The 230,686-nt window shown below is 57.7% G+C and carries 209 protein-coding genes and 1 pseudogene (2 of these 210 cut by a window edge); 114 read left to right on the top strand and 96 right to left on the bottom strand.

The genetic code is table 11. The features are described from left to right. From glyS to QCD60_RS11280, 3 genes are all read left to right on the top strand, one after another. On the top strand, positions 1 to 1,422 hold the 3' portion of the coding sequence (gene glyS, locus QCD60_RS11290) for a glycine--tRNA ligase subunit beta (protein WP_279785276.1). 636 nt of this gene lie to the left of the window's left edge; 1,422 of the gene's 2,058 nt are visible here — the last part of the coding sequence; its start codon lies off the left edge, out of view; it ends in the stop codon at positions 1,420 to 1,422. A 112-nt stretch (positions 1,423 to 1,534) separates the two neighbouring features. Then, complete coding sequence (gene gmhB / locus QCD60_RS11285; protein WP_279785274.1) at positions 1,535 to 2,086, top strand: D-glycero-beta-D-manno-heptose 1,7-bisphosphate 7-phosphatase; 552 nt, start codon at positions 1,535 to 1,537, stop codon at positions 2,084 to 2,086. A gap of 232 nt (positions 2,087 to 2,318) precedes the next feature. Next, positions 2,319 to 3,173, top strand: a complete 855-nt coding sequence (locus QCD60_RS11280) for a histone deacetylase (RefSeq protein WP_279785272.1) — start codon at positions 2,319 to 2,321, stop codon at positions 3,171 to 3,173. Positions 3,174 to 3,272: 99 nt separating this feature from the next. Here the strand turns inward: QCD60_RS11280 and QCD60_RS11275 are convergent, their stop codons facing one another. The 5 genes from QCD60_RS11275 to dnaA all read right to left on the bottom strand — a co-directional run bounded on the left by QCD60_RS11275 (position 3,273) and on the right by dnaA (position 11,040). Then, the gene (locus QCD60_RS11275) at positions 3,273 to 4,436 is read right to left on the bottom strand and encodes a crosslink repair DNA glycosylase YcaQ family protein (protein WP_279785270.1); all 1,164 of its coding nucleotides are present in this window, start codon (positions 4,434 to 4,436) and stop codon (positions 3,273 to 3,275) included. A gap of 173 nt (positions 4,437 to 4,609) precedes the next feature. Further along, complete coding sequence (gene gyrB / locus QCD60_RS11270) at positions 4,610 to 7,021, bottom strand: DNA topoisomerase (ATP-hydrolyzing) subunit B (RefSeq protein ID WP_279785268.1); 2,412 nt, start codon at positions 7,019 to 7,021, stop codon at positions 4,610 to 4,612. Between the two features lie 34 nt (positions 7,022 to 7,055). Further along, positions 7,056 to 8,144, bottom strand: coding sequence for a DNA replication/repair protein RecF (recF, locus tag QCD60_RS11265; protein ID WP_279785266.1), 1,089 nt, complete (start codon positions 8,142 to 8,144; stop codon positions 7,056 to 7,058). 60 nt (positions 8,145 to 8,204) lie between these two features. Further along, the gene (gene dnaN, locus QCD60_RS11260; RefSeq protein WP_279785264.1) at positions 8,205 to 9,308 is read right to left on the bottom strand and encodes a DNA polymerase III subunit beta; all 1,104 of its coding nucleotides are present in this window, start codon (positions 9,306 to 9,308) and stop codon (positions 8,205 to 8,207) included. A gap of 142 nt (positions 9,309 to 9,450) precedes the next feature. Further along, positions 9,451 to 11,040 carry a chromosomal replication initiator protein DnaA gene (gene dnaA, locus QCD60_RS11255; protein WP_279785262.1) on the bottom strand — a complete coding sequence of 530 codons (1,590 nt, stop codon included), beginning with the start codon at positions 11,038 to 11,040 and terminating at the stop codon, positions 9,451 to 9,453. A gap of 785 nt (positions 11,041 to 11,825) precedes the next feature. Here dnaA and rpmH point away from each other — a divergent pair. The 4 genes from rpmH to mnmE all read left to right on the top strand — a co-directional run bounded on the left by rpmH (position 11,826) and on the right by mnmE (position 15,740). After that, positions 11,826 to 11,960, top strand: a complete 135-nt coding sequence (gene rpmH / locus QCD60_RS11250) for a 50S ribosomal protein L34 (RefSeq protein WP_104152938.1) — start codon at positions 11,826 to 11,828, stop codon at positions 11,958 to 11,960. A gap of 43 nt (positions 11,961 to 12,003) precedes the next feature. After that, complete coding sequence (gene rnpA / locus QCD60_RS11245) at positions 12,004 to 12,384, top strand: ribonuclease P protein component (protein WP_104152939.1); 381 nt, start codon at positions 12,004 to 12,006, stop codon at positions 12,382 to 12,384. A 128-nt stretch (positions 12,385 to 12,512) separates the two neighbouring features. Then, entirely contained in the window at positions 12,513 to 14,186 is a 1,674-nt protein-coding gene (gene yidC, locus QCD60_RS11240) for a membrane protein insertase YidC (protein WP_279785259.1), read from the top strand. A gap of 171 nt (positions 14,187 to 14,357) precedes the next feature. After that, positions 14,358 to 15,740 carry a tRNA uridine-5-carboxymethylaminomethyl(34) synthesis GTPase MnmE gene (mnmE, locus tag QCD60_RS11235; protein ID WP_279787912.1) on the top strand — a complete coding sequence of 461 codons (1,383 nt, stop codon included), beginning with the start codon at positions 14,358 to 14,360 and terminating at the stop codon, positions 15,738 to 15,740. A 24-nt stretch (positions 15,741 to 15,764) separates the two neighbouring features. On the opposite strand, the gene QCD60_RS11230 is transcribed toward mnmE, so the two are convergent. After that, complete coding sequence (locus QCD60_RS11230; protein WP_279785257.1) at positions 15,765 to 16,544, bottom strand: AraC family transcriptional regulator; 780 nt, start codon at positions 16,542 to 16,544, stop codon at positions 15,765 to 15,767. Between the two features lie 264 nt (positions 16,545 to 16,808). Here QCD60_RS11230 and QCD60_RS11225 point away from each other — a divergent pair, with 264 nt between their 5' ends. The 3 genes from QCD60_RS11225 to QCD60_RS11215 all read left to right on the top strand — a co-directional run bounded on the left by QCD60_RS11225 (position 16,809) and on the right by QCD60_RS11215 (position 20,202). After that, a complete protein-coding gene (locus tag QCD60_RS11225; RefSeq protein WP_279785255.1) occupies positions 16,809 to 17,735 on the top strand; it encodes a 4-hydroxyproline epimerase in 927 nt (308 codons plus the stop codon). 96 nt (positions 17,736 to 17,831) lie between these two features. Further along, the gene (locus QCD60_RS11220) at positions 17,832 to 18,779 is read left to right on the top strand and encodes a dihydrodipicolinate synthase family protein (protein WP_279785253.1); all 948 of its coding nucleotides are present in this window, start codon (positions 17,832 to 17,834) and stop codon (positions 18,777 to 18,779) included. Between the two features lie 142 nt (positions 18,780 to 18,921). Then, the gene (locus tag QCD60_RS11215) at positions 18,922 to 20,202 is read left to right on the top strand and encodes an FAD-dependent oxidoreductase (protein ID WP_279785251.1); all 1,281 of its coding nucleotides are present in this window, start codon (positions 18,922 to 18,924) and stop codon (positions 20,200 to 20,202) included. Between the two features lie 23 nt (positions 20,203 to 20,225). Here the strand turns inward: QCD60_RS11215 and QCD60_RS11210 are convergent, their stop codons facing one another. The 5 genes and pseudogenes from QCD60_RS11210 to QCD60_RS11190 form a co-directional block, all read right to left on the bottom strand. Next, the gene (locus tag QCD60_RS11210) at positions 20,226 to 21,929 is read right to left on the bottom strand and encodes an REC domain-containing phosphodiesterase (RefSeq protein ID WP_279785249.1); all 1,704 of its coding nucleotides are present in this window, start codon (positions 21,927 to 21,929) and stop codon (positions 20,226 to 20,228) included. A gap of 228 nt (positions 21,930 to 22,157) precedes the next feature. After that, positions 22,158 to 22,595, bottom strand: coding sequence for a response regulator (locus QCD60_RS11205; RefSeq protein WP_279785247.1), 438 nt, complete (start codon positions 22,593 to 22,595; stop codon positions 22,158 to 22,160). Then, positions 22,585 to 24,273, bottom strand: coding sequence for an ATP-binding protein (locus QCD60_RS11200; protein WP_279785245.1), 1,689 nt, complete (start codon positions 24,271 to 24,273; stop codon positions 22,585 to 22,587). Before QCD60_RS11200 ends, QCD60_RS11205 begins: the two co-directional genes overlap by 11 nt. Before the next feature lie 14 nt (positions 24,274 to 24,287). Then, a complete protein-coding gene (locus QCD60_RS11195) occupies positions 24,288 to 24,821 on the bottom strand; it encodes a YfiR family protein (RefSeq protein WP_279785243.1) in 534 nt (177 codons plus the stop codon). A 10-nt stretch (positions 24,822 to 24,831) separates the two neighbouring features. Next, positions 24,832 to 26,685 (bottom strand): annotated as a pseudogene (locus QCD60_RS11190) (TonB-dependent receptor). 311 nt (positions 26,686 to 26,996) lie between these two features. Here QCD60_RS11190 and QCD60_RS11185 point away from each other — a divergent pair. Next, positions 26,997 to 27,611, top strand: a complete 615-nt coding sequence (locus QCD60_RS11185) for a hypothetical protein (protein ID WP_279785241.1) — start codon at positions 26,997 to 26,999, stop codon at positions 27,609 to 27,611. A gap of 111 nt (positions 27,612 to 27,722) precedes the next feature. Here the strand turns inward: QCD60_RS11185 and QCD60_RS11180 are convergent, their stop codons facing one another. From QCD60_RS11180 to QCD60_RS11145, 8 genes are all read right to left on the bottom strand, one after another. Beyond that, positions 27,723 to 28,529 (bottom strand): HAD family hydrolase, encoded by an 807-nt coding sequence (locus tag QCD60_RS11180; protein ID WP_279785239.1) that lies wholly within the window; start codon positions 28,527 to 28,529, stop codon positions 27,723 to 27,725. A 159-nt stretch (positions 28,530 to 28,688) separates the two neighbouring features. Beyond that, on the bottom strand, positions 28,689 to 29,936 hold the full coding sequence (locus QCD60_RS11175) for a diguanylate cyclase (protein ID WP_279785237.1): 1,248 nt from the start codon (positions 29,934 to 29,936) through the stop codon (positions 28,689 to 28,691). 289 nt (positions 29,937 to 30,225) lie between these two features. Continuing rightward, the gene (locus QCD60_RS11170) at positions 30,226 to 30,618 is read right to left on the bottom strand and encodes a Na+/H+ antiporter subunit G (RefSeq protein WP_279785235.1); all 393 of its coding nucleotides are present in this window, start codon (positions 30,616 to 30,618) and stop codon (positions 30,226 to 30,228) included. 20 nt (positions 30,619 to 30,638) lie between these two features. Then, a complete protein-coding gene (locus tag QCD60_RS11165) occupies positions 30,639 to 30,908 on the bottom strand; it encodes a K+/H+ antiporter subunit F (protein ID WP_104153053.1) in 270 nt (89 codons plus the stop codon). Beyond that, entirely contained in the window at positions 30,902 to 31,390 is a 489-nt protein-coding gene (locus tag QCD60_RS11160) for a Na+/H+ antiporter subunit E (RefSeq protein WP_279785232.1), read from the bottom strand. Before QCD60_RS11160 ends, QCD60_RS11165 begins: the two co-directional genes overlap by 7 nt. Then, positions 31,387 to 32,976 (bottom strand): monovalent cation/H+ antiporter subunit D, encoded by a 1,590-nt coding sequence (locus QCD60_RS11155; protein ID WP_279785229.1) that lies wholly within the window; start codon positions 32,974 to 32,976, stop codon positions 31,387 to 31,389. The genes QCD60_RS11160 and QCD60_RS11155 overlap by 4 nt, the downstream gene beginning before the upstream one ends. Then, complete coding sequence (locus QCD60_RS11150; RefSeq protein ID WP_279785227.1) at positions 32,973 to 33,344, bottom strand: Na+/H+ antiporter subunit C; 372 nt, start codon at positions 33,342 to 33,344, stop codon at positions 32,973 to 32,975. The genes QCD60_RS11155 and QCD60_RS11150 overlap by 4 nt, the downstream gene beginning before the upstream one ends. Then, positions 33,344 to 36,142 carry a monovalent cation/H+ antiporter subunit A gene (locus tag QCD60_RS11145; RefSeq protein ID WP_279785224.1) on the bottom strand — a complete coding sequence of 933 codons (2,799 nt, stop codon included), beginning with the start codon at positions 36,140 to 36,142 and terminating at the stop codon, positions 33,344 to 33,346. The genes QCD60_RS11150 and QCD60_RS11145 overlap by 1 nt, the downstream gene beginning before the upstream one ends. A 499-nt stretch (positions 36,143 to 36,641) precedes the next feature. Between QCD60_RS11145 and QCD60_RS11140 the strand changes: the two genes are divergently transcribed. From QCD60_RS11140 to QCD60_RS11110, 7 genes are all read left to right on the top strand, one after another. Continuing rightward, positions 36,642 to 36,911 carry a DUF2798 domain-containing protein gene (locus QCD60_RS11140; protein WP_279785222.1) on the top strand — a complete coding sequence of 90 codons (270 nt, stop codon included), beginning with the start codon at positions 36,642 to 36,644 and terminating at the stop codon, positions 36,909 to 36,911. A gap of 148 nt (positions 36,912 to 37,059) precedes the next feature. Continuing rightward, positions 37,060 to 38,394, top strand: coding sequence for an AarF/ABC1/UbiB kinase family protein (locus tag QCD60_RS11135; protein ID WP_279785220.1), 1,335 nt, complete (start codon positions 37,060 to 37,062; stop codon positions 38,392 to 38,394). Between the two features lie 317 nt (positions 38,395 to 38,711). Beyond that, complete coding sequence (locus tag QCD60_RS11130; RefSeq protein ID WP_279785218.1) at positions 38,712 to 40,511, top strand: ABC transporter transmembrane domain-containing protein; 1,800 nt, start codon at positions 38,712 to 38,714, stop codon at positions 40,509 to 40,511. Further along, a complete protein-coding gene (locus QCD60_RS11125) occupies positions 40,508 to 42,289 on the top strand; it encodes an ABC transporter transmembrane domain-containing protein (RefSeq protein ID WP_279785216.1) in 1,782 nt (593 codons plus the stop codon). The genes QCD60_RS11130 and QCD60_RS11125 overlap by 4 nt, the downstream gene beginning before the upstream one ends. 223 nt (positions 42,290 to 42,512) lie before the next feature. Beyond that, positions 42,513 to 42,689 (top strand): hypothetical protein, encoded by a 177-nt coding sequence (locus QCD60_RS11120; RefSeq protein WP_279785213.1) that lies wholly within the window; start codon positions 42,513 to 42,515, stop codon positions 42,687 to 42,689. Between the two features lie 43 nt (positions 42,690 to 42,732). After that, positions 42,733 to 43,548, top strand: a complete 816-nt coding sequence (locus tag QCD60_RS11115; RefSeq protein ID WP_279785210.1) for a helix-turn-helix transcriptional regulator — start codon at positions 42,733 to 42,735, stop codon at positions 43,546 to 43,548. 140 nt (positions 43,549 to 43,688) lie between these two features. Next, positions 43,689 to 44,609, top strand: a complete 921-nt coding sequence (locus QCD60_RS11110; protein ID WP_279785208.1) for a DMT family transporter — start codon at positions 43,689 to 43,691, stop codon at positions 44,607 to 44,609. A 104-nt stretch (positions 44,610 to 44,713) separates the two neighbouring features. Here QCD60_RS11110 and QCD60_RS11105 read toward each other — a convergent pair whose 3' ends face one another. The 6 genes from QCD60_RS11105 to QCD60_RS11080 form a co-directional block, all read right to left on the bottom strand. Further along, a complete protein-coding gene (locus QCD60_RS11105; RefSeq protein ID WP_279785206.1) occupies positions 44,714 to 45,865 on the bottom strand; it encodes an iron-containing alcohol dehydrogenase in 1,152 nt (383 codons plus the stop codon). A 372-nt stretch (positions 45,866 to 46,237) separates the two neighbouring features. Next, positions 46,238 to 47,233: an ABC transporter ATP-binding protein gene (locus QCD60_RS11100; RefSeq protein ID WP_279785204.1), complete on the bottom strand. Its 996-nt coding sequence runs from the start codon at positions 47,231 to 47,233 to the stop codon at positions 46,238 to 46,240. Further along, positions 47,230 to 48,927, bottom strand: a complete 1,698-nt coding sequence (locus QCD60_RS11095; protein ID WP_279785202.1) for an iron ABC transporter permease — start codon at positions 48,925 to 48,927, stop codon at positions 47,230 to 47,232. Before QCD60_RS11095 ends, QCD60_RS11100 begins: the two co-directional genes overlap by 4 nt. A gap of 3 nt (positions 48,928 to 48,930) precedes the next feature. Further along, a complete protein-coding gene (locus tag QCD60_RS11090; RefSeq protein ID WP_279785200.1) occupies positions 48,931 to 49,890 on the bottom strand; it encodes an extracellular solute-binding protein in 960 nt (319 codons plus the stop codon). Positions 49,891 to 50,283: 393 nt separating this feature from the next. After that, positions 50,284 to 50,979 carry a ChrR family anti-sigma-E factor gene (locus tag QCD60_RS11085; RefSeq protein ID WP_279785198.1) on the bottom strand — a complete coding sequence of 232 codons (696 nt, stop codon included), beginning with the start codon at positions 50,977 to 50,979 and terminating at the stop codon, positions 50,284 to 50,286. Continuing rightward, positions 50,976 to 51,608: a sigma-70 family RNA polymerase sigma factor gene (locus QCD60_RS11080; protein WP_279785196.1), complete on the bottom strand. Its 633-nt coding sequence runs from the start codon at positions 51,606 to 51,608 to the stop codon at positions 50,976 to 50,978. Before QCD60_RS11080 ends, QCD60_RS11085 begins: the two co-directional genes overlap by 4 nt. A gap of 391 nt (positions 51,609 to 51,999) precedes the next feature. Between QCD60_RS11080 and QCD60_RS11075 the strand changes: the two genes are divergently transcribed. The 13 genes from QCD60_RS11075 to cmoB all read left to right on the top strand — a co-directional run bounded on the left by QCD60_RS11075 (position 52,000) and on the right by cmoB (position 64,223). Then, the gene (locus QCD60_RS11075) at positions 52,000 to 53,346 is read left to right on the top strand and encodes an FAD-dependent oxidoreductase (RefSeq protein ID WP_279785194.1); all 1,347 of its coding nucleotides are present in this window, start codon (positions 52,000 to 52,002) and stop codon (positions 53,344 to 53,346) included. After that, the gene (locus QCD60_RS11070) at positions 53,343 to 54,176 is read left to right on the top strand and encodes a DUF1365 domain-containing protein (protein WP_279785192.1); all 834 of its coding nucleotides are present in this window, start codon (positions 53,343 to 53,345) and stop codon (positions 54,174 to 54,176) included. The genes QCD60_RS11075 and QCD60_RS11070 overlap by 4 nt, the downstream gene beginning before the upstream one ends. Further along, the gene (locus QCD60_RS11065; RefSeq protein ID WP_279785190.1) at positions 54,176 to 55,432 is read left to right on the top strand and encodes a cyclopropane-fatty-acyl-phospholipid synthase; all 1,257 of its coding nucleotides are present in this window, start codon (positions 54,176 to 54,178) and stop codon (positions 55,430 to 55,432) included. Before QCD60_RS11070 ends, QCD60_RS11065 begins: the two co-directional genes overlap by 1 nt. 36 nt (positions 55,433 to 55,468) lie before the next feature. Next, positions 55,469 to 56,017 carry a DUF3833 domain-containing protein gene (locus tag QCD60_RS11060; protein ID WP_279785188.1) on the top strand — a complete coding sequence of 183 codons (549 nt, stop codon included), beginning with the start codon at positions 55,469 to 55,471 and terminating at the stop codon, positions 56,015 to 56,017. Further along, complete coding sequence (locus tag QCD60_RS11055; RefSeq protein ID WP_279785186.1) at positions 56,014 to 56,754, top strand: DUF6134 family protein; 741 nt, start codon at positions 56,014 to 56,016, stop codon at positions 56,752 to 56,754. The genes QCD60_RS11060 and QCD60_RS11055 overlap by 4 nt, the downstream gene beginning before the upstream one ends. Then, positions 56,751 to 57,530 (top strand): SDR family NAD(P)-dependent oxidoreductase, encoded by a 780-nt coding sequence (locus QCD60_RS11050; RefSeq protein WP_279785184.1) that lies wholly within the window; start codon positions 56,751 to 56,753, stop codon positions 57,528 to 57,530. Before QCD60_RS11055 ends, QCD60_RS11050 begins: the two co-directional genes overlap by 4 nt. A gap of 10 nt (positions 57,531 to 57,540) precedes the next feature. Further along, complete coding sequence (locus QCD60_RS11045) at positions 57,541 to 58,002, top strand: nuclear transport factor 2 family protein (RefSeq protein WP_279785182.1); 462 nt, start codon at positions 57,541 to 57,543, stop codon at positions 58,000 to 58,002. 15 nt (positions 58,003 to 58,017) lie between these two features. Further along, positions 58,018 to 58,389 carry a MerR family transcriptional regulator gene (locus QCD60_RS11040; protein ID WP_279785179.1) on the top strand — a complete coding sequence of 124 codons (372 nt, stop codon included), beginning with the start codon at positions 58,018 to 58,020 and terminating at the stop codon, positions 58,387 to 58,389. A 221-nt stretch (positions 58,390 to 58,610) separates the two neighbouring features. Then, positions 58,611 to 60,155 (top strand): PAS domain S-box protein, encoded by a 1,545-nt coding sequence (locus QCD60_RS11035; protein WP_279785177.1) that lies wholly within the window; start codon positions 58,611 to 58,613, stop codon positions 60,153 to 60,155. Between the two features lie 28 nt (positions 60,156 to 60,183). After that, positions 60,184 to 60,633 carry a response regulator gene (locus QCD60_RS11030; protein ID WP_279785175.1) on the top strand — a complete coding sequence of 150 codons (450 nt, stop codon included), beginning with the start codon at positions 60,184 to 60,186 and terminating at the stop codon, positions 60,631 to 60,633. A 26-nt stretch (positions 60,634 to 60,659) separates the two neighbouring features. After that, positions 60,660 to 62,372 carry a GGDEF domain-containing response regulator gene (locus QCD60_RS11025; RefSeq protein WP_279785173.1) on the top strand — a complete coding sequence of 571 codons (1,713 nt, stop codon included), beginning with the start codon at positions 60,660 to 60,662 and terminating at the stop codon, positions 62,370 to 62,372. An 84-nt stretch (positions 62,373 to 62,456) separates the two neighbouring features. Further along, positions 62,457 to 63,179 carry a carboxy-S-adenosyl-L-methionine synthase CmoA gene (gene cmoA / locus QCD60_RS11020; RefSeq protein WP_279785171.1) on the top strand — a complete coding sequence of 241 codons (723 nt, stop codon included), beginning with the start codon at positions 62,457 to 62,459 and terminating at the stop codon, positions 63,177 to 63,179. A 3-nt stretch (positions 63,180 to 63,182) separates the two neighbouring features. Further along, a complete protein-coding gene (cmoB, locus tag QCD60_RS11015; RefSeq protein WP_279785169.1) occupies positions 63,183 to 64,223 on the top strand; it encodes a tRNA 5-methoxyuridine(34)/uridine 5-oxyacetic acid(34) synthase CmoB in 1,041 nt (346 codons plus the stop codon). Positions 64,224 to 64,371: 148 nt separating this feature from the next. Here the strand turns inward: cmoB and QCD60_RS11010 are convergent, their stop codons facing one another. Beyond that, on the bottom strand, positions 64,372 to 65,145 hold the full coding sequence (locus QCD60_RS11010; protein WP_279785167.1) for a methyltransferase: 774 nt from the start codon (positions 65,143 to 65,145) through the stop codon (positions 64,372 to 64,374). Positions 65,146 to 65,824: 679 nt separating this feature from the next. On the opposite strand from QCD60_RS11010, the gene mnmG reads away from it, so the two are divergent. The 14 genes from mnmG (at position 65,825) to atpC (ending at position 78,220) form a co-directional block, all read left to right on the top strand. Then, a complete protein-coding gene (gene mnmG / locus QCD60_RS11005; RefSeq protein ID WP_279785165.1) occupies positions 65,825 to 67,708 on the top strand; it encodes a tRNA uridine-5-carboxymethylaminomethyl(34) synthesis enzyme MnmG in 1,884 nt (627 codons plus the stop codon). Positions 67,709 to 67,780: 72 nt separating this feature from the next. After that, a complete protein-coding gene (rsmG, locus tag QCD60_RS11000) occupies positions 67,781 to 68,425 on the top strand; it encodes a 16S rRNA (guanine(527)-N(7))-methyltransferase RsmG (protein WP_104153080.1) in 645 nt (214 codons plus the stop codon). Between the two features lie 56 nt (positions 68,426 to 68,481). After that, the gene (locus tag QCD60_RS10995) at positions 68,482 to 69,264 is read left to right on the top strand and encodes a ParA family protein (protein ID WP_279785163.1); all 783 of its coding nucleotides are present in this window, start codon (positions 68,482 to 68,484) and stop codon (positions 69,262 to 69,264) included. A gap of 9 nt (positions 69,265 to 69,273) precedes the next feature. Next, positions 69,274 to 70,215, top strand: a complete 942-nt coding sequence (locus tag QCD60_RS10990) for a ParB/RepB/Spo0J family partition protein (RefSeq protein ID WP_279785161.1) — start codon at positions 69,274 to 69,276, stop codon at positions 70,213 to 70,215. 208 nt (positions 70,216 to 70,423) lie between these two features. Further along, a complete protein-coding gene (locus QCD60_RS10985) occupies positions 70,424 to 70,816 on the top strand; it encodes an ATP synthase subunit I (RefSeq protein ID WP_279785159.1) in 393 nt (130 codons plus the stop codon). Between the two features lie 11 nt (positions 70,817 to 70,827). Beyond that, entirely contained in the window at positions 70,828 to 71,670 is an 843-nt protein-coding gene (atpB, locus tag QCD60_RS10980; RefSeq protein WP_104153084.1) for a F0F1 ATP synthase subunit A, read from the top strand. Between the two features lie 90 nt (positions 71,671 to 71,760). Next, the gene (gene atpE, locus QCD60_RS10975; RefSeq protein WP_104153085.1) at positions 71,761 to 72,018 is read left to right on the top strand and encodes a F0F1 ATP synthase subunit C; all 258 of its coding nucleotides are present in this window, start codon (positions 71,761 to 71,763) and stop codon (positions 72,016 to 72,018) included. Positions 72,019 to 72,076: 58 nt separating this feature from the next. Next, entirely contained in the window at positions 72,077 to 72,547 is a 471-nt protein-coding gene (locus QCD60_RS10970) for a F0F1 ATP synthase subunit B (protein ID WP_279785156.1), read from the top strand. A gap of 12 nt (positions 72,548 to 72,559) precedes the next feature. Further along, complete coding sequence (locus QCD60_RS10965) at positions 72,560 to 73,096, top strand: F0F1 ATP synthase subunit delta (protein WP_279785153.1); 537 nt, start codon at positions 72,560 to 72,562, stop codon at positions 73,094 to 73,096. A gap of 16 nt (positions 73,097 to 73,112) precedes the next feature. Next, positions 73,113 to 74,657: a F0F1 ATP synthase subunit alpha gene (atpA, locus tag QCD60_RS10960; RefSeq protein ID WP_279785151.1), complete on the top strand. Its 1,545-nt coding sequence runs from the start codon at positions 73,113 to 73,115 to the stop codon at positions 74,655 to 74,657. A gap of 56 nt (positions 74,658 to 74,713) precedes the next feature. Next, complete coding sequence (gene atpG, locus QCD60_RS10955) at positions 74,714 to 75,574, top strand: F0F1 ATP synthase subunit gamma (RefSeq protein WP_279785149.1); 861 nt, start codon at positions 74,714 to 74,716, stop codon at positions 75,572 to 75,574. Positions 75,575 to 75,615: 41 nt separating this feature from the next. Continuing rightward, a complete protein-coding gene (gene atpD, locus QCD60_RS10950) occupies positions 75,616 to 76,992 on the top strand; it encodes a F0F1 ATP synthase subunit beta (protein ID WP_104153090.1) in 1,377 nt (458 codons plus the stop codon). A gap of 50 nt (positions 76,993 to 77,042) precedes the next feature. Next, positions 77,043 to 77,468 (top strand): F0F1 ATP synthase subunit epsilon, encoded by a 426-nt coding sequence (locus QCD60_RS10945; protein WP_104153091.1) that lies wholly within the window; start codon positions 77,043 to 77,045, stop codon positions 77,466 to 77,468. Positions 77,469 to 77,794: 326 nt separating this feature from the next. Continuing rightward, entirely contained in the window at positions 77,795 to 78,220 is a 426-nt protein-coding gene (gene atpC, locus QCD60_RS10940) for an ATP synthase F1 subunit epsilon (protein ID WP_104153092.1), read from the top strand. Between the two features lie 8 nt (positions 78,221 to 78,228). On the opposite strand, the gene QCD60_RS10935 is transcribed toward atpC, so the two are convergent. Both QCD60_RS10935 and QCD60_RS10930 read right to left on the bottom strand, forming a co-directional pair. Continuing rightward, positions 78,229 to 79,401, bottom strand: a complete 1,173-nt coding sequence (locus QCD60_RS10935) for a pyridoxal phosphate-dependent aminotransferase (RefSeq protein ID WP_279785144.1) — start codon at positions 79,399 to 79,401, stop codon at positions 78,229 to 78,231. A gap of 116 nt (positions 79,402 to 79,517) precedes the next feature. Further along, positions 79,518 to 80,093, bottom strand: coding sequence for an XRE family transcriptional regulator (locus QCD60_RS10930; RefSeq protein ID WP_279785142.1), 576 nt, complete (start codon positions 80,091 to 80,093; stop codon positions 79,518 to 79,520). A 189-nt stretch (positions 80,094 to 80,282) separates the two neighbouring features. Here QCD60_RS10930 and QCD60_RS10925 point away from each other — a divergent pair, with 189 nt between their 5' ends. Together QCD60_RS10925 and QCD60_RS10920 are read left to right on the top strand one after the other, a co-directional pair. Beyond that, a complete protein-coding gene (locus QCD60_RS10925) occupies positions 80,283 to 80,798 on the top strand; it encodes a GNAT family N-acetyltransferase (RefSeq protein ID WP_279785140.1) in 516 nt (171 codons plus the stop codon). A 3-nt stretch (positions 80,799 to 80,801) separates the two neighbouring features. Continuing rightward, the gene (locus QCD60_RS10920) at positions 80,802 to 81,239 is read left to right on the top strand and encodes a DMT family transporter (protein ID WP_279785138.1); all 438 of its coding nucleotides are present in this window, start codon (positions 80,802 to 80,804) and stop codon (positions 81,237 to 81,239) included. Between the two features lie 19 nt (positions 81,240 to 81,258). Here QCD60_RS10920 and QCD60_RS10915 read toward each other — a convergent pair whose 3' ends face one another. Then, a complete protein-coding gene (locus QCD60_RS10915; protein ID WP_104153097.1) occupies positions 81,259 to 81,999 on the bottom strand; it encodes a helix-turn-helix domain-containing protein in 741 nt (246 codons plus the stop codon). A 154-nt stretch (positions 82,000 to 82,153) separates the two neighbouring features. Here QCD60_RS10915 and glmU point away from each other — a divergent pair, with 154 nt between their 5' ends. The 10 genes from glmU (at position 82,154) to QCD60_RS10865 (ending at position 99,003) form a co-directional block, all read left to right on the top strand. After that, positions 82,154 to 83,524, top strand: coding sequence for a bifunctional UDP-N-acetylglucosamine diphosphorylase/glucosamine-1-phosphate N-acetyltransferase GlmU (gene glmU, locus QCD60_RS10910; RefSeq protein ID WP_279785135.1), 1,371 nt, complete (start codon positions 82,154 to 82,156; stop codon positions 83,522 to 83,524). Between the two features lie 4 nt (positions 83,525 to 83,528). Next, positions 83,529 to 85,358, top strand: coding sequence for a glutamine--fructose-6-phosphate transaminase (isomerizing) (gene glmS, locus QCD60_RS10905; protein WP_279785133.1), 1,830 nt, complete (start codon positions 83,529 to 83,531; stop codon positions 85,356 to 85,358). A 157-nt stretch (positions 85,359 to 85,515) separates the two neighbouring features. Beyond that, entirely contained in the window at positions 85,516 to 87,555 is a 2,040-nt protein-coding gene (locus tag QCD60_RS10900; protein WP_279785130.1) for an N-6 DNA methylase, read from the top strand. Beyond that, the gene (locus QCD60_RS10895; protein ID WP_279785129.1) at positions 87,545 to 88,867 is read left to right on the top strand and encodes a restriction endonuclease subunit S; all 1,323 of its coding nucleotides are present in this window, start codon (positions 87,545 to 87,547) and stop codon (positions 88,865 to 88,867) included. Before QCD60_RS10900 ends, QCD60_RS10895 begins: the two co-directional genes overlap by 11 nt. Before the next feature lie 107 nt (positions 88,868 to 88,974). Continuing rightward, positions 88,975 to 90,228, top strand: coding sequence for a TIGR00725 family protein (locus QCD60_RS10890; RefSeq protein ID WP_279785127.1), 1,254 nt, complete (start codon positions 88,975 to 88,977; stop codon positions 90,226 to 90,228). After that, entirely contained in the window at positions 90,215 to 91,099 is an 885-nt protein-coding gene (locus tag QCD60_RS10885) for a M20/M25/M40 family metallo-hydrolase (protein ID WP_279785125.1), read from the top strand. The genes QCD60_RS10890 and QCD60_RS10885 overlap by 14 nt, the downstream gene beginning before the upstream one ends. Beyond that, positions 91,087 to 92,586, top strand: a complete 1,500-nt coding sequence (locus QCD60_RS10880; RefSeq protein ID WP_279785124.1) for an asparagine synthase-related protein — start codon at positions 91,087 to 91,089, stop codon at positions 92,584 to 92,586. Before QCD60_RS10885 ends, QCD60_RS10880 begins: the two co-directional genes overlap by 13 nt. Next, a complete protein-coding gene (locus QCD60_RS10875) occupies positions 92,583 to 93,320 on the top strand; it encodes a hypothetical protein (RefSeq protein ID WP_279785122.1) in 738 nt (245 codons plus the stop codon). Before QCD60_RS10880 ends, QCD60_RS10875 begins: the two co-directional genes overlap by 4 nt. Next, a complete protein-coding gene (locus QCD60_RS10870; RefSeq protein WP_279785120.1) occupies positions 93,317 to 95,809 on the top strand; it encodes a glycosyltransferase family A protein in 2,493 nt (830 codons plus the stop codon). The genes QCD60_RS10875 and QCD60_RS10870 overlap by 4 nt, the downstream gene beginning before the upstream one ends. Continuing rightward, positions 95,806 to 99,003 carry a type I restriction endonuclease subunit R gene (locus QCD60_RS10865; protein WP_279785118.1) on the top strand — a complete coding sequence of 1,066 codons (3,198 nt, stop codon included), beginning with the start codon at positions 95,806 to 95,808 and terminating at the stop codon, positions 99,001 to 99,003. The genes QCD60_RS10870 and QCD60_RS10865 overlap by 4 nt, the downstream gene beginning before the upstream one ends. Before the next feature lie 22 nt (positions 99,004 to 99,025). Here QCD60_RS10865 and QCD60_RS10860 read toward each other — a convergent pair whose 3' ends face one another. Then, the gene (locus QCD60_RS10860) at positions 99,026 to 99,454 is read right to left on the bottom strand and encodes a DUF3828 domain-containing protein (protein ID WP_279785117.1); all 429 of its coding nucleotides are present in this window, start codon (positions 99,452 to 99,454) and stop codon (positions 99,026 to 99,028) included. 157 nt (positions 99,455 to 99,611) lie between these two features. On the opposite strand from QCD60_RS10860, the gene QCD60_RS10855 reads away from it, so the two are divergent. The 3 genes from QCD60_RS10855 (at position 99,612) to QCD60_RS10845 (ending at position 101,585) form a co-directional block, all read left to right on the top strand. Next, entirely contained in the window at positions 99,612 to 100,256 is a 645-nt protein-coding gene (locus QCD60_RS10855; protein WP_279785115.1) for a DedA family protein, read from the top strand. Positions 100,257 to 100,352: 96 nt separating this feature from the next. Then, the gene (locus QCD60_RS10850) at positions 100,353 to 101,066 is read left to right on the top strand and encodes a YafY family protein (protein WP_279785113.1); all 714 of its coding nucleotides are present in this window, start codon (positions 100,353 to 100,355) and stop codon (positions 101,064 to 101,066) included. Positions 101,067 to 101,138: 72 nt separating this feature from the next. Continuing rightward, the gene (locus QCD60_RS10845) at positions 101,139 to 101,585 is read left to right on the top strand and encodes a VOC family protein (RefSeq protein ID WP_279785112.1); all 447 of its coding nucleotides are present in this window, start codon (positions 101,139 to 101,141) and stop codon (positions 101,583 to 101,585) included. A gap of 183 nt (positions 101,586 to 101,768) precedes the next feature. Here the strand turns inward: QCD60_RS10845 and QCD60_RS10840 are convergent, their stop codons facing one another. The 5 genes from QCD60_RS10840 to QCD60_RS10820 all read right to left on the bottom strand — a co-directional run bounded on the left by QCD60_RS10840 (position 101,769) and on the right by QCD60_RS10820 (position 106,741). Continuing rightward, complete coding sequence (locus QCD60_RS10840) at positions 101,769 to 102,785, bottom strand: Gfo/Idh/MocA family oxidoreductase (protein WP_279785110.1); 1,017 nt, start codon at positions 102,783 to 102,785, stop codon at positions 101,769 to 101,771. Positions 102,786 to 102,799: 14 nt separating this feature from the next. Next, positions 102,800 to 103,621: a TIM barrel protein gene (locus tag QCD60_RS10835; protein WP_279785108.1), complete on the bottom strand. Its 822-nt coding sequence runs from the start codon at positions 103,619 to 103,621 to the stop codon at positions 102,800 to 102,802. Positions 103,622 to 103,744: 123 nt separating this feature from the next. Continuing rightward, on the bottom strand, positions 103,745 to 104,533 hold the full coding sequence (locus tag QCD60_RS10830) for an ATP-binding cassette domain-containing protein (protein WP_279785106.1): 789 nt from the start codon (positions 104,531 to 104,533) through the stop codon (positions 103,745 to 103,747). Position 104,534: 1 nt separating this feature from the next. Beyond that, positions 104,535 to 105,659 (bottom strand): ABC transporter permease, encoded by a 1,125-nt coding sequence (locus QCD60_RS10825; RefSeq protein ID WP_279785104.1) that lies wholly within the window; start codon positions 105,657 to 105,659, stop codon positions 104,535 to 104,537. A gap of 131 nt (positions 105,660 to 105,790) precedes the next feature. Continuing rightward, complete coding sequence (locus QCD60_RS10820) at positions 105,791 to 106,741, bottom strand: sugar ABC transporter substrate-binding protein (RefSeq protein WP_279785102.1); 951 nt, start codon at positions 106,739 to 106,741, stop codon at positions 105,791 to 105,793. Positions 106,742 to 106,957: 216 nt separating this feature from the next. Here QCD60_RS10820 and QCD60_RS10815 point away from each other — a divergent pair, with 216 nt between their 5' ends. Further along, positions 106,958 to 107,116: a hypothetical protein gene (locus QCD60_RS10815; RefSeq protein WP_279785099.1), complete on the top strand. Its 159-nt coding sequence runs from the start codon at positions 106,958 to 106,960 to the stop codon at positions 107,114 to 107,116. Positions 107,117 to 107,300: 184 nt separating this feature from the next. Further along, positions 107,301 to 108,320: a LacI family DNA-binding transcriptional regulator gene (locus tag QCD60_RS10810; protein WP_279785097.1), complete on the top strand. Its 1,020-nt coding sequence runs from the start codon at positions 107,301 to 107,303 to the stop codon at positions 108,318 to 108,320. Between the two features lie 147 nt (positions 108,321 to 108,467). On the opposite strand, the gene QCD60_RS10805 is transcribed toward QCD60_RS10810, so the two are convergent. Next, positions 108,468 to 109,700 (bottom strand): amidohydrolase family protein, encoded by a 1,233-nt coding sequence (locus QCD60_RS10805; RefSeq protein ID WP_279785095.1) that lies wholly within the window; start codon positions 109,698 to 109,700, stop codon positions 108,468 to 108,470. Positions 109,701 to 109,728: 28 nt separating this feature from the next. Then, on the bottom strand, positions 109,729 to 110,781 hold the full coding sequence (locus QCD60_RS10800) for a TRAP transporter large permease subunit (RefSeq protein WP_279785093.1): 1,053 nt from the start codon (positions 110,779 to 110,781) through the stop codon (positions 109,729 to 109,731). Positions 110,782 to 111,132: 351 nt separating this feature from the next. On the opposite strand from QCD60_RS10800, the gene QCD60_RS10795 reads away from it, so the two are divergent. After that, positions 111,133 to 111,345 (top strand): hypothetical protein, encoded by a 213-nt coding sequence (locus QCD60_RS10795; protein WP_279785091.1) that lies wholly within the window; start codon positions 111,133 to 111,135, stop codon positions 111,343 to 111,345. 172 nt (positions 111,346 to 111,517) lie between these two features. Continuing rightward, complete coding sequence (locus QCD60_RS10790; RefSeq protein ID WP_279785089.1) at positions 111,518 to 111,868, top strand: carbon storage regulator; 351 nt, start codon at positions 111,518 to 111,520, stop codon at positions 111,866 to 111,868. 89 nt (positions 111,869 to 111,957) lie between these two features. On the opposite strand, the gene QCD60_RS10785 is transcribed toward QCD60_RS10790, so the two are convergent. Both QCD60_RS10785 and QCD60_RS10780 read right to left on the bottom strand, forming a co-directional pair. Further along, complete coding sequence (locus QCD60_RS10785) at positions 111,958 to 112,674, bottom strand: hypothetical protein (protein WP_279785087.1); 717 nt, start codon at positions 112,672 to 112,674, stop codon at positions 111,958 to 111,960. Positions 112,675 to 112,751: 77 nt separating this feature from the next. After that, positions 112,752 to 114,098, bottom strand: a complete 1,347-nt coding sequence (locus QCD60_RS10780; RefSeq protein ID WP_279785085.1) for a hypothetical protein — start codon at positions 114,096 to 114,098, stop codon at positions 112,752 to 112,754. Between the two features lie 287 nt (positions 114,099 to 114,385). Between QCD60_RS10780 and QCD60_RS10775 the strand changes: the two genes are divergently transcribed. From QCD60_RS10775 to QCD60_RS10700, 16 genes are all read left to right on the top strand, one after another. After that, positions 114,386 to 115,630, top strand: coding sequence for an MFS transporter (locus QCD60_RS10775; RefSeq protein ID WP_279785083.1), 1,245 nt, complete (start codon positions 114,386 to 114,388; stop codon positions 115,628 to 115,630). Positions 115,631 to 115,674: 44 nt separating this feature from the next. Further along, positions 115,675 to 116,427 (top strand): fructosamine kinase family protein, encoded by a 753-nt coding sequence (locus QCD60_RS10770; protein WP_279785081.1) that lies wholly within the window; start codon positions 115,675 to 115,677, stop codon positions 116,425 to 116,427. A 186-nt stretch (positions 116,428 to 116,613) separates the two neighbouring features. Beyond that, on the top strand, positions 116,614 to 117,702 hold the full coding sequence (locus QCD60_RS10765; protein WP_279785079.1) for a sensor domain-containing diguanylate cyclase: 1,089 nt from the start codon (positions 116,614 to 116,616) through the stop codon (positions 117,700 to 117,702). 178 nt (positions 117,703 to 117,880) lie between these two features. Continuing rightward, on the top strand, positions 117,881 to 118,090 hold the full coding sequence (locus QCD60_RS10760; RefSeq protein WP_279785077.1) for a Flp family type IVb pilin: 210 nt from the start codon (positions 117,881 to 117,883) through the stop codon (positions 118,088 to 118,090). A gap of 30 nt (positions 118,091 to 118,120) precedes the next feature. Continuing rightward, positions 118,121 to 118,552, top strand: coding sequence for a prepilin peptidase (locus tag QCD60_RS10755; RefSeq protein ID WP_279785075.1), 432 nt, complete (start codon positions 118,121 to 118,123; stop codon positions 118,550 to 118,552). Then, positions 118,542 to 119,024 (top strand): TadE/TadG family type IV pilus assembly protein, encoded by a 483-nt coding sequence (locus tag QCD60_RS10750; RefSeq protein WP_279785073.1) that lies wholly within the window; start codon positions 118,542 to 118,544, stop codon positions 119,022 to 119,024. Before QCD60_RS10755 ends, QCD60_RS10750 begins: the two co-directional genes overlap by 11 nt. Positions 119,025 to 119,059: 35 nt before the next feature. After that, complete coding sequence (gene cpaB, locus QCD60_RS10745; RefSeq protein ID WP_279785071.1) at positions 119,060 to 119,938, top strand: Flp pilus assembly protein CpaB; 879 nt, start codon at positions 119,060 to 119,062, stop codon at positions 119,936 to 119,938. 71 nt (positions 119,939 to 120,009) lie between these two features. Beyond that, positions 120,010 to 120,765 (top strand): pilus assembly protein N-terminal domain-containing protein, encoded by a 756-nt coding sequence (locus QCD60_RS10740; RefSeq protein WP_279785069.1) that lies wholly within the window; start codon positions 120,010 to 120,012, stop codon positions 120,763 to 120,765. A 1-nt stretch (position 120,766) separates the two neighbouring features. Beyond that, on the top strand, positions 120,767 to 121,285 hold the full coding sequence (locus tag QCD60_RS10735; RefSeq protein WP_279787911.1) for a hypothetical protein: 519 nt from the start codon (positions 120,767 to 120,769) through the stop codon (positions 121,283 to 121,285). Then, positions 121,282 to 122,379 carry a hypothetical protein gene (locus QCD60_RS10730; RefSeq protein WP_279785067.1) on the top strand — a complete coding sequence of 366 codons (1,098 nt, stop codon included), beginning with the start codon at positions 121,282 to 121,284 and terminating at the stop codon, positions 122,377 to 122,379. Before QCD60_RS10735 ends, QCD60_RS10730 begins: the two co-directional genes overlap by 4 nt. Before the next feature lie 21 nt (positions 122,380 to 122,400). Then, positions 122,401 to 123,690: a CpaF family protein gene (locus QCD60_RS10725; RefSeq protein ID WP_279785065.1), complete on the top strand. Its 1,290-nt coding sequence runs from the start codon at positions 122,401 to 122,403 to the stop codon at positions 123,688 to 123,690. Continuing rightward, on the top strand, positions 123,687 to 124,538 hold the full coding sequence (locus QCD60_RS10720) for a type II secretion system F family protein (RefSeq protein ID WP_279785062.1): 852 nt from the start codon (positions 123,687 to 123,689) through the stop codon (positions 124,536 to 124,538). The genes QCD60_RS10725 and QCD60_RS10720 overlap by 4 nt, the downstream gene beginning before the upstream one ends. A gap of 10 nt (positions 124,539 to 124,548) precedes the next feature. Further along, positions 124,549 to 125,451 (top strand): type II secretion system F family protein, encoded by a 903-nt coding sequence (locus QCD60_RS10715; protein WP_279785060.1) that lies wholly within the window; start codon positions 124,549 to 124,551, stop codon positions 125,449 to 125,451. Between the two features lie 774 nt (positions 125,452 to 126,225). Continuing rightward, positions 126,226 to 127,002 carry a tetratricopeptide repeat protein gene (locus QCD60_RS10710; RefSeq protein WP_279785058.1) on the top strand — a complete coding sequence of 259 codons (777 nt, stop codon included), beginning with the start codon at positions 126,226 to 126,228 and terminating at the stop codon, positions 127,000 to 127,002. A 46-nt stretch (positions 127,003 to 127,048) separates the two neighbouring features. Further along, a complete protein-coding gene (locus QCD60_RS10705; RefSeq protein ID WP_279785056.1) occupies positions 127,049 to 127,387 on the top strand; it encodes a DUF3613 domain-containing protein in 339 nt (112 codons plus the stop codon). Between the two features lie 3 nt (positions 127,388 to 127,390). Beyond that, entirely contained in the window at positions 127,391 to 129,046 is a 1,656-nt protein-coding gene (locus QCD60_RS10700; protein ID WP_279785053.1) for a hypothetical protein, read from the top strand. 26 nt (positions 129,047 to 129,072) lie between these two features. On the opposite strand, the gene QCD60_RS10695 is transcribed toward QCD60_RS10700, so the two are convergent. Further along, positions 129,073 to 130,164, bottom strand: a complete 1,092-nt coding sequence (locus tag QCD60_RS10695) for an AbrB family transcriptional regulator (protein ID WP_279785051.1) — start codon at positions 130,162 to 130,164, stop codon at positions 129,073 to 129,075. A gap of 96 nt (positions 130,165 to 130,260) precedes the next feature. After that, positions 130,261 to 130,971, bottom strand: a complete 711-nt coding sequence (locus QCD60_RS10690; RefSeq protein WP_279785049.1) for an FCD domain-containing protein — start codon at positions 130,969 to 130,971, stop codon at positions 130,261 to 130,263. 145 nt (positions 130,972 to 131,116) lie between these two features. Here QCD60_RS10690 and QCD60_RS10685 point away from each other — a divergent pair, with 145 nt between their 5' ends. Together QCD60_RS10685 and QCD60_RS10680 are read left to right on the top strand one after the other, a co-directional pair. Next, the gene (locus QCD60_RS10685; RefSeq protein WP_279785047.1) at positions 131,117 to 132,352 is read left to right on the top strand and encodes an MFS transporter; all 1,236 of its coding nucleotides are present in this window, start codon (positions 131,117 to 131,119) and stop codon (positions 132,350 to 132,352) included. A 131-nt stretch (positions 132,353 to 132,483) separates the two neighbouring features. Continuing rightward, complete coding sequence (locus tag QCD60_RS10680; RefSeq protein WP_279785045.1) at positions 132,484 to 133,527, top strand: alpha/beta fold hydrolase; 1,044 nt, start codon at positions 132,484 to 132,486, stop codon at positions 133,525 to 133,527. Here the strand turns inward: QCD60_RS10680 and QCD60_RS10675 are convergent. The 8 genes from QCD60_RS10675 to QCD60_RS10640 all read right to left on the bottom strand — a co-directional run bounded on the left by QCD60_RS10675 (position 133,493) and on the right by QCD60_RS10640 (position 141,724). Beyond that, positions 133,493 to 134,596, bottom strand: a complete 1,104-nt coding sequence (locus QCD60_RS10675; RefSeq protein ID WP_279785043.1) for an AraC family transcriptional regulator — start codon at positions 134,594 to 134,596, stop codon at positions 133,493 to 133,495. The genes QCD60_RS10680 and QCD60_RS10675 overlap by 35 nt on opposite strands. Before the next feature lie 362 nt (positions 134,597 to 134,958). Beyond that, the gene (locus QCD60_RS10670) at positions 134,959 to 136,017 is read right to left on the bottom strand and encodes an ABC transporter substrate-binding protein (RefSeq protein ID WP_279785042.1); all 1,059 of its coding nucleotides are present in this window, start codon (positions 136,015 to 136,017) and stop codon (positions 134,959 to 134,961) included. After that, on the bottom strand, positions 136,014 to 137,192 hold the full coding sequence (locus QCD60_RS10665) for an FAD-binding oxidoreductase (RefSeq protein ID WP_279785040.1): 1,179 nt from the start codon (positions 137,190 to 137,192) through the stop codon (positions 136,014 to 136,016). The genes QCD60_RS10670 and QCD60_RS10665 overlap by 4 nt, the downstream gene beginning before the upstream one ends. Further along, positions 137,185 to 138,630, bottom strand: coding sequence for an NAD(P)/FAD-dependent oxidoreductase (locus QCD60_RS10660; RefSeq protein WP_279785038.1), 1,446 nt, complete (start codon positions 138,628 to 138,630; stop codon positions 137,185 to 137,187). Before QCD60_RS10660 ends, QCD60_RS10665 begins: the two co-directional genes overlap by 8 nt. Next, the gene (locus QCD60_RS10655; protein WP_279785036.1) at positions 138,627 to 138,941 is read right to left on the bottom strand and encodes a (2Fe-2S)-binding protein; all 315 of its coding nucleotides are present in this window, start codon (positions 138,939 to 138,941) and stop codon (positions 138,627 to 138,629) included. Before QCD60_RS10655 ends, QCD60_RS10660 begins: the two co-directional genes overlap by 4 nt. 25 nt (positions 138,942 to 138,966) lie before the next feature. Beyond that, entirely contained in the window at positions 138,967 to 139,761 is a 795-nt protein-coding gene (locus tag QCD60_RS10650; RefSeq protein ID WP_279785034.1) for an ABC transporter permease, read from the bottom strand. After that, positions 139,758 to 140,645, bottom strand: coding sequence for an ABC transporter permease (locus QCD60_RS10645; protein WP_279785033.1), 888 nt, complete (start codon positions 140,643 to 140,645; stop codon positions 139,758 to 139,760). Before QCD60_RS10645 ends, QCD60_RS10650 begins: the two co-directional genes overlap by 4 nt. Next, complete coding sequence (locus QCD60_RS10640; RefSeq protein WP_279785031.1) at positions 140,645 to 141,724, bottom strand: ABC transporter ATP-binding protein; 1,080 nt, start codon at positions 141,722 to 141,724, stop codon at positions 140,645 to 140,647. The genes QCD60_RS10645 and QCD60_RS10640 overlap by 1 nt, the downstream gene beginning before the upstream one ends. A 347-nt stretch (positions 141,725 to 142,071) precedes the next feature. Between QCD60_RS10640 and QCD60_RS10635 the strand changes: the two genes are divergently transcribed. Beyond that, positions 142,072 to 142,908, top strand: a complete 837-nt coding sequence (locus tag QCD60_RS10635; protein ID WP_279785029.1) for an IclR family transcriptional regulator — start codon at positions 142,072 to 142,074, stop codon at positions 142,906 to 142,908. A 291-nt stretch (positions 142,909 to 143,199) separates the two neighbouring features. Here QCD60_RS10635 and QCD60_RS10630 read toward each other — a convergent pair whose 3' ends face one another. Together QCD60_RS10630 and QCD60_RS10625 are read right to left on the bottom strand one after the other, a co-directional pair. Continuing rightward, positions 143,200 to 144,081, bottom strand: coding sequence for an urea carboxylase-associated family protein (locus tag QCD60_RS10630; RefSeq protein WP_279785027.1), 882 nt, complete (start codon positions 144,079 to 144,081; stop codon positions 143,200 to 143,202). Positions 144,082 to 144,119: 38 nt separating this feature from the next. Continuing rightward, positions 144,120 to 144,764 carry a GntR family transcriptional regulator gene (locus QCD60_RS10625; protein ID WP_279785025.1) on the bottom strand — a complete coding sequence of 215 codons (645 nt, stop codon included), beginning with the start codon at positions 144,762 to 144,764 and terminating at the stop codon, positions 144,120 to 144,122. Between the two features lie 180 nt (positions 144,765 to 144,944). Here QCD60_RS10625 and QCD60_RS10620 point away from each other — a divergent pair, with 180 nt between their 5' ends. The 7 genes from QCD60_RS10620 (at position 144,945) to QCD60_RS10590 (ending at position 152,030) form a co-directional block, all read left to right on the top strand. Continuing rightward, positions 144,945 to 145,496 (top strand): isochorismatase family protein, encoded by a 552-nt coding sequence (locus QCD60_RS10620; RefSeq protein ID WP_279785023.1) that lies wholly within the window; start codon positions 144,945 to 144,947, stop codon positions 145,494 to 145,496. 121 nt (positions 145,497 to 145,617) lie between these two features. Beyond that, on the top strand, positions 145,618 to 146,220 hold the full coding sequence (locus tag QCD60_RS10615; RefSeq protein WP_279785021.1) for a thymidine kinase: 603 nt from the start codon (positions 145,618 to 145,620) through the stop codon (positions 146,218 to 146,220). 323 nt (positions 146,221 to 146,543) lie between these two features. Next, complete coding sequence (locus tag QCD60_RS10610) at positions 146,544 to 147,707, top strand: GNAT family N-acetyltransferase (protein ID WP_279785019.1); 1,164 nt, start codon at positions 146,544 to 146,546, stop codon at positions 147,705 to 147,707. Further along, positions 147,704 to 149,392 carry a carbamoyltransferase C-terminal domain-containing protein gene (locus QCD60_RS10605; protein ID WP_279785017.1) on the top strand — a complete coding sequence of 563 codons (1,689 nt, stop codon included), beginning with the start codon at positions 147,704 to 147,706 and terminating at the stop codon, positions 149,390 to 149,392. Before QCD60_RS10610 ends, QCD60_RS10605 begins: the two co-directional genes overlap by 4 nt. A gap of 12 nt (positions 149,393 to 149,404) precedes the next feature. Beyond that, positions 149,405 to 149,803, top strand: a complete 399-nt coding sequence (locus tag QCD60_RS10600) for a hypothetical protein (protein ID WP_279785015.1) — start codon at positions 149,405 to 149,407, stop codon at positions 149,801 to 149,803. Then, a complete protein-coding gene (locus tag QCD60_RS10595) occupies positions 149,800 to 151,260 on the top strand; it encodes a hypothetical protein (protein ID WP_279785014.1) in 1,461 nt (486 codons plus the stop codon). The genes QCD60_RS10600 and QCD60_RS10595 overlap by 4 nt, the downstream gene beginning before the upstream one ends. A gap of 68 nt (positions 151,261 to 151,328) precedes the next feature. Beyond that, entirely contained in the window at positions 151,329 to 152,030 is a 702-nt protein-coding gene (locus QCD60_RS10590; protein ID WP_279785012.1) for a class I SAM-dependent methyltransferase, read from the top strand. 447 nt (positions 152,031 to 152,477) lie between these two features. On the opposite strand, the gene QCD60_RS10585 is transcribed toward QCD60_RS10590, so the two are convergent. Further along, complete coding sequence (locus QCD60_RS10585; protein ID WP_279784912.1) at positions 152,478 to 153,695, bottom strand: IS256 family transposase; 1,218 nt, start codon at positions 153,693 to 153,695, stop codon at positions 152,478 to 152,480. Between the two features lie 139 nt (positions 153,696 to 153,834). Here QCD60_RS10585 and QCD60_RS10580 point away from each other — a divergent pair, with 139 nt between their 5' ends. The 18 genes from QCD60_RS10580 to QCD60_RS10495 all read left to right on the top strand — a co-directional run bounded on the left by QCD60_RS10580 (position 153,835) and on the right by QCD60_RS10495 (position 170,765). Further along, positions 153,835 to 156,309 (top strand): RICIN domain-containing protein, encoded by a 2,475-nt coding sequence (locus QCD60_RS10580; protein ID WP_279785010.1) that lies wholly within the window; start codon positions 153,835 to 153,837, stop codon positions 156,307 to 156,309. A 133-nt stretch (positions 156,310 to 156,442) separates the two neighbouring features. Then, positions 156,443 to 157,342, top strand: coding sequence for an RHS repeat-associated core domain-containing protein (locus QCD60_RS10575; RefSeq protein ID WP_279785009.1), 900 nt, complete (start codon positions 156,443 to 156,445; stop codon positions 157,340 to 157,342). 14 nt (positions 157,343 to 157,356) lie between these two features. Then, positions 157,357 to 157,896 carry a hypothetical protein gene (locus QCD60_RS10570; protein ID WP_279785007.1) on the top strand — a complete coding sequence of 180 codons (540 nt, stop codon included), beginning with the start codon at positions 157,357 to 157,359 and terminating at the stop codon, positions 157,894 to 157,896. 110 nt (positions 157,897 to 158,006) lie between these two features. Then, on the top strand, positions 158,007 to 159,224 hold the full coding sequence (locus QCD60_RS10565) for an IS256 family transposase (protein WP_279784912.1): 1,218 nt from the start codon (positions 158,007 to 158,009) through the stop codon (positions 159,222 to 159,224). Positions 159,225 to 159,273: 49 nt separating this feature from the next. Then, positions 159,274 to 159,771 (top strand): hypothetical protein, encoded by a 498-nt coding sequence (locus QCD60_RS10560; protein WP_279785005.1) that lies wholly within the window; start codon positions 159,274 to 159,276, stop codon positions 159,769 to 159,771. Positions 159,772 to 159,860: 89 nt separating this feature from the next. Further along, on the top strand, positions 159,861 to 160,142 hold the full coding sequence (locus tag QCD60_RS10555) for a hypothetical protein (RefSeq protein ID WP_279785003.1): 282 nt from the start codon (positions 159,861 to 159,863) through the stop codon (positions 160,140 to 160,142). Positions 160,143 to 160,166: 24 nt separating this feature from the next. Continuing rightward, the gene (locus QCD60_RS10550; protein WP_279785001.1) at positions 160,167 to 160,568 is read left to right on the top strand and encodes a hypothetical protein; all 402 of its coding nucleotides are present in this window, start codon (positions 160,167 to 160,169) and stop codon (positions 160,566 to 160,568) included. A gap of 6 nt (positions 160,569 to 160,574) precedes the next feature. Continuing rightward, positions 160,575 to 161,540, top strand: a complete 966-nt coding sequence (locus QCD60_RS10545; RefSeq protein ID WP_279784999.1) for a PilN domain-containing protein — start codon at positions 160,575 to 160,577, stop codon at positions 161,538 to 161,540. After that, complete coding sequence (gene gspM / locus QCD60_RS10540) at positions 161,537 to 162,190, top strand: type II secretion system protein GspM (protein ID WP_279784997.1); 654 nt, start codon at positions 161,537 to 161,539, stop codon at positions 162,188 to 162,190. The genes QCD60_RS10545 and gspM overlap by 4 nt, the downstream gene beginning before the upstream one ends. Further along, complete coding sequence (locus QCD60_RS10535; protein ID WP_279784995.1) at positions 162,187 to 162,717, top strand: hypothetical protein; 531 nt, start codon at positions 162,187 to 162,189, stop codon at positions 162,715 to 162,717. The genes gspM and QCD60_RS10535 overlap by 4 nt, the downstream gene beginning before the upstream one ends. Then, entirely contained in the window at positions 162,717 to 164,984 is a 2,268-nt protein-coding gene (gene gspD, locus QCD60_RS10530; RefSeq protein ID WP_279784993.1) for a type II secretion system secretin GspD, read from the top strand. Before QCD60_RS10535 ends, gspD begins: the two co-directional genes overlap by 1 nt. A 10-nt stretch (positions 164,985 to 164,994) precedes the next feature. Further along, positions 164,995 to 166,722 carry a type II secretion system ATPase GspE gene (gene gspE / locus QCD60_RS10525; RefSeq protein WP_279787910.1) on the top strand — a complete coding sequence of 576 codons (1,728 nt, stop codon included), beginning with the start codon at positions 164,995 to 164,997 and terminating at the stop codon, positions 166,720 to 166,722. Positions 166,723 to 166,724: 2 nt separating this feature from the next. After that, a complete protein-coding gene (locus QCD60_RS10520; protein ID WP_279781417.1) occupies positions 166,725 to 167,930 on the top strand; it encodes a type II secretion system F family protein in 1,206 nt (401 codons plus the stop codon). A gap of 68 nt (positions 167,931 to 167,998) precedes the next feature. Next, positions 167,999 to 168,466, top strand: coding sequence for a type II secretion system major pseudopilin GspG (gspG, locus tag QCD60_RS10515; RefSeq protein ID WP_279781414.1), 468 nt, complete (start codon positions 167,999 to 168,001; stop codon positions 168,464 to 168,466). Positions 168,467 to 168,475: 9 nt separating this feature from the next. After that, complete coding sequence (locus tag QCD60_RS10510; RefSeq protein ID WP_279784991.1) at positions 168,476 to 168,931, top strand: GspH/FimT family protein; 456 nt, start codon at positions 168,476 to 168,478, stop codon at positions 168,929 to 168,931. Then, complete coding sequence (locus tag QCD60_RS10505; protein WP_279784989.1) at positions 168,928 to 169,311, top strand: prepilin-type N-terminal cleavage/methylation domain-containing protein; 384 nt, start codon at positions 168,928 to 168,930, stop codon at positions 169,309 to 169,311. Before QCD60_RS10510 ends, QCD60_RS10505 begins: the two co-directional genes overlap by 4 nt. After that, positions 169,308 to 169,937 (top strand): prepilin-type N-terminal cleavage/methylation domain-containing protein, encoded by a 630-nt coding sequence (locus QCD60_RS10500; RefSeq protein ID WP_279784987.1) that lies wholly within the window; start codon positions 169,308 to 169,310, stop codon positions 169,935 to 169,937. Before QCD60_RS10505 ends, QCD60_RS10500 begins: the two co-directional genes overlap by 4 nt. Next, a complete protein-coding gene (locus QCD60_RS10495; protein ID WP_279784985.1) occupies positions 169,938 to 170,765 on the top strand; it encodes a type II secretion system protein GspK in 828 nt (275 codons plus the stop codon). 25 nt (positions 170,766 to 170,790) lie between these two features. On the opposite strand, the gene QCD60_RS10490 is transcribed toward QCD60_RS10495, so the two are convergent. The 19 genes from QCD60_RS10490 to dctP all read right to left on the bottom strand — a co-directional run bounded on the left by QCD60_RS10490 (position 170,791) and on the right by dctP (position 194,174). Beyond that, on the bottom strand, positions 170,791 to 171,915 hold the full coding sequence (locus QCD60_RS10490) for an NAD(P)/FAD-dependent oxidoreductase (RefSeq protein ID WP_279784983.1): 1,125 nt from the start codon (positions 171,913 to 171,915) through the stop codon (positions 170,791 to 170,793). A gap of 105 nt (positions 171,916 to 172,020) precedes the next feature. Then, positions 172,021 to 174,045 (bottom strand): acyltransferase family protein, encoded by a 2,025-nt coding sequence (locus QCD60_RS10485; RefSeq protein WP_279784981.1) that lies wholly within the window; start codon positions 174,043 to 174,045, stop codon positions 172,021 to 172,023. Between the two features lie 70 nt (positions 174,046 to 174,115). Then, positions 174,116 to 174,991, bottom strand: coding sequence for a glycosyltransferase (locus QCD60_RS10480; protein ID WP_279784979.1), 876 nt, complete (start codon positions 174,989 to 174,991; stop codon positions 174,116 to 174,118). Then, positions 174,984 to 175,520: a serine acetyltransferase gene (locus QCD60_RS10475; RefSeq protein ID WP_279784977.1), complete on the bottom strand. Its 537-nt coding sequence runs from the start codon at positions 175,518 to 175,520 to the stop codon at positions 174,984 to 174,986. The genes QCD60_RS10480 and QCD60_RS10475 overlap by 8 nt, the downstream gene beginning before the upstream one ends. Continuing rightward, entirely contained in the window at positions 175,517 to 176,800 is a 1,284-nt protein-coding gene (locus QCD60_RS10470; protein ID WP_279784975.1) for a flippase, read from the bottom strand. The genes QCD60_RS10475 and QCD60_RS10470 overlap by 4 nt, the downstream gene beginning before the upstream one ends. Positions 176,801 to 176,857: 57 nt before the next feature. Next, the gene (locus tag QCD60_RS10465) at positions 176,858 to 177,976 is read right to left on the bottom strand and encodes a GNAT family N-acetyltransferase (protein ID WP_279784973.1); all 1,119 of its coding nucleotides are present in this window, start codon (positions 177,974 to 177,976) and stop codon (positions 176,858 to 176,860) included. Beyond that, positions 177,973 to 178,677 carry a hypothetical protein gene (locus tag QCD60_RS10460; RefSeq protein WP_279784971.1) on the bottom strand — a complete coding sequence of 235 codons (705 nt, stop codon included), beginning with the start codon at positions 178,675 to 178,677 and terminating at the stop codon, positions 177,973 to 177,975. Before QCD60_RS10460 ends, QCD60_RS10465 begins: the two co-directional genes overlap by 4 nt. Continuing rightward, complete coding sequence (locus QCD60_RS10455) at positions 178,674 to 180,632, bottom strand: hypothetical protein (RefSeq protein WP_279784969.1); 1,959 nt, start codon at positions 180,630 to 180,632, stop codon at positions 178,674 to 178,676. The genes QCD60_RS10460 and QCD60_RS10455 overlap by 4 nt, the downstream gene beginning before the upstream one ends. Positions 180,633 to 180,676: 44 nt before the next feature. After that, positions 180,677 to 182,671, bottom strand: a complete 1,995-nt coding sequence (locus QCD60_RS10450; protein ID WP_279784967.1) for a hypothetical protein — start codon at positions 182,669 to 182,671, stop codon at positions 180,677 to 180,679. A 101-nt stretch (positions 182,672 to 182,772) separates the two neighbouring features. Continuing rightward, positions 182,773 to 183,780 (bottom strand): polysaccharide deacetylase family protein, encoded by a 1,008-nt coding sequence (locus QCD60_RS10445; protein ID WP_279784965.1) that lies wholly within the window; start codon positions 183,778 to 183,780, stop codon positions 182,773 to 182,775. Positions 183,781 to 183,791: 11 nt separating this feature from the next. Continuing rightward, entirely contained in the window at positions 183,792 to 184,928 is a 1,137-nt protein-coding gene (locus QCD60_RS10440; protein WP_279784963.1) for a glycosyltransferase family 2 protein, read from the bottom strand. After that, a complete protein-coding gene (locus QCD60_RS10435; protein ID WP_279784961.1) occupies positions 184,921 to 185,883 on the bottom strand; it encodes a glycosyltransferase in 963 nt (320 codons plus the stop codon). Before QCD60_RS10435 ends, QCD60_RS10440 begins: the two co-directional genes overlap by 8 nt. Beyond that, entirely contained in the window at positions 185,880 to 187,253 is a 1,374-nt protein-coding gene (locus QCD60_RS10430; RefSeq protein ID WP_279784959.1) for an O-antigen ligase family protein, read from the bottom strand. The genes QCD60_RS10435 and QCD60_RS10430 overlap by 4 nt, the downstream gene beginning before the upstream one ends. Then, entirely contained in the window at positions 187,250 to 188,326 is a 1,077-nt protein-coding gene (locus tag QCD60_RS10425) for a glycosyltransferase family 4 protein (protein WP_279784957.1), read from the bottom strand. The genes QCD60_RS10430 and QCD60_RS10425 overlap by 4 nt, the downstream gene beginning before the upstream one ends. Next, positions 188,326 to 189,894, bottom strand: a complete 1,569-nt coding sequence (locus QCD60_RS10420) for a Wzz/FepE/Etk N-terminal domain-containing protein (RefSeq protein ID WP_279784955.1) — start codon at positions 189,892 to 189,894, stop codon at positions 188,326 to 188,328. Before QCD60_RS10420 ends, QCD60_RS10425 begins: the two co-directional genes overlap by 1 nt. Before the next feature lie 9 nt (positions 189,895 to 189,903). Then, entirely contained in the window at positions 189,904 to 190,905 is a 1,002-nt protein-coding gene (locus QCD60_RS10415; RefSeq protein WP_279784953.1) for a polysaccharide biosynthesis/export family protein, read from the bottom strand. Between the two features lie 15 nt (positions 190,906 to 190,920). After that, on the bottom strand, positions 190,921 to 191,568 hold the full coding sequence (locus tag QCD60_RS10410) for a CpsD/CapB family tyrosine-protein kinase (protein ID WP_279784951.1): 648 nt from the start codon (positions 191,566 to 191,568) through the stop codon (positions 190,921 to 190,923). Position 191,569: 1 nt separating this feature from the next. Then, complete coding sequence (locus QCD60_RS10405; RefSeq protein WP_104153295.1) at positions 191,570 to 192,307, bottom strand: sugar transferase; 738 nt, start codon at positions 192,305 to 192,307, stop codon at positions 191,570 to 191,572. A 778-nt stretch (positions 192,308 to 193,085) separates the two neighbouring features. Beyond that, on the bottom strand, positions 193,086 to 194,174 hold the full coding sequence (gene dctP, locus QCD60_RS10400) for a TRAP transporter substrate-binding protein DctP (protein ID WP_279784948.1): 1,089 nt from the start codon (positions 194,172 to 194,174) through the stop codon (positions 193,086 to 193,088). Positions 194,175 to 194,462: 288 nt separating this feature from the next. Between dctP and hexR the strand changes: the two genes are divergently transcribed. The 3 genes from hexR to QCD60_RS10385 all read left to right on the top strand — a co-directional run bounded on the left by hexR (position 194,463) and on the right by QCD60_RS10385 (position 196,951). After that, positions 194,463 to 195,335: a transcriptional regulator HexR gene (hexR, locus tag QCD60_RS10395; protein WP_279784946.1), complete on the top strand. Its 873-nt coding sequence runs from the start codon at positions 194,463 to 194,465 to the stop codon at positions 195,333 to 195,335. A gap of 618 nt (positions 195,336 to 195,953) precedes the next feature. Next, positions 195,954 to 196,148 (top strand): hypothetical protein, encoded by a 195-nt coding sequence (locus QCD60_RS10390; RefSeq protein ID WP_104153289.1) that lies wholly within the window; start codon positions 195,954 to 195,956, stop codon positions 196,146 to 196,148. A 197-nt stretch (positions 196,149 to 196,345) separates the two neighbouring features. Continuing rightward, on the top strand, positions 196,346 to 196,951 hold the full coding sequence (locus tag QCD60_RS10385; protein WP_279784944.1) for a MarC family protein: 606 nt from the start codon (positions 196,346 to 196,348) through the stop codon (positions 196,949 to 196,951). Between the two features lie 56 nt (positions 196,952 to 197,007). On the opposite strand, the gene QCD60_RS10380 is transcribed toward QCD60_RS10385, so the two are convergent. Genes QCD60_RS10380 through QCD60_RS10365 form a run of 4 tightly spaced genes read right to left on the bottom strand, consistent with a single transcriptional unit; the run spans position 197,008 to position 202,845 of the window. Next, a complete protein-coding gene (locus QCD60_RS10380) occupies positions 197,008 to 197,907 on the bottom strand; it encodes a transglutaminase family protein (RefSeq protein WP_279784942.1) in 900 nt (299 codons plus the stop codon). 12 nt (positions 197,908 to 197,919) lie between these two features. After that, entirely contained in the window at positions 197,920 to 200,400 is a 2,481-nt protein-coding gene (locus QCD60_RS10375; protein ID WP_279784940.1) for a circularly permuted type 2 ATP-grasp protein, read from the bottom strand. 53 nt (positions 200,401 to 200,453) lie between these two features. Further along, positions 200,454 to 201,386, bottom strand: coding sequence for an alpha-E domain-containing protein (locus QCD60_RS10370; protein WP_279784938.1), 933 nt, complete (start codon positions 201,384 to 201,386; stop codon positions 200,454 to 200,456). 4 nt (positions 201,387 to 201,390) lie between these two features. Further along, entirely contained in the window at positions 201,391 to 202,845 is a 1,455-nt protein-coding gene (locus QCD60_RS10365) for a circularly permuted type 2 ATP-grasp protein (protein ID WP_104153275.1), read from the bottom strand. A 523-nt stretch (positions 202,846 to 203,368) separates the two neighbouring features. Here QCD60_RS10365 and ppnP point away from each other — a divergent pair. Then, positions 203,369 to 203,650, top strand: coding sequence for a pyrimidine/purine nucleoside phosphorylase (ppnP, locus tag QCD60_RS10360; protein WP_279784935.1), 282 nt, complete (start codon positions 203,369 to 203,371; stop codon positions 203,648 to 203,650). On the opposite strand, the gene QCD60_RS10355 is transcribed toward ppnP, so the two are convergent. The 10 genes from QCD60_RS10355 to tssI form a co-directional block, all read right to left on the bottom strand. Beyond that, positions 203,641 to 205,176, bottom strand: a complete 1,536-nt coding sequence (locus QCD60_RS10355) for a hypothetical protein (RefSeq protein WP_279784933.1) — start codon at positions 205,174 to 205,176, stop codon at positions 203,641 to 203,643. The genes ppnP and QCD60_RS10355 overlap by 10 nt on opposite strands. Positions 205,177 to 205,262: 86 nt before the next feature. Further along, complete coding sequence (locus QCD60_RS10350) at positions 205,263 to 206,216, bottom strand: hypothetical protein (protein ID WP_279784931.1); 954 nt, start codon at positions 206,214 to 206,216, stop codon at positions 205,263 to 205,265. A gap of 99 nt (positions 206,217 to 206,315) precedes the next feature. Beyond that, positions 206,316 to 207,269: a hypothetical protein gene (locus QCD60_RS10345; protein ID WP_279784929.1), complete on the bottom strand. Its 954-nt coding sequence runs from the start codon at positions 207,267 to 207,269 to the stop codon at positions 206,316 to 206,318. Positions 207,270 to 207,368: 99 nt separating this feature from the next. Further along, on the bottom strand, positions 207,369 to 208,322 hold the full coding sequence (locus tag QCD60_RS10340; RefSeq protein ID WP_279784927.1) for a hypothetical protein: 954 nt from the start codon (positions 208,320 to 208,322) through the stop codon (positions 207,369 to 207,371). Positions 208,323 to 208,339: 17 nt separating this feature from the next. Next, a complete protein-coding gene (locus QCD60_RS10335) occupies positions 208,340 to 212,209 on the bottom strand; it encodes a hypothetical protein (protein WP_279784925.1) in 3,870 nt (1,289 codons plus the stop codon). A gap of 17 nt (positions 212,210 to 212,226) precedes the next feature. Further along, on the bottom strand, positions 212,227 to 212,943 hold the full coding sequence (locus tag QCD60_RS10330; protein ID WP_279784922.1) for a DUF4123 domain-containing protein: 717 nt from the start codon (positions 212,941 to 212,943) through the stop codon (positions 212,227 to 212,229). Continuing rightward, a complete protein-coding gene (locus tag QCD60_RS10325; protein ID WP_279784920.1) occupies positions 212,940 to 213,380 on the bottom strand; it encodes a PAAR domain-containing protein in 441 nt (146 codons plus the stop codon). Before QCD60_RS10325 ends, QCD60_RS10330 begins: the two co-directional genes overlap by 4 nt. After that, positions 213,373 to 214,203, bottom strand: coding sequence for a hypothetical protein (locus QCD60_RS10320; RefSeq protein WP_279784918.1), 831 nt, complete (start codon positions 214,201 to 214,203; stop codon positions 213,373 to 213,375). Before QCD60_RS10320 ends, QCD60_RS10325 begins: the two co-directional genes overlap by 8 nt. 127 nt (positions 214,204 to 214,330) lie before the next feature. Further along, the gene (locus QCD60_RS10315) at positions 214,331 to 215,476 is read right to left on the bottom strand and encodes a hypothetical protein (RefSeq protein ID WP_279784916.1); all 1,146 of its coding nucleotides are present in this window, start codon (positions 215,474 to 215,476) and stop codon (positions 214,331 to 214,333) included. A gap of 6 nt (positions 215,477 to 215,482) precedes the next feature. Then, the gene (tssI, locus tag QCD60_RS10310) at positions 215,483 to 217,327 is read right to left on the bottom strand and encodes a type VI secretion system tip protein TssI/VgrG (RefSeq protein WP_279784914.1); all 1,845 of its coding nucleotides are present in this window, start codon (positions 217,325 to 217,327) and stop codon (positions 215,483 to 215,485) included. A gap of 357 nt (positions 217,328 to 217,684) precedes the next feature. On the opposite strand from tssI, the gene QCD60_RS10305 reads away from it, so the two are divergent. Together QCD60_RS10305 and QCD60_RS10300 are read left to right on the top strand one after the other, a co-directional pair. After that, the gene (locus tag QCD60_RS10305; RefSeq protein WP_279787909.1) at positions 217,685 to 217,942 is read left to right on the top strand and encodes a pyrimidine/purine nucleoside phosphorylase; all 258 of its coding nucleotides are present in this window, start codon (positions 217,685 to 217,687) and stop codon (positions 217,940 to 217,942) included. A 380-nt stretch (positions 217,943 to 218,322) separates the two neighbouring features. Further along, the gene (locus QCD60_RS10300; RefSeq protein ID WP_279784912.1) at positions 218,323 to 219,540 is read left to right on the top strand and encodes an IS256 family transposase; all 1,218 of its coding nucleotides are present in this window, start codon (positions 218,323 to 218,325) and stop codon (positions 219,538 to 219,540) included. Here QCD60_RS10300 and QCD60_RS10295 read toward each other — a convergent pair. The 11 genes from QCD60_RS10295 to QCD60_RS10245 form a co-directional block, all read right to left on the bottom strand. Next, a complete protein-coding gene (locus QCD60_RS10295; RefSeq protein WP_279784910.1) occupies positions 219,484 to 220,347 on the bottom strand; it encodes a hypothetical protein in 864 nt (287 codons plus the stop codon). The two genes, QCD60_RS10300 and QCD60_RS10295, sit on opposite strands and share 57 nt — an antisense overlap. A gap of 34 nt (positions 220,348 to 220,381) precedes the next feature. Next, positions 220,382 to 221,008, bottom strand: a complete 627-nt coding sequence (locus QCD60_RS10290) for a hypothetical protein (protein WP_279784908.1) — start codon at positions 221,006 to 221,008, stop codon at positions 220,382 to 220,384. An 82-nt stretch (positions 221,009 to 221,090) separates the two neighbouring features. Next, a complete protein-coding gene (locus tag QCD60_RS10285; RefSeq protein WP_279784906.1) occupies positions 221,091 to 221,375 on the bottom strand; it encodes a hypothetical protein in 285 nt (94 codons plus the stop codon). Beyond that, positions 221,362 to 222,174, bottom strand: coding sequence for a hypothetical protein (locus QCD60_RS10280; protein WP_279784903.1), 813 nt, complete (start codon positions 222,172 to 222,174; stop codon positions 221,362 to 221,364). The genes QCD60_RS10285 and QCD60_RS10280 overlap by 14 nt, the downstream gene beginning before the upstream one ends. Positions 222,175 to 222,177: 3 nt before the next feature. Beyond that, the gene (locus QCD60_RS10275) at positions 222,178 to 223,158 is read right to left on the bottom strand and encodes a hypothetical protein (RefSeq protein ID WP_279784901.1); all 981 of its coding nucleotides are present in this window, start codon (positions 223,156 to 223,158) and stop codon (positions 222,178 to 222,180) included. A 105-nt stretch (positions 223,159 to 223,263) separates the two neighbouring features. Then, entirely contained in the window at positions 223,264 to 224,385 is a 1,122-nt protein-coding gene (locus QCD60_RS10270) for a hypothetical protein (protein WP_279784899.1), read from the bottom strand. Next, positions 224,366 to 228,376: a LysM domain-containing protein gene (locus tag QCD60_RS10265; protein ID WP_279784897.1), complete on the bottom strand. Its 4,011-nt coding sequence runs from the start codon at positions 228,374 to 228,376 to the stop codon at positions 224,366 to 224,368. Before QCD60_RS10265 ends, QCD60_RS10270 begins: the two co-directional genes overlap by 20 nt. A 2-nt stretch (positions 228,377 to 228,378) precedes the next feature. After that, entirely contained in the window at positions 228,379 to 228,993 is a 615-nt protein-coding gene (locus QCD60_RS10260) for a DUF4123 domain-containing protein (protein WP_279784895.1), read from the bottom strand. A 14-nt stretch (positions 228,994 to 229,007) separates the two neighbouring features. Continuing rightward, on the bottom strand, positions 229,008 to 229,451 hold the full coding sequence (locus tag QCD60_RS10255) for a PAAR domain-containing protein (RefSeq protein WP_279784892.1): 444 nt from the start codon (positions 229,449 to 229,451) through the stop codon (positions 229,008 to 229,010). Further along, positions 229,444 to 230,412, bottom strand: coding sequence for a hypothetical protein (locus QCD60_RS10250; protein WP_279784890.1), 969 nt, complete (start codon positions 230,410 to 230,412; stop codon positions 229,444 to 229,446). The genes QCD60_RS10255 and QCD60_RS10250 overlap by 8 nt, the downstream gene beginning before the upstream one ends. After that, positions 230,409 to 230,686: the final stretch of a hypothetical protein gene (locus QCD60_RS10245; protein WP_279784888.1), read on the bottom strand. The gene runs 868 nt beyond the window's last position; 278 of the gene's 1,146 nt are visible here — the last part of the coding sequence; its start codon lies beyond the right edge, outside the window; the stop codon is at positions 230,409 to 230,411. Before QCD60_RS10245 ends, QCD60_RS10250 begins: the two co-directional genes overlap by 4 nt.

The following is a 230,686-nucleotide window of genomic DNA, read 5'->3' as shown; positions in this document are numbered from 1 at the left end:
GAGGCTCGTCGCGAGCATATTCGCACGCAGGTACTGGCAGAGGCTGCCAAAGTCGGTGGTACCGCCAAGATTGATACCGATCTGCTGGATGAGGTTACCGCCCTCAACGAGTGGCCTGTCGCGCTGACCGGACGCTTTGAAGAGCACTTCCTGCAGGTGCCAGCGCAGGCGTTGATTTCTACGATGGAAAGCAACCAGAAATACTTCACCGTCACCGACGCTCAGGGCAAGCTGCTACCGTGCTTTATTACCATCGCCAACCTGGAGTCGAAAGATCCGGCACAGGTGATCGCCGGTAATGAGAAAGTGGTTCGCCCTCGTCTGGCCGATGCCGCGTTCTTCTTTGATACTGACAAGAAACAACCGCTGGCCAACCATCAGGAAAAGCTGAAGAACATCGTTTTCCAGAAAGATCTGGGCAGCCTGTATCAGAAGGCGGAACGGGTAGCAGCAGTCGCCAGACTGATCGCCCGTCAACTGGGCCATAACAGCGAGTGGGCTGCCCGTGCAGCAATGCTGAGCAAGTGCGATCTGGTCACCAACATGGTGCTGGAATTCCCCGAACTGCAAGGCCTGATGGGCTATCACTACGCCACTCACGATGGCGAAGCGGAAGAAGTGGCCAAAGCGCAAGACGAGCAATACATGCCTCGTTTTGCGGGAGACCAGCTGCCAGTCACGCTGACCGGTGCAGCTGTATCTCTGGCCGATCGTCTGGACACGCTGACAGGCCTGTTCGGCATTAACCAGCCTCCAACAGGCTCCAAGGATCCCTTTGCCCTGCGTCGTTCGGCACTGGGTGTACTACGCATTCTGGTAGAGAAAGAACTGGATCTGGATCTGCTGGAGCTGTTGCAGCAGGCTGCGGCTCAGCATCCTTCATTGCCTGCAGCAGAAGGGCTGGCCGACAAGGTACTGGACTTCATGCTGGAGCGCTTCCGCGCCTGGTTTGAAGATGAGGGGATGTCTGCCGAGGTGTATCAAGCAGTACTGGCTCTGCGCCCAACCCGTCCGCTGGACTTCAGTCGTCGTGCCCGTGCAGTGGCTGCCTTCAGTCAGCTGGCCGAAGCCGAAGCCCTAGCGGCAGCCAACAAACGCGTATCCAATCTGCTGAGCAAGAACGTCGACGCCTTGAATGCAGAGCAGGGCGTGCAGGAAAGCCTGTTGCAGGATGATGCTGAAAAGGCACTGTATGCCGCGGTACAGCAACTGACCGCAGAAACAACCCCGTTGTTTGCGTCTGCCAGTTACACCGAAGCGTTGACTGCGCTGGCTGCTCTGCGTGCTCCTGTCGATACCTTCTTTGACGATGTCATGGTGATGTGTGACGATCTGGCGGTACGTAGTAACCGTCTGGCGCTACTCAACAGCCTGCGCAGCCTGTTCCTGCAGGTAGCGGATATCTCTCACCTGAACGCCTGAGAAGCGATCAGGTAGGGATAAACAAAAGGCCAGCCATTGTGCTGGCCTTTTTGTTAGGATAAACACAGAGCACCTCCTCTAATAGATCACGGCAAGCCAAACGGAATAGAACATGAAACTGATCGTGCTGGATCGTGATGGAGTCATTAATCAGGACTCCGATCACTACATCAAAACCGTTGAGGAGTGGATTCCCATTCCGGGTGCGATTGAGGCTATCGCTCGTCTGAGTAAGGCAGGCTATGCCATTGCCATCGCAACCAATCAGTCTGGTCTGGCACGAGGCTATTTCAGCCAGGCCACTCTGGATGCCATGCATGACAAGCTGCGCGAGCTGGTACAGCAGCAGGGCGGCGCCGTGGATATGATCGCCTATTGCCCTCATGGTCCGGATGATGACTGTGATTGCCGTAAACCCTTGCCTGGGCTTTTCCAGCAAATTGCTAGTCACTTTGATCTGCCCGATCTGCAACAGGTTCCCGTGGTTGGTGATACCCTGCGCGATCTTGAAGCAGGTATGAGCCTGGGGTGCATACCCTATCTGGTCCGCACCGGTAAGGGTGAGCGCTACATCGCCAAAGGACTGCCCAGTGACTGGCAGATTACCGTCATGGATGATCTGAGCGCCGTGGCAGACAGCCTGCTGAACTCTAATAAGAGTTAATTAAAGCCAGCATGGACGCAGCTGTTTCACGTGGAACAGCTGCAACAACCAAAATGCTTCTGCTGATCAGCATGCCGGAAGGCATTACACACAAATACCCGTTTCACGTGGAACACGTCTAAACTATCTACCTACTCTCTGTCCTGTCTAATACAAACGCAAACACATGCCACTACCTCTGGTTTATCACCCTGTCTACAGCATTCCTTTCCCGCCGGGGCACCGATTTCCCATGCCAAAATTCCGGCTGCTGTATGAGTATCTGCAAAGTGAGCAATTGATCAAAGCCAACAACCTCTATGCCCCCGTGGGCCGCTGCGATGTGGAGATTCTGACGCTGGCACATTGCCCCCTCTACATTGAGCAATTTTCCGAGGGTCAGCTACCGCTAAAATCGCTCAAGCACATTGGCTTCCCCTGGAGCGAAGCACTCGTAGACCGCACAGCGACAGCAGTCGCAGGAACAGTGCTGACCGCTGAGCTGGCGTTACAGAACCGACTCGCATGTCACCTGGCAGGAGGAACCCACCATGCGTTTTACGGTCATGGCAGCGGCTTTTGTATCTATAACGATCTCGCAGTCTGCGCCCGGCAACTCATCGTATCAGGCAGGGTAGACAAGGTACTGATCATTGATCTCGATGTGCATCAGGGTGATGGCACAGCCGCCATTCTGGCTGAACACCGCGAAACGGTCACATGCTCTGTGCATGGCCGGCTCAACTATCCGTTTATCAAACAGCAAAGTGACTGGGATATTGAACTGGAAGACGGTCTGTCGGATAGCGCCTATCTGAATATCCTACGCTTTCAGCTACCAATCATACTGCAGGCAGAGCAGCCAGATATCATCCTCTACGACGCGGGATGTGATGTGCATGGGGATGATCGCTTGGGCAGAATGATGCTCACCGATAACGGCATCATTCAGCGCGATGAGTATGTGATCCGCTTGGCACTGGAGCAACAGATCCCCATTGCCTGCGTGATCGGTGGTGGTTACGACCATGATCACAAAAAGATTGCCCAACGCCATGGTCTGCTGCATAAGACCGCATATCGGCTGTTTGAGGAATATGGCCTTTGATCCAGCTTACCTGTGAACAGCAGCACTGCTCCTGTTTCACGTGAAACAGCCGGGGAATAAGCGAACTGGCCATACAGGCACAGTTTTCAGAAATGCCTGCTAGCCTTCAATTAGCTGCATGGACGTCATTGACACTGTTTCACAGCCATTGAACTGAGCAAATTCAACTAATGCCTCCTCGAGTGCTGCAAGGAAGTTGCTTCTGGCTCTTGGTCCAACGTCACCCAGATAAACCTCACTTACCTGTAGCACCGAACTTTTCCGCACTGCCTTGATATTTGCTCTGGCTACCAGACGGCCTCGCCATAGTAGTGGCAAACTGAAATAACCATACCGGCGTTTCGACTCAGGTAAATAACACTCAAGTTGGTAATCAAAATCAAAAAAGCGCTGGGCACGCTGTCGCTGGATCAGCAGATTGTCAAACGGTGACAGGATCTTGAGCCCTTGCTTCAGGGGGCGATTCAGGCAATCCAATGCATCAGGCAAGGTGTAAAACATCTCTTCGCCAATCTTTACCTGCTGCAGTTCATCGTCCTCAAGCATTGAATCCAGGCCCGCATATATAGCAGTTTTGGCTTCTCTCATCAGGTAGGTGAAGTGTTCCTTACTACCTAGCCCCTGATGACGAAGGAAGCGAGTAATTATATACCTGCCATATTCTGTCTCTGTTGGCGGGGTTAAATTGACAACCTCTGGCAATATCCGTTCACAGAGATCATAGACCTTCTGCATGCCATCACGTCGAGCCACCATCAATTTGCCTTCATGAAACAGTTGTTCAAGTGCCTGCTTGGTAGATGACCATCCCCACCAGGGTGAAGATTTATTATCTGCACTGGCAAAATCACTGGCTTTCAATGGACCTTCAGCTTTGATTCGTGCCAGTACTTCTGTCGCAAGTTTGGGATTCTTATCAAACCAATGGCTGGCGCCATGATGATAGTGCTGCATTCTTGGAAGAGAAAAACGATAGTCAGTCATTGGCAGATACGCTGCAGCATGGCCCCAATACTCAAAGATTGACCGCTGTTCCAATAGTTGCTGCAGGTGCTGGCTGCGATAATGCCGATTTCGACTCCAGAGAATATGATGATGAGCCCGCTCGACCACGGCGATACTATCGATCTGCACATAGCCCAGATGTTGAATACGGTCGAGTGTCGCCTTCACACCTGTTCCACGTGAAACAGCAAAAAGCCCCTGATGATGAAGAATCAGTTTTCTTGCTTCGTCCTTGCTTAATGATATTACGTCGTTCACACCATCCTCTTAGGTTCCAGGCTTCACCTGTCAGAGCGACTTGCCATTCCTTAAGAGCAAGGCTCCAAACACAATTACCACTGACTGCGGTAACCAGTTATAGCAGCAGATAAACAAAAAGGAGGTCAACTGACCTCCTTTCTGCGATACGGATACCGATAAGAACTAACCGATCAGATATCTAGGTTGGATACATTCAGTGCGTTAGTTTCAATAAAGGCTCGGCGTGGCTCAACATCATCTCCCATCAGGGTCGTGAACATCTGATCCGCAGCGATGGCATCTTCAATAGACACACGCAGCATACGACGGGTACTCGGGTCCATCGTGGTCTCCCACAGCTGGTCTGCATTCATCTCACCCAGACCTTTATAACGCTGGATGGAGTAGCCACGCTTGGCTTCAGCGGTCAGCCAGTCCAGCGCCTCTTCAAAGGAATGGACGGGTTTACGCTTCTCACCACGGGCGACGAATGCTGTAGCCTCAAGCAGATCCTGCAGCTTCTGTCCCAATGCAACGATGGCACGGTACTCACCAGACTGGAAGAAATCATGCGCGAATACATGATCGTTGGTTAAACCATGCGAGGTCACCATGAAGGTCGGCAGATACTCCTGACGCTCAGGATCAAACTGAACATCCAGAGCGTAGCGATTTCCCTGATTGTTATCAGCCAGCATTGCCACCAGCTTATCACCCCAGATACGTACTGTGGACTCTTCCTTCAAATCTTCTACTTTGAGAGCCGGTGCATAGATCGCCAGCTTCATGATTTCCTGCGGATACAGACGTGACAGGCGCTGAATGATGGCTATGACGCTACGGTATTCAGTCACCAGATTCTGCAACGCTTCACCGCTGATACCGGGCGCCTCTTCACTTACATGCAGGCTGGAATCTTCCAGAGCCCCCTGAGTCAGATACGCATCCAAGGCCGCTTCATCTTTCAGATACTGTTCCTGTTTACCGCGCTTGATCTTGAACAGGGGTGGCTGCGCAATGTAGACGTGTCCACGTTCAATGATCTCTGACATCTGCCGGAAGAAGAACGTCAGCAATAGTGTGCGGATGTGAGAACCATCAACGTCCGCATCGGTCATGATGATGATGCTGTGGTAGCGCAGCTTGTCCGCGTTGAACTCCTCACGACCAATACCGCATCCAAGGGCAGTGATCAGCGTTCCGACCTCGGCAGAGCTCAGCATCTTGTCGAAACGCGCTTTCTCTACGTTAAGAATTTTACCTTTCAACGGCAGGATCGCCTGCGTCTTGCGGTCACGACCCTGCTTGGCAGAACCGCCCGCGGAGTCACCTTCCACGAGGTAAAGCTCAGACAGCGCAGGATCTTTTTCCTGGCAGTCAGCGAGCTTACCCGGCAGGCCGGCGATATCCAGAGCGCCCTTACGGCGCGTCATCTCACGCGCTTTACGTGCAGCTTCGCGTGCACGGGCAGCATCAATCATCTTGCCAACAATGGATTTGGACTCGGTAGGATTCTCCTGCAGGAAATCGGAGAACAGACGACCCATCTGCTGCTCAACGGCAGTTTTGACTTCCGATGAAACCAGCTTGTCCTTGGTCTGAGAAGAGAACTTGGGATCAGGCACCTTGACGGAAATAATTGCTGTCAGGCCTTCACGGGCATCATCACCCGAGGTCGCAACCTTGACCTTCTTGAGGATACCTTCCTGCTCGATATAGGTATTCAGTGAACGCGTCAGCGCGGCTCGGAAACCCGACAAGTGTGTACCACCGTCGCGCTGCGGGATGTTGTTGGTGAAGCAGTGGATGCTTTCCTGATAGCCGTCATTCCACTGCAACGCTACCTCAACACCAATACCATCGTCGGTCTGGGAAGAGAAATGGAATACGTTACACAGGGAGTTTTTGTTCTTGTTCAGGTACTCGACAAATGCCTTCAAACCACCTTCGTAATGGAAAATTTCCTCACGACCACTGCGTTCATCCTTAAGGTTGATCTTAACCCCGGAGTTCAGGAACGACAGCTCACGCAGACGCTTGGCCAGGATATCGTACTGAAACAGGATATTGGTGAAGGTCTGATCGGATGGTTTGAAGCGTACGGTAGTACCGGTTTTATCGGTGTCGCCAATCTGCCCCAGTGGCGCTTTAGGTACGCCGTGGTGATAGATCTGTTCATGCACCTTGCCATCACGGCGAACACGCAGCTCCAATGTTTCTGACAGGGCGTTAACGACTGAAACACCCACCCCGTGTAATCCACCAGACACCTTGTAAGTGTTGTCGTCGAACTTACCACCAGCGTGCAATACCGTCATGATCACTTCGGCAGCCGAGACCCCTTCTTCAGGGTGAATATCAACAGGCATGCCACGACCATTATCGGACACGGTCACGGACTCATCAGGGTGAATCACAATATCGATCAGCGAACAGTATCCTGCCAGAGCCTCATCGATGGAGTTATCCACGATCTCAAAGACCATGTGATGCAGACCGCTACCGTCGTCGGTATCGCCAATATACATACCGGGACGTTTACGTACCGCATCCAGTCCTTTCAGGACCTTGATACTGGAGGAATCGTACTTTTCGCCACTCATAGGTTACTCCCGATCAAGATGGCATGGGGGTGTTTCAGCATTCCGTGATCAGTCCCTGTTCCACGTGAAACAGTTTAACCTGACAGCCACTGCTCCAACATTCATCCAACACGTCGGCCTCCACTGAGGTGATAAACACCTGACAGGCCAACTCCTCTATCAATTCACAAAGCGCCTGGCGATGATCCCTATCCAGCTCCGCCGGAAGGTCATCAATCAGATAAATGGGCTGGCGTTGATGGTCACTGGCAAGAACTTGCCCCTGTGCCAGCTTCATGGCACAGACCACCATCTTCTGTTGGCCGCGCGACAGCACATCAACGGCAGCACGCGGACCACAACGGATACGCATGTCGGCACGATGAGGGCCATGCTGAGTAAACCCCAGCTCCTGATCACGCACAGCACCGCTTTGTAAAACGTCGTCTAAAGAACGCTTAGCATCCCAGCCGGGATAATAATGTAAGGCTATGTCCTCAAGGCCGGTGAGCTTGGCAAGATAGTCCTGAAATACAGGAGAAAAACGTGCCAGATAGGCTTTACGCATCTCATCAATAGCTGCGCCCTGAGTGACCAGCTCGGCCTCCCAGGAGGCACGCAAAAGAGGGTCTATTCTAGCATATTTGAGCAGGCTGTTGCGCTGCTTGAGTGCACGCTGATAGCGGCGCCAGCAGTCAAAGAACAGTATCTCCTGATGAAATACTCCCCAATCCAAAAAATGCCTGCGTTCGGACGGGCTGCCTTCCAACAGGCGAAACGCATCAGGATTGATGACCTGTAAAGGCAGCAAACGCGCCAGCTCTGCAAGGTTGCTGGGCTGACCGGCACCAATACGGATCTGGTTATCACCATCGAGCTGGCGCTGCACTCCCACGGTCATTTCCGGCTCTTCCAGATGGCGCAGACGGGCGAACAGGGTGCATTGCGGCTCGCCATGAGCAATAACCGTCTTAACCTTATGGGTACGGAACGAGCGCGCCACACTGAGCATGTGGATAGCTTCGAGGATGCTGGTCTTGCCACTGCCATTCGCCCCCCAGAGCAGATTTACTCCGGGAGACGGGGTCAGGGAAGCCTGTTGGATATTGCGGATGCGATGAATATCCAGACGGGTAATGGCCACTACCAGTTACCGCTATCTGTGGATAAGTCTGTGTATCAGTGTTGATAACCTGCGCATCAATTACAGACGCATCGGCATTACAACATACAGAGAGTCGGTATCTTCTGCTTCCTGCACCAGCACACTGCTGTTGGGGTCAGACAGAATAATTTTGACCTGCTCCTCACCTACGACGTTCAGCACGTCCAGCAGATAGGTAACGTTGAAGCCGATTTCCATGTTGTCACTGTCATAATCCACCAGCAGTGACTCTTCCGCTTCTTCCTGCTCTGGGTTATTGGCAAACACCTGCAACTGACCGGGGTTGAGCAGCAAGCGTACGCCACGGTACTTCTCGTTCGACAGAATCGCCGCACGCTGCAACACCGTGCGCAGCTCCTGACGATCAGCCAGCAGCGTCTTGTTACCGTTGCGTGGAACGACCCGCTCGTAATCGGGGAAGCGGCCATCCACCAGCTTGGAGGTGAATACAAAGTCGCCGACATGGGCACGAATATGATTGCTGCCGATCAGCATCCGCAGTGGTGCTTCAGGATCGGAAATCAGACGAACCAGCTCCAGCACCCCTTTACGCGGGATGATGACCTGGATCTTTTCGGCAGGATTTACCTCGGCATCGCAGGCACAGGTCGCCAGACGGTGACCATCGGTCGCTACCATACGGACACGACCCTGCACCACTTCCAGTAGCATGCCATTGAGGTAATAGCGCACGTCCTGCTGCGCCATGGCGAAGGAGGTACGGTCAATCAGTCGCTTCAGCTGCTGTTGTGCCAGCGTCAGCTCGAAGGCCTGAGGGCTGTCTTCAACGCTGGGGAACTCCGAGGCGGGCAAGGTGGACAGTGTGAAGCGGCTACGACCGGAGCGCAGCACCAGCTTCTGCTCCTGCACATCAAACTCAATCATTGAGCCATCTGGCAGAGATTTACAGATATCCATCAGCTTGCGTGCAGGCACGGTGATGGAGCCAGCAACCGATGGCTGCTCCAGCTTGGCGCGGCCCACCAGCTCAACTTCCAGATCGGTACCGGTCAGCGACAGGTGATCACCTTCAGCGACCAGCAGTACGTTGGACAGGACCGGCAGTGTCTGACGGCGTTCAACCACGCCAGCAACCAGTTGAAGAGGCTTTAAAAGGGCTTCGCGGGAAATGACAAATTTCATCTCAGGCTTCCGTGAGTCGTCTGAATATCGCTCTGTTGAATGGGGGTCGATGGTATCAGGTATTGCCATCGAACAGAACGAGCGAAATAAATGTAGCTCAGGTGGCTTTTACGCCACCTGAGAGATGGATATTGCAGTCAGATCAGGCCGTCAGTGAACGCAGCAGATTCTGATAATCCTCACGGATTTCTGCATCTTCCTCACGCAGTTCGGTAATCTTGCGGCAAGCATGCAGCACCGTAGTGTGGTCGCGGCCACCGAAGGCGTCACCAATTTCCGGCAGACTGTGGTTGGTGATTTCCTTGGCTAGTGCCATCGCCACCTGACGGGGGCGCGCTACCGAACGGCTACGCCGTTTTGACAGCAAGTCCGCCACCTTGATCTTGTAGTACTCAGCGACCACTCGCTGAATATTATCGATACTGATCTGCTTGTCCTGCAGCGCCAGCAGATCCTTCAGTGATTCGCGGATAAACGGCAGGGTAATATCGCTGCCGGTAAAGTGAGCATTGGCGATCACTCGCTTGAGTGCACCTTCAAGCTCTCGCACGTTGGAACGGATCTTCTGAGCAATAAAGAAGGCCGCATCATCAGGCAGATCAATATTAGCCTCATCAGCCTTCTTCTTCAGGATCGCTACCCGTGTTTCCAGCTCGGGCGGCTCCACCGCAACCGTCAGGCCCCAGCCGAAGCGTGACTTCAATCGCTCTTCCAGCCCGCTGATCTCCTTGGGATAACGATCACAGGTCAGAATCATCTGCTGACCACCTTCCAGCAACGCATTGAAGGTATGGAAGAACTCTTCCTGCGAACGCTCCTTATTGGCGAAGAACTGAATATCGTCGATCAGCAGGGCATCCACAGAACGGTAGAAGCGCTTGAAATCGTTGATGGCATTCAGTTGCAGCGCCTTGATCATGTCCGCAACAAAGCGCTCGGAGTGCAGATACACAATCTTGGCATTGGGGTTACGCTCCAGCATGGCCAGGCCGACCGCATGCATCAAGTGCGTCTTACCAAGACCCACACCGCCGTAGAGGAATAGTGGATTGTAAGAACCACCGGGGTTATCGGCGACCTGTTTGGCAGCAGCCAGTGCCAGCTGGTTGGACTTGCCCTGAACAAAGGAAGTAAAGGTAAAAGCCTTGTTCAGATGGCTCTGGTGACGAATCCCGCCTTCGACATCAACCGTACGCTCGTTACGCTCCTCTTTATAAGCCAGCTCTTCGGCCAGCTCGTCAGCCTTACGATAGTCGCTGCTGGAAGTAATAATGGCCGGTGCTTCTTTAATAACCGAAGCAGGGGCGGCGGCGACCGGTACAGAGGGGGCAATGTAAGACGGTTCAACCGGTGACGCCGCCACAGTATCCGCAGGAACACTGGTTTGTGAGGACGTACGCCAGGGTTGCGCGGGCTCCTGACTGCGGGCACTGAGACTGGTGGGCCGGACCTGGGTTGTTGCACGGTTCATCAGTGCACCACGGCGTACCTGCCCAACGTCCAGATAAAGGCTGATGCTTTGTCCGGCACAGACGTCCTTGAAGACTTCTTTGATACGTTGCAGATACTTGTCCGACACCCAGTCCATTACAAAGCGATTGGGGGCTAGCAACTTCAGCTGACCAGCATCATCCACTTCAGCCTGCAACGGACGAATCCAGGTGTTGAACTGCTGCACCGGCAACTCTTCCTGCAAACGCACCAAACTTCTTTGCCAGAACTCCACCACCACTACGGCGCCACCTCGTTTATCCGCACTGAACCCACCAAACAGGGCCGCTGATTCTACCCGCTGGCCTAACAGTTATCCACAAATGAGGGCAAAAAAAAGCCCTGAGCCCTGTCATTAACTGTTCATGAACTGAGCAGATAAAATGTGGATAACCAAAGGTGCGACGCCCGCTGTTGATAACCTCCTACCTTATGCACACGCTGTGGACAACCTCGTCACATACAGAAAACCATTTTTCCTAAGAGTTCTAAACATTCTGTAGAGCCCGTAGTATCTGAGAAAACCAGACTTATCCACAGATACTGTCGACCCTTAACATTATTACAGATTCTATCTTCTAAAAGGGCTTATGCCCTTATATAGAATGTGAATGATCAGAGCCTTTCCCGAGTAGTAAACGGATCTGTTGAAAACTTCATGAAGATGCATCTCCTGAGCGATTGTTTTCTCTGGCTAAAACCAGCAGAGCAAAAACAGCTGGAGAAAACAGGAATGACCTGCCGTACAGAGATCAATGAACGGGCAAAGTCATGAGAAGTGGGAATCCGCTGTTGCCATCAATCCGCAATGTCAGCGCGCTACCGTTAGCAACCATCGATGATCAGATTCAAAGCCAGCACTGAGCAGCAGGCGATCAATATTTGAACTCTGTATTTGAACTATCGGGGGAATTTATCTAGAATTCCGCGCTTACCAAAAACAACGGGGTTCGTGCGCCTGCATGAAACCTGCTGCCGCGGTAAGCATGAACCTAGGTTTTAGTGCAATAAATTGGATTACTGATCATGAAAAGAACTTTTCAACCCAGCGTGCTGAAGCGCAAGCGCACTCACGGTTTCCGTGCTCGCATGGCAACCAAGAACGGCCAGAAAGTGCTGGCTGCTCGCCGTGCCAAAGGCCGTAAGCGTCTTTGCGCCTGAGATAAAGCTTAGCTAGGCACCACCGTTCTGATCTGGTTATTACATGACTGACTATTCCTTTCCCCGTCAGGCTCGCTTGCTTGACAGTCGGGATTACAAGCGAGTGTTCGATGATGTTGTCGTCAAGGCAGCAGACCGGACATTGCTAATCCTGGCAAGGCCGAATGAAGTAGCCAGACCACGATTAGGATTGGTGATTGCCAAGAAGCATGTTCGACGGGCTAACCAGCGCAACCGGGTTAAACGGGTAATCAGGGAGAGTTTTCGACTCAACCAGTCCCGACTGGACGCGCTGGATCTCGTCATAATCGCCCGCCAGGGTCTTGCTGAGCAGGATAACGAAGAACTGCAGAAGCTAATGACCAAGCTCTGGCAGCGATTGAAACGAAAAGCGGCTGCTCTGAGTGAAGGTAAACAATCTTAATTGACTACCTGCCTTTGGCTGATTGATTGCGGTATCAGTCGACCTGAGTCTGCGGCTAGTATTCATCTGAGCTGACCGTTGCACCACCACTCCCAGTCTGTGTTAAACCGACCATTGGCGATCAAACGATGGATGTACAACGGATGATTCTGGTGGGTGCCCTGGCACTCATTTCTTATACGGCGGTACTCAAGTGGAACGAAGACTATGGCCAGCCCGCGGCCGCAGCCAGCGTTGCCCAGACCGTCAGCTCGGCGGATATGCCGAGTGCTCAGCCTGCAACCAACGCGTCTGATTTGCCCAGCACCGGCGCTGCAGCTACCACCACCGATGTCGCCTCCAGCAAGCCAACCAATTCTCTGATCAGCGTGCATACCGATGTGCTTGATCTGCGCATTGACCCGCACGGTGGTGATGTTCTGTACGCCGCTCTGCCTAATCACAAAGAGCGCGTCGATACACCTGCGCAACCTCTGGTGCTGCTGGAAAATAACGGCACTCATACCTATATCGCGCAAAGTGGACTGGTTGGCACCAATGGCCCTGATGCCAATGCCGATGGCCGTCCTCAGTACAGCGTGGCTGCAACGTCCTACACCTTGGGTAAAGATGACAAGAGCCTGGATGTAGATCTGAACACCACCACGGCAGAGGGGGTCAAAGTCACCAAGCGCTTCACCTTTACTGCCGGCAGCAACCTGATCAAGGTGACCTACCTGATCGATAACCAGTCACAGCAGCCGTTCAGCGCGAACATGTTTGGTCAGTTGAAGCGTGATAATGCGCCTGATCCCAGCCAGCAGCACGGCATGGGCATGCGTTCTTATCTGGGCCCGGTGTTCTCTACCCAGAGCGAGCGTTATCAGAAAGTGACCTTCAAAGATCTGGATGAAGGCGACAAATTCAAGCAGGAAAGTACCGGCGGCTGGGTTGCCATGCTGCAGCACTACTTCCTCACCGCCTGGATTCCAACAGAAGGCGACAGCAAACAGAACACCTATGAAGCGCGCAAAAGCGGCAGCAATTACATTGCTGGTTTCGTAGAGCCTGCGGTGACTGTAGCGGCAGGTCAGAAAGGTGAGATCAGCGCGGGTCTGTACATTGGTCCGAAAGATCAGGACGTGCTGCGCACCGTGGCGCCCAACCTGAACCTGACCGTAGATTATGGCTGGTTGTGGTTTATCGGTCAGCCGCTGTTTGCCATGCTGAAGTTTTTCCACAGCATTGTGAGTAACTGGGGTATCGCCATTATCCTGACCACCATGGTGGTGAAGGGCATCTTCTTCTATCCCTCGGCAATGAGCTATCGCTCCATGGCCAAGATGCGCAAGTTTGCTCCTGAAATGCAACGCATGAAGGAAATGTACGGTGATGACCGCCAGAAAATGTCACAGGCGATGATGGAGCTGTACCGCAAAGAGAAGATCAATCCACTCGGCGGCTGTCTGCCGATCCTGATCCAGATGCCCGTATTCATTGCCCTGTACTGGGTACTGTCTGAGTCGGTTGAACTGCGTCATGCACCTTTCTACGGCTGGATTCACGATATGTCGGTGATGGATCCGTATTTCATCCTGCCGATTATCATGGGCTGCACCATGTTCCTGCAGCAGCGCCTGAACCCCACGCCGCCGGACCCCATGCAGGCCAAGGTGATGAAGTTCCTGCCCGTGATCTTTACCTTCTTCTTCCTGTGGTTCCCTGCAGGTCTGGTACTGTACTGGGTTGTGAACAACTGCCTGTCGATTCTGCAGCAGTACATCATCACCCGCAAAATCGAGAACGAAGGTAAAACTGCCTGATCCGGCAGCGGTTGTGGATAATCACTGGCAGTGAACTATCCACAACCCTTTGTTTTCAGCTTCCGCTGTGCGGAAGCGTAAACTCAAGGGCCCTGTTCAGGGTCCTTTTGTTTTTATACACAACCGCTGACCTGTGTGTTGGCAGCGTATCCTTCACCGAGACTGTGGATAATCACTGTGCTTGATACCGATACCATCGTCGCTCAGGCGACACCTCCCGGACGCGGCGGCGTTGGCATCCTGCGGGTATCCGGGCCCAGAGCCACCGCTATTGCGACCGCCATAATCGGCTTTGTGCCACAGCCGCGCTACGCCCATTACACCCCTTTTCTGGATGCTGAGGGGCAACAGCTGGATCAGGGTATTGCGCTGTTTTTCCCCAACCCACACTCCTTTACCGGTGAAGATGTATTCGAGCTGCAGGGCCATGGTGGTCCGGTCATTCTCGACCTGATGCTGCGCCGAATTCTCAGCCTTGGGGCCCGTCTGGCGCGTCCCGGGGAGTTCTCTGAGCGGGCCTTTCTCAATGACAAGCTGGATCTGGCTCAGGCTGAGGCCATTGCCGATCTGATTGATGCCGCTTCCGAGCAGGCAGCACGCTGTGCCGTGCGCTCGCTGCAGGGGGAATTTTCTCAGCGGGTACAGCGGCTGGTGGAAGGGCTGATTCAGCTGCGCATCTACGTCGAGGCCGCCATCGACTTCCCCGAAGAGGAAATCGACTTTCTGGCTGACGGCCATGTTGCCGGGCAACTGCAGCAGCTGCGCGATGATCTGGCCACCATCCTCAGGGAAGCCAATCAGGGAGCGTTACTGCGTGAAGGCATGAACGTGGTAATTGCAGGGCGACCCAACGCCGGCAAGTCCAGTCTGCTTAACGCGCTGTCCGGCCGCGATACCGCCATCGTGACCGATATCGAAGGCACCACCCGCGATATCCTCAAGGAGCAGATTCAGATTGATGGTATGCCGCTGCACATCATCGATACCGCCGGTCTGCGTGACACCGAAGATCGGGTTGAACAGATCGGTGTGGAGCGCGCCTGGAGCGCCATCCGTGATGCTGACCGGGTACTGCTGGTGGTCGATGCCTCACGCCATGGCATCAATAATCCACAGCAGGTTTGGGAGGATCTGTTTGGCGAACGGGTTGTGGATAAAATTCCAGCCATGGAAAAGCTCACACTTATCCGCAACAAGATTGATCTCAGTGCCGAGCAGCCGGGTGTGGATAACAGCAGTGGCATTCCGGTGATCCGTCTGTCTGCTCAGCAGGGTCAAGGCCTGGAAGGTCTGCGCGAGCACCTCAAGGCCTGTATGGGCTATGACAGCACCACCGAAGGTGGCTTTATTGCCCGCCGTCGCCATCTCGATGCACTGGAGCGGGCTGGACAGGCGCTGGTTGACGGTGCCCGGCAGCTGAACGGCTATGGCGCCGGTGAGCTGCTGGCCGAAGATCTGCGCATGGCGCAGGACGCCCTCAACGAAATTACCGGCGAATTCCGCCCGGATGATCTGCTTGGACGGATCTTCAGCTCGTTCTGTATCGGTAAATAATCCAGCAGGTGGAAAGATCGGAGACTAAACGCCGCTGCCTGTCGCCTGCCGATACTGCCGTGGGGTAAAGCCGGTCAGGGATTTGAACTGGCGGCTAAAGGCACTGTGGTCGGTATAACCGCAGCGCAGTGCCACCTCGGTAATCGGTAACTCGCTGTGCAGCAGCTGATGGGCGTGCTCCAGCCGTACCTTGTGAATCAGCTGCTGGGGCGTGAGATGGAAGACCCGCTTGCAGTAGCGCTCCAGCTGCGCCACGGAGATACCGGCAATACCGGTCAGTTCAGCCAGACTGATGGGCTGATGAAAGTGACTGCGAATGTAGTCATCGACAGCGGCCAGACGCTGGTACGCCGGGTGAGCATCACTGGCCGACTGCAGATCCACAGAGATGCCCACCAGCCCCATGATCTCCCCGGCGCAATTGAATAACGGCCGCTTGTGGGTCAGACACCAACCCGGTTCACGGCTGCCATACAGGTGCAGTTCCAGCTTGTCTTCCAGAATCAGCCCCTGTTGCAATACCCGGCGGTCCTGCTCGGTATAGCCTGGCCCGAACTGGGCGGGGAACACTTCGGCACTGGTCTTGCCCAGCAGTGGTTGCAGCTGTTTCTGTCCACAACGCTGCACCAGCGTGCGATTGGCCATCACATAGCGGGCCTGATCATCCTTGATAAAGATCGCCGCATTGGGGATCACATCCAGCATCGGCAGCAACAAGGCCACACTGGCCAGCCATTCTTCCAGACTGGCAGGGCGCTGCCGGGCATTGTCCTGAGCCAGGCCTGCCAGTAGCTCTTGTGCCATTCATCTGCTCTCCCGCTTCACCATCCCGGCAGTGTGCCGCAGCTATCACAGGCTGTCGAGTTCGTCATCCAGACCGTAATTGTGCTGATATCGTCATGGCAGATGAGGAAATACATCAAGCCGGGGAGGGGGCGGGCGGTCTACTCTATAACCATTGCAAGCCGCAGTGCGCTGCCCGATAAGCCCTTCAATCCATGTTGTGGGCAGACTGGCGGGTGATGGCTTACAACTGCATAGCTGAACAGGTTAATAACGGACAGGTCCATGAAGCGTTTACATATCATCGATTCCCATACCGGCGGTGAGCCCACGCGGCTGGTGATGAAGGGCTTTCCCGAGCTGACAGGCGCCACCATGGCGGATAAGCGCAATGAACTGCGCGAGCAGCATGATCAGTGGCGCCGTGCCTGCCTGCTGGAACCCCGTGGCAACGATGTGCTGGTGGGCGCCCTGTACTGCCCCCCGGTATCGGCAGATGCCACCTGCGGGGTGATTTTTTTCAACAATACCGGCTACCTGAACATGTGTGGCCACGGCACGATCGGCCTGATTGCCTCGCTGCAGTATCTCGGTCTGATTGGCCCCGGCGAGCACAAGATCGACACACCGGTAGGCGCAGTCACTGCGACCCTGCATGAGAATGGCGCGGTGACGGTCGGTAATGTGCCGTCCTATCGCTATCGCCAGCAGGTGGCAGTCGATGTGCCGGGATATGGCGTGGTTTACGGTGATGTGGCATGGGGCGGGAACTGGTTTTTCCTGGTGGCTGACCATGGCCAGCGCCTGCAGCTGGACAATGTCGAAACCCTGACCCACTTCACCTGGACCCTGCTGAAAGCGCTGGAAGCTCAGGGGATTCACGGTGAGGACGGCGCGCTGATCGATCATGTCGAGTTGTTCGCCGATGATGAACAGGCCGACAGCCGTAACTTTGTCATGTGCCCGGGCAAGGCCTATGACCGCTCGCCCTGCGGCACCGGCACCAGCGCCAAGCTGGCCTGTCTGGCCGCTGATGGCAAACTGGCCGCCGGTGACATCTGGCGTCAGGCCAGTATTACCGGCAGTCAGTTCGAGGGGCGCTTTGAGTGGGAAGGTGAGCGTATCCGTCCCTTTATCACTGGCAACGCCTATATGAGTGCGGACAGCACCCTGCTGATCGATGAGCAGGATCCCTTCGCCTGGGGTATCTGAGAACCTGAACCGGTTCTGTACGAACTGAACCACCATGGCAGATGCAGCCTCTGCAGTTTTGCCATCTTTCCGAATGACTGATTAGGAACGACCACCATGAGCAACAACATCTTTACCGGCTGCATTCCTGCTCTGATGACCCCCTGTACCGCCGATCGCAAGCCTGACTTTGATGCGCTGGTCGCCAAGGGCCGCGAGCTGATCGATATCGGCATGAGCGCGGTGGTGTACTGCGGCTCCATGGGTGACTGGCCGTTGCTGACCGAAGCTGAGCGTCAGGAAGGTGTAGCGCGTCTGGTGGCGGCAGGTATCCCCACCATTGTCGGCACCGGTGCGGTCAACACCCGTGAGGCGGTATCCCATGCCGCTCACGCTGCTAAAGTCGGTGCCCATGGCCTGATGGTCATTCCTCGCGTCCTGTCCCGTGGCGCCTCGCCCGCGGCGCAGAAAGCGCACTTTTCCGCCATTCTCAAGGCGGCGCCCGCGCTGCCTGCGGTGATCTATAACAGCCCCTACTACGGTTTTGCCACCCGTGCGGACCTGTTCTTTGAACTGCGCAGCGAATTCCCCAATCTGATTGGCTTCAAGGAGTTCGGTGGTGCAGCAGACATGCGCTACGCCGCCGAGAACATCACCTCCAAAGACGACCAGGTGACGCTGATGGTGGGCGTGGATACCCAGGTGGTACACGGTTTCGTCAACTGCAATGCCACCGGCGCCATCACCGGCATTGGTAATGCCTTGCCCCGTGAAGTGCTGCAGCTGGTGGCACTGAGCAAGCAGGCCGCGGCAGGTGATGCCAAAGCCCGTCGTCTGGCGCGTGAGCTGGAGTCGGCACTGGCAGTGCTGTCATCCTTCGATGAAGGCTGCGATCTGGTGCTGTTCTACAAGCATCTGATGGTGCTGAACGGTGACAAGGAATACACCCTGCATTTCAACGAAACCGATGTGCTCAGCGACGCCCAGCGCCACTATGCCGAGAACCAGTACAACCTGTTCCGCCAGTGGTATGCCAGCTGGTCTGCCGAGCAGAATCTGGCCTGATACCGGACGGAGCTTCGCCGTCTCGCGCGGTTTGCTCGTGCTCATGCGGTAACGAGCATGAGCTGTCGACCTGAGCGGTGCTGCCTGTGGCGCACCGCTTGCGTTGTTTTTCACTCCCATTTTCTGCAAGAAGCGGCTGACTATGCTGACCACCACACCTCATAGCTCACAGGTGGATGTTGCCATCGTGGGTGCCGGCATCATCGGCGTTACCTGTGCCCTGCAGCTGGCTCGTCAGGGTCGGCGTGTGGTGATCATTGATCAGCAGCCTGCAGGTCAGGGAGCGTCCTATGGCAATGCGGGTCACATGGCCACCGAACAGGTTTTCCCGATCGCCGACCTGTCGATTCTCAAACGCCTGCCTGCCATGCTGCTCGACCCCATGGGGCCGCTGCGGCTGGACTGGAAGTACCTGCCGCAGGCCTTGCCCTGGTTTACCCGGCTACTGCTGAATCTGCGCCAGCAGCCGTTCCAGCGCAGTGTTGCGGGTATCCGCAGCCTCAACGAGGGCAGTCTGCCCGCCTGGCAACGCCTGCTGGATTCCATCGGCAAGCGCTCGCTGCTGCGGGAAGAAGGCTCTTTGCTGGTGTATGAACGTGCTGACTCACGGCCGTCACTGGACGGGTTACAGCAGCGCCTGCGTGAGCAGCAGGTTGCCGTCGAATTCTGGGACGCACAGCAGGTACAGCAGTCGGCACCACAACTGAGTGAGCACCTCTGCGGCGGATTGTTTTTTCCACAGACAGGCCATGTCACCAACCCCTATCTGTTGCTGACCGACGTGCTGGCTGCAGCGCAGTCCTATGGGGTGCAGTTTCTGCAGCAACAGGTAATCGGTGCGCAGCTGCAACAGGAAGGAGTCCATCTGACCCTGGCGACCGGCACCCTGCAGGCCAGTCAGGTGCTGCTGGCCTGTGGTGCCCATTCCGCGCCCCTGACGGCGGCGCTGACAGGCAAAAAGGTGCCGCTGGACACCGAACGTGGCTATCACCTGATGCTGCCTCATGAGCAGGGCAGACTGCCGTTTGCGGTCACCTCACTGGAGCGAAAGTTCATCATGACGCCGATGGCCGAAGGGCTGCGGCTGGCGGGTACAGTGGAATTCGCCGGGCTCAAACAGCCAGCCAACATGCCACGGGCCTGGCAGCTGCAGCGGCTCAGTCAGGGACTGTTCCGGCGTGAGCTGAATACTGCGGAGGCTACACCGTGGATGGGATTCCGTCCGTCGTTACCGGATTCGCTGCCGATCATTGACCGGGTTGCTGAGGGCAGGGTGCTGCTGGCTTTTGGTCATCAGCATCTGGGGCTGACTCAGGCGGCTGTGACGGCCGAGCATATCGGCAGGCTCGCGGCGCTGCCTGCCAGCGCCGTGCCACAAGAGGCTCTGCCTGAACTGGCCAGCTACCGTCTGACGCGCTTCTGACCGGCTGCGCGGTGCAGGCCTTTTTAACGAGGCAAGGGGTGGCTGAGCAGCGCGATAAACTGCTCTGAGGGAAGTGGTCGGCTGACGTAGTAGCCCTGCACCAGATCACAGCCCTCGTTGGCGAGAAACTCCAGCTGAGCCTGGGTTTCCACCCCCTCGGCCACCACCGCAAGATTCAGTCGACTGGCCATGGCCAGAATGGCACGGGTGATTTCCATATCGTCGTTGTCATCCGGAATGTCCTTGATGAAGGAGCGGTCGATTTTCAGCACATTGACCGGAAAGCGTTTCAGATAACTCAGGCTGGAGTAGCCGGTACCGAAGTCATCCAGTGAAATCGACACACCCAGATCACGCAGCCGTCTGAGCATGCGCTGGGTGCTGTCAGGCTCCTGCATCAGCGCGCTTTCAGTGATTTCGATTTCCAGCTGTGTCGGCGACAGCGCATGGTTCGATAACACTTCCATCACACTTTCCACCAGATTGCTCTGACGGAACTGAAAGGCGGAAAAGTTGACCGCCACCCGCGGGGCGGCACTGCCATGCAGTGACTGCCAGTATTGCGCCTGCTGACAGGCCTGCTGCAGGACCCACTGGCCGATAGCGAGGATCTGGCCGGTCTCCTCGGCCACCGGGATAAAGTGATCCGGCGGAATCAGCCCGTGCTGGGGATGTGACCAGCGCAGCAGGGCTTCGGCGCCGACAATGCGCCAGTGGGCCAGCTCGACCTGCGGCTGGTAGTGGAGCATAAAACTGCTTCGCTCAATGGCCTGATCGAGATCCCGCTCCAGCTGCATCCGCCGGTTGAGGTTATCGCGCAATTGCGGGGTGTAGCTGCGATAACTGCCCGGCCCGTCCTTGTTGGCTTCGTTCATGGCCAGTGCGGCATTGGCCTGCAACTGATCGACATCGTCACAGTCCAGCGGATAGATACTGAGCCCCATCCCCACCTGCATGCGCAGGGTATAACCGGACAGGTACACCGACTGGCTCAGCAGCTTGTGATAGTGGCTGGCGGTATCGGAGGCCTGCGAGGCGCACAGCAGCCGGGGCAGGATCAGGGCGAACTGGTCACCCCCCCAGATGAGGGCCTTTCCCTGTGCACCAGCGGCACTGCTCAGGCGTTGCGAGAGGATCTGAATGAGGCGGTCGCAGGCTTTGTGGCCAAGGCTGCTGTTGATGTCTTCAAGACTGTTGAGTCTGACCAGCAGCAGCCCGACCAGATGGCCCTGCTGGCGGGCCTGGGCGCAGGCTGTTTCCAGCTGCTGATGATGCAGGAACGGGTTGGCCAGCCCGGTCAGGTCATCGTAATTGGCCAGAAACTCGATACGCTCCTCGGCCTGATGTTTCCTGCGTCGCAGTTCCGCCTCATTCAGCTCACGGGGCACCGCGGCGGACAGGCGTTTCAGGTTGTCCTTGAGGATATAGTCCTGCGCGCCGGAGCGGACGGCCTTGACGGCGATTTCCTCGCCGATGGTGGCGGAAACGAAAATGAAGGGCAGGTCGGCGCTGTGCTGGCGCACCAGCTGCAGTGCCGTCAGCCCGTCGAAGTGGGGCATGGAAAAGTCGGAAAAGACCATGTCCCAGCCCTGCGGGTGCTGCAGTGCCTGCGTCAGATCGGTGGCGTTGTCGACATTGACATAGTCTGGTTCATAGCCGCTTTTGCGCAGCTCACGCAGCAGCAGATGCAGATCGTTTTCCTCATCCTCAACGATCAGGGCACGCAACGGCAGTTTCTCTGCAGCACCATTGTCTAGCAGGCTGTTGAAAATCTATCTGCGTTGCCGAATACCGCGTCAAAAACAGGCTCAAAATGCTCATTTAGTTCACTAAACTCCGCTTTTTCGCCTGTTTTTTCCTTGTCTCGGCTGCCTCGATGACGTTTTTCAACAGCCTGCTAGCGGACCCTTGTCCATCGAACCTGTCTCCAGCATGTGTGAGGCCGCCCCAGTGACTCAGTAGGGCAGCTCATTGATCAGCAGCCAGTACATGCCCAGCTGGCTGACAGCTCTGGCAAACTCATCAAAATCCACCGGTTTACGCACATAACTGTTGGCGCCGAAGTGGTAGCTGGCCAGCAGATCCTCGTCCTGTTTGGAGGAGGTCAGAATCACAATAGGCAGGTGCCTGGTATCCGGCTCTGCTCGTACCTGCTGCAGTACTTCCAGACCGCTGACCCTTGGCAGGTTGAGATCCAGCAGCATCACTGCCGGCAGATTGTGGCGGCTGATCGGGCTCTGTTCACTGTCTCCGAGCAGCAGTGCCAGTGCTTCGGCACCGTCGCGGGCGATCTGGATCAGATTGCGGACATTGCACTTGCGGAAGGCGCGCAGGGCCAGTGCTTCGTCGTCCGGATTGTCTTCCACCAGCAGAATCGGGCGGTTAGTCGTCATGCATGACCTCCTTACTGTTGGGCAGGGTGAAGAAGAAGGTTGCCCCCTCATTGATCCTGGCCTCTGCCCTGATCTGTCCGCCATGGCGACGGATGACCCGCTGTACCGTAGCCAGACCGACGCCAGTGCCGGGAAACTCCTGCGTGTCATGCAGGCGCTGAAACGCGGTGAACAGGCGGCTGGCGTAGGTCATATCAAATCCGGCGCCGTTATCACGGATGAAAAACTCTTCCTCGTTGCGGTCGAATTCGATGCTGGGTGCCGCACATCTGCTGGTGTACTTCCAGGCGTTGTTGAGCAGATTGCCGAGGGCCACCCGCATCAGCCGGTCATCGCCGTAAGCCAGCAGACCGGCCTGGATGCGCACCGTGACCTGGCGTTCGGGGGCGGTTTCCTGCAGTTCGGAGATGAGCTCTTCCGCCATCGCCGACAGATTCAGCGGCTGGCGTTTTATTTCCATACGGCTGACTCGTGCCAGGTTCAACAGATCGTCGATCAGTCCGCCCATACGCTGGGCGGCTGCACGTACCCGGTCGAGGTAGTCCTGCGCCGTGCCGTCCAGCTGCTCACGGTAATCCTCCAGCAGCGCCAGACTGAAGCCGTCAATGGATCGCAAAGGCGCGCGCAGGTCATGGGACACCGAATAGCTGAAGGCTTCCAGCTCGCGATTGGCGTTTTCCAGCTCGGCAGTACGCTGTACCACCCGCTGTTCCAGTTCGGCATTGAGACGGGTGACCTCCTGACTGGCCTGCACCCGTTCATGTACATCGTCGATCACGCCCATCCACTCCTGAGGCCGGCCATCCGGGCCGAGCAGTGGCACAGCCTTGAACACCACAAAGCGAAACTCGCCGCTGCGTACGTGCCACAGCCGCAGGTTGCGCTCCATCGGCAGGCCTTCGACACAGGCCTGCTGCCACAGCGGCCGCAGCTTTTCCTTGTCTTTGGGATGGAAGGCATCGAGCCAGCCTTCTCCACTGTGGCTGTCGGGGGTCTGGCCGGTATAGCTGTCCCATGAGGTTTGGGCAGGCAGGAAGTAGCCCTGCCGGTCAGCCCGCCAGATCACGGTGGTCAGCGTGGTCATCAGCGTCCGGTAGCGCCGCTCGCTGTCACGCAGCGCCGCCTCTGTCGTGGCGCGGATATTTACTTCCTGTGCCAGCTGGCTGTTGCTCTGCTGCAGCTCGGCGGTGCGCTGCTCAATCTGCGACAGCATGTCGTTGAAGGCATCGACCAGATAGCCAATCTCGTCCTGCGTGGTTTTCTCCGCCCGCAGGCTGTAATTGTGCTGCTCTACCACCTGCTGCGCCTGATGGGTCACCGCCAGCATCGGCTGGGTAATGCGGCGCTGGAACCACAGCGACAGCACCATGGCCGCCAGCAACGCCAGCAAGGTGACGACCAGTACGATCAGGATGATCTGTTGTGCCCGCTGCTGCAGACCCAATTCGGCATTGATATAGACGGTGCCAAAGGGATCGCCGTTGGCATGAATCTGCTGAAACAGGTGAATGTGATTATGGATAATTTCGACTTCGGTGGCCGCAGGCTGTCCGGGAGGAGGCTCGGTCTGGCTGGTGTCATTGATATAGCGGGCAAACAGATGGCCCTCGGCATCGTACAGGGCGATGACGGTGGTCGACAGTACGGCCAGCATCAGTTTGTGGCGAATGGAACGCATACCCTGTACCCGGATCATCGTGTAGCCCCCCTGATCTGATAGGCCAGCGCCAGCAGGCGGGAGCTGATCCTCAGGTTGCTGGCGCGGGCAGCGGTCAGGGAGATGTCGAAACGTACCCGGTTATTCTCCAGACGGAAGTTGATGATACTCAGCGGGCTGTCATCCTCCGGCCCGTCGGTGACCACCAGAACCGGCTGGCCCTGCAGCTGCCGTTGCAGCTCAGCGCCAAGACGATCCTGCGGGCCCAGGAACAGCACGTGCAGGGGCAGCGGCAGGCGTGGCTCCGTGATCAGACTGATCTGAATCGGGTGGTTGCCGATACGGTGGCCCTCCACGGCCTGCTGTACCCGCTGGGCCATGTCGCTGTTACTGCTGAGGATACCGATAACGATGGGGCTGTCGTTGGCAGGCAGCACCTCGGCGGGCCACTCGACATAATCACAAAACTTGTACAGAAAGGCCGCTTTGATGCTCTGCTCCAGATCACTGGCCTGCGCCGGCAGCCACGGCAGGGTCAGCAGCAGGCAGAGCGGAAGCAGCCATTTCATCGTCACCCCCTCAGAACCTGTATTCGGCCTTGAGATACAGGCTGCGGTTGTACTCGCTGCGTGTATCCGGGCTGCCAAATTCACTGTGCTCTGCATTCAGCAGGTTGTTGGCCTTGAGTGACAGCACTACGGAGGGCACCGGCTGGTAGGTCAGGTTCATATCCAGACTGGTGTACGACGGTACCTCGGTGGCGGCGAGGGCGTCGGTGTGCTGCAACGACAGGTTGAGGCCAACCTGCGGGGTGATGTCGCCACTCAGGCGTATCTGCCACTGCCAGTTCGGATCACTGATACCGCCACTGCCGCTGGCGTCGGTGCGGCCTGCTTTCAGTTGCAGGTCTTCATCCATCAGGGTGCCGCCGGTCATCAGCTGCCAGTGCGGGGCAATGTCAAATTCGGCCCAGGCTTCGATGCCTTTGGTGGTGCCTTCCATGCCATTGCTGATTTCATAGCGGCCGTTCTTCAGCTCGACCGTACGCAGGTCGTCGTAGTTGCTGTAGAACAGGGTAACGGAGTAGCTGGCTTTGGCCGTGAGCTGCGCACGATAGCCCAGCTCCAGCGTATCGACCGTTTCTGAGATGAAGCTCGGCCCGCCATTGAGAAAGCCGGTGAACTACAGATCACGGTCCAGCCGCGAAGGAGTGCGGACGCCACGCGCCAGCTTGGCGCTGGGCATTAGTTCCCAGCCGGTGTAGGTGTTCTGCTCCAGCCGTGCGCCGAGGGTCAGCTGCCAGGCTTCTGCCAGCTGAATCTCATCCTGAGCAAACAGGCTGCTCCAGTGCAGGTAACGGTCGGTCGGGTAAAATTTCAGGGTCAGGCCGTTGTCCACCGAGTCCCAGGCCATGCGCTGGCTCAGGCCCCAGATCAGCGCATGGCGTTCACCCAGCGGCAGGTTGTGCTGCAATTCTATATCGACGATATCCAGGGTTTCCCGCAGCAGCTCGGGCAGATCCCGCTCGCGCCGGTCGTAGTAGGTCTGCAGCTGCAGCTGGGCATCGTCCTCCAGCAGCTTTTGCCAGCGGCTGAGCAGATTGATGCCGCGAATATGGCCATCCTGCAGGGCGCCACGGTCCAGCCGCGCCTCGTAGGCATTGCCCTGCAGCGTCAGGTTCTGCTTGTCATAGCGGAAGCCGGTCCGGCCGGAGCGCCAGTCATCGCCCTTGTACTGGCCTGCTTCACTGCGGGTCTGGGACTGATCATTCCACTTGCCGTAGAGCCGATAGTAGCCATCGCTGACGGTGCCGCCGTAGCGCAGCGCACCTCCGCGTTCTTCATCACCGCTGCCTGCCACCAGCAACCCGCCCTGGGTATCGGCCGCCGAGCGGGTGATGACGTTGATGATGCCGTTGACCGCATTGCTGCCCCACAGGGTGGCGTTGCTGCCGCTGATCACCTCGATGCGTTCGACATCTTCCAGCATGACGTCGGCGCTGTCCCAGAACACCCCGGAATACAGCGGCGTGTAGGCAATACGACCGTCGATCAGGACCTGCAGTTTGTTGGAGGTGCTGGAGTTGGCGCCGCGGGCGCTGATGGCATAGGTCTGGGCATCAATGCGGGCCACCTGCAGGTTGGGGGCCAGTCGCAGGGCTTCGGCCAGGGTGGTGGCGCCACTACGGTGGATGGCATCAGCAGTAATGACGTAGACGCTGGCGGCGGTATCAATCAGCCGTTCATTCTTGCGCGACGCGCTGCTGACCTCGATGCTGGCCAGCTGTTCGAGGCTGAGATTGGCCAGCTGCTCCGGGCTGAAATCTGCCCGGGCACTATCTGGATGAAGGCTGGTTGCTGTCCACAGGAGTACAGATTTCAACAGCCACCCAGACTTCAACAGAAAGGCAGATTTCCATCTCTGGGACGTCATAATGCTGTTCCTGTGCTGAGTCTGTTGAACCGTCACTGCAACTGCTGAGGCTGTTTACGCAGTATAGGAAAGGATCAGGGGAGCGCCACTGACGGAGTCACGACAGTATTGTCAGGTAGGCGGTATAGCACAGGGATCTGCCGTGGAGGTTTACACGGCAGCAGAATGGCAGGGTTTAGCAGGGAAACGTCATCAACGTGCTGTTATCTGCGGGCTGTCAGCGGTGCTGAGCACAGGCGGCACCGCATGACTCGATACCAACCACTCAGGGCTTGGGCTACACTGGCCCCAGTTCATAGAAGGGAATGGCTATGCTGCAGTTTCATCTGAGCAAAACGTTGGCGAAGCAGATGCAGTCATTGCTGGTGCCAGCTCCCGATATCCGTCCGGAGGGAATGCAGTGGTATGCCCAGGGCATCAGCCTGCTGGGTGAGCAGTGCATTCTCGCTATCGAAGCTCACAGCCGTTATCTGATGGTGTTCTGTAACCTGCCGCTGACCGAGCTGGAGAACTTCCCGCTGCTGTTTCGTGAGCGCCTGTGGCGCGAGGTGATTGCCGTCTGCCTGCTCGAAGATAAGCAGGCACAGGAAACACTGGGCAAGCTGGTGGATCAGCTCAGTGAGCAGCAGGTTTATCAGCAGGGTTACGATGCCAGCATTAATGTCCACCTGCAGCAGGCCATTCGCAGTCTGGAGAGTGAGGCGCAGCAGCTGGGCCGGTTACCGCAGACACCGGAAGAGGAATTCAATTTCGGCCTGCGCAGCAACAGTCATCCGACCCGCTACAAGGGCCAGCACCAGCCCTTCCAGCCGGTGCGAATCTTTGCTGATGGCTGGCTGGGGATGCTGGAATACCATCAGTATCAGCGGCAGGTGCATCAGGAATCAGGGGCACCGGATAACGTGGTTCCCCTGCGACGGCACTGACTATAAACCCTGAATCGTCAGCAGGGTTATGGCAAAACGGCAGCCCTCGGGCTGCCGTTTTGGTTTTACTCCGCCTTACCTTGAATCGCCGGGCGTACTCAGAATGCGCGCTTAATCCTCGAGGGCAAACAGACTGCGCAACTGGCGGGCAACGGCCTTGTCGTTGTGATGGCCGATCACGGTGGCGTGGGGCAGATTGTCAGCCAGATAGGGATGGGCGTTGGCCATGACGTGGGCATTGCCTGCCAGACTGAGCATTTCCACGTCATTGAGGTTGTCACCGAAGGCATAGCAGTGCTGGCGGTCCAGCCCCAGCTCATGCAGCAGTGCCTGCAGCGCCAGCCCCTTGTTGACGCCTTTACCCATGATTTCCAGATACATGGGCTGCGAGTAGGTCATATGGATCTGCCCTTCGAACCCCGCGCGGATGGCATCTTCCAGAATCTTCAGCTGCTCCGGGGCACCGGCGTACAGCACCTTGCCGATATCGTTGTCACTGTAGGCGGGAATATCCACCACCTCGAAGCTGAAGCCGGTGCCGTCATGCAGCTCGGACAGCTCTGCCAGAGGGCGGTCAATCAGCCACTTGTGACGGGTATAGAGACTGACACTGACACCCGCAGGCAGCGGCAGACGGGTGATCTGCTGTGCCAGCTCGGTATGCAGCAGGGTCTCGAACAGCGGCGTGTCGTCGGGGGTATAGAGATGGGCACCGTTGGTACTGATGATGTAGGCCGGGACACCCAGCTGGGCGCGATAAACGCTGATATCGTGAAAGTGGCGACCGGAAGCCAGTGCCAGGGTATGACCCTGATGGTGCAGTTCACACAGGGTGGCGATCGTCAGCTCATCCAGTTCGTGCTGTTCGTTGAGCAGAGTCTTGTCCAGGTCGGAAACGATCAGGCTTGGCGGTGTCATCTTGGTGCCTATCATAGAGAAAATGGAAAGTCACAGTGAAAATGGAAACGCGGTACGGGCAGGGTCGGGTGGCCACAGTGTAGCGGTTTTAGCGCGGCTGTTGGGCAGCCTTTGGGTAACGGAGTGTGGCAGGACGGCGGCTTCGCCCGGGGCGTAGTCTCAGCCCTGCTGCTCGGTCAGGGTATGACCTCGGCCCTGATGCTTGACCTGATACAGCAGCTGATCGGCCAGATGCAGCAGGATGTCGACACTGTCGGCGATACCGGAATAGACCCCGGCGCTGAAGGACAGCGGTGTGATGTCGCCTTCGGCATAGGTAATCTGCTGGCAGTCGCGGCGCAGTTTGTCCAGACGCTGGGCCACCACCTCACTGGAGTGATAGCTGACCAGACCGAATTCCTCCCCGCCCAGACGCACCAGCACATCATCGGTAAAGGCTTTGCGGAAAGCGCGGGAGAAGTGCTTGAGAGCATTGTCACCGACGCTGTGGCCGTAGGTGTCGTTGATCTTCTTGAAGTAATCCAGATCAACCACCGCCACGCTGATGGGGTATTGCAGTTCCTGCGCCTGCCTCAGTATCCGGCCACCCTCGGCGTAAAAGGCGCGGCGGTTGTACAGCCCGGTCAGGGAGTCAAACAGCGCGGCCTGACGCAGTGCCTGGGTCAGGTCACGGCGTTCGACCATGGCCATCACCCGGCAGGTCAGCTCTTCGGCACAGAAGGGCTTGCGCAGAAAGTCATCGGCACCGTGCTTGATGAACATGGCGCTGAGGGAGCCTTTCGGGTCCGCCGAGACGCCCAGGATCAGCAGATCCTGACGCTTCTGCTTCTGGCGCAGAATCTTCACCAGCTCAAAGCCCTGAATGCCGGGCATACCATGGTCAAGAATCAGCAGATCGGTATCGGCATGCTGCTCCAGCAGCCTGAGCGATTCCTCTCCATCACAGGCTTCAACGATCTGATACTGATGGGAAGACAGCACCCGGTGGATAAAGTGACGGGCCTGGGCAGAGTCCTCAGCAATCATGATTTTGATCTTGCGGTTCTGCTCCAGACGATGAATCAGGCGGAAAACATAGTCGTAGGAGTACTGACTTTCCTTGATGACATAGTCGACCACGCCTTTCATGAACAGGTCATCACGGCGCTGCTCGTCGTAGCTGCTGGTCAGCACGATACAGGGAACCTTGTAGCTGAGGATCAGATCGACGATTTCACCGTTGGGCGCATCCGGCAGGTTCAGGTCAACAATGGCGGCAGCAAACAGCGCCGATGAGGTTTCCAGCATCAGCTGCGCTTCGCCCGCTGAGGCACACATCACCGAAGTCAGGTTTTTTTCCTGCTTGAACTGACGATTCAGAATCTTGAGGACCAGAGGACTGTCTTCTACAACCAAGATATTACGCACGCCTGCTCTCTCTAGCTGATCTTTGCACCGTCTGGGATGGAGAAGGGAGGATACCGCGTCGCTGAACGCAGTTGGGGGGATTATGGCACGGAAAATCCCTAGCTGCTGTATGTTTTTCACCCCTGACTGTAAAGGAAAAACGCCCTTTTTACTTCACCAGTCAGGCTGCAAGCCGCGCCATACCTAACTCTTTACGTGTATATATAGCGCTGCTGTTATGACAATAGCGTGTTGGGTAAGCGTTTGATGATGCCTCATCTGGCAGCTTCTGGTTGCAGGGTGGCGCGATTCAGGGCTGGCGTGATGAGCCTTGCTCCTGCTGTTTGGCCAGTGTCAGCCCCTGATATTCCCCATTGCGCGTGCCCGGGGCGATTTTCAGCCGCTGATGCAGCGCTGCCCGGCACATCATATGGGCGCTGACCGGTGCCGTAATGAACAGAAACAGGGTGATCAGCAGCTCATGCAGGCTGACGCCGTCATGGCTGACACTGACCAGCACCATGGAGCCGAGCAGGATGGCGCCAAGACCCAGGGTGCTGGCCTTGGTCGGTGCGTGCAGACGGGTGAAAAAATCCGGCAGGCGCACCAGACCGATGGCACCGATCAGTACAAACAGGCCGCCCAGCAGCAGCAGGGCAGAGAGCAGGATTTCCAGCCACAGGGGCAATTCGTTGAGGTTCATGGTTCAGTCTCCGCAAGCCACTATTCGATGATGTCGCCACGTAGCAGATATTTGCACAGTGCTACGGTGCTGACGAAACCCAGCAGGGCAATCAGCAGTGCCGCTTCAAAGTAGAGGGCGGCATCCTTCCACAGGCCAAACAGCACGATCAGGGCGATGGCGTTGAGGTAAAGGGTATCCAGCGCGAGGATGCGGTCCGGGGTCGAGGGGCCGCGAAACAGCCGCCACAGGTTCAGTAGCAGCGCCACCATCACCATGCCCAGCACGATCAGCAGTACGGTACTCAACATGCGAAGATCTCCTGCAGGGGGCGTTCATAACGCTGTTTCAACTCTTCGATCAGGCTGGCCTCATCGTGCATGTCCAGCACATGGATCAGCAGATAGCGCTTGTCATCGGTGAGATCGGCACTGACCGTTCCCGGCGTCAGGGAAATGGTGCTGGCCAGCAGGGTGATGGGCAGATCATCGGTCAGGTCGAGGGGATACATGATGAAGCCCGGCCGCAGTTTGTTGCGGCTGCTCAGCACCAGTTTGGCCACGTCGAAGTTGGCGACCACGATGTCACGCAGCAGGCGCAGCAGGTAAATACTGACACCGTGCAGTGAGCGCACCCGCGGACCGGGTACATGCATGGGTCTGAGCAGCAGCGGCAGGCCGATGGCCAGCACCGCGCCCAGCAGGATCTGCCCGAAGGCGAGGCTGTTATTGATCAGCAGCCACACCAGCAGCAGTACCAGACTGAAGAACGGCATGGGTAACAGGGCGCTCATGGGGTGGCTCCTGCAGCAGGGGAAGAGGTGAGCTGCTCAGCCGCTGCGCCAAGCTGTTTCTCGCCCATGGGGAAAACCTGATCGATATAGCGTTGCGGCTGATACAGCTGTTCGCTGATCTGGCTGGTCAGCTGACTCAGATCGGCGGCGAAGAAGGTGATCAGAGGAGCCGCCAGTAACAGCACACTGACGCCCGCCAGCTGCAGCACGCCACTCTTGCTGGTGCTGCGATGCTCGCCGTTGATACGCCAGAACAGCGTCGTACCTGCCCGTGACATGGCTACCAGCATGATCAGGCTGCTGAGCAGCAGGCAGGGCCACAGCCACACTTTGCCCTCCAGCCCGGCGGTGGCCTGCAGAATCATCAGCTTGCCGATAAAACCGGAGAACGGTGGCATGCCGATCAGCGCCAGTGCCGCCACCACGAAGCCTACCCCCAGCAGCAGCGGCTGCGCCATGGGCCGGCCCGCCACCAGATGGTCGGCACTGCGGCCACGCTGTTCGGCAATCATTGCCGCCAGCAGGAAGACGCCAGCCGTGATCAGGGTCGAATGAATCAGATACACCAGCGCTGCCGCGGTTGCCTGACGGTCATTCAGTGCCACGACCGCCAGCAGGGTGCCAACCGAGACAATGATCAGATTGGCGTTGAGCTTGCGCAGGCTGCTGCTGGTCAGGGCACTGATGGCGCCGATGATCAGGGTCAGCAAGGCCAGTGGCCACAGCCAGACCGCGGCCAGATCAGCCAGCGGGCCTGCCTGATCACCAAAGATCAGGCTGTAGACCCGCAGGATGGCGTAGATGCCGACCTTGGTCATGATGCAGAACAGCGCGGCCACCGCCGGCGAGGCATCGGCATAGGTGCGTGCCAGCCAGAAATGCAGGGGCAGCAACGCCGCCTTCAGGGCAAAGACGATCAGCAGCATCAGCGCACCGGCCTTGACCAGCGGCACCAGCGCCGGGTCAAGGTGTTTCACCTGTACCGCCATGTCGGCCATGTTGAGGGTGCCGAGGGTGCCGTACAGGGTACCGAGGGCAATCAGGAAGATGCTTGAGCCGACCAGATTGAGAATCACGTAATGCAGGGCGGCGCGGGTACGCTGGCGGTTCTCGCCGTGCATCAGCAGCGAATAGGACGCCATCAGCAGCACTTCAAAGAATACGAACAGGTTGAACAGATCGCCGGTGAGGAAGGCACCGTTGATACCCAGCAGCTGCAGCTGGAACAGCGGGTGGAAGAAACTGCCCTGCACGTCGCTGCCTGCACAGGCATACAGCAGCGCACCCAGCGCCAGCACCGCCGTCAGCAACAGCATCAGGGCGCCGAGCTGATCGACCATCAGCATGATGCCGAACGGTGCGGGCCACTGGCCCAGTGCGTACAGACGCAGCTGGCCGTCAGCGGTTTGCAGCAGTAACAGTAATGCCAGCAGGCCCTGCAGCAGGATGCTGACCAGACCCAGCAGACGCTGCGCCGTCAGCGCCTTCGACAGAGGGGGGAACAGCATCAGCAGACCAGCCAGCAGTGGCAGCAGGATGGGTAGGATCGGCAGATGGGCATGGAACAGCGGCCAGGCAACACTCATTTCTTCGCGTCCTTCTGGCGGGTGGGTTGAGCGCCGGGCGTGTCATCGGGCAGACGGCCATCGACATGATCGACGCCGAGATCGGCACGGGCACGCATGGCCAGGATCACCACGAAGGCGGTCATGGCAAAGCCGATGACGATAGCCGTCAGCACCAGCGCCTGTGGCAGCGGATCGGTATAGCGGTCACCGGCGCCCAGAATCGGCGCCGCCGCTTCGGTCAGACGGCCGCTGGCAAACAGGAACAGGTTGACGGCATAGGACAGCAGGGTCAGCCCCAGTACCACCGGGAAGGTCCGTTCACGCAGCACCAGAAACACCCCGCAGGCTGTGAGAAAGCCGACACAACAGGCGTACAGAATTTCCATTACTGCATCTCCTCATACTGGGGACGGTGAGCGGTGGTGAGTTTGCCCAGATTGGCCAGCATCATCAGGGTGGCGCCGACCACGGTCAGGTAGACCCCCAGATCAAAGGCCATGGCACTGGCCAGCTCGAAATCACCGATCAGCGGCAGATGGAAATGATCAAACCAGGAGGTGAGGAACGGCCGGTCCCACCACAGGCTGCCCAGACCGGTGAGGCAGGCAATGGTCACACCGCTGGCGATCATCAGGGCATAGTTGAGGCGCATTCGCGGCTTCAGCCAGCTGACGCCGTGGGCGATGTACTGCAGGATGATGCCGACCGAGGTAATCAGTCCGGCAATAAAGCCTCCGCCGGGGTTGTTGTGGCCGCGCAGGAAGATATACACCGACACCAGCAGTGCCAGCGGCAGGATGCCCTGTGCGATCACATTAAGAATCACCGAGTCACGCTGCCGGGCCCACAGCCGGCCTTCGCCGTCAGCGGAAGGTTTGAACAGGCGCAGATGCTCCAGCAGGCGGAAGATGCCGAGGGCGGCGATACCGAGCACGGTGATTTCCCCCAGGGTATCAAAGCCACGGAAGTCCACCAGAATCACGTTGACCACGTTGTTGCCGCCGCCATCGGTCTTGCTCTTGGCCATAAAGAACGACGAGATGCTGTCGAGCGGACGGCTGAGCAGGGCGAAACACAGGCTGCCGACCAGCGCTCCCAGCACCAGCGCGATGGCGCTGTCACGCAGCAGATTGCGTGGCGCTGCGGCATTGCGCGGGGTTTTATAGGGCAGGAAGAACAGCGCCAGCATCAGCAGGATAATGCTGACCACTTCCACCACCAGCTGGGTCAGGGCCAGATCCGGGGCGGCGAAGCGGGCGAACAGCAGCGACACCATCAGGCCGGTGACCGACAGGAACAGTAACGACAGCATGCGCTGGCGGTTGACCACCACCGTGGCGATGGCGCTGAGGATCAGCACCAGCCCGGCACACAGGGTGATAGGGTCAAGGGGCAACAGGCTGCGGCCACCGCTCAGCGGGTGCAGTTCACGCAGGCTGGAGCCGAGCAGGACCAGTAATGCCAGCAGCATCAGCAGCAGGTAACGCTGCAGCGAATCGTTCTCCAGCCAGCGGCTGAACACATTGGCCCGGCGCACGCTGAGCTGGATCAGCCGCTCGAATTCACGTTTGGCATCGACCGCCTCGAACTGATGCTGGAAGCGGAACAGATGGCGGCGCTGGGTATACACCAGCACGCCTCCGGCCATGGCCACCAGACTCATCAGCAGGGGAAAGTTGAAGCCATGCCAGATCGCCAGACTGTAGCTCGGCACCTGATCCTGCAGCACCGCTGCCGAGGCGGCATCCAGAATCGGCTGCACCATGAATTCGGGGAAGATCCCCACCAGCAGACACAGACCGACGAGGATTTCCACCGGCAGCTTCATGTAACGCGGTGGCTCATGGGGGGTCTTGCTCAGGCCGATAGGCTCGCCGTTGAAAAACACATCGTGGATAAAGCGCAGTGAGTAGGCCACCGAGAACACCCCGGCCAGGGTCGCCAGCACCGGCACCAGCCACGACAGGGAGCCGAGGATGGACTGGTTGAGGGTTTCGGCGAAGAACATTTCCTTCGACAGGAAACCGTTCAGCAGTGGTACCCCGGCCATCGACAGAGCGGCCACCATGGCCAGCGTGGCGGTGTAGGGCATGTATTTCCACAGGCCGTTGAGGCGGCGCATGTCACGCGAGCCGGTTTCATGGTCGATGATCCCGGCGGCCATAAACAGTGAGGCTTTGAAGATGGCGTGGTTGATGATGTGGAACAGGGCGGCCACGGTCGAGGCTGGTGAGCCGATGCTGAGCAGCAGCACGATCAGGCCGAGATGGCTGAGGGTGGAATAGGCCAGCAGGCCCTTCAGATCATGCTGGAACAGGGCAAAGTAGGCGCCCAGCAGCAGGGTGCACATCCCCGCCAGACTGACGATGGAGTACCACTGGTCGGTGCCGGCCAGCACCGGATAGAGCCGCACCAGCAGGAAAATACCGGCCTTGACCATGGTCGCCGAGTGCAGATAAGCACTGACCGGGGTCGGTGCCGACATGGCATGGGGCAGCCAGAAATGGAAGGGGAACTGTGCCGACTTGGTGAAGGCGCCCAGCAGGATCAGGCACAGAGTCAGGGTATAGAGCGGGTGATTGCGGATCAGGTCACCGTGCTGCAGCACCACATCAAGGCTGTAGCTGCCGACCATATGGCCGATCAGCAGCAGGCCTGCCAGCAGTGCCAGTCCGCCAGCGGCAGTGACCGTCAGTGCCATACGGGCACCCTTGCGCGCTTCGCTCTTCTGCCACCAGTAGCTGATCAGCAGGAAGGAACTGATGCTGGTGATTTCCCAGCTGATCCACAGCAGGATCAGGTTGTTGGCCATCACCACGCCCAGCATTGCCGCCATAAACAGCATGAAGCAGGCGTAGAAACGCGGCATCGAGTCCTGCTCGGACAGGTAATAGCTGGCGTAAAGAATCACCAGCAGGCCAATACCCAGCACCAGACAGACAAACAGCAGGGCCAGACCATCGAGGCGCAGGGCGTAGTCCAGCTGCAGGCTGGGCAGCCAGCTGAGGGTGTAACGCAGGGTCTGATGCTGCAACACGGTGCCGGCCTGACTGAGGGTCAGGCCAAGAGCAATGGCAGGGGCCGCCGCGGTGGCCCAGCTGGTGAACAGGCGGCTGCGCTGACTGCAGAGCAGGGGAACCAGCACGCCGAACAGCGGTAGCAGTGCAATCCAGAGCAATATCATCGCCGTACATCCTTCGCCAAGTTGCCTTCAAACACACCTTTCAAGTCCACCTCCACCGCATTACACCATGGCATCTGGGTTGGCGGTTGTGGTGCGGTGAGTTCCGGCCAGACAATGTTTTGTCATGGCAGAGCAGCGTTCACACAACCTTATCCCAATGGCATTTTCATAAAGTGTGCACAATCTTACCCGCTTGACTCTGGCCTGCGAGACTTATGACAAACAGTGAAACATTTGGCCGTTCAACCAGTTACAGACTTTGCATGGTCAATGGGGGGCCAGACCGGAGTCGATGGGCTCCAGCAAGTATTGTCGCAAATGCCGCAACTGTCTGGCCGTCGATTGTTCTGCGCTGAGTAAGTCGCTAGCATCCGGCTTCGCTCACTGCAGGTTGTGAGGCTGTCCACCCCAGCTGCACAGCGGCTGCACCGACATGCAGCTGGGTGCGAAACGGGCCGCGTTGCCCTGACAGCCTGCTAACTGTTTCTGGAGCCATGCCATGTCGAATACCCCTTCTCCCCGCTCCTTTCTGGGAATGCGCAAGCTGCCTGCCCGTTATGCCGGGCTGGTGATGCCGTTCTTCCTGTCGATCCTGATGACCTGCATCGTGTCGCTGGTCAGTACCCTGCGCGGTGTCGGGCTGGCAGAGTTTGCGCTCGAGCTGTGGCTCAGCGCCTGGCTGATTTCCTGGGTGATTGCCTTTCCCACCCTGCTGCTGGTACTGCCGGTGGTAAGACGGATGACAGCGGCGCTGGTGCATCCGCACTGAGTGATCGGCATTATCGGGCAAAGCGACACAGTGGGTTTCAGCCTGATTGGAAAGCCATTGCAGACAACCTATAAACAGGCGTCTGATGCTGATGTCTGTTTGCTGATGGTCGTTAATGGCCGAGTGCCCGCAATAAGGAAGATTGCCCATGTCTGATCGTAATTCGTCTGATACCAAACACCGTGCCATTCCGGCGCACCGCCTGTCGCGACTGGCCAGTCTGGGTGGGCTGGCGACACGGGTGGCAGGCGGTATGGTGGCAGAAGGGGTACGTCAGCTCAGTCAGGGCAATCTGCCTAAACCTGCTGATCTGTTGCTGACGCCGGGCAATGCCCGACGAGTTGCCGATACCCTGGCTACCATGCGTGGCGCGGCGATGAAAGTCGGCCAGCTGCTGTCGATGGATGCCGGTGATCTGCTGCCGCCGGAGCTGAGCCAGATTCTCTCCCGGCTGCGGGCCGATGGCCATGCCATGCCGATGTTGCAGCTGGCGGCGATCCTTGAGCAGCACTGGGGCAAGGGCTGGGAAGGGCAGTTCCGCCAGTTCGGCTTTACCCCCATTGCCGCGGCATCCATTGGTCAGGTCCACCGGGCTGTGGATAACAGCGGTCAGGTGCTGGCCATCAAGGTGCAGTATCCGGGTGTGCGCCAGAGCATCGATGCGGATGTGGATAATGTCGCGACTCTGCTTCGGGTGAGCGGTCTGCTGCCGAAACAGCTGGATATCCACAGCCTGCTGGAAGAAGCCAAAACCCAGCTGCATGCCGAGGCCGACTATCGCCTCGAAGCGGATCATGCCCGCGCCTACGGTCAGCGGCTGGCATTACAGCCGCGTTTTCGGGTGCCGGCGATTATCGATGGCCTGAGTAACGGTGATGTGCTGACCATGAGCTTCGAAGCCGGTGAGCCGATTGAGACACTGGCGCGGATGCCGGCCCTGCAGCGCAATCAGGCCGCGGCTGATCTGCTCAGCCTGTGTTTCCGCGAGCTGTTCGACTGGGGCAGCGTGCAGACCGATCCCAATTTCGCCAACTACCTGTATGACACCCACAGCGATCAGCTGGTGCTGCTGGATTTTGGCGCGGTGCGTTATTACCGGCCGGCACTGCGTGAGGCCTATCGGGCGCTGTTCAATGCTGCCATCGCCGGGGATCAGGCCACCATGGGCGAGGCGGCACGGGCCATTGGCTACTTCCGCGCCGATGTACCTGCGGAGCACGAAGCTACGGTGCTGCAGCTGTTCACGATGGCCTGTGAGCCTCTGTGTCAGCAGGGGCCATATGATTTCGCTGCCGCGGATCTGGCCCAGCGTATTCGTGCCGCGGGCACCCGGCTTAGTATGCGGCAAGGCTACTGGCATACCCCGCCGGTCGATGCGCTGTTCCTGCATCGCAAGCTGGCCGGCCTCTACCTGCTGTTTGCCCGGCTGCGGGTACAGCTCGATGCGCAGGCGCTGTTCAGTGAATTTAAGTCGCCGGCCTGAAGCTCTTTTCACTGTTGCCGCTTGTTGCCGGTCGGCATTGACGGCATAAGGGTGGCAGCGTGCGATGGCGCCGGCTACCGTGCAGTGTCCGGCGACCTGCCTGACGCCCGCGTGCGTGTTATCCACAACCCGCGCGGGCGTCAGCGTCACCTGTAACACCTAAAGAATGCGGCCGCATCTGGTGGGTTTTTATCCACATGCCACCGGCACCGGTAGCGCCGCCACATTACTCACAGCCCTGATTTTCGGCGCGCGGCTTCGGCTTTCCACAAGTACTGCCGGCTGACTGTGCGCCCCCTGCAATTTTCGGATCGGTTATGGATTTGTTTAAACAACTGCGCTGGTTCTTCCAGGCTCACTGGCGCGCTTATTCACTGGCGCTGCTGATGCTGGCCGGAGTCGCGGTGCTGAATATGAGCGTGCCCTACATCACAGGCCATACGGTTGACGCCCTGCGTGACGGCAGCCTGACCTACCAGCAGCTGGTGTTACGAGTAGGTACACTGCTGGCAGTGGGCGTGGTGGTTTACCTGTTCCGCTATGGCTGGCGGGTCAAACTCTATGGCTCTTCCTACCGGCTGGGGACCGAGCTGCGTCGCCGCTTCTATGAGCGCCTGACCTTTCTCGGGCCGGCCTTTTATCACCGTCACAGCAGTGGCGATCTGATGGCCCGTGCCACCAACGACATTGACGCCATCGAGATGGCCGCCGGTGAAGGGGTGCTGTCCGGCTTTGACGGTCTGCTGACCTTTGTGCTGGTACTGGTGATGATGTTTGCCGTGATCGACTGGCGGCTGGCACTGGTCGCGCTGGTGCCGTTCCCCTTTATGGCCTGGGGTTTCTATCGCATCTCCAAGATCATGCACCGGCATTTCCAGCGCTCGCTGCAGCGTTTCTCCGATCTGAATGACCGCACGCAGGAAGCGATTTCCGGTATCCGGCTGGTCAAGGCCATGGGTCGCGAGCAGCAGGAAAGTCAGGACTTCAACCGCATCGCCAGTGAGGCGGCCAGTGCCAACTTTGCCGTGCAGCGTACCGAGGCCTGGTATGACCCGGTGATCTACCTGTCGATGTCGTCTGCCTTTCTGCTCAGTCTGGGCTTTGGTTCCTGGCTGATCAGCAGGGGTGAGCTGAGCGTCGGCCAGCTGACCAGCTTCACCATGTATCTGGGCCAGCTGATCTGGCCGATGTTTGCCATGGGCTGGCTGATGAACATCATCGAGCGCGGCAGTGCGGCCTACAAGCGTGTCGACAGCCTGCTGCAGGAGCCGGATACCCTGACTGATCAGGGCCAGCTGCAGACCCTCAGCGAACCGTCGATCCAGCTGCAGCACCTGCATTTCAGCTATCAGCAGCAGCCGACCCTGAAGGATATTCACCTGCAGGTGCCAGCGGGCACCCAGCTCGGTATTGTCGGCCCCACCGGCGCCGGCAAGTCGACCCTGATCCAGCTGATCATGCGCCAGCTGGAAACCACCGCGGGCCAGCTGTCACTGGCCGGGCAGCCCCTGCAGGACTATCGTCTGGACGCGCTGCGTGAGCAGTTTGCCTATGTGCCGCAGGATCCCTTCCTGTTTACCGCCACCATCGCTGAAAACATTGCCCTGGCCCGGCCAGCCGCCAGCCGTGAAGAGGTGGAGCGGGTCGCTGCGCTGGCGTCCATTCATCAGGATATCCTGCGTTTCCCCGAAGGCTACGACACCCTGGTGGGTGAGCGCGGGGTGACGCTGTCCGGTGGTCAGCGCCAGCGTATCGCCATTGCCCGCGCACTGCTGCAGGATGCGCCCATTCTGGTACTGGATGATGCCCTGTCGGCGGTGGATGTGCACACCGAACAGTCCATACTCAGCCATCTGCGCACGGCCCGCCGTGGCCGTACGACCCTGATCATCAGCCATCGCCTGTCGGCGGTAGAAGAGGCCGAACAGATACTGGTGCTGATCCATGGCGAACAGCGTGAGCTGGGGGATCATCAGGCTCTGCTGGCACAGCAGGGCTGGTATGCACGGATGTGGAGCTATCAGCAGCTGGAACAGGAGCTGGAGGAAAAGATGGGCGATCACCGCCACCACGACAGTCAGGCCGATGCCGCCGATCTGCTGGAGAGCAGCCAATGAGTCAGCCCACATCTGCCAGCACCAGCCCGTCGCAGGGCGCCTTCAAACTGCTGCTGGGCTACGTCTATCGTGACAAGCCGCTGCTGGTCAAAGCCATCATCCTGCTGATTCTGGCCACGGCCGCCGATGTCAGCGGGCCGATGCTGGCCAAGGTATTTATCGACAACTATCTCACTCAGGGCCAGTTCGTCTTCTCCGCCATTGCCGGGCTGCTGCTGGCCTATGTGGCCAGCCAGACCCTGGCGGCCGTGCTGCGTTATCAGCAGACCCTGAAGTTCAGTGCCATGGCGCTGGAGGCGGTGAAGGACATTCGCGAACGGGTATTTGCCAGGGTCATGCGCCTGCCGCTGTCGTACTTCGACCATGCCGTCACCGGCCAGCTGGTCAGCCGTATCACCAATGACACCGAGGCGATCAAGGATCTGTACGTGCAGTTTCTGTCGACGGTGCTGGGCAATACCATTTCCCTGCTCGGTATTCTGGTGGCCATGGCGCTGCTCGATGTGCACCTGATGCTGATCGCCGTGGCGCTGATTCCGGCCGTACTCGGCATCATCTACGTCTATCAGCGGGTCAGTGGCCCGGCGGTGGAACGCAGCCGTCAGCTGCGCTCGGATATCAATGCCAATCTGGGTGAGTCGATTCAGGGCATGCGCATCATTCAGGCCAGCAACCAGCAGCCGCGTTTCCGTGGCCGCTTCAGCAGCACCAATGAAGATCTCTACAGCGCCAAGATGCGCACCGTGCATATCGGCGCGCTGTTACTGCGGCCAGCCATTGATATGCTCAGTGTGATGATTCTGGCCGGGGTGATCTGGGTGTTTGGTCGCCAGTCCCTGCTCGGTGGCGCCGAGATCGGTGTGCTCTACGCCTTTGTCAGCTATCTCAGCCGCTTTACCGAGCCGCTGATGGAGATCACCCAGCGTTTCAACCTCTATCAGCAGGCGATGGTGGCGGGCGAACGGGTGCAGCGCCTGCTCAATCATGAGGAAGGACACTTCGGCCAGGTCACTACGCCGATCAGCCGCGGCCAGATTGATATCGAACAGCTCAATTTCAGCTATGACGACAAGCATCCGGTGCTGCGCCAGCTCGGTGTCAGCATTCGCTCCGGTGAGTGGCTGGCCATCGTCGGTCATACCGGCAGCGGCAAGAGCACACTGCTGAGCCTGCTGCTGGGCTTCTATCCGGTGAAGGACGGCAGTATCCGCATTGATGATGTGGAGCTGGCCGACTACGAACACGACACCCTGCGCGACGGCGTGGGCCTGATTCCTCAGGAACCCTTTGTGCTGGCTGCCACGGTACGGGACAACATCGACATGAATCGCGGCCTGTCAGCAGAAGCTATCGAGACGGCGGCCCGTGCGGCCCATCTGCATGACACCATACTGGCCATGCCGGAGGGCTATGACACCCTGCTGGGTGAGCGCGGTGCGCGGCTGTCGACCGGCCAGCGCCAGCAACTGGCCATCGCCCGGGCACTGGCGGCCAGACCGCGCATCCTGCTGCTGGATGAAGCCACCGCCAATATCGACAGTGAAACCGAACAGGTCGTGCAGCGCGCGCTGCATGCCCTGCGTGGTCAGGTGACCCTGATCGTGGTGGCGCACCGGCTGTCTACCATCAAGGATGCCGATCGCATTCTGGTGCTGGCGCAGGGGGAAATCATCGAATCCGGCAGCCATACCGAGCTGATGCGTCTGCCGGATGGCCGCTATCAGCGCATGTACCGCCTGCAGCAGCAGGGGCGCCAGCTGGAAGAAATGCTGGCGTGACGGCACAGAGGCTGGCAGACGCCAGCCTTTTAGCGCCGCTCCTCTGTATCGGTCTTCACCTGCCGCAGTTACTGATCTTTACTTGAGAGTAAATACTTACCTTTCTTAAAACAGGCCGACCCTGATCGCTCCTTAATCCAGTAAAAAATGTCAACGCGGTTGCGCTGGTCATCATTTGCGGGGATAACCCTTGAGATCGGAAAGGTACTCCGCGGAGGTCAGGGTGAAACGACTGGGATGGCTGATGATGGGGGCTCTGCTGCTGGCTGTGCAGGGCTGTGGAGTGGCCAGTGTGGTGGGATCGACCGCCAGTCTGGCGGTGGACGTGGTGTCGATTCCGGTCAAGGTCGTCGGCGCCGGTGTCGTCGGTGACGACGATGATGACGATGATGACGACTGATCTTCGCTGGCTGACGGTACTCAGCAGTGCTGCTGCAGCCTGAATGGATACCAGCGAACGTAACCTTATGAGTCATTTTGCCGCCTGCCACCCCGGTGAATGGGAGCCGTCCCGCGCGGCCATCAGTGGTCTGGCCAAAACCTTTGCCGATGGCTACCGGCAGGCCATGCATCAGCACCGGCGCGGCCAGCTGATTTACGCCTGCCGTGGCGTGATGGAAATCATCACAGCTCAGGGCCGCTGGCGAGTGCCACCACAACGGGCCATCTGGATGCCGGCCGGGGTCGAACATCAGCTGCTGGCCCACGGTGAAGTGGAGCTGCGCAGTCTGTATCTTGCGGCTGATGCCGTGCCAGCACACTTTCCCTCGCAACCGCGGGCGGTGACGGTGACGCCACTGCTGCGGGAGCTGATTCTGCAGGCGTTGGCCTTTACTGCCGACGGTCCACAGGATCGCCGTCAGCATCTGTTGCTGGCCCTGATACCGGAAGAGGTGCAATGGTCAGCCGAGCAGGCGCTGTATCTGCCTCAGCCCGGTGATGCCCGTCTGCAGCGAATCTGCTCGGTGTTACTGCAACACCCGGCTGATGCCCGGTCACTGGCACAGTGGGGTGAGCTGGCAGGCGCTTCCAGCCGTACGCTGGCAAGGCTGTTCCAGCAGGAGCTGGGGATGTCGTACCGGCTCTGGCGTCAGCAACTGACCGTGCAGGCAGCGCTGCCGCGTCTGGCGCAGGGCGAGCAGGTCAGCCGCATTGCCAGTGATCTGGGCTATGACACCCTCGGTGCCTTTGGTGCTCTGTTTCGTCGCCTGATGGGGGTCAGCCCCAGCGCATACGCCCAGTCATTGCAGCAGCCATAACCCCCGCGACACCGGTACCGTGCAGACCTACAGCGGAGCGGGCGATGTTGTCCGCTTTGGCGTAACCGCTGGCAGACTGGCGGCAGTCGGACGGCGGCAGCGCTTCTATGCTACGGGCTCCGATCTGCCGGAGTACCAAGATGCTTTGCCGTCGCTTTCTGCCCACGGTGGTATTGGCCACCTTCCTGTTTGGTTCATCCTTTCCTGCCAGTAAGGCCCTGCTGCACGACATGGCGCCGCTGTGGCTGGTCAGCCTGCGCTTTCTGACGGCTGCACTGGCGCTGCTGCCGGTGGTGATATGGCAATGGCGGCGGGGCCGGCTGCCATCCGCCATGCCCTGGGGCAAGCTGTTGCTGATCGGCTTGTTGCAGACCACCGGTTCCATGGCGTTGCTTAATCTGGGCCTGCAGACCACCCTGCCTGCCACCGCTGCGATCCTGATGGCCAGCAACCCGCTGTGGGTAGCGTTGCTGTCGTGGTTGCTGCTGGGCGAGTCGATTCAGAGGCAGGTGTGGAGCGGTAACGCACTGGCATTCGTGGGCGTCATCCTCTGTCTGGGGGGCACATCACTGGCCGCCTCCATCAGTGGCGGCGAGCTGCTGGTGCTGTGCGGCACCTGGAGCTGGGCACTGGCCACCCTGGCCCTGCGTCGTTTTACCCTGCCGCTGGACAGCTGGACCCTGAGTTTCTGGCAGATGCTGATGGGCGCACTGGTGCTGGGTCTGCTGGCGCTGCTCAGTGGTCAGCCGTTTGCGCTGCCGCACAGCCTCTCTTCATGGCTGACCTTTGGCTGGCTGGCCCTACCGGCGACCACCGGAGCCATGGTGACCTGGTTTATGGCACTGGCCATGGGCGGAGCGGTGTATGCCAGCGGCTTCCTGTTCCTGACGCCGCTGTTCGCTACGCTGATTGGCTTTGCCCTGACCCGTCATCTGCCCGCTGCTTCAACTCTGCTCGGAGGGGTGCTGATCGGTTGTGGTATCTACTGGGCAGCGCGGCGGCCGGTGATGCAGAAGAGCGCAGATGTCGGTGCAATAAAAAAGCCGCTGCAGTCAGACTGAGCGGCTCACAGTGCACCAGAGAACGGATCTGGCCGAAGCCATTGGCGGTGCAGCCAGGGTAGGCAGCGACGGGGTTCCCGGATGCTCCGTCGCCTTTAACCGGATTACATGGCAGCGCGATAGATCGCCGCGACCTGGGCATCGGTCAGTTTGCGTGGGTTGGTAAAGCCGCAGACGTCTTTCTGCGCATTGACCACCATGGTTTCGATATCTTCATCCTTCACGCCCAGCTCAGCCAGATGCTGGGGAATGCCCACATCTTTGGACAGCGCGACGATGGCGTCGATGGCCTGTTCACCGGCAGCACGGGCTGACAGCCCTTCCACCTTTTCACCCAGAGCGGCGGCGATATCGGCAAAGCGCTCCTGACGGGCCATCAGATTGACGCGGCAGACGTGAGGCAGCAGCAGGGCGTTACACACGCCGTGGGGCAGGTTGTAGAAGCCGCCCAGCTGGTGCGACATGGCATGGACGTGACCAAGGCTGGCGTTGTTGAAGGCCATACCGGCCAGATACTCGGCGTAGGCCATCTTGTCGCGGGCTTCGAGATCGGTACCGCGTGCCACGGCACGGCGCAGGAACTTGCCGATCAGGCTGATGGCCTGCAGTGCGCAGGCGTCGGTGATGGGGGTGGCAGCAGTGGAAACATAGGCCTCGATGGCATGGGTCAGGGCATCCATACCGGTAGCGGCGGTCAGTGCAGGCGGCATATCGACCATCAGTTCAGGGTCGTTGATCGCCACGTTGGGGGTCACGCGCCAGTCGACGATGGCCATCTTCACGTGATTGGAAGTGTTGGTGATGATGGTGAAACGGGTCATCTCACTGGCGGTACCAGCAGTGGTGTTGACCGCGATATAGGGTGGCAGCGCCTTGCTGGCCTTATCCAGACCTTCGTAGTCATGGATGGTGCCGCCGCTGGTAGCCACCAGACCGATGGCTTTGCAGCAGTCATGAGAGCTGCCACCACCAAAAGAAATCAGCAGATCACATTGATTTGCCTGATACACCGCCAGCCCGTCAGCCACATTGGTATCGGTCGGGTTGGGAACCGTGTCATCGAACACCACCGCATCGATGCCGGCATTGCCCAGCAGTTCGGTCAGCTTGCCGGTGTATCCCAGCGCCGTCATGCCCTTGTCGGTGACTACCAGCGGCTTTTTGCCGCCCAGGGTTTTCACCCGTTCGGGCAGTTTAGAGAAGGAGCCTGGGCCCATCAGTGACACGGTAGGTACGTAGAATTCCTGAATACTCATGACAACCGTTCCTCTTATTTTCGAAATTGAGGTAAGCGCTGACAGCGCAGAAGTCTTACCCGGAGCCCGCGGGCAGGATGCCGTGCGGGTGGTGATGGTTTCAGTGTAAGCAGGAGGAGGTTAGAAAGATTTGATCTGCGTCGGTATTCTGCCAGCGAGGGGAATATCCAGTGCTTTGGTTGTAGTTCTTTGTGGTTATAACCCATTCGTGCGCTTAAATGCGCACGCAATGAGCAGCCTGTGTGCAGCTTTTTGCACAGGTGGCGCAGGCTGCTGGACTGCAGTCTGCATGGCCGAACCGCACGTCAGGCGCAGCGGCAGAGACTGAAGATGCTCTGCCGCGACCACGTTTTCCGCAGCCCGGCAGCCGCGTCAGTCAGCGGTGTAACTGAGTACCTGCTGATGATCGACGGCCAGCCGGACCGGCTGACCCTGCTGCAGGTGCTGATGGGTGAACACCTTGACCAGATGGCCATCGAGGCTGGCGGTCACTTCATAGCGGTCATCAATGTACAGGCTGCTGATCACTGCGGCCTGCAGCGGGGCATCTTCGGCCAGCCGGAAAGCGCCGCGCGGCACCAGTACCTGCTGCTCCGTACCCCGTGGTTCGCCCATGACTGTGGCGGCGGGCAGGATATTGCCGGCATCGAGAAAACGCGCTGCCCACAGATCAACCGGAGCACGGAACAGTTGCTCCGGCGCACCGAGCTGGTGGCACAGGCCATCCTTCATCAGGGCAATCTGATCCGACAGGATCTGTGCTTCACGGCGGTCATGGGTGACGTTAATACAGGTCAGCCCCAGCTGTTTCGACAGCAGACGGATTTCCTGCCCGAGTTCTTCGCGCAGGTTGGCATCCAGATTCGACAGCGGCTCGTCAAACAGAATCAGCCCCGGTTTGGCGGCCAGTGCCCGGGCGATGGAGACCCGCTGTTTCTGCCCGCCAGAGAGTTTTTCCGGCAGCTTGTCAGCGTGCTGCTGCAGCCGCACCGCGGTCAGTACTTCCCTGACCCGCGCGGCAATATCGTGACGGCTGACTCTGGCCATCTGCAGCGGGAAGGCAACATTGTCGGCCACGCTCATGTGCGGCCACAGACCGTAATCCTGAAAGACAAAGCCCAGACGCCGTTGCTGCGGCGACAGCTCCACGCCCGCGGCACAGTCGACAAAGGTCCGCTGTCCGGCCTGAATACGGCCCTGATCAGCCTGCTCCAGCCCGGCGATGATACGCAGCAGAGTGGTCTTGCCGCAGCCGGACGGGCCGAGCAGGGTAAGAAAGCTGCCCTGTTCCACCTCCAGATTGATATCGCGCAGGATCGCGGTGTGGCCAAAGGCCTTGGACAGATGCTGGATGCTCAGCTGGCTCATGGACGTACTCTCCCCTGCAGGCGCTGACCGCAGACTATGATGCTGCCGGACACCAGAATGGTGACCAGACTCATGGCCATGCCGGCATTGATGGAGCCCTGATCGAACTGGTGGAAGACATAGGTGGCGACGGTTTCCACCCCCGGCGGCGCCAGCATGATGGAGCTGACCAGCTCGCGGGTGGAAATGGCGAAGACGATAAAGCCCGCGGCCAGTGCCACGGGCGCCAGCAGTGGCGCCAGAATACGGAAGATCACGGTCAGCTCGCTGGCACCGGAGATATAGGCGGCGTCATCCAGCGAACGTGGCAACTGACGCAGGGCAGCGCTGAGCATGCGGATGGGATAGGGCAGCATCAGGCAGACATAGGCCAGCAGCAGGATCAGTGAGGTGTTGTATGGGGTCAGCGGCCAGAAGCGCTGATTCCAGGTCAGGATCAGGCCGACCGCAATGGCCATGCCGGGTATGGCGTTGGGCAGAATCGACAGAAAATCCAGCAATACGGTGGCGCGGGCACGCAGACGCACTACGGCAAAGGCCACCAGCAGGGCGATCAGTACCGTACAGCAGGCGGCCATCAGGGCCAGACTGAGGCTGGTGGATATCGCTGCCCAGGCATCACCGTCGCCGTCAAACAGACGCAGCAGCGGCTGCAGGCTGAGATTGTTCCAGTGCAGCCCGCCGGACAGGGTATTCATCAGGGCGCTGAGGCTGATACTGAGCAGTGGCAGCACCACCGCCAGCACGGCCACCACAATAAACAGCAGCTGCGTCAGGGTTCTGGCCAGCAGGGAACGGCGCAGCGGCGGCGGGTTGATCACCTGCTGGTCGAGATTGGCGCTGAAGCGTTCGCTGATATAGCGCTGCAGCAGGTAGGCCGCCAGCGCGATGACGATCAGGATCAGCGACAGCACCGAGGCGCCGGGCAGATCGATGGGCCAGTCAGAGAACTTGTCATGAATGGCGGTGACGATGACATGGAAACCAAAGCGGTTGCCGAGAATTTCCGGCGTGCCGAATTCCTCGATACTGAGAATGAACACAATCAGGCAGCTCGACACCAGACTGGGCAGCACCAGCGGCAGATAGATGCGGCTGAAGATCTGCCAGGGCCGGGCACCGAACACCCGGGCCACGTCGCCATAGCGATGACCGACCACCCGCAGGGCGTTGCTGGCGGCAAAGTAGATCATCGGGAACAGATGCAGCGCCATCACACTGACAATGCCGGGAAAGGAATACAGATAAGGTGCCAGATTGAAGCCCAGCAGCTGTTCGCTGAAACCTTTCACCTGCAGCAGCTGCATCCATGCCATGGAGCCGATATAGGGCGGGATCAGGAAAGGCACCATCAGCAGCGCATCCCACCACCGGCCGCTGCGGTCACTCATGCGATTACGCTGACAGGCCAGCGGCAGAGCCAGCAGGCAGGACAGCAGGGTGATCGCCGCCGACAGCCGCAGTGAGTTGACGGTGGCGCTGAGCAGCTGCTTGTCGGCCAGGGTCGGCAGCAGGGCGCTGAACGGCTCGGCCAGTGACCACTCGTTGATATGGGGAAACAGCGCATAGAGCAGGATGGCCAGTACCGGTAAACCGACAATGACCACCAGCAGGGCAATAGCCAGCCACAGCAGCGCCGGTGCCAACCACCGGCTGCGCTGTGTCTGCCATTGCGATAAGACCAGCTCAAACATGTCTTACTTCATCATGATTGCAGCGAATTTGGCCTTGGTGGCGGCTGCGCTGGCCGCGGCGGCGGCTTCATTGAAGTCGATGATGCTGAGATCGTTCCAGCCCGGACGTTTGGCCTGAATATCGGTACGCGCAGGCAGGATGAACTCATCGGCCACCAGTTTCTGACCCTCTTCGGACAGAGCGAAATCGATGAACTGTTTGGCCGCATCCTGATGCTGCGAGGTCTTGATGATCATCATTGGCCGGGGTGCCAGTACGGTGCCGTCTTTGGGATACACCACTTCGATGCTCTCACCTTTGGCCTTGGCGCCGATCACCAGATAGTCCACCGCACCGAACACCACGCCTTTGGCGCCCTGCAGGACCGGGTTCATGGCGGCGTTGTTGGGGCCGGGAACCAGCGTCTGGTTGGCGGCCAGACCTTCAAACAGCTTCCACGCTGCGGTTTCATCCTTGGCAACCAGACCCTGCACCAGAGTCAGTGAAGAACCTGATTTGGCCGGGTCAGGCATAGTGACCTGATCCTTGTAGGTGGGCTGGGTCAGATCGCTCCAGCGGGTCGGTGCCGGCAGGCCGGATTGGGGGTTGTAGGCGATGGCCAGTGCAGCAGCGCCCTGAGCTACGTAGTTGGGAGTCTGCAGTGCGGCAGGCACGCTAGCGGCGTTGGCGGAGTGGTAGGGCAACAGCTCACCGGCCTGATCCAGGGAAATGGCATCGGCCCAGGCGGCAGAGATGATCACATCCACCTGCGGATTGGCTTTTTCCGCTTCATAACGGGCCATGATCTTGCCCGCGGTGGCTTCAAACATATCTACCTTGATGCCGGTTTTGGCCTCAAACGCTTTGGCCAGACCCGACGACAGCGGCTTGGGACCGGCGCTGTAGACCACCAGATGATCAGTCGCGAAAGCCGGAGTGGCCAGTACCATGCCCACCGTCAGGGCAGCGAACAGCTTTTTCATTGGAACCCCCAGTTGCAGACCAGCGCGGCGGATAACCACGGCGCTGGCGGATAAAAGTTGGATCGAACGGAACGGCGCAGAGCAGCACGGGCGTGGTGTCACGCTCGTACGAAAGCGGCGATAGTCGGAAATGACTGTGAACAAGGCATGACAGTTTGATGATAATTTTGCGTGTTCACTGCCAAAGACGTAGGAACGGCGCAAATTCAGCGCGTGAATTTGCCATTTCCAGGCAGTGCGGAAGACGTACAAAAAATGAGCATGGCTCGTTTGGATGGCTGGTTTATTTCGCTAATCGTTTGATCTGTATAGAAAAAAACGTCCGCCGAGGCGGACGTTGCGTCAAAGCCCGGCACTTATCAGTGCCGGACAGAAGGGAAAGCGGTGCCGTTCTTACAGACCAAAGAACGGCTGCAACAGACGCGGCACAATACCGCGGAAGCGCAGGGGCGCATCGGTGGCGATCAGACAGATGCAATCCTGATCGCGGTCGGCGATGGGCTGATGTTCCACCTCGGGGTCGAGATCGGCCACGTCACCGGGGCAGAAGCGGCCGATTTCATCGGAGTAGGAGCCGCGCAGTACCAGCGTCAGCTCGCTGCCGCCGTGGCTGTGCAGCGGCATACAGGTGCCCGGAGCAATCTTGAACAGGCGCAGATTGCTGTTGCCGACATGGATTTTGACCTGTTTCATGCCGGGGCCGAGGGTGCTCCATTTCAGATCACTAAAACGCTCACCAAGCCATGGCCGCAGTGGCGCAGGTAACAGGTCGTCGGCGTCAGCCGGGGCCGGAGCAGGCGGCTGGCTGGGCTCGGTATCCTTAGACGGCTGATCCAGCGCCTCCAGCATCGCCTGTCGGCGGGAGGCCGACAGTGACTGCTGAGGCAGGTGCGTAAGCAGGTGACCGCCCAGTATGTCGGCCTCGCTGACCCGCTGACGACAGCGCGGGCAGACAGCCAGGTGGCAGGCCACGGTAACCGACAGTGCGGTTGCCAGCCCGCCGGCGGCGTAACTGACCAGGGTGGCATCGTCGGGATGATGATTGGGTTGCAACGCCAGCGGGGTCTGGCGCCGGAGCGGAGTCTTCATGATGGCTCTCCCTTACTGCTGGTGTCCGGATAGCCGTTCGGATGTGTGCTGTCTGCCTGACCGAGAAATACACGGAGCTTCTGGAAGGCCAGACGCAGACTGGACTTGACGCTGCCCAGTGGAATCTCCAGTTCCTCGGCGATTTCGCTGTGGCTTTTGGCTTCGAAGTAGGATTTGTATACCACCTGAGCCTGCATCATCGGCAGCTGCTGAATCGCCTGCTGCACCTTGATGCCGTCGGCATGGCTGTCGCCACTGGGGCTGTGCGGGTCAATTTCCTCCTCCATGTCCTGCTCGGCCAGCAGCCAGCTGGGCTGACGGCGCATGGCATCAATAAACAGGTTCCGGGCAATACGAAACAGCCAGGTACTGAGCGCGGCCTTGTCGGGGTTGAACTGATGGGCTTTGCGCCAGAGGTTGAGCAGGCTTTCCTGCACCAGCTCCTCCGCCAGTGCCTGCGGGGCGCCGAGGCCATGCAGGTAGCTGTTGAGGCGGGGGGCAAAGTAGTCGTAGATCTGCATAAAGCTGGTTTTGTCACGCTGTTCGGCCACCGCCGCCATGCAGTTCAGCCAGTGCTGTTGCAGGTTGACACTGTCGGGGCCTGATTCATCCGGTGCGGCTGAGTTCATGGTGTGCTGTCCTGTATCCCGGCGGTGATCGTCACACAGTTGCAAGGTCGCGCCACGGCGGCGCGGAGCAGCCCGTTCCGCGGGGGCGGCTGTAGCGTGCTGAGTGCGAGGCGATAGAAGCCACATGATCTGAGCCCTGTCACAGGTCGGCAGATAATTGCATCTGGCCGGGAAACGTTGGCGGGACTCATGGCCGAACCGGTGTGGTTGCAGCCGTGCTGTCCCTCAGTGTAGAGCTTTACGCAGAAGGCGCCAGAATGGATCAGCATGAACCTCACGCTGTGAAAAGGGAACGGCAGCCCTGCCGGATGAGGCCATCGCAGACAGATCGGCAGGCGGGTTGATCCATTTGCACAGGGGGTGCGTAAGAGCGGCAAAAGGAGACGCGGCCATGATCGACAAGCAACTCAGTATCGCCGTTATAGGTTCAGGCATCAGCGGCCTGAGCTGTGCCTGGCATCTGGCCAGGCGCCACAAGGTCACCCTGTTCGAGAAGGATGACCGCTTCGGCGGCCACTCCAATACCGTGCAGGTGACACAGCAGGGTGTCACCACGGCAGTGGACACCGGCTTCATCGTCTACAACGAACGCTGTTACCCCAATCTGGTGGCGCTGTTCGAGCAGCTGGGTGTGCCCACCCACGCCACCGACATGTCCTTTGCGGTGTCCCTTGAGCAGGGGCAGCTGGAATATTCCGGCACCTCGCTGAGCGGGTTGTTTGCCCAGCGTCGCAACCTGCTGCGCCCGTCATTCTGGGGCATGCTGAAAGATATCCTCGATTTCTACCGTGACGCCGATGACTGGCGCAACGAAATCGGTCCGCACACCACGCTGGGCCAGCTGCTGCAGCAGGGCGGTTATGGTGATGCCTTCCGTGATCAGCATTTGCTGCCGATGGGCGCGGCCATCTGGTCTACGCCGATGGCGCAGATGCTCGATTACCCGGCGCTGAGTTTCCTGCGCTTCTGCGACAACCACGGCCTGCTGCAACTGAAGGAACGGCCGCAGTGGTACAGCGTGCGTGGCGGCAGCCGGGTGTATGTGCAGAAGATTCTCGATGCCATCGGCCCCCATGCTCACTGCAACCGTGGCGTGCGCAGTATCCGCCGGCTGCCGGGCAAGGTGCTGATTCAGGACTGGCAGGGCGACCAGTGGTACTTCGACCAGGTGGTGCTGGCCTGCCATGCCGATCAGGCCCTGCAGCTGCTGGCCGATCCCGGTTCCGATGAAAAGGATGTGCTGTCGGCGTTCCCTTACCAGCGTAACCGCGCCATTCTGCACAGCGACCTTAGCCTGATGCCGAAGCGCCGTCGCGCCTGGGCCAGCTGGAATTATCTTGGCCAGCGGGACGAGCAGGGTGAGCAGCAGGTGGCGGTCAGTTACTGGATGAACCGGCTGCAGCAGCTGGAGACGCCCGAGCCGCTGATCGTCACCCTCAATCCGCCACAGCAGCCGGCAGTGGACAAGGTGCACGCCAGTTTCCTTTATGATCACCCGGTGTTTGATGTGCGTGCCATTGCGCATCAGCCGCAGCTGTGGGCGATTCAGGGCCAGCGTAATACCTGGTTCTGCGGTGCCTGGTGTGGCTACGGCTTCCATGAGGATGGTCTGCAGTCGGGGCTGGCCGTGGCCGAAGCGCTGACCGGTGTGCGCCGCCCCTGGCTGACCCGCGCCGAGGATAACCGCATTGCCCTGCCCGAAGACTGGCTGCAGCGCCACTGGCAGAGGGCGGCATGATGAAATCCTGTCTTTATCCCGGCACGGTGATGCATCACCGTTTCAAACCCAGGGTGCATCGTTTTGTTTATCACGTCACCGCCTGGCTGTTTGATCTCGACGAGCTGCCTGAGCTGGATCGGCAGCTGACCGGGTTCTCCTATAACGCACCGAATCTGTTCAGCCTCTGCGATGCTGATCACGGCCTGGAGCCGGGTCAGAGCCTGCGTGACTTTGCTGATGAGATCAATGCGCGGCATGGCCTGCCGCGGCCGGCGCGGGTGGAGCTGCTGTGCTACCCGCGGATCCTCGGTTATGCCTTTAATCCGCTGGCGATCTATTTCTGCTACGACGCGGCCGGCCAGCTGCAGGCCACCCTGCATCAGGTCAGTAACACCTTTGGCCAGCGCCATCTGTATGTGATTCCGGCCGAGCCCAGCCGCCAGCAGGGGGTGCGTTATCAGCAGGCCGACAAGGTGTTCTACGTCTCGCCCTTTATCGATATGGACTGTCGCTATCGTTTTCGCATTCTGCCCCCCGGCGAGCGGGTCTCTGTGGCTATCCGCCAGACTGACCCCCAGGGTGTGCTGCTGCATGCGGTGTTCAGTGGTGAGCGTCAGCCCCTCAGCCAGCGGAGCCTGTGGCGGCAGTTCATGGCCATGCCGCTGATGACCGTCAAGGTGATGGCAGCCATCCACTGGGAGGCGCTGCGCCTGTGGCTGAAAGGCATCCGGCTGGTGCCGCGGCCTGACCAGAAGGCTGAGCGCATTACCCTTGGCCGCATGATTGATTCACCTCCCCTGACCCCTACAACCGCGATGAATCTTGGCTTGAAGAAGGAGCTGCGCTGATGTCCGATGTCGTCAAATCAACCAGGCTGCCACAGTGGAAGTCCAGCGCCGGGCCGGTTACTGCGGCGCCTCAGCAGGCGCGCCCGTCATGGTGGCTGCGACGTTTGCTGCAGCGCCTGCAACGGGCCGGCATCAGCCGTATTCACCTGCGCTGGGTGGACGGTGCGGAGTTCAGCCTGGGCGTCAGTCTGCCCGGCGTAGCGCAGCCACGGGTCGCTATCAACCAGCGTCGGGCGATACGGCGTGGTATCCGTGGTGGCCTGCTGGGCTGGGCAGAAGGCTACATGGCGGGCGACTGGGACTGCGATGATCTGCATGCGCTGACCGACTGGGCCATGGCCAATGAACAACGGCTGGAACAGGCTTTTACCGGCAGCCCGCTGAGTGCCTGGCTGCACCGGCTGCTGCACCGGCTGAATGCCAACAGTAAACGCGGCAGCCGGCGCAACATTGCCTTCCATTACGATCTGGGCAACGACTTTTACCGGCTGTGGCTGGACCCTACCATGACCTACTCATCAGCCCTGTTCGCCAGCCCCGGACAGAGTCTGGAGCAGGCGCAGCGCAACAAGTATCAGACCATCGCCAATATGCTGGGCGTCAGCCCCGGTGACCGGGTGCTGGAGATCGGCTGTGGCTGGGGCGGTATGGCTGAACACCTGCTGCAACAGCATGACGTCAGCTGGCACGGCATTACCCTGTCACAGCAACAGCTGCTGTGGTGTCAGCAGCGGCTGGCAGGGTTTGCCGGGCGCGCTGAGGCCAGCCTGACTGACTATCGCGATCTGGCGGAGCAGCAATACGACGCCATCGTCTCCATCGAAATGCTCGAGGCCGTCGGTGAAGAACACTGGCCACAGTACTTCGCCACCCTGCGACGCTGCCTGAAGCCCGGTGGTTATGCTGTGATTCAGGTGATCACCATTGCCGATGAGCGCTTTGCGGCCTATCGCCAGCGTGCCGACTTTATCCAGCGCTATATCTTCCCCGGCGGCATGCTACCCAGCCCGACGGCCATGTCTGAGCAGATCGCTGCGGCGGGGCTGCATCTGGTGCTGGAAGACGGCTTTGGTGATGACTACGCCCGCACCCTGCGTTACTGGCATCAGGCCTTCAACAGCCAGTGGCCGGCATTGCAGCAGCAAGGGTTCGATGAGCGCTTCCGGCGCATGTGGAACTACTACCTGGCCTACTGCGAAAGTGGCTTCCGCGCGGGGTCGATCGACGTGCGCTTCTATCTGCTGCGTAATCCCTGAGCGCGGCAGTCATGACGAGCGGGGAGGAAATGCGTGATGTGCCTTCGACGACTGCTGGGGGTTGTTTTATGCCTGCTGCTGAGTGGATGTAACACCATGAAGATCGAAGATTTTATCGGCCAGACACCGAAGCTGCGGCTGGAGCAGTATTTTGCCGGTCGCACCTATGCCTGGGGGCTGTTTCAGGATCGCTTTGGCAGGGTGCGTAAGCAGTTTCAGGTGACCATGGACGGCCACTGGGACGGCGAAGTGCTGACACTGGATGAACGCTTTGTCTATAACGACGGGCACCGCGAGCAGCGGGTGTGGTCGATCAGGCGCCCGCAGGATGATACCTACACGGGCACCGCGGCTGATGTGATCGGTGAGGCCCGCGGCCACATTGCCGGCAATGCCCTCAACTGGCAGTACCAGATGAACCTGCCGGTGGACGACAAGGTGTGGCAGGTCCGCTTCAACGACTGGATGTGGCTGCAGCCGGGCGGCGTGCTGATCAACAAGGCCCGGGTATCGAAATGGGGCTTTGATCTGGGCGAAGTGACGCTGTTCTTCAGCAAGCAGCCGCCGCAGGAACCATTACCGTGAACGGCGTAGCCCTGCTGCTGACGGCGCTGCTGCTGGTGGCCGCGCCGTCTTGCGGTGCCGGCACCGTGCAGAGCACCTCAGCACTCAGTCAGCCTGACTGGCAGCGATTCTACGGTGATCAGCCCCTGCACTTTATCGTGATGCGCAAAGGCAAGGCGATTGGCAGCTATACCACCCGCTTTGTCGATGAGCCCGCGGGTGGCTATCGGGTCGAAGCCCGTCTGGCTATTGAGGTCAGAGTGCTGCTGTGGGATTACCGTTATCAGTATCAGGCCGAAGAAGTCTGGCAGCCGTCGCACAACGGTGAGGTGCTGAGTCAGTTGCAGGTGGAGATCAATGACGATGGCAAACCTTTCAGTCTGTCGCTGCAGCGGCAGGGTAAACAGCTGGTAGGCAGCAGCAGTCAGGGCAATGTCACCGTTCCGCTGCCGGTACTGACGACCCAGCACTACAACGCGGCAGTGCTGCAGCAGTCTCAGGTACTCAATACGCTCACCGGTAAGGTGAATTCTTTCCACATCGTGGCACTGGGTGAAGAGATGATTACCGCACAGGGGCGGCAGATTGCGGCCCGCCACTATCGTTATCAGGGGGAGCTGCACGATACCGATGTCTGGTATGACGCCGCTGGTCGCTGGCTGCGTCTGCGCTTCAGGGGCAAAGACGGTACGCCCATTGAGCTGGTCTGTCAGCAATGCGGTTTGCCGGACTCGTATCAGCAGGCGGGGTCGGGATGAGCAGGCCGGCATTACCGTGGCGCTGCGTCTGGCTCACCGGCGCCAGTCAGGGGATAGGTCTGGCGCTGGCCGAAGCACTGGCACAGCAGGGAGTGACCGTCTGTGCCAGTGCACGCAATGAGGAGGCGCTGCAGGCGCTGGCCAGACGCAGCCGGTTGTGGTCCGGCAAGGTCGTGGCCTATCCACTGGATATCACCGACAGCAGCGCAGTGGCACAGACGCTGGTGCGCATCGAGGCCGAACAGGGCCTGCCACAACTGGTGATATTCAATGCCGGCAGCCATCACCCCACCCCGGCGACGCACTTCAAAAGCGATGAGGTGCGGCAGCTGCTGGAACTGAATGTCATGGGCACCTGCCATTGTCTGGAGGCTGTTCTGCCGCGATATATCCAGCACAATACCGGGCATATTGCCGTGGTGGCATCGCTCGCCGGTTATCGTGGTCTGCCATCAGCGGCAGGCTACGGTGCCAGCAAGGCGGCGCTCAATAACCTGCTGGAGGCACTGGCCATCGATCTCTATCGCACCAATATCAAGCTGCAGGTCATCAATCCGGGTTTTGTCCGCACGCCGCTGACCGATCGCAATCCGTTCCCTATGCCGTTTTTGCTGGAGCCTGAACAGGCGGTGGCAGCGATCATTGCCGGGCTGCAAAGCCACCGGGCGGAAATTCGCTTCCCGCGTCGTTTTGCGCTGATCATGGGCCTGCTGCGGTTACTACCTGCACGCCTTTACCGTTATCTGATGGCACGAGCGACTGGTTATGACCGGTAGGGATAGCGCCGTGCACGCACAGCTGCTAGCGGATGGGCTACAGCGTTATCTGCATATTTTCACCCATCTGCAGCACGGGCTGGACGGACTGGACGCCTGCCTGACTGAGCAGGTGGAGTTTTGCGACCCGTTCAATCACGTCCAGGGTCGCAGCGCTGTCAGGGCGGTCCTGCAGCACTTTATCGAGCACGTCAGCGAGCCGCGGTTTGTCATCCAGCACTGTGCCTGGAGCGGCTCCCTGTGCTTTGTGCGCTGGGACTTCAGTGGCGTGGTGAAAGGGCTCGGCGACTGGTGCTTTCCGGGCGTCAGCGAGCTGCATTTCGATGAGCAGGGCCGCGTCCTGCGTCATCTTGATCACTGGGATGCCGGTACTCATTTCTACAGCCGACTGCCGTTGCTGGGCTGGCTCAACCGTACGCTGGTGGCGAGGCTGACAGCCGTTCCTCACCCCTCTTACAAGGCAGATGAATAGCGCCAAGGACAGCAGATGAATATCCAGACCTTTGCCGAACAGTGCGGCGTGTCTGCCCACACCCTGCGTTACTACGAGAAGATCGGCCTGCTGCAGGTACGTCGCAACAGCAGTGGTCATCGCCAGTTTACTGAGCGTGACCGGGACTGGCTGGGGTTTATCAGCCGCCTGAAGCAGACCGGCATGCCGCTGCAGCAGATCTGCCATTACGCCCAGCTGCGAGCCGAAGGTGACAGCACACTGGCAGAACGTCAGGCACTGCTGGAGCAACACGCGGAGGCGGTGGCTGCACGTATTGCCCAGGAACAGCAACATCTGCTCAGGCTGGAGGAAAAAATCCGCTATTACCAGCAGCTCAGCGCGCCCGCTCTGGCGCGGCGGAAGTGAGATTTGTTCACGTGCAGGCCCGCGAACAGGGAGCAAACAGGGTTCCGTGTGGTAAGTGCGTGAACAGGGCTCATTATCCCGGCCGCTCTAGCCCGCTGTGGTTAGCGTAAATTGGAAAGCTGTCCATAATTTAGTCAATTGTGCATAGAAACTGTCAGCAGATCGTTAGTGTCCATTCAGTCGCACAGGGCATTTGATGCTGGATGGCGAGAGGAATAGGGATGAGCTGGGCAGAAAATCACGTCGCGAAGATCATTGAGCACTCGCCCAACGCCATCGTCACCGTAGACCGCGCCGGGCGCATCAATGTAGTCAATATTCAGGCCTGTGAGCTGTTCGGCTACCGCCGGGAAGAGCTGCTGGGGCGACCGGTGGAGTGTCTGCTGCCGGTATCGCTGGCTGAACATCACGTCAGTCTGCGTGATCGTTATGTGGCCCATGCCACGCCGCGGGCGATGGGCGCCGGGCGTGATCTGCAGGGGCGCCACAACAGTGGCAGCCTGATCGATGTGGAGGTGGCGCTGGCACCGCTGCATGACGATAACGGCGAAACCGTCGGCGTCATCGCCACCATCATTGATATTCGCCAGCGGCTGGCCTCGGAGCGGCAGCTGGCTCTGCAGGTGCAGAATCTGCAGCAGGAACAGCAGGCGCTGCAGGCCGCCGAGCGCAATCTGGCCAACATCATCGAACATTCGCCGAACGCCATGATCACGGTGAATGCGGCCGGGCTGATCGATATGGTCAATGCTCAGGCGGCGCGCCTGTTCGGCTATCTGCCGGAGGAGCTGCGCGGGCAGGCGGTGGAATGTCTGCTGCCGGGGCCCTTGCATCAGCATCATGTCAGTCTGCGCGATCACTACATGCAGCATCCGACCCCGCGGGCGATGGGCGCCGGGCGCGATCTGAAAGGCCGTCATCGTGATGGCAGCCTGATTGATGTGGAAGTCGCACTGGCACCGCTGCTGGATGCCAACGGCACCGTCACCAGCGTCATTGCGACCATCATCGATATACGCCAACGCCTGCAGACCGAGCGGATACTGGCGCGGCAGATTGACGATCTGACCCGCATCAACGAGGAGCTGGACCGCTTTGCCTACGTCGCCTCCCATGATCTCAAGTCACCGCTCAATGCCATTCAGAAGATCGTCGGCTGGATCGAGGAAGACTGCGCCGAGCTGTTGCCGCGCAGCTCGCAGGATCATCTGGCACTGCTCAAGCAGCGTGCCAACCGACTGATGCGTCTGCTCGACGATCTGCTGGCTTACTCCCGCGCCGGGCGCCGCGAGTACGAGGTGGAACATATCGAGCTGGCCCACCTGACTGCGGAAATTTTTGCCCTGCTTGGTGCACCGGAGGGCTTCAGCTGCGTCGGTGATGTGGTTCACCTGCAGCTGCCACGGGTGCCGTTCGAGACGGTACTGAACAATCTGATCAGCAATGCGATCAAGCATCATGATCAGGGCCACGGCAGTATTCGGGTGCGCTGTGTAATCAGTGATGAATACTATCAGCTGGAAGTTGAAGACGACGGCCCGGGCATTCCGCCGGAGCTGCATCATAAGGCGCTGGCGATGTTCCAGACCCTGCAGCCGCGGGACCGGGTGGAAGGCAGTGGCATGGGGCTGGCGCTGGTGAAGAAAATTGTCGAACACCACCATGGCCGCCTGCACATCGGTTCCGATGGTCGCCGTGGCACCACCATGGTGGTGCAGTGGCCGCGTCCCGGGTTGTCTGCCGGTGGCGATGGACAACAACCCTGAGCAGACACACGGGAAGGAGGAAAGGCTGATGCAGGAGGTGCAGAACCGCGGTACCAGTGTGGTCACCCTGTTGCTGGTGGAGGATGACGATATTGATGCCATGAGCATCCAGCGCAACTTCGAGAAAGAACGTATTGCCAATCCCATCCTGCGTGCCTGTGACGGGCAGGAGGCACTGGAGCTGTTGCAGCGCGGGCTGGTGCCGTCACCCTTCATTATCCTGCTGGATCTGCAGATGCCACGGATGAACGGACTGGAGTTCCTGCAGCGGATCCGGCAGGACCCGGAGCTGGGCAGCGCTGTGGTGTTCGTCCTGACCACCTCCACCGCCGAACAGGATATTGCTGCCAGCTACCGCCGCCATATCGCCGGTTATTTCGTCAAGGACGAGGCGGCCAACGGATTTCGCGATGTAATCAAACTTCTGGATGGCTACTGGCAGATTGCTGAGTTGCCGATGATCCGGACACCGCGTTAAAGGGTGCTGTGCACCAGGGAGCCTTTATGCATGTGCTGATAGTGGATGATGACAGCATTGACCGGGAGCATCTGAAACGCACCTTATGGGCGGATGATTCCTCCTGCCGGATTGTCGAGGCAGCCACGGTGGATGAAGGCCTGAACTGCTTCAGCCAGTCGCGCTTTGACGTAATGCTGCTGGACTACTCGATGCCGCAACGGGATGGCATCGAAATGCTGATGGAACTGCGCAATGGCAAGCGTGATCACAGCACCGCCATCGTTATGATGAGCGTATCGGAAGAGGAGCAGCTGGCCCTCGACTGCCTGCGTGCCGGGGCGCAGGATTTTCTGCCCAAATCGGAAATCAGCGCACCCAGACTGCACCGTGCCATCCTGCAGGCGCAGACTCGTTTTGCCCTTGAGCAGGAGCTGGTGAAGAGCTATCAGCGGGTCAAGCAGCTGGCCGAGTCCGACAGCCTGACCGGCCTTGCCAACCGTTATCTGTTCGATGAGTCACTGAAGTTCGCGGTCACCGGCCGCAAGCGCAGTATGGGTAAGCTGGCACTGATCCTGATTGATCTTGACCACTTCAAATACGTCAATGACCACCATGGCCATGCGGTGGGTGATCAGCTGCTGCGCAAGGTAGCCAACCGCATGCGCGGCTGTCTGCGCGGTAATGAGATGTTTGCCCGTCTGGGCGGGGATGAGTTCGCCATTACCCTGGGTTATATCGACAATCCGCAGGATGCCAGCCGGGTGGCGCAGCGGCTGTTGCGGGTACTGGAGAAGCCTTACGAAATCGATGGCGCCTTTATCAATACCGGCGCCAGTATCGGCATCGCCATCCACCCGGACAATGGCAACAGTGTCGAGGAGCTGTTCAAGCATGCTGACATTGCCCTGTACCGGGCCAAGCGGCAGGGGCGCAATCAGTTCTGCTTCTTCCATCAGGAAATGCAGACCCAGTTTTCCCGCCGTTATCAGCTGGAAGTACGGCTGCGTGAGGCCATCAGCCGCAATGAGCTGCTGATGCATTATCAGCCCGTATTCGAGTCCGGCCAGCGTTCTCTGGTGGGGTTCGAGGCGCTGATTCGCTGGTCTCTGGACGGGCGGTTGTGCAGTCCGGCAGAGTTTATCCCGGTGGCGGAGGAGTCGGCACTGATTCATGGTATTGGCCGCTGGGTCATCGAGCAGGCCATCGGCCAGCTGGCGATCTGGCATCGGCGCAGTGGCAAGGCGCTGAGTATGGCCATCAATATTTCTGCGGTGCAGCTTAATGATCCGGGGCTGGCGGCGTTCCTCAACAGTTGCCTGATCTTTCATGGGGTGGCACCGGCACAGGTCGAAATCGAGCTGACCGAAACCGCGCTGCTGGATGATGCTGAAGAGAAGCTGGCCAGCATTGCTGCTATTCATGCACTGGGCTGCCGTATCGCTCTGGATGACTTCGGCACCGGCTTTTCTTCCATTTCCCACCTTCGCAGTTTTCCCATCAGCATCGTCAAGATTGACCGCAGTCTGATGCCTCCCAGTGACGATGACAGCCGGGCACTGGCGCTGATCCGTGGGGTGGTGCTGATGGTGGATGCACTGGGGTTACATCTGGTGGGCGAAGGCGCCGAAACCGAAGCTCACGCCCAGCTCTGTCAGCGGCTGGGTATTCACCGCATTCAGGGCTATTACCTCGCCCGGCCTGCAGCCTGCGAGGAGATCGAGCAGCGTTTTTTCGCGCCGCCAGCGCCGGTCAATTAGACAGTAACTGGACAACATTCGTGCAGTGATGGCGGTCGGAGAGTAGAATGGCCGCCTCTTTTCCTGCCTATCCAGTGTTGAACCATGCGCGATCAAATCTATGCCGCGCCCCTGCCCGAGGTCAGCGGCTTTGCCTTTGACGACGCAGTGGCCCGGGTCTTCCCCGATATGATTCGCCGGTCTGTGCCCGGCTACACCACTATCATTCCCATGATTGAACTGATTACTGCCCGGTATGCCCGTGCCGGTACCCGGCTGTACGATCTGGGCTGTTCTCTGGGCGCGTCTACACTGGCAATGCGCCACGGCGTCAAACAGCGTGACTGCCAGCTGATCGGTGTCGATAACTCCGAAGCTATGCTCAGCCAGTGTCGAGCCTATGTCGAAGCCGACTCTGCCAGTGCGCCGGTGGAACTGGTGCTGGGGGATATCCGTGATCAGGTTATCGACAATGCCTCGGTGGTGACGCTGAATTTCACCTTGCAGTTCCTGCCGCCGCAGGATCGTCAGCCACTGTTGCAGACGATTTTTGACGGCCTGCAGCCTGGTGGTGTGCTGATTCTGTCGGAGAAGATCTGCTTCAATGAACCGGAGCAGAGCATTCAGGAAGTGCTGCATCATGATTTCAAACGCGCCAACGGCTATTCCGATCTGGAAATCAGCCAAAAGCGCACCTCACTGGAAAATGTACTGATCACCGAGAGCATCGAGGCCCACCAGCAGCGGCTGAAAGCCGTGGGCTTCAGTCAGGCGCTGGTGTGGTATCAGTGCTTTAACTTCGTTTCCATGCTGGCGGTGAAGGTATAAGGCATGACAACGAACGCTTTACCTTTGTCAGTCGCACCTGAACGTACCGCACAGCAGCCCGGCTGGAATTATCTCGACTGGTTTGGCCCGGCGTTGCAGCAGATGCGCGCGGGCAACCTGCAGGCCTGGGCCGACAGCCTGCCGGCTCATCTGACCCGACTGTTTGAAGAAAAACCCCACGGTGATCTGGCCCGCTGGCTGGCAGCCTGGCAACAGTTGCCAGAGGTGGCGGATGCCGAGGTCGATCTCAACTGCGATACTCTGACAGTGCGCAGTGCCGCAGGCCTCAGTGCCGCGGCCTTGCAGCAGCGGCATGAGGCGCTGTGGGGGCTGCGACCGTGGCGCAAGGGGCCGTTCGAGTTCTTCGGCGACTTTATCGATACCGAGTGGCGCTCCGACTGGAAGTGGCAGCGCGTCAGCCCTCATGTTGATCTGCGCGGTTGCCGGGTACTCGATGTCGGCTGTGGCTCGGGCTATCACTGCTGGCGGATGGCCGGAGCCGGAGCCAGTGAGGTGTACGGTATCGACCCGTCGATGCTGTTCCTGTTCCAGTTCCATGCGGTCAAGCGTTACCTGCCACAGGCAGCGGTGCATTTTCTGCCCATTCGTATGGAAGATATGCCGGCCAGTCTGGCAGCCTTCGACCGGGTGTTCTCCATGGGCGTGCTCTATCACCGCCGGGATCCGCTGGAGCACCTGATACAGTTGCAGCAGACGCTGGTGTCGGGTGGCGAGCTGATTTTGGAAACCCTGGTGGTGGAGGGTGATGAGCGTACTGTGCTGATGCCGGAAGATCGCTATGCAATGATGCGCAACGTCTGGTTCCTGCCGTCAACGGCCATGCTGGAGCTGTGGTTAAGACGGCTGGGTTTTCGTGATGTGCGTACTGTGGATATCTCCGTTACCACGGTGGATGAGCAGCGCAGTACGGAATGGATGAGTTTCCAGTCGCTGCCGGACTTCCTCGATCCTGAGGATCAGCGCAAAACCATTGAGGGTTATCCGGGCCCGCTGCGTGCCACGATCATTGCCCGCAAAGCCTGATAACTGTCCACAGTCTGCTGTCTGACAGGAAGGCGATACTTACCCACAGCCTTCCTGTATTCCACTTTCTTCTTTTATATACACAGCTCCTGCGTACCTGACTGCGTGCGAGTTGTGCACATTCTTCCTTTCAGACCGGGTTCAGATCTTACTCACAGTGGCCGGTAGCACAGCATGTGTACATAGCGACCCAGATCCCGGTAGGGAGGCACCCGGGCAAACTGCTGCTCGGCAGGTAGTACCTGTTCAAGGGTAACCCTGGCGCGAAGCTGACGGGGAATATGATCGTAGACGCCACGAATGCCGGTCCACGTCCGCACTTCCAGACCCATGGCCTGTAACCAGTCATACACCTGCTGTGGTTCCAGCGGGCCAGGGGGGTCAGGGAGCCTTCACGGCGGCGGAAGGTGTCGCCCATGCCCTCACCGAACTGCGCACTGCTCAGGTAGCGCCAGCGCAGTGCGTGCTTGTTGTAGAACATCACCGAGAAGAAACCACCGGGTTTGACCAGAGGCAGCAGGCGCTGTAACGCCTCGAACGGGTCGACCAGCCATTCCATCACTGCGTGAAACAGCAGCAGATCAAACTGACCAAGATGCTCTTCACTGAGTACCTGCAGTGGGCCGTGGATAAACTGCGCCTCTGCACCGGGAGCGGTACGGGCAAATTCCTCGCGGGCCAGTTTGAGCATTTCCTCCGACAGATCGCACAGAGTGACCTGATGACCACGGGCAGCCAGTGTGGCACTGAACTGACCAATCCCTCCGCCGGCATCCAGTACCTTTAATCCGGGCTGGCTGAGATCAGGCCCGGCCTGCTGAAAGTCTTCCTGCAGCAGTGCCAGACGAATCTGGCCCTTGATCGTATCGTAGATCTGCTTCTGAAATTGCTGGCTGAGCTGATCAAAGTTCTGGTCTTGCATCTGTTACCACCCCGATATCACGGCTGCAGAGTGTACGCCAAACCGCTGTCAGGCGGTGGGGTTCTCGCTGGATTTCTGCCCTGCACTTTATCCGTCTGCGCAATTTTTCCCTTTTTATCGCACAAAAAATTTTCCTGTCACTGACAGGCCATGTGCATAACCTGCCTGCGAGTCATCCACAGCCCCGGATGTGGATTATTTATCACATGCTTTGGCTGCTCAGCACTGGCGGGTCAGCCCTGCTGTGTATAACAGTGCCAGCTGTCATGAGAGGCGAAAGTGTATAACTCTGTGACTTATGTGCATAAATACTGTCTGTAAGCGCGTTCTGTTATGACCCCTGTGTATAACAGCCCAGGTTTGGCATGCCTTATCCCCAATGTACTTTCAGCTGCCCCACCTATATAAAACATAGTTATTAATAATATATATATCTGTTTTTATTGAATTTTATTTAGTTATCAACAGATTTTTTCCACATCATTACTATCAAATCTATCATCTTTAAGGCTGATAGCCTTAGACTGTAGCAATGAGCACAGCGTGCAGTGTGGATATATTCAGATTTGCCGGCTATGCAGGTATACTTACCGCCCTTTTCCGAAGGCATGGCCTTCTTGGCACCTTTCGTCACCCCTGCTGACGTACCGGTGCATGGTGTAGATGAACGAGGTGTGTGGTGGATTTCCCAAAACGTTTTGATGTGATCGTGATCGGTGGCGGTCACGCCGGTACCGAAGCGGCCCTGGCGGCAGCACGCATGGGAGTCAGAACCCTGCTGCTGACCCACAACATCGAAACCCTGGGGCAGATGTCCTGTAATCCGGCCATCGGTGGTATCGGCAAGAGCCATCTGGTGAAGGAAATTGACGCTCTGGATGGCGCCATGGCACGGGCTACTGACCTGGGTGGTATCCAGTTCCGCGTACTCAATTCACGCAAGGGTCCCGCAGTACGGGCAACCCGCGCACAGGCTGACCGCATCCTCTACAAGGCAGCGGTGCGGGATATGCTGGAGAACCAGCCCAACCTGACACTGTTCCAGCAGGCGGCCGATGATCTGATCGTTGAAGGCGGGCAGGTCAGGGGTGTCGTCACCCAGATGGGGCTGAAGTTCTATGCTGAGCAGGTGGTGCTGACAGCAGGTACTTTCCTCGGTGGTCTGATCCATATCGGTCTGGAAAACTACAGCGGTGGCCGAGCGGGCGATCCGCCCTCGATCCGTCTGGCACAACGTCTGCGTGAGCTGCCGCTGCGCGTTGACCGTCTGAAAACCGGCACACCGCCCCGAATTGATGCCCGCACTGTTGATTTCAGCGTCATGGGAGTGCAGCCCGGGGATACGCCCACACCGGTGATGTCTTATCTGGGCAACGTCAGCCAGCATCCGCGCCAGATCAACTGTTTCATTACCCATACCAACGAGCGCACCCACGACATCATCCGCGCCAATCTGGATCGTTCACCGATGTATGCCGGTGTGATCGAAGGTGTCGGCCCGCGCTACTGTCCGTCTATCGAGGACAAGGTGGTGCGTTTTGCTGACCGTGATGGCCATCAGGTCTTTATTGAGCCCGAGGGGCTGACGACACACGAGCTGTATCCCAACGGTATTTCCACCAGTCTGCCCTTCGACGTGCAGCTGCAGATCGTCAACTCCATCCGTGGCATGGAAAACGCCCATATCGTGCGCCCTGGCTATGCCATCGAGTACGACTTCTTCAATCCGCAGGACCTGCAGGCCAGCCTGGAAACCAAGGTGATCAATGGCCTGTTCTTTGCTGGTCAGATCAATGGTACGACCGGTTACGAAGAGGCCGGTGCACAGGGCTTGCTTGCGGGTATCAACGCAGCGCTGCGAGCGCAGGGCAAGGACAGCTGGTCACCGCGACGTGACGAAGCCTATGTCGGTGTACTGGTGGATGACCTGATAACTCAGGGCACCAGCGAGCCCTACCGGATGTTTACCTCACGCGCCGAGTACCGGCTGATTCTGCGTGAGGACAATGCTGATTTGCGTCTGACCGAGATCGGCTATCAGCTGGGCGTGGTTGGTGAGGAGCGCTGGCAGGCCTTTTGTGCCAAACGTGAAGCCATCGAGCTGGAGCGTCAGCGCCTGAAAGATGTGTGGATCCAGCCCAACAGTGACGTGGCCCAGCAGCTGGAACCGCTGATGGGGCAACCGATGAGCCGGCAGAACTCGCTGGAAGAGCTGATCAGGCGGCCTGAGCTGGATTATGCCAAGGTCATGCAGGCGACGGGCGACGGCGTCAGCGATGAGCAGGTGGCCGAGCAGGTCGAGATCGAGATCAAGTACGCGGGGTATATTGATCGCCAGCTGGAAGAAATCGAACGTCTGCGCCGTAGCGAGAACATGCCGCTGCCACAGGACATGGACTATGATCAGATCGGTGGTCTGTCCAACGAGATTCGCAGCAAGCTGAAAAATATACGCCCCAGCAGTATTGGTCAGGCCGGTCGTATCCCCGGGGTGACGCCTGCTGCGGTATCGCTGCTGCTGGTGCATCTGAAAAAGCGTCAGGTTTTACAGAAATCAGCCTGAGCGCTGATTGATTAACATCAGGTGTCCGGTCGATGCAGACCGGACCAGTAACGCAGTGATCGTGGAAACAAGATGGTGGTAAACGAGCAGGTGCTGCAACAGCAGCTCAGCGCAGGTCTGGCGCAGATGCAGATCACGGCCAGTGACGAGCAGCAGCATAAGCTGATGGAATATCTGGCCCTGTTGCGCAAATGGAACAGCACCTACAACCTGACCGCCGTGCGTGACGTCAGCGAGATGGTCTGGCGCCATCTGCTGGACTCCATCAGCGTGCATCCGTACCTGCAGGGCGAGCATCTGATCGACGTCGGTACCGGTGCCGGTCTGCCCGGTATTCCGCTGGCCATCATGAATCCCCAGCGTCAGTTCACCTTGCTGGACAGCAATGGCAAACGCACCCGTTTTTTAACTCAGGTCAAACTGACGCTGGGTCTCGATAATGTTGTTGTAGTGAACACCCGTGTAGAATCCTGGCAGCCGCCGGTTCCGTTCGATGTGATTCTGTCCCGTGCCTTTGCGTCATTGCAGGACATGGTGGATGTCACTGGTCATTTACTGGCCGATCATGGGGTCTTCATGGCCATGAAGGGCCTGTATCCTCAGGACGAGATCGACGCCTTGCCCGCCTCCATCCGTATCCAGGCAAGCTATCCGCTGCTGGTACCGGACTGCGATGGCGAACGTCACCTGCTGGTTATGCAGCAGGCAACGGTATGACCGGCAGTAGCAGCATCCACTCCATCATCACCAAGGGCATCTAAGGGAGCTTCAACGTGGCACGAATCCTGGCTGTGACCAACCAGAAAGGTGGCGTCGGCAAGACCACCACCTGCGTCAACCTGGCGGCCTCATTGGCAGCAACCAAACGTCGGGTGCTGATGGTGGATATTGACCCTCAGGGTAACGCCACCATGGGCAGTGGTGTCGACAAACATGCGCTGGATATGACCGTATATGATGTGCTGGTCGGCACTGCCAAAGCGTCGGAAGTACGGGTACGGCAGACTCCGGGTGGGTTCGACCTGATCCCCAGTAATGCTGATCTGACTGCTGCTGAAGTCGAGCTGCTGGATATGGCAGATAAAGAAAAGCGCCTCAAGCATCAACTGACCGAACTGGGTCAGGACTACGATTACATTCTTATCGACTGCCCACCTTCACTGAACATGCTGACCGTCAATGCACTGGCCGCCGCCGATGGCGTGCTGATTCCGATGCAGTGTGAATACTATGCACTGGAGGGCATCAGCTCACTGATCAACACCGTCGAGCAGATTCGCGGTGCCATCAACCCGCAACTGCGCATTGAAGGCATTCTGCGGACCATGTACGACCCTCGCACCAGTCTGGCCAACGAAGTATCCAGCCAGTTGACTGAGCATTTCTCCGATCTGGTCTACCAGACGGTGATCCCACGCAATATTCGTCTGGCGGAAGCGCCCAGCCATGGCCTGCCAGCACTGCTGTACGATAAACAGTCACGCGGCGCGGTGGCTTATCTGGCACTGGCGGGCGAGCTTAACCGCAAGCAGCAACACACCCAACTGGCGAGCTAAGGCAGGCTGATGAGTACGAAGAAGCGTGGCCTCGGACGCGGACTGGATGCCCTGCTGGGAGCCGGCCGTCAGCCAGTCAGTGTCAGCAGCATTGACGAACCCACTATCGAATCCTGGCTAAGTGAGCCTCAGGGGGGCGACAGCGAAGAGCAGACAGAACCTTCTGCCGTGCCAACCCTGCGCTTTCTTGATGTTGCTCTGATCATTCCGGGGATGGCGCAACCGCGTCAGGTCATTGAGCCGGAAAGTCTGGAGCAACTGGCCGCCTCCATCCGTCAACAAGGTGTCATGCAACCTGTGGTAGTAAGACCACAGGGAGACAAGTTTGAACTGATCGCCGGTGAGCGTCGCTGGCGCGCCAGCCAGCTGGCCGGACTGGACAAGGTACCGGCACTGGTACGACAGGTATCGGATGCCGATGCATTAGTGCTGGCGCTGGTGGAAAATATTCAGCGTGAAGATCTGAACCCGCTAGAGCAAGCCCGAGCACTGCAGCGTCTGCAGGAAAGCAGCCAGCTGACCCAGCAGGAAGTGGCCGACATCGTCGGTAAGTCACGTAGTGCTGTGGCCAATTTGCTGCGATTGCTTTCTCTGGAGGACAGCGTCAAACTGCGCCTCGAGCACGGCGACCTGGAAATGGGTCATGCGCGTGCACTGCTGGCCTTGACCTCGGCCGATCAGATGATGGCTGCGGAGGAAGTGGTCGCTCGTGGTTTGTCAGTGCGACAGACCGAAGCACTGGTGCGCAAGTTGCTGACGCCGGTGCCGGAGCAGGCTGCGAAAATGACTGCGGCTGAGCCGTGGATTGAGTCCCATCAAAGCCGGCTGCAACGACTGTTTGGAGACAGTGTCAGCATTCGTCACAGTGCGAGAGGCAGTGGCAAGCTGATCATCGAATACAAGGATGTGGAGCAGCTGGAGAAAATCCTCAATCAGGTGGCACCAGAATAATCATAAGAATGTGATCGTGTGCTAATCCAGATTTCAGTTTGTGTCAATGGTCAATGCCTACGAAAACTTTAGTATAAAAAAAGGAAGCATGACCTTTTTTCCAAGCTTTTCAAGTTGAAGCCTCTACTACGAGGCAATATAATGCCCAACGCTTTAATGCTGGGTAAAATTTGTTCGAATCCTCCAGGCAAATCATTGGAGTACTCAGGTGAATGAGCGGCAAAAGGCCAGGCAGGCGCCGGTAAAGCGTATCCTGATCAGCCAGCTCGGCCTGAGTCTGGTGCTGGGGCTGAGTTTACTGGCATTCGATCAAATCGGTGCACTGTCCATTGTTCTGGGTGGGCTGATATGTCTGCTGCCAAATGCGTACTTTGCATGGCGACTGTTCGCTGTTCGGGGTGCGCGTTCAAGCAGGGATATAGCCAAAGCGTTTTATAAGGGCGAAGCGGGGAAGCTGCTGATTACCATAGTGTTGTTCGCTCTGGTATTCAGTATGGTCAAACCTCTTAATGTGTTGGCACTGTTTGCTGGCTTCGTCGCTGTACAGATGATGAACTGGATTGTGCCGCTGGTTTGGAGAGGGCCCTCAACCGGGAGTTAGGCTGAGACACTATGGCAAGCGAAAACATTACTGCAAGCGAATACATCGGGCACCACCTTCAGAATTTGACCTTTGGTCATCTGCCTGAGCGTGGCTGGACCGTTGCACACGACGCTAAAGAAGCGGCTGAGATGGGTTTCTGGGCTATTCACCTGGACTCCATGTTCTTCTCTGTCGTCCTTGGCGCCGTTTTTCTTTATATCTTCCGCAAAGCTGCCACCAGTGTGAGTTCAGGTGTTCCTGGCTGCCTGCAGAACTTTGTTGAAATTCTGGTCGAATTTGTCGACAAGAGCGTCAAGGAAACCTTCCACGGTCGCAATCCGCTGATTGCTCCGCTGGCGCTGACTATTTTCTGCTGGATTTTCCTGATGAACCTGATGGACCTGTTGCCCGTCGATCTGTTGCCCCGTATTGCCGGGGAGATGGGCGTGCACTTCCTGAAAGTGGTTCCTACTACCGATCCTAACGTGACCCTGGGGATGTCTCTGTCCGTTTTTGCCCTGATCATCTATTACAGCATCAAGGTCAAAGGCGTCGGTGGATTCCTGGGTGAGCTGACTCTGCATCCCTTCGGCAAATGGATGCTGCCGTTCAACCTGCTGCTGGAAGGCGTAGGTCTGATCGCCAAACCTATTTCTCTGGCACTGCGACTCTTCGGTAACCTTTATGCCGGTGAGCTGATCTTCATCCTGATTGCACTTATGTATACAGCCGGGGCCGTAGTCGGTACCCTTGGTGGCGTTTTGCAACTGGGCTGGGCGATCTTCCACATCCTGGTTATCGTACTGCAGGCCTTTATCTTCATGATGCTGACCATCGTCTACCTCAGCATGGCCCATGAGGATAACCACTAAGGGCATAGCGCCTTAGTGGTATCGAAGAAAAAGATTTCTCTAACTCGTTAAACCTTTAATCAACTTGCAACCTTAACTGGGAGTCTAAAAATGGAACAAGTAGTAGGTCTTACTGCTATCGCTGTTGCTCTGCTGATCGGTCTGGGTGCTCTGGGTACCGCAATCGGCTTCGGTATTCTGGGTGGTAAGTTTCTGGAAGGCGCTGCGCGTCAGCCTGAAATGGTCCCCATGCTGCAGGTAAAAATGTTCATCGTAGCGGGTCTGCTGGACGCTGTTACCATGATCGGTGTTGGTATCGCTCTGTTCTTCACCTTCGCGAATCCCTTTGTCGGTCAGATCGCTGGTTAATCCCTCCTTCTGAACTTAGTGTCAACTGGTTATTTCTAACCTTTGGGAGGGGTGAAGCGTGAATCTGAATGCGACCTTGATAGGCCAAGCCATCGCATTTGCAGTCTTCGTCCTTTTCTGTATGAAGTATGTCTGGCCGCCGATAACAGCGGCCCTGGCAGAACGTCAGAAAAAGATTGCAGATGGCCTGGATGCCGCCGACCGTGCGAAGCGTGACCTGGAACTGGCACAAGCAAGTGCCGCTGACCAGTTACGTTCCAGCAAGGAACAGGCAGCGAAAATTATTGAACAAGCCAACAAGCGGGCAAACCAGATCGTAGAAGAAGCTAAAGAGCAGGCAATGGCTGAAGGCCAGCGTCTGAAAGCTGCAGCCCAAGCTGAGATCGAGCAGGATGTAAACCGTGCCAAAGAAGCACTGCGTGGCCAGGTGGCTGTGCTGGCGCTGGCTGGAGCGGAAAAAATCCTGGGTGCCTCTGTCGACGAGAAAGCCCATAGCGAGCTTGTCAGCAAACTGGCAGCCGAACTGTAAGTGAGGTGACCGATGGCGGAATTGACCACATTCGCCCGGCCTTATGCCAAAGCTGCGTTTCAGTTTGCTCTGGACAAGGGTGAACTGGGTCAGTGGTCGGAATTGTTGGCCCTGGCGGCCGCTGTTGCAGAAGACAGCGAGTTTGCCAAGGTGCTCAACAATCCGGCACTGACTGCTGAACAGCAAGCTCAGGCTGTCATTGACGTCTGCGCAGAAAAAGTAACCGAGAGCGGTAAAGCCTTTTTTCAAACCATGGCGCACAACAAGCGCCTGGTATTGATTCCTGAAGTTTCACAGCTGTTTGAGCAGTTCAAGGCTGAGCAGGAAAACGCGACTGACGTCGTAGTGACCTCTGCCTTTGAGCTTTCCTCCGCTGAGCAGGAACAACTGGCACAAGCCCTCAAGGCTAAATTGAATCGGACCATCACCATAACCACCGAAGTCGATAAGAGTTTGATCGGCGGCCTGATCATCAAGGCAGGTGACATGGTTATTGACGGTTCCGTGCGCGGAAAATTGGCAAAATTGGCCGAGGCGATCCAATCCTGATTGTGAGGGATAGAGCATGCAGCAACTGAATCCATCTGAGATCAGCGAGATCATCAAGAAGCGGATCGAAGGTCTGAATCTCAAATCTGAGGCCCGTAATGAGGGCACAGTCGTCAGCGTTTCCGATGGTATCGTACAGATCCACGGTTTGGCTGATGTTATGTACGGTGAAATGATCGAGTTCACCGGCGGCGTATACGGCATGGCACTGAACCTGGAGCGTGACTCTGTAGGTGCTGTGGTTCTGGGTGATTACCAGGGCCTGTCCGAAGGTATGACCGTCAAGTGTACCGGTCGTGTACTTGAAGTTCCTGTTGGTCCAGAACTGCTGGGCCGCGTTGTTGATGCCCTGGGTAACCCTATCGATGGCAAAGGTCCGCTGAATACTACTCGCAGCGAGCCTATCGAGAAGGTTGCTCCTGGTGTTATCTGGCGTAAATCCGTTGACCAGCCTGTACAGACTGGTTACAAGGCGGTTGACTCCATGGTGCCTATCGGCCGTGGTCAGCGTGAGCTGATCATCGGCGACCGTCAGACCGGTAAAACCGCAATGGCGATTGACACCATCATCGCGCAGAAAAACTCCGGCATTAAATGTATCTATGTTGCGATTGGTCAGAAACAGTCCACTATCGCCAACGTAGTACGTAAGCTGGAAGAGCACGGTGCGATGGATCACACCATCGTGGTTGCCGCGGGCGCTGCTGATCCTGCTTCCATGCAGTATCTGTCTGCCTACGCTGGTTGCACCATGGGTGAATACTTCCGTGATAACGGCGAAGACGCACTGATTATTTATGATGACCTGACCAAGCAGGCCTGGGCCTACCGTCAGATCTCTCTGCTGCTGAAGCGCCCACCTGGCCGTGAAGCCTATCCTGGTGACGTATTCTATTTACACTCACGTCTGCTCGAGCGTGCTGCTCGTGTCAGCGCTGACTACGTAGAGCGTTACACTGAAGGCCGCGTGACTGGCCAGACCGGTTCTCTGACCGCGCTGCCCATCATCGAAACTCAGGCTGGCGACGTTTCTGCTTTCGTTCCGACCAACGTAATTTCCATTACCGATGGTCAGATCTTCCTGGAAACCAACCTGTTCAACGCCGGTATCCGTCCTGCGATGAACGCTGGTATCTCCGTATCCCGTGTTGGTGGTGCGGCCCAGACCAAGATCATCAAGAAGCTGGGCGGCGGTATCCGTCTGGCACTGGCTCAGTATCGTGAACTGGCAGCCTTTGCTCAGTTTGCTTCTGATCTGGACGAAGCGACCCGCAAACAGCTGGAGCACGGTCAGCGTGTGACTGAACTGATGAAACAGAATCAGTTCAAGCCTATGTCTGTTGCTGAAATGGGTGTTGTTCTGTATGCCGCTACCGAAGGCTTCCTGAACGATATCCCTGTTGCCAAGATCGGCTCTTTCGAAGCAGGTCTGGTAGCGTACTTCAACTCTGAGTGCGCTGACCTGATCGCCAAGATTGGTGGCGATGGCAACTACAACGACGGCATCGCTGCTGAAATCAAAGCCGGTATCGAGAAATTCAAAGCGACTGGTTCCTGGTAATCCGGGTGCGGCAGGGGTGACCCTGCCGCTGTCGCTGAACGCTTGAGGCAGAGATTATGGCAGCAGGAAAAGAGATCAAATCGCAGATTGCGAGTATCAAGAGTACGCAGAAGATCACCAGCGCCATGGAAATGGTGGCAGTATCTAAAATGCGGAAAGCCCAGGACCGTATGGCAGCCAGCCGCCCCTACGCGGAGCGTATTGCTGATGTCATTCGTCACGTGGCGAACTCCAATCCCGAATACAAGCATCTGTACCTGCAAGAACGCGACGTCAAGCGCGTAGGCTTCATTGTTATCTCTACTGATCGTGGTTTGTGCGGTGGTCTGAACATCAACGCCTTCAAAGCCATGATCAAGGTAATGAAGCAGTACGCCGACAAGGGCGTCGAGATTGACATTTGTGCCGTAGGCACCAAGGCAGGTTCTTTCTTCCGCAACTACGGTGGCAAGGTTGTCGCATACGCCAACCACCTGGGTGACAAACCGGAAGTTAAAGATCTGATTGGTATCGTCAAGGTGATGTTGGATGCCTATGACGAAGGTCACCTGGACCGTCTGTATCTGGTGTCGAACAAGTTCGTCAACACCATGACCCAGCAGCCTGCTGTTGTACAAATGCTGCCCTTGCAGGCAGAAGACAATGATGGTCTGAAGCACCACTGGGACTATCTTTACGAGCCCGATGCCAAAGCACTCCTGGACGGTTTGTTGATTCGTTATGTGGAGTCACTGGTGTATCAGGGTGTGGTGGAAAACGTTGCCTGTGAGCAGGCTGCACGTATGATCGCGATGAAGAATGCCTCCGATAACGCAGGCAACATCATCAAGGAACTGCAGCTGGTCTACAACAAGGCTCGTCAGGCTTCCATCACCCAGGAAATTGCCGAGATCGTCGGTGGTGCGGCAGCGGTGTAACCACCGCAACACAGGCTTACTGAGATTAAGAGGATCCGAGCATGAGTAGCGGACGTGTAGTGCAAGTCATCGGGGCGGTGGTGGACGTCGAGTTTCCGCGCAACGCCGTACCCAAAGTGTACGACGCCCTGACCATTGAAGGAAAAGAGCTGGTGCTGGAAGTTCAGCAACAGCTGGGTGACGGTGTTGTACGCACCATCGCCATGGGTTCAAGCGAAGGCATGAGCCGTGGTTTGGAAGTAAAAAATACAGGCGAACCCGTGTCTGTACCTGTGGGTAAAGCTACCCTGGGTCGCATCATGGACGTTCTGGGCAACCCGATCGACGAGCAAGGCCCGATTGGTGAAGAAGTGCGTATGCCTATTCACCGTAAAGCGCCCAGCTACGCTGATCAGGCAGCCTCCAGCGAACTGCTGGAAACCGGTATCAAGGTAATCGATCTGGTTTGCCCCTTCGCAAAAGGCGGTAAAGTAGGTCTGTTCGGTGGTGCGGGTGTAGGTAAGACCGTCAACATGATGGAGCTGATCCGTAACATCGCGATCGAGCACAGTGGTTACTCTGTGTTTGCTGGTGTGGGTGAGCGTACTCGTGAAGGTAACGACTTCTACCACGAGATGATGGAGTCCAACGTACTGGACAAAGTATCTCTGGTATACGGTCAGATGAACGAGCCGCCCGGCAACCGTCTGCGTGTTGCTCTGACCGGTCTGACCATGGCCGAGCAGTTCCGTGACGAAGGCCGTGATGTTCTGTTCTTTGTTGACAACATCTACCGTTACACCCTGGCCGGTACTGAAGTATCTGCACTGTTGGGTCGTATGCCTTCTGCCGTAGGTTATCAGCCTACTCTGGCTGAAGAGATGGGCGTTCTGCAGGAGCGTATTACCTCCACCAAGACTGGCTCGATCACTTCCGTTCAAGCGGTATACGTACCTGCGGATGACTTGACCGATCCGTCACCTGCGACCACCTTCTCTCACTTGGACGCTACTGTCGTACTGTCTCGTGATATCGCTGCACTGGGTATCTATCCTGCGGTTGATCCGCTGGACTCTACCTCTCGTCAGCTGGATCCGCTGGTGGTTGGTCAGGAGCACTACGAAGTGGCTCGTGGCGTGCAGTCTACTCTGCAGCGCTACAAGGAACTGAAGGATATCATCGCGATTCTGGGTATGGACGAGCTGTCAGAAGACGACAAGCTGGTCGTAACCCGTGCGCGTAAGATCCAGCGCTTCCTGTCTCAGCCTTTCTTCGTGGCAGAAGTATTCACCGGTTCGCCCGGTAAGTACGTTTCCCTGAAAGACACCATCAGTGGCTTCAAGGGTATTCTGTCCGGTGACTACGACAACATGCCAGAACAAGCGTTCTACATGGTTGGCAGCATCGACGAAGCAGTTGAGAAAGCGAAGAAGCTGTAATCGTCTCCAGCGACGGTTATTCCCATAACCATAGCTAGAGGGGGTTCACCATGGCTATGACAGTTCACTGCAATATTGTCAGCTCAGAAGAGGCAATCTTTTCCGGGTTGGTGGAACTGGTCGTTGCCAGCGGGAGTCTAGGTGATCTGGGTATTGCCCCAGGTCACGCTCCGCTCCTGACCCAGCTGAAGCCGGGTCCGGTGCGTGTCATCAAGCAGGATGGCGACGAGGAAATCATCTATGTATCTGGTGGTTTTCTGGAAGTGCAGCCCAACATGGTAACCGTGTTGGCTGACACCGCTATCCGTGCTAATGACCTTGATGAGTCCATTGCTCTGGAAGCCAAGAAAGAGGCTGAACAGGCAATGTCGAATCATAACGCGGAGTTGGACTATTCCCGTGCCGCCGTTCAGTTGGCGGAAGCGGCTGCGCAGTTGCGCGTACTGGAACAGTTGCGCAAGAAAACCGGCCGTTAATCGGCAAGCTCAGGTCCATAAAAAAGGCAGCTCAGGCTGCCTTTTTTGTTTTCCTTGCCTTGCTGCTACGGCATCAGCCACGCTGAGCGTTATCTGCTCACTCCTTGCTTGAACACGCTTATACCTGTCCGGCAACGCTGAATTGAGGTTGCCCCTGCCTGTCACTGTGGTAGCACTTGTGTCAGGATTGTGGATCTTGCCGTTTCAGCCATGCAAATCAGCAGTCGAGAGAAGAGGCTTTGCTAGAGTAGGGCGCATAACTGCTGTTGATGGCTCAGCGCCAAGGCTGCACTGGTTGCACTTCGCTATCGCCCAAGGATGACTCCATGGATAAACATTTATTGCTGGATTTGGTAACGCCTGAAGGTTCGCTGTTCAGTGGCCAGGCGCGTCATGTGATTCTGACGACCCTGTGGGGGGACGTAGGTATTTACCCCGGCCATGCCCCGCTGCTGGCTGAACTTGGCCCGGGCCCGCTGCGTGTGTATGACATGCAAGGCGAGGAGCAGATCTATTTTGTACCCGCCGGATTTCTGGAGGTTCAGCCCGGGCGCACTATAGTCCTGGCCGATACGGCACTGCGTGCTCAGGATCTGGATAAAGTTGCGGCAGAAAAGGCCAAGCGCGATGCCGAAGCAGAGTTTGCTGCCCATCATGACCGCGAGAGCGCTGATCATGTGGCACGTGCAGCAGCGATGCTACGCACACTGCATGAGCTGAGCCTGAGCCGTAAAGGCAATATCAAGCGCTGATTGGGTGATCAGCGCTGACGACGAACAAACTCATCCAGACGTTGTAAACCCTCCTGCAGACGCACTGGCGACGTTGCGTAACACCAGCGTAGCCAGCCCTCACCTTCCTCACCAAAGGCGCGACCCGGGGCTAGTCCAAGGCCGACCTCGCTGATCAGTGCTCGTGCCAGTGCCAGCGAATCACTGAAGCCAGCGATGCGGAAGAAGGCATACATGGCACCATCTGCGTAAGGCAGGGTCACGCCGTCGATGGCGCTTAGCCCCTCGACCATCAGCTGCCGTTGCACACCCAGTTGCTGGCGCAGCTGCCCGACATGGGGTTCCCCCTGCTGAATGGCGGCCATTGCCCCACGCTGCACAAACTCCGGCACGCACGAAGTGTTGTATTCCACCAGTTTGGCCAGATCATCGGCCAGCGCGGCTGGAATCGTCAGCCAGCCAGCACGCCATCCGGTCATGCACCAGGCTTTGGAGAAACTGTTGACGCCGATGACCAGATCATCGTCTTCCTTCCTCGCCAGAAACGAAGGAGCACTGTTCAGGCCGCTGCGATACACCAGTCGTTCATAGACGTCATCAGCCAGAATCCAGATGCCGTGTTTGCGGCAATGCTCCAGCACAATACGTTGCTCGTCGTCGGCAATGGTCCACCCCGTGGGATTATTGGGTGAGTTGATCAGTAACAGACGGGTATCGGGAGTCAGTGCATCCAGCAGACGTTGCAGGTCCAGCTGCCAGCCCTGGTCGGTGATCTGCAGGGGGACACGTTCGACATGGGCACTTAGCACCCGAGGAATTTCCACCAGATTGGGCCAGAGCGGCGTCACGGCGACAACCCTGTCACCCGGGCTCAGTACCAGCTGCATGGCCAGCATCAGGGCGGAAACACCGGAGCCCGTCACACCTGTCTGTTCGGCAGTGAAGGGGCGGTGATGCAACTGGCTGAGGTAGCTGGCAATACCTTCACGCAGCCACGGGCGGCCCAGATTCTGCGAATAGAAGGTTTCACCCTGCTGCAGAGAGGCCATGGCTGCTTCACGGATAACCCCCGGCGTTGGCTGGTCACTCTCACCAAACCAGAAGGGCAGCACGCCCTCACGGCCCATGGCGGTATTGGCCACTTCACGGATTAAGGACGCCGACAGGGACTGCACGGCTGGGCGGGCACTGGGTTGTGGCATGATCGAACTCGTTCCTGAGTAGCTGAGAAAAGGCAGGTTGTTACACCGTTATGCCAGCTTTGCTTCCGCCACGCTACAACAGACGGTTATACACATCCGCCCTCCAGGAGAGGCAGTTACTGGCGTAACAGTACCACCAGATATTCACAGCCGGTTGTTCCCGGGTTGAAGAAACGGCAGTCACTGGGTGAGCCCAGCTCCAGGCAGTCACCTGTGGATAACTGATGCAGCGTCTCTCCTTCGGTAAACTCCAGTTGCCCTTGCGTCACCCAGATCAGCTGACGGAAAAAGGCGAATGCCGAGGCGGGATAGCTGACGCTGGCACCTGCGGGCAGCTCGACCTGCACCAGATCCAGCGGCAAATCAGAAGTAGGGGATAACTGACGGCGGATAAAGCCAGTTTCAGGGTCACGCCATTGCGGTTGATCCTGACGTCGACGCAGCCGGCCACCCTGTTGCTCGGCTCTGGCCAGCAGTGTGGACAGGGTCAGGCCAAAGGCACCGGACAGCTTGCCCAGCAGTGTCGCCGTAGGGCTGGTTTCTCCGCGCTCAACCTTGCTGATCATCGCCTTGGAAACGCCGGAGCGCTGCGCCAGTTCATCCAGCGACCATTGCCGCTGCTTACGTTCGATGCGAATGCGCGCTGCCAGCTGTGTGGTAGGGTCTTCGCTGTTCTGTTCAGTCAGGCTCACGGAAGCCTCGTTCGGTGCTGTTGTCGGTATGGTCATGGTGGTTTAATGTTCAGTTGACTTTTGTCCACTATAGTAGATATTCTTCCGCAATCCCAGCTTCCTGTCAGTTTCCTGTGTGACCGTGGTCACGGTGACCATTGTAGTAGTGTCACAGGTGGCTGGTTTTACTTCACCCTTCGGAGCCTCATCATGTTGATTCGTGCTGCCACCCATGCTGATTTGCCCGCCATTCTGGCGATTTACAATGATGTTATCGCCACCTCCACCGCAGTCTATGCCCTGGAACCGGTCAGTCTGGAAGATCGTACGGCCTGGTATGAGGGTCGTCTGGCACAGGGCTATCCGGTGCTGGTGGCAGAAGATCAGGGCGAAGTGGTGGGCTTTTCATCCTTCGGTGAGTGGCGTGGTGCCTGGCACGGTTTCCGTTTTACCGTTGAGCACAGTGTCCATGTGCGAGCTGATCAGCGTGGCAAAGGCGTAGGTGCGCAGCTGGTGGAGGCCTTATTTCCGTTGGCGCTGGCGCTGGGTAAGCATGTCATTATCGGTGGTATTGATGCGGAAAACGCCGGTTCGGTGCGCTTCCATGAGCGTCTGGGGTTCCAGACAGTGGCGCATTTCTCCGAAGTAGGGCATAAGTTTGGCCGCTGGCTGGATCTGGTGTTTATGCAGCGTTTCCTCGATGCGCCCGGCGCCGAGCGGAACTGAGCCATGCCGAATGCGATAGGGCTGTCCCTGCTGGCGGGGATGGCGCTGGTGTTGCAGAACGCAGTCATGGTTGCCATGACCGGACGCGGTCTGAGCCTGACCGGCGCGCTGCTGTGTAACTCGCTGGTGGGGCTGCTGATTCTGTCGGCGGTAGAACTGTGCCGCGGCGAGTCCGGTCTGTTTCAGCAATGGGGGCGGGCCGAGCTGTGGTTTGTCGTGCCCGGCGTACTGGGCACCTTCTTCGTTTTTGCCAGCCTGTTTGGCTATCGCACTCAGGGCAGTGCGGCGACCATTGTGCTGATCATCACCGGCCAGATTGTCGCCGGGCTGCTGCTGGACCGTCTGGGCTGGGCCGGCATCGTGCGTGAATTGTCCGTGCAGCGCCTGCTTGGCACTGCACTGGTGATTGGCGGAGCCGTGCTGGTAGCGCGTGCGCCCTGAGTGATGCGCAAACACCCTCTCAGAGCAGACGCCAGAGGGTATTGAAGATGATCTGCTGGGCCATCGCGATCTCTTCTGAGTCCATCACCACTGCCACCGGGTAGTTGGCGGCGGCCAGAGAAATCATCGCTACCTTGGGTGGGTAAATGGCGATGTAGCTGGCATCAACTTCACCCTGAGTGGGTATCCACTTACGTTCTGAATACTGTGCATCCTCACCCCCTTCACCGATGGCGATGACGCGCACCTGAATTTGCCGCTGTACCCGCTGTTTGGTGAAGTTGGGGAAAGGGCGATAGAGGTGATGTCGAATTGCCTTGGAAGAAAACACCGCATAGGACTTGTCCGCCTGTCTGCTGACGGTATTGAGAATATCCTTGAGGACGAACTCGATGCCGTCATCTCCCTCATAAAAGCGCACGTTGCCCGCACTGAATTCCGGCTTGAGGTGGTACAGCTCAGGGATGATGTCTGACTTCAGCTTGCCAATCAGCCCGTTCAGCATCAGCCGCCGTTCTTCGGCCTTCTGCAGCAGGCGCTCTGGCTCCTCCGCCGCAAAAAAACGGCGTTTGCCTTTGGGCAGATACGACACCACGCCCTTGGCCTGCATCTGCTTCAGGGTTTCGTAAGTGGTGCCGCGATTGATGCCCGCATGACTGGCAATATCACGGATGGAAGCAGGCCCGAGGGTCAGCAGGCTGCGGTATAACTCGTACTCGCGCTGGCTCAGATCCAGCAGATTCAGCAGGCTTTCGTCCATATTTGTCACTTAATTAATGACAAGCACTCTTGTATGACAGATTCAGATGGCTAAAGTGAGTCCCCAAGAAAAAATTGTCAATTAAAAGGCTGACAACAAAGCCCTGACCGATCTCTGGATAAGGCTTTACCGTTCAGCAAGCGAGGAATGGAAAATGGCACTCGATGTGGTCATTCTGGCAGCAGGCCAGGGCAGCCGGATGCGCTCAGCTCTGCCCAAGGTGCTGCATACCCTGGCGGGCCGGCCCTTGCTGGCGCATGTCATCGACAGCGCACGGCAGCTGGGTGCCGGGCAGATTCATCTGGTCGTAGGCCACGGCGGTGAGCAGGTCGGGCAGCGCTTTGCCGCCGCAGACGTCAACTGTGTCTGGCAGCGTGAGCAGAAAGGCACCGGCCATGCCGTAGCACAGGCACTGCCTGCACTGGGCAACAGCGGCACCACCCTGGTGTTGTACGGTGATGTACCGCTGATTCAGTCGGTCACCCTGCAGCAGTTGCTGGCGCTGGTATCCAATCAGCAAATGGGTCTGCTGACCGTCGATCTGCCTGATCCCACCGGCTATGGCCGTATCGTCCGCGATGGCAGCGGTCAGGTATGTGCCATTGTCGAGCACAAGGATGCCGATGCCGGGCAGCGTGCCATCCGTGAAGTGAACACCGGCATTCTGGCCGTGCCTACTGAACGCCTGCATCAGTGGCTGCCGCAGTTGTCTGCCAATAACGCCCAGGGCGAATACTACCTGACCGATGTGATCGCCATGGCGGTTGCTGATGGGCTCAACGTCGCCACCATTCAGCCAGCGTCCGCGCAGGAAGTGGAAGGGGTGAATACCCGCATGCAGCTGGCGGCACTGGAGCGTGCTTACCAGCAGCAGATTGCCCGGCGCCTGATGGAGCAGGGCGTCAGTCTGGCCGATCCTGCCCGTATCGATGTGCGCGGTGAGCTGCAGATAGCGCAGGACTGCTATATCGATATCAACGTCATCTTTGAAGGCAAGGTGGTGGTTGAAACCGGGGTGCAGATCGAAGCCAACTGCATTATCCGTGACTCCATCCTGCGTGCCGGTTGCCATATCAAGGCCAACTCAGTGCTGGAAGAGGCAGAAGTCGGTGCCGATTGCGATGTCGGCCCCTTTGCCCGCCTGCGCCCCGGCACCCAGCTACTGGCTAGTGCCCGCATCGGCAACTTCGTCGAAACCAAGAACGTGGTGATTGGCGAAGGTTCTAAGGTCAATCACCTGAGCTATATCGGTGATGCCAGTGTGGGCGATGACGTCAACATCGGCGCCGGCACCATCACCTGCAACTACGATGGCGTGAATAAACATCAGACCGTGATCGGCAGCGGCGCCTTTGTCGGTTCCAACACCGCACTGGTGGCGCCCGTCAGCGTCGGTGCGGGTGCGACTGTGGGCGCAGGCTCCACCATCACCCGTGATGTGGATGACAATACCCTGGTGGTTGCCCGTGGCCGCCAGATTCCCATTCCCGGCTGGCAGCGCCCAGTGAAGAAGGCGAAGGAGTAATCCCATGTGTGGAATCGTCGGCGCCATTGCCGCCCGTGAAGTCAGCGCCATCCTGCTGGAAGGCCAGCGCCGTCTGGAATACCGCGGTTACGACTCCGCCGGTATGGCAGTATTTGATGGTCAGGAACTCAACCGCCTGCGCCGTGCCGGTAAGGTACAGCAACTGGCGGATGCCCTTGGCAGCGACCCCCTGCACGGCCATCTGGGCATCGCCCATACCCGCTGGGCCACCCATGGCCAGCCTAATGAACGCAATGCCCATCCGCATATGTCCGGTGAGCGGCTGGCGGTGGTGCACAACGGCATCATCGAAAACTACGCCACCTTCAAGGCGGAACTGAAAGACAAAGGCTACGTCTTTACCTCAGATACCGACACCGAGGTCATCGCTCACTTACTCTCTGAAGCCCTGAAACAAGAGAGCGACTTGTATGCCGCGTTCCGTCAGGTGATCAATCAGCTGGAAGGTGCTTTCGCGCTGGGCGTGATTCACGCCGACTATCCCGAACTGCTGCTGTGCGCACGCAAGGGCAGCCCGCTGGTGATTGGCGTCGGTATGGGCGAGAACTTTATCGGCTCGGACCCGCTGGCGCTGCTGCAGGTGACTGACCGCTTTATCTACCTCAACGAAGGCGACACGGCCTGCGTCAGCCGCGAACAGATCGAAGTGCGCAACGCCCGTGGTGAAGTGCAGGCGCTGGACATCAAGCGTTACGAGCACGGCACCCAGTCAGCCGATAAGGGCCAGTACAAGCACTACATGCTGAAGGAAATCTTCGAGCAGCCCGGCGTGATCCAGGCCACCCTCAATGGCCGGGTAGGCAAGGGCGAGATCAACACCCAGCTGTTTGGCGACAGCGCCCGGCAGCTGATGGACAGCGTGCAGGCCGTGCAGATCATCGCCTGCGGCACCAGTTATCACGCCGGAATGGTCGCCCGCTACTGGATCGAAGAGCTGGCGGGCATTCCCTGTCAGGTGGAAATCGCCTCCGAATACCGCTACCGCAAGACCATTACCCTGCCCAACACCCTGTTCGTCACCATCTCCCAGTCGGGCGAAACCGCCGACACCCTGGCGGCCCTGCGGGTGGCCAGGGAGCGCGGCGCACTGGCCAGTCTGGCCATCTGCAACGTGCCCGGCAGCTCACTGGTGCGCGAGTCTGACCTGTGCCTGATGACACAGGCCGGGCCGGAAATCGGCGTCGCCTCGACCAAGGCCTTTACCACCCAGCTGTCGGCGCTGATGGTACTGACCCTGTCGCTGGCCAAAACCCGGGGGCTGGACAGCACGCTGGAAGCCGAGCTGACCGACGCCCTGACCACCCTGCCTGCCAAAGTGGAAGAAGTGCTGGCCCTGAGCCAGCGGGTAGAGCAGCTGGCCACCCACTTTGCCGATAAACAACACTCGCTGTTCCTCGGCCGCGGCGCACTCTATCCCATCGCGCTGGAAGGGGCGCTGAAGCTGAAGGAAATCTCCTATATTCATGCCGAAGCCTACCCGGCCGGTGAGCTGAAACACGGCCCGCTGGCGCTGGTCGACAGCGACATGCCGGTCATCACCGTCGCCCCCGGCAACGAACTGCTGGAAAAGCTCAAATCCAATATGCAGGAAGTGCGCGCCCGTGGCGGTGAGCTGTACGTCTTCGCCGACCAGCACGCCGGTATCGAAGATCAGGAGGGCTATCACATCCTCCATCTGCCGAAGATTCACCCGCTGCTGGAGCCGATCCTCTACACCGTGCCGCTGCAGTTGCTGAGCTACTACGTCGCGGTTATCCGCGGTACGGATGTAGACCAGCCGCGCAATCTGGCCAAGAGCGTGACGGTGGAATAACCCGTCACCTTGTTGGGGATAACGACAAAGCCGAGTCTAAGGACTCGGCTTTTTTGTGTGAGGATGAACGAACAGACGTGGCATCACAGGGAAGACATCCCCGGCGGTCTTGGGCAGAATACCGGCATCCCTACGGAAACTGCTCAAGGAATTGCTGATGGCCCGCACGCCTGCCGCTGATAAAGACTCCGCCGCGTCCAAAAAAACCAAAAGTTTTGAACAAACCCTCTGGGCGACGGCTGACAAGCTGCGTGGCACGGTGGAGTCGTCCGAATACAAGCACGTGGTGCTGTCGCTGATCTTCCTGAAATTTATCAGTGACAAGTTTGAGCTGCGTCAGGCCGAGCTGATCGCCGAAGGCAATGGTGACTACGTCCACATGGTGGAGTTTTACACCATGACCAACACCTTCTACCTGCCGCCGGACTGCCGCTGGGACTACATCGCCAAACAGGCCAAGCAGGACGACATCGCCGTCAAGATTGACTCGGCCCTGCATCAGATTGAGCAGCGCAATAAATCCCTGCGCGGCGCCTTGCCGGATAACTACTTCTCCCGCCTGAATATTGATGTCAGCAAGCTGGCGGCGCTGATTGATGCCATCAACAATATCGACACTGTGCTTAAGAACGAGGGCAGCGGCGAGGCAAAAGCCGCCGCGGAAGAAGACATCGTCGGCCGTGTGTATGAATACTTCCTCGGCAACTTTGCCGCGACGGAAGGCAAGGGCGGTGGCGAGTTTTACACGCCTAAATGCGTGGTTAACCTGCTGGCGGAAATGATCGAGCCGTACCACGGCAAAATCTACGACCCCTGCTGCGGCTCCGGTGGTATGTTCGTGCAGTCGATCAAATTTATCGAAAGCCATCAGGGTAATAAGAAAGACATCTCTATCTACGGTCAGGAACAAACCAGCACCACCTACAAGCTGGCCAAAATGAACCTCGCCATACGCGGCATCAGCGCCAACCTCGGCGAGGTGCCTGCCGATACCTTCTTTAAAGACCAGCACCCGGATTTAAAAGCTGACTTCATCATGGCCAACCCGCCGTTTAACCTGAAAGACTGGCGTGACGAAAAAGCATTGGTCGACGACCCGCGCTGGGCCGGTTATGAAACCCCGCCCACCGGCAATGCCAACTACGGCTGGATTCTGCATATGATCAGCAAGCTCAGCGACAACGGCGTGGCGGGTTTTGTGCTGGCTAACGGATCTATGTCCACAAGCACGAAGGGGGAAGGCGAGATTCGTAAACAGATCATCGATAACGATCTGGTCGACTGCATGATCGCCCTGCCGGGCCAGCTGTTTTATACCACCCAGATTCCGGTATGCCTGTGGTTTTTAACCAAGAACAAGAAAGAACAAACCTTCTCCGATGGAAGAAAACAACACCGTAACCGTCAGGGTGAAACCCTGTTTATCGACGCCCGCAATATGGGCAGCATGATCGACCGCACCCATAAAGAACTGACGGCGGAGGATATCTCCCTGATCGCCAGCACCTACCATGCATGGCGTGGCGAGCCTGTAAGCCCTCTCCCTCTGGGAGAGGGTTTGGGTGAGGGAAGAGAAGAACAACGAACGCATCCAAAAATTCTGGAATTTGCCCGTGAATTAAGAAAAAACCAGACCGATGCAGAAGCACTTATCTGGCAAGCCTTAAGAGGGCGGAAACTGGCAGATGCCAAATTCAGAAGACAGCATCCCGTTGGTCATTTCATTTTCGATTTCTACTGCCACGAACATAAGCTCGCTATCGAACTGGATGGCAGCCAGCATTATCAGCCTGAGGCACTTCAGGCGGATAAAGCCAGAGCAGAGTTTCTTGCACAGCAGGGTATCAGGGTTATTCGATTTGATAACCGACAGGTGCTGGTAGAGACAGAAGCAGTGCTTGAAAGTATTTATTTGGCCTTAAGCGCCCTCACCCCCGGCCCCTCTCCCAAGGGGAGAGGGGAGTATCAGGACGTGGCAGGCTTTTGTAAAAGCGCCACCCTTGCCGATATTCAGGCCAACGACTACGTACTGACACCGGGCCGCTACGTCGGCGCGGCGGAAGTGGAAGACGACGGCGAGCTGTTTGAAGAAAAAATGCAGCAACTCACCCACACCCTGTTTCAGCAGATGGCAGAAGCGCAGGCGCTGGACGCCGTGATTAAACAGAATCTAAAGGGGCTGGGATATGTTGGGTGAATGGCCGGAATATCCTCTCGAAGAACTCTGTGAGTTGATTGTTGATTGCCCTCACTCAACGCCAAAATGGACAGATCAGGGCGTCGTAGTACTGCGTAATCAATATATTCGTAACGGTCGTTTGGATTTATCCGATCCTAGTTACACAACGGAAGAGGGTTACGAAGCTCGAATTAAACGAGCAGTGCCGACAGCGGGAGACCTGGTGTTAACCCGCGAGGCTCCAATGGGTGAAGTATGCAAGATTCCCGAAGGATTACGCTGTTGTTTGGGGCAGCGCATGGTTCTGATCCGAGCAAACAGCGATTTAATCGACCCTGATTATTTATTATTCGTGATCCAAAGCCCCTACGTTCAGCATCAAATTAGCTGGAGTGAAGGAACCGGCACGACGGTTAGCAATATTCGGCTGCCAGATCTTCGCGGATTCAAAATTCCCACCCCAAGCTTGGCAATTCAGCGGTGGATAGCAAGTGTGCTGAAATCGCTGGATGATAAAACAGCCCTGAACCGCCAGATCAATACCACCCTCGAATCCATGGCGCAGGCATTGTTTAAAAGCTGGTTTGTGGATTTTGACCCGGTGATCGACAATGCCCTTGCCGCCGGAAATGACATCCCCGACGAGCTGCAAGCCCGCGCCGAACGCCGCCGTGAACTGCTGGCGCGTGGCGCTACTGCGCGCACCTCCACCTTGCCCGCCGATATTCAGTCACTGTTCCCGAATGCGTTTGTATTGACGGAAGAAATGGGCTGGGTGCCGGAGGGGTGGGGGGTTGGTGTTATAGAAGATTTATTAGTACTTCAGCGTGGATTTGATTTGCCAAAAAATGCACGAACTGATGGTGAGTATCCTTTGATGGCTGCCTCTGGCCAAGATGGAACACATAATGAATTCAAGGTTTCGGGGCCAGGAATTACAACAGGCCGAAGCGGAAAACTGGGCGAGGTCTGTTTTGTAGAAACAGACTTTTGGCCACTGAATACCACGCTTTGGGTAAAAGAATTCCGGCGTTCTTCACCGTATCACGCCTTTTATTTGTTGAAGTCTATGGATTTGGAAAAATATAACTCTGGCTCTGCTGTGCCAACTCTTAATAGAAACTATGTGCATAACGTAAGCGCGCTATTGCCGTCAGCTGGGGTTATTGCGGCTTACGATAAATTCGTTTCAGCTTGCTACTCAAAAAATTATGACAATGATGAGCAATGTAAATCATTAGCCAACCTCCGCGACTCCCTGCTCCCCAAACTGCTCTCCGGCCAGCTTTCCATCCCCGACGCCGAGCAGACGTTAGACGAGGTGAGTTAACCCATGACCCACATCAAGGAAGAGACTGGTTTTCCGGCAGGCCGGAGAGTGAGTACCTATTTTATACGCGCATCCCGATACGCTGCCTGTGTGTCAGGGAGGGCGGTATGACGGCCATCCCCCAACGTTTGCAAATCGCAGTGATCGGCTCGGCCAGTGATGGCTTATCCGAGGTGCAGAAAGCGCTGGCGCTGGCGGTCGGCCGACAGATTATCGATGCTGGCTGCCGTTTGATCAGTGGCGGTATGGGTGGGGTGATGAGGTATGCCTCGCAGGGCGCGCGTGAGTCTGCCCATTACTGCCCGGGCGATATTATTGGCGTGTTGCCGTCGTACCAGAAAACCGAGGCCAATCCCTTTATTGATATTGCCTTGCCTACCGGGCTTGGGGTGGCGCGTAATGCGGTGCTGATGTCGGCCTGTGATGCGGTGATCGCGCTGGACGGTGGCTCGGGGACATTGTCGGAGATCGCGCTGGCCTGGCAGATGCAAAAGCCGATTGCCTGTATGGGCGAGGAGGGCTGGCATCAGCGTCTGAATTCGCTGGCACTGGATCAGCGCCGTGATGACGCCATTGCGGTGCCGGGCTCCTTGCAGGCGCTGGAGGATTTTCTGGCACAGCTGCACGTGCGTGATCAGGCTCCCTTTCAGGGAATTCAACGCAGTGGCGGTGGGCCTGCCCAGCCCCATCAGCGCCATTCGCCGCAGGATATCACCCTGTTGCAGTCTTACCTTGAGCATAGCTTTAGCACGCTGATTCAGGGTCAGCCCTTTGACGTATTAGGGCAGGGTTCCGAGGGCACGGTGTTTGCCTGCGGCACTCATATTTTCAAGGTGTTTTACCGGACTGACTTCACCCAGCTGCTCTTTAGCCATCTGAGCCAGATGGCCGCGCAACTGAACGCTTCCCACTCCCGCCACGATTCGCCGTTACCGCGCTTTGGTGTGCACAAGGGTGAGTGGCTGGTGGTGCATTATCCCCGCTTTGATTCCAGCCCTTATTTGGGGGACGAACCGGCGCAGATGGTGAGCTTTTTGCGCGCCATGCATCAGGCGGGTGTGTGTCTTAGTAATGTCAAAGCCGATAACTTCCGCGTTACGCCGGGTCAGCAACTGGTGTTTATTGATATTGGCCGTGATCTGATGCCGTTCAGCGACGCCATGTTCATGAGTATGTGTAAGCGCGCATTTTTAACTGTTTATTTCAGTCAGCACCCTCGTTTTAAGGCCATGTGCAGTCATACCAATGATCATGATGGTTTTATGCCGGTGGATGACGATAAGGGAGCCCGTCTGACGGCCGAGCAGGTAGGGCAGTTATTCAAGGATTTTTACAAGGAGGTCATCCATGGCGAGCTCTGATACCGAAAGTAGGGCGGCGGATAGCGGTCATTTCCTGCACGCGCTGGCTGCACTGATCGCCATGGAGTCGGTCAGTGGTAACGCGGCAGCGAATCGTGATGTGGTGGCATTACTGCAGCAACGCCTGTCAGCAGTGGGGTTTGAGGTGGAGGTTGCAGGCACCGGGCAGACCGACCAGCCGCTGATTATCGCGAAACGGCTGCAGGATGCCGGCCCGGCACTGGTGCTCTACAACCACTATGACGTAGAGGCCATTGGCGCATCCGAACAGTGGCAGTCGCCTCCGTTTACCCTGACCGAGCGTGATCAGCGCTTATGGGCCCGAGGGATAGCCGACAACAAGGCAGTGCTGCTGGCGCGTCTGGCGGTGCTGGAGGCCCGTATCCGACAGGGGGAATCACTCCCCAATCTGGTGTGGCTGATTCAGGGTGAAGAAGAAGTGGGATCACCACTGGCGCATCAGCGATTGCCGGAGGTGCTGGCTTCCGTCAATGCGTTTATCTGCCTGGAAGAAACGGGCTATGTGCGTGACGGTGTGCCGTTGATTTTCTATCGCTCAGGGCTGGAAGACCCTGCGCAGCACGATGGGCAAGAGGCGCTGTTGAGCTCGCTCAATACAGCGCTGTTTGCTGGTGCAGGCCGTTTCGAGAATCGCACCCTGAGCAAGTTTGGCCCTTGCCCCATGGTGGGTAATTTGCCCGCCACAGCGCTGTATCTTGGTTTTGGTCCCAATGATTATCAGGCGCGGATTCATCGCGATAACGAGTCCATGAGCTGTGCGTTACTGCAGCAGTATCATCAGGTGTTTGACCGTTTTCTGCGCTGGACGATTCACGCTATGGAAGAGCGCCTGCGCACATGTGCGGCGTAATTCTGCTGGCTGGCCCTGCCGCTGCAGAGCGCTTACCGGCGTGCCTGCAGCGGCTGAGCCATCGTGGGCCGGATGCCCGCCTGATCTGGCAGCAGGGCGCGGTATCCATTGGCTTTGCCCGGTTGTCGATCAATGACCCTTCGCCTGCCGGTGGGCAGCCTGTCGTGTATGAAAACCTCGTCAGTGCGATCAATGGCGAAATATTCAATGCGCCTGAACTGCGCGACTGCTATGCGCTGGCGCTAGCCTCATCTAATGACTGCCACGTCATTCCGGCGCTGATCCATCAGCGCGGGCTGGACGCCATCACTGCGCTGGATGGTTTTTTTGCTGGTGTGCTTTACGACGCCCATACCCATCACCTCTATTGTCTGCGTGATCCGTTGGGTAAAAAGCCTCTGTTTGTCGGGCGTTCTGGCAGCGAACTGTTTATCTGCAGTGAGCTAAAGGCAGTGGGCCAGGTCGACCATTTTCAGGAAGTGCCGTCAGGGTTAAGTCGGCTGGATCTGCAGACCGGCGAGTTAACCCAGCTGGTGAGCAATGAGGTTATTCCTCAGGCCCCAGCGGCGCAGGCGATGTCTGTTTCCGACAAGCTGGCTTCATTGCGCCGGTTATTGACAACGGCGGTCAATAAACGACTGCCTGCCGCGCAGGATCCCTTCGGAGTTTTTCTCAGTGGTGGGCTGGATAGTTCGATTGTGACGGCTCTGGTCCATGCGCAACGTCAGAATGTGGTGTATTACACCTTATCGTCAGGCAGTGCCGAGGATGAGCATTACGTTCAGCTGCTGGCGGATCAGCTCAAACTGACCACTTTGCGTGTTGTTCCGCTGCCCGCCGCCGATGAGCTGGATACGCTGATCCGTAGGCTCGTTTACACCACCGAAAGCTATAACCCTTCGGTGATCAGTAATGGGTTGTGCACTTATTTGCTGGCACAGGCGGCGAGAAAAGACGGCCTGAAGGTGGTGCTCTCGGGCGAAGGGGCCGATGAACTCTTTGGTGGTTACCACCATCTGGCTGCTGATGCGCCCTGGCAGGAAACTCGTCAGCAGCTGCTCGCTGATTTGCGTAACACTGAACTGCGTCGTGTGGATTTAACCTGCATGGCTCATGGTATAGAAACGCGCTGTCCATTTATGGATCGTGAGCTGGTGGCTTGGGCGCTGGCGCTGGCTCACGGTGATCTGTACCGGCGCTCAGCGACTGAAAAGAGCAATAAACTGATCTTACGTCTGGCCATGGAAGGAACGCTTCCTCCTGAAATTCTCTGGCGGCCTAAGGTTTCCTGTGATGTGGGCAGTGGTATGCGTCAGCGCGTGGTCGGGCACCTGCGTCAGTATCACGCGTCAGAGCGTGAGGCGCTGAAAGCCATTTGGCGTACGCAGTTTTCCCGTTGCTACCCGGCGCTGGATGAGCATCCGTATTTCTCTGCGTATCCGGTAATGGATGCCCTGATTGATCGGCGGGGTAGTGAGCACCGATGACTGCCGGTAACTCTCTCCTCAATACGGTTCACCAGCTCATGCTGGAGGAGTTCAGCACGGTGCCGTTTCATAACCTGTTCTATCTCGGCATCTCAGCACCTGACTTATTAGTGAACCCGCTGTCGAGTGGCGGTACCTGCTCCGATAAGGTACTGGCGTTTCGTGACCGTTTAAAAACTCAGAGTATTGCTGCCCGGCTGCATAGTGCTTTTATCAATGGTGTTAACTGTCATCGGGTGCTGGTGCTGGATCTTGCCGGCGAGCGCTACTTTGCTGATGTGGGTAACGCTTGGCCAAGCGTGCGTTTATTTCCAGCTGCCGGAGACGCTGTCTATTCTGCGTATGGCATCGAGTTTTCAAGCCGTCGGCGGGGCGAGTGGCTGGAGATTTATCAACGTAAAGAAGGGCGCCAGTCTCTCTCGTTGCGGATTCCTCTCACGCTGAGCGATGAGCATCTTGTTCTGCAAAAGATCAAACACCGGTTTGACGGCGCGACGGAATATCCCTTTATGGATGGAATCCGCTTTGCTCAGGTGCTTGGAGACGCCTTTGTTTTTCTGAAAAAAGACCGACTCAGGATCTATCAGCCCCATAACGAGGTGGTAACGATCGCTTTGCCTGAGTGGGGCGATCAGGTCGCTGCACTTGAAACTTACTTTGGTGTGACGCTGGCAGACCCTGCTTGTGCGTTATCTGTCAGGTACACGCGAGCAAGGTCGGGGCGCTTTATATGAATATTCCAGTTGTCGTCATTATTGCGACCGCCAAGCGGCGTACCCGACTGCTGCTGGAGCGTGCGCTACTGTCGGTATTCAGACAACAAGGGGTTAATCCTCTATGTATCTACATCGTTGATGATAACGGTTGTGACTATGAGCATGAGGCTATCGTGCAAGGCGTCAAACAGCTGCGAGAGTTCAGCTTTAGAGAGCAGTTCCCGCAAGGTATCCCCGAGCACTGGTTCCCCACCAGGGTGATTCGTAATCACCGCACACAGGGCCACTCAGGTTCTGGCGCGTGGAACACGGGGGCGGAAACCGCATGGAAAGCTCAGGATAAGTCTGCTTTTCAGTATCTGGCGATATTGGATGACGATGATGAATGGTACCCAGCGTATCTGTCGGAGTGTTATCGCTTGAGCCAGCAAGGAGCGATACCTGCTGCGGCAGTGGTGTCGAGCTTTCACCGTAAGGCGCATGACCTTGAGTTGCTGGAGATCAGCGCTGATGCTTTGACCATCAATCAGTTTTTTGTTGGTAACCCGGGCTGGCAGGGAAGTAACACCTTTATTGATGCAACGCTGTTCTGGCAGGCTGGTGGGTTTGATGAGTCCATGCGCAGTACGCTGGACAGGGATCTGGCGGTTCGGGTTCTGGAATGCTGTCAGTTGCGCAATATCCCTATCGTGGTGAATAAGGAGCCTCTCTGGTGCCATCATACACAGGGACAGGATCGGGTCACCCTGTGTTCGGCGAGCAAGCGGCAGGGGCTGGACCAGTTCTACAACAAATACTCGGCACGTATGGCTCCGGAGGTACTGCAAGCATCGTTGTCGCGTGCATCGCGCCTGTTCGGATATCACGTTGCACAAGAGAGCGGCGCTGGTCCTGCTCAGGTTGAGTGGCAATCATTTCATGGTGAAGCACCGATCAGGCTGATTATTGGTGTGGCGTCTTCTTCTGCCAGAAATGTGCGTGAGCAGATGCTATCTCTGTCAGCGCAGATCAGGGCGGAGCCGCAGTTTGCCGGTCATTGTCAGTATGTGGTACTGACCAATGGCGAGAATGAGGAGGCGATAGCGCAGGTTGTTGCCGATGTGGCGCCTGAGTTATTTCAAGTGCGTATTATCGATCTGCAGGAGCAACGGGAAAGTCGATTCCGCTTTCCGTACCGCGATACCTTCGCGGGCGAGCCGCTTCATAAAAAATCCATTGCTTACTCCAGAACGTTATTGCAGTTTTTCTGTTGGGAAATGACCCGGCATCAGCGCGGTATCGACAATGTCCTGATTCTGGATGATGACCTGCAATTTGAGTCACTTGCCCTGCAGGATGGAAAGCTAGTTACGCTGAAGCTCGACTTCCTTGGAAAAATAGCCAGATTAAGTCGAACCTCAACGGCGGATATGTTGATCTCTGCCTACTCTGATGCACCCGCCTTACCTTTCCACAGCTCCATGCGTACTCAGTTGCTGGATATCTATTACTCATTGCATGAAATGAGTAGCCTTGATCAGGGCGGCATGGCTGAGCGGCGAAAAGATCCGCTTAGTCTGTTGAGTGCTCGGGATGATTACTATTACGACTTGTCCTCTGCCCGTACGGATCACCTTGAGTGGCCCGCCCTCTGGCAGAGCCCTGACACACTGAACGCCGGTGATAATACTGAAAGGCTGTTGGGGTTATTAACGGATATTGGTCACCTGAACGAAGAAGCGAATATCACGCGTCCGTTACTGGTAACACCTGAGGCGTGGGGCACATTGACCGGTCAGTCTTCTTTTCGTCGTGGAGGCATCGCTCTTTACCGGAATCTGGATCTGCTGGTCGAGGTGCCCAATCTTTCTCCTTCTGTTGCTAAAGAGAACGCGCTTAGTCATACACGGCGCAGTGATTTTATTTCTGCACTTTACATGTCGGAATGCATGGGGTGGCGGATCGAGAAGGTCTCACTGCCGTTGCGGCATCACCGGCGTCAGCAGAACAGGCCCTGTGATCTCAGTGCCATGAAGCTGGCCAATGACATTATGGGGTTATGCTTCTATCGGGTCTTCAGGGTGTTTTGTCGTAACCCGGCTTTGCCAGCCGTGGGTGTAAAACAGCAATTCTCAGAGCTGGTAGATCACTATCTGACTTTGATGAGTATGAATCAGTTGCGCTCCGAGCAACTGATATCACTGATCATGGATGCACTGGACAAACCCGCCTGGATCACTACTGGCTCCGAAGCAGTGATTGAAAAAGTGAACGGCGCAAAAGCTGAAATGGTTCGGTTCAGGGAGGAGCACCTGAGTGGTACATTTCACCATCAGGTCAACGAGATCAGGCAGATTATTGAGTCCTTTGATGTCTATGGCCAGATGGTCAGAATTTTTAAGATTTTCAGTCAACGGACTGCACGGCTATCGCTAGTGGATATGAGCGCAGACACTTTGCCTTTGCTGGGTGTACGGGATGAACTATTAAACTCGCCGGATATCGGCTTCGCAGGGACCGGATTTTGAGCAACTTCAACGAAGCAGCACTGGAACAGGCCATCATCGAGTTACTTGGTCAGCAAGGGTACCCCTATATCGAGGGAAGTACTCTCGACCGCGCCCCGAATGAGGTGCTGATCAAAGACGATCTGCGGGCGTATCTGGCCCGTCGCTACCAGAACGATGACATCACCGCCGGTGAAATTGACACCATTATCAGTGCGCTGGAAAAGCTGCCCGCCGGCGATCTTTATGACAGCAACCGTGCTATTCATCGCCGCGTGGCCGATGGCTTTTTGCTGAAGCGGGAGCCTGTAGCGGGTGATAAACACCGTAGCAGGAAAGACCTGTATATCCAGCTGATCGACTATGCGCCAGTGGGCGACAGTAATATCTACAAGGTGGTGAACCAGCTGGAGATTGAAGGCAAAGAGAAACGGATTCCTGATGCGGTGTTGTACATCAACGGCCTGCCGCTGGTGGTGTTTGAGTTCAAAAGTGCGACACGCCCGGAGGCCACCCTGCACGATGCCTATGTGCAGCTGACCACCCGCTATAGCCGCGATATTCCCGAACTGATGAAGTACAACGCGCTGTGTGTGATCAGCGATGGCGCCAACTCGCGTATGGGGTCATTGTTTGCGCCTTATGAGTTCTTCTACACCTGGCGCAAGGTGACGGGCGATGAAACCATCGGTCAGGACGGCATCAACGCGCTGCACACCATGATTCAGGGGCTGTTCGATAAAGCGCGGCTGCGCGAGGTGATCCGGCATTTTGTGATTTTCCCGGATGTTTCCAAGCGCGATGACAAGGTTGTCTGCCGCTACCCGCAGTTTTACGCTGCGACCCGGCTGTACCAGAACATTCTCGCGCACCGCAAACTGCCCGATGGCAAAGGCGGCTATAGCGCTGGCGGGGATGGCAAGGGTGGCACCTATTTTGGCGCGACCGGCTGCGGCAAGAGTTTCACCATGCTGTTTTTGACCCGCTTGCTGATGAAAAGCGCGGCCTTTGAAAGCCCGACCATTGTGCTGATTACCGATCGTACTGATCTGGATGATCAGCTCTCTGGCCAGTTCACTAATGCCAAAACCTATATTGGCGATAACACCGTGGTCAGCGTGGAAAGTCGGGCGCATCTGCGTGAGCTGCTGCAGGGGCGTAACAGCGGCGGCGTCTTTCTGACCACCATTCACAAGTTTACAGAGGACGTCAAACTGCTGACCGAGCGCAGCAATGTGATCTGTATTTCCGATGAAGCTCACCGCAGCCAGATTAATCTGGAGCAGAAGGTGCGCGTTACCGAGAAGGGGGTTAAACGCACCTATGGCTTCGCCAAATACCTGCACGACTCATTGCCTAACGCGACCTTTGTCGGCTTCACCGGCACACCGATCGACGCCACGCTGGATGTTTTTGGCGAGGTGATCGACAGCTACACCATGACTGAATCGGTGAAAGATGAGATCACCGTGCGCATTGTCTACGAAGGCCGCGCCGCTAAAGTCGTGCTCGATAACAACAAGCTGCAGGAAATTGAGCACTACTACGCCGAATGCGCCGAGCAGGGCAGCTCTGAGTACGCGATTGAGGAAAGCAAGAAAGCCAGCGCCAATATGAATGCGATTCTTGGCGACCCGGATCGTCTTAAGGCGCTGGCCAAAGACTTTGTGGCCCATTACGAAACGCGTGTGGAAGAAGGTGCGACCCTCAAAGGCAAGGCGATGTTCGTCTGTAGCAGTCGTGAGATTGCCTACCAGTTCTGGCAGGCAGTGACCGCCCTGCGGCCTGAGTGGAAAGAGGTTCAGGCGGCACCGGCGTGCGCGGGTTTAAGCGAGAAAGCGTTGCAGGACATCAAGCCGATGGAGCGGATCAAGATGATCATGACCCGGGGTAAGGATGACCCAAAAGCGCTGTACGACATGCTTGGCAGTAAGGAGTACCGCAAAGAGCTGGATCGTCAGTTCAAGAAGGCGGAATCCAACTTCAAAATCGCCATTGTGGTGGATATGTGGCTGACCGGCTTTGATGTGCCTTTCCTCGATACGATCTATATCGATAAACCGATCCAGCGCCATAACCTGATCCAGACGATCTCCCGCGTGAATCGCAAGTTTGAAGGCAAGGATAAGGGGCTGGTGGTGGACTATATCGGCATCAAAAAGCAGATGAATCTGGCACTGGCCCATTACAACAAAGCAGATCAGCAGAATATCGAAGAGATCAACCAGTCGGTGACGGTGGTGAAAGACCACCTCGACCTGCTCGGTAAGATTTTCCACCACTTCGACACATCCGCCTATTTCACGGGTAGCCCGTTGCAGCAGCTAAATTGCCTGAATATGGCCGCCGAGTTTGTGCAGGTGACGGACAAGATCGAGAAGCGTTTTATGGCGCTGGTGAAGCGTCTGAAGGCCGCTTTTGATATTTGCAGTGGCTCGGAGGCGATCACTCAGGATGAGCGTGATCTGATCCACTTTTATCTGGCTGTGCGCTCGATTGTGTTCAAACTGACCAAAGGCGATGCACCGGATACCGCGCAAATGAATGCCCGCGTACGGGAGATGATTGCTGAGGCGTTGAAGGCCGATGGCGTGGAAGAAATTTTTAAGCTGGGTGAGGAGCAGGGTGGCGAGGTGGATATTTTCGACGATGACTATTTAGCCAAGATCGAGAAAATCAAGCTGCCCAATACTCGTATCAAGCTGCTGCAACAACTGCTCGCCCGCGCCATTGAGGACTTCAAAAAGGTCAATAAGGCACAAGCGGTTGATTTTTCAGACAAGTTCCGCGCACTGGTCGAGAAATACAATGAGCGTGATGAGGACAATGTGCTGGTGAGCGATGTGCTGGATGAGTTCTCAGAGGAGATTGTTGATCTGCTGCAAGCGCTGAAACGGGAGCGGGACTCCTTCGCTGATCTGGGCATTGACCTTGAAGAGAAAGCCTTCTATGACATCCTGCTCAAGCTCGCGCACAAATACGACTTCACCTATCCGGAAGACAAGTTACTGGCGTTGGCTCAGGCGGTGAAGGCACTGGTGGATGATAAAGCGCAGTTCACCGACTGGGACCAGCGCGAAGATATCAAGGCTGAACTCAAAGTAGGGCTCATCTTGTTACTGGCCAAGCATGGATACCCGCCTGTGGAGAGAGATGAGGTTTACAAGGAAATCTTTGAGCAGGCGGAGAACTTTAAGAAATACCGCACAGCCTAGTCGCCGTTAGCGGATCCTTCCCCTACGGCTTCTGCACCTCACGAATCCGCCACTGACCCTCCTGCTGCACCAGTCTGACCCGCAGCGGCCACTGCTCCTGTGCGGTGCCGAGGGTCAGCAGCACCTCGCTCTCGTCACTGCCCGACCCCTGCCACTGGACGTGCTGTTGTTGGGGCCAGCTGTCGAGAAAGTCCTGCGCCTTGAGGAAGTAGTCTTCATCCAGCGGTTCGTCACCCTGCAGCTGTCTGGCCAGTGTGCTGGCGAGTTTGGCGGCGACACCGTGCTCGAGCTGACCCTGACGGTTATCGAGGGGGTCGCGGTTGTCTTTAAGCTCCTGCAGATACCAGTGGTAGAAGTGTTTGACCACCGCAGGCGGTGTGCTGGTGTCAGCCACGGCGGGGTTGAACAGCAGGGCGAGGCAGGCGAACAGGGCGGAGGCGAGGGCTTTCATCGTGCAATCCTGACAGGTCAGTAAAGGCGTTCCCCACACTATGTGGGCTGGCCGTCGCGGCAGAAAGCGCCCGAGTGTTACGAATTTAGCCAGATCACCCCTGCCAACTGGGATACACTCCTGACTCGCTGTAGCGCGCAGAAGGACGACTTATTCCATGCTCTCCATCTTCACTCCCGATACCCTCCACCATCTGATGCAGAGCTACGGCCTGTGGTTGCTGTTCAGCGTCATCATGCTGGAAAGCATGGGTCTGCCGATGCCCGGTGAGACGCTGCTGGTGACGGCGGCACTGTACGCCGCCACCGAACACGGTTTCTCCATCTATGCGGTGATCGGTGTGGCGGCGCTGGCGGCGGTGGTGGGCGACAACCTCGGTTATCTGATAGGGCGCAGCGTCGGCTGGCCGCTGCTGCATCGCTATGGCAGGTATGTGCATCTGACCGCAGCTCGGTTGCGGGTCGGCCAGTATCTGTTCCAGCAGCATGGCGGCAAGATCGTCTTTTTCGGCCGCTTTGTCGCTTTCCTGCGTGCCTTTGCGGCCTTGCTGGCGGGCGCTAACCGCATGCACTGGTCACACTTCCTGCTGATGAACGGCCTGGGCGGGGTGGTCTGGGCCACGCTGTTTGGCAGTGGCGCCTATTTGCTTGGCGATCAGATTCACCGCATCGCCGGACCGGTCGGGCTGGTACTGCTGCTGGTGGCTATCGTCGCCATCGTGGTGGGGCTGCGCTTCTTCCGTCATCACGAAAAGGAACTGGAGCGCCGTGCCGAAGCAGCGCTGGCGGCACAGGGGGAATAACTGTCATCGGCAGCGAGTAGGGCGGATTCTCGCGGTGACTGCGGGCTGACGTTGGTATGCTCCTGCTCTTTATGATCAATCGGGTGGTTTATCTCCATGCCCCACGACCTTAAACGCCTGTCGCGCCTGACCGCGCTGTTGACCCGGTTACAGACCCGTCGTGTGGTGACGGCGCCCGCGCTGGCGGCGCAGTTTGGCGTGAGTGTGCGCACGGTGTATCGGGATATGCGTGCGCTGGAGGCAGCAGGTATCCCGATTTATACCGAGGAAGGCAAGGGCTATTCACTGTTAGAGGGCTATCGGCTGGCGCCGGTAAGTTTTACCCCGGAGGAAGCCCATGCGCTGGTGACAGCGGAGCACCTGCTGTCCAGGCAGCAAGACACAGCGCTAACGCTGGCGCTGTCCTCCGCTGTCAGCAAAGTGCGGGCGGTGTTAGCGGATGAGGAGCGGGAAGGTGCTGCTTTGCTGGCTTCTCGCCTCGCGACCAGTCCGATGCAGCCTGTACCGGCTGCTGCCGATACGCTGATGCTGATTCAGCAGGCGTTGGTGAGTTATCAGCTAGTGCGCATCGACTATCAGGCGATGGGTAACGATGCAGTGACCACGCGCGAGGTGGAGCCGTTCGCGCTCTATTTCAGTCTGGAAGGGCAATGGTTGCTGATCGGTTTTTGCCGGTTACGGCAGGCATTCCGACTGTTTCGGTTAGGCCGGATGATAAGGCTGGAGACGCTGCCTGTTCACTTTGCTCCCCATACGCTGACGCTGGCCGAGTTTTTAGCCACCAGGCAGAAAAATTTCAGTCACCCCTGACACTCCCCTGTCGCGGCGCCTTTGTAGGCTGGTGCTTCTTATCCACAGATGCCCTGATGTCAGGAGTGCGCCATGTCTCAGCTTTGTTCCGGCTTCACGCCCAGTGTTTTACCTGCCTTGCTGTCCATCCGGCTGATTAGCGCTGACATTCAGCGGCTGGTGAGTTTCTATGCCCGTCTCACCGGCATTGAGCCAATCTGGTATACCGAGGATTTTGCCGAGCTGCGCTCAGCGGTCGCGACACTGGCGATCGGTAGTACACGCACGCGGGCGTTTTTTGCGGAGGGTCAGGGTATCGCCGGTGGGCAGAGCCATACGGCGATTATTGAGTTTATGGTCGATAGCGTGGATGCGCTGTTCGAGGCGCAGCGCGGCTGGCTTGAGACGTCTGTTGTACAGGCGCCGACCACCATGCCTTGGGGCAACCGCTCGTTGGTGCTGCGTGACCCGGATGGCCACTACGTGAATGTATTTACACCCGTATCGGCAGAGGCTGTTCACCGCTTTACCGATGTGTAAACGACGTCGCTGACGCTGGAATCAGGGCCTGATGGCTGCGGCTTCCCAGCCGGGGGGCGGTAAGAAAGCCACCGCAGCCCGTTCAGCGAAGTGTTCACTGAACGGGCTGCGGCGTTGCAGGTACTCAGAAAGCCCGTGATTATCAGGCAGAAGTAAGCACCCCCTTACCCATTATTTTCAGCGTTATGGCAAGCGTACCGGCTGTTTATCCCTGACGGACTGAATGGCGGCCAGCGCCAGTTGCAGGGCGGCGCGGGCATCGGCGCCGGTGGGGCCGCTGACGTTGCCGCTTCGCACCGTCTCGACAAAGGCCGCCAGCTGGGCGGTGTAGCCTGCTACAAAGTGATGGGTGTCCATGCGCCAGGTATCACTGGCGACGCCTTCGGCACCGAACAGGGTCATGCTGGAACGGCGCACATCTCCCATGGTGACCATGCCCTTATCACCGAACACTTCGCCGCGAATATCGTAGCCGTAGAGCGCACTGAAGCTGGCCTCGGCTACCGCCATGGCACCGTTATCAAAGCGAATGGTGACCATGGCCGTGTCCAGATGACCGGCATCGCGGAACTCGGGGCGAATCAGCGCATCGGCAATCGCATAGACTTCCACCGGTCTGGCACCGGCGTTGAGCCATAGCAGGGTGTCGAAGTCGTGAATCAGGGTTTCGTAGAAAATCGTCCACAGCGGCGTGCGGGCCGGATCGCCCTGATAGGGGCCGGGGTCACGAATCACCGAGCGCATCAGCTGCGGCGTGCCGATCTTGCCCTGCTCGATGGCCGCCTTGCCCTCATGGAAGGCCTGATCCCAGCGGCGGTTAAAGCCAACCTGCAGTGGCACACCGGCAGTCCTGGCCGCAGCGATGGCGCGGTCGGCCTCTTCCAGCGTCAGTGCCATGGGCTTCTCACAGAACACCGCCTTGCCCGCCAGGGCGGCTTTCTCCACCAGCCCGGCGTGGAAGCGGGCCGGTGCCGCAATAATCACCGCATCGATATCGGCATTCGCCAGCACCGCATCGATATCACTGGTTGCCAGTGGACAGTCGAGGCTGGCGGCGAGCTTTTCCGCGGCGGCGGCCATGGGGTCGGCGACGGCGGCGAGGGTGGCGTCAACCAGACGACGGGCGACGCTTTCGGCGTGAAAGGAACCAATGCGGCCGGCACCGATCAGGGCGATGTTGACAGGTTTGTTGCTAGACATGTTGAACTCCGAAATTACACCAGCAGAGAGTCGGGCAGGGTGAAGGCGGCACGGAAGCGCTCCAGCGCAGCGACGGCATCGCCGGAGGCCCAGCCTTCCAGACCGATATTGCCGCGGTAGCCCTGCAGATAGAGCGCCCGGGCAATGGCGGGATAGTTGATTTCACCGGTGCCGGGCTCACAGCGGCCGGGTACATCGGCTACCTGAATTTCGCCGATATGCGGCGCACTGCGGCGCAGCAGTTCGATCAGGTTGCCCTCGCCAATCTGGGCGTGATAGAGGTCGAGCATGATCTTCATGCCGGGGCGGTTGACCGCCGCCACCAGCTCCAGTACCTCCTGCGCTTTGGCAAAGGGCACACCGGGGTGATCGACTTCGGTGTTGAGGTTTTCCAGCACAAAGGTGACGTCGTGCTGTTCACCCAGATCGGCCAGCCGGTTGAGGGTATCGGCGGCTTTCAGCCACATGGCACCGGTGACCACGCTGGCAGGCTGCACCGGCAGGCCACGGTTATCCAGACCGGTGCCGTGCAGGTTGAGGCGGGGGATGCCCAGCTCCTTCGCTACCGGAATCGACAGCGCTGCCGTGCGCAGCAGCTCGTCGGCCCCGGCGTCATCAGCCAGCGTACCGGTGATGTAGCCGGTCATCGAGGAGAAGGTGGCACCGCTGGCAGCCAGTGCTTTGATGTCATGCTGGGTCCAGTCCCAGATTTCCACCTGAAAGCCCAGTTCATGGATACGCTTGACCCGCTCCAGCACCGGCAGGTCACGGAAGATCATTTCGGCACAGACGGCCAGGGTAAAAGGTTGTGTCACAGTTGGTGATTGGCTGCCCATGGTGGTCTCCAGCACTCAGGTCATCGTTACAAGTGGGGCATTGGCGGCAGGGGTTAGCTGCGCTGCCTGGGGTTGCCCGGTCAGGTGATTGTTCGGTTAGGGAGTGGTTCGGTTCGGGTACGTTTAAATGGTGCCGCCCAGTTCGCTGGCCAGATCCTGCAGCTCTTTACCGCCGGCCATCAGGTTCTGCAGCTCGTCGGTCGTGATCTCGCTCTTGCTGTAGGTGCCGAGAGTGCGGCCGCGGTTGAGCACGGTGAAGCTGTTACCGACGGCATAGGCGTGGCGCACGTTGTGGGTAATGAAGATCACCCCAAGGCCCTTGTCGCGGACCTGATTGATGTACTTCAGCACCATCGAGGTTTGGGCCACGCCAAGGGCCGAGGTGGGCTCATCGAGAATCAGCACCTTGGCGCCGAAATAGACCGCACGGGCAATGGCCACACACTGGCGTTCGCCGCCGGAAAGGGTGCCGACCGCCTGCTCCGGGTCACGAATATCGATGCCGATCTTCTGCATCTCATCGTGGGTGATGGCATTGGCTGCCGGCATGTCGAGGAATTTGAGGCCGAAGAAGTTTTTCAGCGGCTCCCGGCCCATAAAGAAGTTCCGTGTGATCGACATCAGCGGGATCATCGCCAGATCCTGATAGACCGTCGCAATACCGGCATCCAGCGCATCCCTCGGGCTGCTGAACTGCATCGCCTGACCGTCCACCAGCAGCTCGCCAGAGGTGGGGCTGTGGACCCCGGACAGGGTTTTGATCAGGGTCGATTTACCGGCGCCGTTGTCGCCCAGCAGGCACAGCACTTCACCGGCATGCACCTTCATCGAGATACCATTCAGGGCGATGACGTGGCCGAAATGCTTGATCAGGTTGCGGGCTTCCACCAGCGGGGTGTTGTGTTGGCTCATCTCAGCGCTCTCCCGTCACACGTTTGCGGATCACATTGTTGAATACCACCGCGAGCAGCAGCATTCCGCCGAGGAACACCAGATACCAGTCCTGGTCGATGTTGGTGTAGGTCAGACCGATCAGCACCATGCCGAAGATGATGGCGCCGAAGAAGGCACCGATGGCTGAACCGTAGCCGCCGGTGAGCAGGCAACCGCCGATCACTGCGGCAATGATGGCCTCAAACTCTTTCTGGAAGCCGCGACGGGCATCGGTGGAGCCGACATCCAGCACCGTCAGCACGGCCACCAGCGTGGCGCAGACCGCCATGGTGATGAACAGGATGGTTTTGACCCGGTCAACCGGCACCCCGGAGTTGCGTGCGGCGCGGGCATCACCGCCGGCGGCGAAGATCCAGTTACCAAACTGGGTGCGCAGCAGGACCCAGGTGGCGACAGCGGCAATGGCGATGAACCAGAGGATTTCTACCGGGACACCGGTGACGGTCGGCGTACCGTTGGGGAAGGTCGCGATCCAGCCGTGCTCGGCGGCCCATTTGAACAGCCCTTCAAAGGCATCTCCGGAGAACAGCGTCAGCAGCGGGCTGTCACCGGCCGCTTCACGAATGCCACGCAGCTGGGTCGCGCCACCGCTGGCCCATTTCAGCCCAACCAGCGTCAGACCGCGCAGGATAAAGAGGAATGCCAGGGTAACGATGAAGGACGGCAGACCGGTGCGCAGCACGATCTGGGCATTGACGGTGCCGAATGCCAGCGCGCAGCCGAAAGTCAGCAGCAGCGCCAGACTGAGGGGCAGATGCAGGACGGTCAGGGCGGTACCGAAAATCAGCCCGGCAAAGGCGATCATCGAACCGAGGGACAGATCGAACTCGCCACCAATCATCAGCAGCGAGGCACCGATGGCGAGAATACCCAGCTGGGCCGCAGGTGCCATAAAGTTCATGAAGCCGGCCAGGGTAAACATGGTCGGGTTGGCAAATATCAGGAAGAACAGGATCACCAGCAGCAGCCCGGCCATGGCGCCGAGTTCAGGACGGCGCACCAGCGCTGTCAGCAGTGACACTTTCTTCAGTCGTTCATCCGCTGACGCACTGCTGGCGGTGGCGGTTTTGCTGGAAAGAGACATGGGTTGCATTCCTCTACTCTCCGTCGTGGTGCGGGGGAGTAACCGCCCCCTGTGCTGTTTGCACTCGGGTGCAAATTCAGCATCAGGCGACGGCGATGGGGTTCAGCTCAACAGATTTACGCGGAGCGTGGTTAGCGGATGCCCTTAGCCGACAGCTCAATCACCTGTGCCGCATTGGCTTTGGTTACCAGACTGGGGCCGGAGGGCACATTACCGGCGGGCAGGGTGCCGTAACGGGCATTCAGCGCCAGAAAGCTGACCGGCAGATAACCCTGCAGGAAGGGCTGCTGATCCACGGCAAACTCAGCCTTGCCAGCAACGATGTCCTTGAGGAAGTTGGCTGACAGATCGAAGCTGGCCACCCTGACCTTGCCATTCAGACCCAGTGCCTGCACCGCTGCCACGGCAGGCTCACCTACCAGCGGTGCGCTCAGGCCGACGACGGCATCAATACTGGGGTCGGCGCTCAGGGTAGCGCGGATCTTGGCTTCCACTTCGGCCGGGTCAGTGGTGGTGGGCAGCACTTTCACCGCACTGCCAAAGCCTGCACTGACGCCTTCACAGCGTTGATCCAGCGCGACGTTACCGACCTCCTGGTTGACGCAAATCGCGTTCCTGGCACCCTGCTGTTTCAGTGCTTCGCCCACGGCACGGCCGGCAGTCAGCTCTTCCTGACCCACATGCAGTTTGATACCCAGTGAGGCGGCCGCGTTCAGGCCGGAGTTGATGGAAATGACCGGAATACCGGCGGCAATGGCTTTCCTGATCGCCGGGCCAAGAGCTTCGGGATCCGGGTCAGACACCACCAGACCGGCCGGATGCTGGTTAACGGCGGCTTCGATCAGCTGGCCCATGGCCACCATGTCGAAGGTTTCCGGGGCGCGGTAATCGACCTTGACCTGATAGTCCTTGCCAGCCTGAGTCACACCGTTCTTGACGATCGACCAGAAGGGGTCGGAGGCCTGACCATGGGTCACGACAATGATGGTCGGTTCGCTGGCCGCCTGAGCGCTCATCGGGCTGAGTAGTGCCGCGCTGAGACAGGCGGTCGCCAGAGCGAGGGTTTGGAAAACACCTTTCATATTGCTTCTCCTTCGGTGAGGCTCGGTGGCCTCGGTTTGTTTTTATTATTTGGTTGCACAGGCCTGAATGGCGGGCTTTCCAGCGGAGTGTGAAAGCGCTGCTCGTCCTTTCCTGCCTGCTCAGATCGTGAACACGCTCTGAGTGCACCCGGGTGCAAAGCGAGATTGATATTGCACCCGGGTGCAATATGTTGTCAACAGGATACGGAGAGAGAAATGTTGCGACCCACCGGGCTGCCTGTTACCGCCTGCAACCTGAGCGACGACGCGGCTGGAAAGGCAGGGGAAGACGATCACCGGGGGCGGCGTTCAGGCAAAAAAATGCCCGGCCTGAGGTGGCCGGGCAAGAGTGACAGACTGCAAACCCATGCCTGATACGGGTACTACCCTGGACTGGTAAGCATCAGGCGGGAATGGCAACAGGCTGCTCGTGCATGCCGCCAACCGGGTAAATCAGGTTTGCACCCGGGTGCAAGAGCGATCCTTAAAAAAGGTGCCTTTGCACCCGATTGCAACTAAACTTAGCTGCCAAATCGGACAACGTCAACAGTGGCGAACCATGACCAGTAAAATGCCCCGGGAAGTTCAGCGCAAAGTGACTGCCAGTGATGTGGCGGCGCGTGCTGGCGTCTCCAAATGGACGGTGTCCCGCGCCTTTGTGGAGGGGGCATCGATCTCACCGGACAGCCTGCAGCGAGTAAAGCAGGCGGCGGAGGAACTCGGTTACCGGCCCAATCTGCTGGCCCGCAGCCTGTCGAAGAAGCGCACCAACATCGTCGGGGTGGTGATGGATGAGTTCACCAACCCCAACGTGCTGGAGGTGCTGGATGAGGTATCACGGCAGCTGCAGCGCAAGGGCTACAGCACCATGCTGCTGAATATCAACGCGCAGCTCAATTACAAGCCGGCGTTGTTGCTGGCTGACCAGTTTCAGGTCGATGGCGTCATTTTCCTCGGTACATCGCTACCGGATGAGCTGTTGCACCTGATTCAGGATATTCGCCATATCCCCCTGATCGTGCTCTATCGCAACAGTACCCTGCCCGGTATTCAGGTGGTCAACACCGATGACTTTGACGGCGGCGAGCAGCTGGCCGGGGTGCTGCTGCAACAGGGTTATCAGCGCATGGGGTACATGGCCGGGCCTCCCAGCGGCTCGACTCAGCTGGAACGTATCAACGGCTTCTCCCATCGTCTGGCACAGGCGGGGTTGCAGGTGGAGCAGGTGCTGGAAGCCGGTTCCTATCTGCGCCAGCGCGGCTATGAAACCATGACCGCATACCTGCAGGTGACCGATGAAGGGCAGTGGCTGGATGCGCTGTTCTGCGAAAACGACAACCTCGCGCTGGGCGCACTGGATGCCCTGCGGGCCGCCGGCTGTGAAGGGCGCATTGCGGTGGTCGGCTTCGACGGCACGGAGCTGGGCAGCTCGCCCAGTTACAACCTCACCACCTATCGCCAGCCGTTTGAACAGCTGACCGCCGAAGCCATTCGCCAGCTGGAACAGGCCGAACCTCAGGCGGGCCGTTTTCTGGCCAAAGGTGAGCTGGTGATCCGTAGCTCCCACCTGAAACGCTAGGGACATTATTTGCTGTTGATCAGAGTCTGCTGTTGATCAGGGGCAGGCCGAGGTGGTGTCGATATGCAGAGAACGTATGCGTGCTCTGCATACGTGGTGTGAAAAGTGCCGCCCACCCGCTGTTGGCCGGGTGAGCAGCGTAAACCATCAGTCGGCCAGAGTGCGCTTATAGATACGCCCGGCTTTCATGATCAGTGACAGCTCGCTGTCGGGCCGGGTCAGTACCCCGATGTCGTCCAGCGGGTTGTGCTCCAGTACCAGCAGATCAGCGCGGCCCTGTTCGATGATTTCGCCAAAGTCACCGCTGTAGCCAAAGGCGTCAGCGGCATGGCAGGTGGCAGCGCGGATCAGTTCGGCAGCGGGCACCACATCGGCGCGCAGGTTGAACTCCTGCAGCTGATGGCGTTCCATCTGACCCAGCAGGTCAGAGCCGTACAGCATCTTCACGCCATGACGCTGCGCCATTTCCAGTGCCCGGCCACCGGCTTCCAGCACGTCGTACACCTTCATCTGCAGCTCCTTTGGCAGCCCGGCTTCCACGCCCTCTTTGGCCAGTGCGTCATACACCACCAGAGTCGGGGTCAGGTAGGCATTGTGCTGCACAAACAGCCGGCAGCTTTCCTCATCCAGCAGGTTGCCATGCTCGATGGTTTTGACGCCACGGGGTAGCAGGCGGTTGATGGCGCGTGCGGTATAGGCGTGGGCCATGGTGTGGATATTGGCAGCTGTCGCTTCTTCGACGATGGCGTCGATTTCTTCCAGCGAGAACTGGGTGCTGTCGATACGGTCGGTCGGCGAAGAGACACCGCCGGAGGCCATGATCTTGATCTGAGTCGCGCCTTTGCGGATTTCATCACGGCAGGCGCGACGGACTTCCGCCACGCCGTCACAGACCCGGCCCAGACCGGCACAGCAGAAGCAGCCTTCAAAGGTTTGCTGCCCCGGGCCGCGCATATCGGCATGACCACCGGTCTGTGACAGCGCCTTGCCGCAGTACAGAATACGCGGGCCGAGCAGCGAGTCTTCAGCCACCGCCTGAGCCAGTCCGTAGTCGGCGCCACCGGCGTCGCGCACGGTGGTGAAGCCGCGCATCAGCATATTGTTGAGCATCGGCCCGGTCTTGGCGGTCACGTAGAACGGCGACATGTTGCCCAGCAGGGCGAAGTTGGCGGTGATGGCGGTGACATGGACATGGGAGTCACACAGACCGGGCATCAGATAACGGCCCTTCACATCGATGACTTCTGCGCCTTCGCTGGTGATGGCGGTGCTGGCGACCTGTGCAATGCGGCCATCACGGATCAGCACCTGCTGATCGGCCAGCACTTCGCCACGGCGGGTATCGATGACGTTGGCGTTGATGAAAAGAATATCGTGCATGGTGTACCTCGTTGACCTGTAAGCGCTGTCAGTGCATGCGTGAAGGCAGATAGAGCGACAGTGCCGGGATAAAAATGATCAGCAGCAGGGCGATGATATCCATCAGGATGAACCAGCTGACGCCACGGAAGACTTCCGGCAGGGACACCGCGTTACCGAGTGCGCCCTTGATCACATAAACATTGAGCCCGATGGGCGGGGTGACCAGACCGACTTCCAGCAGCTTGACCACGATGATGCCGAACCACACCAGATTGAGGTCTGCGCCCTGTACCAGCGGCAGGATCAGCGGCAGGGTCAGCAGCATCAGGCCGATGGAGTCGATGAACATGCCCAGCACCAGATAGATCAGTGACACCGCCACCAGAATCCACCAGGTGTCAGTGCTGACGCTGAGAATCAGGTTGGAGAACGCGGTGGGCACGCCACTCAGGGCCAGAAAGCGGGTGAAGAACAGCGAGCCGATGAGGATGATAAAGATGCTGGCGGTGCTGACCGCGGTATTGATCAGCGCATCCTTGATGGCGGCAGTGGTCAGCGCGCGACGGGCGATGGCGATCAGGGCGGCGATACAGGTGCCGACCGCACCGGCTTCGGTGGGGGAGAAAATGCCGGTAAAGATGCCGCCCAGTACGGCGCCGATCAGCAGGGGCAGTGGCCAGATTTCTTTCAGCGCATCGAGTTTTTCCTGTGTTGTGGCGCGGCTCTGATCGTTACCCGCCAGTGCGGGGTTACGCTTGACCCGGACCATGATCATCAGGATGTAGAGCAGGGCCGACATGATGCCGGGCAGGAACCCGGCCATGAACAGCTGGCCGACCGAGACCTTAGCATACACCCCGTACAACACCAGCAGCACACTGGGGGGAATCAGCGAGCCCAGGGTGCCGGAAGCGGCAATGGTGCCGGTCGCCAGACCACGGTTGTAGTTGTGCTTGAGCATTTCCGGTACGGCAATACGGGCCATCACGCTGGACACGGCCAGCCCGCCGGGCAGCCTGGCCAGAAACAGGCGCATGGCGGTGAACAGCCCCTGCGTCATGTTGGTACTGGTGCAGAGATAACCCATCAGCAGGAACATCGGCGCTGTTCACGCAGGGTAAACCGCAGTGATTCGTGCAGCCGGAAAGAACGTCTGGCTGGCAGCATGTCCCCTGTTTGTGAAAATTGACAGGCCAGTGATGGCCTGACTATTCTTCACGCCGTGTTGGCGATCCAACACCGGGATTGGCGTCCCGTCCAGAGCAACCCGAAGGTCACTACCTTCGAGGTTCGTGCCCGCATGTCTGTAAAAAGACCGTTATGGTGGGCCGAGCAGGGGCATCTTCGGATGCGCCGGGGTTTGCTCTGCCGGTAACGCCAACCTTGTTCGGTTCACCCCCAGTTGATTGGCGTCAAAGGGGTGAAGCCTTAATCGTTAAAGGAGCATCCCATGACTAATCCGTCTTATCCGCTTGCTGAAACCCCTCACCCCACTGACAAGCTGCATCAGTACCTTGATGCACTGGAGACTGCCATTCACGGCATACATCTGGGGCTGCAGGATGGTTCCGTCAATCAGCAGGGCAGTTACCACTTGCTGATGTTTCTTTGTCACGAGTTGCGAAGCAACGTCAGACAGATTTCTGTACTGATCCCCAACTGAGTTGATGGTGCCTCTTGATGAAAGGGGCACCGTTCACCATTGTTTTAAAAGGACGAGTATTGATCAGAGCTGGCGGCATGGGGGCTCGAATACAAGGAATAACTGGCTGTCCGGCAGGGAATAGTGCTGAGTCAAACAGAATAAAAATAGCCACTGAAATTGGGAGGCAAGGATGAAAAGTACAAATAAAAAACGGATATCTGCCCGGCTTTTACAAACGATTAAATCTACTCGGACTTTCCAGAAAAGTTTGGCTGAATGTGACCGGCCAGTACGTCGATATGTTCAGCAGCAACAACCCGATATGGATGAGCATGAAGGAGATAATCAGGAATATGGGTATCTGGCTTTGGGACGCAGGTGGGGGGAAAGCATCATTATTTGTGATCAGCATGAAAACAGAATCACACTGACCCCAACCAGAAGTCAGAATGGCCAGGTCAGTCTGTTAGTTGATGCGCCAGAAAGTATCACGATACGAAAAAAAGAATATGCAAATAAACGAAAGGGAAGGCAGAAATAGAAGCTATTTCCTATTCCGTAGGAAAGTCTGAATTCACTGGTAAAAATGATAGCCATTTTGAAGAGTCGAAATGGCTATCAGGGGCGCGGTTATTGCAATGATACAACCAACCCCTGTGGAATCAGTGGATGATGTATCTCCTGCTTCAGCCCGTAAAAAATGGCCAGATTGGTCAGGGCCAGTGCATGCAGGCAAACAAACTCTTCTTCGGTATCGTGAATTTCGCCTTTAGCGGCTTTGGTATAGAACTGCAACTGCGCCTCCAGCCCTTTGTTAAAGGCTGGCTGATCGTGCAGCACGACCCCCAGTAAAGCCAGACTCAGCGTATGGTAGTTGACCTTGTAGTTCTGCCCTTTACTGGGCTTCTTCAAAAACTCGTCCAGCGATATCTGTAGCAGCATCTGAGCACGGTCTTTGTCCCCATCAAGGAAAGCTTGCAGAGCAAAGATATAGCGGTGAATAGGGGCTGGCATCTTATGGTTATCGGCTGGAACCCGGTATAACCCAGCCGCCTGTTTGGCCAGAGCCAGATCACCCGCCGCCAACGCAAACTCAGTGGCTTTGATGGCATTAGACTCCTGAATGCCGTCCGTTACAGAGGCTCCTCCGTATTCTGGATCCTGTTCGTTATAGGCCATATGAAATGGTCGTTGACCAAACTGGTTGGCCTGAATAAAGGTAGCCTTGGCCTTGCCCCAGTCGCCTTGCAGGGTGTAGCACAGCGCCAGAGACTCATAGTCCATGGCTGAACCACGGTAGCGGGTGTCTTTGGTGATGTTATTTTTCACATCAAAATCAGAATTCATTAACGTTTGACGCCGCTCGATCCCTTCCAAGGTAATCTTCAGCCATTCATTTATTCTTTCTGTTGTAGGTTTTTTACTCATTTAAACAAGCCTCCAATAATATCCTTGGCCTCATTGAAGCCCTGTATTACAAAGTCTTCCAGTGTGTCGGTGATGTTGCCACGATGATCCCGCTCGTAGACGGTGGTTTGGCCGGTCTCGGTATCAGTGTGATAGGAGATATGCCGTTTTTTACCATCCAAATTGGCAATCTCTCTCCAGAGATCAATTTCATCACTGCTATACGGCCCACCCTGACGATTGGAGGGCTGATTTATTTTGGGACTCTTTCTGCTGACCTGCCTGCCCCGCCTTGCGTTCTTTTCAGCGGATCCTTGTTTGTCACCTTCGTTATTCGACGCTACTGCCGTGCTTTTACCCGCAGTCCCCTTGGCTTCTTCCTCGACCAGATTGCCATTCGCGTCGCGGCTCATACCATCAGGCCCATGGTAACGGTCTACGTAGCGCGGATCGGGCTTGAGCCCCAGCAGGCGGCGGCCTTGCTCCATGCCCAGCTTGCCCAGTGCTTCAGACAGGCTGCGGCTGTTGGTCATGGCGTTGTCGATGTCTTTTAGCAGCGCCTCGGCGGTCTCTTTGCCGTACTTTCTGGCCAGATCGTCCGCAATGCCACTGCTGCCGCGACGGATTCCCAGCAGGGAGGCCATGGCTCCTGCTGCCATGCCTTCGGTCGTGCTCAGGGCATGTTGTTGCATCTCCTGCAATAACGTTTGATAACGCTCAGCGCCCAGCGCTTCCATCGGGTCGTCATACTGCAAAACGTCCATGCTGTTGATGTAGTCAGCAAGGCTGTCGGGCAGGTTGGCATCGACCATCTGCCGGATACCCGCTTTGTAGAAGCCGTCCTGCTGTTGGTCAAGCTGGTCTGGGGTAAAGGAGGGGGAGGCGGCAGCAAAGGTGCTGGGCGCCAGTGCGGTGCCACTGGGGATCATCACGCGCCCTGTCCCATCGGGGCCGACATAGGTGACATTTTTGCTGGCAGCATGGAGTGCATTGCGTGAAATGGCCGCGTAGCCCCGGCCAACCTTGGGGTAAGGCAGGTTGATCTGATACACCCGCAGGTCATGCAAGGCCTCTAAGGCATTGGCATAGGTGTGTGCAGAGGACAGATTCCACCGGGCGAAGTCCAGTATGTAGTGGCCTGCATTCCGACTGACGTAACCACTTCGCCCTTCAGGCATTGCCCAAAAGCAGGCGGCGGAGTTCATGTTCATCAGGGCGAATTCAAGGTCTCGGCTACTGACTTGCCCCGTGATGTGAAAGGGAGCGGATAGCGGTGTGGTCACAAAATAAGTCGTGGCATCACCGCCAAACTGAAGACCTTTGCACCGGAAGCACCAGTCTGGCAGGGGTGGCAAGTTGGCCATATCGCGCATCCTTATGCGATTAAGAGAAGGCCGGGAGTATAGCGAGGCGATCAGTTAATGATCAACACGGGGGGCGTGTTCAGAAATGGCCCCTGACAGTGGTCAGAGAGTAGCGTGGATCACTGTTGATCCCATCGCCATGTTCAGCTCCTCCAGCGCAAAGAAAGTACCTTCGTTCTTTTATCCAGTCTCTCGTGCAGTTCTGGCATCTGCTGCGGAAGCCGCTGTCCTGTGTTATTCCTGCCTATACTCCCTGCATACCTGTTGCCGTTGTCTGAGGAGATGCCATGTTCAATGCTCTGGCAGGATTACCGCGCACCGTCTGGCTGATTGGCCTGATCAGCCTGGTCAACGACAGTGCCAGTGAAATGCTGTATCCGCTGATGCCGCTGTATCTGGCCACTGTGCTGATGTCCGGCCCCCGGGTGCTGGGGCTGATCGAAGGTATCGCCGAGGCCACGGCCAGCCTGCTTAAACTGTTCTCCGGAGTGATCGTCGACCGTACCCGGCGCAGCAAGATCTGGATCGTGCTGGGTTACGGCCCGGCCAGTCTCGGCCGGCCCCTGATTGCCTTTGTCAGCAGCTGGCCGTGGCTGCTGCTGATCCGCTTCACCGACCGGGTGGGCAAGGGGCTGCGCACGTCTCCTCGTGATGCCCTGCTGGCCGCCAGTGTCAGTGCCGATCAGCACGGGCTGGTGTATGGCCTGCATCGCGCCATGGATAACGCAGGTTCAGTGATCGGGCCGCTGATTGCGGCGCTGCTGCTGGGCATGCAGATGCCGCTGCAGGAGATTTTTCTGTGGTCGGCCCTGCCTTCACTGCTGTGTCTGCTACTGGCACTGATGATCCGTGAGCCTGAGCCTGTGAAAGCACCCAGCCGCGAACAGCGCTTTGACTGGCGGCTGGCGGACATGCCACCGGTCTTTCGCCGCTATCTGCTGGTGATGGCCCTGTTTACCCTGGGCAATTCATCCAACATGTTTCTGCTGCTGCGGGCCGGAGAAATGGGGGTAGAGCCAGCCGAGATTCCGCTGCTGTGGGCGGCGGTATCACTGGTGGCGACGCTGCTGTCGACGCCGCTGTCGGCGCTGTCTGACCGGGTTGGGCGGGTGAGGATGCTGATGGCGGGCTATCTGGCCTATGCGCTGTTCTATCTGGGGATGGGCATGATCAGTCATGACGGTGTGGTGATGTTTGCCCTGTTTGGCTTTTACGGGGTGTTTGTCGCCGCAACCGAAGGGGTGGAAAAGGCACTGGTGGCCGACATTGCTCCCGCGGGGCGCCGGGGTACGGCGTTTGGCTGGTTTAACCTGACTGCCGGTGCCTTGCTGTTGCCTGCCTCCGTTGTGTTCGGCTGGCTGTATGAAGGTATCTCGCCGGTGGTGGCCTTTTGCTGGTCAGGCAGCTGTGCCCTGCTGGCCACGCTGCTACTGGGGTTATGGGTGGGGCCGGCGAAGGTCAACGCCCTGCGTCAGCAGCTGCTTGCCGCTGAGCGACAACTGCCGCCTGCAGGTGACCGTAACCTGTCATAACCCGGTGAGACTCTGAGCTGATCACGCGGGCGAAGGAGCAGCCGATGCCACATTTCGTCAAACACCGCCGTCGCGGCAGCAAGGCGCTGATCTGTGAGGCGCAGGGGCTGGCGCTGCTGCGTGACACCCTGCAGGCCTCCGGCAATGGGCTGCTGCAGATACCGGAAGTCTACGCCGTCAGCGAAGTACGGATGGAGCTGCAGCTGATCGAGCAGGCGCCGCCGCAGGGAGCCCTGATGGCGCAGCTGGGACAGGGGCTGGCCCGTCTGCATCAGCTGCCGATGCCGCGTTATGGTCTGGGTTATGACAATTACATCGGCCTCGCGCCGCAGGCCAATGGCTGGTATCAGGACTGGGGGCGGTTCTTTGTCGAGCGGCGCCTGCAGCGACAGATCGCGCGGATCGAAGATCAGGCCATCCGGCGCCGTTTTGACGGTGAGCTGCAGCATTATCAGCAGCGTCTGACCGACTTCCTCAATCAGCACTGTCAGCAGCCCAGTCTGGTCCACGGTGATTTGTGGTCAGGCAATGTGCTGTTCGGCGACGGGCAGGTATGGCTGATTGATCCGGCGGTGCACTACGCCGACCGGGAGGTCGATCTGGCCATGACAGAGCTGTTCGGTGGCTTCGCTGCCGGGTTCTATCAGGCCTACGATGCGGTGTTCCCCCGTTCAGCGGTCTATGACCTCAAGCGGCCGCTGTACAACCTTTACCACTACCTCAATCACTTCAATCTGTTTGGCCCGTCTTATCTGGCGGGCTGTGAGCAGGGGCTGGACGCACTGGCACGCTTATAGATGACGGGCCGCCGCGCGGGGGCAGGCTGTTACGCACAGTCAGCGGCCAAAAAGCGCTATCAGTGCATCGCCCGCACGATCCGCGAGTGGTTAAAACGCACAGGCGGATTGCACGAACGCCGGTTGCATGAGTGGCAATCAGCAACTATTCCTTTATGAATGGGCGAACGGGCAGGAGAGAGGGCCATGGCAACCCTGGTTGAAAAGGTCAACGGCGTGCTGGCGCTGCTGTTTGGTCAGCTCGGCATTCCGGTCTGGCTGGCCGGGCTGGTGCTGCTCCTGCTGGCGGCCGCGGTACTGATCCTGCTGGTGTTTGTCGCCCGCCATCAGCGTTATATCGAGCGTACCAACCGCGAACTGCTGCTGGCCAACCGGCGTCTGTCGCTGGCGACCTCAGTGGCAGGCGTGGGGGTCTGGGAATGGGAAAAGGAAACCGACCAGCTGCTGTGGAACCCGGTGATGTTCCGTCTCTACGGCGTGCCGCCGGAGCGCAAACTGAGTATCGACGCGCTGCGGGCCTGGATTCTGCCCGATGACTGGCAGCGCATGAAGGCGCTGTTCCAGTCCGGTGTCAGCAGCGGTCGCAGTGAGCTGACGTTCTCCATCATTCGTGATGACGATGGCAGCATGCGCCACCTGCATGCGACCTGTCAGTGGATACATACCGGTCGCCGCCATCGTCTGCTCGGTACCCAGGTGGATATCACCGAAGAGCACACCACTCGTCAGCAGATCTATCGTGAGGCTTATCAGGATGCCCTGACCGGCCTGCCCAACTCCCGCGCGCTGCGCATGCAGCTGCATGCCGGTTTGCAGCAGGCCCGTCAGCAGGGGCTGCTGCAGGGGGTATTTTTTATCGATCTGGATGGCTTCAAAAAAATCAACGATACCCTTGGCCATGACATTGGCGACCTGCTGTTAAAGGGCGCTGCCGGGCGCATGCGGCAGGTATTGCGCCAGAGCGATCATGTCTACCGGCTGGGAGGCGATGAGTTTGTGGTGTGGATAGCCCACTTGCGGCAGGACGAAATCACCGTACTGGAAACCATTGCCGGCAAGCTGATCGAGACCCTGTCACAGCCTTTCCAGTTTGGTGAAATCGAATGCCGGGTATCGGCCAGTGTCGGCATCGCCACCAGCCCGGACGATGCTGATGAACTGGAGGCGCTGCTCAAGGCCGCCGACGTGGCCATGTATCAGGCTAAAAAAGGCGGTAAAAACCAGTTCCGCCGCTATCGTGCAGAGGTTGCCGTTGAGGCGCAGGCGGGCGCTTAACCCCCTGCTCTGAGTGAGCACGTCCGTCCTGCCATAAGCGTTAATAGTGCCAATCACGCCAATTTTACCCATTACATGGACAGTTTTTTTAGCCTGTCCTAACTTAAATTTATCGGCGATAGCGTCAGGAAGTCCTATCTGCGGGTTAGGTTTTATCTGAACCCTGGAGGTAACAGTCATGAACCTTGTACGTCGAGTTAATCATCAGTCCCGGCTGTTTCTGAGCCGTCTTTTGTATGAAGAGAAGGGGGCCAGTGGTATCGAATATGCGCTGATTGCTGCCATGGTGGCGGCGGTGGTGGCGCTGTTCGTACCCGGGGTCAGCGACAGCGTCAAAACCATCTTCAATACCATCATTACCGCCCTCGGTGGCGATGCGGTGACCTGATCCCACACGACTCTTTCTGGAGCGGCAGCCATGGCCCTGCCCCTGCCCCTGCTCAGTGTGCTGCTGATGCTGTGGATCGGCTGGCAGGATATGCGCAGGCAGCGCATCTCCAATCTGGCCCTGCTGGCGTTACTGGCCTGTGCCCTGTTGTACCTGTACCGACACGGTCAGCTGCTGGGCGGTGCCGCGGCTGAGCTGACAGACATCCTGCTGGCGTTGCTGCTGGTGGCGGCGCTGACGCTACCCGGCATGGCGCTGGGGCAACTGGGCGCGGGGGATGTGAAACTGCTGTGGGTGCTGTGCTGGGTGTTCTCCCTGCCACAGCTGCTGCTGGTGATGGTGGCGGGGTTCCTGCTGCTGGCCTGCAGCAGCCGCTGGCTGGTGCAGCGGCCGTTGCCGCTGGCGCCTTATCTGACCCTGGCGGGGCTGCTGGTGTGGCTGGGGGGGAGCTATGGGCGTTAGTCAGCCACTGGCCGGGCGCCGACAGCGGGGCAGTGCCGGTATCGAGTTCGTGCTGGTGTTTCCGCTGTTCTTCATGATTTTTTACGCCATCACCAACTATGGCCTGATCTTTACCGCCGCCCAGCTGATGCAGTACGCCGCCGAGGAAGGCTTGCGCCGCAGTATCGACTACGTCGATGAAGAGTGTCTGTTCAGTGCTGCCAGTTGCAGCAGTGATGAGGTGCGGCAGGAAGTGCTGAACGAGACCCGTGCGGTGATCGGCAACGTTGCGCAGGGCAGCGACGCCGGCAGTCTCGGCACACTGTTCGGCCAGTCGCTGGATGATGCCCTGACGATCACCGCCAGTGAAGACAGCAGTGGCGGCTGCTGTGTGCTGTCACTGGTCTACAACTATGCCGACTTTCCCTTTGTGCCGCCGCTGGTGCTGCCGGTGCCGGCCCAGCTGAATATCACCGCTAATCTGAGTCTGTAACCGGCGCAGATGAACCCCGAAGGTGAACGGAACCGATGCAAGGACGAACCCTGACCCTGATTGCGGCTCTGCTGTTTGCCCTGGCGCTGGCGCTGGGGTTCTACAGCCTGACGCTGGGTGACAAGAAGGCTCCGCCGCCGCAGATTCAGGCACCGACCCTGACCATCTGGCGGTTTAGCGACGACGTGCCGGCGGGCAGCCTGCTGCAGCTGGATATGCTCAACGAGCAGCAGGTCGATGAACGTGAAGTAGACGATGTGGCGGACGCCAAAGCGGTGCTCGGGCGGGTGCTGGCCACCGCGGTGAAGGAGGGGCAACGCCTGCAGAACAGTCTGCTGGCGGCCGAGCGGCCCATGCTGGATGGTCTGGAGCCGGGCTTTCGTGCGGTGGCCATCAAGGTGGATGAAGTGACCGCGGTGGGTGGGCATGTGCAGGCCGGGGACCGGGTCGATGTGCTGTTTTACCTGCGGGCCAACAAGGAAAGCGGAGAGATCACGTCAGCGCGGCGGCTGTTTACCGGGCTGACGGTACTGGCTTATGGCGATCAGGTGGCCAGCCCGCGTGATGGCAGTCCGGGCGAGAAAAGCCGCCAGACCCGTGAACGCTCGGCGGTACTGGCCGTGCCACAGGCCAGTGTGGCCGAGCTGCTGCTGGCTGCCAGCAGTGGTGAGCTGCAACTGGCAGTGATTGGCCCGCGGGAACAGCACAGCGGTAGCAGTGAGTTGACGGAACCCCCCGTCACCCTGGCCCGTTTCGGTAGCGGTGAAGCCGGGCAGCCAGCCTCTGCAGTACAACCCATGCCGGTAGCTGCGCCCGTACCGGCAGCCGTGCCCGTCGTTAAAACAAAAGTCAGCAGCCAGCCTGCGGGGCTGGAAGTGTTGCTGGGGGAGGAGAAGGTCATGCTGCGACCTTAGCAGGCCGCTGCACATCGATCTGCGTTACCGGCAATAGCCCCATGGAGGGGTGTCACAGAAGGATGCACTTTGTGTTGGATAGCTCTGTGTTAGCCGATGTTGGCCTGACTGACGTCACTTATTCTCAACGGTCGCGCGCAAGCCGTCTGAGCCTGCGGGCAGTGGTGCTGTGGCTGCTGAGCGCCTGCCTGACACTGCTGGCGCCCTGGAGCTGGGCACAGCAGGAGCTCAGTGTCGCGGTCGGCGGCCAGCAGGCTTTCGACCTGCCCGGCGGTGTGATCCGGCTGGCAGTGGGCGACCCCCATCTGGTGGGCGTGCAGCTGCTGTCCCGGGAGCAGGCACTGCTGACCGGCAAGGCGGTGGGCAGCACCACGCTGCAGTTATGGCAGCGCGGCAGCCAGACCCCGACAGTCTTCAGCCTCAGGGTATTTCCGACCGGCGTCGCCCACGACAATGTGCAGGTGCAGACCGATATCCGCGTAGTGGAGATCAGTAAAGAGGCGCTGCACTCAGCCGGTTTCTTCTTCGGCAAGAATACCGGCAACACCACACTGGCTATTGGCAGCGGTGCGCTGACCGGGGTGCAGACCAATGACAGCGGCGGCTTTACCCTGCAGAGCAGCTCCGGCTTTCTGTCAGACAGCAGTGCCTTCAATATCGTCGCCGGGGATGCCAGCCGCGGTCTGCTGGCCACCATCAGCGCCCTCAGCAGTAACGGCTATGCCTACACCCTGGCCGAACCCAGTCTGGTGACCCTGTCGGGTCAGCAGGCGTTCTTTCTCGCCGGGGGGGGAGTTCCCCTATCCGAAAAGCAACAGCAACGGTGATATCAGTGTCGACTTCAAGCAGTTCGGTGTGCGCCTGAGCCTGACACCGACCGTGATGGCCGACAGTCGCATCCTGCTCAAGGTGGCGCCGGAGGTCAGTGAGCTGAACTTTATCGACGGCCTGCAAAGCTCCGGCGTGTCCGTGCCCGCCCTGACGGTGCGGCGTACCGATACCACGGTACAGCTGGGCGATGGCGAGAGCTTTATCATCAGCGGTCTGGTCAGCCGGACGACCCTGAAAAACGCCGCGCGGTTGCCCCTGCTGGGCGATCTGCCGGTCATCGGTGCTTTCTTCCGCTCGACCCAGTTCCAGAGTAATGACAAGGAACTGCTGATGGTGGTGACACCCCATCTGGTCAGACCCATCGCCCGCGATGCGCCCCTGCCAGCCTTACCGGGGGAAATCTACCGGCAGTTCCAGCCCTCGTTCTTCAAGCTGGTGTTTCTTAATGCTGAGCCGGGTCAGGCCGCGGTGGGTATGCCTGCCGGTATGGGCTTCTCCGAAGGAGGCAGTCAATGAAAGTGCTGGCCTACAGTGAGACAGGTGAGATGCAGGAGGCCATTCGTCAGAGCCTGACGGCCGGCAGTCAGGTGGTGTGGCTGCATGAGCTGGAGCAGCTGGAGGCCAGCTTTGACTGGGCGTCGGCACGGGTGCTGATCATGGTGGCGCAGCACTGGCCGGATCGCCAGCTGGAAGCGCTGCTGGAAGGCTTTCTGCCGCGGCCGGTGGTGGTGCTTGATCAGACGGCTGAAGGTGCCTGGCATAATCGCGAGCCTCATCCCCAAGTCCATCTTGTTGATCGCAAGGAACTGGCTGACAAACTCTATTTTCTGACCTCTGCCCAGGTCGATAACCCGCCGCATATGCTCGGCCTGTTTTCTTCACGTAATGACAGCGATGCCGCGCTGCTGTCGATCTGTACTGCCTGGAGCCTGCGACGCCAGCAGCAGGCGCGGGTGCTGGTGCTGGATCTGGCCATGCCGCAGGCCGACGTCGCGGCGTATCTCGACCTGCCACTGCACAACAACTTCGCTGATCTGGTCAGTGGTCACCTCAGCATCGACAAGCTGGAGCGTGATCGCCGCGACGGCACCTGTCTGAGCGACGTCGACATCATTGGTCTGCCCCCCGGCAGCAGCCTGGCACAGGTGACGGCGGAGGAGGTCAGCCGCACCCTGCAGGCGCTCTCTACCCGCTATGACCATCTGGTGGTCAACCTTAACGGTATGCAGCCGTCGCCGTTACTGCGGCTGGTGGCTCGCTGCTGTGATCAGCACTGGGTGCTGGCCGATCAGAAGCACCTGAGTATCACCGCGGCCATCGAAATGGGCGAATACCTGCTGCAGCTGGGGGTGCGCCCCGGGGCTGTCGGGCTGGTGCTGGCGCCCTGTTACAAGGACGTGCTGCCTGATCAGCACACCATTAGCCAGCACAGCTCCCTGCCGCTGCGCGGTATTTTGCCCTGGTCACCCCATTACCTCACTGCCATCAATGCCGGCACCCTGCTGCCGCCGCAGGGTGAGCTGCAGGGCTATCTGCAGGCACTGGAGCTGATGCTGCATGCCCGCAAGGTGGAGCGCTGGTGGCGTAAGTTCAGCATTCGTTCAGCCTGACGCTGAGGCTTCGGAGGCCGCATGAAGAACGCACCGATTGAAGACACCCTGCGCTGGCCCAGCCGTCAGCTGGATCTGATGGAAGATGATCACCGGCTGAGCCTCAAGGCCAGTCTGCACCGCTTTATCATCGACCGGCTGGAGGAAGATGACCTGTTGTTCGAGATGGACCGCCACCAGATGCGTCCCCATGTGCAAGGGTACGTTCACACCTACCTCAACGAGCACAATATCGACTCGCTGCGGGCCGACAGTGCCCGGCTGGTGAATGAGCTGCTGGATGAGATCGTCGGCTTCGGCCCGCTGCAGACGCTGCTGGAGGATGATCAGATCGATGACATCCTGATCAACGGTGCTTCGCAGGTGTATGTGGAGCGCAAAGGCAAGCTGGAACGGATTCCGCTGCGCTTCATCAACGATCAGCACGTATTGCGGGTCATTCGCCGCATGATTGCCCCCCTTGGCCGCCGTATCGACGAGTCCAGCCCGATGGTGGATGCGCGGCTGGCGGACGGCAGCCGTATCAACGCCATCATCCCTCCGCTGGCCATCGACGGCCCCTGCCTGTCGGTACGTAAGTTCCGTAAGGAAGCCCTGACGGCCGAGTATCTGGTCAAGCAGGGCAGCCTCAGCATGGCCATGCAGGAGTTTCTCGCCCGCGCCGCCCGCAGCCGCTGCAACATGCTGATCAGCGGCTCCACCGGCTCGGGCAAAACCACCCTGCTGAATATCCTCAGCCAGAACATCGGCCAGAGTGAAAGGGTGGTCACCATTGAAGATGCCGCCGAGCTGCAGCTGCTGCACGGCCATGTGGTGCGGCTGGAAACCCGCCCGCCCAACGCCGAAGGGCTGGGCGAAGTGACTGCCCGTGATCTGGTCAAGAATGCCCTGAGGATGCGCCCTGACCGCATCATTCTGGGGGAAAGTCGCGGTGCCGAAGTGCTCGATATGCTGCAGGCGATGAACACCGGCCACCAGGGCTCCATGAGTACGCTGCACGCCAACTCGGCGCGTGACGCGCTGATGCGTCTGGAGCTGATGGTGGCGCTGTCGGGTTTTTCCGCCACCGAGCTGCTGGTCAAGCAGATCATCGCCTCTGCTCTCGACATCATCGTTTTTGTCAGCCGCATGCCGGACGGCAGGCGGGTGGTGACTCAGGTGGTGGAGGTGCTGGATGTGGCCGATGGCATGATCCGCATCGCCGAGCTGTTCCACTATGACCTGCTCCAGCTGCAGTTCCGCGAAGTGGACAAGCCCTCGGCAAAGCTGCTGGGCAGGCTGAAAGATCAGCCACAGAGGGATGCCTCATGATGCTGCTGGCGGCGGCGCTGATGCTGGCCGGGGCGCTGCTGTTACTGCTGGCCGCCCGGCGTCAGCAACCAGCGGCCGCCAGTGTGCGCAGCAGCCGGCCCCAGCAGGGCTGGTCACAGCAACGGCTGCAGGAAGGGCTGCTACGGGTGGGGCTGCCGGGCTCGGTACCGCTGTTTATCCTGCTGATTCTGGCCAGCCTGACCGGCGTCGGGCTGGTGCTGCACCGTCAGGGCTGGCCTGCGGCCACCGGCCTGCTGCTGGCCATCATTATTGCGGTACTGATGCTGGCGCAGGTACGTCGTGAACGGCAGCGGCGTCAGCTGTTGCAACAATTGCCGGGCTTTATCGGTCAGGTCAGCCGCCGGGTGGTGGTGGGCATGTCGGTCGCCAAGGGGGTTGAGCGGGCGGTGGCAGAAACCCGCATGCCCCTTCAGGAAGTGCTGCAGCGAGCGATGCTGCGTTCGCAGCTGGGCGATGAGCTGTCTGACAGCCTTGACCATGAAGGGCGTATCACCGGGGTGAAGGAGTTGTATCTGCTGGCATCCATCCTGCGGATTCATTATCAGTACGGCGGCAGTGTCACCTCGGCGCTGGAGCATCTGGTCAAGCTGCTGCATCAGCGTGAACGGGCACACCGCGAACTGTGGGCCCTGACCGGTGAAACCCGGGTGACGGCCATTGTGCTGGGCATCGTGCCGGTACTGATGGGGCTGTACATGCTGGTGGCCAATCACCGCTATCTGATGGTGATGTGGGATGACCCTGGCGGGCGGCTGGCGCTGCTGGGCGGGCTCGGTCTGCAGGCGCTGGGCTCTTTCATTCTGTGGCGCATGCTGCGTTCGATCTGAGAGCAGGACGATGCTGACGCCGTCATGGATGTTGCTGCTCAGTCTGACCCTGATCACCGGCTGCCTGGTGTTGCTGCTGGTGGCTCATCGTCAGCGCCGGCGCCGTCAGGTGGAGCAGCGGTTGCAGCGTTCGGTGCAGCGGGTCATTCGCGCCCGGCTGGTGGATCACGGCAAGGCCATGTGGCGTCGTACCAGCCGGCGCCGGGAAACCCTGGCGGAACTGGGGCTGATCCTGCGGCGGCTGGGCATGGCCAGCAATCGCGAGCAGTGGCTGTTTCTGCTGCGCCTCGCGCTGGTGTGGCTGCTGGCCATCGTCGCCACCCTGTCACTGCTGCTACTGCAGCCGATGACCGTGCAGCAGCAGACGGCACTGTTGCTGATCTGTCTGGCGGGTGTGCCCTACCTGATGCTGGTATGGCTGCGGCAGCGGGTAAAAACGCGGATGCGGCAGATCAGTGAAGAAATGCTGCTGGTACTGCAGATGATCCGCATTCTCTGGGACGTAGGCATTTCACTGGAAAGCATGCTGCGGGTGATGACCCGTGAGCTGAAAGAACTGGCCCCGGAAGTCTGCCGCGAGCTGCAGATCATTCTGGTCAAGATTGATACCGGAAAGACCCGGGATGAAGCGATCGGCGACGTGTTCTGGCTGATTGATGCCGAAGGTTTTCAGGACTTCCTGATGCTGCTGGCGCAGGTGTCGGAAACCGGCGGCAGCATGAGCCAGCACCTGCAGGATCTGTACGAACTGCTGATCGACCGCCGGCGCACCGATCTGCAGGAAAACGTCAGCCGCCTGTCCGGGCGCATGTCGGCGGTGATGATGATGTGCCTGATGCCGGTGCTGCTGATTGTGCTGGCCGGGCCGGGCTTTATGGCGCTGGTAAAGGCGCTGGGCAAGATGGCCCATTAAGTGCGGCCTGGCGTGGTCAGTGTGGCGTAAGACGATAAGTGCGGCGCAATACGGTGCGGTTCGTGCCTCACCGGCACCCTACCGACGTGCGGGATGAGGCAGGCATTGTGAGATGCGGTTTGTCCTTCACCGCCACCCTGCGGTGATAGCCGAACACGAACACCAGGTAGGGTGTGGTGAACGCAGTGAACCGCACCGTCGGTTGTCACCGCGGTGTTTTGTGAACGATGCGGGCATTGTGAGATGCGGTTTGTCCCTCACCACCACCCTGCGGTGATAGCCGGACACGAATACCAGGTAGGGTGTGGTGAACGCAGCGAACCGCACCGTCGATTGTCACCGTGGTGTTTTGTGAACGATGCGGGCATTGTGAGGTGCGGGTTTGTCCCTCACCGCCACCCTGCGGTGATAGCCGATCACGAACACCAGGTAGGGTGTGGTGAACGCAGTGAACCGCACCAGTTGTCACCGCGGTGTTTTGTGAACGATGCGGGCATTGTGAGATGCGGTTTGTCCCTCACCGCCACCGCGGTGATAGCCGGACACGAATATCAGGTAGGGTGCGGTGAACGCAGTGAACCGCACCGTCGGTTGTCACCGCGGTGTTTTAGGAACGATGCGGGCATTGTGAGATGCGGTTTGTCCCTCAGCGCCACCCTGCGGTGATAGCCGAACACGAATACCAGCTAGGGTGTGGTGAGCGCAGTGAACCGCACCGTCATGCAATCACCACCGCAGCGGATACACAGACCCACGCAGTGAAGGAGAACAGTGATGGACAGGTCAACACCGGTCACCGCGAACAGGTCAGGTCGCCTGCGGCATGCCGTCAGCCTGCTGCTGTGCTGCCTGAACCTCAGCGGCTGCTGGAATAGCAGCAGTCAGCAGCAGAGCCAGCGGGAGGATGCCGCCGCGGCGGCGCAGGCAGAAGAGCAGGCCCGGGCCAGCCAGTCACGCGGCCTGTGTGGCGAAGCGATTGCTCCGGCGCTGGGGCTGAAGCTGGCCATGGCCCAGCAGCAACAGCAACAGGGGAGGCTGTACGCCGCACTGGCGGGTCTCAACACCCTCGACAGCGACAGCCCGACCTACCGGCTGGTCAGAGCCGACCTGCTGCGCCGTCTGGGTCAGTATGAGCAGGCCCGAGGGCTGTATCAGCAGCTGCAGTCCAGCTGTCTGGCCGGACGCGCACTGTACGGGCTGGGGCTGATCGCGGCCTGGCAGGGGCAGGTGGCTGATGCGCTGCGTCAGCTGGATCAGGCGGTAAAGCTGGCGCCCACGCAGGCTGACCTGCGCAATGACTATGGTTTCCTGTTGCTGATGAGCGGTCAGGATCAGGCCGCGCGCAGCCAGCTGATGACCGCACTGGAGCTGGACGGCAATCACACCACGGCGGCCCGCAATTTGTGGTTTCTGCTGCTGAAGGACGGCGATCAGTCTGCTGCCGATGCGCTGGCCCGCCGCTTCCGCTGGAGTGCCGCAGAGCAGGGGCAGATGCTGACGGCCATTCAGCATTTTGTCCCGCTGCGGGGGCTGACCGCCGGACAGAGCTGATACCCGGTTTATGTGTTCCCTAACCCGCAGCGTAGCGGAGGTGACTATGCTCAGTCAGTGTCGTGTTCCAGCCCTGTTCAGAGCGGCAGGTGGATGGCTTATTGGTGTGGTCGGTTGCGTTGTGTGCGCGCCGGTGCTGGCGGCCAACCCTGCTCCCGCTGCGGCTACGGTCACCCTCAGTGAGCCGGATACCCGGACGGATAGCGTCCCCTCCAGCGGCAGTGAAACCCGCCAGTGGCTGCAGATGCAGCGCGACGGGCGTTATGCCAGCCACTATAACGATCAGCTCACCCCGGAGGCGGCAGCCAAGGCACAACAGCGGGTCACCGACAGTTTTGGCCAGAGTATTCCGGCGACCTATATCGATAAGGATTTCGGCAAATAGCCTATGAACAGGGCACGCCAGCGCGGTGCCATTGGTCTCAGTGCCACTCTGCTGATGCTGAGCGTGGTACTGCTGGCGGCTGTCTCCATCGACAGTGCCCGGCTGTTGCTGGCCCAGCGCACCCTGCAGGCGCAGGCGGATCTGGCGGCGCTGGCCATGTCCCGCTCGACCTGCTACATCGACGGAGTCAATAACGAAGCGACGCTGCGCCAGCAGGTGCAGGCCAGTCTGCAGGCCAACGGTTTTACCGGTACCCCCACCATCAGCTTTGGCAATGCTCGTATTGCAGACAGCCACTGGCAGTACAGCAGCGGTGGCAGCGAGCAGTCAGCGGGGCGGGTGACACTCAGTGAGAGCGTCCCCGCCAGCCTGCTGGCCGGCGGCATCTTCACGGATGAAATTCAGCTCAGTGCCAGTGCGACGGTACTGAAGCGGCTGAATGTCGGCTACAGCATGGGTTCGGGGCTGGTGAATGTGGATCTGACCAACTCCCTGTTCAGTGCGCTGCTGGGCGGCTCGGTCAGCCTGCTGTCTTACGACGGTCTGCTCAATGCTCAGATCAGTCTGGGTGAACTGCTGGCGGCACTGGATGAGACCGGCACAGGCTTTAACACTGATCTCACACTGGGCAATCTCACGGAGCTGTTGGAGACCGAGGTCAGCGTAGGTGATCTGCTGGATGCCATGATCGAGGTGCTGGGGAATGACAGCACGGCCAGCAGCGCCGTTTCGCTGTTGCAGCAGCTGCGGCTGACAGGCAATAGCGATGCACTGGATGTGGTGCTCGACAGCGTGCTGGGGCTGGTGAATGACAGTGGCGTGGGAGAGGACACTCTGGCCCGCTCGCTGCTGGCCACTCATCTTAATGTCTACAACCTGCTGACGGCCTCGCTGATGGCGGCCAATCAAAGCCATGCGGTGACGCTGAGTGGTCTGGATGTGGATCTGGGAATTACCGGGCTGGCAGTCTCTATGACCGTGATCGAACCCCCGCAGTATCAGGTGGGTTATTATCCTGCCGCGGATGACAGCAGTGTGCCGGTACTCAGAACTGCCCAGCTGAGCCTCAATGCGCAGGCGACCTTGCTGCCGGGGGGAACGAATCTGCTGGGTGTGCTGCAGGTGAATCAGTCCACACTGAGCATGACGGCCACTGTGGCCGCGGCAGAAGCCAAACTGCTGGACGCCAGCGGTTGCAGCGTGGATGACGGGGTCAGTCTGGTGTTTTCGGTCAAGCCGTCGCTGGCCACCCTGACCATCGCGCCGCTGTCGCTGACGGCCGTGCTGCAGGTGACGCCACTGGTGACCGTACCGGTGACGATCGCTGTGACGGCCAATGTTCCGGCTGGCAACAGCAGCGCGGTGGAAGAAACCATCGCATTACAGAATCAGAGTCTGCCCTATCGCGTGCGTGTGGCGACCAATGCCGGTACGGCACTGAGTGATACGGTTGCCAATACCACCCTGACCCTCAACGTCTCCGGCGCCACTCTCAGCAGCAGTCTGCTGACAGCCCTGACGTCCTCCCTGCTGACGCCGATTAAGACCATAGGCACCACGGTACTGGACCCCCTGTTGCAGTCTCTGGGGGTGACCGCCGGTTATGTCGATCTGACCGTGGAGTCACTGAAAACCGATAAGGGCAATCTGATCCAGTAGCTCTGCTGCGATCTTTCCGCTGACGCCTAACCCGGCTCCTTGACCAGACGCAGCATCTGCCTGGCCAGAAACGGCCCGGTGACGATCACGCCAAACAGCCGCAGGGTTTGCAGGGCCAGCACCAGACCGGCGTCGGCCTTGATGTCGATAGCAATAATCGCCAGTGAATCCAGTCCACCCGGGCTGGTGGCGAGGAAGGCAGAGATAAAGTCGGTGTGCAGGAACGGCGCCAGTGCCCAGGCCGACAACCCGCACAGCACGATCAGCACCAGCGAGCTGATGATCATCACCGGCAGGCTGCGTACCACCGTGCGCACGGTCTTGCGGTCAAAGCGCAAACCCACGTAGCAGCCCAGCACGCCATAGGCGATGACCAGCAGCCAGTCCGGCAGAAACAGGTCGATCCAGCCGGACAGCTGCAGCGCCGTGGCAATCAGCAACGGCACCAGCAGGGCACCGGCGGGAATACGGCTGCCGAGGGATACCCCGACCAGCACAATGGCGATACTGGCGACGAACGGCCAGAACGTCTGGGCATCAAGGGCAAAGGCATCCTGCGGGGTTGAGGACACGCCGTGGTAGTCGGCGACGAAGCGGCTCACCAGTGAGGCACCCACCACCACACAGACCACCCGTACATACTGCATGGTGGCAACGATGCGCGGGTCTGCACCGTAATCTTCGGCCATGGCAGTCATGGCCGCCGCCGCGCCGGGGCTGGTGCCCCATACCGCCGTACTGCCCGGCAGGCTGCTGTAACGCACCAGCAGCGAACCGACCAGCGCACTGAAGACCACGGTCAGCACCGTAGCCAGAATCATCACCGGCCAGTTATTGATGATGGCCAGCAGCACGGCGCTGGTCATGGCGTGGGCGACCATCACGCCGACACAGCCCTGACCCAGCCGGAAAGCGATACGCGGCAGCCGGATGCTGGCACCCATCACACCAAAGACAATGGCCACCAGCATGGGGCCGAGAAAATGCGCGGCAGGCATGGCCAGATGGGCCAGCAGGGCACCAAACAGGCCGGAGCAGACAAGCAGGGCCAGCCACTGGGCGGCGGGCGGGAGTTTCGCCAGAGGTGGCGTAGGGCGGGCAGGCTGAGACAACATCATGCTCCAGTATTTTCCACCTGTCAGACTTCACGTGCGCTCAAGCCTGTCAGAGGGCGGGGTGGAAAAGCTCCCGCGCGCCTGCCTTTGGGTCTGCTGCTAGCGGCCTTTGATGATGGGCGCGGCAGACTGTTTGGCCAGGTAGGCGAACAGGTAGTCGAAATGTTCGCGTGTGACCTGCACTGCCCGTTCGGCATTCTGCTGTTCGATGGCGTCCAGCAGGGCCTGATGTAAAAAACCACCTTTGGCACTGTAGGCAAGGTGCAGGAACGGGCGAATGGTATCACGGATGCGTTTTTCAATCATCTGATAGAGTTGTATCAGAATTTTGCTGTGCGTCGCCTCGACAATGGAGCGATGGAACTCCAGATCGGTATCCAGCAGCTCGGTGCAGCTGCCGGTCTTGCAGGCCTGATAGTGCACGCTGGCCTTATGAAGGATGTGTGCCATGTCTTCCTCACTGCGGTGCAGTGCCGCCAGTTCAGCCGCCTGCACCTCCAGCGCCCGGCGCAGAATCAGCACTTCACCGATGTCTTCCAGTGGCAGCACCGGCAGGGCAGGCAGCAGAGGCTGATGCAGGCTGGTGGCATGCAGCGAGGTCGGCATGCGTCGCAGGTAGGTGCCGGAGCCCTGAATCACTTCGACGATGCCCTCGGTGGTGAGGGAGCGGATGACTTCGCGCAGGGTGTTACGGCCGACACTGAAGCGTGCCATCAGCTGCGGCTCGGTCGGTAGCGCCTGACCAATCTGCCACTCGCGGTAATAGATGGCATCGAGCAGGGCGTCGCGGGTGCGCTGGTATTTATTCATGGGCCACCATGATGAATGGGATTAGCAGAAATGACGGTCAGGGCCATGGGGCGGCTTTGACCGGTTGGGCCGATTAAAATAGGATGAATCCCCGCATATCGCCAGAATTCATAGGATGAATTCTGTCTTATTTCAGGATTCTGCTATGTCAACGATTCGCCCGCTGCAGGCTGCGCCCCGTGCTGACACTCCGGCATCTGCTGCTTCCTCCCGCCGTGCCAGCCTGCTGTGGCTGCTGGCATTCCTGCTGGTGGCCTTCAATCTGCGTGCCCCGATTATTGCCCTTGGCCCGATGATGCGCAGCCTGATGGATGGCCTGTCTGTCAGTGCTAATGTCGCCAGTCTGCTGACCACCATCCCCATTCTCTGTTTTGCCTGTATTTCGCCACTGGCACCCTGGCTGGCGGCACGGCTGGGCATGGACCGCAGTATTGGTCTGGCGCTGCTGACGCTGGTACTGGGGGTCGGGCTGCGCGGTGTCGACAGCCTCAGCTGGGTGTTGCTGGGGACGGCGCTGATGGGGGCGGGCATTGCCTGCGGCAATGTCTATATGCCGAGCTTTATCAAGCGTAACTGGCCAGACCGGGTCGGGCGGATGATGGGCTTTTACACCGTGACCATGGGAGTGGGCGCGACGCTGGCGGCGGCGACCTCGGTGCCGCTGATGCAGCTGACGTCCTCCTGGCAGACACCCATGTGGTTGTGGGCGGCGGTGGCCACCCTGGCTTTGCTGGTGTGGCTGTTCGGGCTATGGAAAATGCCCACACCTGCGGCAGCGTTGCCGCCACGGGCGTCCCTTGGCGGCATGCTGAGAAGCCCGCTGGCATGGGCGCTGACGCTGTTTATGGGCTGTCAGTCCACCAGCTTCTATACCATTCAGGCGTGGCTGTCGCAGGTGGTGACCAGTGAAGGGGCTACAGCGGCAGAGGCCGGAGTGATGCTGTCGGTGATCAATCTGGTCACCATTCCGGCCAGTTTTGTGGTGCCGATGCTGGCGACCCGGCTGCGCTCGCAGAGCCTGCTGGCGCTGATCATTACCCTGCTGATTGCGGCAGGCACGCTGGGGGTGATGCTGTCACCGCTGCACGGTCAGCTGCTGTGGGCGGTGCTGCTGGGCGTGGGGCAGGGGGCGAGCGTCAGTCTGGCCTTTACCTGCATGCTGCTGCGCAGCCGTGAGGTGCATCACAGCGCGTTGCTGTCGAGCATGTCACAGAGCATCGGTTATCTGCTGGCGGCGACCGGACCGGTGCTGTTCGGCTGGCTGCATGAGCTGAGTGGCCACTGGCAGTGGTCGATGACGCTGCTGATCGTGCTGCTGGTGGTGCAGGGCGTGGCGGGACTGATCTGTGGCCGCCCGCGGTTTGTCGAGCTGCACGACTGATTTGCTGCAACCCGTTGTTTTACAGGTCACTTTGCTAAGACCTATATCCTGTTTCAGGTCTCCCGGCAGGGCTGGAAACGCTACAAAGACCGCCTTTGATAGCCTTCCCACTCTGCTCAAGGAGACTCCTCATGTGGCTGTTCTATCTTTTTATTGCCCTCGGCAGTGCCCTGCTCAGCCCGCTGGCAGCAGCGGATACCGCTCCCCCCATCGGTTTTCGCCAGATCGTCATTGGCGGCGATGATGGCCAGCCCGGCCGTCAGGCGGTGCTGCTCTATCCGGCTCAGGCGGATGCCACCCAGACTCCTGCGCTGATCGCGGATAACCCGGCTTTTATCGGTATCCACGTACTGCCTGAGGCAACCATCGCCGCGGGGCGGCATCCGCTGGTGGTGTTATCTCACGGCTACGGCGGCAACTGGCGCAATCAGCTGTGGCTGGCGCAGGCACTGGCGCAGGCGGGCTATCTGGTGCTGGCCGCCAATCATCCCGGTACCACCAGCGGTGATATTACGCCGGCCACCGGCGGGCAGCTGTGGCAGCGGCCACTGGATATTCGTCGTGCCATCGACTGGGTAAGTATTCACTTAGCCGCTGAGTTCGATGCAGACAGGGTGGCCGTCATTGGGCACTCCCTCGGCGGCTGGACGGCGATGATGGCGGCAGGGGCGCGATTCAGCCCGGCACAGATGCAGGCTGACTGTGTACAGCATCCGACGGATGTGTCGTGCAAGGCCTATGGCTATCTGACCCGTGGCCAGCCAGAAGCCACCTTCACGCAGCTGGCGGCAGACTGGCGAGACCCACGGATTAAAGCGGCCGTGACCCTTGATCTTGGGCTGGCCCGCGGGCTGACCGTCAGCAGTCTGGAGCAGATGCCGGTACCGGTGCTGGTACTGGCTGCCGACCCGCGCAGCCGTCAGGTACCGGCGCTGCTGGAGTCCGGTTATCTGGCCAGTCATCTGCCCGCCGAACGACTGCAGTATCAGGTGATCGACGGGGCATCGCATTTCAGCTTTATCCAGCGCTGCAAGGCTGGCGCGGCGGCGCTGCTGGAAGCCTACAGTCCGGGCGATGGCATGATCTGCGCCGATGAAGGTGAGCGCCCCCGCGAGGCAATCCAGCAGCAGGTAGCGGCGCTTATTCTGACGTTTCTGCAGCGGACGCTGGACTAGGGGTGGCAGATGGGCTGGTCTGCTGCCGGTATTCACTGGGGCTCATGCCGGTGAGGCGACGAAATTCACGGTTGAAGTTGGATTTAGTCTGAAACCCGCCGGCCAGCATCAGCTCGGTCACCGGCAACTCGCTGTGACGCAGTTGCTGACAGATGGCGTCGATGCGGTAGGCATTGATCCACTGGGAGAAATTGCCGTCGGTCAGACGATTGACGGCCGCGGAGATCTGCCGGCCGGGAATGCCCGCCTTGCGCGCTACCTTTTGCAGGGTCAGGCTGGGGTCGAGGTAAAGCGGCTGGTCACTCAGTAACTGCCGCAGCTGTGCCATGATCTGGTGGTCTTCATCGCTGGCGCTGACCGCTTCGCTGAGAGGGGCTGACGCTGGCAGCGGCTCAGGGGGCACGGTCTGCACCGGGTCGGTACTGGCGTGTGGTATGCTGGCGCTGGTCACCGGCGGGCGGCTGGAGGCCACCAGGGCGGTCACCAGAATGCCGATCAACAGCAGCTGGGTCACCAGCAGAATGGTGGCGACATGGCGGCCGTCACTGAATAGCAGATCAAGGCTGATGACACCGCTGATCAGTGCATCACTGAGCAGCATCAGGCTGGCCAGAGTCAGCAGGCGATAGCGGGAGGCACGCTGCCAGCTATGCCACTGGGGTCGCCTGCCGGGCAGCCAGCGCCACAGCAGCAAGCCGACCGCCAGTGACAGACAGAAGTTGTAGCCATCCAGCAGGCCATACCAGCCCAGCCGGGTCAGCAAATAGACCGCGGCACTGCAGGCCATCAGTACGAGGGCGTGGCGCGGTGCCCGGGCACTGAACAACGGTGCCAGACAGTACAGCACCCAGCCCGGCTGCAGGGTGGCCAGCAGCGCCCGTAAGGCCATCAGCGGCTCCGAGTGCGGCAGCGTCCAGCGCATGGCTACGCCCAGCAGCATGATCAGACAGCCCCCGACAAAGCCCAGCCGCGCCCGTGCCAGCTCATCGCCCTGACGCAGATGCCAGAAGCGCAGCAGCACGGTAATCAGCAGAACGATGGAGATCAGCGGTAAGGGGACGGTAAGCATGAGAACAACCTGACGTCAGTGACACCCAAAAAGCGCGGTCAGGGTAGCACAGATGGATTGGCCGTGTGGTTAATGTCAGATTGCCGGGTGACTGGCCCCCTCTCCCCCAGCCCCTCTCCCGCCAGGGGCGAGGGGAGCTGATCGGTGCGGCTGGCAAAATGGGTGTCTGGTCGCTGCATGCTGTGCGTGGAGTAAAAACGCGATATTCACGGATGGCCCGGAAACGTCCCTCTCCCTTGTGGGAGAGGTACTTAGGGAGAGGGGGTAACCAGCGGCACGGATCTGCGCGGCTGGCAAGATCAGTGAATAGCAGGAGAAGATCAGCCCGGCACCACAAGGTCAGGCTGACCTATCATGCTTACTTACTGTTCAATCTGGCGGTTCCAGCGCTTGTTCCACTCAGGGCGCAGGGCGTTGATGCTGTCCCAGTCCAGCGCGATGGCAGACTTCATATAGGTATCCATCTGCGCCAGCAGCTCCTTGGTTTCTGCGGTGGCGGGGGTATGGGCGTTGGTTGGCAGCAACTGACCAAAGGCCAGTGCCTTGGCCTGAGCGTCTTTGCTCAGCAGGAAGTCAGCCAGCTTTTTCGACAGCTCCGGCTCGCTGTTGTTGGCGATCACACACTCGGACACCATCAGCAGCGGTGCGCCTTCCTTGGGCTGCACATAACCCACGTCGATGCCTTTAGCCTGCAGTGTCGCCACGGCGGTGGGGGTCAGCGGGAACAGGGCCGCTTCGTCGGTCTGTACCATTTCGGCAATTTTTGACGAGCTGGGGATAAATTCCAGCACGTTGGGGCCGACGGTGCTGTCCCACTTATCGAAGGCAGGCTCGACATTCTGCTCGCTGCCACCTTCGATACGGTTAAGCATCAGGAAGGCGTGCAGGCCATAGGTGGACGATGGCATGGACTGAAACACGACCTTGCCCTTGAACTTGGGATCAGCCATGTCCAGCCAGGAGGTCGGTGCTGACCAGCCCTTTTCGGCAAACATCTTCTTGTTGTAGGCAAGGCCGGTCATGCCCATGTTGACGCCGACCGCCATGTCACCCTTCATTCGCGCGGCAGGATACTGCTCGGCCAGCGTCGGGGTGTCATCCAGCTTCTGACACAGGCCCATGCCGACGGCACGGTACATCACCCCGTCATCAAGGAACATCACGTGCATCTGCGGGTTGTCCTTGTTGGCCTGCGCCTTGGCCAGAATCTCCGAAGAGGTGCCGGGCACCACCACAACCTTGACGTTATTGGCCTTCTCGAACTCGGTGAAGACTTCCTGCGTATAGGTTTTTTCCATATTGCCGCCGTTCATGCCGATGTAGAGGGTTTTCTCATCGGCATGGGCTGCCAGTGCCACGGCGGCACTCAGCAGGGCGGCGGAAGCGTTCAGACTAAAAGCGGTGCTGCGGGTTTTCATCATTCATCTCCTGAGACAATAGTTGTGCTCATCAGCGTCGATGACGCAGTGCTGAAGCGGTTAATGGCAAAAGCGTCGATGGGGGTGGGGGTGTGTCCATCGTCGATCAACTCGGCGAGAACCTCACCGACGGCAGGCCCAATCTGGAAACCTGCCCCGCAGAACCCGAAGCCGTGAAACAGCCCCGGGGTCGTATGGCTGGGCCCGACCACCGGATTGCGGTCGGGGATGTTGCCCTCGATACCGCTCCAGAAGCGGATCAGGTGGGCACTGGCCAGCGCCGGAAACAGCCCGCTGGCGACCTTCATCAGTTCAAGAACGGCCTCGCGACCCGGCCGCGCCGTGGTATCGCTGGTGGTATAGCCCTGACCGCCGCCAATCACGCAGTTGCCACGGCTGACCTGACGGGCATAGATGCTGCCGCCTTCGATGCCGATACTGGCGTCCATGAACAGCGGTAATGGCTCGGTGACCGTCATGTTGGGGCAGGACACCTGCAGCGGCACCTGCTCATCAAACCAGGCGGCGATACGGTGGCCCCAGGCACCGGCGCAGTTGATCAGCAACGGTGCCCGTACCTGCAGCTGCGGGCAGTCGACAATAAAGCGCTGGCCGTCGTGCTCGATGCGGCTGACCGGGGTCTGATCGAAAATTTGCGCACCCAGCCTGCCCGCGGCGTGAGCAAAGGCGGGCGAGACCAGCCGTGGGTTGGCGTGGCCATCCTCGGCGCAGTAGGAGCCGCCGATGGCGCGCTGGCTGATCCACGGAAAGCGGCGGCGCAGCTGCTGCTGGTCGAGGATTTCCAGTGGCAGATCATAGCGCGCGGCCATCTGCGCATAGTTTTCCAGCGACGCCATGTCAGCGGCGCAGACGCCCAGCTTGAGGTGGCCGGAACGGACGTATTCGCCATCGATACCAATCAGTTCGGGTAACCGCGCCCAGATGTGATGGGCACGCTGGCTGAGCGGCAGCTGTGCCGCCAGACGACCCTGACGGCGAACGCCCCCGTAGTTGATACCGCTGGAGCGGGAGCCGCAGACATCACGTTCCAGCAGCACGACGGCGATGCCTTTCTGGCGCAGTGCCAGTGCGGCGGAGGCACCGACAATGCCACCGCCGACGATGACCACATCGGTGCCGAGTGTTCGTTTGCTGCCGGGAGTATGGATATCAGTCATGGTCAGCCTCCTCGGCGACAGCGGTGACAGGCAGCGCGGGCGACCACTGCTGCACCGTCGGTGCGATGGCATAGGGTAAGGGCTTGACCGGCGCCTGTGCGCGCAGACGGCCGGCATCGGCCACACTCTGGCCGCTGGTGGCGGCCAGCAGTTCAGCGGCGGCCAGTCCGCACATGCGCCCCTGACAGCGGCCCATACCCACCCGGCTGTGGGCTTTGAGACGGTTCATATCCTGCAGTGACAGTTCGCTGATCAGGCGTCGCGCTTCTCCCACGGTGACGTTTTCGCAGCGGCACAGCACCACGTCGTCGGCCACCTCGTGCACCCATTGCTCGGGGAAGGGGAAGGCGTCTTCCAGCGCCTGCCGGAACTGCCGGGTACGTGCCAGCTGCTGCTGCAACTGACTGACCCGGGTGGCATCGACCGCTCTGCCGCTGTCCTGCAGCAGGGCCAGCGCCGCCAGTTCACCGGCCCACTCAGCGGCATCGGCACCCATGATGCCGGCACCGTCACCGGCCAGATAAACACCGTCACGTGAACTGCGGCCCATGGCATCACGGACCGGCAGCCAGGCCCGGTTGAGTTCATCAAACTGGAAGCGGCAGTCGAGAATATCGGCCAGCTGGGTTTCCGAACGCAGGGCATAGCCAAAGCCCAGACCGTCACAGTCGAGTTGCTGCTCCTGACCCTGCTGGCGCCAGCGTACGGCTGTCAGCCGCTGGTCACCGCTGGCGGCAAGCAGATGGGCATCGTATTCAATGCGAATACCACGGGCCTTGAGCCAGCCCAGATACCACAGGCCTTTGGCGAAAACCGCCGGGCCTTTGAGCATGGCCGGGGTGGCCTGCAACTTGGCACTGAACGGTGCGCTGTCGAGCACGGCTGCGACCTCGACCCCGGCTTTGGCGTACTGATAGGCGATCAGATACAGCAGCGGCCCGGTACCGGCGAACACCACCCGGCTGCCGATGGCAGTTGCCTGATATTTGAGGGCAATCTGCGCGGCGCCGAGGGTGTAGACGCCGGGCAGCGTCCAGCCCTGAAACGGCAGAATGCGGTCGGTCGCGCCGGTCGCCAGAATCAGCTGCTGCCAGGGCTGGCCGTCATAGTGCTGCTCGCGTACCTGCAGCAGATCCAGTTCGCCACCTTCGCTGTTCCACACCAGGGTGTGCGGGCGGTAATCGACCTGGTCGAGCAGGGCGCGCCAGCTGGCATGAAGGGCCTCGGCGCGGCTGGCTTCAAAACCATACAGTGCCTTCGCCGGACGGCTGAAACCGTCAGGCTGCTGGCGATAGATCTGTCCGCCCCCTTTGGCGGTTTCATCAATCAGCACCGGACGCAAACCGGCGCGGACCAGGGTTTCCGCAGCGCGGATACCGGCAGGGCCGGCACCGACAATTACCGGCGGCAGGGTCGTCAGAGAGGCTGCGCTGCTCATGAAGCGGCTCCCTGCGGCTGAGCCGGTGACGGCTGGGGTTCGGTCCATACCGACATGCCCGCTTCCACCAGTGTTGAACAGGCCCGCAGACTGCGGCCCTGACCGTCTTTGATCAGGCAGTCCTGACAGGCGCCCATCAGGCAGAAACCGGCACGCGGCTGCTGACTGAATTCGTTGTGACGCAGGTAGGTCTGCTGGCTGAGGATGGCCGTCAGCAGCGTGTCCCCTGCCAGCGCTTCGCAGCGCTGACCATTGAGCTGAAAGGTAATGGCTGGTCGCTGGGTTTCAGCGACCCGTTTGATCAGTGACATGGAGCGGCTTTCCATCCCGGCAAGATCAGTGTTTGCCAACCAGTACCTTGTCGAGCCCGTAGACCCGGTCCAGTACCAGCATGGCGACGGCAGTTATGGCGACCATGACGGCTGAAACGGCTGCCATCATCGGGTCAATGGATTCGGTGGCGTACATGTACATCCGTACCGGCAGCGTCACGGTGGACGGTGAGGTAACGAAAATGGACAGGTTCAGCTCGTCGAAACTGTTGATAAAGGCCAGCAGCCAGCCCCCGGCAATACCGGGCAGCAGCATCGGCAGGGTAATGCGGCGGAACACCACGGCGGCGCTGGCGCCCAGGGTGGCGGCGGCCTGCTCGGCACTGCGGTCCATACCGGTAGCGGCGGCGAGGATCAGCCGCAGGGCATAGGGCACCATGATCAGACCGTGGGCGAACACCAGCCAGGCGAAGTTGCCGGTGGCTCCGATCACGGTAAACAGCCGCAGCAGCGCTACCCCCAGTACCAGATGCGGCACCAGCAGGGGTGACAGGAACAGACCGTTGAGGAAGCCCCGGCCGGGGAACTCGAAGCGGCTGATGGCCAGCCCCGCCGGCAGTGCCAGTGCCACTGCCAGTGTCGCTGACAGGCAGGCCAGATAGAGGCTGTTCCAGAACGACTGAATAAAGTCGGGGAAGTCGAGAATGTGGCGGAACCAGCGCAGCGAAAATTCAGTGGTCGGTACCTGCAGGGTGTTGGCCGGGGTAAAGGCCACCAGACAGACGATCACCAGCGGGGCCAGCATGAACAGAATCACCAGACCATGGAATGTCAGGGCGAGCGGGCCGTTGCGGTTCATACGGGACCTCCCATGCGCTTACGGTGGAATCCTTCCAGCAGGCGGTTGTAGCTGAGCATGATGGCGAAGTTGGCCAGCAGCAGGATGATGGCGATGGCAGCACCCAGCGGCCAGTTCAGCTCGTGCAGGTATTCGTCATAGACCACGGTGGCGACCATTTTCAGGCGACGACCGCCAAGCAGGCCGGGGATAGCGAAGGAGCTGGCGGCCAGACCAAACACAATAAGACTGCCGGAGAGAATGCCGGGCACGATCTGCGGCAGTACCACCCGCCGCCAGGCGGTGAAGGGGGAGGCGTTGAGGGTCAGGGCAGCGGCTTCCAGCGCCGGATCAATCTTCTGCAGCGAGGTCCACACCGGGATGATCATGAATGGCAGCATCACATGCACCAGCGCGATCACCACTGCGGTCGGGGTATAGAGAATGCGTACCGGATCAAAGCCGAACAGGGCCAGCAGCTGATTGACCGGCCCTTCCGGCCCCAGCAGCATGCTCCAGCCAAAGGCCCGTACCACCACCGAGATCAGCAGCGGTGCCAGCACAATCAGCAGGAAGATCGATTTCCACGGGCTGCCCATGCGGCTGAGGATGTAGGCCTCGGGCACACCGATCAGAGCACACAGGGCGGTGGTCAGCAGTGACATCCAGAAGGTGCGGAAGAAGATGCTGTAGTAATAGTCGTCGGTGAAGACGCTGAGGTACTGGTGCAGGGTCCAGCTGTCCAGTACGCCCAGGTTGTAGTCAAAGGCGTGGAAAGACAGCAGGCCGATAATCAGCAGCGGTGCCAGCAGCAGTGCCGCAAACAGCACCAGTGCCGGGGCGCAGAGCAGATAGGGGCGCAGTGACCGTGGTGGTGTGGCCGCGCCGGGAGTGAGGCTCGACATCAGGCAGCTCCTCCCGCGTTAGTGGCCGGCATCAGCCGCATCATCTCCAGCGGCCAGCTGATCCCCACCTGATCGCCTTCACGCAGCGGCGCCTCGCCCTTGTTGGGGCGGGTGATGATCAGCTCGCCAACCACGGATTCCAGCCGGTACAGCCACTGACTGCCGAGGAAGAACTGCTCAAGGATGCGGCCACTGAGGAGGCCCTGACCGGCAGGCGTCAGCTCCAGCTTCTCTGGTCGCAGGGTAATCTGCACGGCGCCGTCGCCGAGGCTGGCGTCAAGGCTGTGCGGTGGCAGCACCAGCCGCAGATCACCCAGTGCCAGCGTAGCCCCTGCACTGCTGCGGCTGAGCTGGCCATGCAGCACGTTGGCCTTACCGACAAAGGTGGAAATAAAGGGGGTGGAGGGGTGCTCGTACATGCGAAACGGCGCATCCACCTGGGTGATACGTCCGGCTTCCATCACCACCACGCGGTCACTGATGGACAGCGCCTCGGCCTGATCATGGGTCACCATGATGGTGGTGGTGCCGACCTTGCGCTGGATCTGCCGCAGTTCAAACTGCATCTCTTCGCGCAGCTTGGCATCCAGATTGGACAGCGGCTCATCCAGCAGTAAAACCGGTGGCTCGATCACCAGCGCGCGGGCCAGCGCGACACGCTGCCGCTGACCACCAGACAGCTCACGCGGATAGCGGTGAGCCAGATGATCCAGATGAACCAGTGACAGGGCGTGCTGTACCCGCTTGTCCCGTTCGGGCTGCGGTACCCTGCGCATTTCCAGCCCGAAGCTGACGTTGGCCGCCACGGTCATGTGCGGAAACAGCGCATAGCTCTGAAAGACGATGCCGAGGCCACGGTGATTGGGGCGGGCATGGGTAATGTCGCGACCGTCCAGCACAATCTGGCCGCTGCTCGGGTCAGTCAGACCGGCAATCATCTGCAGCGTGGTGGTTTTGCCGCAGCCGGAGGGCCCCAGCAGGGAAATGAATTCGCCTTGTTCGATATGGAGATTGAAATTGTCGACGGCAGTGAATACGCCGTAGCGCTTGCCAATATTCTCCAGTTTCAGAAACGACATCACCTTACTCCTGATTCACGCGTTTGAGACGCAATAAAAAACCACGCCGCTTACCGAATAAACGGAAATAAAAACAGCGAATTGCACGAGGCAAATAAGGATCAGGGCAGTGATGGAGCATGCCGGTGTATTCCGGCTTATTGGATTGCCTGTGTTTTTATTTTGTGCGGCGTTTTTTATATCGGGCTTATTTCAGCCAACAGTTAATTCGATATGGCTTCGATTTAAGCCCCTTGACGGAAGCAAAGCAATTGGACACGCTAGATTTTGAAATAAAAATTTAAATTATTCTGCTATGTGGAATAACTTTAATGATTATGGCTTGGGAATCTCATCTGGAGGAATAGATGGCCGAAGACACTGAAAAAAGCCCTGAACCGGCGACCTCAACATCCAGCCTGCACCGGGCATTCGCGCTGCTGCAGGCGCTGAGCAGGGCACCGGCTAACGGCGAGCGGGTCACTCAGCTGGCCAGAGACGTCGGCCTGACGCAGGCCACCGCTCACCGTCTGCTGAAAAATCTGGTGGAAGAGGGCATGGTGGAGCAGGACGAGCGCACCAAACGCTACCGTCTCAGCATCGCCTTCTTCTCACTGGCGGCGCGGGCCGCAAACCCTTACAACCTGCGCGATATTGCCCGTCCGTCGTTGCTGCGCCTGTCGGCGCGGATTGGCGACACGGTCTTCCTGCTGGTGCGCAGCGGCTTTGATGCCGTCTGTCTGGATCGCAGTGATGGCCATATTCCTATTCGCTCCTTCACCGAGGATGTGGGCGGGCGCATCGCGCTGGGGGTGGGGCAGGCCAGTCTGGTGATTCTGGCCTTTACCCCCGAGGAAGAACGCGAAGAGCTGATCCGCTTCAACCTGCCGCGGCTGCGCAATTACGGCGTATTTGATGAGGTCTACTTCCGTACCGAAATCCGCAAGATCTGCGATGAAGGCTACACCGCCTGCAATCCCGGGGTGCTGTCGGGGATGGCCGGGGTGGCGGTGCCGATTCTGGATCAGGAAGGCCGGGCGGTGGCGGCGCTGAGTATCGGTACGGTCACGGAGCGGCTCAATGATGAGCGGCTGCCGATGGTAATAGAGCTGCTGAAAAAAGAAGCGCGCCAGATTGGTGAGCAGATCAATCCTTTTGATTCAGCGTTACGTCGCCCTGCAGATGTATTGATGGGAAATAAATAACCGGCATTTAACAACGGGTATTCATGAAAGAAAAGTATTGGTATCTGAAGGCGGTTATTGACAGGTCAATGACTGTATTCGGAAGGGAATTGACCGGCTATTACTGGCTATTCCGCTAAATGGAATAGCGTCGTTGTGTAAATCGAATAGTGCTGGGCAGGGAAATGAGTTTTCTGCCCGTGCCTGTTGCAGCGGGTAGCGTCTGATCATCGTACATGGCCTGTCTGGGATGGCGCCCGAAACTGCCCCTCGCCTCAGCGTGAGGGAGGGGCAGCGGGAAGAAGGGCAGGGTCAGCAGCAGCCTTTACCCAGCGCTGCTTTCTGTGCGTCCCAGTCCACCTCTTTCAGCGCCAGTCCGTGCTGGCCTTTGTAGGCCGGTGACGTGGGCGACTGCCAGCCCTGCAGCAGTTCCTCTGCGACTTTGAATACTTCAATGCGCAGCGGGCGGCAGACCGACAGCGGGTCTTCCGCCTCCGGACCCCACAGGTGCACCGACAGATCGCCACCGGGGCAGGTGGAAATGGCGCACAGCAGGTCAATTTCCGCAAAGAACTCGATGTAATCCCCCGCCTTGGCCGGACAGGCTTTCATAAAATACATATCGTCGTCATTGAGGCCGGTGCACTGGAACACGTTCAGCACGTCATGCACATCAAACTCGGTCAGACCGTGGGGCAGTACCGCACGGGTCAGGTTGGAATGACAGTGGAAATCAAAATCCTCGCCGGTCAGCAGGCGGTTCACGTACGGATCACAACGGGTGCCGAGCAGGTCATGGATGCGGCCGCCGTGCTCGTCGATGCCGTAGTCGGCCAGGGTGTCGGCGACGATGGTGGCCATCGGCCGCAGGAAGGGCAGGTTCGACCACAGGCGATCATGAACGGAGACATGAGCGCCCTGCAGCTGACGGGTGCGTGAGGCCCACATCCGCTCACGCGGGTCATGCAGGTGCCACATATTCAGGTCACCCACTTGTGGACCTTCCGGGGTGGAGATACGAAATACATGGCCTGCCGGTACTTTCCAGGCGCGGCCACTGCGGATGGGCACTTCCACCGTCTCCACCAGCTGGTAGCGCTCGCGGCTGTCGCTGATGCGCTGGTAAAACGCCTTGTCCACGTCCAGAGCGGAGCCGGCAGAAGCCTGATAGGCGGCGGGGTAGTGCTTGTACATTGACATCTCCACAGGTGCGGTTGGTGAGCTGTACAGGGCTACCTGCTGAGTAACCGGAGCAGGTTGGCCTCGGAATCATCCAGATACTGTTGCAGCAGGTGGTAGGCCTCATCACGGCGCTGTTCCCGCAGCAGCTGGCAGAGCTGGCTGTCGCGGTCGACCCACGGCTGCTGAAAACGGTGTTCGTCCGGGGCGGAGGCGAACAGCAGGCGCAGCTGGGCGACCAGAATGGCAAAGAAGGCATCCATGCGCTGACTGCCCAGATTGCTGACCAGCAACTGGTGCAGATGCAGACTGTGGGTACCGACGCTGTGCCAGTTGTCGAGTGCTGCCGCCTGCTGTTCCGCATGCACCACCGCTTCCATCTGCCGCAGCAGGGTGGTACTGAAGGGGCGTTCAAGGCTGACGGCCTGCAGCTCAAGGGTGCGGCGGGTGACGAATATATCGGCCAGATCGCGCTGATCGAGGCTGCGTACCCTGACCCCCTTGTTGGGTTCGTAGCTGACCAGCCCTTCGGCATAGAGCACGCGCAGTGCTTCGCGCACAGTATTGCGTGACGCCTGCAGGGTGACGGTCAGATCGGCTTCCGTCAGGGTCTGGCCGGGCTGATAGTTGCCCTTGATCAGTTCGTCGCGCAGCTGCCGGGCAACCCTGGCAAAAGCCGGTTCGGGGGTGGTGATCATCAGTACTTGCCTCACAATGAGAGATAAAGAGAAGCATAGGCCAGAAAACGCACCCAGTCCGACAGTGGTCACATTGGATTGTTCAACAATCTGTCTGGGGCTAAATCTGCCTGCATAATTTTTGTTCGTCAATCTTTACTGCAGGAACTATTCCGCCAAGTCCAACACGGGAGAGATAACATGTTGATTGAGCTGCATAAAGTCAGTTTGCTGGTGGTCGATGTGCAGGAGCGTCTGGTGGGCGCTATGAGTGATGCCGAAGGGTTGCTGGCGCGTAGCTGCTGGATGCTGGAGGTGGCTCAGGCACTGGCATTGCCAACGGTGTTTTCGGAGCAGTATCCGCAGGGGCTGGGGGGCACGGTGCCTGCGCTGACGGCGCGGGTGCCGGATGCGGAGGTGGTCGACAAGCGCCATTTCTCCTGTGTAGCGGCAGACTGTCTGCCCGAAACACTGCTGGCGCGGGAGCAGGTGCTGGTAATGGGCATCGAGGCTCATGTCTGTGTACTGCAGACGGTACTGGGTTTGCTGTCGCTGGATAAGCAGGTGTTTGTTATTGAGGATCTGGTCGGCAGCCGTCGCCCCCATGACCGGCAGCTGGCACTGCAGCGCATGCGCGATGCCGGTGCCTTTGTCGTCAGTCGGGAAATGGTGCTGTTTGAATGTCTGGGCGACTCGCGCCATCCGTTATTCCGTCAGCTGAGCAAAAGTCATCTGCTGGGTGAACAGCCTTAACAGCGTATTCAGGACTGTCCGGTCGTTGGCATAATAACGCGCACCCGCCGGCGGAATGCCGCGTTGTGGGGCACCGGTGCAGGGCGGGTGCGCCTTTTGGATGAGCTGTGCAGGAGGGCCAGTGGCCTCATTGTATTTCTACTACTCGGCGATGAATGCCGGGAAAACCACCACGCTGCTGCAGGCAGCCTATAACTATCGCGAACGGGGCATGAAGCCACTGTTACTGGCGCCGCGGCTGGACAACCGCTTTGCCGATACCGCCGAACAGGCCTGGATTGCCTCGCGCATTGGTCTGCAGAGCCCGGCTACAGCCTTTGAGCCAGACACCGATCTGCTGGCACTGGTGCAGGCTGCACATATCAGCGAAACCCTGGCCTGCGTGCTGATTGATGAGGCTCAGTTTCTCAGTCGCGAGCAGGTCTGGCAGCTGTCAGACGTCGTTGATCAGCTGGGGATTGCGGTGCTGTGTTATGGCCTGCGCACCGATGCATTCGGTGAGCCCTTCCCCGGTAGCCAGACACTGCTGGCCATTGCCGATCACCTGCTGGAGATCAAGACGGTTTGCCACTGCGGGCGCAAGGCCACCATGGTGCTGCGTATTGACGAGCAGGGGCTGCCCGTGAAGGCGGGAAATCAGGTCGCTATCGGCGGCAATGATCGGTATGTGTCCCTGTGCCGCAGACACTACAAAGCCTCATTAGAGGAAGGGGCGTTGGTATAGCGCGCCCATACACCTTTCACTGGCCTGTTGCGTCCTTAGTGTGTACGCAATCTGGTCTTCACGGCATTGCACAAATGTCAGGCAACTGTCTTTGAAATATGCTGAAATGGTCAGCCATTACTGCCCTGTCATCACTGAACCATCCCGCTGACGGTCTATGCTTGTTACTGCGGACCGGACGGGTGTCACGGCAGTAAAGAATTGCGCATGAAATAAGCATGGAACGCCAGCCTGGTCGTGCTTCGTTGTGAACAAGACCAGATTCACCCACCCGTCCGTTGCTGACGGTTGCCCGCATACCACAGGGGAAGGATAGGTTGCTGATGTTTGAGATTACTCGCGTCAGAGGGATTGCAGGGCTGGAGGCTGTTCGCTCCACCTGGGAAGCGCTGTACAGGGAAAGCCTGAACCCGTCGTTTTATAGTCACTGGCATTGGTACGAGAGTATCAGTCGTCATCTGCTTGATAGTGACATTCACTATTTTCTGTTGCACCGGCAGCAGCGCTGCGTCGCTATCGTGCCTTTGCAGCTGCATGCCTGGCGCAAGGGCGGTCACAGCTGGCAGGTGTTGCGCTTACCCTCCCATGATCATCTGGAAATGATGGATGCGCTGATTCACCGCGATCAGGCACCCCTGCCCGTTTTTACTGCGCTGCATGATTATCTGCTGCACCAGCGCGAACTGAGCTGGGACATGCTGCTGTTCCCCAAGGTGCGGGCACGCGCCGGATTAGCATCGGCCCTGTTGCCGCAGGAAGGCCATGTCCGCCAATGCGGCCATAGCTGCTATCTGCAGGGCAGCCCCCAGCAGCCACCAGAAGCCACGCTGTCCCACAAGCATCTGAAAAACATCAGCCGTCTGCAGCGCAAGCTGGAAACCGAACACCAGCAAAGCCTGTATTTCCACCATTGCAGTGATCCGCAGCAGCTGGAAGCGGCCTTTGCCACCTTCCTGCAGGTCGAAGCCTCGGGCTGGAAGGGCGAGCAGGGGGAAAACACCTGCATCAGTGCTCATCCGCGCTATCAGGCCCATTACCATCATCTGCTGCAGTGCTTCGGCCCGACCGGTGACTTTGCCGTCAATCTGCTGCTGCTCGGCGAACAACCGCTGGCAGCGCAGCTGTGCATCCGTGCCGGGCAGGCCTGGCACCTGATGAAGATCGGCTACGACGAAGCGTTTCAGGCCTATGCGCCGGGCAATATTCTGCTGTGGCTGTTTATTCAGCAGCAGGCAGCACAAGCGCAGCCCTGGGAGGTCAATCTGGTCACCGGGCCTGGCTGGGCGGAGCGCTGGCATTTCAATGAAGAGCCGGTCTACCGCGCGGAGTTTTTCAATACCACCCTGCGTGGCCGGCTGTTATCGACCCTGCTCAAGGGCAAGGAGCTGCTCAAGGGGCAGATCAAAGGCGAACGTGACGACAACGGCACCAGTGCAATCAGTCAATCCAAACCACAGGGCCGCACCGAGAAAGGGACAGCACAATGAATATCCTCGGCATCAACTACTTCTTCCATGATTCCTCGGCCTGTGTGGTGATGGATGGTCAGCTCAGGGTGGCGCTGGAAGAAGAGCGTTTTACCCGCCGCAAGCACACCAATGAATTCCCGGTGCAGGCCATCGAGCGCTGCCTGCAGATCAGTGGCATTAGCATGCAGCAGATCGACCACATCGCGGTGTCCATTGCGCCGACCAAGGATCTGGGTAAGAAAGTCGCCTACAGCCTGGGGCTGGGCAAGAAGGTGGCGCCGTTCATCAAGCACGAGTTCAAGGGCATATACGTCAAGCAGAAAGCCTTCTGGAACTGGTACAAGGGGATCTGGGGCCGTCGTGACGCGGGCCCGAAAGTGCACTTTGTCGAGCATCACCTGTCCCATGTCGCCGGCAGTTATTTTGTATCGCCCTATCAGAAAGCGGCACTGCTGTCGCTGGATGGCTCCGGCGAGTGGTCCACCGCGATGCTGGGCACGGCGGAGGGCGATCAGCTGAACTTTTTTGGCGAGAGCCATTTCCCTCACTCACTGGGCTCGTTCTACGAAGCGGCCACTGAGTTCTGTGGCTTCCAGCCCAACTATGATGAAGGCAAGACCATGGGGCTGGCGCCCTTTGGCAATCCCGACCGCTTCTACAAGGACGTGGAAAAGCTGGTGAACATTACCAGTGAAGGGCAGATTCAGATCGACCTGTCGTATTTCGAGTACCAGAACGCCGGGTATCAGCGCTGCGGTCAGAAGTTCTATGACACCTTTGGCCAGCCTCGCTCACGCAAAGGTGCGTTTGAAGATCACCATCACGATGTGGCGGCGGCTTTCCAGAAAGTGCTGGAAGACAAGGTGCTGCAGATGTGCCATCTGCTGGAGCAGAAAACCGATGCCGACTATCTGGTGATTGCCGGTGGGGTTGCCCTCAACAGCGTGATGAACGGCCGTATCCTGCGTGACACCCGCTTCAAGGATGTCTATGTGATGCCTGCCGCCGGTGATAACGGCTCCTGTATCGGTGCGGCGTATTACCTCTACAACCATATCCTCAAACAGCCGCGTAACTTTGTGCACCTTGACCCTTATCTCGGCACCGAATACAGCAACGAGCAGATCAAAAAGACGCTCGATGAGTGCAAGCTGAGCTACACCCGCTCTGAAGATATTTGTCTTGATACCGCACAGATGCTGCGTGACGGCCAGATTATCGGCTGGTTTCAGGGACGCATGGAAATTGGCCCGCGGGCGCTGGGCAGCCGCAGCATTCTGGCCGACCCGACCTTGCCCGGGATGAAGGACAAGATTAACGCCGAGGTCAAGCATCGCGAGGCTTACCGGCCTTTTGCCCCGTCCTGCCCGGCGGAGTTTAAGCAGGACTTCTTTGACATCAGGGTCAATGCGCCGTTCATGCTCAAGGTCTGCGATGTATTGCCGGATAAACGCGACGTGATTCCGGCCATCACCCATGTGGATGGCTCTGCCCGGCTGCAGACCGTCCATGCTGACACCAACCCGCTTTACCACCGCATGATCAGTGAGTTTGGCAAGCTGTCCGGGGTGCCGGTGGTACTCAATACCAGTTTCAACATTATGGGTGAGCCGGTGGTGGAGTCGCCGCTGCATGCCATTCGGTGTTTCTTCTCCACCGGTCTGGATGTGCTGGTGCTGGGCGACTATATCGTCCGTAAGTGAGGAGGGCAGAGCATGATCTGGCGAATACTCTGGCTGCTGGTGCTGATGCTGGCGGTCTACCCGCTGTCACTGGCGCTGCAGACCGGCATTGACTGGTACTGGGGCGACGGTGAACTGATGCGTGAACTGGCCTTTGGCGGCAAGCGGCGGTTGCTGTGGACGGCGTTTGGCGACTGGCAGCAGAGCCTGCTGTGGGCGGTGCTGGCCATGCTGACCGGTGTGCTGGTACTGGCGCTGCTGGTGCGTATCAGCCCATGGCTGGCATGGTTGCTACTGGCCGGGTTGCTGGTAGCTGGTGCGGTGCTGGGGCTGCCATTACCTGTGGTGATGCTCGGCGTATCAGCCTACCTGTTGCTGGTGCTGTGGCGGCTGACCACCGCCAGAACGGCCCGCGTGGGAGGGCAGTCATGATCAGGCCAGCCACAGGATGTCTGAGATTATCGCTACTGGCACTGGCTGTCGGCATCAGTTCCACCGCTCAGGCGGAGACCGATGCCTGGCTGATAGGAGGCGGTAACTTCCTCGATAATTCGCAGGGGCAGATAGAGCAGAATGTGCTGTGGCTCGACCGGCTGCTGCAGCCGCGGGTGCAGTCGCTGTCCATCTATTACGCGGCGGGCGTCGATGCCGACGGCAAGGTACCGCAGAAAGACGTGGTGTTCTGGGCGCCACCGGCGGAAACCAGTGCGGCAATGCAGCCGCTGGCACGGGTGTTTGCACCGGTAGGTGATAACGGCAAGCACTACAAGTTCCATGAAGTGCAGGGCGTCAGGGGCTCGACCGCCAAAGACAGTCTGGTGCCAGCGCTGACGCACGACTTTGCTGCCGTCAAACCCGGTGATGATATCCTGCTGGTCTATAACGGCCACGGTGGCGGCAACCCCAATACCAGCCTCAATCACCTCAAACTCTGGGGTGAGCAGACGCTGGATGTGGGTGAGCTCAGTGCGCTGTTCAACAAAGCCCCGGCCAGCAGCACCGTGCGCTTTCTGATGACCCAGTGCTATTCCGGTGGTTTCCAGAAGCTGATCTTTGAGCAACCCGACTCCCGTCGCTTCAACCAGCAAAAGCGCTGTGGCTTTATGGCCGAGTCGGCCTGGCGTGAGTCGGAGGGCTGCGCACTGGGGGTGAATAAAGAAGACTTCCGCGACTACACCACCTATTTCTTTGCGGCCCTGTCAGGCAGCACACGGCTGGATACCGCATTGCCCAGCGATCCTGATCTGAACCATGATGGCAAGGTCAGCTACCGCGAAGCCCATCTCTATACCCTGCAGACAGCGGTCAGTACCGACTTGTCACGGGCGACCAGCGAAGTGTTTCTGGAGGAATGGCAGCCCTGGTTTGTGCGCTGGAATAACACCGTCAACAACCCGGACAGCGAGTACTGGCACATCGCCGAACAGGTGGCGGCCCGTCATCATCTGACCCTCGACAGCCAGCAGCTATGGCTGCAACAGCGTGAACTGGAACGGCAGATGCAGGCCAATCAGGCCGGGCAGGCAGCCTTGCTGGCCAGCATTACCGAGGAGCAGAACAGCCTGCAGGCGCATCTGGCTGCCCAGTGGCCGCAGCTGCGCAACCCCTACACTCTGGATTACGTGCAGCTGATCCGCACTGACCTTGATGCGGTGCAGGACAGCATTCTGGCGCAGCCGCAGTACGCTGACCTCAAAGCCAGCCAGGATCAGTATCTGCAATTGCAGCAGCAGGGGCTGGAGCTGGAGCGCCACTTCACTCAGATCGAAAAGGTGCTGCGGATGAAGAAACTGGCTCGCCTGCAGGCAGCATTCCAGCGTTATGCCAGTATCGAAGAGCGTCAGCAGTATCAACAGTTGCTGAGCTGTGAAGAAGGCGTGCTGGAGTAATCCGCATCAACCACAGACCACCAGGCCGTCTGCTCGGGGAATGGGCAGCACCCGTTAAGGATTCAGCGATGGCTCGCCGTTTCTATACCCGGTTACAACGTCAGCTGCGACAGCAGGGCTGGCGTCATACGCTGGCCAGCCTCTACCAGCGGGCACAGTATCGTTATCGTTATCTGCGTGATGACGTGCTGTTCGATAAACGCTATGGAGTGGAAACCCGCCGTATCGAGTCGGCCTATCTCAGCCAGCAGCAGTCCGACTATCTGGATTCTGCCGAGTTCTATGAGCCCAGCCGCTGGCGGCATTTCTCCCGCATGCTGGCGCACCTGTCGATTCAGCCCTCGGACTTTCACTTTATGGATATCGGTGCGGGTAAAGGACGGGTGCTGATGTTTGCTGACCGCGCGGGGTTTCACCAGATCACCGGGGTGGAGCTGGCGCCACAGCTGGTGGAGACGGCACAGCGCAATGTGCAGCGCTACCGGCAAAAAACCGGCAGTGCTGCACATTTCGACATACGCTGCGAAGACGTGGCGCACTTTCAGGTGCCAGCAGGTAACCTGCTGATATACCTCTACAACCCTTTCCGTGGCGAGCTGATGCAGTTGTTTCTCGACAAGCTGCAACAGGCCCAGCAAGGCGACCGCCTGATCTATGTGCTCTACCGTAACCCGGCCTGCGCTGAGCTGTTCGCGGCCCGGCGGGCAGTGCAGTGTCTGGTGCTGAACAATGAGTACGGTATTTATCAGGTGATTTCGACCAGGCGGTAAGCAGACTGCTTTATTGCAAGTGCTATTCAGCAGGAGATGGTTTTTTGGTATTGCGTAAAAAATGTAATTTATTATCTCTTAATGAATTTTTATATAATTTCTGCTCTTAAGGAAAATGGTGAAGCGAATTAAGGAATTGGCTAGGTAAAACCAATATTCATTACAGCGTATTGCGTAGTTATTTATTGATATCGCCAACTATTAATCAAAAACGACAGTTCCAAATAATTAATTGGAATCCTTTATAGCTATCAGACACCCATCTGACTGATGGGTAGACTGAGTTCTCCATAAATCAGCGCTGCCTGCACTTATCAGAAGAATATTGTCTTCGCCACTGCCACCTCTTCATCTCAAGGTGATAACAGCGGAAGAAAGACAGCAATAAGAGCAAAGCATCCATGACAAAGCAAGGGTCTGTCAAACGAACTGTGTAACTGCTCCCTTTCAGAGTGCGGCCAGCGGCACGCGCTCCTCCCCAAACATCACCTGAAAACTCTGTAGTGCCGGTTTCCAGTGATGAATAGCCTTCCAGTTCTTCGATGCTTCGCGGATAGCCAGAAAGAGTGACTTGAGTGCCGAATCGTCGTTCGGAAAAATGCGCCGATTACGTGTCAGTTTCCGCAGGCTCATGTTCAGGGATTCGATGGCGTTGGTCGTGTAGATCACTTTCCGGATCTCCGGCAGGAACTGGAAGAACGGTATGATGTTGTCCCAGTGACCGCGCCACAACCGCACCACCGCCCGATATTTCTCACCCCAATCGCTCTCAAAGTCATCCAGTTCGCGCACGGCTTCGTCCGCTGTCGCCGATGTGTAAATTCGCTTCAGGGCACCCACAACGACCTTGCTGTCTTTGGTGTTGACATAACGCAAGCTGGCGCGCACCAGATGCACAATACACAGCTGGGTCAACGTTTTCGGAAACACCGCGTTGACCGCTTCCGGCAACCCCTTCAGGCCGTCCATACTGGCGATGTAAATATCCTGCACGCCACGATGACGCAACTCCGTCAGCACCGACAACCAGAACTTCGCCCCTTCGCTTTCGGCCAGCCACAGACCCAGCACTTCTTTCTCGCCGCGCAGATTGACGCCAAGCACAACGTGCGCTGACTTGTTCACCACCTGCTTGTTGTGCTGTACCTTGACCACCAGACCATCCAGCCAGACGATGGGGTAAATCGCTTCCAGCGGTCGCGTCTGCCACGCTTTGGCTTCCTCCAGAACCGCATCAGTAACCTGGGCGATGAGTGTGTGCGAAATCGTCACACCGTATAAGTCCACCAGCGCACTCTCGATATCACGCGTGGTCATGCCCTTGGCGTACAGTGTCAGGATCTTGTCTTCCATCCCCGCCAGCCGAACTTGCCGCTTCTTGAGCAGCTGTGGCTCGAAGCGGCCTTCTCGGTCGCGGGGAGTCTCTATGAGCAAGTCGCCGACATCACTCTGCACCGTTTTACGGCTCTTGCCGTTACGGGTATTGCCCCGCTTGGCACCGGGCTCGGCTTTGTCGTGGCGGTCGTAGCCAAGGTGGTCGTCCATCTCGGCTTGCAGGCTGCGATTGATCATGTGTTGCAGCATCTGGGCGTACAGCTTGCTGACATCCTCCGGGGTCTTACATTCCTGAGTCAGCTCATCCAACATCTCTGGCGTTAGTGCCATGTAACTGCTCCTCGCGGTGTTCCCGCATCATCCCATAAACGCAGTTACACAGTTCAATTTACAGACCCCAAAGCAACTCAGCAGTTATGCAGGCCCCTTCTCTCTATCGTCTCCACTCAATCGCACACGTATTGGTGCAGTGAGTACGGTATTGGTGGCCTGTCTGGGCTATGGCCCGACCGCCAGTGCCGAATTTACCCACCCCGGCTTATTGCTGACGGAGGCAGACTTCACTCGCATCAAGGCTAAGGTGCAGGCACAGCAAGAGCCCTGGTACAGTGCCTGGGTCAGCTTTACCAATGACACCGCCTCGCAATTGCGCACTACTCCAGCCCCCCTCACTACCTTGATTCGGGGTGGTGACGGCCAGAATTTTGGGCGTATCATCAGCCAGATTCGTTTTATGTACGCCATGGCCCTGCGCTGGAAAATCTCCGGTGATACCGCCTATGCCGATGCTGTCGTCAACTTTATGAACGGCTGGTCATCGACCCTGCAGGAAGTGACGGGTAATGCTGATCGTTTTCTGGCGGCTGGCATTTACGGCTATGAGCTGGCTAATATCGGCGAGATTATGCGTACCTATGAGGGGTTGAGTGCCACCGACCTCCAGCAGTATCAGGACATGCTGGTCAATCTGTTTTATCCCCTCAATCATCAGTTTCTGACCGGCCACAATGGCGCCTGCATCAGCAATTACTGGGCAAACTGGGATATGGCCAATATCGCCGGGATGATGTCCATCGGCATCTTTGCCGACCGTCAGGACATCTACGATGAGGCCATGGCCTATCTGCATCATGGTGAAGGGAATGGTGCCCTGAAAAATCTGGTTTATTACCGCCACCCTGGCAATCTCGGTCAGTATCAGGAAAGCGGCCGTGATCAGGGCCATACCACGCTGGGCGCCTCGCTGTTTGGCGTTATTGGCAAAACCGCCCTGAATCAGGGCGTCGATCTGTTCAGCTACAACAACTACGAGCTGCTGGCGGCAGCGGAATATATCGCCAAATACAACCTCTATGAGGACGTACCCTATACCCCCTACGGTGCTAACTGCACCAACTGGACCACCTATCAGGGTGTGGTGTCAGACAATGCCCGTGGCAACCTGCGCCCGTCCTGGGAGCTGATCTACAACTACTACGCTAACAAGCTCGGTATAGCGGCGCCCTGGTCAACGGCCATGGCAGCCAAGACCCGTCCCGAAGCCTATGGCAATGGCGACGAACTGGGCTGGGGCACCCTCACCGAAACCCTCGACCCTCATGCCAGCGGTGGAGCGCCACGTGGCCTGACGGCTGACAGCAATACCCATGATGTCACGCTGTCATGGTGGGGGGCGGTGGGCGCCAGCAGCTACAACGTCAAACGCGCCACATCAGCTAGTGGCGAATTCCTTACCGTGGCCAATATTGCCGCCAGTGACAGCCTGACCTATCAGGATACTGATGCACAGCCGGGGCACACCTACTTCTATCAGGTCACGGCGATTTCTGACCAGGGTGAAAGTGCCGCCACCGATACCGTTTCAGCAGATGCAGGCACTCATCTCAGGTTCTATCTGAGCTTTGATCAGGCCAATGGCACGACGCTGGCCAATGAGGCAGGCAGCTCCACGGCCACCCTGATGAACGGCGCGACACTTGGCGCGGGGGTCAGGGGCAATGCGCTGGTACTGGATGGCGTCGATGACTATGTGCAGTTGCCGGACGATGCCGTCAATGGCCTGACCGACTACACCATCGCCTTCTGGTTCAAACAGAGTGAAGCCCGCACCTGGGCCCGCGCCTTTGATTTTGGCAACGGTACTCAGCAGTACCTCACCCTGATCCCCCGTACTAATACCGGCGTGACCCGCTTTACCACCACCCGTGTCAGTGGCTCAGCGGAAGATCGTCTGGATAGCACGGCACTGCCGGTGGGTAGCTGGGTCCATGTGGCCGTGAGCGTGTCGGGGCAGACGGCGGTGTACTACCTCAACGGCACCGAGATAGGGCGTAACGAAGCCGTCCGTTTCAATCCTAAGCAGCTTGGTACCCTGACCAACAACTGGCTGGGGCGCTCGCAGTACAGTGACCCCTATCTGAAAGGCAGTCTGGATGACTTCCGTATATACAGCGGTGCCTTGTCAGCGGCCCAGATTGGTGAGCTGGTCAACTGGGATGATCAGGCTGCTGTCGCCAACGGTACTTACGAACTGCTCTCACGCAACAGCAGTATGGCGCTGACGACTGAGGATGGGGGCAGTAGTAACGGCACTCATCTGGAGCAGCAGCCTTACAGTGATGCTGACAACCAGAAATGGACCATCACCAGCCTGGGCAATGGTCGCTACAAGGTAATCGGTGTCGCCAGCGGCAAAGCCATGGATGTGTCCAACTGGGGCACCACCAATGGCACCGGAGTGTCGCTCTGGGGCTACACCGGAGGCACCAACCAGACCTGGCTGCTGACCGATGCCGGTAGTGGCTACTACCGTATCAGCCCGGAACATGCCCCCAGTCTGAGCCTGGATATTTCCGCGGCGGCCACCACTGCCGGGGCGGATGCCCTGATGTGGACCTACGCCGCCACGGCCAACCAGCAGTGGCAGTTGGTGAAGGTGGAGTAGGGTCAGGGTAAGTTTCTTCAGGCAATCCATCGACTACCAAAGTGATGTAGTGGGTAAGGTCGCCCAGCGGCGCAAGACCCTGAAAGCACTGGCCTGCTGCCCGGATGGCAGCAGGTCCCAAGGAAGAATGACGATGCGTGTACTGATGACCCGATTCCTCGCCAGTGTGCTGGCACTGTTACTAATCTGGCAACCGGCTGTCGCCGGGATCACCTACTACCACAATGACGCCCTTGGCTCGCCCGTGGCGGCCACCGACGAGAACGGCAAACTGCTGTGGCACGAAGCCTATGCGCCGTTTGGGGAAAAGCTCAACAACGCCCCGGCTCAGGGAGACAGCCGTATTGCCTACACCGGCAAGCTGCACGATGACGACACCGGGCTGACCTATATGAATGCGCGCTATTACGACCCGGTGGTAGGGCGGTTTATGGCGATAGACCCGGTGGGGCCTGTGCAGGGTGGGGTTAAATATACAAATAGATACTCATACGGGGAAAATAACCCCTACAAATACTTTGATCCAACGGGTATGTCGCTTGAAATTGAAGGGAGTCGTGATTTTACTGATAAGGCTCTAAAGGATGTCGAGGATTTTCGAGAAACAGATGTAGGTGCTCAAATACTATCAGATATAGAAAAGTCTAAAATGCCAGTGACAATTAAAGAGTATAAAAATAAAAATGATTTAAATCAGGCGATTACCACACCAACAGACTTAAATTTGGCAGGCTCGCCTAGTGGAGTACCAACTAGCGGTAGCCCTTCTGAAATACAATATAATCCGGACTGGAGTCCAGTAGTGAATACCACTTTGGGTAATCTTGCTACGCCATTTTCTGTAGTTCTTGGACATGAGCTAGTACACGCGCACAATGCTCTTTTTGGAGGATATCATGTCAGAGAAGACCCTGTAAAAGGATTGCGTATTGATAAAACAAGAGAAGAAGTTGCTACTATAAAAGTGGAAAATACCGTTAAAAAAGAAATGGGTCTTCCTGAAAGGATAAATGGAACTATTGTTGCACCATAACTTGAGGTTTTGGTATGAATTTATTTTATATAGGCCTGTTTTTGTCAATTACATTAATTTGCAAGAATTGTCTGGCCGCTGGTTTGCCTGACTATATTGAGGCTATAAAAAAAGCTAATGGTAGCTATGGGGTGGATTATATGAACTCATGTTTAAGTTCATGGACAGATATAGAAAATTTAAGAACTCAAATTTTTACTAGATATGAGCAACACAAAAATGTCTCAGATTTTTCAATTGTTGTTGAGTATGGCGGCGGAGGATTTAATGCATACGATTACATTGAAATTGAGGGGAACAGTATTTTTAGTAAAATGGATAACGTTTATAAGAAAATATCTGATCGTGGTGTAAATGATAAGATAGATCGAATGCTGCAAAATGTCTTTAATGATAATGTCAAAGGTGATATTTCATCTAAATCATTGGATGGGACATGTTATTTTCTTACTTTTAGAAAAGGAGGGCGAGAAAAGCAGATTGTTTTTTATCAAGATATAAATATCCATGAAATAGATACTTTCATGAATGCTATCTATGACATGAGAAAATAGATAATGTAAGGATCTCCAGAAATAAATTGGTGATTCTTGTTGGGGTCTGTAAATTGAACTGTGTAACTGCGTTTATGGGATGATGCGGGAACACCGCGAGGAGCAGTTACATGGCACTAACGCCAGAGATGTTGGATGAGCTGACTCAGGAATGTAAGACCCCGGAGGATGTCAGCAAGCTGTACGCCCAGATGCTGCAACACATGATCAATCGCAGCCTGCAAGCCGAGATGGACGACCACCTTGGCTACGACCGCCACGACAAAGCCGAGCCCGGTGCCAAGCGGGGCAATACCCGTAACGGCAAGAGCCGTAAAACGGTGCAGAGTGATGTCGGCGACTTGCTCATAGAGACTCCCCGCGACCGAGAAGGCCGCTTCGAGCCACAGCTGCTCAAGAAGCGGCAAGTTCGGCTGGCGGGGATGGAAGACAAGATCCTGACACTGTACGCCAAGGGCATGACCACGCGTGATATCGAGAGTGCGCTGGTGGACTTATACGGTGTGACGATTTCGCACACACTCATCGCCCAGGTTACTGATGCGGTTCTGGAGGAAGCCAAAGCGTGGCAGACGCGACCGCTGGAAGCGATTTACCCCATCGTCTGGCTGGATGGTCTGGTGGTCAAGGTACAGCACAACAAGCAGGTGGTGAACAAGTCAGCGCACGTTGTGCTTGGCGTCAATCTGCGCGGCGAGAAAGAAGTGCTGGGTCTGTGGCTGGCCGAAAGCGAAGGGGCGAAGTTCTGGTTGTCGGTGCTGACGGAGTTGCGTCATCGTGGCGTGCAGGATATTTACATCGCCAGTATGGACGGCCTGAAGGGGTTGCCGGAAGCGGTCAACGCGGTGTTTCCGAAAACGTTGACCCAGCTGTGTATTGTGCATCTGGTGCGCGCCAGCTTGCGTTATGTCAACACCAAAGACAGCAAGGTCGTTGTGGGTGCCCTGAAGCGAATTTACACATCGGCGACAGCGGACGAAGCCGTGCGCGAACTGGATGACTTTGAGAGCGATTGGGGTGAGAAATATCGGGCGGTGGTGCGGTTGTGGCGCGGTCACTGGGACAACATCATACCGTTCTTCCAGTTCCTGCCGGAGATCCGGAAAGTGATCTACACGACCAACGCCATCGAATCCCTGAACATGAGCCTGCGGAAACTGACACGTAATCGGCGCATTTTTCCGAACGACGATTCGGCACTCAAGTCACTCTTTCTGGCTATCCGCGAAGCATCGAAGAACTGGAAGGCTATTCATCACTGGAAACCGGCACTACAGAGTTTTCAGGTGATGTTTGGGGAGGAGCGCGTGCCGCTGGCCGCACTCTGAAAGGGAGCAGTTACACAGTTCGTTTGACAGACCCTCTTGTTGAGGTCATATGCTAAGAAAATACCTCCAACAACCCGTCACCCACCACTCCAACCAGCTCTGGCGGGTAACGGAGAATGGCGAGCAGCCGTGGCAGCCATTGCCTGCGGATCAGGACCATACGCTGGTGTTGCAACTGACACCGGCGCAGGTACTGGTGCGCGAGCTGTATTTGCCGCTGGCTGCGGGGAAAAAGCTGGAGAGCGTGCTGCACCACGAGCTGTCACGCTTTACCCCGTTTCAGCCGGGGCAGGTGTATTTTGCCGCGGCGCGGTGCGGCAGTGACGCACAACGCCTGCGGGTGCAACTGGCGGTAGTACGGCGCGATACGCTGGATGCGCTGCTGGAGCAGCTGGCCGCACAGGGCGTGGTGCCAGACCGGGTGGATGCACTGGATGCGTCAGGCCAGCCACTGGGTATTAACCTGCTGCCCCCGGCACGCAGGCGCAGGCGTATTCACTGGCCACGGCTGATCAACCTGACGCTGGCTATGAGCAGCGCTCTGTAACAGCAGCTGGTCCAGCAATAGACTCTATTGAGCTAGCTAGCCAACTAAAAAACGAGAATTATAAATCGTTAGTATCTAAGCTTTCGGGTATGACTGCCGGTCAGGCAGTAAGTATGGCGGCAGAAAAATATGCAGAAAAAAAATATGGTAAAGATTTTGCGAAATTTATGGGTGCTGTCATTGGAAAAATGTTTGGAGATACCATTGATGCCTTTGATGAAAATAAGGATCAGAGTAAAGCTAAAAAGAGTGATGATGTAGATCCAAATCCACCATCTCAAAAAAGTGATGGCAGTAGTTCGAATGATAGCAACAGTTCGAATGATGAGAGTAGTCAAGGTCAAGACAATAATTCTGATCAAAAGAAATGAAGCCTTTGTCAGGGTGAATTAATTATGAATGCCAAACTTGTTTTTTTAATATCTATTCTTTATTTCTTATTTGATACTATTGTTCAAACAGCGGTAGTTTTAATTCTGAGTTATTCTGGCTATGAAGAAAGTGTTTATGTAATTACGAGTGCTCATTACCTCATTTCAGCTTTGGGTTCCTTTGGCTTTTCCTATATCATAGGAAGGAAGGTCTACAATAACCCATATTTACATGCTGTAGTAAATTACACTATGGTATTATTCTATGGATTGGTTGCTTTAAAAGCGATTTCTGGACGTTTAGATTTTGATTTAGATTTAAATCTGATAGTGAGTACTGTTTTGGATTTTGTTTTCTTGTGTTTAGGTGTTTTTGTGGGGAAAAAATATTCAGGTAAGCATCATGCTTCCTCCAAAGTGAAATAGAAAATCTTGGTCAAAGTCATTGTCAGTACTTACTTGGCCATAAAAGTCACCCACCACTCCAACCAACTCTGGCGGGTGACGGAGGATGGCGAGCGGCCCTGGCAGCCTTTGCCTGCGGATCAGGACCATGCGCTGGTGTTGCAACTGACACCGGCGCAGGTACTGGTGCGCGAGCTGTATTTGCCGCTGGCCGCGGGGAAAAAGCTGGAGAGCGTGCTGCACCACGAGCTACCACGCTTTACCCCGTTTCAGCCGGGGCAGGTGTATTTTGCCGCGGCGCGGCGCGGCAGCGACGCCCAGCGCCTGCGGGTGCAACTGGCGGTAGTACGGCGCGATACGCTGGATGCGCTGCTGGAGCAGCTGGCCGCACAGGGTGTGGTGCCAGACCGGGTGGATGCACTGGATGCGTCAGGCCAGCCACTGGGGGTTAACCTGCTGCCCCCGGCACGCAGGCGCAGGCGTATTCACTGGCCACGGCTGATTAATCTGACACTGGCGATCGGCAGTGCCCTGTTGCTGGCCACGGCGGCAGCCTTATGGCGCAGCCAGAATGCCGACACCCTGCAACGCATGAACGCCGAGGTCAGCCAGTTACAGCAGCAAACCCGCGACATCATCACCCTGCAACAGCAACTGAGCGAACGCCAGCAGGCGGCAGGCTATCTGGCCCGGCTCAAACACAGCCAACCCTCGATGCTGACTACCCTGCAAGCGCTGACCGACTGCCTGCCCGCCGATACCTGGCTGGAGCAGCTGGATATTAAAGCGGAGGGCATGCTGGTGATGAGCGGCCAGAGCAGTGCCGTCAGCCGCCTGATCAGTCGTATTAATGCCTGCCCCGGCTTCAGTGCACCGCAGTTTCAGGGGGTGATTCAACCTGACAGCCAGACCCGGCAGGACCGCTTTACTTTGCAGGCCATCTTGTCGGCGTCGGCGTCAGCATCCGGGCAGACTGAGGGCAGCACGCCATGAAGCGACATCTGAAAACCACCCTGACCACGTCGCTGACCACGTCGCTGACCGCCGCGCAGCAGCGTCTGGCCATGGCGGTGCTGATCCTGCTGGCGCTACTGCTGACCGCCGCCACCGCGCTGTATCAGGGCGTCTGGGCGCCGGTGCAAGAGATGCGTGAACAGATGGACAGCCTGCGCCAGCGCCAGCAGCGCTATCAGCAGATTCTCGCTGGTAAAGAACAGTTGCAGGCGGCGGTGGAGGCCGCTGCGGCCAATAGCCAGCTTAACAATACCCTGCTGCCGGGCGATGACCCCGGCTCGGTACAGGCTGACCTGATGTCACGGCTGTCGCTCAGCGTCAATCAAGTCAGCACTCTCGGCCCCGGTTGCCAGCTGCTGGAAACGCTGCCGGTCAGCCAGCCACAAAAGCAGGACGCTCCCTATGTGCAGGTGGCGATCAACGTCACTCTGGAATGTGCCATGGAACCCCTGACCGCCGTCGTATATGAGCTGGAACACAGCCACCCGCTGCTGTTTATTGATCAGCTGAGCCTGTACCGCCGCCCGGATACGCCTTTTGACGGCGGCTCGGGGCTACTGACCGTGCGTATGACCGTCAGCGGTTATATGCACCCGGCTGCGCAGGCCAGTAGCGGAGCCGGCGGATGAGCGCCGTGTTACGGCGCATCAGCCTGTGGTGGCTGGGGCTGGTGGTGGCGCTCGGTGGCCTGTGTATCCTGCTGGCACAGGGTAGCGGTGGCCCGTTGCCCTGGTTAGCTGCGTCCGGCAGTGAAGCCGGGGCGGATGCGCTGGCCGAGGCGCTGCAGGAAGCACAGCCACTGCCGCTGGACCGCTATCAGAGCATCTGGCAGCACTCGCTGCTCAGTACCTCGCGCTCGGCAGACCAGCTGGTGGCTGCGCTGCCGGACGCGCCTGCCAGTGAGCCACCGCCCGTACTCAATGGCTTTACCCTGCTGGGCACCCTGACCAATAGCCAGCTGCGGCTGGCCTTTGTTCGTGATGACAACGGCAATGCGCTGACCCTGCGTCAGGGCCAGACCCTGCCCGGTGGCTGGCAGCTGTCCCGCGTGGAGGCTAGCGAAGTGAGCCTCACCCTGAATGGCGCTACGCAGACCCTGACTTTGAATCGCCCCCATATTCCCGGCCTTAGTGGCCCGTCAAATGAGTCCCCCTGATGTTGTTGCGTCCTCGTGCTCTGGCGTGCTGTGCTACGCCGTTTTTATCCGGTTATCACCCCTTGCTGGGGGCGGCGATGCTCAGTGCGCTGTTGCTGACCGGCTGCGTCCCGGCCAATCAGCGCCCCGACGACAGCCTGATTCGCGAAGGCCTGGCGGGCACCGGCAGCGACCGCCCGCAGGCTCAGGCCAGTGCCATGGCCGATACCCGTGGGCTCAGTGGTGTAAGCGGGCAGAGCGCTGCCACGGGCAGAGTGCCAAAAGGGCAGTGGGTGCAGGGCAGTGGTGAGTTTATCCACCCGCAGGAAGCACAGGCGCTGGCGCAGGGTGAACCCGCAGGCGAAGGCAGCTTCTCCTTCAACTTCAATGATTTACCCATTCAGGCGGTGATCAACTCGGTGCTGGGCGACATGCTGCACGAGAACTACAGCATCACCCAGGGGGTGGAAGGGCAGGTCACCTTCTCCACCTCGCAGCCGGTCAATAAGGAACAGGCCATTGCCATTCTGGAAAGCCTGCTGGCCTGGACCAATAACGCCATGATCCGCGACGGTGAGCGTTATCTGATCCTGCCGGCTGATAAAGCGGTGCCGGGCAATGTGGTGCCGTCGATGGCCATGCAGGCCCCCGATATTGGCCTGTCGGCGCGGCTGTTTGTGCTCAACTACATTTCTGCGGTGGAAATGCAGAAGCTGCTCAAACCCTTTGCCCGTGACAATGCCTTCCTGCTGATCGACCCCAACCGTAACCTGCTGGCGCTGGCAGGCACCGCCGCCGAGCTGGATAACTACCAGCAGACCATTAACACCTTTGACGTCAACTGGCTGAAGGGTATGTCTATCGGCGTGTTCGACCTGCAGCGTGCCAATATCAAGGAGCTGATGCCGGAGCTGGACCGCCTGTTCGGCCCTCAGGGCGACACGCCACTGGCGGGCATGCTGCGCTTTATCCCGATTCAGCGTACCAACGCGGTGGTCGTGATTTCGCCACAGGCGGAATACCTGCGCGAAGTGCGTTCGTGGATTGAGCTGATCGATCAGGGTGGTGGCAACGAGCCGCAGATGTACGTCTACGATGTGCGCAATATGAAGGCCACTGATCTGGCCTATTACCTGCGGCAGATCTACAGCGACAGTCCGGTCACGGAAGCGCAGGCCGCCACGGTGGCTCCCGGCCTGCGCACCACCACCCTGACCAGTAATGGCCTCGGCGCCATCAACGGCAGCAGCGGCCAGGGCAGCTCCCTCAACAGCATCACTAGCCAGAGCAGCGATACCGCGACGGACAACAGCGATACCACGGCCAGCGACACCTCACTGGACAGTGGCAGCAGTACAGGCAACAGCCACGACAACAGCGTGCGTATCAGTGCGCAAAAAAGCAGCAATCAGCTGCTGGTACGGTGCCGCCCCAGCCAGTGGCAGGAAATCCAGACCGCCATCCAGCGCCTCGATAACCCCCCGCTGCAGGTGCAGATCGAAACCCGCATTCTGGAAGTCAGCCTGGTCGATGAGCTGAGCTTCGGTGTGCAGTGGTATCTGGGCAAACTGGCAGGCAACAGCACCACAACCGCCATTGCCAACAGTGCCGGTCAGGGCGGCGCACTGGGGCAGGGTGGTGCCAGCTACGGCGGCGAGTCACTGTTCTATTCCTTCCTCAGCAACAACCTGCAGGTGGCCCTGCGCGCGCTGGAAAGCAAAGGCAATACGCAGGTGCTGTCGGCGCCGTCACTGGTGGTAATGAACAACCAGCGGGCGCAGATACAGGTGGGCGACAACATTCCCATCACCCAGACCTCGGTCAATACCAGCAGCTCTGACCTCAATACCATCAGCAGCGTGCAGTATGTGCAGACCGGGGTGATCCTCGATGTGACCCCGCGCATTAACCCCGGTGGGCTGGTCTATCTGGATATCCAGCAGCAGGTCAGCAATGCCGGCACCACCGTCGATGCCAACGGCAATCCCTCCATCTCTACCCGCGCCATCAGCACTCAGGTGGCGGTGCAGTCCGGCCAGACCATCCTGCTCGGAGGCCTGATCCAGCAGAACAACGCCCAGAACGACGCCAGTGTGCCCGGCGTCGGCCAGGTGCCGGGGCTGCGCTGGCTGTTCGGCAGTACCGACCGCAAGCACAACCGCTCAGAAATGATCGTGCTGATCACGCCCAAGGTCATCACCCGCAACAGCGAGGCGCAGCAGGTCACGGATGAATACCGGCAGGGGTTGCAGTTGCTGCGGCCATTGACGACCGGTCGTGGAGGCTGATGCTGTGAATATGAATGCCAGCCCGCAGCCCAGTCTGGTGACGCTGCTGAAACCCGCCGATCTGGAGCGCGCCCAGCGTCTGTATAACCCGGTTAGCGACGGGCGCTTTTCGGCCTTTCTGGTGCGGCTGGGGTTGGTGTCGGAGCGTGATCTGGCCGAACACTTTGCTGTGCAGTATCAGTTGCCCCGCTGGCAGGGCGATGAGGCGCAGCTGGCACTGCTGGATGTGGCGGCGCTGCCGGAGGTGTCGCTGCGCTTTCTCAGGCAGCACAAGGTGTTCCCTTATGGCTGGCAGCCTGCGGCAGAGCGCGAGGCCTCGCAGGGGGAGCCACTGCCGCTGTTGCAGGTGGTGCTGGCTGACCCGGAAGACCGTTATGTGGTCGATGCCCTGAGCTATGCCTGCGAGGCAGAGGTGGCCGTCAGTATCGGGCTGGCCAGTGAGATAGACGAATTGCTGGAGCGCTATTACGGCCAGGGCCGCTCGGCCATGGGCTCGCTGGTGGAAAGTATCGGCGAGAGTGGCGATGTGGTGGAGGATGTGGAGCATCTGAAGGATCTGGCGTCAGAGGCGCCAGTGATCCGGCTGGTCAATCTGCTGATCCAGCGGGCGGTGGAGCGACGGGCGTCGGATATCCATATCGAGCCGTTCGAGAATCGCCTCAAGGTGCGCTACCGGGTAGACGGGGTGCTGCAGGACAGCGAGGCGCCGCCGGTCAGCTCCACGGCAGCGGTGATTTCCCGTATCAAGATCATGGCGCGGCTGAATATCGCCGAACGACGTTTGCCGCAGGATGGCCGCATTATGATGCGGGTGCAGGGGCAGGAGCTGGATTTGCGTGTATCCACCGTGCCCACCAGCTTTGGTGAGTCGGTCGTGATGCGCCTGCTGCAGCGGGAGACGGTGCGTTTCGATTTTGCCAGTCTGGGGATGGACGAGGCGACACGGGCGCGTTTTCGTCAGTTGCTGGAACGTCCTCACGGCGTGGTGCTGGTCACCGGCCCCACCGGCTCGGGTAAAACCACGACGCTTTACACCGCGCTGTCGCTGCTGAACACGCCGGAACGCAAGATCATCACCGTCGAAGATCCGGTGGAATACCAGCTGGAAGGCATCAACCAGATTCAGGTCAAGCCCGCTATCGGTCTCGATTTTGCGCAGGCGCTGCGCTCCATTGTGCGGCAGGACCCGGATGTGATCATGATCGGCGAAATGCGCGATCTGGAAACCTGCCGTATTGCCATTCAGTCGGCACTGACCGGCCATCTGGTGCTGTCTACCCTGCACACTAATTCCGCGGCTGCCAGTATCACCCGTCTGCTCGATATGGGGGTGGAAGACTATCTTCTGGTTTCCACCATCAACGCCATTCTGGCTCAGCGTCTGGTACGGCGGCTGGACCCGGCTCTCAGCGAAGCCTATGAGCCGCTGCCGGAAGTGATTGAACGTTATCAGCTGCAGCGCTATGCCGCTGGCCAGCCGGTTCGCCTGTATCGGCCCCGCGTCGGGCTGGCCGCGGGGGAAGGCTATCTGGGCCGCTGTGCCATCAGCGAGTTGCTGGTACTGAACGATAACCTGCGCAAACTGGTGATGCAGCAGGCTGATGCGGTGCTGCTGGAGCAGGAGGCCCGGCGGCAGGGCATGCTGACCCTGCATGAAGACGGCTTGCGGCTGGCGCTGCAGGGCGTCACCACCCTGGATGAAGTGCTGCGTATCACCCACGATGGTGGTGAGGACTGAACATGGCGCTGTACCGTTACCGCGCCGTGGCCCTGAACGGCGAGCAGCAGCAGGGACAGATGCAGGCCCAATCCGCGCAGGAAGTCATCACGTACCTGCAGGAGCGGGAGCTGATGGTGCTGGAGGTCAGCGACCGGGCGGGCTGGGGAGCCTGGCGCCAGCTGGGGCAGAAACCTGCCATGACCACCACCGAGTTGCTGCGCTGGACCGAACAGCTGGCAACCTTGCTGGCAGCCGGGCAAACCCTGGACAAGGCACTGACTTTGCTGGCCTCTCAGGCCCAGCGTGAGCCACTGCAGCGGCTAATTGAACGGCTGCGTGAGCGGGTTAAGGGCGGGATGGCGCTGTCGGCCGCGTTGCGGGAAGAGCACGGCATCTTCCCGGCGCTGTATATCAGTCTGGTGCAGGCCGGTGAGGCTGGGGGCCAGCTGGATGGCTGTCTGCTGCAGCTGCACGGCTATCTGCAGCGGGCGGCCGGGTTGAAAGCCGAGGTGATCAACGCGCTGATCTATCCCTGCTTTCTGCTGGTCGGGGTGCTGGGTTCGCTGGTGTTGCTGCTGAGTTATGTGGTGCCGCAGTTTGTGCCGATCTTTGCCGATCTGGGGGTGCCGGTCCCGGCCATAACACAGGCTATCCTGCTGTTGGGCAGTGGCTTGAGCCAATACGGCCTGATCATGCTGATGACCCTGACGATAGGGCTATGGTGGCTGGCGCTGCGCTATCGCCAGCCAGCGACCCGGCTGGCGTGGCAGGCGTACTGGCTGCGCCAGCGCGGGATAGGGCCTTTTCTGCAGCGCTTGCATACGGCACGGCTGGCACGCACTCTGGGCACCCTGTTGCAGAGTGGGGTGCCGCTGGTCAAGGCACTGCAGCTGAGCCGCGAGGTGACGGGCAATCTGGCGTTGCAGCAAGCCATGAGCGACGCCACCGAGCGGGTCAAGAACGGCGCGCTGCTGTCGTCCGCGCTGGCGGAAGCACAACTGCTGCCTGTACTGGCAGTACAGATGATGCAGGTCGGCGAGGAGGCCGGGCAGCTGGATGCCATGCTGCTGAAGGTGGCGGTGCTGTTCGATACCGAAGTCAAACACAGCATTGACCGCTTTATGGCCGCGCTAACGCCGTGCCTGACCATCGTGATGACCCTGCTGGTGGCGCTGATCATGCTGTCGATCATGCTGCCACTGATGAATCTGACCAGTGGTTTGTAACCTGTGCTGGCGAATCACTGACTGTATTACCGAACCTATCATCCGCTGTCATGTGTAAAGGACATTTCATGAATAGTGCCAGACCAACCGCTGTAACCTCTTCTGCCCCCGTCATGCACCGTCGAGGCCCGGCTGCCCGGCGACAGCAGGGCTTTACTCTGCTGGAGATGCTGGCGGTGATTGTACTGCTGGGCATCGTGGCCACCATCGTCGTGCGCAATATCGGCGGCAATGTCGATAAGGGCAAATACAACGCCGGTAAGGCCCAGCTGGCCAGCCTCAGCATGAAGATCGAAAGCTACGCGCTGGACAACGGCGCACCGCCCAGACAGCTCAGCTTTCTGCTGGAAAAACCGGCCGGGGTAAATACCTGGGTGGGCCCCTATGCCAAAGCATCGGATCTGAAAGATCCCTTCGGCCATGAGTTTGGCTACAAGGTACCGGGGCAGCACGGTGCCTTCGACCTGATCTTCCTTGGTCAGGACGGCCAGGCCGGTGGCGACGGCTACAATGCCGATATCGGCAACTGGGAGTAACCGTCGCCCATGCGTTGTTGTGCAGGGCAACGGCAAGGGGGATTTACCCTGCTGGAACTGCTGCTGGTGTTGGTATTGCTGGGCATCGCTCTGGTGGCGGTATCGGTCAATATCAGCCGGGGCCTGCAGCCACAGGCACGGCAGGATGTGGCGGCGTTGCTGGCAGGGTTGCGCAGTGTGCGCAGCCAGGCTATCAGTCAGGGGCAGCCGCTGACCCTGACCGTAGACCCTGAGACCCGGCAATGGTCAGCGCCGGGGCAAGGTAGTCATCGTCTTTCTGCCGGGCTGATGATCGAACTGCACAGTGCTGCCCGGTCGCCACGGCAGCAGGGCGTCTATACCTTCTACCCTGACGGCAGTGCCAGCGGTGGCTATATCCGGCTGGTCAGAGGCGGGCAACGCTGGCGGCTGGATATTGACTGGTTGAGCGGGCAGATACGCCAGCAGCAGGAACAACAACCATGATGCGCGCATGCCGGCAGGCGCAGCACGGCTTTACCCTGCTGGAGCTGGTGGCGGCACTGGCGATTCTGGCATTGACCATGACGATCTTGCTGGGAGCGGTAGGGGATGGCAGTCGCCTGACCGGCAAAAGTGTGCGTGCCGGGCAGATGGCATTGCAGGCCCGTTCACTGCTCGAAGGGCTGGGCCTCAGTGGTCCGCTGCAGGTGGGTGACAGCCAGGGTACGCTGGACGATGGCAAGACTCACTGGCAGCTGCATATCCAGCCCTATGCCGGCAGCTCAGCGCAGGTGCAGCTGCTTCATATCGAGTTAATTTTGCAGCGTGATGGTCAGCAACAGCGCTTTGTCACCCTGCGGGCGCAGATCGAGGGGCAGACATGAACGCCGCTCATCTGCCCCGGCGGCAACGGGGCTTTACCCTGCTGGAACTGCTGTTTGCCCTGGTGCTGCTGGCGTTATTGCTGCTGCTGGCGTGGCAGGCGATCAGCCGGGTGCAGCGTGTGGCGCAGCAGGTGGAGCATCTCAACCAGCGTCAGGATGACATCCGCACGGCGCAAAACTATCTGCGTCAGGCACTGATGAATGCGCTGGCGCAGACGGTGCACACCGATGACAACGGCCATCGGCAGGTGTTTGTCGGTGCGCCAGACTCGGTGCTGTTTGTGGCGGCGATGCCCAGCCAGTTTGCCGGCCTGGGGCCACTTGCGCAGCAACTGAGCCTGCAGGAGCAACGTTTGCAGATCAGTCTGCATACTCTGCCGGCAGAGCCGGGAGCCACACCTTCACCTTCCTGGCAGGGGCAACATACCCTGCTGGAAGGGGTCAGACAGTGGCAGCTGCAGTATCTGGGGTGGAACGAGAACGGCGAAGCTTCTGCCTGGCAGTCCTCCTGGCAATGGAGCAATCGTCTGCCGCTGGCCGTGCGTATTCACATCACTCTGGCAGATGGCACGCTGTGGCCTACCCTGACCATCCCCATCCGCCGCAATGTGTCGGGTTACTGGTAGATGAACAACGCTGGTATCCGCATTCAACAACGTGGCGTGGCCCTGATTCTGGTGCTTTGGATCGCTGCACTGCTGACCGTCGTGGTGACAGCGATGCTCAGCGTGACCCGAACGTCGCAGCGACTGCAAAGCTATCAGCTGCAACATACCCAGGCCGTGCTGCTGGCGCAGGCTGGCGTGGAACAGGTGGTGGCAACCTTGCTGCAAGCGGCTGATGGAGCAGGGCCGTGGCAGGCCAATGGTCAGCCCTATACGATAAGCATCGACCAGCAACCGCTGGAAATAAGGCTGTACAGTGACCTTGGCAAGGTGGATATCAATGTCGCGGGAACTGAGCTGCTCACCGCCCTGTTCGCAGCGGTTGGCGCCGATAGCGGTCTGGCGCAACGGCTGGCCGCCGAGCTGCTGGACTGGCGTGATGCGGATGATCAGCCGCGGCCCAATGGCGCCGAAGCGCCTGACTATCTCGCCAGTGGCCGCCTGAGTGTGCCGCGTAATCAGTCCTTTCGCAGCATTGAAGAACTGCACCAGTTACGCAGTATGACCCCTGCGCTGTTTCTGCAACTGGAGCCGCTGGTGACTATCTGGACCGGGCAGGAGGTACCGCGCCTTAAACTGGCCGCTCCGGCAGTGGCGACGGCGCTGCAGCGTACGCAGGGCACCCAGCTCAGCAATCTGGCCAGCGCGCCCGGGAACGTGCTGACCATCATCAGCCAGGTACAGATGGCCAGCGGTGCCCCCGCCGGTGTGGTGGAAACGCTGATTCTGGATGCCGGTGGCGGCCGGCAGGGCCGACCCTATCGGTTACTGTATTTACGCGAGTTTTGAGCATCGCCATTAAGGCTGGCTGTCTTCACCCCACTCCCATTAACTTCGCCAGCTTGCGCTTCACTTTGCTGATAATTTCCGGATGCAGCGCATTGTCGGCCAGATAGACCCATTCCCGTTTGGCCAGGCTGTCGACCGCCTGTTTTTCCGGGTGACGATAGAACTGCTGAACTTTGTCGACCGCGATACCTTCACTCTCCAGCCACTGCGGTATCAGGCCAGAAAGGACATCAACATCGGTCAGTACCTTGCTCAGGCCCTTACCCGTGGCGGGGGACACGCTCTGGAACTCATCACCAATGACGACAATACCGGGTTGCTCCACCTTGCTCAGCTGATAGTACTGGGTGGGGAACAAGGCTACCTTGTCAGAGCCGGTCAGTACCGAATCACCGATCTGTTCAAACAGGCCTGGGAAGTACTCATCCAGCTCCTGCATGGGGCTGCGACGCATGGCGCGCACGCGCATGTCCTTGGGATGCCATTGGGTGAAGAGGTTGATGCGGACGCTGTCGCCAATGGGGAACAGGGTGACGTAGTCGATCTGGTGTTCGCGAGGATCGAGGAAGTAGTTGAAGCTCTGGAAGTCGTAAGGCTGGCCATCGGCCCGGCCAATATCGAACGCAAATGACAGTGAGCGGAGCTCACGGGTGGCCTGCTGTCGCATGCCCAGCTTGAAGGCCAGCGGGTTGATGACGTTACCGCCGGTAGCCAGCACCAGCAGCCTTGCTTGCAGCCGCTGTCCGTTTTCCAGCACGAGCTGCTGTTGTGTGTCTGAGGTGGAGAGGTCTATCACCCTGGATTGAAAGAAGTCCGCATACTTTCTGGCCAGGCTGCGTAGCTGATTGACCGTGTCGGTGTAGTGAATACCGTACTGCGGCCCGACATCCTGCTGATAATGCTGACCCTTGCGGTAACAGTCGACACGGTGAATGGGCGAGGTCAGTGGCTGACGGGCATCGAGCAGACCGAATTTGCTGAGCAGTTCCGCCTGATCCTGTTCCAGTTTTTCGGCACGAAAGCTGGGAGGGTAGCTGGTATTGCGGTCAAGCAGCGCCACTCTGACAGGCTGATCTTTCAGCATCCATGCCAGACATGAGCCCGCAAAGCCTGCACCGATGATGGCGATATCGTAAGTAGTAGGTGGCACGCTCCCTGTCCTATGTTGAAAAGCCTGGGTAATTATTAACCAAGAGCGTCAAGTGGGCTGTGGTTTTTATGTAAATAGAATGTGTCATGTATAAAGGTGCACTATTTATAAAGACGAGGAAAAACGGAGCGCTGGGCTGCTCAAAACACTGCTATCCATAAATTGCGCATTGTTTACTGCCCAGTCCGGGTTGAAGTGGGCGTGATCTTTGAAAATCGGCAAGCCTGTTATGGTGACTCTGGGACAGCGATTGCCCGGGCAGGTGGCTTCATAGGGATCGATAATCCTGGCGCCGAACTGCTCTGCCACCTCTAGCAGAGCCTGATGCAACTGTTGCTGTGCGGTATCAATTGGTAAGAGGGGTTGGGTGGCCGAGCGGTTGGCGGGTAGCAGCCGCACACCAGAAGTAAAGGGGCTGAGCTCCTGGCTAATGGGATTACCCAGCACCAGATAGACTTCCTTACCGAGCTCGCGGAAATGGCGAATATCCTGACCCAGCTGGCTGAGCGCGGCGAGGCGGCCCGCGTCGGTGCTGACATTGATGCGGCTGCCTTGTTGCTGCAGGTAGTAGGGACTGTTGAGCAGATACCAGTGCCATGCCCCGCCGATCACCACGCGCTTGATGGCGGGATCACTGGCCATCGCGAAAGCCTGTCTACGTAGCTCCCAGCAGCCCTGGCGATTCAGTTCATCGATAAATACTTGGCTGACAGGGATGCAGCCGCCACCCACGGCAAAGATGGCGCTCAGGCTGTTGGGTTGAGTGGACTGCACCCGATGAATACGCTCGGCATACTGTGCCAGTTGCGAATCCCCCAGATACAACACTGTATCGGCAGACTGTCCAGGTAAGCGGTATATACCAATGCCGGTATTGTCGAAGTGGCTGACGGTGGTACGGAGAAAATCCCATTCATTTCTTTCAGGCACCAGCACTTGCTGCAGGCGGGGGGAAAGAGTGTGCTGGTAGCTCAGCGCACCCAGACAGACTAACGCCACCATGGTGGTCAACAGGCACTGCAGCGGGCGGCGACTGCCATGCTGCTGTACCTGGCGACGCAGTGGGCGCTCCAGCAGGTGGTAGGTCAGGACAGCCAGAAGTGCTGCCAGAGCCAGTAGCAGCAGCGTAAGCTTGTTGCCATGGAAAGGTTTGATAATGCGGCCGAAGGACAGTAGCGGCCAGTGCCATAAATAGAGTGGGTAGCTGATCAGGCCGAGATAGACCATGCTGGGTTGGCTCAATAGCAGACGGCCAATGTGGCTGTGCTGGCCGAAAACGATCAATAGTGCAGCGCCCAGGGTGGGCAACAGCGCCCAATAGCCGGGAAAAGCACTGTCTCTGTTTAGCATAGCCAGTGCCCCGCCAATAAGCAGCAGCCCCAACAGCACGGCTCCGTTGGCCAGTCCACGTTGTTGCTGCCAATACTGCAGGCGGGCAGATCGGTGGTGTTGAATACTTGCCAGTGCCGCACCCACTAACAACTCCCAGGCACGGCCAAGGGGCGAATAGTAGGCAGCAGTACTGTCGCTGCATACATAGTAGATGCCGAGCAGCATTGAGCCCAGTCCACTGCATAGCAGCAGCAAGAACAGCGCCCTGATGCGCAGACCGACCATCACCAGCAGCAGTGGCCATACAATATAGAACTGCTCTTCGATAGCCAGACTCCACAGATGCAGCAAGGGTTTGGCGATGGAGGCGTTGTCGAAATAACCGCTCTCATGCCAGAGCGTCAGGTTCTGGACGAACCCCCCGGCACTGAGGATATGCAGCCCCAGCTGGCGGAATTCAGGGTTGAACAATACGAACCAGCCAAACAGCAACACACTGGCAAGGACTGCCAGCAGTGCAGGGAAAATGCGCAGTATCCGCTTGCGATAGAAGCGCTGGATGCTAAAGCGCTGTTGCCTGATGTCGTTCAGCAGAATGCCAGTGATCAGATAGCCGGAAATCACAAAAAAGATATCAACCCCGATAAACCCCCCGGGCAGTAAGGGGGGAAAGGCATGAAAGATCACTACGGCCACTACAGCAATGGCACGCAGTCCATCGACATGGGGCAGATAGACTGGGTGTGACGCAGGTATGGGGGAGCCTTCGGTGGCGGGTGTCCGAAGCGTCGAGTCCATTCGTTTACGTTCCTTGCAACTGTGGGGCGAATCGTTCTGTTAGTGCATGTTGGGAGCAGGCATGTGCCTGTTATGGCAGATTTTCTATACGGTCGTGTCGGGGTAGTTGATTGCGTAACCACAGCTCGGCGTAGGCCAGCAGTTTTAGCAGACCACGCAGCAGTCTGGGTTTGCCAACAATCATGTAGCGGTCCGTTCCTCGATGTTTGCGCAGTGCCTGACGAGCCAGGGCAGTCTGTTGGGCCGACCTGGCATTACCGATGGAGCCTTCGCGGATATAGAAGGTATACAGTGGCTGGTTTACAAAGAAGAAACGCCGCCCTTGCTGCAATAGCCGTAATATCAACTCGTAGTCCTGAGCGTAGCGAAACTGCTCATCATAGCCTTCGGACTTCAGCAGGTCGGCCCTGAATGCCAGGGTGCCATGAGCAAAAATATTGCCATACTTGATTACGCTATCGACCTGACGCAGGTGGTGAAGGAAGGGAATGGTCGCAATATGGCGCTGCTGCTGATCAATGATGATGGCTTGTGAAAACAGCACATCCGGTCGTGTGGCACAGCCTTCGTACAGCGCGGCAAGACGCTCAGGCTGGCTATCATCATCAGCATCCTGTCGCACCAGATACTGCCCGCGCGCGAGGCGAATGGCACGGTTGAGGGATTTAGTTAGCCCTATGTTGTCCTGATTGACATAACCTAGCCGGGCGTCCCGTGCGGCATAGTCGGCCAGTAATGCCTCAGTGCCATCGCTGGAGCCGTCATTGATCACGATGATCTCAAAGTCAACGAAGCTTTGCTGCAGCAGTGAATCGAGACTGGCAGCCAGGGTCGTTTCGGCGTTGTAGGCACCCATGATGACGCTGAAAAACGGCGTAGCTGTAGGGCTGGCTGGGGTATAAGCAAAGTGGCCAATGTGGTCGGTATGGGTTTGCCATTTACTCATAGATGACGCCTGCTTTGATCAACGCGTGACGCGTTTCGTTATCAAGTCGAGTACTGATGACCCGCGCAGGCACGCCAGCGACCACGACATTGGCAGGCACGTCGTGCAGTACAACGGCACCTGCCGCGATCACGGCATTGTCGCCGATAGTGATGTCGCCAAGGATGCAGGCATGGGCGCAGACCGTGACATAGTTGCCCAGTACCGGGTAGGCCGTGTCGCTGACATGTTTCAGTCCAATGGTGGCGTTTTGGTATATAGTGCAATGTTTGCCCAGTTTGACGCCCTGACCGATGACCACCCCCACGGGATGGGGGAGTACAGTACGTTGCTCGTAGAGGGTCGTAATACCAATAGTGAGATGGTTGGCCAGCTTCAGTGTAGCGCGACGAAAGTACAGGGCACTCAGATACAGTTCGTACAGATGGCGTCTGAGCTGCAACGTGTTGTAGCAGGTATGTCGCAGATAGGCATAGGCCATGGCAGTGTGTGGGTTTTTCTTAACCAGAGATTTGATCAGGGTCTTCATCGTTTCTTCAATACATTCACTATGCCTGGGAGGCCGAAGGTCAGCAGGCTGCGAGTTTGCCAGTAAAAGCTCTGCCGTGTGGCAGCGGTAAACAGGTTGCTTAGCCAGGATGCACACATTTGGCTGGCCAGGGTCGCCCAGGCGGCGCCCATCAGGCCGTAGGGGGGAATGAGCAGATAGTTGAGTACGACGTTGATGACCAGGCCTGCCAGCGCACGAAAAATACGCAAGTGAGCAAGGTTCTGCACAATCAGAAAGTTGGTGCTGGTGGCTCCCAGGATGGAAAAGGCTGAGGCTGCCAGGGTGAGGAACAGCACAGGGATGGCATCGATATAGCTCTCTCCGAACAGCATGGGGATGATCCAGGGAGACAGCAGGGCGATCAGTATGGCGGGTACCACCGAGCAAAAATGGGTGATATCGAAGTAGGCCTGGCTGTTGTGCGCTTCAGCTGAACGCGAAATCATCGGAAAGAAGGAGGTAGCGATCAGGGTTGGGATAATCAGATAGGCTTCACTGATGCGGATGGCGACACTGTAAACCCCCAGATCGCGTTCACCCATCAGATGCATAATCATCAGCTGGTCAGTGCGGGCGTAGACCACCACGATCATGGAGGAGACCAGCATGGACGTACTGGGAATCAGCAGGGTCTGCAGTTGCTGCCTGTCTGCGGCACGCAGGGTGAACTGGAAGTGATCTTTGCGCGCCAGATACATCACCAGCAGCATTTTGCTGGCTAATTCCAGGGTAAAGGTCAGTGCAAAGTCGAACAGAGTGCCATCATGCTCAAGTAGCCACAGTCGATAGGCTGCAATCAGCAGGGTGCTGGTGAGCGAGGCCGGTATCAGTTTGCGGGAGATGGACTTGGCCTGATACAGCGACAGATAGGTGTTGTAGTTGATAAACAGCAGGCTTAGTCCCAGCACAATGTAAATCGGTTTCAACTGGGGTTCGATCAGGTCACTGCCGTAGACAAAGAGCAGTAATCCCAAAAGCAGTGTTATGCCCAGGGTCATGCGAAACAGCACTGCGGTACTGAGCGTGCGCAGGGCGTGTTGCTCATCGTCCTGTTCGGAAAACACCTTGACCAGCACATTGTCCATGCCAAAGCTGACGGTCATGCACAAAATGGCAATCACACTCTGGATAAAGGCCAGAATACCAAACTGTTCAGGGCCGATATGGCGGGCAATCAGCGCAACCAGAACAAAGCTGATCAGTGCCCGGCTGCAACGTTCCGCGACAGTCCACAGGCTATTGGCCAGATACTTATTCATGCTCGGTTCTCCGTCCGACCTGGTTGACGACGTGGCTTTTCCCGGTTGACCCTAGGCTTAGTTGGCATCATCGCTACGTTGGTTCTCAGGTTGTTTGCCGCGCTTGAACTGTTTGTAACCATTCCACAGCCGATACATCAGACTCAGTGCTATCCCTGCGGGCCTACAGGAATAAAAGCTCCAGCGATAGTGGGTGATAGTGTTGGTCATCCGCTCATGCAGCTGATGATTGGATTTCATACTGACGCGTGATGCATCCAGCCATTGCACTCCCTGCTCCAGCCCCCAGCGAATCCACTCATCCAGTAACAGGCGACCACTACCAAGCGCGGCATGGTCCGGGTGAAAGGCCAGATTGAAATCATAGATACGCCCCTTATCCAGGGGGCCGATACGGTAGCTGATGTATCGGCCTTCGTGTTGCAGGGCGATCACGCTCACCAGACCTGCCTTGGCTAACTGTCGGAAGGCCTGTTTCATCCACTGTGCGTGATCACTACAGAATACGCCGACCTCCTCGGTACCTTTCCAGCTGGCCAGTTCCACCTGGCTGATCTGCTCAAGAATGCCGCCAATACTGTGTTCATCGGGTTGCAGGCAGATCACCTCTGCCCCCAGCGCTGCTGTGCGTTTACGGGCGCGGCGCAGTTTGTAGCGGGCATCGCCGCTGATTTCCTCGCGATCAGCTGCGGTGATGGCATGTTCCGGGGCATGGCAGATCAGTCGCTGCTCCCAGTAGCAGCTGCGTTGGCCCCACTGCCGAAAAACGGCTTCCCCGCTTTCAGCGGTGACCTCATTCAATTGCAGCAGTGCATAGGGTAAGTGCTGCTGGATGGCCGAGAGTATAAGCGGCGCAGCTTCAGCAGCCTCTTCCTTCAGCATCAGACCGATGCGGTCACTCATGGGAAAGCCCAAATGGCGGACTACCATAAAATGCAAACCCTTTTGCCGCTCGCGACGACGGATCAGCGGCAAGCAGCCTACCAGCTGGGTGGTCTGCCAGATCAGTAGAATGGCCAGCTGAGTGTCTGCGGTGAGCGCATCTTCGGCAGCAGTGAGCCATGCCAGATGGTTGTACGGGGTGGCATGGGGCAAGCATTGGTAGAGACTGACATAGTCCGCTGTCGGAAAGTGCGTGTCGTGAAAGGACGTCAGCCATTGCAGGCGATAGGTCATTGGGAAGGCGCTCCGCTGTCGTCAGCTGCTGCACAGGCTGATAGCGCCCGCTTGCGTGTGGGTTTGATGAGATGCGCGAACCGCTGGCCCTGGTAGGGTTGCCTGCGGCTGAAATAAAAGCGGTGAGCAAGGCAGTACACCTGCTGCATAAGCTCTGTTTCATGAAAGCCGATTCCCAGGCAGAAGGTCAGGGAGCGTATATTGGACAGATCAACAACGGCCTGAGCACGTTGATAGCCCCGTTGGTGGCAGTCTGCAAAAACATAGTGCAGCAGTAGCGCCAGCCCGGAGCCACGCAGTTTTTTAGCCACTTCACCGTAGACCAGATAAACCGCATCCGTGGGTACACGCAGCCAGCAGTGATAGAGATGAGGATCGTAGTAGTCGCCATCTGCTACCCAGGCGAAGGCAATCGCATCACCCTGTTCATCCACGGCGGCATAACCATGCAGTCCATTGGATAAAAAGTCTTCAGCTACAGTGATATGGCGTGGAAAGTGTCGGGATAGTACGGTCAACGTCGAGGCTGACAGACGCACATGTTCGCCTGGCCAGATGATGCGTGCTGGCATCGGCATGGTCAGGCTGCGTTCCAGCCATACCAGCTGCCAGCGCTGCAGAATAAATCGCTGAAAAACAAAACGTACAGTGCCAAACAAGCCTTTCTGATAGGACTTCTTTAGCAAGGACAACAGAGTCATGGTGCGTTATTCCAGTGCAGAGCAAACAGGCTTTGTGGCGGAACAGTAAAGCTCAGTTGACCCTGGCGGCAGACGAAGGGGCCAGACGTTTCACCCTCGACAGTGAGGATTGTCAGGCTTAATGAAGTATTCGCACACAGTGACTTGCCTGGCAGAGTGATGTGCTGCATGCGTGTGGCTTTGTTCACTGCAAGAATGCTGATGCTGCGATTGTCAGTCATGGCCATGGCATCCACCTCAAAGGCACTGTTCTGCAGCGGCAGGGTGATGGGTTTCCAGAATCGATTGATAAAGGCCATGGCTCTGGCAACCGGGCGCAGAGTGAACTGGCCGTTGTCAAAACCCACAATGCCCTTGTGATGGTTGTCATCATCGACCGTCAGAAACCAGGCAAGCCCAGAGAGTTTGCCATCCATAGCACTGTTAATCACTACCGATGTCCACCATAGACCTGCATAAAAGGTATCCTGCTGATAGGGGCTGGTGCTGTTGCCTGAGCCGATATTGGTCTGGTCTATATATAAAGGCAGAAGGGCGCTTCCATCAGGATGACTACCAACCAGCTGTGCTGCCTGTTGTACCGAATAGCGATACCAGCGGGTGGCCAGCAGATCTTTGGCGTGATCCCACTCATGCCAGGCGATGGCATCGACCAGCCCGGGATTATCGGCGAGCAGCTGGCGGGCCCAGTCAATGCCTTTGCGCTGAGCCGCACCATCACTGAAAGGTGTATTGACGAAGTTGGCACTGGCAGGTGCAGCAATACGCACTCCTGCCTCATACGCGCCAGGATAACTACGTACATATTGAGCCATTTTTCGGAAGTACTGGGCATAGCTGGCGTAGTCGGGATAGATACGATTGGGCTCATCGGCGAAGCTGATATAGTGCAGCCCGCCGTTCTGCAGGCGGATGCGCATATTGAGCCAGGCAGTCAGGCCGCGTTTAACGTCCTCACGGGTATCAAGGACACCGCGTTGTGCACCCCGCATACCTGTGCCTGCCAGGAGGGTGACGCTGTCTTCCATACCCATTCTTTGCAGCGTCTGCATATTGTCATCCTGGCGGAACGGATCACGGTTGAGGGCATCATAGAAACTATAGGCTCCCAAAAAGCGCGGTTTCAGCGCTGCCAGAGACTGCAGCATAGCGCGGGGCAGCTGGCTGGCATTGAAGTCATAGAACCCTAGTTTAGGGGTTTTACCGCTGGCGTGCGTGCCCAGCGTCAGACTGACCTGACCAGTCGCGAAGCTGACATCGCGCAGATCGCCCGGTGACTGGGCGAACAGATTGGCTGTGCCATCCAGCCAGAACGAGGCTTTGCCCGTGCCGTTCAGGGTCAGCTGCCATATTTCCTTCTGCTGGCTGAGGGGTAAGGTTAGGCGATCAAACTGAAACCCACGTTGCGGTGTCTGGCTGAGTGGCAGTTGCAGTTGCTTCCCATCGGACAACCGCCGCAGGCGGTAAGCACTGATGCCTTTGTCCTGATATTTGCCGCCCAGTATCGCCTGTTCGCCTGCCTTGGTCTGGAAGTAGAGTTCACTGTTGCGTTGCTCTGCTGTCAGTGAGAAATGTACCTTGGAGGGCTGCAACAGAATGGCGGACTGCGGCGCGGCCAGCCGGAAATTGCGGAAGGAATAACCAGGGATTACAACCTGATAGGGCCCCTGGCCGGTCAGTGAGGTGGTGTGTGAACCATTGGCATTGCCTGCGTCCAGCGTCTGCTCATCTAGCAACTGTCCTTGGGCATCCAGTACAAAAAAGCGGTCCTGATTGGCATCTGCCAGCCAGGCCGCACGCCAGTCAATCTGCAAGGTGGTTGCTGTGGCAGGAAAAATAAACAATTGCGCTGCACGCAAATTGCTCCAGGGCAGGGGTGAGGCGTAAGCAAGCTGGCTGCACGCTAAGAGTGTTGCGAGATACAGCTGCAGTAGTTTTAGATAACGCTTGTTCATCGCTACCCCTCCCATTCCTTCACAAGACTAGATCATCAACGTAATTACTGTGCTGTCCACGACAGCGCAAAAATCGTTTCACCGGGCACGGTAAAGGTGACCTTGCCATTGCTGCAGCTGGTGCTGCGCTCGTACTCACCCCATTTGTTGAAGACTGTGAGCTTTAACGAGCTATTGTTGCAGGGCACGCCTGTGCCTCCCAAACTGACATTTTGCGTACGATAGGGCGCCTTGTTGACACCCAAAACGCGACGTTGAGTACCTTCCGACATGGCCATGGCATCGACCTCAAAAGCATCATTGGTCAGTTTCTGCACCTTGGCCAGCCAGTGCTTGGCGACAAACTGCTGGGCATATCCAACCGGACGTAGCTGGAAGTCACTGTTCATAATACCTTTGTGATGGTTGGTATCATCGACACCGGGGAAAAAGCTAAAGGCGGATAGCAAACCATCCTGAGAGGCGTTGATGACAGCAGAAGCCCACCACATCGCTGCAAACAACGTATTTTGTTCATAGTCACTGGTACTGTTACCGGGGCCGATATTGGTTTGATCAATCAGCAGGGGAATACGAGGAGATCCATCGGTTTTTTTGCCAACCAGACTGGCTGCAGTTTGTACTTCGGTGCGATAGCGGCGGGTATCCAGCAGGTCGTAAACCATCCATTCATGCCACGCCAGTGCATCGAGAGCATTCGGATAGTTGTTAAGCAGCTGCTCAGCCCATTTGCTGCCCCGACGCTCAGTAGTGACGGCATCAAGCTCAGTGGGCGGTGTTTCCGTAAAGCGTGAGCTGGCAGGGGCAATGACTCTAACCCCCGCCTGGCGTGCACCGGGGTAGTTGTTGATAAAGCTGGACAAACTGACTACAGCGTTTTCATAGCTCTGGTAGTTTGAGTAGCTAAAATTTGGCTCGTCTGCGATAGCTAAGTAATGCGTGCCAGGGTAATTGGCGCGGATGATGGCATCCAGCCATTTTCCAATGCCTGCGCGAACCTCACTATTGTCTGCAATGATGTTTGTAGAACCACTGTAACCACTGCCTGACACCAATGTAATGGTTTGCTCAATACCATCAGTTTTGTATTGCGCAAGAGGTGCGTCCATTCTCGCAGGGTCGCGTATTAACGAGTCATACAGGGCGTAAAGGGATACTACCTTGGGTTTGGTTTTCAGCAGTTCAGTAATGGCAGCTGCAGGAGGGTTATTAGCTTTGTTAGGGGTGTCGTAGTAGTAACCGTACATGCCCAGTTTTGGTGTTGCGCCCAACAGGCTGGAGCTCAATACCAGATTGGTCGTTCCGGGTATTTCAAGGTTGACACTTGTATCAAGCCCAGTTGCTGTTTGTGCGAAGTAATTGTCCGTCCCATCCAGCCAGAATGCTGGCCTGCCACCCTGACCTTTCAAGGTCAGCTTCCATACCTGATCGCTGCTACTGGAGGGTAGGTCGATCAGATCATACTGGTAGCCGTATTGATAAGACTGATTCAGCGTCAGAGTGATCTTTTTATTGTCTGACAGACGGACTGCCTCCAGAGCGGTGATGCCCCGGTAGTATTTCCCACCAAGCTTGGCTTGCTCATTGGCTTTGACCTTGAAAAACAGCTCCGCATCAGTCTGATTGGTATCCATGGCGTAGTGGCCTTTGGGAGGCTGAAATATTACGGTGCTGTTGTTTGCTTTCACATTAAAGCGGCGAGCGGAGTAGGCAGCAATTTCCAGCTGATAGGGGCCTGTTTCGGTAAGTGAGGTGCTGTCAGAGCCACTGATCTTATCAGCACCCAGAGTCCAGGATTTGTTCAGGCCACCCTTGCGGTTAAGCAGAAACAGGTGATCTTCGTTCTGTGCCGCAAGGCCTACAGCATCTTGCCAGTTCAACTGCAGGCTAGCTGTCCCTTGAGGGAAGAGGTAAAAGGTACCATCTCTGACATTGTCCCAGTTCAGCGGGGTTGCCCAGCTGGCAGCAGAGCCAGTGGTAATGGCAAGGGTTAGCAATGAGCGCTTAAAGAGCCGGGATTTGTTGTATTGCAGTTCCATTGAGTAACGTCCTTAGATCCTTGTTTACATTCCTGAATAGTGCTTTTTAACTCAGTGTCTGGGAGAGGGGAGGTCCTTTGGTTGTTTGATGGCTCCTTGGGTTAGTGATGAGGTCGGCCAGCTTGTTGGATTCGCCAGCCTAGCAGGGCGGGCGCGGCTGCCACCGCCTGGCTGATCCCTATACGGGGCAGACCATAGGGCAGTGAGGATTGAGCGCTGTAGATCCCCGCTCGTGTGCTCAGCGCAAAAGGCAGGGCATGCTGCTGAATACAGGCCGTGACTGAGGCGCTGTAATTGCCATTGGGATAGCAATATATCGGCAGTGGCTGCTGGCAGTGGCTGGCAATGGCTGCCAGGCTGCGGCTGATGTCTTGTTCCAGTTGCGATGGTGACAAGCGGTCGAGCAAGGCGTGACTCGCTCCATGGGCACCAAAGCGAATCAGGCCACTCTGTTCAAGCTCGGTGACCTGAGCCCAGCTCATGGCCTGCGGCGGGTCCGACAGCGGGCAGCTGTCTGCCAGAGCTTGTAAGGTCGGTGCAGGCAGGTCTTTAAGGCTGGCCAGATAGCGCATAACCAGGCGGCTTCGGTCTGCATTTTGTGGCATCGACCTCAGGTGCTCAGGTACAGGTTTATCGGAGGTGGCCAGCCGTGGCAGTAAGCTGTCGATCGCGGCTGAGCCGAAACTCCCCCACAGGGTTTCCCCAATACTTTCCCACCAGAACCCTTGCCGGGTGCCTATAAAGTCGGTGGAAAGGAAAATGCTGGCGGGTACCTGATGTCGTTGCAATATGGGGAAGGCCAGGGTGGCATTGTCATGCCAGCCATCATCAAAGGTCAGCGCCAGACGCGGTCGATCAGAGGAGGAAGGAGTGGTCAGCAGCGGCTCCAGCTCACAGATGTCGAAATGGCGTTTGAGCCAGCCGAGCAGGCGGTCAAAGCGGTGCTGACCAACACATAGTTCGTTGCGATGAGGTAGGGAGGCAGCCTCATCACTCTCCACCACGCGATGTAGCATCAGGATCACAGCACGGTTGGCCAGCGCCTGTTTACCTGAGCCCGAGCGCAGGTAGAGAGCGCCAGCAGCCATCTTCAAGGCGCGTTTTAGCATGGTGAGATGCCTCATCTATTCTGCTGTGGATTCCACATTTTCAGGCGTTTGCCAAAGATGAACTGGATCACCGCAATGGCCATTCCAGACAGTGAGATCAGGGTATAGCCTGCCAGTCGAAAAGGCTTGGGGAGTCGCTTGGTATGGTCCAGTAATCCGACGATTGCCACAGCATAGGCCGCTATTTGACATAGTAGGGCGGTTTGATAAAAACCATGATGTTGCCACAGGGCAAGATTACTAAGTATGAGAGGAATCAATAACAAAGGAGCCAGACGGCGTATCAGCTTGTGGCTGATCAGTGCCACCGCATAGCCGCCAAATCGCAGTGGATTCATCAATTGTTTACGATAGGCCAGGCTTTGCAGGCCGCCCAGCGTGACTCTGAGCCGACGACTGAATTGCTTGTTGGTTTCGTCCACGCCTTCATCAAGGACTTTGGCTGCATCCACATAGACAAGGTGCTTGCCCGCTGCAGGGGCACAGGTGCTGATAAAGAAGTCATCATTCACGTCGGAAGGAATAGCTTGAAATAGTGACCGGCGGATAGCCAATAGGGCGCCATCCAAGGCGACGGTACAGCCGGTCTGGTTTTCCGCCCTGCGTATCCAGGCTTCGTAGCGGCGGTAGAGGCTGTCGCCCTGACTCAGCGCGTGGCCGGGTTTGGCGATAATCATATTCCCTCCGGTGGCACCCACGGCTGTGTCACTGAACGGTGCCATCAGCGCTCCCAGCGTAGAGGGAAACCACTGATTGTCTGCATCGGTAAACACCAACACATCACCAGAGGCGTACTGCACAGCAGTGTTTAATGCGGCTTGTTTGCCCTGTCTGGGTAAGTCCAGCACCAGTATATCGGGATGGTTGAATGTTCGGGCCAGGGCAACGGTGTCGTCCGTAGAGCCGTCGCTGGCAATAATGATCTGTCGTGCAGAAGGGAGATAGTCCTGCTCAAGCAGGCTTTTGATCTTGCCCTCAATGTGCCGCTCTTCATTATGGGCAGCAACAATGATGCTGATGGACTGAGGGTGTGGCGCCAGGACGATTTGCCGAGGCTTGAATGCTGCCATTATGGCCAGTCCCAGGGGAAAGCCGATATAGGCGTAGAAAGGAATCAGCAGGCTCAGCCAAAAAATAATCTCAGCCACGTTCCGGCCTCCTCGCCTGGTAGCGGATCAGTCCCAGCAACAACGCGACGGCTGCCAGATGCAGACGGAGCCAGTGCAGGGGCCACAGTCTTAGTGTCAGTAATGGGTCTCGGTGCCAGCGCGTCTGGCGCAGGCTCAGCAGTAATGGCAGTGTCAGGCTCATGCTGAGAGCAGGCAGGCCAGACCAGGTATTCCCCCAGATAAAACCCAGCACTCCATAAAGTGTCAGCAGCCAGCACAGGATCGACAGCAGAGGGAAGCGCAGTACACGCCATTGGCGCTCCTGCTGCAGCAGTTGCACATTGCTCCCTTGACGCCATAGTTCCTTACCAATCCATTCCCGCCAGCTACCTTCATAACCCCAGTGCAGCGCTGGCGGACGGGTCAGGCAGATGAGCTTTGCCCCGGCCTTACGCAGGCGCAGACTGAACTCTTTGTCTTCACCGCTCTGCAATTGCTCATCGAAGCCTCCTGCTTTGCTGATCCACTCTCGCTTCAGAACGACATTGCAGACCGACAGCCACTGCATATCGCGCACGGGTACGTGGGTAAGGTGATTGCGCGCCTGCCATGTGTGGGCAAACCAGGGAGCAGCAGCGGGGGTGGTCAGCGAGAGGGCTACCATGTCGCCTTGCTGGTGAGCTATGGCGTCGAGGCTGAGTGCCAGCCAGTCCAGGGGGACTTCAATATCGGCATCTAAAAACGCCAGATAGTCACCGCTGGCAGCGGCCATCCCCCGGTTGCGTAGTGCACCAACGACGATGCCAGGGTAACTGATGACGCTGGCACCCAGGGCAGCAGCCAGAGCAGGGCCGTTATCCTGCGAGCCATTGTCCATCACCAGCAGCTCACAACGGATCCCTGCATGATCTGCCGCAAGACGCGCTGCCCGCAGCGTTCGCTCGATATGGCGGGCCTCGTTATACATGGGGATGATGATGCTTATGGTGCTCATGACATCCCCTTTAGCGGTGCGTCGGTGGGTAGTTTATGTTGTTGGGTGAGGTGTGCGGCAAAGCTGGACAAGGCGATAAAGAACCAAATGTATTTATGCTCTGGCGCATTGAGGAACAGCATAAAGATGGAGGTTGTCATCAAAGCCAGGCCGTAGTGTGTCATCAGGTTAGCTTCCTGCTGTTGGCCATTTTTGAGGAAGTGTTTACGGGCGGAGTAATAATTGCGAAAGGCCAGCAAGAACAGGCTAACGAACGTGATGGTACTTGGTAGTCCGGTGTCTGCTGCCATCTGCATATAAGTGTTGTGGGCGACACGATACAGGTCCATGCGATCTGGCGAGTGTGAGAAGGCTGCGGCATAACTTGAGCGGGCGTAATTGAGTGGGAACGTGCCCGGCCCTGTCCCGAAAAGAGGGTGGTCGGCAACGACCTGCAAACCGACGATCAGGTATGAGGTGCGTCGGCCCAGTGATGCGTCTTGCGCAACACTGGGGCCTGAAGCAAGCGAGGCCAGTGACTCTATGCGCTCAATATACTTCGTGGGCACCATGATGCTGGCGGCTCCTGCCAGAATGATCACTCCAAGGAGTGCAAAACCAAAGTGCCTCGGATGCAAATGTCTGAGCAAATACCGGTAGTGCCAGAGACAGACCAGCATCACCAGAGCCAGTACCACCAATCCGGAGCGTGACTCAGTGCGGACTAAACCTTTGGTCAAAATGAGCAGAATGCCTATCCAAAGCAGGCGCTCCATCCAGTGACATTTGGAGGTCACCAGCAGCAGCGTAAAGACGATACCGACATCCACCAGTAGTGCGTAGTAGTTTGGGTCACCAGCGAATCCGGCCTCACGGCCATTGGCGGCGGCGTTGGGGTCTGTGATGAGGAAGGTGAAGGCGGCTCCCAGCGCAATACCTTTGGCTAACAACAACAGATTCAGTCTGGGGGCAAGAATGATAGTGGCCGCAAAACAGATCTGACTCAGCAACAGCTCGCGCAGAGTGAGGAGAGACAATGGTCGCGCTTGCGAGTACCAAAGGCTTAACACATAGAACAGCATAAATGCACTGAGGCTGAGCCACAGATTGCTGCGTAGTTGATGGAAGGGAATCTGTTTGAGTGATATCTGCATAGCCAGAATGAGGAACAGCGGCGCAAGAAATTTATTGGCGCTGATATCTATCCCAAAGGCGCCTTCAAACGGGATACATAACACGCTGGCCATAAGCACCCATTCTGGCTTTTTGTAAGCGACTATCATGGCCACCAGTAAGGGGACAATCATGGGAGCCAGCTCTGGTGAAGGGCTGAGCAATATCCCTATGCAACTCGCCAGCAGCAGGGCAAACAGCGCGACCGTAGCGATCACTTGGCCTGACTCCCGCAGAGAGACTGATAGACCGCACTCCATTGTTTGACCAGCTCAGGCAGGTCATAACGCTGTTTTAATACGGTAAAGGCTGACTGGGCTAAGTGTGGTCCTAGTTCTGGCCGCTCCAGTAGGGTGGTCAGATGCTGTTGCAGAGTCTGAGTATCCAGCGCCGGTGCCAGCAGGCCACTGTGGCCATCGTCAAGCACATCGGGAATCCCTCCTACGGCAAAAGAGACGACTGGCACACCGGCGGCCATCGCCTCCAGCAATATCATGGGTGTGCCTTCGGTGCGTGAACTGATCACCAGAATATCCAGTCGTTGCAACCATGAGACCATATCCTGCTGGTAACCGGGCAGGGTGACCTGTGCCTGTAGTTGCTGCGCCTTGATACGCTCCTCCAGATGACTCTGCTCTGGGCCCTCTCCGAGCATGACGGCGCGTAGCTGAGGGTATGTCTGGCACAACGGGATCAGGGCATCAAGAAACAGGTCGGGGCCTTTCTCGCCACTCAGGCGTCCGACAAAGCCAATCAGGCTGGTTGGGCCGAGGCGACGGCGCGTGGCTGGCGGCTGGTCAGGAGCATGCATGCCATTGGGGATGACTGTCAGCTTCTGTGGCTGGACCCGATGGGCAGTATGGATGCGCGCCACGCTGTCCGCGACACATACTGCCCGTTTTATCCAGGGGAACTTGCACATCTGCAGGCTGGCCCAGGTATACAGCCGCTGTTTGCGGCTACGGGGGGTGAAACCATGCTGGGTAAATATCACCGGCTGGCGGTCGAGCAAGCCTGATAGCCAGGCCCACACCTGGGCTTTGAAGTTATGGGCATTGATGATGCAGGGGGTATCGGGCATCTGCTGCAACAGCTGACGCCAGCTGGCAAAGTTTGCACAACTGCTACAGTCTACGCCTGCAGCAGTAAATCGCTGGCGCAGGGCGTCAGGCCCCTGAATCAGCACCACCCGGTGCTGGCCGGGGGTGGTCAGGCAGTGGTCCAGTAACATCCGTTCGGCGCCATAGAATTCGCTGCTGCTTATCAGATGTATGATAGTGGGCAGGTTCATCAGTGGTTCATCCAGTACCTGAACCATTTGATGCTGCCACGTTTGTGCGGGTTGACTTCCGCCGGTGCCTGATCATTGATGACCAGTAAGACGGGTAACTGCAGCTTACCTTGCACCTGTGCCGGATGCTTGAAGCGATGATCGAAGAATTCGCGAATATAACCCAGCGCGAGGGACAGGAAGGCGGCCGCGATCAGGCCAGAAATGATGACCTTGAGAGCTCCCGGTGTAGATGGCAGGGTAGGAATAAAGGGCCGACTAAGAATCTTGGCATTGGATGCATTCTGATCATCCAGTACCTGCTGCGTGCGGCTTTCCTCGAAACGTTGGGTATAGGCGGCATACACCGTTTGCAGGGCGTTGAGGTCGGTGGTCAGCCGATCCAGTTGTGCCTGTACATCCTGCAGTTTGAGAATGCGCTCTTTATAGGACGCGATACGTGAGGTTTTCTGTGTCACCACATCCTGCATCACTCTTATATCGTTTTGCCGTTCATCAATACGGTTGGCGATAACGTTAAGCAACTGACTGCGGGTACGCTGTATCTGGTCACTCTGCTGCTTGACGGGCAAGCTACCGGATTTAAAGGTGGCAGTGGTGTCGCCATACTCGTTGATCTGGGTGGTAAGCAGGGTGGTCAGCTGGCGAATCTCGGCATCATCGTAGGTCAGGCCGTTTTGTGTACTACTGAAGGTATAGGGAAAGGCGGCCTGGGTGAGGTCGGCCTTCTTCATGGCGTCCAGATTTTTTTGCAGGTAATTCAGCCAGTGCTGGCTTTCCAGCAGGCGGTCGTTCAGGCCGCTAAGCGCCTGTTCTTCGCTGTTGATGGCCTGCAGATTGAAAGAAATCTCGACTGCTGGGTCAGATACGTTGTTGTTCCGCAGTAGATCCAGCCGCTGTTGCTGCAGGTGTTGCAACTGCTTCTGGTACTGGTTGCGTTTCTGTTCATAGAAAGCCGAAGGCAGGTCGGCGGACTGCATTTCCTGACGGGTGCTCATGTAGGTGTCGAGCAGGCGATTGACCAAATCAACGGCTAACGCTGGATTCGATGACGAGTAGGTAACAGACACCACGTTTGAGCCCGGCAGAGTGACTACATTGAGTGAGTTCAGCATCATCTCAGTCAGGTTTTCTACCCGGGTATCACGCTTTTCTTCATTGCTTCCGATCAACGTCCTCAGAGGGGTAATGACATAGTTTTTCAGTGGCTGCTTGACCCAGGTATTGAGAAGGCTGTCTTCGGGAGCGAAATAGCCTTCCTGCAACATCTGCTCAATGGTTTTACGCATCAGCCCTGGTGAGCGCAGCATGGTGCTTTCCGTTTCCATGTCGGCCAGTGTCGGTGGCACGAACTTATCGGTATCGGCATTCAAGGAAGTGCTGGCATCAGCCTGGGAAAGTTTCTTTGACTGCACCACGACCTGTGCAGAGATGTCGTACGACTCCTTGATGAAGGCAGGCAGGATCAGTACCAGAATTGCCATATAGATAAAGGTGCGTTTGATCAGTCGCTTGTTGGCGAAAAAGATCCGCAGAAACTCGTGCAAATGGTTTTCTGACGTATTCACGAGAGCACCTTAGTTATTGCTGTTGTCATCAGACAGACTGTAGGACAAGCCGAAGTTCAGCCCGGAGAACAGGATGACATCTGCCAGTTGACGGGTCAGCTGTGCGGCAGCCACCAGTTTGGTCTTGGGTACATAGAGCAGGTCATCAGGCTGCAGGTAGGCAAACTGGGCAGCCTTCCCCGCCATGACATCCTTGGCGTTGTAGACCCGGGCCTCTACCTTATCGCCCGCTCGGCGCATGATTACTACCGAGTCCAGCTGCGCTCCTATCGTAGCGCCTCTGGCCAGCGACAGCGCTTCTAGCACAGAGACCGGGCGCTGGATCGGGTAGGCGCCAGGCTGCTGTACTTCGCCCATTACAAACACTTCATTGGCAACGGTGGAGCGTAGCACGACATCTACACTGATTTGGCTGTTGCGCTGGTGATAGAGATCATTAACCCGGCTGTGCAGTTTGGACAGGGTCAGCCCTCGCACAGGAATGTTGCCGATGAGTGGGAAGCTGGCATAGCCGTCATTGCTGACGGTGACGCTACGGGTCATGCCTTGTCCGGGTGTGGTCAGGGTTTGACGCAAATTTTCCAGCTCGGTTTGTGGGCGAGATACGGCCAGCGATACATCAGGCCGCTGCAGTACCCGTGAATAGGCCAGCTGTACGGCATCCTTGGCTTTTTCTACGGTTAAGCCTGCAACCAGCAGCGAGCCCACGTAGGGGAGGGGAATGGTGCCATCCGGCATCACCAGCCGCGAGCCACTCAGGTTGGGGGCGGTCAGGAAGCTCAGCTCGACCTGATCACCGGCTTCGATGCGGTAAGCCTGTGCTGACTCATTGCTGAAGTGATAAATAACGTCAAACACATCCTGTGGTCGCAGTATCTGCTCGACCGGCAATGTCTCAGATAGCGCGGTATCCGCTGTAGGAGTAGATACCGGCATGGAGATAAGCTCCGGCCGACTTGAACAGCCCGCCATGGCTGCGGACAACAGTAGCACTACCAAGGTAAAACGCATTGTCGAGCTCCGTAGTTACAGCTGATCGTACAGCCATTTCGGCATGTAATATTTGCGTCGGTTAAATACCGTACCCAGGATATGGGCGCCGTTTTGAGTCAGCCGATGGGTGGCTGCCTGTGCCACTTCCCAGCGGGTTTCCTCGGCGCCAATGACCAGAATGACGCCATCAACGAGTGAACTGAAGATCAGCGTATCGGCCGAGGCATAGACAGCATCTGCATCAATGACGATAAAGCGGAAGTGGCGTTTGAGCAGGCTCAGTAGCTGACTGGTCTTTTCCTGAATCAGCTGTTCGGACTGAGCAGTGCGCTGTCCTAACGGCAGCAGATGAAAGGGCAGGTCGGGAAATGACAGAACTGAGGCAGCCAGTTGTTCACTGGTCTGGTTTTCCAGCAGCTCCAGCAGGCCGGGCACGCGGCGCAGGTCTGACTGCTGGGTAATGCTGGTAGCGGAAAGGCTGGCATCAATCAGCAGCACCTGGCCCATGGATGCCTTGGCCAGTTGATTGGCCAGAGTCACGGCACTGGTGGTAGTACCGCTTTGACTGCCGGCAGAGGTGAGCAGGAATACCTGTTGTGCCGGATCCAGCATGGTCGAGACCAGATTGATCTCGCTGGGTGCCTTGGCAAGGTGTTGCAACATACGGCTGTTGCCATTCATATCAGCCTGCTCCGTGTCCGCTGATGACTTTAATCGGGGTCTTTAGCAGGATCTTGAAATCCAGCCAAGGGCTCTGTTTGCTGATATAGGCCAGATCCAGCAATACGCGCTCGTCAAAGTCGACATTGCTTCTGCCGGAAATTTGCCATAAGCCGGTGATACCAGGATAGGCATTAAGTCTTACCAGATGATGATCCTGATAACGCAGGGCATCGAAGGAGGTGGGACGGGGGCCAACCAGACGCATCTGCCCCTTCACAACATTGATCAGATTAGGCAACTCATCAAGGCTGGTACAGCGCAACCAATGGCCGATGGAGGTGATGCGTGGATCCTTATCGACTTTGAAGTCCACGGAATTAGGGCCGTGTTTGTTCAGATGGCGCAGCGATTCCTTCAGTTCTTCGGCATTGACCACCATGGTGCGGAATTTGTACATACCAAAGCGGCGTCCGCGAAAGCCGGTACGTTGCTGTACAAACAGCACGGGGCCTTTGCTTGTCAGTTTGATCAGTAAGGCAATCGCCAGCAGGGCGGGCGACATGATCAGCAGGCCCAATGCAGCGAGGGAGGCATCAATGTAGCGCTTGCGGCGTGACAGTATCCACGGGCAATACCCTGGCCGTTCTCGCGGCAGGTCTTCAATGGCCTTATCAATCTTTTCACGTAGTGCTTGGTTCCGACGCTTGTTGTGCAGGGCCAGAGCCTCAACATCAGCATCTTTCGCAAGTCTTTCCATGAGCGAACGTCTCTCTGGTTGTGGTATGCCGTGCCGTGTTAATCGACTGCACGTGCCACCTTGGCAGTGACGGCATTGCTCACCTGCCCGTTGCTTATCTTGAATGACCCGATAGGCATCCTGGCATGTGCTCAATGTGTTTTTGTGTAAGTTTAAGTAAATAAAATATGTCTGTTTGCTTAATGCTTGCTTATAAATATCTGGTTTAAACAGTACCAAAATTGCTAACTAATGGGGCATCAGCGAATACGATGTGAACAAGAGCCATGAATTAAGGGCAATGCTAAGCGGTGGCTATTATTCAAATCGATTGGATGGATGTCCAGCCTTGAATGCTCAAGTGCTAATAAATAATTTAATATGTGTTTTTATGTTTATAAATGTAAGTTTTGATTTGCAAATACGCCCTTCTGCTGACGCTTTAAGGTCACCGCTGCCTCATAGCGATGTAAAAAGTTTTTAATGCGTATGAACTGGCAGCTGCTCTGATCCCGAGCACATGCAACTCACAAGCAATTCGCGCACCACAGTATGACTAACCCGGTGAGTTCAGTATTTACGTTTCACTGTGTCAGCTGATGATCGAAGCCTGGCTACCTTTAACAACCCCTAGAAAGGATATAGACCGTATCTAAACGACCGTAAAGGCAAGATGTCGTGCCGCAGTGGACAAGGCCTACACAACAAGTACTGGCAGACCGGTATGTATGGAGGTGAGGGCTTGGGAAGTGTGGCAGATCAGGAAGTGCCAGCACAGGGTGCTGGCACTGTGTATCAATCAACCAATAGTGTCGGGTGAACGGGCGTTCAGATAGGCCTGTTCTGATACCGCGTGCCACTTAATGGCCTGCTCTCGGAAAGCAATAAAGGAGTCGTAGACTTTCTTGGTGACGGGATCCAGTTTTGCCTCTTCGGCGACTACTTCATCAGACAGTCGCTTGAGCTCGGCCATAACGTCTTTGGGGAATCGACGCAGCTGGACGTTGTTCTTCTCGACCAACTCCTGCAGTGCAGAGTTATTTTTGGCCGTCAGTTCCGCCAGCATGTCCTGGTTGGCGATGCGCGAGGCATTCAGTACCAGTTCCTGCAGCTCTTTGGGCAACTCTTCCAGTGCTTTCTGGTTAATGAAGCACTCCAGCGTGGTACCTGGCTCATGCCAGCCGGGATAGTAGTAGAATTTGGCTGCTTTATGCAGGCCGAAAGCCATATCGTTGTAGGGGCCAACCCATTCGGTGGCATCGATGGCGCCGGACTGCAGTGAGGGGAAGATTTCACCGCCGGGCAGCAGAACCGGAGTCCCGCCTGCACGCTTGATCACTTCGCCACCCAGACCAGGAATACGCATTTTCAGGCCTTTCAGGTCTTCAACGCTGTTGATTTCCTTGTTGAACCAGCCGCCCATCTGCACACCGGTGTTACCGGCGGCGGTGGGGACCAAACCAAAGGGGGCGTAGACTTCTTTCCACAGATCCATACCACCACCGTGGTACAGCCAGGAGTTCATTTCCTGTGCATTCAGACCGAAGGGAACAGCAGCGAAGAACTGGGCAGCTGGGGATTTGCCTTTCCAGTAATAGGAGGCACCATGACCCATTTCGGCTGTGCCGCGAGAAACTGCATCGAAGATTTCCAGTGCGCCGACCAGCTCGTTGGCGCCGTACACTTTTACCTGTACCTGGCCGTTGGTCATCTTGCCAATCAGTTCGGCCAGATAGTTCGCACCAGTCCCCAGGCCCGGGAAGTTCTTTGGCCAGGTGGTAACCATTTTCCACTTGTAGACTTTTTTATCGTCAGCTTTGGCACCGCTGGCAACAACACCAGCAGCTGCGCCCACGCCAAGGGCTTTAATTAACTCGCGACGTTTCACGGGGATCTCCCTTATAGTCCAGTTATTATCGTTGTAGAAACTTATTGCGGGAAACGAGTGAGACAGTGAACGTAGAGGTTGCCGGTACAATGGTCGGCGGCTCGCTGCACGCCCTGACTTCCTGCAACTGTCTCTCGACGGACAAATAGTCACGTTCTGAAAAGTAGCATGGCATATGCATGCCTGCAATCTGACTATTGGACTGACAATCCCCTGACATCGGCGCCTTGCGCCAGAGGGGCTTTGTGTATAATACCGACACTAGGGATTACGGCCAGGAACAGACCCTTGCAGCATCCAAACCTTCTCAAGCACATCGCTGAAAGCAAGCCACAAATGCGCAAATCGGAGCAAAAGGTCGCCGATTACGTGCTCGCACAGCCGCATGAAGCGATCCATATGCGGATCGTTGATCTGGCGGCACAGGCCAAGGTCAGCGAGCCGACGGTGGTGCGTTTTTGCCGGGCACTCAATTTTGATGGCTTTCAGGATTTCAAGCTGTGTCTGGCGCAGGTGCTGGCGAGTAATACCAATTTCGAGCAGTTCTCCCTCAATAACTCCGACACGGTCAGAGAGTTCAAACACAAGATCTTCGAGTCCACGGTCGGCAACCTGATCAATGTGCGTGACAGCCTTGATCCCGACACGCTGGAGCAGGCTATCGATGCCATGGCACAGGCGCGTCGTGTGGAATTCTGGGGCTTTGGTGCCTCGGCGGCGGTGGCGGCGGATGCCCAGCACAAGTTTTATCGCCTGATGGTGTCATCCACGGCGCTGTCTGACCCGCATATGCAGACGATTTCTGCGCTGACACTGGGTGAGCAGGATGTGGTGCTGGCGATCTCCCAGACCGGGCGCACCAAGGATTTACTGCATTCCATCCGTCTGGTGCGGGACTCCGGCGCCACGGTGATTACCCTGTGTCCGGGCAATACTCCTCTGGCGGATCTGGCTGATATTGCCATTCATATCGATCTGGCCGAAGACAAGGATCTCAATACCCTGATGTCCTCGCGGGTGGCCCATCTGGTGGTCATGGATGTGCTGGCCGTCGGAGTTGCCATGCGTCATGGCCCCACGCTGATTGATCATCTGAAGACGATTCGCCGTGGCTTGCGCTCGCTGCGCGTCAATGACCGGCGCCCGATCAAGAAAGACTGACTGCCGGCCCACTCCGCAGAAAACCCTGTCCGACTCCTGCTGGTGTTACCTATGGAAGCACGGCGACGCTGCTACTGCGTTGATTCGCTTGCTTTCTTTCCCGGCCTCCAGGGTATTGCAGACATCCCCTCCAGCGCCATTTGCCGATTTGCTATGCGTATGGCGTACGTCCTGATTATTTACCTTGTTACAAGAAAGCTGATTAATTGCTGATCATGTAACGTGGCTGACATCTTGCATATACATACTTTGCATCGACTGTACTGTTACGTGCCGACGTGTTTCCTACGGTGGAATAAACGTCAGCAACGCAGAACAGGGTTTTGTGCGATTAAGCGTCTTAACTATCAGCTACTGCAGCAGTTATCTACTGAACCAGCAAACTGACCCTGGATGAGGTGAAGCTGGCGATTGGCAGACAGCATTTGAGTGTTGCCCGGGATATGTCCGGATGCTTATGACCGGTGTTCACAGTTTTGGGGCGTAGGTGCACCTGCTGTACCGGAACAGGGCAAAGAAAGACGTTATCTGCTGGAGTCACACTGTCGCCGACGGGTTTCGCAGCGCCATATCGAGTCAGACGTGCTGGGCATATAACAATGTTAAGGAGGCATGTCTATGCAACAGTCAGAGCGTCTTGTCGAAGTTCAGGCTCAGCTTTTTGACATCTATGCGAACCTGGAGCGTGATGCACGCCAGGAAAAACAGAAGTTCATGACCCGCAAATCCCTGCTTGCCCGTCGTACTATCGAAAAACTGCGCGAGGAAAAGGATCTGGCCAAAGCCGCAGCCCTTTATTGCTTCGACGAATAGTCGTCGCTGAGGTCTTTGCCAGGCGCTGCTGGATAGCCAGGGCGCCTGCCACCTCCTCATCATCTTTGCATCACCTCTGACAAGACCACTAACGCCCTGCCTGGTTTATTACTTCTTTATATTGACTGCTGATAGGAAAAATCACTGTCTGTTAGCTAGAATTCACGGCAACTTCTCTATCCTGCAGGATTGCTGTCATGAGCCTGTTTGTGGCTACCTGGGTCAAGTTCTTCTTTCTCTATGCGCCGTTCTTTGTGGTGTCGATGTTCCTCTCCCTGACGCGTGGCGACAGCCCGGCCAGCCGGCGCAAGGTGGTCAATCGGGCGGTACTGGCCGCGCTGGCCATCAGTGTCATCCTGCTGTTTTTTGGCAGTACGCTGTTTGAGATTCTCGGCATTACGCTCGACTCCTTCCGCATTGGCTCCGGGGTGCTGCTGTTCCTGTCTGCGGTCAGTCTGGTGCGGGATGGTATTCGTACCCACGCCACCGGTATGCCCGCCGGGGAACGGGATGACATTTCCGTTGTGCCACTGGCCATTCCGACCATCATTGGTCCGGCGACGATTGGTGCCATTCTGGTGTACGGTGCCGAGCTGAAAGGCTGGGACGTGATGATAGGGCTGCTGGGGATGCTGGCAGCACTGGCCGGGCTGGCCATTACGCTGCATCTGAGCAGTGTGTTCGAGCGCATTCTGGGGCGGACCGGGCTGAATATTCTCAGCAAGATCACCGGCCTGATTCTGGCGGCGATGGCTGCGCAGATTATTTTGTCGGGTGTGCGGGGCTTTCTGGAGTCAGTCTGAAACGTCTTGCGCGCGTTGGGGTACTCTTTCTATTTATGGCTGATGAGCGGGCTGGGTTATAACCCCAGCCCTTCGCTATCTGCCAGCGGCATCACATCAACCTGCACTGTCAGCTGGTGCTGTCCGCCGCCACTCATCAGACCCTTCAGCGGCACGACATCGGCATAGTCGCGGCCAAAGGCCAGCGTGATATGGCGTTCATCGGGGATCAGATCGTTGGTCGGGTCGAAGTCGACCCAGCCCAGAATCGGATCAAATACCGCAAACCAGGCATGCGATGCATCGGCGCCGACCAGTCGTTCCTGACCGGGAGGCGGAATGGTCTCCAGATAGCCGCTGACATAGCGCGCCGGGATACCCATCGAGCGCAGGGCGCTGATCGCCAGCTGGGCAAAGTCCTGACACACCCCGCGCTTCTGCTGCAGCACGGTATGTACCGGCGTGGCGAGGGTAGTGAAGCCCGGGTCATAGGTAAACTCATCGAAAATACGATGGGAGAGACGTTTAGCCCCTTCCAGCACAGGCATACCGGGCTCGAACACTTCCATGGCAAAGTCCCGAAACAGTTTATCCGTCGGCGTCATGCGGGTAGCGGTACGCAGCAGGCGGGCATGCAGCGCCTGGGTATCGGTCGCGTGGCCCAGATAAACCAGTAACTCCTCCCACGGCGTGGACTCTTCCAGTTGCTGGCTGCCCAGACGGGACAGCACTTCCACCAGACTGGTGACCTTCACTTCCAGCTGGGTATGCAGCTTGTTGACGTGGAAGAAGGTATGACGGTTGCCAAAAAAATCCAGATGATCGTACAGGCTGCTGGGCGAAGGGGAGACTTCCAGCCGGGTTTTGCGGGTCTTCTGATAGGCCAGCTTGCGCGGTGACAGGCAGCTGAGGTTGTAGCAGTTGGCGATGTCCTGCAGGTAGTGATACTGGGTCAGGTGGCTGATCTGGTATTTCATGTGCTTCAGCCCTCAGATCCGCACGATGGGTTTGGGAATGTCGGCGTGATTGAAATACGCCAGCGTGATGGCATCAGACAGCTGACTCAGCAGCGTCTGGATGCGGCCCAGCAGATCACCGAGCTGTTCCGACGGTTTGCCTGCCTCGCTCATCAGGGCGTCCAGATCCACCAGCTGCAACAGGGCAACCAGCTCGACCATCAGGCGCTGTTCAGCGTTGAGGCCGGGCAGGGTGGAGTCGCGATCCGGCAGATGGTTGACCTGCCGCTTGAGGCGAATGCACTGGTAGCCGACCGAGCGCGGGGTGCCCTCATCAAGCAGCAGCAGGTCGATAATGGCGATGGGGTGCAGCTCGGTGCGGTAGCGGCGGCGGTAGGTCATCAGGGTATCAGCCATGCGCAGCACGGCTTCCATCAGGCTGGCAGGCGGTGTCGGGTATTTGACGAAGACATTCTCCAGCATGGCGGTAGTCTGCATCGCCCGCTCCAGATGCTGGCCAATGTCCATAAAACGCAGGGTCTGGGTACGGCTCATGGTTTCATTATTGAGACCGTAGATGGCCGACTGCAGCAGGATGACGTCATCCAGTGCCCGCACCATGCGTGAGGTCGAGCCCTGCGCGGGGAAGTTGTTCAGGGCATGCTGCAAGCGCTCCAGCACGTGCCAGGTATCTTCACTGAAGAACTCCCGCACCGACTGGGCATTCATGATCAGCGACTGCATTACCGCCAGCAGGCCATCGAGGCGGTCACGGGCAAACAGGCTGCTCAGCTGAGCCGTCAGTTCATCAGGCGAATCCGTGGTGGTAAAGGTGCCACCATTGATGGTGCAGGCAAACTCCACCATCGGCGTGAGTGTCGCCACCTGTTCTTCTTTGACCACGGTGCTGACCAGCGGCAGCGCGGCACGCAGTGCACGGCAGGCGAGGTTCAGGCGTTCGCTGTAACGCCCCATCCAGAACAGATGATCAGCCACACGGCTGGGCAGCAGCCCGGCCTTACGCGACAAGCGCACGCTGGTCAGGGCGCTGTGCAGCAGACTGATGTGCTGATCGGTCTGGCTCTGCAGCCAGACATCTTTGGCCATGAAGTTGGCTTCCAGACCCAGCTGTAGCTGCACCGGCTGGTCATGGCAGCGGGCCAGACCGCCGGGCATCACTACATCTTTCTGTTCCTGACTGAGTACGAAGGTGCGCAGCGCCACACTGCGTGACTGCAGTTCGTTCTGTTGCCATACCGGTAAGGTACTGAGCGGCAATATCTGCCGGGCCAGATAACGCTGCGGATCGGCATTCAGTCGCTCCACCAGCGCGTCGCGTTCGCTGCGGCTGATCTGGGCGACAGCGATCAGCTCGCCGGGGCGCTCGAGATCATGGATGATCATCTCATCCAGCTGTTTCAGTACTCGTGCCAGATGCTTCTCTTCGCCACACCAGTAGGCCGGGGCAGAGGGTAGCAACAGCTCCTCTTCCAGCAGGTGCTCACAGAGAATGTCCATATAAGGCAGCAGGGCGCCGCTGTCGATAAAGGCCACGCCGGGTGGGTTGCAGCACAACAGATTGCCCTGCCGGATACACTGCAGCAGGCCGGGGCTGCCGGCGACGCTGGCATCCAGCTCCAGCGGATCGCTGAGCGCATCAGGCATATAGCGCATCAGCGCATCCAGGGGTTGCAGACCACTCAGGGTCTTCAGCCACAGGCGGCCTTCCTTGTACATCAGGTCGGCACCGTGAACGAGCGCAATATCCAGATAGTTGGCAAGGAAGGCGTGTTCAAAATACTGACGGTCACGGTAATTGCGTGTCATCAGGCCGATGAGCGGTTCGCTGGAATAAGGCATCTGCGGCACCAGTGCCTTTTGCAGATGCTTGAAGAAGGTGGCCAGCTGACGCTTCTGAAAGCGTCGTGATAATTCGGGAATGACCTGATTGATGGCCACCCGGTTTTCCAGCACATAGCCCATACCACCGGGGGCCAGTGTGCAGTCACCGTAGGCGCAGAAGCGACCAGCACTGTCACGGCCAATATCGCAGCCGAGCAGCAGCAGCCATTCGCTTTCCTCAGGGAGCAGGTGATGACAGGGCAGCAGGTAGTTGGCATTCCGATAGATCAGCTCTGGCGGCAGAATGCCCTGCTTGAGCAGCTCCTGCGGACCATAAATGTCACGCAGTACCGCAGACAGCAGGCGTCTGCGCTGGCCGAGTCCGGCCTCGAGTTGTTGCCATTCGGCCGGGTCGATGAGCCACGGCAGCAGGTCAACAGTGCGGCTTTGCTGGCGTTGCGGATCAAAGGTGGCGCCGTGTTCGCGCAGCTGGTGCTGAAGGTCAGCGGTCAGGCCAGCGAGGGTGTCGCTGCCCTGATCGGTGAACCAGCCCAGCACGTCAGACCAGCTGTCATCCTCGGCGTGCGGTAACCACTCATCCATGCCCTTGGCGCGGCGTCGGTATGCCTGTGTCAAATTAGCCAATGACAAAGGCGCGTCTTGCTGGATCATGAATGAGCCTTACCTAATCCGTATGAACAGCACACCCAGCTGACCTGTCAGGGTCAGCGCGTCGGGGTATGCAGGGAGTCAGAAATCAGAGCTGTGTGAATGTCGATCAGCCCGGCCTGCAGATCATCGATCAGGGAGTGCAGGTCGTGGGTCGACAGTTGCGTCAGGGGCTCAGAGTCTAACTCTTTGCGTAGCTTTTCAATAGTCTGCAGCAGGCTGTCAGCACGGGGTAGAAGTTTGGCTTCATTCTGCATCTTGTCGAGGCAGTACATGATGGAGCGGGGGAAGGCCTTGTAGGTCAGCAGGAAATCGATCACGTCGGAATCGCCTTCCTCGCGGGCGTAATACCGCTGGTAGGACTCCACCCCACCCAGCGCATTCAGCACCGCATTCCACTGAATTTCACGCCGCCCCTGATGACCCATGGCGGGTGTCAGTTGCTGCAGAATCAGCACATCCATGATACGGGTGGTCATATCCGCCCGTTCCAGATGACGACCGATATTGAACAGCCGGTAAGCGTCGTCGCGCAGCATGGTGCCGTCCATGACGCCGATCACCATCTGGCAGCGGCGCACCACTTCGACCATCAGGTTATAGCGTTTGCGACGGCTGGAAGCCTGGGTGCATTCCGCCTGCATGAACTGGTTAAGTGAATTCACCTCTTCCCAGATATCACGGGGGATAACTTCCCTCACGCAGCGGGCGTTGGCACGCACCTGAGTGCAGGAGAAGCGGATGGACGCCGGGCTGTCTTCCGCGGCAATCAGGTAATGCATTACCGTACGCTCGCTGGAACCCCCTTCGCTGATAAAACGGCGATTGTCTTCGCCCAGAACGTTGATCAGCACCGGCCAGCTGAAGCGGGTGTCCTTGTGTGAATCGATCAACATATGAGTGGTGGCGTTGATCAGGCGCGCGGTATCGTCGATACGCTCCAGATAACGACCCATCCAGTAAACATTTTCAGCCACACGTGCCAGCATGGTTTCAGCCCTCGTCGTTAATTATCCAGGTATCCTTACTGCCCCCTCCCTGCGAGGAGTTGACCACCAGTGAGCCGCGTCGCAGCGCCACCCGGCTCAGGCCGCCGGTGGTGCAGTAGAGCTCTGCGCCCTGCAGGATAAAGGGCCGCAAATCCAGATGACGGGGTTCCAGCACGCCATCACAGAGCGTCGGGGCGGTGGACAGGTTGAGGGTGGGCTGAGCAATAAAGTTACGTGGATTGGCCTTGACGGCTTCGGCGCACTTGGCGCGTTCTTCGTCGGTGGCGCGTGGGCCGATGAGAATACCGTAGCCACCGGACTCGTTGGCGGGTTTGACCACCAGCTTATCGAGGTTGGCCAGCACGTATTCACGCTCTTTGTCGTCCATGCACAGATAGGTGGGGACGTTGTCGATCAGTGGTTTTTCACTGAGGTAGTACTCAATGATCTTGGGTACGAAAGCGTAGACAACCTTGTCGTCAGCTACGCCGGAGCCGGGTGCGTTGGCGATGGCAACATTGCCTGCCTTCCAGGCGCGCACCAGACCTTTGATGCCCAGTACCGAATCCTTACGGAAGACTTCAGGGTCGATAAAAATATCATCCACACGCCGGTAGATGACATCCACCTGACGCGGGCCGCGCAGGGTGCGCAGATAGACCTTGTCATTGTCGACGTACAGGTCAGAGTTTTCCGCCAGATAGCAGCCCATCTGCTGGGCCAGATAACTGTGCTCAAAGTAGGCCGAGTTATAGATGCCGGGGGTCAGCACCACCACTACAGGCGTGATGTCCTGTCGGGGCGACAGCGACGCCAGTGTTTTCCACAGCTGGTGGGGATAGTCGTCGACCGGATAGATCGTCGATTCGGCAAACAGCTCAGGGAAAACACGCTTCATTACGGTGCGGTTTTCCAGCATGTAGGACACGCCGGACGGCACCCGCAGGTTGTCCTCCAATACATAGAACTGGCCATCCTGATCACGCACCAGATCGGTGCCGCAGATGTGCGCCCATGCGCCGTGCGCGGGGGTCATGCCCTGACATGGAGCAAGGAAGTTCTTGGAGTGAAGAATCAGCTCGGCGGGGACAATCTTGTCCTTGAGGATGCGCTGGTCGTTGTAGAGATCGTTGATAAACAGATTGAGGGCTTGCAGGCGCTGCTTGAGACCGTCGCTGGTGCGCTTCCATTCCGTGCTGGAGATGGTGCGTGGGACGACATCAAGTGGCCAGGAGCGATCAATATTCTGGCTGTCGGAATAAACCGTAAACGACACCCCCATGGACTGGATGGTGGCGTCCAGCTGCTGCTGGCGACGGACCAGTTCTTCTTCGCCCTTCTGAGAGATAAAACGCGCGATGGGTAAAGCCTGGGGGCGAGCGTTACCATCAGAATCGACCAGCTCATCAAAACAATCCGGGTATGGCTGGTACGGACTTAGTGCAAAGACTTCTGACATGGATGCACACTCCCTATTCAACATTTCCGTAATTACAAACTGCCGTAACTACACTTTTCCGAACCTGTTATTTGTTTCGGGCACATTGCGCAGTGCTGGGCCGGGCATCAGAGGTTGTACTTCGCCTGTGTCTGGGCGCCAGAACCACGCCACATCGGTGAAGGCTGTCAGCGCGACAGGCCTGTCAGATCAGAGATCTGACCTTCACTCACTGCTTTAGCAAAGCGGATGCCATATTTGTCCGGTATGGGCTTTGGCATGGAGTCAGTCAAGCCGGCTAAGAAGTCCTCCGTGAGTGAATGGAAGGGAAAGGGTGATCACATTGTGAGCAAAAACACCCGTTTCTGATCCTATACCCGCCTTCAGGCGGATAACAAGCCAAGGCTGCAACAAATCGCAAAAAACCTTCCTTGTCAGCCTAATGGACCAGACAAAAAGTCACGGAGCGGCGGATGACAGCCTCCGGCCGGGGCTCTACTATGGTCAGCCTTACTCCACCGTGTGACTAAACGACAGGTCCATTATGTTTAATGTGAATGAATATTTTGACGGTAAAGTGCAATCCATCGGCTTCCAGACTGCAGACGGACGCGCCACCGTGGGTGTAATGGCTGCCGGTGAGTACACCTTTGGTACCGAAGCGCCGGAAGAAATGACTGTCGTCAGCGGTGCGCTGACCGTGCAGCTGCCTGGTGAGGAAGAGTGGGTCACCTTCGAAGCAGGCGAAGCCTTCTTTGTTCCCGGCAACAGCAAGTTCAATCTGCAGGTGGCAGAAAACACCGCCTACCTGTGCCGCTACCTGTAATCGGGCACCGCGTTGCTGCCGTAGTAATACAGCGGTAATTGAATATATAGAAACCACCAAGCCAGCGTGATGCTGGCTTTGTGGTTTTTACGCCACCCGGTTTTTGTGTGGTTGTGATGCCTTAATGAATCGTTGCTGTTGTTTGGCATTGATGGCTTCTGCTGTGGCCTTGAACTCTTCTTCGCTGAGGTCGCGCCAGCGGCGTGGGGGCGCTCAGTTTGACGGTCATGAGCGGCAGTGGTGGGGTCGAGGTGGCGGAAGGCTTCGAGTATGGGTAAATCGGGTAGTGGCTGGCTAACATCCATGAATTGCTGTACGAATTCCCACAACCGCTCAGCCTCTGCTAGTTTTGTTGGGTTTTTACCATTTAATGGTGCGAGGTCAAGTTGGTCTGCTCCGGTTTTTTTTGAAAGTAAGATGATCTCAAAACTGTCTTTCTTTATTGCGTGAGGTCTTATAACGCATTTCATTTCTCCAAATGGAATGATCATCTTTTGCGATTCTCTCATTTCTTTCCAAATTGTGATCATGCCAGTGAAGCGATTGATTTCATAAAAAGAGCCATTAAATATTGCAGGCAGTATCCTTCCGAGAAATAATGCTGCTATAAAAGTCGTATATGTCGCCGCTATTTTTGTATCTATTTTTCCAGTTCCCCACGCCGGAATTATTAAAAGAAAAAATATTGCACTAAAGGTAAATAGTACTTTATTTAATCCACTATTTACAATGGAGATCAAGCTAAAATGCTTAATGTAAGGAATTTTTATTTTTCTAGCATCTATCTCAATTGAATTGCTTTTATTGGTTGTAATAGTGACATGTTCATCTTCTGTAATAGATTCTGGTTGAATTAAAAGTATATTTGAAGGTATTCCATTTGGTTTTTTTCTATGACCCAATGTGATATTTTCACAGCTTTCCTTTTCTTTCTTTGTGAAAGATGGCTTATAACGGTAAGCTGTTTCAGAATAGGTGTCATAGAGCTCCTCTTTTAATTTAGTTTGATCGGTAATTTTCTTTGTAAAAAAACTTTGAATAATATATTTAATCTTCAGGTGTGTTAATTTTCTTTTGGATGCGTCTATATTTTCTTTTGATATAAAAAACAAACAGAAAAATATTACTATAATAAAAAGAATTAGATAGTAGTAACTGTTGTTACTAACCAGAAGGCCAAAATAGCCATCTTTTTTTGTTCCAAATATAAAGCTATCTTGGGATATGATTAAGACAGTTTTTTTATATCCCGAAAAACAGTTTGATGCAGTTGTGATGTGAGTAAAAAGATAGTTGTCAGCTTCAAGGTAACATTTTCTGTAATCGATTATTGTTATTTTCTCACCATGCCTTGTTAGAGTGGATTTTCTCTCAGTTTTTATAACATCTGAATATACACTGGCATAGTATTCTTTCCCTTTGGTGTAGAAGTAATACTGTTTTAATAAAATGTAAATGAAGATTATTGAGCTTGTGGTTAATAAAAGCACAGTGTAACTGCGCCTTTTTGAAAATTTACTGGACATAAAGAGTCACCATAAAAAGATGTGTTGGAACGCTAATTGACTGTGGCTCGTATAGAGCTATGGCTATTTGCTGCCACGTTTCTTGTTTACGTCTGAGCAAAGCGTTGCTGTTGTTCGGTATTGATGGCTTCTGCTTTGGCCCTGAACTCTTCTTCGCTGAGGTCGCGCCAGCGGCGTGGAGGGCGTCTGGTTTTTTGATCATAAGCGGCAGTGGTGGGGTCGAGGTGGCGGAAGGCTTCGAGCATGGGTAAATCAGGCAGCGGCTGATTAATATCCATATAGGTATGCAGGCAGTCCCACAGGCGCAGTGCTTCCTGCTGTGATCCTACGGCACCGTACAGTCTGCTTAGTGCAATATCTTCATGGGGTTTAACAGTTTGCCTGAGCCACAGGCTGTAGGCAGTAACAAAGCCCTGATGGTTACGAATAATGGACAGCTCGGCGGCCATCTCGGCAAAGGGTACCTTCGCGCGAACCTGGCCTTTGCCTTTGTAAATCGTCACCATACCGGTGCGGCGGTTAAGGTCAAAGTAGGGGCGCATGGCAGTAAAAATAAAGTTGCTGCCCAGATGCAGGGCAGCTTTACCCGCGCCCCATAGAGTTAAAGGAATACTAAGTAAAACTAAGTACCCTTGAATTGCTTTTATGCCAAAGCCTTGCGCAAGCATGATAAACATCGTGATACAACCCGCGATCCCTATCAGCCATGTCCCCACTTTGCCAATAGCATAAGCAAGGGTGCCGAAGGCATAGAGCCAGGAGGCTTCACCGTAAGACACGCCCCTGAGTATCTCGTGATCAAGGCGCATCGGCAGCGTTTGCAGGTCTTCGGTGGTGAGATCTTCGGGAGTGGCATCGCGGTCGCCTTCTCCGCCATGGAGTGGAAGACGTTTGTCGTATTCCAGCCAGGCGGGGGGCAGCCCGCCCTGGCTGTTGGCTTTGATCAATTCTGTTGTGATGACTGAATCGACTTTATGCCCCTGGTTATAGTGTTGTTTGGGGTTAAAACGATAGGCGGTGTTGCTGTAGTAGTTATCCATAGAGTGATTCCGCGTTATTACCACCCGCCGCCATTGACAAAAATGCGCTGCCAGTCGGCGGCGCTGGGGGCACCGCCGTGTGGGGTTGGTGAGTTCTTCTCACGCCTGAGCAAAGCGTTGCTGTTGTTCGGTATTGATGGCTTCTGCTTTGGCCCTGAACTCTTCTTCGCTGAGGTCGCGCCAGCGGCGTGGGAGGCGTCTGGTTTTTTGATCATAAGCGGCAGTGGTGGGGTCGAGGTGGCGGAAGGCTTCGAGCATGGGTAAATCAGGCAGCGGCTGATTAATATCCATATAGGTATGCAGGCAGTCCCACAGGCGCAGTGCTTCCTGCTGTGATCCTACGGCACCGTAAAGTTTGCTTAGCGCAATATCTTCATGGGGTTTAGCCGTCTGTCGTAGCCATAGAAAGTACGACATGATCAGGCCCTGATGACTGGGGACGGAGACCAGTTCAGCGGCCATCTCGGCAAAGGGTACCTTCGCGCGAACCTGGCCTTTGCCTTTGTAAATCGTCACCATGCCGGTGCGGCGGTTCAGGTCAAAGTAGGGGCGCATGGCATTAAAAATAAAGTTGCTGCCCAGATGCAGGGCGGCTTTACCCGCGCCCCATAGAGTTAAAGGAATACTAAGTAAAACTAAGTACCCTTGAATTGCTTTTATGCCAAAGCCTTGCGCAAGCATGATAAACATCGTGATACAACCCGCGATCCCTATCAGCCATGTCCCCACTTTGCCAATAGCATAAGCAAGGGTGCCGAAGGCATAGAGCCAGGAGGCTTCACCGTAAGACACGCCCCTGAGTATCTCGTGATCAAGGCGCATCGGCAGCGTTTGCAGGTCTTCGGTGGTGAGATCTTCGGGAGTGGCATCGCGGTCGCCTTCTCCGCCATGGAGTGGAAGACGTTTGTCGTATTCCAGCCAGGCGGGGGGCAGCCCGCCCTGGCAGGTCGTTTTGAGCAGAGTCATTGCCAGCGGAGAGCGAGGTATGTGCCCCTCGTTATAGTGTTGTTTGGGGTTAAAACGATAGGCGGTGTCGCTGTAGTAGTTATCCATAGAGTGATTCCGCGTTATTACCACCCGCCGCCATTGACAAAAATGCGCTGCCAGTCGGCGGCGCTGGGGGCACCGCCGTGTGGGGTTGGCACGTTCCTCTTACGCCTGAGCAAAGCGTTGCTGTTGTTCGGTATTGATGGCTTCTGCTTTGGCCCTGAACTCTTCTTCGCTGAGGTCGCGCCAGCGGCGTGGAGGGCGTCTGGTTTTTTGATCATAAGCGGCAGTGGTGGGGTCGAGGTGGCGGAAGGCTTCGAGCATGGGTAAATCAGGCAGCGGCTGATTAATATCCATATAGGTATGCAGGCAGTCCCACAGGCGCAGTGCTTCCTGCTGTGATCCTACGGCACCGTACAGTCTGCTTAGTGCAATATCTTCATGGGGTTTAACAGTTTGCCTGAGCCACAGGCTGTAGGCAGTAACAAAGCCCTGATGGTTACGAATAATGGACAGCTCGGCGGCCATCTCGGCAAAGGGTACCTGCGCGCGAACCTGGCCTTTGCCTTTGTAAATCGTCACCATGCCGGTGCGGCGGTTCAGGTCAAAGTAGGGGCGCATGGCATTAAAAATAAAGTTGCTGCCCAGATGCAGGGCGGCTTTACCCGCGCCCCATAGGGCAGCGGGTATACCTACAATGGTAAGAATAATAGGTGTTGCTTCGATAGCAGCGCCATGGGCTGCGGCAATGAAAAAAACTATTACACTGCAAATAGCCAGACCAATGGTCCCCACTTTGCCAATAGCATAAGCAAGGGTGCCGAAGGCATAGAGCCAGGAGGCTTCACCGTAAGACACGCCCCTGAGTATCTCGTGATCAAGGCGCATCGGCAGCGTTTGCAGGTCTTCGGTGGTGAGATCTTCGGGAGTGGCATCGCGGTCGCCTTCTCCGCCATGGAGTGGAAGACGTTTGTCGTATTCCAGCCAGGCGGGGGGCAGCCCGCCCTGGCTGTTGGCTTTGATCAATTCTGTTGTGATGACTGAATCGACTTTATGCCCCTGGTTATAGTGTTGTTTGGGGTTAAAACGATAGGCGGTGTCGCTGTAGTAGTTATCCATAGAGTGATTCCGCGTTATTACCACCAGCCGCCATTGACAAAAATGCGCTGCCAGTCGGCGGCGCTGGGGGTGTAGTCCCCTTCGGCGTGAGAGGGAGGGGTGGCAGGGGTAGAGGGCTTGCGTTTAGGGTGTATGGCCCGTGCGTCATCCAGCCAGTAAGGTTGGTCTTTGGCCTGAAAGTCAGGTGCTATCTGGGTCCAGCGATAGGGTGGGGTGGCCTGCTCGGCAGGGTGAAACACCGGCGTGCTGCTGTCATTAGGGAGTGGCGCGGGGAAGACCCACATACCCCCTTTGCCATCGGGCACCTGAATCTGACATTTGAATACGGGGTGTTCAGCAGACTTCAGCACCTGCCAGGGGCCTGGGGTATCACTCCATTGAGTATCGCCCAGTGTCAGATAATAGTTTTCCCCCAGATCGGTAATTTCTGTAAAGGTCGGTTGCACGGGGCGTACGGAGAGTGTCGCGCGTGGTCTGCGACCACTGATGGAGATAGCCTGAAAGCGAGGCAGATAGATGGCCTGGTTAACGAAGCGCCCGAGGCAGCTTTGTACGCTGACGCGGACATTGCATTCACCAATGCGCGGGTGCATCTGCCGAACGGCCACAAAATCGCTGGCTTTTTGAGCGGCCGACACATAGTCGTAATAGGGGCTGGTGCTGACTTCGATACGATAGGCCGCCAGCAGGTTAATCAGCCGATACCAGGCCTCATCAGGGCTGTTCAGCAGGTGCGCAAACTGGCTGGCGGGGCTTTTTGAGAGTGGCCCGTCCTGCAGGTAAATCTGCAGCGGCTGGCGGTTAATCGCGATATAGATGGCCAGCCCGGCCACGGTCAGCACCAGGCCAATCACCCCCAGCCACACCATGCTGCTGGCAAAGGCGGCGACGGTCAGCAGGCTGGCGCCGACCCCGGCGGCCAGCAGGGCAAAGGCGGCGGGGCGGTCCCCCTCATGCCATTCATTGAGGGCATCCATAAAGAAGACGGCGGCAGTCAGCGCATTACCGACCACGCCAATGGCTGCGGCCACTGTAATCTCATTTGGCAATAAGGTAACAAGCTTCTTCATCAGTGCATTATCAGCGACTTTTTCCATCCACATCCGTTTTATGGATACGTCAAATGCTACTGTCTCCAGGGTGCGGTTAATCCCCTGCAGGGCCTGCCAGCGCTGATCAAAGAGCGAAAGCAGCTTGGCTGTCGCATTGCCTAGATCCCATATTGCCGAGAAGCTTCCTGTGACTGATCGATCCAGACGATCTGTATTGAAGGTTCGCAACTCATACGACAGATTCCACCCCTCCACACCCAGCATAAACGCTGAAAACCCCACTGAGCTGAGCAGTTTATGCACCGCCTGCGCCGCATTGCTGCGGGTGAGCCGCACGGCCATAGCGCGATGAAATGCCGCGTAGTCGTTGGCGGCCTGGCTCCCTGCTTCATAGGTGTACACCCCCATGCGGGTCGTGGTGCCTGCCGGCTCTCCGGTGGCTTTGGTGTAGCGGGCTTTATTGGTATCGCCGATCAGCTTGTCGCCCAGATACCACTGGCCGTTGTGTTGGCTGTGCTTGGTGCTGGGGGCGGTGATACCCACGGACAGCTCCCCCAGCACGGCACCCACTACGATCACTCCTTTCTCGGGCTGCTTGCCGTTGGGTGGCAGCCATCTCAATTGCCGCAGCAGGTCAGTGCTGGCGGAGCTGCGCACCAGATCAGCCAGCGGGCCGTACGCATCCACTCTAAGCGCCGTAGGGGCGGCTTTGGGGGCCAGTGACTGCATCACGTTAATCAGCCCGCCCAGGGCGGCCTCGACATCGTTAGCGACCCGTTTGATCAGTGGGCCCAGCGTGTTGTCTACCGCTTTCAGGGCATTGTGAGAAGCCGCAGCCCACATATCCAGCAGCGTCACTTCATGGGTTTTGTCATCCGGGTTAGCCATCTGTTTGTCGGGTTGCCGGTAGCGCAACTCGGCGCTGAATAATGACAGGCCCGCCATCAGGTCGATGCGGTAGTTACCATCGCCGGGGTTGGGTTGCGCCGGGTAGTCTTTCGGGTTAAACGGCTGGGTGGGGTCAAGCACATTGGGTTTGGGGAACAGAAAACGGCTCAGCCCGTGCTGATAGGCCAATATCTGGATGATGAGTGCTTCTGCACTCTGGTTATAGGCACCAGACCAGATGGCATGAGGCGTCTGGTAGGTATCCAGACGCTCCGGGTTAGGCGATGCCATGGCCAGGGCATCGCCCAGCAGTTTAAACCCAGCGTAGTAGTCACTGTTATTTTTGCTGAACAGGTCGGCCAGCACCGCTTCTGTGTCTTTGCGGCTAACCAGCGCCAGGGCTTTCTGCTGCCAGGTGCTCAGGTGCTGTCGCGCAGCGGCACGGTAGGAGGGGTAGAGCATCCTGAACATCGGGGAGCCTGGGCTCAGGTCAACATAGCTGGCGTTCTCTTCATGCCAGGGGTTGGTGGTGCTGGTTTTCTTACCTTCGGCATTAGTGGCCATCACTTGCTTGGGCAGGATGGTGTGATTGACCAGCTCGGCAAGGCGATGGAACGGATGGGTACCCGTGAGGGTTAATAAGGTCTGTAACAGATCCTGAGCATGTTGCCCCTGCTGGGTGTAGTGGCGCAAACGACCAATGGCATCATCCAGCATCAGCACACAGATAGAACGGGGTTTAAGCTCGCGGTAGAGGTCTTCTTCACTGCCCTGCGCTTGCCACCACACCGGGTCTTTGTCTGGCTGCGGGTAGTTCACTTCGGCCTGGGCAGGTTGTCCTTTGATGCCCTGCTCCAGTGTTTGCTTCGCCTGCGCCTGTTGCATCCTTGGCTGTTCTTTCACCAGCAGCGCCTGCTTAAACGCCAACGTTGAGACGGTCTTGTCATACGCCTGCCGTGAAGGATTGCTGACCAGATCGACAGCCTGATGGTATTCCTGCTGGGGGGCTTTGCCGCTCAGGTCGGTGAGGAATACATCTGGCTGCGGGTAATGCCACTCCTGCAGCGGCGAGCGCTGGCGTTGCTCCGGCATCTCGTCAATCCATAGCAGCATCCCGGTGGGCACTGTGCTGTATTGGGGCTGCTTGCTCAGACGCTGGTAGTCGTAGCCTAAATGAACCGGCTGCGCTTTGAACTGGCTGACATACATCGGAGTGCCACTCCGCGAGCGCACGGCGCGGGCGGCTATCTGATCCGGGTAGGTCTCCATATAGTTGATACGCTCAGCGGTGAGCTGAACGTCGGAAAAAAACAGTTGAAAGGTCGCCAGCATCTGGCCGCTGGCGGTAACAGGCAGCCAGATTTCCTTGTGCCAGCTACTGATAAACTGACGCTGATAAACGGTGCCGATGGGCGCCTGCTCACTACCACCCCGGGCTGCCAGGATATTGCTATCGCGAAACTGCGGGGTACCAGCCTGCTCGTCCTTGCTGACTTCCAGCTCACGCCACAGCCGCCCCTTACGGAAAATATAGAGGTAGCCACAACGGCAGGCGACGGGGGTCTTAAAGACGCTGTCGATCTGCTCCACCGGTACAAAGGGGGCAATCACATACTGCTGCCGACCGCCACAACGGCTGGTTTGCTTCAGTTTGGGGATAACAAACAGATCCTGATCACTCGCCGCGCCATCGAACAGAGGAATCTTAAAGCTACCTTTGCTGCCTTTGATTTCAATCCAGCTTTTGAGTGGTGGCGCGGCGGCACCGACGGCCTTTTCCCAGAAGTGCAGCGTACTTTTTCCCCAGGCCTTGCCTCCATCAACGGGTTCAATGCGGGTGGGGGCGCCGTTGTTTTCCACCACGATCTTATGGCTATCGGGATGATCGTGGCCGAGGATTTCAATGATATAGGCAGGCTTGGAGCAGCTTTGCTGTACGTCTGACATAACAGTCCCTTGAATATTTATTCCTTCCCTGGGGTGGACTCATCCACCTCATAGCCCAGCCAGTAGTCGATGTAGCTGGGCGTTTTTTCTGCTTGCGCCTTTGCTGGCTGCGCCAGATTGGCGGGCTGGCGTGGCTGATCGTGGGCATCCAGTGCCGCCACCTGCGCCTCACTCAAGGCAAACCAGCCCTGGCCCTGGCCCGTTTGCCCAGGTGTGTGAGCCATCCAGCTCCAGCGCGGCTCGCCTGCAGCCGAGGGGCTGAACCAGCTCCAGCATTCGGCAGGTCCCAGCAAGGCCCGGGCTTCCGCTGCGGTCAGGCTGGGTGCCCAGGCGTCGAGAATGGTAGGAGCATAAAAACGCATGAGCAAGGTTTTATCCTGCTGGCGCATCCAGATCAGGCTGCGCAGGTGCTGGCACAGCGCCTGATAATCACCGGGGTAGCTGATCAGCAGGCCGTGTTGCTGCCAGTCGGGGTCAGTATGCCAGTCCTGATATAAGGCGGTGTGGGGCTCCAGCCTCAACAGCACGGGTGAGCATTCATAGAAAGGATGCTCCAGCGAAGTGTCTTCAAACAGGATGTCCCAGCACAGCTGATCCGCCTTGCATGACGCGGTGTAGATCCAGTCTGGCAGGTTGATACGGTCGATGACCAGCAGCCGCTGGCCGTTCAGGTGTGCCAGCGGCAAGTCAACAGGGGCTTGCTCAGGATAAAAGGCGTGACCGGCGCGGATCATGTAGCCGCTTCCTTACAGGGGCAGTTGGGTTCTACACAGATAGTGGGCTGGCCGTCTTTCTGACAGACCATGACTCGTGACAGTTGGCGTCGGGCCAGCGCCTGTACTTTGCCATTGCTCGCTGAGCCGCCGCTACTGCTGTAGGTTTGGTCGCCAATCAGTACGGTGCCATTGCCTGCCATGATGACGCCGCCGTGCTCGGTGCTGTCACCCATGCGGGCTGCCGGTTTACCGTTGATAAACACCGACGCCGAGCCCTGGCTGATAGTGTCTGGCGGCGCATTACAGACCAGCTTGTCACCGACGCGAGCAGCAGGCATGCCGCCGATAGTAACGTCCCCCGAGCCTCCTGCGATGGGCCCACCTACGTGGGGGGTATCGCCGCGATATTGGGGGCAGAAGTGAAAATGGCCAAGGGTGGCGGCAGGTTTACCCATATGGTTCTCCCTCAATAGATGTCGGTGTATTGGTGTGTGCGGTTGAGCTGGCGTTGTGCCACAGGCTGAAGCTGCGGTGCCCCGTGCTGGCCATATCCAGCATCAGCGCCTGCTGTTCGCTGTCTAACAGCTGTTGCAGGTACAGCAGGCGGTAAGGAAGCTGCAGGGCACCCAGTTCACCGAGAGCTTGTTCAGGGTGATGGATTTGCAGCGTGTCAGCTGCCCGCTCGCTGATGTGTTCGTACAGATCAAGCCATTGTGTCTGCTGCCGACAGCCTGCCGGTGGCAGCAGGTGGTGCAGAGGCGCTGACGAGGTGGCCAGACACTGCCTGAGCAATGCCTGATCGATCGCCTCTTCTTCACTAAAGGCGTGGGTCAGGTGCAAGCCCTGAGCCAGGGTGCTCAGGGCCAGTCCCGTGTCAGCCGGCTGCACGCTTAGTGCCATCAGCCCCTCACTGGCTGTGCCGCCCAGCAGGTGCGAGGCCACTGTGGGTACCGGGCTGTCAAAGGCCAGCAGTGACAGCGGCTGTCCCCGGTCCAGCTGTTGCTGCAGTGTTAGCCAGTGCAGGCATGGACGTTGAGGCTGGCAGGGTAACAGGTGCACCTTGTACGGGGGTGGCCATAGTTCAGCCAGCTGTGCCTGTAACTGATGGCGATGCTCATCGGACAGGTCGGTGGGCAGCAGCACATACACAGGGCCTGCCAGGCTGGCCAGTTCAGTGCGATAGTGCATCAGCAGCATGGCGAGGCGCCGGAAGCGCCCAGGCTCAGCACCGATGGCCGGATGAAAACGCAAGGGATAGGTAGATGATGTGGCGTCCATCACCCTCTCTTCCTGCATAAACAGCACGGCATTGGCTGCCTGTGGCCAGCCAGCTGCCCCACCGCTATCACCCGTGGTGTAAGTGTGAATGGGCGGTATGCAGGCGGCGCCAGCGAATGAATCGCCGTCACTGTATGGCTCCCTGCCATCCACAGGCACTAACTGCTGGATGTTGCCAGTGCAGCTGGTTAATCAGTTGTTCCAGCACAAAGCGATGGCCCTGATAACCCTGTGACCAGCACTGCAACAACGTCGTGTAGTCCAGCTCCGCCGGGAGTGCCTTACCATTGATATAGGGAGTGCGGGTGACGCTGTAGTGATGGTCGTGTAGCCAGCCATGTAATGCCTGCTCGTGGGTGGTGGCCAGTGCGGCCAGCGCCGTGCCATCTGCCTCGGCCAGCAAAGCGATGCCTGCCGGTTCGGCCAGCGTCATACCATGGCGCAGCCACAGGCGGTCGCGAGCAGCCAGTGCTGTTTCCGCTTTTTGCAAGGCAAGCACATCAGCCACGCCGGCGGCGGGTGCCAGAGGCGTCAGCAGGGCAAGGTGGCTGGGTGATATGTGTGGTAGCGGGCGGGTGTTACACAGTGCCGCCAGCGTGGGCAAGGAGCCGATGCCGCGTGTGCGGAGCATGACCCCTGCCAGTGCGGAGAGTGACAATTCATTACTGCTTAGCAGTGCTGTCAGTGTCGCGGCAGACAGCAGCGACCAGTCCTCCGGTGAACGGCACAGACGGATCAGGGTCATCACCGGCAGATCAGCAGCGTGGTGCCGTGTTGCCTGAGTCAATACGTCATCCGTGAGGAGAGCGGGCTGCTCTAGAACCGTGCGTAACCATGCCACGCACAGGGAGTAGCAACGCAGCAATGCAGGATCAATGGGCTGATGTCTCTGGGCCAGCGCAGCGCAGTACCCGTCAGCCTGCAACCGTGAAATGTTTTCTTGCTGTGTTACCTGCGTACTGAATTCACGCTGGCAGTGTGCGAGAACGGGGTCCAGCGACAGACCTGATACCTGCTGCCACAGGCTTAGCAGATACCGTTGCTCGCTCGACGAACAAGGAAACAAGCGTTGCATCAGTACCGTCGGATGGTGTGCCGTCACCAATGACAGCCAGGGCGGGGCGACTGGCAACAGCCCGGGTGGCAGAGCCTGCAAGAGCACCCGTAAGCCGGTATCGTGGCTGGCCACCGTGGCGGGTGCAGCACTCCAGTCCAGTGCTTGCCGCCAGCGCAGCTGATAGTGATAGGCAACGTGCTCAAGCGAGGGCTGCACGGGGCATTAACCATTCAACTTGATGCTGGTGGCCTGCTTGATGATCTGTGTGGCCTGTTCGGTGATCTTATTACCACTCAGCGTGATCGTCCCATCACTCTTCATCGTCAGCTTAGAGCCGCCCACTTCCAGCACGATTTCACTCCCTGCCTTGAGTTTGAACACCTTCCCCACGTCCAGCACATCGTTGTTCTTGATGGTGGTCTGGCGGTCCATGCCGATGTCGGTCAGCTGGTTGTTTTTAATCAGCGCCTGCTGGTCCTTTTCGGCCTGGGTGTAGAACAGCTCCTGGCCTTTGAGGTCTTCAAACACCAGCGCGTTGTAGTTGTCTTTGCCACCGCCCTTGCTGCTGCGGCTGATGAAACCGCTCTGGGTTTTGCTCTCCGGCAGCGCCGTGGGGTAGGGGTTAGTGCCGTTGTACAGACTGCCGACAATGACCGGCTGATCAGGGTCGCCACTTAAATACTGGACGATGACCTCATCGCCAATACGGGGGAAGAAGAAGGCGCCACGGCCGTTACCGGCCCAGGCCTGCGCCACCCGGATCCAGCAGGAGCTGCGCTGCTCCAGATCCCAGTGGAAGCACACATGCACCCGGCCGTATTTATCAATATGCACTTCCTCACTGCCGTCGCTGTTGGCTTCGGCGACCACCCGTGCGGTCTGTGAACCAAAGATGCGCGGCAGGTAGGGCAGCAGGTAGTTGTTGCGGTCACCGCCCTCGCGCGCGGCGATGTCATCACGGGCCAGACGGGGGCGGAACACTGCATCGGCGGGCAGCACACTGATCTCATTCTTGTAGTTATCGCCTTCCTGCGCCTGCTCACCCTGGTTATCCGCCGAGGACGCTTCCACCTTAATCCGGGTGACAACGTAGCTTTTCCCCTCTTCGCGCTTGTCTTCATGGCGCTTGAAGCTGAACAGGCCGCCGGGGCGGAAGGAGCGGCAGTTACTCTTGCCCTCACCGCACAGCTGATCATGCTGCAAGGCGTCCAGCTGGGTCTGGGCGGTGGCCTGGGTGCGGCTGATATTTTCCGCTTCGGCGATGTACTCGACGCTTTCTGTGGTGCCCTGCTGCTCGGCCTGACCGGGGTTCTCCACCAGTGCTTTGGCCAGTGCCGTCGGGGTGAGGAAGTTATAGCCCTGCTGGCGCACCTTGCCCGTGGCAATCTGCTCGATACCGCTCCAGACATACAGATGAGACTCGGCCAGATCCCCGGTGAAGTAGGCCACCTGCTGCTCAAGGCACGGGGTGTAGACCGTGCTGTCATCGGCCAGCACCAGCGTGTGATCACCGGCGCTGTGCTCGAAATAGAAAAATACCCCCTCGTGCTGCAGCAGACGGCAGACGAAGTTCCAGTCGGTCTCGTCAAACTGCACCTTGTACTCGAAGGTGGGGAAGCTGCCGCTGGTACGGTCTTCGAATTTGACGCTGTGCTCACTGAGAATCTGGGTAACGATGTCCAGCGGGGTGCGCTGCTGGAAGATGCGGTTCTGCCGGCGCTGGGTGAGGAAATACGCCTGTGGCTGCAAGGTCAGCTCGTAGTCACGGTGGACTTCATCCAGCGCTTCAGCCGGGGTACGGCTGCCCTTGGAGGCAATACGGGTGACCACGGCGTTATACAGCTGCTGACCGACTTCGCCGTGGTCATCGTGAATGGGAATGGTCAGGGTCACCGCCTTGCCCAGCAGCTCATGGGGGTCAACCTGCTGGCTGTTGGTGTGCACGAAGGCCGTCATGTGCGACAGCTGCGACAAACCTTCGTGGATCGTCGCTTTGTCCAGAATCAGGGCATCCTGCCCCAGCGGGGTGGTAATGAAGATATTCTTGCTGGATTGAACCGCACGCATAACCACTTTCCTGAATAAAAAAAGGCCGGTACACCAAAGGGCAACACAAGGGGGTGGGGTGCCCGGCCGTCGAACACGGGAGAGGCGCTCTGCGTCAGTCGCAGGGCGCCAGAATGAGCGTCAACAGTGCTATTTGGCTTGCAGACCTTTCTCGATCAGATCAGCCTCGGCCATGGCTTTTTGTGCCTCCCGCAGCTGGTCGCTGCTGATCAGCTGTTTGGCCAGATCGCGATAAGCCTGTGCCAGCTGGTGAGTGAGGGTGGCCAGTGGCTCAAAGTCGGAGGGCAGGCCCCTGCCGTATTCGGCCAGTGCATTTTCAGCGGCAGTCAGGGCTTCCGGGTCGCTGGCGGCACTGATCTGGCTGGCCAGCGCCGCGGTTTTTTCCTGATTGACGATGGCGGCGCCACCGTGGGTGTAATGGCCGCCGGTGAGTACACCTTCGGTACCGAAGCGCCGGAAGAAATGACTGTCGTCAGCGGTGCGCTGACCGTGCAGTTGCCTGGTGAGGAAGAGTGGGTCACCTTCGAAGCAGGCGAAGCCTTCTTTGTTCCCGGCAACAGCAAGTTCAATCTGCAGGTGGCAGAAAACACCGCCTACCTGTGCCGCTACCTGTAATCGGGCACCGCGTTGCTGCCGTAGTAATACAGCGGTAATTGAATATATAGAAACCACCAAGCCAGCGTGATGCTGGCTTGGTGGTTTTTACGCCACCCGGTTTTTGTGTGGTTGTGATGCTTACAGCGGGCCTATGTGGATGCCCGTTATTCAGAGCATTACGACATCACCGAGGAGCTGTGCTGGATTATGGGGTTAATGTGATGGCGTTGGGGTAGCCTCTTGGGGAACGGGGAGGTCAGTTCCACGCTTAATGACTAAATCGGGTTTTCGCGGATGAATAATAGGGCCGTTGCTGGTATACAGAACCCAGGGTCTGTAAATTGAACTGTGTAACTGCGTTTATGGGATGATGCGGGAACACCGCGAGGAGCAGTTACATGGCACTAACGCCAGAGATGTTGGATGAGCTGACTCAGGAATGTAAGACCCCGGAGGATGTCAGCAAGCTGTACGCCCAGATGCTGCAACACATGATCAATCGCAGCCTGCAAGCCGAGATGGACGACCACCTTGGCTACGACCGCCACGACAAAGCCGAGCCCGGTGCCAAGCGGGGCAATACCCGTAACGGCAAGAGCCGTAAAACGGTGCAGAGTGATGTCGGCGACTTGCTCATAGAGACTCCCCGCGACCGAGAAGGCCGCTTCGAGCCACAGCTGCTCAAGAAGCGGCAAGTTCGGCTGGCGGGGATGGAAGACAAGATCCTGACACTGTACGCCAAGGGCATGACCACGCGTGATATCGAGAGTGCGCTGGTGGACTTATACGGTGTGACGATTTCGCACACACTCATCGCCCAGGTTACTGATGCGGTTCTGGAGGAAGCCAAAGCGTGGCAGACGCGACCGCTGGAAGCGATTTACCCCATCGTCTGGCTGGATGGTCTGGTGGTCAAGGTACAGCACAACAAGCAGGTGGTGAACAAGTCAGCGCACGTTGTGCTTGGCGTCAATCTGCGCGGCGAGAAAGAAGTGCTGGGTCTGTGGCTGGCCGAAAGCGAAGGGGCGAAGTTCTGGTTGTCGGTGCTGACGGAGTTGCGTCATCGTGGCGTGCAGGATATTTACATCGCCAGTATGGACGGCCTGAAGGGGTTGCCGGAAGCGGTCAACGCGGTGTTTCCGAAAACGTTGACCCAGCTGTGTATTGTGCATCTGGTGCGCGCCAGCTTGCGTTATGTCAACACCAAAGACAGCAAGGTCGTTGTGGGTGCCCTGAAGCGAATTTACACATCGGCGACAGCGGACGAAGCCGTGCGCGAACTGGATGACTTTGAGAGCGATTGGGGTGAGAAATATCGGGCGGTGGTGCGGTTGTGGCGCGGTCACTGGGACAACATCATACCGTTCTTCCAGTTCCTGCCGGAGATCCGGAAAGTGATCTACACGACCAACGCCATCGAATCCCTGAACATGAGCCTGCGGAAACTGACACGTAATCGGCGCATTTTTCCGAACGACGATTCGGCACTCAAGTCACTCTTTCTGGCTATCCGCGAAGCATCGAAGAACTGGAAGGCTATTCATCACTGGAAACCGGCACTACAGAGTTTTCAGGTGATGTTTGGGGAGGAGCGCGTGCCGCTGGCCGCACTCTGAAAGGGAGCAGTTACACAGTTCGTTTGACAGACCCAGAACCCACTCTGTTTCTGAAAGATTAATGAGAAATCCAGAGACGGAGCCTGAGTCCAGATCAGATTGGGTCAGGGTATAACAGCCGTTGTGGTTGAGATCATCTAGGCAAATATTGTGATCATTGAAGTCTTTGAGTTGTTTATCCCCAAATTCAGCCCCCTTGTGAAAGAAGTACAAACCTCCGCCTAATACCACCAAAATAACCACTAAACCCAGCCAGGTGGCGCTGATCACTGCCAGTGAAATATTGAAAACTTTCTTTACAAACGCTGATAGTGATTCTTCTTGCTGGCGTTGATGTGCCGTTAAACGCATGCCTTTTGTTTTTTTGCTTTTTTTGTTTTTCTTTGCAATTCGTATTGCAAGAGAGCCTGTCTTTTTTCTGAGTGATTTTTTATATTTTACTTTTGCTACATATAACACCCATCTGAATATAATGTATAAAACGAAGCAAAATGGCGCGACTAGTACACTCCCTATAGAGCAAGATAAAATAAAAGCGATGACACTTTTTAGTAAATCCCCAATTGCAGTAGTAAATATAATTAACATATAGCTACTTGGGTTTCCTATATGAAAGAACTCCGGGATAACACTGAACGACGTTAAGCGACCGAACATAAAAAACCATAGTGCTCCTTTGTAGGCGATACCAGAAAGAACTGACACTATAGGGGTCAATATCGTAAAAAGAGTTAGCCACTTTCTTCCTAAAAACTTTAAAATTGCTATTTTTATACTGGTGTAAATGGTAGCTAATTCCATGCTCATTGTGTTTTCCCTAATCCAAGCAGCTCTTTACCTATCACAGAAATTTCTTCTGCATATCCCAACCATGATTATTGATTATTTCAAATAACTTTCCTCTCACGGTGCTAACGTAAACACGTACCTCTTCACCGTCTTTATTCACTGCATCAAAATACCCCTGAGCATCATCTGTAGAAAATTCAGCTTTAAATGTTAGACCATTCCACCCGTTTTTTTTAAAACTCTCGCTATACTTTACCGTTGAAGAGGCCGTGTCGAAGATCAATTTTATGGAATATCTACGATTTTCAGAAAGTATTCCTTCTAGAAAAGAAGGCTCTTTAGGTGAGCGAATAGTGATGGAGTTATCACCTTCTTCACAGAGCATGGAGCACTCATTTACCTTGATATTTTTTATGCTCTGTACAAGATCGGTATAGGTAGAAGCTGACTTCCTCCTTCCTTTATGGTGCGATTTAGTGCCGCTTAAATAAAAATGCAACCAGACTGTTGCAACTGCAAAAATAATGGCGACCAGGACTTTAAATGGCGTCGCTTCTCCATTGCCAACAGAGCTTGATGAACTCCACACAACTGTTCCAGAAAAGGCCAGGCATGGATATAAAATACTAATTAATAGCAATCCTCTCCACAGAGGGAGTAATTGACGTATATTTTTCATGATGTGTGCATTAAATCCTTTCAATTAGCTCTGCAAAAAAGCATATCCGGCGTATACAGATAGCTCTTTGTGCAAATATCCGTTACATCCCCCAGCCAGCCGGGAAGTAATTCACATCGTTCTCATGGCGCAGCTGATAGCCCGCCCCGTTGGTATAGGCCACTATCTGCTTCACCCGCTCCATGGCCTGAGCACGTAATGCTTTAATTACTTCGGGGGTGAAGATATCAGGATGGTTTTCTTCCAATATTTCGTAATGCGGAAATTTAATACTTTCATTATAGGTGGCGCTGTAATTATAGATATATGCTTTCTTATAATCCCCCAAACTCTCATATACAGGATAAAAGAATTTACCCAAATTCACCCCCCCCCCCGTTCTTCCATTTTTTTCCAGAGGGCAAGGGATTTGTCAATCTGGGGGGGGTGACGTAATAGTGATATGTTTGTGCCAGCCATTTCATCGCTTCATCATTATTCTTTTCTGCTAAGGGGGTTAAAAAGGCGATGGCTTTATTGACCAATACCGCCCCTCCCTCTTTTTTAAACGCCTCCCGATGGCGCAGCATCCATTCGGCTATGGCACTTTTGCTGCCGGCCTCGGCGGCTTTTTCCAGTTTGGCTAACTGGTTCTGGCGGCTAAACCAGGGCACATAGTTAATCCAGGATTCCCCCACTAGTGCATCGAAATACATGGCCTGTGCGTTGCCCTGCCGGGCCAGGGCTTCCCAGCCGGCGCGGGCCTGACTTTGCCAGTCATCGGCGTTATCGCAGCTGTTGAGCGCCCGGCAATGGGCCGGGCTGCCCATGCTCCACTGGGCATAGGGGTTGCCGTTCTCGGCGGCCCGCTGAATATAGCGGGCGCTGTCTTGCCCGCTGCGGAGGGTTTGCGGCAGGGCCAGTGCGTAGGCGACGCCCAGCATGTACTGCATCTGGGCATCGCCCTGGTCCGCAAAGGGTTTGGCAAAGGCAATCACCCGGTCAAAGCGGTCACGGGCAAAGGCATCCAGCGCCACATCGCGCGCGGGGAGCTGGCGTAAATCCACGGTTTCGGTGTGCAGCGCCGGGTCGTCGCTGTCGGCTGCAGGCGCCGCGGCGTACAGGGGCAGGCTGAGCCCCCCCAGCAGGCCAAGGAGGGCGGCATAGCCCAGGCAGGATCGTCGCATCCGTTACATCCCCCAGCCAGCCGGGAAGTAATTTACATCGTTCTCATGGCGCAGCTGATAGCCCGCCCCGTTGGTATAGGCCACTATCTGCTTCACCCGCTCCATGGCCTGAGCACGTAATGCTTTAATTACTTCGGGGGTGAAGATATCAGGATGGTTTTCTTCTAAACTTTTATAATGTGGAAACCTTTCATTTTTTTTATATTCAACACTATATATATATATATAAGACTCTTTATACTTTTTCATTTCCAGATAAACAGGGAAAAGGAAATACCCCAAATTCACCCCCCCCCGTTCTTCCATTTTTTTCCAGAGGGCAATGGATTTGTCAATCTGGGGGGGGGTGACGTAATAGTGATATGTTTGTGCCAGCCATTTCATCGCTTCATCATTATTTTTTTCTGCTAAGGGGGTTAAAAAGGCGATGGCTTTATTGACCAGAGCTGCCCCGCCTTCATTTTTAAACGCCTCCCGATGGCGCAGCATCCATTCGGCTATGGCACTTTTGCTGCCGGCCTCGGCGGCTTTTTCCAGTTTGGCTAACTGGTTCTGGCGGCTAAACCAGGGCACATAGTTAATCCAGGATTCCCCCACTAGTGCATCGAAATACATGGCCTGTGCGTTGCCCTGCCGGGCCAGGGCCGCCCAGCCGGCGCGGGCCTGATTTTGCCAGTCATCGGCGTTATCGCAGCTGTTGAGCGCCCGGCAATGGGCCGGGCTGCCCATGCTCCACTGGGCATAGGGGTTGCCGTTCTCGGCGGCCCGCTGAATATAGCGGGCGCTGTCTTGCCCGCTGCGGAGGGTTTGCGGCAGGGCCAGTGCGTAGGCGACGCCCAGCATGTACTGCATCTGGGCATCGCCCTGGTCCGCAAAGGGCTTGGCAAAGGCAATCACCCGGTCAAAGCGGTCACGGGCAAAGGCATCCAGTGCCACATCGCGCGCGGGGAACTGGCGTAAATCCACGGTTTCGGTGTGCAGCACCGGGTCAGCGCTGTCGGCTGCAGGCGCCGCGGCGTACAGGGGCAGGCTGAGCCCCCCCAGCAGGCCAAGGAGGGCGGCATAGCCCAGGCAGGATCGTCGCATCCGTTACATCCCCCAGCCAGCCGGGAAGTAATTTACATCGTTCTCATGGCGCAGCTGATAGCCCGCCCCGTTGGTATAGGCCACTATCTGCTTCACCCGCTCCATAGCCTGCGCACGTAATGCTTTAATTACTTCGGGGGTGAAGATATCTGGGTGCTCTTCTTCTAAACTTTTATAATGTGGAAATCTTTCATTTTTTTTATATTCAACACTATATATATATATATAAGACTCTTTATACTTTTTCATTTCCAGATAAACAGGGAAAAGGAAATACCCCAAATTCACCCCCCCCCGTTCTTCCATTTTTTTCCAGAGGGCAATCGATTTGTCAATCTGGGGGGGGGTGACATAAAACTGATATATTTTTGCCAGCCAATACATGGCTTCATCATTATTTTTTTCTGCTAAGGGGGTTAAAAAGGCGATGGCTTTATTGACCAGAGCTGCCCCGCCTTCTTTTTCAAACGCCTCCCGATGACGTGTCATCCATTCGTCAATGGCGATTTTGCTGCCGGCCTCGGCGGCTTTTTCCAGTTTGGCTAACTGGTTCTGGCGGCTAAACCAGGGCACATAGTTAATCCAGTACTTACCCTTCAGCGCATCGAAATACATGGCCTGCGCATTGCCCTGCCGGGCCAGGGCTTCCCAGCCGGCGCGGGCCTGACTTTGCCAGTCATCGGCGTTATCGCAGCTGTTGAGCGCCCGGCAATGGGCCGGGCTGCCCATGCTCCACTGGGCATAGGGGTTGCCGTTCTCGGCGGCCCGCTGAATATAGCGGGCGCTGTCTTGCCCGCTGCGGAGGGTTTGCGGCAGGGCCAGTGCGTAGGCGACGCCCAGCATGTACTGCATCTGGGCATCGCCCTGGTCCGCAAAGGGTTTGGCAAAGGCAATCACCCGGTCAAAGCGGTCACGGGCAAAGGCATCCAGCGCCACATCGCGCGCGGGGAACTGGCGTAAATCCACGGTTTCGGTGTGCAGCGCCGGGTCGTCGCTGTCGGCTGCAGGCGCCGCGGCGTACAGGGGCAGGCTGAGCCCCCCCAGCAGGCCAAGGAGGGCGGCATAGCCCAGGCAGGATCGTCGCATCCCTGTCGTACTCCTTCTGTTATAAGGCTCGGTGAGCATCCCCCGGCATTTTGGCCAGGCGTAAGCGCTCTTTAATGGGTATCTGGATAATGGCGTTACTGGTATAGATCCACTTCTGCACCGTCTTTACTGACTCGCCCTTATAGTCCTCAACGTTGTATTCATACAGCGTATAGTCACTAATAAAGGAGGTACACAGCTTGTTACGCAATTCCGTAAGGTCGAGAACTCTCAAATTACCTGCTTTAGGATCATCAATCGGAATATACACCTCATAATGGGGGTCATCCTTAGCCCGGCCATCATTGATTTGAGCAATTTTTACCGGAGCCTGTCTGTCATCGAGTTTCGATAATTTTTCAAAAAACGCCTGCAACTGATACCAGTTCTCCCCAAATGCCTGCCGGTTTAAAAACAGACTGGGGTCTTTACTGCCGTCTTTATTTAACCGGGTAATGCTTTCAAAGAATTGCCGCTCACCGGCTTCTTTTGACTCATTACTGATCCAGCCCAGGACTTTTAATATCGCCGCGCGCTGGTAGATATTGTCGAGATCCGCCTTGGCCTGTGACTCTTCTGAGTTAAACAGGTTGCCGGTGGCATAGTCGAAGATATCCAGCAGGGGGTTATCGCTCTGGAAGGTGGCTTCCTGATAGGTCATCAGCACATGCAGCAAGCGGCCTTTCACTTCCGGCAGCAGGTTGTCAAACCAGGCCTCCGGTGCGCGGTCCACAATATAGCGGGCGATGCGCGGGGCCTGATCAGCGCGCAGGCTTTTCTGACACAGCTCATCAATCTTGGCGAGGCTGAGCATAACGGCTTCGACCAGCGATAAGCCGTAACTTAAGGTGATGTAGAGCAGATTGACCATGTGCGAGAAGGTCTGCGTCAGCAGGCTGCCACTGCTGGCCTGCTCATCGGCAGTTTCTTCATCGGTGCGCTCGCCATTCTGAATGGCAATCACGCGCCGATACCCTGGCCGCGCCACAATGCCCTGAAAGAGCTCCACAAACCTGAGGATATTGTAGTAGTCGACTTCAAAGCTGAACTTGCCTGAGGCCCCTTCGCCGAACACAAAGCGGGCAGCCATAAAGATGTAGAACTTGCCATTGCGAAAGGTGATGACAAACTCGCCACTGATGCCTGCCCCCAGCTCCAGCGATACGGAGGCTTTGGCAGAGGCCAGGGTGAGCCATTGCCCCCCTTGAATAGGCGCATCACCCTGAATTGGCGCGATCTGCTGATCGGCGGGGGGCTGGCTGGCGCCTATTTTCGGGGGGGGGCACCAACGCAGGCTGACGTTCAGCTCACCGCCTACCTGAAGCCCGGCAAAGAGGTTCATGCTGCCTTGTAAGTGGGTGTCTTTACTCTTTGCCTTACGCGAATCGCCCTTACTTTTACTGGGGTTGCGTGTGTCCATGGTGGCTCGTATCACCATGTTGTCGGTCTGGCGGGCGCGCCAGTCACGGTCAAGGGTATCGGTCGTAATGGTGCGCGAGCCTCGGACGCCCAGTTGCCCGGTGTGATTGCGAGAGACATGAAACGTACTGGCCATAGTACAACTGACGCCGATATAACCACTGGCGGACAACGTGCCGTTCACCTGCATCCAGCCCATGTCATAGTCGGCCGTCATTTCGGATGGCTTACCCTGTGCATCCCAGTCGGTGTATTCATACACGAGGCGTATTTTCTGGTGGTCAAAGGATTCCGGCCACATAAAGGCAAATTTAAGCTCGCCTTTGAAGGCATCGTAGCCCAGCTCCGCAGACAGGCCCGTGACCCCGACGGGCTCTTTTTTAACGTAGGCGTAAGCACTTTTATAATCGATGTCATTGTTCAGTGATGACCCTTTGGTAAAACGGAGCCACTGCGCTTCGGCTGTTGCCACGTAGAACGGGGTATTCAGGCGGTCTCCGCTGGCACTCAGGGTGCCACTGGCCACTTTGCCACAGACAATGTCGTCGTATTTCTTGTTATAGGTGAGGTTGAACGAGGATTGGGGGCCGATGACCTTCCTGGCTTCTTTCAGGGTATTGGCCAGATCGACCCGCCATTTACCCCCTTGCCAGGTCGCGTGCTCTGCGGCTTTGCTGCCATAGCCATTGTAGGCCTCAATCTCATGGAGATGGGCACACTCCGTCTTGCCCTGGTAGTCGGTCAGCCAGCAATCACGGACATAATGCGGTGCAGTGTCACCCCGATTCAGCCGATAGGCCTCCACTAAGTTGACCTGCGTTTTCGGCCTGAAACTGGGCACACCCTGATCGAACTGATTGACGTAATGGGTTTCCCACTCATCGGACGTCCATATCAGGGTGAGGGTGCCATTGTAGTTTGACAGGGCATCCTGCTCGCCGGCCGTACGGAACCAGCGCCGGTCCAGAGGCTGCGTCATTAACTGATTAGCGCGTTGCTTGATTTCATCAATACGGCAGGTCAGCACATATTTCAGCAGCAGATAGGGACGGTAATAGGTAGCGGGTGCCTGGTCCAGCCCCAGTGCCTCCTGAAACTTGTTATCGCTGTCGGCAATGGCTTCCTCCACTTTTTGCAACAGGCGGACACAGGGGTAGTAACCGATAATCCAAACAGGCTGCCACTGGCCTTTGTCCAGCGCATTGATCACTTGTTGCAGATCGAAATGATGGTAACGGTAAAGGTCATCCTGCCCTTGCAGTTCAGGCTGAAGCTGATTGATCAGAACCGGGAACTGGGCATCATTCAGCACCTTGATGGTGTTCGCCATGCTGAGCGGTTTCTCTCCCATGGCCACATGCCAGGTCTCTTTCAGGCTGGTGGGGCGGCTAAACATCTCAGCGGCATTCAGCACCTGCTCAGGCAGTGCAATACCCAGCAGATTAAGCTGTCTGACTTCGGTGATGAGTCGAAAGTAGGCCTGTGCAACGCGCTCTTCTTCGCCGAATGCCGTTGGCTGAAAACCACTTTGCTGCCAGAACGTGTTGGTAAACTGCTCGAAGGGCTGCTCTTTGCAGATGTCATGGGACTGCTGCCATGCCTTGTTGAGCTTATCCATGAGTGGCCCCTGCACGGCGCCTTTCACATAGTCCAGCCAGATCAGGGTGCTTTTTCTTATCTCGTCCACCTTGGCGAGTGACTTCAGACGCTTATCCTCATCGCGTGTCATCACCTGCTGATCCCTGGTCACAATCAAGCCATAGGTATCGGTGGCCAGCCGGGTGTATTTTTGCTCGATGGCGGCAATGTCTTTTTCTGTTGCGGCTATCCACTGGGTGAGCAGGGTTTCCGGCAGCGCCAGGTTGTAGACCTCGCCCGTTTTAGGGTTGATCTCGGAGTAGCGGGCATTGTAAAGGTCAGTGATGGCAGGGGCGCCGGGCGTCCCGGCACTTTGTTCCAGTTGCTTGCGCCGGGCTTCCCAGTCGGCCTGACCTTGCTGTCCTTTGGCGACTAGCTCGGGGGGCAGTTTGAACACACGCTTAAGCAGATTGGCTTTGGCTGAGGCCAGCATCAGCACCTTGTTGGTGTAGTCATCACGTTCCGCTTTATCGTCGATTAAGAAGGATAGCTTCAGATCCTTGAACAACTCTAAAAGGCCCAGCTCGTTCAGCTTGCCAAAGGTCGCATCCAGCGTGCTCTGGGTTGGATTGTCGATGTAGGGGCGGATGATATCGTCAAGCCGGTCTTCTTCTTCCCTGAACGCCTGACTGGCTTCCTTACTCAGCAAATACCACGCCGGACGGGTTTTCTTCACTCCCGGCAAACCGGGGAAGTACACCAGGTCAACATAGTCACCATTCGTGCTGCAGATGGGCTGATTCTTATCGACTTCCGGTGGAACAGGGAGCGCAGTCGTCCCGCTTTTAGCAATACTGACGGGCTCCGGCACCCGCATGGTGCGGTCGTAATAGATCAAGTCCGGGTCAACGATGCTGTCGGTGTTGAGCAGCATCAAAGCATCTACCGTGGTACCGAACTTTTGCGCCAGCTCCGACAGGGTATCGCCCTTTTTGATGATATAGGGGCGAATAGCGACGGCCTTGTCACTCATCCTCAGGCCCCCTCATCCAGTTGATCCAGCACCCGGATTTCATCAGCACTCAGCCGGTACCAGCCTTGCGAGTGCTGCACCTGGCCGGGCTGATGGGCGACCCAGCTCCACTGCCACTCACCCTCATCGTGATAATTGAAACTGCGCCACGCCCACATTTCGGCCGGGCCGAGCAGGGCATGAATGCGCTCATCCGCCAGCTCGGCAAACCAGGTGTCGAGTATCCACGGGGAATAAAAGCGCATCAGGTTGAGGCGGTTGCCGTCCTCCACAAACACCAGAATGCGCAGATGGCTGAGCAGGGTGTCGAAGTCGCAGCGATGGCTGATGAGCAGGGCACTGGTGCCCCAGGCGGGATCGCTGCTGAGCAGATCAAGCACCGGGCTGCCGGCGTAGGTGCGCAGCAGGAAGGGGCCGACCGGCTCAAAGCGCTCAGCGGCCGTGTCTTCGTAGAGGCTGGCCCACTGCAGCTCCGTTTCTTTCATTGCGGCGGTATGCCGCCACTGCGGCAGGCGGGCGCTATCGATCACCAGTGCCAGCGGTAGCGCATTGTCGGGGTGCAGGTGATGCTCAGGATGGCCAAAGGCAAAGCCTGAGCGTATCAGGGGCTGAGTCATGGGTGACGTCCTTGTCAGTGTCCGTTTTTGCGACAGGGGCAGACCGGATCATTGCAGATCTGGGTCTGGCCGTTGCGCTGGCAGTATTGTATGCGCGACAGGTCACGACGGGCCACTTCGACGATCTTGCTTTCTTCGGGGGGCGTCCCACCACTGACGCTGTAGCTCTTGTCACCAATCAATACGGTGGCATTGCCCTGCACGATGACGCCGCCGTGCTCGGTGCTGTCCCCCATACGGGCCGCCGGTTTGCCGTTGATAAACACGGTGGCTGAGCCCTGGTTGATGGTGTCGGGCGGGCCATTGCACACCAGCGAGTCCCCCACGCGGGCGGCAGGCAGGCCACCGATAAAAACATTGCCTGAGCCACTGCTGACGGGCCCGCCGACATGCGGGGTTCTGCCATCGTATTGCGGACAGGTGTGGTTGTGCGAAATCGTTGCGGCGGGCTTACCCATGGTGAACTCCTGAATGATCGGTCGTGCTGGATCGCGGAACAGCGGCCGTGCGCGCGCGCCACAGCAGCGTGCTGGTCAGACGGCCGAGGGTATCGAGTTGTAATGCGACGCGGGCAGGCTCAGCCCCCGGCCGCCCGGGGCGCTGCCATTGCTGCTGTATCATCAGCGCCCTGGCCAGCCCACCCAGGGTGCCCAGCTCCCCGTAATGAGCGAAGGGACAGGCGGTGTCGAGGCTGGGCGACAGGTACGGTCTCAGCGCGTGGTAGTAAGGTGCCCAGCCCGTCAGTGTGGGAGACGACACGATCTGGCTGATGCTCTGCGCAGCCCAGGGTTCGCTGGCCAGTCGTGCGGCCAGCGCTTGATCGCTGTTGCCGCTGGCCTGTGAGGCCAGGTGACTGTCGTAACCCTGCCAGCAGCACACCATGCCGTGCTGCGCGGGCGTGACTTTCAGCAGCGCGACGCCTTCGCAGTAGTGCCGGGTGGGCGCACGGCGGATGTCATCCTCGGTTGGCCGGGGGCTGGCCAGTGCGACGATCCATGCGGTTTTGCCCTGTTGCAGTGCCTGCTGCAGACGCCGCTGGCACAGCGCCCAGGCGCAGGCTCCCCAGGGGTACAGGTGAACGGCATAGTCTTGTAACGCGTCCAGCCCCAGTCGTTGCAGTGCGTCGAGATCAGCAAGACGGTCGTTGTAAGGTGTGGCTGAGTCGGGCAGCAGCACCAGTACGAGATCCTCCCGCTGGAAGTGCTGCCGTGTTTCCCCCATCAGTTGTATGCCTAACCGATGCAGGCGCAGAGGGTCACTGAGGGCAGCGGGTAACAGCGGGGCAAAGTAATAGGGCCGCTGTGGCTGCGGCGGCAGCATCAGGTCCATTTCATGGCCCTGTTGCATCGCCTGAAAGGAGGGCAGGCTACCGCAGCGAAAGATCAGGGGCTGCACCCTCATGGCCGGGATCGTCATCACGATAAACCGCCCCAGAGATGGCAGGGGTGATGATACTGGTGGCCATCGTGCTGCTGGTTCCAGTAGTGGGCCAGCGCCATACGATGGCCTTGCAGGCCGTGCTGCCAGAGGGATTGCATGGCGGCCTCATCTGTCACGGCCGCACCGGCCAGTTGTAACTGGTTTGACTGGACCTTTACGCTTGCAGCCCAAAGTCGGAGCTCATTCTCGAAACGTTTACATGAGCCCTGCAATTGGGCGATATCCTCCTCGGCAAAGAGTCTGATCAGGGAGG

It is taken from the genome of Pokkaliibacter sp. MBI-7 (assembly GCF_029846635.1).
Classification (GTDB): Bacteria; Pseudomonadota; Gammaproteobacteria; order Pseudomonadales; family Balneatricaceae; genus Pokkaliibacter.
Note: the sequence above shows the minus strand (reverse complement) of the source record. Positions and strands in the feature narration are given on the sequence as shown.

Bases quoted from the DNA above. Each gene is read 5' to 3' on its own strand.
- gmhB (WP_279785274.1), top strand. From the start codon at position 1,535: ATGAAACTGATCGTGCTGGATCGTGATGGAGTCATTAATCAGGACTCC.
- QCD60_RS11280 (WP_279785272.1), top strand. From the start codon at position 2,319: ATGCCAAAATTCCGGCTGCTGTATGAGTATCTGCAAAGTGAGCAATTG.
- gyrB (WP_279785268.1), bottom strand. From the start codon at position 7,021: ATGAGTGGCGAAAAGTACGATTCCTCCAGTATCAAGGTCCTGAAAGGA.
- dnaN (WP_279785264.1), bottom strand. From the start codon at position 9,308: ATGAAATTTGTCATTTCCCGCGAAGCCCTTTTAAAGCCTCTTCAACTG.
- rpmH (WP_104152938.1), top strand. From the start codon at position 11,826: ATGAAAAGAACTTTTCAACCCAGCGTGCTGAAGCGCAAGCGCACTCAC.
- rnpA (WP_104152939.1), top strand. From the start codon at position 12,004: ATGACTGACTATTCCTTTCCCCGTCAGGCTCGCTTGCTTGACAGTCGG.
- yidC (WP_279785259.1), top strand. From the start codon at position 12,513: ATGGATGTACAACGGATGATTCTGGTGGGTGCCCTGGCACTCATTTCT.
- QCD60_RS11230 (WP_279785257.1), bottom strand. From the start codon at position 16,544: ATGGCACAAGAGCTACTGGCAGGCCTGGCTCAGGACAATGCCCGGCAG.
- QCD60_RS11225 (WP_279785255.1), top strand. From the start codon at position 16,809: ATGAAGCGTTTACATATCATCGATTCCCATACCGGCGGTGAGCCCACG.
- QCD60_RS11220 (WP_279785253.1), top strand. From the start codon at position 17,832: ATGAGCAACAACATCTTTACCGGCTGCATTCCTGCTCTGATGACCCCC.
- QCD60_RS11215 (WP_279785251.1), top strand. From the start codon at position 18,922: ATGCTGACCACCACACCTCATAGCTCACAGGTGGATGTTGCCATCGTG.
- QCD60_RS11205 (WP_279785247.1), bottom strand. From the start codon at position 22,595: ATGACGACTAACCGCCCGATTCTGCTGGTGGAAGACAATCCGGACGAC.
- QCD60_RS11200 (WP_279785245.1), bottom strand. From the start codon at position 24,273: ATGCGTTCCATTCGCCACAAACTGATGCTGGCCGTACTGTCGACCACC.
- QCD60_RS11195 (WP_279785243.1), bottom strand. From the start codon at position 24,821: ATGAAATGGCTGCTTCCGCTCTGCCTGCTGCTGACCCTGCCGTGGCTG.
- QCD60_RS11185 (WP_279785241.1), top strand. From the start codon at position 26,997: ATGCTGCAGTTTCATCTGAGCAAAACGTTGGCGAAGCAGATGCAGTCA.
- QCD60_RS11180 (WP_279785239.1), bottom strand. From the start codon at position 28,529: ATGACACCGCCAAGCCTGATCGTTTCCGACCTGGACAAGACTCTGCTC.
- QCD60_RS11170 (WP_279785235.1), bottom strand. From the start codon at position 30,618: ATGAACCTCAACGAATTGCCCCTGTGGCTGGAAATCCTGCTCTCTGCC.
- QCD60_RS11165 (WP_104153053.1), bottom strand. From the start codon at position 30,908: ATGTTGAGTACCGTACTGCTGATCGTGCTGGGCATGGTGATGGTGGCG.
- QCD60_RS11160 (WP_279785232.1), bottom strand. From the start codon at position 31,390: ATGAGCGCCCTGTTACCCATGCCGTTCTTCAGTCTGGTACTGCTGCTG.
- QCD60_RS11155 (WP_279785229.1), bottom strand. From the start codon at position 32,976: ATGAGTGTTGCCTGGCCGCTGTTCCATGCCCATCTGCCGATCCTACCC.
- QCD60_RS11150 (WP_279785227.1), bottom strand. From the start codon at position 33,344: ATGGAAATTCTGTACGCCTGTTGTGTCGGCTTTCTCACAGCCTGCGGG.
- QCD60_RS11145 (WP_279785224.1), bottom strand. From the start codon at position 36,142: ATGATATTGCTCTGGATTGCACTGCTACCGCTGTTCGGCGTGCTGGTT.
- QCD60_RS11140 (WP_279785222.1), top strand. From the start codon at position 36,642: ATGTCGAATACCCCTTCTCCCCGCTCCTTTCTGGGAATGCGCAAGCTG.
- QCD60_RS11135 (WP_279785220.1), top strand. From the start codon at position 37,060: ATGTCTGATCGTAATTCGTCTGATACCAAACACCGTGCCATTCCGGCG.
- QCD60_RS11130 (WP_279785218.1), top strand. From the start codon at position 38,712: ATGGATTTGTTTAAACAACTGCGCTGGTTCTTCCAGGCTCACTGGCGC.
- QCD60_RS11125 (WP_279785216.1), top strand. From the start codon at position 40,508: ATGAGTCAGCCCACATCTGCCAGCACCAGCCCGTCGCAGGGCGCCTTC.
- QCD60_RS11115 (WP_279785210.1), top strand. From the start codon at position 42,733: ATGGATACCAGCGAACGTAACCTTATGAGTCATTTTGCCGCCTGCCAC.
- QCD60_RS11110 (WP_279785208.1), top strand. From the start codon at position 43,689: ATGCTTTGCCGTCGCTTTCTGCCCACGGTGGTATTGGCCACCTTCCTG.
- QCD60_RS11105 (WP_279785206.1), bottom strand. From the start codon at position 45,865: ATGAGTATTCAGGAATTCTACGTACCTACCGTGTCACTGATGGGCCCA.
- QCD60_RS11100 (WP_279785204.1), bottom strand. From the start codon at position 47,233: ATGAGCCAGCTGAGCATCCAGCATCTGTCCAAGGCCTTTGGCCACACC.
- QCD60_RS11095 (WP_279785202.1), bottom strand. From the start codon at position 48,927: ATGTTTGAGCTGGTCTTATCGCAATGGCAGACACAGCGCAGCCGGTGG.
- QCD60_RS11090 (WP_279785200.1), bottom strand. From the start codon at position 49,890: ATGAAAAAGCTGTTCGCTGCCCTGACGGTGGGCATGGTACTGGCCACT.
- QCD60_RS11085 (WP_279785198.1), bottom strand. From the start codon at position 50,979: ATGAAGACTCCGCTCCGGCGCCAGACCCCGCTGGCGTTGCAACCCAAT.
- QCD60_RS11080 (WP_279785196.1), bottom strand. From the start codon at position 51,608: ATGAACTCAGCCGCACCGGATGAATCAGGCCCCGACAGTGTCAACCTG.
- QCD60_RS11075 (WP_279785194.1), top strand. From the start codon at position 52,000: ATGATCGACAAGCAACTCAGTATCGCCGTTATAGGTTCAGGCATCAGC.
- QCD60_RS11070 (WP_279785192.1), top strand. From the start codon at position 53,343: ATGATGAAATCCTGTCTTTATCCCGGCACGGTGATGCATCACCGTTTC.
- QCD60_RS11065 (WP_279785190.1), top strand. From the start codon at position 54,176: ATGTCCGATGTCGTCAAATCAACCAGGCTGCCACAGTGGAAGTCCAGC.
- QCD60_RS11060 (WP_279785188.1), top strand. From the start codon at position 55,469: ATGTGCCTTCGACGACTGCTGGGGGTTGTTTTATGCCTGCTGCTGAGT.
- QCD60_RS11050 (WP_279785184.1), top strand. From the start codon at position 56,751: ATGAGCAGGCCGGCATTACCGTGGCGCTGCGTCTGGCTCACCGGCGCC.
- QCD60_RS11040 (WP_279785179.1), top strand. From the start codon at position 58,018: ATGAATATCCAGACCTTTGCCGAACAGTGCGGCGTGTCTGCCCACACC.
- QCD60_RS11035 (WP_279785177.1), top strand. From the start codon at position 58,611: ATGAGCTGGGCAGAAAATCACGTCGCGAAGATCATTGAGCACTCGCCC.
- QCD60_RS11030 (WP_279785175.1), top strand. From the start codon at position 60,184: ATGCAGGAGGTGCAGAACCGCGGTACCAGTGTGGTCACCCTGTTGCTG.
- QCD60_RS11025 (WP_279785173.1), top strand. From the start codon at position 60,660: ATGCATGTGCTGATAGTGGATGATGACAGCATTGACCGGGAGCATCTG.
- cmoA (WP_279785171.1), top strand. From the start codon at position 62,457: ATGCGCGATCAAATCTATGCCGCGCCCCTGCCCGAGGTCAGCGGCTTT.
- cmoB (WP_279785169.1), top strand. From the start codon at position 63,183: ATGACAACGAACGCTTTACCTTTGTCAGTCGCACCTGAACGTACCGCA.
- QCD60_RS11010 (WP_279785167.1), bottom strand. From the start codon at position 65,145: ATGCAAGACCAGAACTTTGATCAGCTCAGCCAGCAATTTCAGAAGCAG.
- rsmG (WP_104153080.1), top strand. From the start codon at position 67,781: ATGGTGGTAAACGAGCAGGTGCTGCAACAGCAGCTCAGCGCAGGTCTG.
- QCD60_RS10990 (WP_279785161.1), top strand. From the start codon at position 69,274: ATGAGTACGAAGAAGCGTGGCCTCGGACGCGGACTGGATGCCCTGCTG.
- atpB (WP_104153084.1), top strand. From the start codon at position 70,828: ATGGCAAGCGAAAACATTACTGCAAGCGAATACATCGGGCACCACCTT.
- atpE (WP_104153085.1), top strand. From the start codon at position 71,761: ATGGAACAAGTAGTAGGTCTTACTGCTATCGCTGTTGCTCTGCTGATC.
- QCD60_RS10965 (WP_279785153.1), top strand. From the start codon at position 72,560: ATGGCGGAATTGACCACATTCGCCCGGCCTTATGCCAAAGCTGCGTTT.
- atpA (WP_279785151.1), top strand. From the start codon at position 73,113: ATGCAGCAACTGAATCCATCTGAGATCAGCGAGATCATCAAGAAGCGG.
- atpG (WP_279785149.1), top strand. From the start codon at position 74,714: ATGGCAGCAGGAAAAGAGATCAAATCGCAGATTGCGAGTATCAAGAGT.
- atpD (WP_104153090.1), top strand. From the start codon at position 75,616: ATGAGTAGCGGACGTGTAGTGCAAGTCATCGGGGCGGTGGTGGACGTC.
- QCD60_RS10945 (WP_104153091.1), top strand. From the start codon at position 77,043: ATGGCTATGACAGTTCACTGCAATATTGTCAGCTCAGAAGAGGCAATC.
- atpC (WP_104153092.1), top strand. From the start codon at position 77,795: ATGGATAAACATTTATTGCTGGATTTGGTAACGCCTGAAGGTTCGCTG.
- QCD60_RS10935 (WP_279785144.1), bottom strand. From the start codon at position 79,401: ATGCCACAACCCAGTGCCCGCCCAGCCGTGCAGTCCCTGTCGGCGTCC.
- QCD60_RS10925 (WP_279785140.1), top strand. From the start codon at position 80,283: ATGTTGATTCGTGCTGCCACCCATGCTGATTTGCCCGCCATTCTGGCG.
- QCD60_RS10920 (WP_279785138.1), top strand. From the start codon at position 80,802: ATGCCGAATGCGATAGGGCTGTCCCTGCTGGCGGGGATGGCGCTGGTG.
- QCD60_RS10915 (WP_104153097.1), bottom strand. From the start codon at position 81,999: ATGGACGAAAGCCTGCTGAATCTGCTGGATCTGAGCCAGCGCGAGTAC.
- glmU (WP_279785135.1), top strand. From the start codon at position 82,154: ATGGCACTCGATGTGGTCATTCTGGCAGCAGGCCAGGGCAGCCGGATG.
- glmS (WP_279785133.1), top strand. From the start codon at position 83,529: ATGTGTGGAATCGTCGGCGCCATTGCCGCCCGTGAAGTCAGCGCCATC.
- QCD60_RS10900 (WP_279785130.1), top strand. From the start codon at position 85,516: ATGGCCCGCACGCCTGCCGCTGATAAAGACTCCGCCGCGTCCAAAAAA.
- QCD60_RS10895 (WP_279785129.1), top strand. From the start codon at position 87,545: ATGTTGGGTGAATGGCCGGAATATCCTCTCGAAGAACTCTGTGAGTTG.
- QCD60_RS10890 (WP_279785127.1), top strand. From the start codon at position 88,975: ATGACGGCCATCCCCCAACGTTTGCAAATCGCAGTGATCGGCTCGGCC.
- QCD60_RS10885 (WP_279785125.1), top strand. From the start codon at position 90,215: ATGGCGAGCTCTGATACCGAAAGTAGGGCGGCGGATAGCGGTCATTTC.
- QCD60_RS10880 (WP_279785124.1), top strand. From the start codon at position 91,087: ATGTGCGGCGTAATTCTGCTGGCTGGCCCTGCCGCTGCAGAGCGCTTA.
- QCD60_RS10875 (WP_279785122.1), top strand. From the start codon at position 92,583: ATGACTGCCGGTAACTCTCTCCTCAATACGGTTCACCAGCTCATGCTG.
- QCD60_RS10870 (WP_279785120.1), top strand. From the start codon at position 93,317: ATGAATATTCCAGTTGTCGTCATTATTGCGACCGCCAAGCGGCGTACC.
- QCD60_RS10860 (WP_279785117.1), bottom strand. From the start codon at position 99,454: ATGAAAGCCCTCGCCTCCGCCCTGTTCGCCTGCCTCGCCCTGCTGTTC.
- QCD60_RS10855 (WP_279785115.1), top strand. From the start codon at position 99,612: ATGCTCTCCATCTTCACTCCCGATACCCTCCACCATCTGATGCAGAGC.
- QCD60_RS10850 (WP_279785113.1), top strand. From the start codon at position 100,353: ATGCCCCACGACCTTAAACGCCTGTCGCGCCTGACCGCGCTGTTGACC.
- QCD60_RS10845 (WP_279785112.1), top strand. From the start codon at position 101,139: ATGTCTCAGCTTTGTTCCGGCTTCACGCCCAGTGTTTTACCTGCCTTG.
- QCD60_RS10840 (WP_279785110.1), bottom strand. From the start codon at position 102,785: ATGTCTAGCAACAAACCTGTCAACATCGCCCTGATCGGTGCCGGCCGC.
- QCD60_RS10835 (WP_279785108.1), bottom strand. From the start codon at position 103,621: ATGGGCAGCCAATCACCAACTGTGACACAACCTTTTACCCTGGCCGTC.
- QCD60_RS10830 (WP_279785106.1), bottom strand. From the start codon at position 104,533: ATGAGCCAACACAACACCCCGCTGGTGGAAGCCCGCAACCTGATCAAG.
- QCD60_RS10825 (WP_279785104.1), bottom strand. From the start codon at position 105,659: ATGTCTCTTTCCAGCAAAACCGCCACCGCCAGCAGTGCGTCAGCGGAT.
- QCD60_RS10820 (WP_279785102.1), bottom strand. From the start codon at position 106,741: ATGAAAGGTGTTTTCCAAACCCTCGCTCTGGCGACCGCCTGTCTCAGC.
- QCD60_RS10815 (WP_279785099.1), top strand. From the start codon at position 106,958: ATGTTGCGACCCACCGGGCTGCCTGTTACCGCCTGCAACCTGAGCGAC.
- QCD60_RS10810 (WP_279785097.1), top strand. From the start codon at position 107,301: ATGACCAGTAAAATGCCCCGGGAAGTTCAGCGCAAAGTGACTGCCAGT.
- QCD60_RS10805 (WP_279785095.1), bottom strand. From the start codon at position 109,700: ATGCACGATATTCTTTTCATCAACGCCAACGTCATCGATACCCGCCGT.
- QCD60_RS10800 (WP_279785093.1), bottom strand. From the start codon at position 110,781: ATGTTCCTGCTGATGGGTTATCTCTGCACCAGTACCAACATGACGCAG.
- QCD60_RS10795 (WP_279785091.1), top strand. From the start codon at position 111,133: ATGACTAATCCGTCTTATCCGCTTGCTGAAACCCCTCACCCCACTGAC.
- QCD60_RS10790 (WP_279785089.1), top strand. From the start codon at position 111,518: ATGAAAAGTACAAATAAAAAACGGATATCTGCCCGGCTTTTACAAACG.
- QCD60_RS10785 (WP_279785087.1), bottom strand. From the start codon at position 112,674: ATGAATTCTGATTTTGATGTGAAAAATAACATCACCAAAGACACCCGC.
- QCD60_RS10780 (WP_279785085.1), bottom strand. From the start codon at position 114,098: ATGGCCAACTTGCCACCCCTGCCAGACTGGTGCTTCCGGTGCAAAGGT.
- QCD60_RS10775 (WP_279785083.1), top strand. From the start codon at position 114,386: ATGTTCAATGCTCTGGCAGGATTACCGCGCACCGTCTGGCTGATTGGC.
- QCD60_RS10770 (WP_279785081.1), top strand. From the start codon at position 115,675: ATGCCACATTTCGTCAAACACCGCCGTCGCGGCAGCAAGGCGCTGATC.
- QCD60_RS10765 (WP_279785079.1), top strand. From the start codon at position 116,614: ATGGCAACCCTGGTTGAAAAGGTCAACGGCGTGCTGGCGCTGCTGTTT.
- QCD60_RS10760 (WP_279785077.1), top strand. From the start codon at position 117,881: ATGAACCTTGTACGTCGAGTTAATCATCAGTCCCGGCTGTTTCTGAGC.
- QCD60_RS10755 (WP_279785075.1), top strand. From the start codon at position 118,121: ATGGCCCTGCCCCTGCCCCTGCTCAGTGTGCTGCTGATGCTGTGGATC.
- QCD60_RS10750 (WP_279785073.1), top strand. From the start codon at position 118,542: ATGGGCGTTAGTCAGCCACTGGCCGGGCGCCGACAGCGGGGCAGTGCC.
- cpaB (WP_279785071.1), top strand. From the start codon at position 119,060: ATGCAAGGACGAACCCTGACCCTGATTGCGGCTCTGCTGTTTGCCCTG.
- QCD60_RS10730 (WP_279785067.1), top strand. From the start codon at position 121,282: ATGAAAGTGCTGGCCTACAGTGAGACAGGTGAGATGCAGGAGGCCATT.
- QCD60_RS10725 (WP_279785065.1), top strand. From the start codon at position 122,401: ATGAAGAACGCACCGATTGAAGACACCCTGCGCTGGCCCAGCCGTCAG.
- QCD60_RS10720 (WP_279785062.1), top strand. From the start codon at position 123,687: ATGATGCTGCTGGCGGCGGCGCTGATGCTGGCCGGGGCGCTGCTGTTA.
- QCD60_RS10715 (WP_279785060.1), top strand. From the start codon at position 124,549: ATGCTGACGCCGTCATGGATGTTGCTGCTCAGTCTGACCCTGATCACC.
- QCD60_RS10710 (WP_279785058.1), top strand. From the start codon at position 126,226: ATGGACAGGTCAACACCGGTCACCGCGAACAGGTCAGGTCGCCTGCGG.
- QCD60_RS10705 (WP_279785056.1), top strand. From the start codon at position 127,049: ATGCTCAGTCAGTGTCGTGTTCCAGCCCTGTTCAGAGCGGCAGGTGGA.
- QCD60_RS10700 (WP_279785053.1), top strand. From the start codon at position 127,391: ATGAACAGGGCACGCCAGCGCGGTGCCATTGGTCTCAGTGCCACTCTG.
- QCD60_RS10695 (WP_279785051.1), bottom strand. From the start codon at position 130,164: ATGATGTTGTCTCAGCCTGCCCGCCCTACGCCACCTCTGGCGAAACTC.
- QCD60_RS10690 (WP_279785049.1), bottom strand. From the start codon at position 130,971: ATGAATAAATACCAGCGCACCCGCGACGCCCTGCTCGATGCCATCTAT.
- QCD60_RS10685 (WP_279785047.1), top strand. From the start codon at position 131,117: ATGTCAACGATTCGCCCGCTGCAGGCTGCGCCCCGTGCTGACACTCCG.
- QCD60_RS10680 (WP_279785045.1), top strand. From the start codon at position 132,484: ATGTGGCTGTTCTATCTTTTTATTGCCCTCGGCAGTGCCCTGCTCAGC.
- QCD60_RS10675 (WP_279785043.1), bottom strand. From the start codon at position 134,596: ATGCTTACCGTCCCCTTACCGCTGATCTCCATCGTTCTGCTGATTACC.
- QCD60_RS10670 (WP_279785042.1), bottom strand. From the start codon at position 136,017: ATGATGAAAACCCGCAGCACCGCTTTTAGTCTGAACGCTTCCGCCGCC.
- QCD60_RS10665 (WP_279785040.1), bottom strand. From the start codon at position 137,192: ATGACTGATATCCATACTCCCGGCAGCAAACGAACACTCGGCACCGAT.
- QCD60_RS10660 (WP_279785038.1), bottom strand. From the start codon at position 138,630: ATGAGCAGCGCAGCCTCTCTGACGACCCTGCCGCCGGTAATTGTCGGT.
- QCD60_RS10655 (WP_279785036.1), bottom strand. From the start codon at position 138,941: ATGTCACTGATCAAACGGGTCGCTGAAACCCAGCGACCAGCCATTACC.
- QCD60_RS10650 (WP_279785034.1), bottom strand. From the start codon at position 139,761: ATGAACCGCAACGGCCCGCTCGCCCTGACATTCCATGGTCTGGTGATT.
- QCD60_RS10645 (WP_279785033.1), bottom strand. From the start codon at position 140,645: ATGTCGAGCCTCACTCCCGGCGCGGCCACACCACCACGGTCACTGCGC.
- QCD60_RS10640 (WP_279785031.1), bottom strand. From the start codon at position 141,724: ATGTCGTTTCTGAAACTGGAGAATATTGGCAAGCGCTACGGCGTATTC.
- QCD60_RS10635 (WP_279785029.1), top strand. From the start codon at position 142,072: ATGGCCGAAGACACTGAAAAAAGCCCTGAACCGGCGACCTCAACATCC.
- QCD60_RS10630 (WP_279785027.1), bottom strand. From the start codon at position 144,081: ATGTACAAGCACTACCCCGCCGCCTATCAGGCTTCTGCCGGCTCCGCT.
- QCD60_RS10625 (WP_279785025.1), bottom strand. From the start codon at position 144,764: ATGATCACCACCCCCGAACCGGCTTTTGCCAGGGTTGCCCGGCAGCTG.
- QCD60_RS10620 (WP_279785023.1), top strand. From the start codon at position 144,945: ATGTTGATTGAGCTGCATAAAGTCAGTTTGCTGGTGGTCGATGTGCAG.
- QCD60_RS10610 (WP_279785019.1), top strand. From the start codon at position 146,544: ATGTTTGAGATTACTCGCGTCAGAGGGATTGCAGGGCTGGAGGCTGTT.
- QCD60_RS10605 (WP_279785017.1), top strand. From the start codon at position 147,704: ATGAATATCCTCGGCATCAACTACTTCTTCCATGATTCCTCGGCCTGT.
- QCD60_RS10600 (WP_279785015.1), top strand. From the start codon at position 149,405: ATGATCTGGCGAATACTCTGGCTGCTGGTGCTGATGCTGGCGGTCTAC.
- QCD60_RS10595 (WP_279785014.1), top strand. From the start codon at position 149,800: ATGATCAGGCCAGCCACAGGATGTCTGAGATTATCGCTACTGGCACTG.
- QCD60_RS10590 (WP_279785012.1), top strand. From the start codon at position 151,329: ATGGCTCGCCGTTTCTATACCCGGTTACAACGTCAGCTGCGACAGCAG.
- QCD60_RS10585 (WP_279784912.1), bottom strand. From the start codon at position 153,695: ATGGCACTAACGCCAGAGATGTTGGATGAGCTGACTCAGGAATGTAAG.
- QCD60_RS10575 (WP_279785009.1), top strand. From the start codon at position 156,443: ATGCGTGTACTGATGACCCGATTCCTCGCCAGTGTGCTGGCACTGTTA.
- QCD60_RS10570 (WP_279785007.1), top strand. From the start codon at position 157,357: ATGAATTTATTTTATATAGGCCTGTTTTTGTCAATTACATTAATTTGC.
- QCD60_RS10565 (WP_279784912.1), top strand. From the start codon at position 158,007: ATGGCACTAACGCCAGAGATGTTGGATGAGCTGACTCAGGAATGTAAG.
- QCD60_RS10560 (WP_279785005.1), top strand. From the start codon at position 159,274: ATGCTAAGAAAATACCTCCAACAACCCGTCACCCACCACTCCAACCAG.
- QCD60_RS10555 (WP_279785003.1), top strand. From the start codon at position 159,861: ATGACTGCCGGTCAGGCAGTAAGTATGGCGGCAGAAAAATATGCAGAA.
- QCD60_RS10550 (WP_279785001.1), top strand. From the start codon at position 160,167: ATGAATGCCAAACTTGTTTTTTTAATATCTATTCTTTATTTCTTATTT.
- gspM (WP_279784997.1), top strand. From the start codon at position 161,537: ATGAAGCGACATCTGAAAACCACCCTGACCACGTCGCTGACCACGTCG.
- QCD60_RS10535 (WP_279784995.1), top strand. From the start codon at position 162,187: ATGAGCGCCGTGTTACGGCGCATCAGCCTGTGGTGGCTGGGGCTGGTG.
- gspD (WP_279784993.1), top strand. From the start codon at position 162,717: ATGTTGTTGCGTCCTCGTGCTCTGGCGTGCTGTGCTACGCCGTTTTTA.
- gspE (WP_279787910.1), top strand. From the start codon at position 164,995: ATGAATGCCAGCCCGCAGCCCAGTCTGGTGACGCTGCTGAAACCCGCC.
- QCD60_RS10520 (WP_279781417.1), top strand. From the start codon at position 166,725: ATGGCGCTGTACCGTTACCGCGCCGTGGCCCTGAACGGCGAGCAGCAG.
- gspG (WP_279781414.1), top strand. From the start codon at position 167,999: ATGAATAGTGCCAGACCAACCGCTGTAACCTCTTCTGCCCCCGTCATG.
- QCD60_RS10510 (WP_279784991.1), top strand. From the start codon at position 168,476: ATGCGTTGTTGTGCAGGGCAACGGCAAGGGGGATTTACCCTGCTGGAA.
- QCD60_RS10505 (WP_279784989.1), top strand. From the start codon at position 168,928: ATGATGCGCGCATGCCGGCAGGCGCAGCACGGCTTTACCCTGCTGGAG.
- QCD60_RS10500 (WP_279784987.1), top strand. From the start codon at position 169,308: ATGAACGCCGCTCATCTGCCCCGGCGGCAACGGGGCTTTACCCTGCTG.
- QCD60_RS10495 (WP_279784985.1), top strand. From the start codon at position 169,938: ATGAACAACGCTGGTATCCGCATTCAACAACGTGGCGTGGCCCTGATT.
- QCD60_RS10485 (WP_279784981.1), bottom strand. From the start codon at position 174,045: ATGGACTCGACGCTTCGGACACCCGCCACCGAAGGCTCCCCCATACCT.
- QCD60_RS10480 (WP_279784979.1), bottom strand. From the start codon at position 174,991: ATGAGTAAATGGCAAACCCATACCGACCACATTGGCCACTTTGCTTAT.
- QCD60_RS10475 (WP_279784977.1), bottom strand. From the start codon at position 175,520: ATGAAGACCCTGATCAAATCTCTGGTTAAGAAAAACCCACACACTGCC.
- QCD60_RS10470 (WP_279784975.1), bottom strand. From the start codon at position 176,800: ATGAATAAGTATCTGGCCAATAGCCTGTGGACTGTCGCGGAACGTTGC.
- QCD60_RS10465 (WP_279784973.1), bottom strand. From the start codon at position 177,976: ATGACCTATCGCCTGCAATGGCTGACGTCCTTTCACGACACGCACTTT.
- QCD60_RS10460 (WP_279784971.1), bottom strand. From the start codon at position 178,677: ATGACTCTGTTGTCCTTGCTAAAGAAGTCCTATCAGAAAGGCTTGTTT.
- QCD60_RS10455 (WP_279784969.1), bottom strand. From the start codon at position 180,632: ATGAACAAGCGTTATCTAAAACTACTGCAGCTGTATCTCGCAACACTC.
- QCD60_RS10450 (WP_279784967.1), bottom strand. From the start codon at position 182,671: ATGGAACTGCAATACAACAAATCCCGGCTCTTTAAGCGCTCATTGCTA.
- QCD60_RS10445 (WP_279784965.1), bottom strand. From the start codon at position 183,780: ATGCTAAAACGCGCCTTGAAGATGGCTGCTGGCGCTCTCTACCTGCGC.
- QCD60_RS10435 (WP_279784961.1), bottom strand. From the start codon at position 185,883: ATGAGCACCATAAGCATCATCATCCCCATGTATAACGAGGCCCGCCAT.
- QCD60_RS10425 (WP_279784957.1), bottom strand. From the start codon at position 188,326: ATGAACCTGCCCACTATCATACATCTGATAAGCAGCAGCGAATTCTAT.
- QCD60_RS10415 (WP_279784953.1), bottom strand. From the start codon at position 190,905: ATGCGTTTTACCTTGGTAGTGCTACTGTTGTCCGCAGCCATGGCGGGC.
- QCD60_RS10410 (WP_279784951.1), bottom strand. From the start codon at position 191,568: ATGAATGGCAACAGCCGTATGTTGCAACACCTTGCCAAGGCACCCAGC.
- QCD60_RS10405 (WP_104153295.1), bottom strand. From the start codon at position 192,307: ATGGAAAGACTTGCGAAAGATGCTGATGTTGAGGCTCTGGCCCTGCAC.
- QCD60_RS10390 (WP_104153289.1), top strand. From the start codon at position 195,954: ATGCAACAGTCAGAGCGTCTTGTCGAAGTTCAGGCTCAGCTTTTTGAC.
- QCD60_RS10385 (WP_279784944.1), top strand. From the start codon at position 196,346: ATGAGCCTGTTTGTGGCTACCTGGGTCAAGTTCTTCTTTCTCTATGCG.
- QCD60_RS10380 (WP_279784942.1), bottom strand. From the start codon at position 197,907: ATGAAATACCAGATCAGCCACCTGACCCAGTATCACTACCTGCAGGAC.
- QCD60_RS10375 (WP_279784940.1), bottom strand. From the start codon at position 200,400: ATGATCCAGCAAGACGCGCCTTTGTCATTGGCTAATTTGACACAGGCA.
- QCD60_RS10370 (WP_279784938.1), bottom strand. From the start codon at position 201,386: ATGCTGGCACGTGTGGCTGAAAATGTTTACTGGATGGGTCGTTATCTG.
- QCD60_RS10365 (WP_104153275.1), bottom strand. From the start codon at position 202,845: ATGTCAGAAGTCTTTGCACTAAGTCCGTACCAGCCATACCCGGATTGT.
- ppnP (WP_279784935.1), top strand. From the start codon at position 203,369: ATGTTTAATGTGAATGAATATTTTGACGGTAAAGTGCAATCCATCGGC.
- QCD60_RS10355 (WP_279784933.1), bottom strand. From the start codon at position 205,176: ATGTCCAGTAAATTTTCAAAAAGGCGCAGTTACACTGTGCTTTTATTA.
- QCD60_RS10350 (WP_279784931.1), bottom strand. From the start codon at position 206,216: ATGGATAACTACTACAGCAACACCGCCTATCGTTTTAACCCCAAACAA.
- QCD60_RS10345 (WP_279784929.1), bottom strand. From the start codon at position 207,269: ATGGATAACTACTACAGCGACACCGCCTATCGTTTTAACCCCAAACAA.
- QCD60_RS10340 (WP_279784927.1), bottom strand. From the start codon at position 208,322: ATGGATAACTACTACAGCGACACCGCCTATCGTTTTAACCCCAAACAA.
- QCD60_RS10335 (WP_279784925.1), bottom strand. From the start codon at position 212,209: ATGTCAGACGTACAGCAAAGCTGCTCCAAGCCTGCCTATATCATTGAA.
- QCD60_RS10330 (WP_279784922.1), bottom strand. From the start codon at position 212,943: ATGATCCGCGCCGGTCACGCCTTTTATCCTGAGCAAGCCCCTGTTGAC.
- QCD60_RS10325 (WP_279784920.1), bottom strand. From the start codon at position 213,380: ATGGGTAAACCTGCCGCCACCCTTGGCCATTTTCACTTCTGCCCCCAA.
- QCD60_RS10320 (WP_279784918.1), bottom strand. From the start codon at position 214,203: ATGGACGCCACATCATCTACCTATCCCTTGCGTTTTCATCCGGCCATC.
- tssI (WP_279784914.1), bottom strand. From the start codon at position 217,327: ATGCGTGCGGTTCAATCCAGCAAGAATATCTTCATTACCACCCCGCTG.
- QCD60_RS10300 (WP_279784912.1), top strand. From the start codon at position 218,323: ATGGCACTAACGCCAGAGATGTTGGATGAGCTGACTCAGGAATGTAAG.
- QCD60_RS10295 (WP_279784910.1), bottom strand. From the start codon at position 220,347: ATGAGCATGGAATTAGCTACCATTTACACCAGTATAAAAATAGCAATT.
- QCD60_RS10290 (WP_279784908.1), bottom strand. From the start codon at position 221,008: ATGAAAAATATACGTCAATTACTCCCTCTGTGGAGAGGATTGCTATTA.
- QCD60_RS10280 (WP_279784903.1), bottom strand. From the start codon at position 222,174: ATGCGACGATCCTGCCTGGGCTATGCCGCCCTCCTTGGCCTGCTGGGG.
- QCD60_RS10270 (WP_279784899.1), bottom strand. From the start codon at position 224,385: ATGCTCACCGAGCCTTATAACAGAAGGAGTACGACAGGGATGCGACGA.
- QCD60_RS10265 (WP_279784897.1), bottom strand. From the start codon at position 228,376: ATGAGTGACAAGGCCGTCGCTATTCGCCCCTATATCATCAAAAAGGGC.
- QCD60_RS10260 (WP_279784895.1), bottom strand. From the start codon at position 228,993: ATGACTCAGCCCCTGATACGCTCAGGCTTTGCCTTTGGCCATCCTGAG.
- QCD60_RS10255 (WP_279784892.1), bottom strand. From the start codon at position 229,451: ATGGGTAAGCCCGCCGCAACGATTTCGCACAACCACACCTGTCCGCAA.